Source organism: Mesorhizobium waitakense (assembly GCF_056431085.1).
In genome coordinates this window covers 1-171403 of the sequence record NZ_JBWKME010000024.1, presented here as the reverse complement: position 1 = coordinate 171403, position 171403 = coordinate 1, and the positions used below count along the sequence as shown (strand labels likewise).

At 60.6% G+C, this 171403-nt stretch carries 166 protein-coding genes, 1 tRNA gene and 2 pseudogenes; 102 read left to right on the top strand and 67 right to left on the bottom strand.

What is annotated here, in order from left to right; genetic code table 11:
• The 6 genes from AC07FD_RS08825 to AC07FD_RS08800 all read left to right on the top strand — a co-directional run.
• Positions 1–121 (top strand): 2-oxo acid dehydrogenase subunit E2 (locus AC07FD_RS08825; RefSeq protein ID WP_478349353.1); only part of this gene is annotated, 121 nt, incomplete at its 5' end.
• Between the two features lie 254 nt (positions 122–375).
• Entirely contained in the window at positions 376–1362 is a 987-nt protein-coding gene (locus tag AC07FD_RS08820; protein ID WP_478349529.1) for an ABC transporter substrate-binding protein, read from the top strand.
• Between the two features lie 72 nt (positions 1363–1434).
• On the top strand, positions 1435–3138 hold the full coding sequence (locus AC07FD_RS08815) for an ABC transporter permease (RefSeq protein ID WP_478349528.1): 1704 nt from the start codon (positions 1435–1437) through the stop codon (positions 3136–3138).
• Positions 3126–4202, top strand: coding sequence for an ABC transporter ATP-binding protein (locus tag AC07FD_RS08810; RefSeq protein WP_478349527.1), 1077 nt, complete (start codon positions 3126–3128; stop codon positions 4200–4202). The genes AC07FD_RS08815 and AC07FD_RS08810 overlap by 13 nt, the downstream gene beginning before the upstream one ends.
• Entirely contained in the window at positions 4199–4333 is a 135-nt protein-coding gene (locus tag AC07FD_RS08805) for a hypothetical protein (RefSeq protein WP_478349526.1), read from the top strand. The genes AC07FD_RS08810 and AC07FD_RS08805 overlap by 4 nt, the downstream gene beginning before the upstream one ends.
• A gap of 32 nt (positions 4334–4365) precedes the next feature.
• A complete protein-coding gene (locus tag AC07FD_RS08800; RefSeq protein WP_478349525.1) occupies positions 4366–5583 on the top strand; it encodes a DUF930 domain-containing protein in 1218 nt (405 codons plus the stop codon).
• Here AC07FD_RS08800 and AC07FD_RS08795 read toward each other — a convergent pair.
• Complete coding sequence (locus tag AC07FD_RS08795; protein ID WP_478349524.1) at positions 5580–5858, bottom strand: HAD hydrolase-like protein; 279 nt, start codon at positions 5856–5858, stop codon at positions 5580–5582. The two genes, AC07FD_RS08800 and AC07FD_RS08795, sit on opposite strands and share 4 nt — an antisense overlap.
• Positions 5859–5990: 132 nt before the next feature.
• On the opposite strand from AC07FD_RS08795, the gene AC07FD_RS08790 reads away from it, so the two are divergent.
• Positions 5991–7154, top strand: a complete 1164-nt coding sequence (locus tag AC07FD_RS08790) for a DUF930 domain-containing protein (protein ID WP_478349523.1) — start codon at positions 5991–5993, stop codon at positions 7152–7154.
• Positions 7155–7158: 4 nt separating this feature from the next.
• Here the strand turns inward: AC07FD_RS08790 and AC07FD_RS08785 are convergent, their stop codons facing one another.
• Both AC07FD_RS08785 and AC07FD_RS08780 read right to left on the bottom strand, forming a co-directional pair.
• On the bottom strand, positions 7159–7833 hold the full coding sequence (locus tag AC07FD_RS08785; RefSeq protein WP_478349522.1) for an HAD family hydrolase: 675 nt from the start codon (positions 7831–7833) through the stop codon (positions 7159–7161).
• A gap of 109 nt (positions 7834–7942) precedes the next feature.
• Positions 7943–8584: a hypothetical protein gene (locus AC07FD_RS08780; protein ID WP_478349521.1), complete on the bottom strand. Its 642-nt coding sequence runs from the start codon at positions 8582–8584 to the stop codon at positions 7943–7945.
• Between the two features lie 193 nt (positions 8585–8777).
• Here AC07FD_RS08780 and AC07FD_RS08775 point away from each other — a divergent pair, with 193 nt between their 5' ends.
• From AC07FD_RS08775 to ptsP, 5 genes are all read left to right on the top strand, one after another.
• A complete protein-coding gene (locus tag AC07FD_RS08775; RefSeq protein ID WP_184875950.1) occupies positions 8778–9215 on the top strand; it encodes a transcriptional regulator GutM in 438 nt (145 codons plus the stop codon).
• A 56-nt stretch (positions 9216–9271) separates the two neighbouring features.
• On the top strand, positions 9272–10033 hold the full coding sequence (gene srlA / locus AC07FD_RS08770; protein WP_013892733.1) for a PTS glucitol/sorbitol transporter subunit IIC: 762 nt from the start codon (positions 9272–9274) through the stop codon (positions 10031–10033).
• A gap of 16 nt (positions 10034–10049) precedes the next feature.
• Positions 10050–11054 (top strand): PTS glucitol/sorbitol transporter subunit IIB, encoded by a 1005-nt coding sequence (gene srlE, locus AC07FD_RS08765; RefSeq protein ID WP_478349520.1) that lies wholly within the window; start codon positions 10050–10052, stop codon positions 11052–11054.
• A gap of 128 nt (positions 11055–11182) precedes the next feature.
• A complete protein-coding gene (locus tag AC07FD_RS08760) occupies positions 11183–11563 on the top strand; it encodes a PTS glucitol/sorbitol transporter subunit IIA (protein WP_095089211.1) in 381 nt (126 codons plus the stop codon).
• Positions 11564–11618: 55 nt separating this feature from the next.
• Positions 11619–13598: a phosphoenolpyruvate--protein phosphotransferase gene (gene ptsP, locus AC07FD_RS08755; protein ID WP_478349519.1), complete on the top strand. Its 1980-nt coding sequence runs from the start codon at positions 11619–11621 to the stop codon at positions 13596–13598.
• 15 nt (positions 13599–13613) lie between these two features.
• Here ptsP and AC07FD_RS08750 read toward each other — a convergent pair whose 3' ends face one another.
• On the bottom strand, positions 13614–14411 hold the full coding sequence (locus tag AC07FD_RS08750) for a hypothetical protein (RefSeq protein ID WP_478349518.1): 798 nt from the start codon (positions 14409–14411) through the stop codon (positions 13614–13616).
• Between the two features lie 156 nt (positions 14412–14567).
• On the opposite strand from AC07FD_RS08750, the gene AC07FD_RS08745 reads away from it, so the two are divergent.
• Together AC07FD_RS08745 and AC07FD_RS08740 are read left to right on the top strand one after the other, a co-directional pair.
• The gene (locus AC07FD_RS08745; protein WP_478349517.1) at positions 14568–15590 is read left to right on the top strand and encodes a sugar-binding transcriptional regulator; all 1023 of its coding nucleotides are present in this window, start codon (positions 14568–14570) and stop codon (positions 15588–15590) included.
• A gap of 103 nt (positions 15591–15693) precedes the next feature.
• Positions 15694–16047, top strand: a complete 354-nt coding sequence (locus tag AC07FD_RS08740) for a cupin domain-containing protein (protein WP_478349516.1) — start codon at positions 15694–15696, stop codon at positions 16045–16047.
• 97 nt (positions 16048–16144) lie between these two features.
• Here the strand turns inward: AC07FD_RS08740 and AC07FD_RS08735 are convergent, their stop codons facing one another.
• Both AC07FD_RS08735 and AC07FD_RS08730 read right to left on the bottom strand, forming a co-directional pair.
• On the bottom strand, positions 16145–19294 hold the full coding sequence (locus tag AC07FD_RS08735) for an efflux RND transporter permease subunit (protein ID WP_478349515.1): 3150 nt from the start codon (positions 19292–19294) through the stop codon (positions 16145–16147).
• The gene (locus tag AC07FD_RS08730; RefSeq protein ID WP_478349514.1) at positions 19291–20454 is read right to left on the bottom strand and encodes an efflux RND transporter periplasmic adaptor subunit; all 1164 of its coding nucleotides are present in this window, start codon (positions 20452–20454) and stop codon (positions 19291–19293) included. The genes AC07FD_RS08735 and AC07FD_RS08730 overlap by 4 nt, the downstream gene beginning before the upstream one ends.
• Before the next feature lie 63 nt (positions 20455–20517).
• Here AC07FD_RS08730 and AC07FD_RS08725 point away from each other — a divergent pair, with 63 nt between their 5' ends.
• Positions 20518–20733 (top strand): cysteine rich repeat-containing protein, encoded by a 216-nt coding sequence (locus AC07FD_RS08725; protein WP_095089594.1) that lies wholly within the window; start codon positions 20518–20520, stop codon positions 20731–20733.
• Positions 20734–21129: 396 nt separating this feature from the next.
• Here AC07FD_RS08725 and AC07FD_RS08720 read toward each other — a convergent pair whose 3' ends face one another.
• From AC07FD_RS08720 to AC07FD_RS08710, 3 genes are all read right to left on the bottom strand, one after another.
• On the bottom strand, positions 21130–22059 hold the full coding sequence (locus AC07FD_RS08720) for a hypothetical protein (RefSeq protein WP_478349513.1): 930 nt from the start codon (positions 22057–22059) through the stop codon (positions 21130–21132).
• On the bottom strand, positions 22059–23612 hold the full coding sequence (locus AC07FD_RS08715) for a polysaccharide biosynthesis/export family protein (RefSeq protein WP_478349512.1): 1554 nt from the start codon (positions 23610–23612) through the stop codon (positions 22059–22061). Before AC07FD_RS08715 ends, AC07FD_RS08720 begins: the two co-directional genes overlap by 1 nt.
• 610 nt (positions 23613–24222) lie before the next feature.
• Positions 24223–24426 (bottom strand): hypothetical protein, encoded by a 204-nt coding sequence (locus AC07FD_RS08710; protein ID WP_095089588.1) that lies wholly within the window; start codon positions 24424–24426, stop codon positions 24223–24225.
• Between the two features lie 495 nt (positions 24427–24921).
• Here AC07FD_RS08710 and AC07FD_RS08705 point away from each other — a divergent pair, with 495 nt between their 5' ends.
• Positions 24922–25089 carry a hypothetical protein gene (locus tag AC07FD_RS08705; RefSeq protein WP_167392245.1) on the top strand — a complete coding sequence of 56 codons (168 nt, stop codon included), beginning with the start codon at positions 24922–24924 and terminating at the stop codon, positions 25087–25089.
• Between the two features lie 578 nt (positions 25090–25667).
• Here the strand turns inward: AC07FD_RS08705 and AC07FD_RS08700 are convergent.
• Positions 25668–25853, bottom strand: a complete 186-nt coding sequence (locus AC07FD_RS08700; RefSeq protein ID WP_478349511.1) for a hypothetical protein — start codon at positions 25851–25853, stop codon at positions 25668–25670.
• Positions 25854–26448: 595 nt separating this feature from the next.
• Positions 26449–28164 carry a hypothetical protein gene (locus AC07FD_RS08695; RefSeq protein WP_478349510.1) on the bottom strand — a complete coding sequence of 572 codons (1716 nt, stop codon included), beginning with the start codon at positions 28162–28164 and terminating at the stop codon, positions 26449–26451.
• A 125-nt stretch (positions 28165–28289) separates the two neighbouring features.
• Here AC07FD_RS08695 and AC07FD_RS08690 point away from each other — a divergent pair, with 125 nt between their 5' ends.
• The 4 genes from AC07FD_RS08690 (at position 28290) to AC07FD_RS08675 (ending at position 30642) form a co-directional block, all read left to right on the top strand.
• Positions 28290–28598, top strand: a complete 309-nt coding sequence (locus AC07FD_RS08690; protein WP_478349509.1) for a hypothetical protein — start codon at positions 28290–28292, stop codon at positions 28596–28598.
• A 158-nt stretch (positions 28599–28756) separates the two neighbouring features.
• On the top strand, positions 28757–29515 hold the full coding sequence (locus AC07FD_RS08685; RefSeq protein ID WP_478349508.1) for a hypothetical protein: 759 nt from the start codon (positions 28757–28759) through the stop codon (positions 29513–29515).
• A 37-nt stretch (positions 29516–29552) separates the two neighbouring features.
• Complete coding sequence (locus AC07FD_RS08680) at positions 29553–29873, top strand: hypothetical protein (protein ID WP_478349507.1); 321 nt, start codon at positions 29553–29555, stop codon at positions 29871–29873.
• A 247-nt stretch (positions 29874–30120) separates the two neighbouring features.
• Complete coding sequence (locus AC07FD_RS08675) at positions 30121–30642, top strand: hypothetical protein (RefSeq protein WP_478349506.1); 522 nt, start codon at positions 30121–30123, stop codon at positions 30640–30642.
• A gap of 213 nt (positions 30643–30855) precedes the next feature.
• On the opposite strand, the gene AC07FD_RS08670 is transcribed toward AC07FD_RS08675, so the two are convergent.
• A complete protein-coding gene (locus AC07FD_RS08670; RefSeq protein ID WP_478349505.1) occupies positions 30856–31491 on the bottom strand; it encodes a hypothetical protein in 636 nt (211 codons plus the stop codon).
• 44 nt (positions 31492–31535) lie between these two features.
• Positions 31536–32366: a hypothetical protein gene (locus AC07FD_RS08665; RefSeq protein ID WP_478349504.1), complete on the bottom strand. Its 831-nt coding sequence runs from the start codon at positions 32364–32366 to the stop codon at positions 31536–31538.
• 771 nt (positions 32367–33137) lie between these two features.
• Here AC07FD_RS08665 and AC07FD_RS08660 point away from each other — a divergent pair.
• The 28 genes and pseudogenes from AC07FD_RS08660 to AC07FD_RS08525 all read left to right on the top strand — a co-directional run bounded on the left by AC07FD_RS08660 (position 33138) and on the right by AC07FD_RS08525 (position 60979).
• Positions 33138–33506 carry a hypothetical protein gene (locus AC07FD_RS08660; protein ID WP_478349503.1) on the top strand — a complete coding sequence of 123 codons (369 nt, stop codon included), beginning with the start codon at positions 33138–33140 and terminating at the stop codon, positions 33504–33506.
• Between the two features lie 309 nt (positions 33507–33815).
• Positions 33816–34784 carry an ABC transporter substrate-binding protein gene (locus AC07FD_RS08655; protein ID WP_477227840.1) on the top strand — a complete coding sequence of 323 codons (969 nt, stop codon included), beginning with the start codon at positions 33816–33818 and terminating at the stop codon, positions 34782–34784.
• Positions 34785–34798: 14 nt separating this feature from the next.
• Positions 34799–35512 carry a L,D-transpeptidase gene (locus AC07FD_RS08650; RefSeq protein ID WP_457155380.1) on the top strand — a complete coding sequence of 238 codons (714 nt, stop codon included), beginning with the start codon at positions 34799–34801 and terminating at the stop codon, positions 35510–35512.
• Between the two features lie 25 nt (positions 35513–35537).
• Complete coding sequence (locus tag AC07FD_RS08645) at positions 35538–35864, top strand: hypothetical protein (RefSeq protein ID WP_457155891.1); 327 nt, start codon at positions 35538–35540, stop codon at positions 35862–35864.
• Between the two features lie 892 nt (positions 35865–36756).
• Positions 36757–37863: an AI-2E family transporter gene (locus tag AC07FD_RS08640; protein ID WP_478349502.1), complete on the top strand. Its 1107-nt coding sequence runs from the start codon at positions 36757–36759 to the stop codon at positions 37861–37863.
• 370 nt (positions 37864–38233) lie between these two features.
• The gene (locus tag AC07FD_RS08635) at positions 38234–38677 is read left to right on the top strand and encodes a hypothetical protein (RefSeq protein WP_478349501.1); all 444 of its coding nucleotides are present in this window, start codon (positions 38234–38236) and stop codon (positions 38675–38677) included.
• Entirely contained in the window at positions 38670–39896 is a 1227-nt protein-coding gene (locus AC07FD_RS08630) for an HlyD family secretion protein (protein ID WP_478349500.1), read from the top strand. Before AC07FD_RS08635 ends, AC07FD_RS08630 begins: the two co-directional genes overlap by 8 nt.
• 323 nt (positions 39897–40219) lie before the next feature.
• Positions 40220–41617 (top strand): DUF3300 domain-containing protein, encoded by a 1398-nt coding sequence (locus AC07FD_RS08625; RefSeq protein WP_478349499.1) that lies wholly within the window; start codon positions 40220–40222, stop codon positions 41615–41617.
• Positions 41618–41640: 23 nt separating this feature from the next.
• Positions 41641–42597, top strand: a complete 957-nt coding sequence (locus AC07FD_RS08620; RefSeq protein ID WP_478349498.1) for a DUF2950 domain-containing protein — start codon at positions 41641–41643, stop codon at positions 42595–42597.
• Between the two features lie 146 nt (positions 42598–42743).
• Complete coding sequence (locus tag AC07FD_RS08615) at positions 42744–43007, top strand: hypothetical protein (RefSeq protein WP_478349535.1); 264 nt, start codon at positions 42744–42746, stop codon at positions 43005–43007.
• Positions 43008–43327: 320 nt separating this feature from the next.
• The gene (locus tag AC07FD_RS08610; RefSeq protein WP_478349534.1) at positions 43328–44602 is read left to right on the top strand and encodes an alpha/beta hydrolase; all 1275 of its coding nucleotides are present in this window, start codon (positions 43328–43330) and stop codon (positions 44600–44602) included.
• A gap of 154 nt (positions 44603–44756) precedes the next feature.
• Positions 44757–45767, top strand: a complete 1011-nt coding sequence (locus AC07FD_RS08605) for an Lnb N-terminal periplasmic domain-containing protein (RefSeq protein ID WP_478349533.1) — start codon at positions 44757–44759, stop codon at positions 45765–45767.
• A 144-nt stretch (positions 45768–45911) separates the two neighbouring features.
• On the top strand, positions 45912–46469 hold the full coding sequence (locus tag AC07FD_RS08600; protein ID WP_478349497.1) for a sodium/glutamate symporter: 558 nt from the start codon (positions 45912–45914) through the stop codon (positions 46467–46469).
• Complete coding sequence (locus tag AC07FD_RS08595) at positions 46442–47122, top strand: sodium/glutamate symporter (RefSeq protein ID WP_478349496.1); 681 nt, start codon at positions 46442–46444, stop codon at positions 47120–47122. Before AC07FD_RS08600 ends, AC07FD_RS08595 begins: the two co-directional genes overlap by 28 nt.
• Positions 47123–47135: 13 nt before the next feature.
• Positions 47136–48155, top strand: coding sequence for a hypothetical protein (locus AC07FD_RS08590; RefSeq protein WP_478349495.1), 1020 nt, complete (start codon positions 47136–47138; stop codon positions 48153–48155).
• 376 nt (positions 48156–48531) lie between these two features.
• Positions 48532–50376 carry a mechanosensitive ion channel family protein gene (locus tag AC07FD_RS08585; protein ID WP_478349494.1) on the top strand — a complete coding sequence of 615 codons (1845 nt, stop codon included), beginning with the start codon at positions 48532–48534 and terminating at the stop codon, positions 50374–50376.
• 333 nt (positions 50377–50709) lie between these two features.
• Positions 50710–51786, top strand: coding sequence for a type III polyketide synthase (locus AC07FD_RS08580; RefSeq protein ID WP_478349493.1), 1077 nt, complete (start codon positions 50710–50712; stop codon positions 51784–51786).
• A gap of 1 nt (position 51787) precedes the next feature.
• On the top strand, positions 51788–52525 hold the full coding sequence (locus AC07FD_RS08575; RefSeq protein ID WP_478349492.1) for a methyltransferase domain-containing protein: 738 nt from the start codon (positions 51788–51790) through the stop codon (positions 52523–52525).
• A pseudogene (locus AC07FD_RS08570) lies at positions 52504–52920 on the top strand (NAD(P)/FAD-dependent oxidoreductase); the annotation flags it as partial. The gene AC07FD_RS08575 and the pseudogene AC07FD_RS08570, both read left to right, overlap by 22 nt.
• A 162-nt stretch (positions 52921–53082) precedes the next feature.
• Positions 53083–53682, top strand: coding sequence for a hypothetical protein (locus tag AC07FD_RS08565; RefSeq protein WP_478349536.1), 600 nt, complete (start codon positions 53083–53085; stop codon positions 53680–53682).
• 241 nt (positions 53683–53923) lie between these two features.
• The gene (gene mdcA / locus AC07FD_RS08560; protein ID WP_478349491.1) at positions 53924–55570 is read left to right on the top strand and encodes a malonate decarboxylase subunit alpha; all 1647 of its coding nucleotides are present in this window, start codon (positions 53924–53926) and stop codon (positions 55568–55570) included.
• A gap of 14 nt (positions 55571–55584) precedes the next feature.
• A complete protein-coding gene (gene mdcC / locus AC07FD_RS08555) occupies positions 55585–55902 on the top strand; it encodes a malonate decarboxylase acyl carrier protein (protein WP_477395753.1) in 318 nt (105 codons plus the stop codon).
• Complete coding sequence (locus tag AC07FD_RS08550) at positions 55899–56843, top strand: biotin-independent malonate decarboxylase subunit beta (RefSeq protein ID WP_478349490.1); 945 nt, start codon at positions 55899–55901, stop codon at positions 56841–56843. The genes mdcC and AC07FD_RS08550 overlap by 4 nt, the downstream gene beginning before the upstream one ends.
• Positions 56830–57552, top strand: coding sequence for a biotin-independent malonate decarboxylase subunit gamma (mdcE, locus tag AC07FD_RS08545; RefSeq protein WP_478349489.1), 723 nt, complete (start codon positions 56830–56832; stop codon positions 57550–57552). The genes AC07FD_RS08550 and mdcE overlap by 14 nt, the downstream gene beginning before the upstream one ends.
• Positions 57527–58207 (top strand): malonate decarboxylase holo-[acyl-carrier-protein] synthase, encoded by a 681-nt coding sequence (gene mdcG, locus AC07FD_RS08540; protein ID WP_478349488.1) that lies wholly within the window; start codon positions 57527–57529, stop codon positions 58205–58207. Before mdcE ends, mdcG begins: the two co-directional genes overlap by 26 nt.
• Positions 58201–59091 (top strand): triphosphoribosyl-dephospho-CoA synthase MdcB, encoded by an 891-nt coding sequence (gene mdcB / locus AC07FD_RS08535; protein ID WP_478349532.1) that lies wholly within the window; start codon positions 58201–58203, stop codon positions 59089–59091. The genes mdcG and mdcB overlap by 7 nt, the downstream gene beginning before the upstream one ends.
• Positions 59091–60038, top strand: coding sequence for an AEC family transporter (locus AC07FD_RS08530; RefSeq protein ID WP_478349487.1), 948 nt, complete (start codon positions 59091–59093; stop codon positions 60036–60038). Before mdcB ends, AC07FD_RS08530 begins: the two co-directional genes overlap by 1 nt.
• A 5-nt stretch (positions 60039–60043) precedes the next feature.
• Positions 60044–60979 carry an acyltransferase domain-containing protein gene (locus AC07FD_RS08525; RefSeq protein ID WP_478349486.1) on the top strand — a complete coding sequence of 312 codons (936 nt, stop codon included), beginning with the start codon at positions 60044–60046 and terminating at the stop codon, positions 60977–60979.
• Positions 60980–61214: 235 nt separating this feature from the next.
• Here the strand turns inward: AC07FD_RS08525 and AC07FD_RS08520 are convergent, their stop codons facing one another.
• Positions 61215–62441, bottom strand: coding sequence for an oxalate decarboxylase family bicupin (locus AC07FD_RS08520; RefSeq protein WP_478349485.1), 1227 nt, complete (start codon positions 62439–62441; stop codon positions 61215–61217).
• 522 nt (positions 62442–62963) lie between these two features.
• Here AC07FD_RS08520 and AC07FD_RS08515 point away from each other — a divergent pair.
• The 6 genes from AC07FD_RS08515 (at position 62964) to AC07FD_RS08490 (ending at position 67766) form a co-directional block, all read left to right on the top strand.
• Positions 62964–64358, top strand: coding sequence for a sensor histidine kinase (locus AC07FD_RS08515; RefSeq protein WP_478349484.1), 1395 nt, complete (start codon positions 62964–62966; stop codon positions 64356–64358).
• Positions 64355–65023 carry a response regulator transcription factor gene (locus AC07FD_RS08510; RefSeq protein ID WP_478349483.1) on the top strand — a complete coding sequence of 223 codons (669 nt, stop codon included), beginning with the start codon at positions 64355–64357 and terminating at the stop codon, positions 65021–65023. The genes AC07FD_RS08515 and AC07FD_RS08510 overlap by 4 nt, the downstream gene beginning before the upstream one ends.
• Positions 65024–65140: 117 nt before the next feature.
• Positions 65141–65515 (top strand): response regulator transcription factor, encoded by a 375-nt coding sequence (locus AC07FD_RS08505; protein ID WP_478349482.1) that lies wholly within the window; start codon positions 65141–65143, stop codon positions 65513–65515.
• Between the two features lie 126 nt (positions 65516–65641).
• The gene (gene rpoH / locus AC07FD_RS08500; protein WP_478349481.1) at positions 65642–66532 is read left to right on the top strand and encodes an RNA polymerase sigma factor RpoH; all 891 of its coding nucleotides are present in this window, start codon (positions 65642–65644) and stop codon (positions 66530–66532) included.
• 310 nt (positions 66533–66842) lie between these two features.
• Positions 66843–67211, top strand: coding sequence for a hypothetical protein (locus AC07FD_RS08495; protein WP_478349480.1), 369 nt, complete (start codon positions 66843–66845; stop codon positions 67209–67211).
• 255 nt (positions 67212–67466) lie between these two features.
• The gene (locus AC07FD_RS08490; RefSeq protein WP_478349479.1) at positions 67467–67766 is read left to right on the top strand and encodes a hypothetical protein; all 300 of its coding nucleotides are present in this window, start codon (positions 67467–67469) and stop codon (positions 67764–67766) included.
• A gap of 559 nt (positions 67767–68325) precedes the next feature.
• Here AC07FD_RS08490 and AC07FD_RS08485 read toward each other — a convergent pair.
• Entirely contained in the window at positions 68326–68913 is a 588-nt protein-coding gene (locus tag AC07FD_RS08485) for a hypothetical protein (RefSeq protein ID WP_478349478.1), read from the bottom strand.
• A 174-nt stretch (positions 68914–69087) separates the two neighbouring features.
• On the opposite strand from AC07FD_RS08485, the gene AC07FD_RS08480 reads away from it, so the two are divergent.
• The 5 genes from AC07FD_RS08480 (at position 69088) to AC07FD_RS08460 (ending at position 78227) form a co-directional block, all read left to right on the top strand.
• On the top strand, positions 69088–70260 hold the full coding sequence (locus AC07FD_RS08480; protein WP_478349477.1) for an efflux RND transporter periplasmic adaptor subunit: 1173 nt from the start codon (positions 69088–69090) through the stop codon (positions 70258–70260).
• Complete coding sequence (locus tag AC07FD_RS08475) at positions 70257–73397, top strand: efflux RND transporter permease subunit (RefSeq protein ID WP_478349476.1); 3141 nt, start codon at positions 70257–70259, stop codon at positions 73395–73397. The genes AC07FD_RS08480 and AC07FD_RS08475 overlap by 4 nt, the downstream gene beginning before the upstream one ends.
• A 1404-nt stretch (positions 73398–74801) precedes the next feature.
• Positions 74802–75800 (top strand): hypothetical protein, encoded by a 999-nt coding sequence (locus tag AC07FD_RS08470; RefSeq protein ID WP_478349475.1) that lies wholly within the window; start codon positions 74802–74804, stop codon positions 75798–75800.
• Positions 75801–76047: 247 nt separating this feature from the next.
• Entirely contained in the window at positions 76048–76380 is a 333-nt protein-coding gene (locus AC07FD_RS08465) for a hypothetical protein (RefSeq protein WP_478349474.1), read from the top strand.
• A 788-nt stretch (positions 76381–77168) separates the two neighbouring features.
• Positions 77169–78227, top strand: a complete 1059-nt coding sequence (locus AC07FD_RS08460; protein ID WP_478349473.1) for a helix-turn-helix domain-containing protein — start codon at positions 77169–77171, stop codon at positions 78225–78227.
• A 305-nt stretch (positions 78228–78532) separates the two neighbouring features.
• Here AC07FD_RS08460 and AC07FD_RS08455 read toward each other — a convergent pair whose 3' ends face one another.
• Complete coding sequence (locus tag AC07FD_RS08455; protein WP_478349472.1) at positions 78533–80059, bottom strand: DegQ family serine endoprotease; 1527 nt, start codon at positions 80057–80059, stop codon at positions 78533–78535.
• Between the two features lie 265 nt (positions 80060–80324).
• Complete coding sequence (locus AC07FD_RS08450; protein WP_478349471.1) at positions 80325–80621, bottom strand: hypothetical protein; 297 nt, start codon at positions 80619–80621, stop codon at positions 80325–80327.
• Positions 80622–81087: 466 nt separating this feature from the next.
• Here AC07FD_RS08450 and AC07FD_RS08445 point away from each other — a divergent pair, with 466 nt between their 5' ends.
• The 5 genes from AC07FD_RS08445 (at position 81088) to AC07FD_RS08425 (ending at position 85529) form a co-directional block, all read left to right on the top strand.
• On the top strand, positions 81088–83154 hold the full coding sequence (locus AC07FD_RS08445) for a PAS domain-containing sensor histidine kinase (RefSeq protein ID WP_478349470.1): 2067 nt from the start codon (positions 81088–81090) through the stop codon (positions 83152–83154).
• Positions 83151–83798 carry a response regulator transcription factor gene (locus AC07FD_RS08440; RefSeq protein WP_478349469.1) on the top strand — a complete coding sequence of 216 codons (648 nt, stop codon included), beginning with the start codon at positions 83151–83153 and terminating at the stop codon, positions 83796–83798. The genes AC07FD_RS08445 and AC07FD_RS08440 overlap by 4 nt, the downstream gene beginning before the upstream one ends.
• Positions 83795–84184 (top strand): response regulator, encoded by a 390-nt coding sequence (locus AC07FD_RS08435; protein WP_478349468.1) that lies wholly within the window; start codon positions 83795–83797, stop codon positions 84182–84184. The genes AC07FD_RS08440 and AC07FD_RS08435 overlap by 4 nt, the downstream gene beginning before the upstream one ends.
• 2 nt (positions 84185–84186) lie before the next feature.
• Positions 84187–84939, top strand: coding sequence for a response regulator transcription factor (locus AC07FD_RS08430; protein WP_478349467.1), 753 nt, complete (start codon positions 84187–84189; stop codon positions 84937–84939).
• A gap of 152 nt (positions 84940–85091) precedes the next feature.
• Complete coding sequence (locus AC07FD_RS08425) at positions 85092–85529, top strand: serine hydrolase (protein ID WP_478349466.1); 438 nt, start codon at positions 85092–85094, stop codon at positions 85527–85529.
• A gap of 269 nt (positions 85530–85798) precedes the next feature.
• Here AC07FD_RS08425 and AC07FD_RS08420 read toward each other — a convergent pair whose 3' ends face one another.
• The 7 genes from AC07FD_RS08420 to AC07FD_RS08390 all read right to left on the bottom strand — a co-directional run bounded on the left by AC07FD_RS08420 (position 85799) and on the right by AC07FD_RS08390 (position 95895).
• Positions 85799–86032 carry a hypothetical protein gene (locus AC07FD_RS08420; protein WP_478349465.1) on the bottom strand — a complete coding sequence of 78 codons (234 nt, stop codon included), beginning with the start codon at positions 86030–86032 and terminating at the stop codon, positions 85799–85801.
• A 265-nt stretch (positions 86033–86297) separates the two neighbouring features.
• Positions 86298–87548 (bottom strand): efflux RND transporter periplasmic adaptor subunit, encoded by a 1251-nt coding sequence (locus AC07FD_RS08415; RefSeq protein WP_478349464.1) that lies wholly within the window; start codon positions 87546–87548, stop codon positions 86298–86300.
• Positions 87545–90718, bottom strand: a complete 3174-nt coding sequence (locus tag AC07FD_RS08410; RefSeq protein WP_478349463.1) for an efflux RND transporter permease subunit — start codon at positions 90716–90718, stop codon at positions 87545–87547. The genes AC07FD_RS08415 and AC07FD_RS08410 overlap by 4 nt, the downstream gene beginning before the upstream one ends.
• A gap of 366 nt (positions 90719–91084) precedes the next feature.
• Positions 91085–91813, bottom strand: coding sequence for an alpha/beta fold hydrolase (locus tag AC07FD_RS08405; RefSeq protein ID WP_478349531.1), 729 nt, complete (start codon positions 91811–91813; stop codon positions 91085–91087).
• Between the two features lie 370 nt (positions 91814–92183).
• On the bottom strand, positions 92184–92771 hold the full coding sequence (locus AC07FD_RS08400; protein ID WP_478349462.1) for a hypothetical protein: 588 nt from the start codon (positions 92769–92771) through the stop codon (positions 92184–92186).
• A complete protein-coding gene (locus AC07FD_RS08395) occupies positions 92764–95061 on the bottom strand; it encodes an FdhF/YdeP family oxidoreductase (RefSeq protein WP_478349461.1) in 2298 nt (765 codons plus the stop codon). Before AC07FD_RS08395 ends, AC07FD_RS08400 begins: the two co-directional genes overlap by 8 nt.
• A 99-nt stretch (positions 95062–95160) precedes the next feature.
• Entirely contained in the window at positions 95161–95895 is a 735-nt protein-coding gene (locus AC07FD_RS08390) for a helix-turn-helix transcriptional regulator (RefSeq protein ID WP_478349460.1), read from the bottom strand.
• A 751-nt stretch (positions 95896–96646) separates the two neighbouring features.
• Between AC07FD_RS08390 and AC07FD_RS08385 the strand changes: the two genes are divergently transcribed.
• Both AC07FD_RS08385 and AC07FD_RS08380 read left to right on the top strand, forming a co-directional pair.
• Positions 96647–97036 (top strand): response regulator transcription factor, encoded by a 390-nt coding sequence (locus tag AC07FD_RS08385; protein WP_478349459.1) that lies wholly within the window; start codon positions 96647–96649, stop codon positions 97034–97036.
• Positions 97037–97422: 386 nt separating this feature from the next.
• Positions 97423–98081 (top strand): annotated as a pseudogene (locus tag AC07FD_RS08380) (response regulator transcription factor).
• A 171-nt stretch (positions 98082–98252) separates the two neighbouring features.
• On the opposite strand, the gene AC07FD_RS08375 reads toward AC07FD_RS08380, so the two are convergent.
• The 3 genes from AC07FD_RS08375 to AC07FD_RS08365 form a co-directional block, all read right to left on the bottom strand.
• Complete coding sequence (locus tag AC07FD_RS08375; RefSeq protein WP_478349458.1) at positions 98253–98864, bottom strand: sigma-70 family RNA polymerase sigma factor; 612 nt, start codon at positions 98862–98864, stop codon at positions 98253–98255.
• A 300-nt stretch (positions 98865–99164) separates the two neighbouring features.
• Complete coding sequence (locus tag AC07FD_RS08370; RefSeq protein ID WP_477285360.1) at positions 99165–100007, bottom strand: formate/nitrite transporter family protein; 843 nt, start codon at positions 100005–100007, stop codon at positions 99165–99167.
• 304 nt (positions 100008–100311) lie between these two features.
• Positions 100312–101742: a basic amino acid/polyamine antiporter gene (locus tag AC07FD_RS08365; RefSeq protein ID WP_478349457.1), complete on the bottom strand. Its 1431-nt coding sequence runs from the start codon at positions 101740–101742 to the stop codon at positions 100312–100314.
• A gap of 292 nt (positions 101743–102034) precedes the next feature.
• Between AC07FD_RS08365 and AC07FD_RS08360 the strand changes: the two genes are divergently transcribed.
• The 10 genes from AC07FD_RS08360 (at position 102035) to AC07FD_RS08315 (ending at position 113263) form a co-directional block, all read left to right on the top strand.
• On the top strand, positions 102035–103468 hold the full coding sequence (locus AC07FD_RS08360; protein ID WP_478349456.1) for a basic amino acid/polyamine antiporter: 1434 nt from the start codon (positions 102035–102037) through the stop codon (positions 103466–103468).
• Between the two features lie 17 nt (positions 103469–103485).
• Complete coding sequence (locus AC07FD_RS08355; RefSeq protein WP_478349455.1) at positions 103486–104730, top strand: arginine deiminase; 1245 nt, start codon at positions 103486–103488, stop codon at positions 104728–104730.
• Between the two features lie 68 nt (positions 104731–104798).
• Positions 104799–105371 carry an HdeD family acid-resistance protein gene (locus tag AC07FD_RS08350; RefSeq protein ID WP_478349454.1) on the top strand — a complete coding sequence of 191 codons (573 nt, stop codon included), beginning with the start codon at positions 104799–104801 and terminating at the stop codon, positions 105369–105371.
• Between the two features lie 101 nt (positions 105372–105472).
• A complete protein-coding gene (locus AC07FD_RS08345; RefSeq protein WP_478349453.1) occupies positions 105473–106561 on the top strand; it encodes an efflux RND transporter periplasmic adaptor subunit in 1089 nt (362 codons plus the stop codon).
• The gene (locus AC07FD_RS08340; protein ID WP_478349452.1) at positions 106558–109725 is read left to right on the top strand and encodes an efflux RND transporter permease subunit; all 3168 of its coding nucleotides are present in this window, start codon (positions 106558–106560) and stop codon (positions 109723–109725) included. The genes AC07FD_RS08345 and AC07FD_RS08340 overlap by 4 nt, the downstream gene beginning before the upstream one ends.
• Positions 109722–110270, top strand: a complete 549-nt coding sequence (locus AC07FD_RS08335; RefSeq protein WP_478349451.1) for an HdeD family acid-resistance protein — start codon at positions 109722–109724, stop codon at positions 110268–110270. Before AC07FD_RS08340 ends, AC07FD_RS08335 begins: the two co-directional genes overlap by 4 nt.
• Positions 110270–111535, top strand: coding sequence for a glycosyltransferase family 2 protein (locus AC07FD_RS08330; RefSeq protein WP_478349450.1), 1266 nt, complete (start codon positions 110270–110272; stop codon positions 111533–111535). The genes AC07FD_RS08335 and AC07FD_RS08330 overlap by 1 nt, the downstream gene beginning before the upstream one ends.
• A gap of 10 nt (positions 111536–111545) precedes the next feature.
• Positions 111546–112598, top strand: a complete 1053-nt coding sequence (locus AC07FD_RS08325) for an HlyD family secretion protein (protein ID WP_478349449.1) — start codon at positions 111546–111548, stop codon at positions 112596–112598.
• A 25-nt stretch (positions 112599–112623) separates the two neighbouring features.
• Complete coding sequence (locus AC07FD_RS08320) at positions 112624–112872, top strand: TackOD1 domain-containing metal-binding protein (RefSeq protein ID WP_379018339.1); 249 nt, start codon at positions 112624–112626, stop codon at positions 112870–112872.
• A 178-nt stretch (positions 112873–113050) separates the two neighbouring features.
• On the top strand, positions 113051–113263 hold the full coding sequence (locus tag AC07FD_RS08315; RefSeq protein ID WP_478349448.1) for a hypothetical protein: 213 nt from the start codon (positions 113051–113053) through the stop codon (positions 113261–113263).
• Positions 113264–113411: 148 nt separating this feature from the next.
• Here AC07FD_RS08315 and AC07FD_RS08310 read toward each other — a convergent pair whose 3' ends face one another.
• From AC07FD_RS08310 to AC07FD_RS08290, 5 genes are all read right to left on the bottom strand, one after another.
• Entirely contained in the window at positions 113412–114527 is a 1116-nt protein-coding gene (locus AC07FD_RS08310) for a helix-turn-helix domain-containing protein (protein ID WP_478349447.1), read from the bottom strand.
• 319 nt (positions 114528–114846) lie between these two features.
• Positions 114847–115851, bottom strand: a complete 1005-nt coding sequence (locus tag AC07FD_RS08305) for an AI-2E family transporter (RefSeq protein WP_478349530.1) — start codon at positions 115849–115851, stop codon at positions 114847–114849.
• Positions 115852–116815: 964 nt separating this feature from the next.
• The gene (locus tag AC07FD_RS08300; protein WP_478349446.1) at positions 116816–117313 is read right to left on the bottom strand and encodes a DUF1269 domain-containing protein; all 498 of its coding nucleotides are present in this window, start codon (positions 117311–117313) and stop codon (positions 116816–116818) included.
• A gap of 409 nt (positions 117314–117722) precedes the next feature.
• Entirely contained in the window at positions 117723–117980 is a 258-nt protein-coding gene (locus AC07FD_RS08295) for a YMGG-like glycine zipper-containing protein (RefSeq protein WP_184876101.1), read from the bottom strand.
• Positions 117981–118079: 99 nt separating this feature from the next.
• Positions 118080–118379 (bottom strand): hypothetical protein, encoded by a 300-nt coding sequence (locus tag AC07FD_RS08290; RefSeq protein WP_478349445.1) that lies wholly within the window; start codon positions 118377–118379, stop codon positions 118080–118082.
• 46 nt (positions 118380–118425) lie between these two features.
• Between AC07FD_RS08290 and AC07FD_RS08285 the strand changes: the two genes are divergently transcribed.
• Positions 118426–118569 (top strand): hypothetical protein, encoded by a 144-nt coding sequence (locus AC07FD_RS08285; RefSeq protein ID WP_478349444.1) that lies wholly within the window; start codon positions 118426–118428, stop codon positions 118567–118569.
• 461 nt (positions 118570–119030) lie between these two features.
• Here the strand turns inward: AC07FD_RS08285 and AC07FD_RS08280 are convergent, their stop codons facing one another.
• The 3 genes from AC07FD_RS08280 to AC07FD_RS08270 all read right to left on the bottom strand — a co-directional run bounded on the left by AC07FD_RS08280 (position 119031) and on the right by AC07FD_RS08270 (position 121999).
• Entirely contained in the window at positions 119031–119483 is a 453-nt protein-coding gene (locus AC07FD_RS08280) for a pyridoxamine 5'-phosphate oxidase family protein (RefSeq protein ID WP_478349443.1), read from the bottom strand.
• Positions 119484–119826: 343 nt separating this feature from the next.
• The gene (locus AC07FD_RS08275; RefSeq protein WP_478349442.1) at positions 119827–120711 is read right to left on the bottom strand and encodes a metal-dependent phosphohydrolase; all 885 of its coding nucleotides are present in this window, start codon (positions 120709–120711) and stop codon (positions 119827–119829) included.
• 220 nt (positions 120712–120931) lie between these two features.
• Positions 120932–121999 carry a cyclic nucleotide-gated potassium channel gene (locus tag AC07FD_RS08270; protein ID WP_478349441.1) on the bottom strand — a complete coding sequence of 356 codons (1068 nt, stop codon included), beginning with the start codon at positions 121997–121999 and terminating at the stop codon, positions 120932–120934.
• A gap of 692 nt (positions 122000–122691) precedes the next feature.
• Here AC07FD_RS08270 and AC07FD_RS08265 point away from each other — a divergent pair.
• The 12 genes from AC07FD_RS08265 to AC07FD_RS08210 all read left to right on the top strand — a co-directional run bounded on the left by AC07FD_RS08265 (position 122692) and on the right by AC07FD_RS08210 (position 134952).
• A complete protein-coding gene (locus tag AC07FD_RS08265) occupies positions 122692–124527 on the top strand; it encodes a tetratricopeptide repeat protein (RefSeq protein ID WP_478349440.1) in 1836 nt (611 codons plus the stop codon).
• Between the two features lie 144 nt (positions 124528–124671).
• Positions 124672–124758 (top strand): TPR end-of-group domain-containing protein, encoded by an 87-nt coding sequence (locus AC07FD_RS08260; RefSeq protein WP_477416825.1) that lies wholly within the window; start codon positions 124672–124674, stop codon positions 124756–124758.
• Between the two features lie 525 nt (positions 124759–125283).
• Positions 125284–126699, top strand: a complete 1416-nt coding sequence (locus AC07FD_RS08255) for a site-specific integrase (protein WP_478349439.1) — start codon at positions 125284–125286, stop codon at positions 126697–126699.
• A 362-nt stretch (positions 126700–127061) separates the two neighbouring features.
• Positions 127062–127880 (top strand): hypothetical protein, encoded by an 819-nt coding sequence (locus AC07FD_RS08250; RefSeq protein ID WP_478349438.1) that lies wholly within the window; start codon positions 127062–127064, stop codon positions 127878–127880.
• 241 nt (positions 127881–128121) lie between these two features.
• Entirely contained in the window at positions 128122–128838 is a 717-nt protein-coding gene (locus AC07FD_RS08245; protein ID WP_478349437.1) for a hypothetical protein, read from the top strand.
• A 73-nt stretch (positions 128839–128911) separates the two neighbouring features.
• Positions 128912–129679 (top strand): hypothetical protein, encoded by a 768-nt coding sequence (locus tag AC07FD_RS08240; RefSeq protein ID WP_478349436.1) that lies wholly within the window; start codon positions 128912–128914, stop codon positions 129677–129679.
• 95 nt (positions 129680–129774) lie between these two features.
• Positions 129775–130386, top strand: coding sequence for a DUF6338 family protein (locus AC07FD_RS08235; protein ID WP_478349435.1), 612 nt, complete (start codon positions 129775–129777; stop codon positions 130384–130386).
• A 237-nt stretch (positions 130387–130623) separates the two neighbouring features.
• Positions 130624–130887, top strand: coding sequence for a hypothetical protein (locus AC07FD_RS08230; RefSeq protein ID WP_478349434.1), 264 nt, complete (start codon positions 130624–130626; stop codon positions 130885–130887).
• A 1-nt stretch (position 130888) separates the two neighbouring features.
• Positions 130889–131482 carry a phage tail length tape measure family protein gene (locus AC07FD_RS08225; RefSeq protein WP_478349433.1) on the top strand — a complete coding sequence of 198 codons (594 nt, stop codon included), beginning with the start codon at positions 130889–130891 and terminating at the stop codon, positions 131480–131482.
• Between the two features lie 40 nt (positions 131483–131522).
• Positions 131523–132200: a hypothetical protein gene (locus tag AC07FD_RS08220; RefSeq protein WP_478349432.1), complete on the top strand. Its 678-nt coding sequence runs from the start codon at positions 131523–131525 to the stop codon at positions 132198–132200.
• Between the two features lie 45 nt (positions 132201–132245).
• On the top strand, positions 132246–133805 hold the full coding sequence (locus tag AC07FD_RS08215; protein WP_478349431.1) for an LA2681 family HEPN domain-containing protein: 1560 nt from the start codon (positions 132246–132248) through the stop codon (positions 133803–133805).
• Positions 133806–133929: 124 nt separating this feature from the next.
• Positions 133930–134952 (top strand): toll/interleukin-1 receptor domain-containing protein, encoded by a 1023-nt coding sequence (locus tag AC07FD_RS08210; RefSeq protein ID WP_478349430.1) that lies wholly within the window; start codon positions 133930–133932, stop codon positions 134950–134952.
• Between the two features lie 68 nt (positions 134953–135020).
• Here the strand turns inward: AC07FD_RS08210 and AC07FD_RS08205 are convergent, their stop codons facing one another.
• The 7 genes from AC07FD_RS08205 to AC07FD_RS08175 form a co-directional block, all read right to left on the bottom strand.
• The gene (locus AC07FD_RS08205; RefSeq protein ID WP_478349429.1) at positions 135021–135482 is read right to left on the bottom strand and encodes a hypothetical protein; all 462 of its coding nucleotides are present in this window, start codon (positions 135480–135482) and stop codon (positions 135021–135023) included.
• A 3-nt stretch (positions 135483–135485) separates the two neighbouring features.
• Positions 135486–135659 (bottom strand): hypothetical protein, encoded by a 174-nt coding sequence (locus AC07FD_RS08200; RefSeq protein ID WP_478349428.1) that lies wholly within the window; start codon positions 135657–135659, stop codon positions 135486–135488.
• Positions 135660–136252: 593 nt separating this feature from the next.
• The gene (locus tag AC07FD_RS08195) at positions 136253–136594 is read right to left on the bottom strand and encodes a hypothetical protein (RefSeq protein ID WP_478349427.1); all 342 of its coding nucleotides are present in this window, start codon (positions 136592–136594) and stop codon (positions 136253–136255) included.
• Between the two features lie 147 nt (positions 136595–136741).
• Positions 136742–137221, bottom strand: a complete 480-nt coding sequence (locus AC07FD_RS08190; RefSeq protein WP_478349426.1) for a hypothetical protein — start codon at positions 137219–137221, stop codon at positions 136742–136744.
• Between the two features lie 26 nt (positions 137222–137247).
• Entirely contained in the window at positions 137248–139143 is a 1896-nt protein-coding gene (locus AC07FD_RS08185; RefSeq protein WP_478349425.1) for a MobA/MobL family protein, read from the bottom strand.
• Complete coding sequence (locus AC07FD_RS08180) at positions 139140–139394, bottom strand: hypothetical protein (protein WP_478349424.1); 255 nt, start codon at positions 139392–139394, stop codon at positions 139140–139142. Before AC07FD_RS08180 ends, AC07FD_RS08185 begins: the two co-directional genes overlap by 4 nt.
• Positions 139391–139627: a hypothetical protein gene (locus tag AC07FD_RS08175; RefSeq protein WP_478349423.1), complete on the bottom strand. Its 237-nt coding sequence runs from the start codon at positions 139625–139627 to the stop codon at positions 139391–139393. Before AC07FD_RS08175 ends, AC07FD_RS08180 begins: the two co-directional genes overlap by 4 nt.
• A 289-nt stretch (positions 139628–139916) precedes the next feature.
• Here AC07FD_RS08175 and AC07FD_RS08170 point away from each other — a divergent pair, with 289 nt between their 5' ends.
• The 3 genes from AC07FD_RS08170 to AC07FD_RS08160 are packed head-to-tail and all read left to right on the top strand — an operon-like array spanning position 139917 to position 142461.
• Complete coding sequence (locus AC07FD_RS08170; protein ID WP_478349422.1) at positions 139917–140249, top strand: hypothetical protein; 333 nt, start codon at positions 139917–139919, stop codon at positions 140247–140249.
• Entirely contained in the window at positions 140233–142269 is a 2037-nt protein-coding gene (locus tag AC07FD_RS08165) for a DotA/TraY family protein (RefSeq protein WP_478349421.1), read from the top strand. Before AC07FD_RS08170 ends, AC07FD_RS08165 begins: the two co-directional genes overlap by 17 nt.
• A 45-nt stretch (positions 142270–142314) precedes the next feature.
• Entirely contained in the window at positions 142315–142461 is a 147-nt protein-coding gene (locus AC07FD_RS08160) for a hypothetical protein (RefSeq protein ID WP_478349420.1), read from the top strand.
• Positions 142462–142673: 212 nt separating this feature from the next.
• Here AC07FD_RS08160 and AC07FD_RS08155 read toward each other — a convergent pair whose 3' ends face one another.
• Positions 142674–143234 carry a hypothetical protein gene (locus AC07FD_RS08155; RefSeq protein ID WP_292703617.1) on the bottom strand — a complete coding sequence of 187 codons (561 nt, stop codon included), beginning with the start codon at positions 143232–143234 and terminating at the stop codon, positions 142674–142676.
• Positions 143235–143501: 267 nt separating this feature from the next.
• Positions 143502–143852: a DUF2958 domain-containing protein gene (locus tag AC07FD_RS08150; RefSeq protein WP_478349419.1), complete on the bottom strand. Its 351-nt coding sequence runs from the start codon at positions 143850–143852 to the stop codon at positions 143502–143504.
• Between the two features lie 270 nt (positions 143853–144122).
• Here AC07FD_RS08150 and AC07FD_RS08145 point away from each other — a divergent pair, with 270 nt between their 5' ends.
• Positions 144123–144704 carry a hypothetical protein gene (locus tag AC07FD_RS08145; protein WP_478349418.1) on the top strand — a complete coding sequence of 194 codons (582 nt, stop codon included), beginning with the start codon at positions 144123–144125 and terminating at the stop codon, positions 144702–144704.
• 63 nt (positions 144705–144767) lie between these two features.
• On the opposite strand, the gene AC07FD_RS08140 is transcribed toward AC07FD_RS08145, so the two are convergent.
• The 11 genes from AC07FD_RS08140 to AC07FD_RS08090 all read right to left on the bottom strand — a co-directional run bounded on the left by AC07FD_RS08140 (position 144768) and on the right by AC07FD_RS08090 (position 150696).
• The gene (locus tag AC07FD_RS08140) at positions 144768–144983 is read right to left on the bottom strand and encodes a hypothetical protein (RefSeq protein ID WP_478349417.1); all 216 of its coding nucleotides are present in this window, start codon (positions 144981–144983) and stop codon (positions 144768–144770) included.
• A gap of 9 nt (positions 144984–144992) precedes the next feature.
• Positions 144993–145232, bottom strand: coding sequence for a hypothetical protein (locus AC07FD_RS08135; protein ID WP_478349416.1), 240 nt, complete (start codon positions 145230–145232; stop codon positions 144993–144995).
• A gap of 70 nt (positions 145233–145302) precedes the next feature.
• Positions 145303–145506, bottom strand: a complete 204-nt coding sequence (locus tag AC07FD_RS08130) for a hypothetical protein (RefSeq protein WP_478349415.1) — start codon at positions 145504–145506, stop codon at positions 145303–145305.
• Positions 145503–145886, bottom strand: coding sequence for a hypothetical protein (locus tag AC07FD_RS08125; protein ID WP_478349414.1), 384 nt, complete (start codon positions 145884–145886; stop codon positions 145503–145505). Before AC07FD_RS08125 ends, AC07FD_RS08130 begins: the two co-directional genes overlap by 4 nt.
• Positions 145883–146155 (bottom strand): hypothetical protein, encoded by a 273-nt coding sequence (locus AC07FD_RS08120; RefSeq protein ID WP_478349413.1) that lies wholly within the window; start codon positions 146153–146155, stop codon positions 145883–145885. Before AC07FD_RS08120 ends, AC07FD_RS08125 begins: the two co-directional genes overlap by 4 nt.
• A complete protein-coding gene (locus AC07FD_RS08115; protein WP_478349412.1) occupies positions 146152–146466 on the bottom strand; it encodes a hypothetical protein in 315 nt (104 codons plus the stop codon). Before AC07FD_RS08115 ends, AC07FD_RS08120 begins: the two co-directional genes overlap by 4 nt.
• Before the next feature lie 94 nt (positions 146467–146560).
• The gene (locus AC07FD_RS08110) at positions 146561–146770 is read right to left on the bottom strand and encodes a hypothetical protein (protein WP_478349411.1); all 210 of its coding nucleotides are present in this window, start codon (positions 146768–146770) and stop codon (positions 146561–146563) included.
• Positions 146771–146873: 103 nt separating this feature from the next.
• The gene (locus AC07FD_RS08105; protein WP_478349410.1) at positions 146874–147116 is read right to left on the bottom strand and encodes a hypothetical protein; all 243 of its coding nucleotides are present in this window, start codon (positions 147114–147116) and stop codon (positions 146874–146876) included.
• Positions 147117–147213: 97 nt separating this feature from the next.
• Positions 147214–147636, bottom strand: coding sequence for a hypothetical protein (locus tag AC07FD_RS08100; protein WP_478349409.1), 423 nt, complete (start codon positions 147634–147636; stop codon positions 147214–147216).
• 715 nt (positions 147637–148351) lie between these two features.
• Complete coding sequence (locus tag AC07FD_RS08095; protein WP_478349408.1) at positions 148352–149608, bottom strand: hypothetical protein; 1257 nt, start codon at positions 149606–149608, stop codon at positions 148352–148354.
• Between the two features lie 836 nt (positions 149609–150444).
• On the bottom strand, positions 150445–150696 hold the full coding sequence (locus AC07FD_RS08090) for a hypothetical protein (RefSeq protein ID WP_478349407.1): 252 nt from the start codon (positions 150694–150696) through the stop codon (positions 150445–150447).
• Between the two features lie 253 nt (positions 150697–150949).
• Here AC07FD_RS08090 and AC07FD_RS08085 point away from each other — a divergent pair, with 253 nt between their 5' ends.
• Positions 150950–152038 (top strand): hypothetical protein, encoded by a 1089-nt coding sequence (locus AC07FD_RS08085; RefSeq protein ID WP_478349406.1) that lies wholly within the window; start codon positions 150950–150952, stop codon positions 152036–152038.
• Positions 152039–152152: 114 nt separating this feature from the next.
• Here AC07FD_RS08085 and AC07FD_RS08080 read toward each other — a convergent pair whose 3' ends face one another.
• Complete coding sequence (locus tag AC07FD_RS08080; protein ID WP_478349405.1) at positions 152153–152677, bottom strand: hypothetical protein; 525 nt, start codon at positions 152675–152677, stop codon at positions 152153–152155.
• Between the two features lie 138 nt (positions 152678–152815).
• On the opposite strand from AC07FD_RS08080, the gene AC07FD_RS08075 reads away from it, so the two are divergent.
• Both AC07FD_RS08075 and AC07FD_RS08070 read left to right on the top strand, forming a co-directional pair.
• Positions 152816–154165 (top strand): DNA cytosine methyltransferase, encoded by a 1350-nt coding sequence (locus AC07FD_RS08075; protein ID WP_478349404.1) that lies wholly within the window; start codon positions 152816–152818, stop codon positions 154163–154165.
• 523 nt (positions 154166–154688) lie between these two features.
• Entirely contained in the window at positions 154689–155228 is a 540-nt protein-coding gene (locus AC07FD_RS08070; RefSeq protein WP_478349403.1) for a very short patch repair endonuclease, read from the top strand.
• Here AC07FD_RS08070 and AC07FD_RS08065 read toward each other — a convergent pair.
• Positions 155197–156444, bottom strand: a complete 1248-nt coding sequence (locus AC07FD_RS08065) for a DNA cytosine methyltransferase (protein WP_478349402.1) — start codon at positions 156442–156444, stop codon at positions 155197–155199. The genes AC07FD_RS08070 and AC07FD_RS08065 overlap by 32 nt on opposite strands.
• The gene (locus AC07FD_RS08060) at positions 156444–156617 is read right to left on the bottom strand and encodes a MerR family transcriptional regulator (RefSeq protein WP_478349401.1); all 174 of its coding nucleotides are present in this window, start codon (positions 156615–156617) and stop codon (positions 156444–156446) included. Before AC07FD_RS08060 ends, AC07FD_RS08065 begins: the two co-directional genes overlap by 1 nt.
• 460 nt (positions 156618–157077) lie before the next feature.
• On the opposite strand from AC07FD_RS08060, the gene AC07FD_RS08055 reads away from it, so the two are divergent.
• A complete protein-coding gene (locus AC07FD_RS08055; RefSeq protein ID WP_478349400.1) occupies positions 157078–159561 on the top strand; it encodes a hypothetical protein in 2484 nt (827 codons plus the stop codon).
• Between the two features lie 61 nt (positions 159562–159622).
• Here AC07FD_RS08055 and AC07FD_RS08050 read toward each other — a convergent pair whose 3' ends face one another.
• The 4 genes from AC07FD_RS08050 to AC07FD_RS08035 all read right to left on the bottom strand — a co-directional run bounded on the left by AC07FD_RS08050 (position 159623) and on the right by AC07FD_RS08035 (position 161840).
• Entirely contained in the window at positions 159623–159961 is a 339-nt protein-coding gene (locus tag AC07FD_RS08050) for a DUF2958 domain-containing protein (RefSeq protein ID WP_478349399.1), read from the bottom strand.
• Entirely contained in the window at positions 159958–160164 is a 207-nt protein-coding gene (locus AC07FD_RS08045; protein WP_478349398.1) for a hypothetical protein, read from the bottom strand. The genes AC07FD_RS08050 and AC07FD_RS08045 overlap by 4 nt, the downstream gene beginning before the upstream one ends.
• A gap of 350 nt (positions 160165–160514) precedes the next feature.
• Positions 160515–160591, bottom strand: a tRNA-Arg gene (locus tag AC07FD_RS08040).
• An 85-nt stretch (positions 160592–160676) separates the two neighbouring features.
• Positions 160677–161840, bottom strand: coding sequence for a M20 aminoacylase family protein (locus AC07FD_RS08035; RefSeq protein WP_478349397.1), 1164 nt, complete (start codon positions 161838–161840; stop codon positions 160677–160679).
• Between the two features lie 217 nt (positions 161841–162057).
• On the opposite strand from AC07FD_RS08035, the gene AC07FD_RS08030 reads away from it, so the two are divergent.
• Entirely contained in the window at positions 162058–163227 is a 1170-nt protein-coding gene (locus tag AC07FD_RS08030; RefSeq protein WP_478349396.1) for a D-alanyl-D-alanine carboxypeptidase family protein, read from the top strand.
• Between the two features lie 4 nt (positions 163228–163231).
• Complete coding sequence (locus AC07FD_RS08025) at positions 163232–164326, top strand: CobW family GTP-binding protein (protein ID WP_478349395.1); 1095 nt, start codon at positions 163232–163234, stop codon at positions 164324–164326.
• Between the two features lie 3 nt (positions 164327–164329).
• On the opposite strand, the gene AC07FD_RS08020 is transcribed toward AC07FD_RS08025, so the two are convergent.
• The 5 genes from AC07FD_RS08020 to AC07FD_RS08000 all read right to left on the bottom strand — a co-directional run bounded on the left by AC07FD_RS08020 (position 164330) and on the right by AC07FD_RS08000 (position 168354).
• The gene (locus AC07FD_RS08020; protein WP_457153957.1) at positions 164330–164587 is read right to left on the bottom strand and encodes a sulfurtransferase TusA family protein; all 258 of its coding nucleotides are present in this window, start codon (positions 164585–164587) and stop codon (positions 164330–164332) included.
• A 55-nt stretch (positions 164588–164642) separates the two neighbouring features.
• Entirely contained in the window at positions 164643–165962 is a 1320-nt protein-coding gene (locus AC07FD_RS08015) for a L,D-transpeptidase family protein (RefSeq protein ID WP_478349394.1), read from the bottom strand.
• A 218-nt stretch (positions 165963–166180) separates the two neighbouring features.
• Entirely contained in the window at positions 166181–167131 is a 951-nt protein-coding gene (locus AC07FD_RS08010; RefSeq protein WP_478349393.1) for an acetyl-CoA carboxylase carboxyltransferase subunit alpha, read from the bottom strand.
• Positions 167132–167230: 99 nt separating this feature from the next.
• Positions 167231–168166, bottom strand: coding sequence for a site-specific tyrosine recombinase XerD (locus tag AC07FD_RS08005; protein ID WP_478349392.1), 936 nt, complete (start codon positions 168164–168166; stop codon positions 167231–167233).
• Positions 168167–168201: 35 nt separating this feature from the next.
• Positions 168202–168354, bottom strand: a complete 153-nt coding sequence (locus AC07FD_RS08000) for a histidine kinase (protein WP_095084921.1) — start codon at positions 168352–168354, stop codon at positions 168202–168204.
• A gap of 210 nt (positions 168355–168564) precedes the next feature.
• On the opposite strand from AC07FD_RS08000, the gene AC07FD_RS07995 reads away from it, so the two are divergent.
• From AC07FD_RS07995 to AC07FD_RS07985, 3 genes are read left to right on the top strand one after another with little or no spacing between them, the layout of a single operon-like run.
• Positions 168565–169176 carry a shikimate kinase gene (locus AC07FD_RS07995; RefSeq protein WP_478349391.1) on the top strand — a complete coding sequence of 204 codons (612 nt, stop codon included), beginning with the start codon at positions 168565–168567 and terminating at the stop codon, positions 169174–169176.
• A complete protein-coding gene (gene aroB / locus AC07FD_RS07990; RefSeq protein WP_478349390.1) occupies positions 169173–170357 on the top strand; it encodes a 3-dehydroquinate synthase in 1185 nt (394 codons plus the stop codon). The genes AC07FD_RS07995 and aroB overlap by 4 nt, the downstream gene beginning before the upstream one ends.
• Positions 170354–171250: an HlyC/CorC family transporter gene (locus tag AC07FD_RS07985; protein WP_457154045.1), complete on the top strand. Its 897-nt coding sequence runs from the start codon at positions 170354–170356 to the stop codon at positions 171248–171250. Before aroB ends, AC07FD_RS07985 begins: the two co-directional genes overlap by 4 nt.
• Positions 171251–171403 lie beyond the last annotated feature (153 nt).

The following is a 171403-nucleotide window of genomic DNA, read 5'->3' as shown; positions in this document are numbered from 1 at the left end:
CGCCACCGTGATGTCGGTGACGCTGTCGACCGACCATCGCGCCGTTGATGGTGCGCTGGGGGCCGAATTGCTGGTTGCCTTCAAACGCCTGATCGAGAACCCGATGGGCATGCTGGTCTAGGGCCGGCCGACTCACCAAAGCACCTCGGGTGCCCCGAAGGATCGCAGCAGGTCCAGGTGCAGCCATAAGGCACGTGGAACACTGGTTCCGCGGGCCGGTATCGTTGTGCCGTGAGAGCATTTCGCCGGAAGCTGTCACCTGATTGGGCCGGGCATGGGCGCTGTCATCCACCAGTCATATGCGCCGTGCAGGGAGGGGAGACGGGAACCGGCCAAGGCGCCGGACCACTCATGCACAGACAGACAGGAGGTCTCATGAAGACGCTATTCATCAAGCTGCTGGCCAGCCAGCTTGCACTCGCGGCAACTTTGTTTGCCGGCGTGGCCGGTGCTGAAACGCTGACGCTCTACACATCCCAACCGGAAGCCGATGCGGCCAAGACCGTGGATGCCTTCGAGAAGGCGCAGCCCGGTATCGACGTGACCATCTATCGTTCGGGAACGAGTGACATCTTGACCAAGATGGCAGCCGAATTCGCTGCCGGCAGCCCGCAGCCCGACGTGCTTTTGATCGCCGACGCGATCAGCATGGAGCTGTTGAAGAAGGACGACCGGCTGCTGCCCTATCCCGAGGCAAAGCTGGACGGCATCGAGGCTGATGCCTATGACGCCGGCAAGACTTATTTCGGCAGCAAGCTGATCACCACCGGCATCGTCTACAACACTGCGGCGGCCGAAAAGCCTGCGCATTGGGCCGATCTCGCCAAGCCGGCCTATGCCGACGGCCTGGTCATGCCGAGCCCGCTCTATTCGGGTGCGGCCGCCTATCTGCTCTCCGGCTTCGTCGGCGACACCAATTATGGCTGGGATTTCTTCCAGAAGCTGAAGACCAACAACACTGTCAGTGTGCGCGGCAATGGCGCCGTGCTGAAGTCGGTGGCGAGCGGCGAGAAGCCCTATGGCATCCTGGTCGACTTCATGGCGATGAATGCCAAGAAGAAGGGCTCTCCGGTGGAGTTCGTGTTCCCTAGCGAAGGCGTGCCGGCGGTGACCGAACCGGTCGCCATTATGAAGACCGCCAAGAATGTTGACGGCGCCAAGAAGTTCGTCGACTTCATTCTTTCCGACGAAGGCCAGAAGTTGGCGCTGTCCATGGGTTATCTGCCGGCGCGCGCCTCGGTCGGCCGCCCCGAATGGATGCCGGAAGGCGTCAAGGTCAAGGTGATGCCGTTCGACACCAAGGCCATCGTGGCCGCCACCGACGCCGACAAGGCGAAGTTCTCGGAACTGTTCGGCGGCTGAGCCCGACAATCGCGGCGGGATGCCGTTGAAAGCGACATCCCGGACCGCTGACAGATCCCAGGAAACGCAATCATGTCGACACGGATCAGGGAAAGCCGGGGCCAGGAAATGGCCCTGACGGCGATGGTGACCGTCGTCATCGCCCTGCTTTCCTTGCTGCCGATGCTGCGCCTCATCAAGGAGATCGTGGCACCAGGCGGCACCTTGTCCGGCATGGCGATAGAAGCGGAATTGAGAAGTCCAGCGACCTGGATTGCGACCTGGCACACGCTGATCGTCGGCATCGGCGGCACCTTGCTTGCGGTGCTGTCGGGAACGCTGGTGGCTCTCCTCATCACGCTGACCGACATACGCGGCCGCAGTGCGCTGGTGCTCTGCTACGTCATGCCATTGATGATCGCACCGCAGGTGACCGCGCTCGCCTGGCTGCAACTGTTCGGTCCGGCAAGTCCGTTCCTCAAGCTGTTTGGCGCGGCACCGCCGCTCGGCACCAGAAATCCCCTCTATTCCACCTCGGGCATCATCCTGCTGCTCGGCGTGCAATACGGTCCGCTGGTCTTCCTGCTGGTGCGCGCCGGGCTGCGCAAGCTGCCGCGCGAACTGGTCGAGGCGGCGCGAGCCGGCGGCGCCGGCTGGTTCACCGTGCTGGTCACCGTCGTGCTGCCTTTGATGACGCCGTCGATCATGGCGGCCGCGGCACTTGCCTTCGTGTCCTGCGTCGGCAATTTCGGTATCCCTGCCTTTCTCGGCATTCCCGCCAATTATCTCGTGCTGCCGACGCTGATCTATCAGCGGCTGGCCGGCGGCGGCCCTGCGGTGCTCGGCGAAACCGCGTTCCTGTCAGTGTTGATCGGCATCATCGCCATGGGCGGCATTCTCGCGCAGGAGGTCATGAGCCGCCGCCGCGATTATCGCATCAGCTCGACGTTGCTGCCGACCGAGCCCTACGAGCTCGGCCGCTGGCGGCCTGCCGTCCAGGCCGGCATGTGGCTGCTGATCGTGGCGGTGCTGTTCCTGCCATTGCTCGGGCTGGTGCTGACATCGCTGGTGCCGGGCTACGGCATTGCTCTCACCGTCAGGACGGCAACGCTCGACAATTATCGTTTCGTGCTGTTCGAGCATGACGCGGCCAGCCGCGCCTTCTTCAACAGCTTCTGGCTGTCGATCGCGGCGGCCTTCTTCGCGGTTCTCGTCGCCGTGCCGATCGGCTACCTCATTGTCTGGAGCAAGCAGCGCTGGGTGCGACTGCTCAACCTGTCGGTCGAACTGCCCTATGCCTTGCCCGGCGTGGTGCTGGCAATCGCCTCGCTGCTCCTGTTCCTGCGGCCGATCCCGCTCACCGGTATCCAGCTCTACAACACCGTCTGGATCATCCTCTATGCCTACCTCGCCCGCTTCCTGGTGCTGGCGCTGCGGCCGACCATCAGCGGCTTTCACCAGATCGACCGGGCGCTGGAAGAAGCGGCCCAGGTGGCCGGTGCCGGGCTGTTCCTGCGTATGCGAACGATCATCTTTCCGCTGGTGGCGCCGGCGGCAATCGCCGGCGGCCTGCTGATCTTCATGACGGCGCTCAGCGAGCTCACTGTTTCGGCGCTGCTGTGGTCGTCGGGCTCGGAAACGATCGGCGTGGTGATGTTTTCCTTCGAGCAGGGTGGCGATTCCAACTACGCGGCGGCGATGTCCGTCATCACCGTGGCGGTCACCTTCGTGCTGATGCTGGCGACCAATCTGCTTGCCCTACACCTTCCAGGCGGAGTGCTGCCATGGCGCGATTGACCCTGGACCATGTGACCAAGAGTTTTGCCGACTTCGACGCGGTCAAGGGTGTATCGATCGATGTCGGCGACGGCGAGTTCCTGGCCGTGCTCGGCCCCTCCGGCTGCGGCAAGACGACGTTGCTGCGCCTCGTCGCCGGGTTCGAGAAGGTGACGTCAGGCGAGATCCGCATCGGCAATGAGGTCATGTCGGGCACGGGCGGCAGCGTCGCGCCGGAAAAGCGGCGCGTCGGCATCGTCTTCCAGAACTATGCGCTGTGGCCGCACATGACGGTCGCCGAGAACATCGGCTATTCGCTCAAGGTGGCAAAGCTCGACAAGGCGGCTGCGCGCCAGAAGGTCGAGGACGCGCTCGCCCTGGTCAATCTGCAGGGGCTGGGCGACCGCAGGCCGGCCAATCTCTCCGGTGGCCAGCGTCAGCGGGTGGCGCTGGCGCGCTGCCTTGTCGCCGCGCCGTCGCTGGTGCTGTTCGACGAGCCGCTCGCCAATCTGGACGTGCATCTGAGAGCCTCGATGGAGGATGAGTTCGCCGCCTTTCACAAGCGCACGGGCACCACCATCGTCTACATCACCCATGACCAGGCCGAAGCGATGGCGCTGGCCGACCGCATCGCGGTGATGGATCATGGACGCCTGGCGCAGTTGGCGACGCCGCGCCAGCTCTATCATGAGCCGGCAAATGAAATGGTGGCGTCCTTCATTTCGCAAGGTATCTTGCTTCCCGCCGATGTGCTGAGCCCAGAGCAGGCCGGTCACTGCAAGGTCCGGGTTCTCGGCACCGAGCTGGTCGTTCGCTGCCGGACGGGCGAGCGGCCTCGCGCCGGCGCAAAGATCTGCTGCCGGGCAGCCGATCTCGAGGTGGTACCGGACGGTCCCGGCTTCGATGGCCTCGTCAAGCGGGTGATCTACCAAGGTGGCTCGGCGCGCATCGAATTTGCCCCTTCCGCCAGCCCCGACCTCACCTTGCATTTCGAACAGCCCGATCCGGTGATGCTGGAGCGCGGCGCGCAGGCGCGTCTGCGGATACGATCCGGATGGCTCATCCCGGCGACGGGGGCGGCATGATGATGATGCTCGACCTGCTCGGCGACCGGGGGGAAAAGGCCGCACCGGTCTCGCCGGCAGCAGCTGCGCCGGGTATCGAAATCACCAACCTGTCAGCGGCTAGATTGCGCCAATACAGTGCCTGTGCTTGAAGCCGCCGCTATTTCATTCCACATCGGGCGCAATGAACGGCAAGATACGAGAGTGGTTTCGCAGTTGGCGATGGGCCTTGGCCGCATCGCTGATCCTGCATGCCTTGATCGCAGCGTTCTTGTTCTTTGGCGTGCCGAGATCCGAGCAGCAGCCGGATCAGCAGGAACAGCCCGTCAATGTCGCGATTGTGCCGCCGCCCGAGAAGCCTAAGCAGAAACCTGCTCCAAAGCCACCGGAGCCGACACCTGAAAAGAAGGCTGAGAAGCCGCCTGAACAAAAGCCGCCTCCGGAGCCCCCGAAACCGCCAGACGAGCATGTTCTGAAGCGCGTTTTCCAGTACGGCCAGAAAGATACGGGACCGGAGAAATCGCTCGACGGAAGCAGCGCTAAACCCAACACGCCATCACCGGCCAAGGATGAGGCGGCGAAGCCGCCTATAACACCGACACCCGCGCCGACACAGCCCGCCCCGGCTGCAACGCCACAGCAGAAGGCAGAGCCCAGCAAGCCTGACGAGAAGCCGGCCACCGTTGCGCCGGACGAAAAGCCCGCGCAAGGCGAGGAAACGCGGGAGGCCGCCGCGCCGGACGCCAAACCTGCGCAAAACGAGGAGGAGCAGGCGACCGAGGACGCTGACAGACAGCAGGCGGACAAACAGGAGCTCGCACCGCAACCCGCCGAAAAGCAAGCGGTTGTGACGCCAAAGCCATTGGCGGCTGAGACTGGTGGTAAGCCAGCCCCTCCAGCCTTAACTGGAAAGGCAAAGCCCAAACCTGCCAAGACGTTGACGTTCAAACCCGCAAGAGCCTTCAAAGCGCCGATCGGGAATGCTGGAAGGTCAAATCCCACCAACAACGATGTTGCAGGATCGCCAATCTATTCCGGCCTTCCGGGCGTCAGAAAGCTTTACTCGCAGGGGGCAACCGGCAATGCCTTCGCCACAAGCTCCATGGAGAATGTGCCGCGCGGTCAGCGCGTGGCCACCCTTTGCGGCAATGTTCTGAGCCAGGAACTGCAAAGTGCCGACTATTCGGTCAAATGGGTGCCAACCATTACGCTGGACAAAGGCAATGTTCTCAACCCTACTCAAGCGGCCTTCAGCACTAGAAGCACTTGGTACGATCTAAACTTCCGATGTGAAGTCGACGCCGATGCGACGAGGGTCCTATCTTTCAACTTCCGTGTGGGGTCATTAGTCCCGCCTGGCGAATGGGCCAGCCGTGGATTCACTAAGTATCCGCTAAATTAGACCGGCACGCCAAGCCCGGACAATTGCCGGCTAATTTCTTGCCAGTCCGCGCAGACGAAATCGGCACCAGCCGCCGTCAGCCGGGCGGCATGCTTGGCACAGGTGTGACCGCCGCCAGTGTAGCCAATCGCCGTCAGGCCGGCGGCAACCGCGCCCTGGGTGCCGAAGGACGAATCCTCGATGACGATGCAGTCGGCCGGATCGGCACCCATCCTGGCGGCGGCGAACTGGCTGATCTCCGGTCTTGATGGATCGGATCGTGGGTAGCCGCTCATTGAGCCGCCCCAGCGCCTTGGCCGGGCTGCCCTGGGTGTGGTGATCCAAATCGACAACCTATCAGCGGCTAAATTGCGCCAATACAGTGGCTGTGCTTGAAGCCGCCGCTTTTTCATTCCACATCGGAAGGAATGAAGGACGAGACAGGAGACCGGCGCCGGAATTTGTTGTGGGCCTTGCCCGCATCGCTGATCCTGCACGCGCTCGTCGCAGCGCTCGTGGTCTACAACGTGCCTAGGCCTCCCCAACAGCCGCAGGAGGAGCAGGCGGTCAATGTCGCGCTCGTGCCTCCGCCCGAGCAACCAAAACCGAAGCCTGCTCCGGTACCGCCTCCGAAGCCACCGGAACCGGAGGTTGAAAAACCGCCGGAACCGAAAGCAGAAAAACCACCTGCGCCGGAAAAGCCCTCGAAAGTCGAGGTCCTGAAGCCTGTTTTCCAGTTTGGCGACAAGGATACCGGCCCCAGGAAATCCCTGGATGGGGCCAGCGCTCAAGACACCTCGCCTTCGCCGGCCAAGGAGGACGATTCGAAGCCGCCTGTCGTGCCGAAGCCTGCAGAGAACCAATCCACCACGCCGGCGGTCGCCGAGGGGCGGCCAGATTCAACCAAAGTCGGCGAGAAGCCGGTGGACGCTGCGAAGGACGCCGAGCCCGAACAGGCCAAACAGGCAGCTTCGACCCAGGATATGGATAGACAGCAGGCGGACAAAGAAGAGGCGGGAGCGAACGAACCCGACAAGCAGACAGAAGCGGCGCCACCACCTTTGGCTGCCGACGGCGACGGTGAGATCGAGCTTCCCACGTCAACAGAAGCGCCGAAGCCCAGACCCGCAAATGCGCCGAAGCCTGGCCCTGCGAAGGTCTCCCAGTCCCGAAGCGAGAGCGCCGGGAGGCCAAATTCCACGGATAACGCCGCTAGTGCTTCGCGGGCTTATTCGGGCCTTCCGGGGGTTCACAGGCTCTACTCGCAGGGCGCTACCGGCGATGCGCTGGCTACGAGCGCGATGGGTGGGGTGCCTCGCGAGAAGCGTATTGCCCAACTTTGCGCCAGCGCGTTGCAGCAGCAACTGGTGGACGCCTCTTATTTCCCCGACCTGATCCCAAGTGTCCCGCTGAAGGTGGGCAATGTCCTTGACGCCCCGGATGTCGCTTTCCGCGCAACGACGAAATGGTACCATCTGGGCTTCCGGTGCCAGGTCGACACCGATGCGACGAGGGTCTTGTCCTTCACCTTCCGCGTCGGACCGGCGATCCCGCCCAGCGAATGGGTCCGCCTTGGACTGCCTGTTCGCTGATAGGCTAGGCCGGCACACCGAGCCCGGCCAGTTGCCGGCTAACTTCTTGCCAATCGCTGCAGATGAAATTGGCACCTGCCGCTGTCAGTCGCGCGCCGTGCTCCGCATAGGTATGGCCGCCACCGGTGTAGCCGATCGCCGTCATGCCTGCGGCGACCGCGCCCTCTATCCCGAAGGGCGAATCCTCGATGACGATGCAGTCTGCCGGCTTGGCGCCCATCTTGTCGGCGGCAAACAGGAAGATATCAGGCGCGGGCTTGCCTCGCTTGACCATCGAGGAACTGTAGATCGCATCGCCGAAAAACCGCGCCAGTTCGGTCACAGTCAGGCTGTGGTTTATGCGCTCGACGGAGGATGACGAGGCGACACAGCGGTCGCCGGCAAGCGTCTCCAGAAACGCTGTGATGCCGGGGGTCGGCTTCAACTCCTGCGAAAACAGGATCTTGGTCTCGGCCCAGATGTCGCCGTCCGCCGCCGCCGGAAACTGGTGACCGGTCAAATCCCTGATCTTGGCGATGATGTCGGACTGCTTCATGCCGATGCATTGGGCGATGATACCGCCGTGAACCCCAGGCATGCCATGCTTGTCATAGACGCGTTCATAGGCGCGGGCGGCCAGAGGTTCGCTGTCGACAAGAACGCCGTCGCAATCGAAAATGATATGCCTTGATCGCGCCACGCGCTTTTCTCCCGAGTCGATATCGCACATCGCTATCGGCAAAAAGTCAGATGTTCAAGGGCGGGGCTTTGACAGCCACCTCGCCTGGAGGCGCGAAACCGGCGGTCAATCAAAGCCGGCGCATGGCATCGCTGGCACGCGCGGATCCGAGTGCCCGTTGCATGGCCTGCCGGGACTGCGCGCGATCGGGCGTGATCCAGTTCGGTTCGGCGCCGAGAAAGCGGTCGAGGAAAGCCACTGCGTAGGCCGGCATCTCGGTCACGTTCTCGCGATAGGACCACCATGTGCGCAGGTCGTCGGCGCATTTGTCGATGCTCGGCGCACTGCCGAATTCCTGCTCGTGAATCGCCGAGATCACCGAGACGCAGTAGTTGGTGTAGAGGAACCCTTCCGGCCAGAAGCGGATGATTTCCAGCGTGCCGGCATTCGAATCCGTTTCAATCAGCTGGCTGAGGCCGGAGATTTCCCTTGCCGGCGCCTGCCTGATCAGTTCGCGCAAAACGAGGCCAGCGGCAAAGACGATGAAGTCGGCGCGGTCGACCGCGGCGAAGCCTTTCTGCGCCTCCATGACCTCGACCCAGTCGAGAAACGCGCGGGTGAGCTTGGCCTCATCGATTTCAAAGCGCACGCCGAACGTGTCCGACACCACCTTGGCACTGCCGCGGAAGGTGGCGCGGAACCAGCGCAACTGCCGCAACCTGTGGCGAAGGTCGGGCATCAGCGCCAGTTCGTCCCTGAAGGGCAGATCCATGTTTCTCGTATCCTGTTCCCGGTGAGGCTAGCACAACGGCGCCGCCGCCGAAATCGGTTGACGGCCTGTGGATGACCACAGTGGAGGCCAGTATCATACATATTGACATTCGCGGAAACAAATGTTCTCACTTTGCTGTTGTCACGCGTCGATCCAAGGTGCGGTTCAACATAGGCTTCGGGAGGAGAACCGAATGGCGATTTGGCAGTGGGGACTGCTTCTGCTGGTTATTGTGTGGGCGCTGCAGTCGCTCGGCGTCTGGCTGCAGATGCGGCACTATTCGGATGTCTTCAGGGGCGTCACCGACCAGTACAAGGATGGCTTCGTCGGAGCCGGCAATTTTCGCGGTCGATTGGCCAAGGGCACCATCGCTCTGGTCGTGGTGACGCCTGACCTGGTCGTGCGCCGCCTGATGGTGATGAGCGGCCGTTCCGTGTTCACCAAGTTCAAGAGACATGAAGAATTCGAGGGCGTTCCCCTCGATCGAGTCCGGTCCAACCCTGCAATTATGGGGGAGGGGGAACCCGGTGTGGCCGAGGCCGTGAAGCGGGCGATCGAACAGATCGACAAGACACGGTCGGAGCCGGGGAAGAAGCCGGGTCTGTCCGGTTTGAACGTAGCAAGGGCTTAGAGAGAGGACGCCGCGCACCGACTGGGATCAACCGGCGGGCGGCATAAGGAGGAGAAATGTCTGTATTTTCGTTGTTGGCGCAGCATGCCGACATGGCCGTGCACAATCTGCATGTCGCAGGTGCCATGGTCTCGGATGCTGCATTGCATGGCAAGCTCGCGGTAGAGCATGCCTCCGACCATCTCGTTGTCCTCGCACAGGCGGACAGCGGACCGATCACCGTCGATCAGTTCAAGGAAAAGCTGAAGGAAGTCCAGCAGGAAGAGCAACTCGGCTGGCTGACCGCCATCGGCAAGTACTTCATCGGCATCTTCCAGAAGGGCGGCGAGGTGTTCGCCGGCTTCGTCACCGGCATCATTCCGACACTGGTGGTGCTGATGACCGCCTTCTACGCAGTCACCGAACTGGTCGGCGAAGAGCGCGTGCACGGCCTGGCGCGCGGCGCCGGCAGGATCGCGCTGACGCGCTACACGCTGCTGCCGCTGCTGGCGGTGTTCTTCCTCACCAATCCGATGGCCTATACGTTCGGATCGTTCCTGGAAGAGAAGCACAAGCCCGCCTTCTATGACGCGGCAGTGTCCTATGTGCACCCGCCGCTCGGCCTGTTCCCGCACATCAATCCCGGCGAGTATTTCGTCTGGGGCGGTATTCTCGTCGCGCTGCTGGAACTGGAGAAGAAGGGCGCCGTCGTCGCCGGCTACCACGTCAAGGTGGCGATCTGGTACGCCATCGTCGGCCTCGTCGTCATCCTGCTCAAGGGCATGCTGACCGAACGCATCACCGCCATCATGGCACGCCGCCAGGGCGTCGAGCTTTAAGGGCGGGGAGGACATCATGGCCAAGACATACAAAGCCGTAAGGATTTCCCGGGGCAACACCGGTTGGGGTGGGCCGCTGGTGATCGAGCCGACCGAGCAGCGCAGCAAGGTTGTCTCCGTGACCGGTGGTGGCATTCACCCGGTGGCGAAACTGATCGCTGAGATGACCGGCGCCGAAGCCGTCGACGGGTTCAAGGCGCCGCCGATCGAAAGCGAGATGGCGGTTGTCGTCGTCGATTGCGGTGGTACCGCACGGTGCGGCGTCTATCCGCGCAAGCGCATCCCGACCGTCAATCTGACGCCGGTCGGCCAGTCTGGGCCGCTTGCACAGTTCATCACCGAGGACATCTACGTTTCGGGCGTGAAGCCGGCCAACATCACGATGGCGGACGGATCCGAAGCGGTCACCACTGCAGGGGGAGCAGCATCGATGAATCCAGGCAACAACAACGCGGCCACGGCGCCGCAACCGCTGCCGAGCGAAGGTGGTGTGATCGGCCTGATCAGCTCGATCGGCCGCGTCATGGGCCGTGTCGTCGGCATCTTCTTCAATGCCGGCCGCCGCACCATCGACCAGGTCGTGCGCAACGTGCTGCCGTTCATGGCCTTCGTGACCATGCTCATCGGTCTGATCCTCTACACCGGCATCGGCGATGTGCTGGCGCAGCCGATGGGTCCGTTGGCCAACAACATAGTCGGCCTGCTGATCATCTCGGCGATCTGCGGCCTGCCGTTCCTGTCGCCCATCCTCGGGCCAGGCGCGGTCATCGCACAGGTCATCGGCGTTGCAATCATCGGTCCGCAGATCGCCAACGGCACGATTTCGCCGGCAATGGCACTGCCGGCGCTGTTTGCCTACAATACCCAGGTGGGCTGCGACTTCGTTCCTGTCGGCCTGGCGCTCGGTGAGGCCAAACCGAAGACGATCGAGATCGGTGTTCCGGCGGTGCTCATCAGCCGCCAGATCATGGGCCCGGTCTCGGTGCTGATCGCCTGGATCGTCAGCCTGATCGTGTTCTGAAACAGTTCCAGGAAAAGTGTGAGACGGTTTTCCGTCCGGAATTCCGCCAAACAAAGGGATAGAGCGGTTCGCCGTTTTCGTGAAACAGTGAATCGCTCTTAGAGAAGTTAGGAAATGAGGTTCGCCATATGACGGTTCTGTTGAGAACACGGGTCACTGCCATCGGACCCGAAGTGGCGGATCTTGCCGAAGGGGGCGTGGTCATCCTGTTTGCGGATGGCTCGCCGCCGGAGCTTGCCGAGGTTTCCGTGCTCCACAAGACGGAGCACGGACCCAGCGACGGTGCGCCTCAAAAGGGCGCGTCGATCACCCTTGGCCCGGTTGCCGCGACCATTACTGCGGTCGGTTCCAGCGCCTGGAGCAAGGTGCTGGAAATGGGCCATGTCGTCATCTCGTTCAACGGCGCTGCCGAGGCCGAGCGGCCGGGCGAGATCTGCGCCTCGCAGGTCGATGCGCAAGCGCTCGTGGCTGCGCTCACGACCGGCGCGATCATCACCATCGCCGCCTGACAGCATTCGCGTCGCCGCCGATGTTGGCGGTGGTGCCCAGGACCAGAGTATTGCCATGGAACGCTCGACCATCGTCAGAGTGCATGAAGGTTTGCACGCCCGTCCCGCGACGCGGTTCGTCAAGCTCGCCAAGGGTTTCGAATCGGATGTCGAACTGGTCAAGGACGGCAAGGCGGTCAGCGCCAAGAGCTCGGTCAAGCTGATGCTGCTGGCGGTCAAGGAAAACCAGGAAGTCACCGTGCGGGCGAACGGCGCCGACGCCATCGAGGCCATCGAGGCGTTGATCGGCTATCTCGAAAATCCCAAGGCGGGCCTTGACGACGAGGACTCGCCGCCGGCTGGCAATACAGGTCAGGACGCCGCTGCCGCGTTAGACTCTGTGCCTGCTGTTGCCGACGCAACCACCGGGTTACGCGGCGTGGCCGCAAGCGAAGGTGTCGCCATCGGGCCGGCCTTCGCGCATTTCCCGCCTGATATCGCCGGACAAGGCCGCAGGTTGCAGGCCGAGGAGATCGCCGGCGAGATCGACAGGTTCCGCGCCGCCGTCGCTGCGGTCCAGGCGCGCATGGACCGGGCACTGGCGCAGGACAGTCTGTCGGCTGGAGACCGTGGCATCATCGCTGCGCTCAGGGACATCGCTGCCGACGACAGCCTGACCGGCGAAGCGGAGGGCCTGATCAAGGGCGGCAACGATGCGGTTTCAGCCGTCATCACCGCCGCCTCCACCATCGCCGCCGATTTCAGCGCGGTCGAGGATCACTATCTCAACGCAAGGGCGGATGATGTCCATGCGGTCGGGCGGCAGATCTGCCTCGTGCTGCTCGGGCAGGACGACATCAGCCTCGAAACCATCGCCGAAGGCGCTGTCCTCATCGCTGACGACATCGGCGCCTGGGATCTCGCGCGCGCGCCGCTGAAGCGCATCGGCGGGGTGGTGTGCGGCCATGGCGGCGCCACCTCACACATCGCCATCATCGCCCGCTCGCACGGCATTCCAGCGGTGCTCGGCCTCGGCGACCAGATCAATGCCTTGCGCACGGCGCGCGAAGTGGCCCTCGATGGCAACAGCGGCCGCGTGATCGTCGATCCCGACGCGGCGACCCGCGCCGAATTCGCCGGCCGTGTCGAAGCGGCGGCGCAGGAACGCGCCGGACTGACCATCTTCAAGACGGTGACGCCGAAGCTGGCCGATGGCAAGGTGATCGAGGTCGCGGCCAATATCGGCTCGCTGGAGGAAATCGAAGCGGCGCAGGAGGCCGGCGCGATGGGCGTCGGCCTGTTCCGCACCGAGCTTCTGTTCATGCGCCATATGCACCTTCCCTCGGAAGACATGCAGGCCGAGACCTATGCGGCGCTGGCCAAGGCCTTCGCACCGTACCCGGTCATCGTGCGCACGCTCGACATCGGCGGCGACAAGCCGATCGCCGGCATCGAATTTCCCGAAGAGGAAAACCCCTTTCTGGGCTGGCGCGGCATCCGCATGTGCCTCGACCGGCCCGACATCTTCAAGCGCCAGCTCAGGGCGCTGCTGCGGGCGGCCGTGCACGGCAACGTCAAGGTGATGCTGCCGATGGTGGCCGACATCGGCGAGGTCAGGCAGACGCGGGTTCTGGTCGCGGAATGCGCGACCGAGCTGAAAGCCGAAGGCGTGCCGCATGCGGCGTTTGATCTCGGCGTGATGATCGAGACCCCTGCGGCCGTGCTGATTGCCCCGGCGCTTGCCAGGGAGGTGGCGTTCTTCTCGATCGGCACCAACGACCTGACCCAGTACATCATGGCCGCCGACCGGCTGAACCCGACGGTGGCCAAGCTCAACGATGTCACCAATCCGGCCGTCATGTCGGCGATCGAAATGACGGCCAAAGCCGGCGTCGCCGCCGGCATCATGGTCGGCATGTGCGGCGAAGCGGCCGGCCGCCCCGATCTCATTGCAACATTCATCAAAATGGGGTTTACCGAGCTCTCGATGAGCCCAGCCTCGATCCAGCGTGCCAAGAAGGCGATCATGGCCATGGCGGCCGAAGGTGCCGCCTAGCCGAGTTCTGGGCCGCTACGGCAAATGGGCAAGCAAGGTGGCGAAGACGGGTGTCAGTTCGTCGACCGGGCTCGCCTTGGCGCAGGCCTGAACGATGCGGTCTTGGCGGATATCGGCTGCCAGGATCGCAATCTCCAGCATATCCGGTTCCGGCAAGCCTTCCCTGCCGGTGGTTGCCAGGCCACAGGCCAGAACGAGCGGCGCCAGGCAGCTGATGTCGAGCGTCCGGTCCCCGATCACCGACGTCTCCGGCGTTTCGGCAAAGTGGACGGGGCGCTGGTTGAGACACTCGACCAGCAGCGCCGAACAGGTGGCCGCGATCGCCGGAAGCCCAGCACCTGGCGCGACCAAGGCGGCCAGCAGATCGCCATGCCGCTTGCGCATCGTGGCATGGACGGCGGCGAAATCGGCTTCGTGAATGCGGGCATTGTCGATGTTCAGGCCGGCCAGCACCGCCTTGGTCAGATAGTACATGTCGCGCCGGAACAGGCGCTCCGCGCTCAACTGGCGATCTTCGTTCCCGGCCGGGAAATAAGTGGCGAGGCCTTTTACGGTGGTGCCGTCGACCTTGATCGGGCGCTCATGCGGGACAAAGGATTCGGCGATCGACAGCGCTTCGTCGAAGGCACTTGCGGCATGGCTGAGCAGACCTTCGATGCCTTTGCCTGGAAATGGCGGCAGATGGCTGGTTGCTTCGCGCACGACACTGGCGTCGCCGCTACCGTCATGGCGGCTTTGGCGAATGATTTCACGGACTTCCCGCAACCGGTCTTTCAGATTGACGCGGACATCTTCGGAGATTTGTCGGAGCATTGCCAATCGCCTCGAATTGCTGCGGATGGTCGCCAACAGAAGGCAGCCGCCACTTCTAGATTGTTCCTATCGATTGGTAGATCAATAGGCGATACTAGACCAGCATGCAGAATCGGCGACGGCGCGCTCGTCCATCGCCGTGGGGGAGGGACGAATTTGGGCAGGCGACGACAGAGCGAAACCGACGATCGTCGAGGTGGAAGCGAGACGCCCGAGCAGGTCGCCAGCGAAAGCCGGACGGATCGCCTCAGGATTCGCGCCGCCTGGATGTATTTCGTCGAGCAGATGACGCAGAACGAGATCGCCGACGTGCTTGGCGTCGGCCGCGTCACCATCGTGCGCATGCTGGCGGACGCCCGCTCGCGCAACGAGGTGAAGATCAGCATCGAAAGCGAATTGTCGGAAATCGTGCGGCTGGAGCGGGCGCTGGAAAAGACCTTCGGGCTGCAGCAGGCGCTGGTGGCGCCGCTTTCCGCCCCCAATGCCGACCCGACCCCGGCGATCAGCGCCAAGACTGGCAGCTTCCTGTCCGACACGATGAAGTCCGGCATGCGCGTCGGCGTCGGCTGGGGCAGGACGCTGTTCTTAAGCCTGCCCTTCATCAGCGCCAAGTCGCTCACCGACTTCAAGGTCATTTCGCTGCTCGGCGGTGTCGGCGTCGTGCGTCGATTCAACCCGGCCGAGTTCGCCTGGCGCTTCGCCCAAATCTTCCAGGGCGACGGCTATCTGATCCCGACGCCGGCTGTCGTCGACAGCGTCGAGACCAAGATCGCACTGGTCGAGCGCTGCGGCCTGCAGGAGGTTTTTGAAATGGCCAACGTGCTCGATGCCGTTCTGCTGAGCGTCGGCGGCATCGCCTCGGCCACCACCTTCTCTCGCGGCGGCTTTCTCAAGGAAGCGGATCGGGAGGCTCTGCTTGCGCGTGGCGCCGTTGGCGACCTTCTGTTCCATTTCTTCGACCGCAATGGCGATCTGGTCGACCATCCCGTCAACAGCCACGTGATGTCGGTGGATGTCGACCGGCTGCGCAAGGCGCCGATCCGTATCCTGACCTCCGGCGGCGAGGAGAAGATCGAAGCCTTGCTTGGCGCCATGACCCTGATCGCACCGACGATCCTGATCACCGACGAGGAAAGCGCCCGGCGCATGCTCGAGGCGCATGCGGCGCACGCTTCATAGTGATGTCGGCCGGATGTTGCCGGCCGGTTGCCGGCGTCAGGAGCATCCGCTATCTGACCGTCCAGGCAACTGACGCCTGAGCCAATCAAACGGAGCCTGAGCCATGACACGCGAGACAATCCTCAAATTCGGCGCTGTCGAAAAGGCCGACGCCGGCGATCTGGCCGGATGGATCGTGGTCGAAGGCAAACCGACCATGCAAACCGCCGTCCAGCACACGACCGAGGACGGCAAGGTGATCTCGGGTACATGGCGGGCGACGCCAGGCACCTATCACGCGACCTACACCGACTACGAGTTCGTGCACATGATCGCGGGCCGCATCATCATCACTCCCGATGGCGGCGCAGCGGTCGAGGTGGGCCCCGGCGACGCTTTCGTGGTGGAAGCCGATTTCAAGGGAACCTGGAAGATCATCGAACCGGTGACGAAGCATTTTGTCGTCAGGGTCGGCTGAGCCCATTCGCATAGGCCATTGATGGTCGACGTCCCTGGCATATCCAGTGCGAGCGACGACAGGCATGCCGGCCCGCCATCCAGCTTTGATTGTATCGTTACTTGACGAGCGTTGGGGTGGCCTCGCTCTTCTTCGTGCGTCCGGAGCGTCGTTCCTCCAATCGTTGCAGGATGACGAAAAAGGATGGCACAAAAAGAATGGCCAGGCAGGTCGAAGCGAGCATGCCGGAAAAGACCGTGATGCCGATCGACTTTCGCGCGCTCGCACCGGCGCCGGTGGCGAACACCAGCGGCGCCACGCCGAGGATGAAGGCAAACGATGTCATTAGAATGGGCCGGAAGCGGGCACGGGCGGCTTCGATCGCCGATACGACGATAGGCGTGCCGGCAGCCCGCAGTTCGCGTGCGACCTCGACGATCAGAATCGCATTCTTGGCTGACAGCGCTATGAGCAGAATGAGGCCGATCTGGACATAGAGATTGTTGTCGATGCCAAGGCCATTGAGCACCAAGACCGGCCCCACCAGAGACAGCGGCGCGGCGAGCAGGATTGAGATCGGAGCGAGCCAGCTCTCATATTGGCCGGCAAGGACCAGGTAGACAAGCAGCAGCGCCATTCCGAACACCAGGTAAACCTGATTGGTAACGAGCTTCTCTTGGAAAGACAGCGCAGTCCAATCGAAGCCCGTACCGGGCGGAAGGCTATCCGCGGCAATCTCCTCCATCAGCTTGATCGAATCGCCCGACGAAAAGCCTGCGGCGGGCACGCCTACGATCGACGCGGCGGGATAGAGATTGTACAGGCTGATCAGCGATGGACCGACGCTGGGTTCAATCGTCAACACGGTTCCGAGCGGGATCATGTCTCCGTTGTTGTTGCGGACGGTAAGGCGGCCGATCTCCTCCGGCGTCAACCGAAACTGGGCGTCAGCCTGCACATAAATCTGGAAGACACGCCCGAACTTGTTGAACTGGCTCACGTAGCTGGAGCCGAGATAACCGGCGAGCGTCTGGAATACCTGGTCCGTGGTCAGGCCGAGGGCCTGCACCTTGTCGCGGTCGATCTCGGCCTTGTACTGCGGGACGTTGGCGCGGAACGATGATGAGACGCGCTGGATGCCCGACTGTGTCTCGGCCTTGTTGACGATCGCACTGACGGAGCCTTGCAGCTTCGAGAGGTCGAAACTGCCGTCGCGGAGTTCGACTTGCAGCGTGAAGCCGGCGGCGTTGCCGATGCCCTGGATTGGTGGCGGAGGAAGCACCAGCACAACGCCGTCGGCCATGCCCGACAGATTCTTGTTGAGAGTGGCGTAGAGCGAAGCCAGGTCTTCGCTCTTGCCGCGCAGATCCCAGTCCTTGAGAATGATGTAAGCGACGCCTGCGTTGGCCAGCGTCGAATTGTTGTCGAGGGCTGAAAGCCCGGCGATCGTGACCACCGTCTCCACCCCAGGTGTAGCCTTGGCGATCTTCGAAACCTGCTGCAGCGTTTCCTGGGTGCGACCAAGCGAGGCGCCGTCAGGCAACTGAACCGCCGCGAGCAGATAACCCTGGTCTTCGATTGGGATGAAACCGGTGGCGACGCGCGACATGCCGTAGCCGGCCGCGCCGATGATCATGAGTGCGACCACACCCGTTACGGCGCTATGACGCACCATCCCTCCGATCAACCGGACGTAGGCATTCTCGGCACGCTGGTAGACCGCATTGAAGCCGCGCGCGAAGACGTTGCGCTGTTCCGGTGGTACGGGACGCCTAAGCCATGTCGCGCATTGCGTTGGCTTCAATGTCGCGGCGTTGACGGCGCTGATCAGCGCGGTCGCCGCGATCACCAGCGCGAATTGCGCGTACATCCGGCCCGTAAGGCCGGGAAGGAAGGCCGCCGGCAGGAACACCGCCAGCAGCACCAACGTGATGCCGATGATCGGCGCGAACAATGTCTTCATGGCGGCAATGGCGGCGTCATGGCTCGACATGCCACGTTCCATGTTGTGGGCGGCTCCCTCGACCACGACTATGGCGTCATCGACGACGATGCCGATGGCGAGCACGATGGCGAACAAGGTGGAAAGGTTGACTGAGAAGCCGAGCGCCGCCATCGCCGCGAACGCGCCAATGATGGTGACCGGTACGGTCGTCGCCGGAACCAGCATCGCCCGCCAATCCTGCAGGAAGACGAGAATGACGATCAAAACCAGCACCGCCGCCTCAAACAGCGTCTTGTAGACCTCGTTGATCGCCTGGCTGACGAAATTCGTCGTGTTGAACGGTATCGCGTAAACTATGCCTTGCGGGAAGGCACGCGCCAGTTCTTCCATCCTGGACGCGACCCTCTTGGCCACATCGAGCGCGTTCGCGCCGGGTGCCAGGAAGATGGCCATGCCGGCGGCCTGCTGGCCGTCGAGGTTGAAGAACTGTCCGTAGGTCTGCGCACCGAGTTCAACCCGCCCGACATCGCGAACACGCGTCATATCGCCATTGGCGCCTGTCTTGACCACAACGGCCCCGAACTGGTCGGGATCGTCAAGGCGGCTGGACACTTCGATCGAATATTGGAAGGACTGGGTGTCCGGCGCCGGCGGGGCGCCGATCTGACCTGCTGTGACCTGTTCGCTCTGCTGTTGAAGTGCCTGAACGACATCTTGCGTGGTCAAGCCGCGCGCCAGCATCTTTTCGGGATCGAGCCAGACGCGCATGGAATATTGACCAGCGCCGAATACGCTGACATTGCCGACGCCAGGCAATCGCGAGATTTCGTCCTTAAGGCTGATAGTCGCGTAGTTGCTGAGATAGAGGCTGCCATATTTGCCGTCAGGCGAAGTCAACGTCACGATCTCGAGGATGGAGGTCGACTTCTTCTGCACGTTGACGCCCTGCACCTGCACTGATTGGGGCAGCCCGGCCATGGCGGCAGAGACCCGGTTCTGAACAAGCACCTGGGCCAGGTCCAGATCTGTACCGATGGCAAAAGTGACGGTCAGGTTGTAGCTGCCGTCCGAGGCAGCGAAGGACTGCATGTAGAGCATGTTCTCGACGCCATTGACTTGCTGCTCGATCGGCAGAGCTACGGTGTCGATGACCGTGCGCGCGCTGGCGCCCGGATAACGGGTGGTTACCGAAACGGTCGGTGGAACCACATCGGGATACTGCGCTACCGGCAACGCAAAGAGCGAGACGACGCCAACGACGACGATAAGGACGGCAATGACATTCGCCAAAACGGGTCGTTCGATGAAGAATTTGGAGATCATTGGCCAGCACCATTGGCCGGAGTTTGCTGGAGGGTCTTCACCGTGGGTTCGATCTTCTGGCCGGGCAGGGCCGTCAGCAAGCCAGATATGACGACGCGGTCTTCCGCTGTCAGGCCGGAGGTAATGACGCGCAACTCGCCGACCAGTTGGCCAATCTCGACGCCGCGTTGCTCGATTGTGTCGTCCTTTCCGGCGACAAGCACATAGCGGCCGCTCTGGTCGCTGCTGATTGCACGATCCGGTACCAGCAGCATGTCCGGCTGCTCGCCGAGCGGGATGCCCAGTCGGACGAAATAACCGGGCAGCAGCGCTTTGTCCTTGTTTTCCAAAACGGCGCGAACCAGTAGCGTGCCCGTCGAGGAAGATACCTGCGGCGCCGCATAGTCGAGCGTTCCTTTGTGCGGATATCCAGTCTCGGTCTGTAGGCCGACATCCACCGGTATCTTCTTGAGATTCTGCATTGTCAGACCACGCCTGGCCATTTCAGCCCGGATCCGCTGCACGTCCTGCTCACTGACATTGAAATTGATGTATATCGGATCCATCTGGACGATCGTTGCGAGGTCGGAAGTGCTGGCAGTGCCTACGAACTGGCCGACCGATACCTGGCGGGCGGTGACGATGCCGTCGAATGGTGCCTTGACTTCGGTGTAGCTCAGGTTGAGCTGGGCCTGCTTGACGTCAACGGCGTTCTGCTGCTGCTTGGCCACGTCGACCGCAGCGGCAGCGGCAGCCTGGTCCAACGTGGACGCCGAAATTACCTTCTGCGCGAGCAAATCCTGTTGCCGCTTCAGATCGGCGCTGGACTGTTTGACTGAGGCATCTGCCGAAGTCTGTCCAGCCTGGGCCTGTTCAAGTGCCAACTGGTAAGGTTCAGGCTCGATAAGGAACAGTCGGCTGCCCGCTTTGACGCTGTCGCCGTCCTTGTAGTCTATTTCCTGTATGAAGCCCGCTACCCGGGCAACCAATGGCGTCGAATTGACGGCGGCCGTGTTCCCCGTCGCATTGAGATAGGGCGTTACCGTCTGCTTAAGCGGCAGCGCCACGTCAACCTTGGGCGGGGGCGGCGGAACATAGGCATTTTGCTTGTTGCAAGCTGAAAGCAATGCCGTCGCCGTAAGCAAGGTTACGGCCAGCGCAATGCGCGATACCAAAAGCATTTGACCCCCCTCAACACTTCACGGTATTTTGATTGAATGTTAGCCATTTTGGAGGGGTTTGTCATGCGAATTGCCTTGAGCGTGGTTTTCCTAGCCGTTCAGATGCTTGCGGCTCAGGCGCAGACAGCGGCCGAACGTGAGGCTTGCCAAGCGAACTTCGAAAAGTTCTGCAAAGGCGTGGAGCCAGGCGGCGGCCGCGTCATTCAATGTCTGACGGAGCATTTCAGCGAGCTGACTCCGGAATGCCAGAAGGTCGTCAAGGCGAATACACCTGGTTAGGATCGCGCAGTGCTCTCCGCCAAGCTGTCAGGGTCGGCTGAGGCCGGAGCTGCGCATGTATCAATGCCACATCCCCGAGCATGAGCAACTCGGCATGATGGGCATTGTCGACGTGTAGGCATAGGGCGAGGTGGCGGCGCTCTATGGCGCGCTTTTCATCAGCGCGTTCCTCGCTGCAACCATCCTGGCGGTCTCGTCGGAAGTGGGGCTCGCCGGCCTGGGCGTCTCGGGTCGCAGTGATCCGGCGCTGCTCGTCGCGGTCGCCACGATCGGCAACACGCTCGGCCATGGTGACCTGGATTCTGGGGCGTGGCATCAACTCGTACCGGCGCTTTGGCGAATGGATGCGGCCCTTTGTCTGGCAGTGAGACGTCGGATACCGCCAGATTCATCAGCCTATGTCACCGCGACGACCTTGCCCGCCGCGTCGAGGCGACATCCGACCCGCGCCTGTCGAACTTCGATGCCGCCTTGTCTTGCATAGTCTATGCGCACCTCGATCGGTGCGGTGAGGGCACCGCGACGGTGCCAGCGCAGGGTACCTGCGCTGGCTGCGTGCACACGCACGGCACCAAGTGGCTTCGCAGCCGACATGATCGCCTGACGGCAGACGCGAACCACGGCGGGCGGTGTGCCAGGTATCGCCTTTAACGGCACCGGGAGCGACCGCGTGGGATAACCTGTGGTGTTCGACCAGAACGTGTCGCGACCACTTTTGGACGGCCAGAGGCTGCGTGGCAGGGCGACTGCGTGTCGCACGCCCCTGGTCACGACTATGGCGGCCGCCTTCTTGCCGACACCGACACTTGCTGGCCCTGCGGTAGCCCCCGCCGCCGCGCTCGCTCGACCACTTGCCGTGCTGCCCGGAGCGGCGCCAGCACCGGCGGATTCGTCTCGCGCACTGGGGCTTGCCGAAAGGCCGCCTACGCCGCCGAGATTGGTACCGGTTCCAACGTTGGCGCCAAGCGATCCCTTGCTCGTGCCGACCGAGCCTCCAACATTTACTCCCCCGATTCCGTCGACGCTCGCGTCGACACCGACGGAGGCGCCGTTCGAACCGACGCCTACACCGGCGCCGACACCAATGCCACCGACGTTGCCTCCAACGCCCGCCGATCCCTTGCTCGGGCCGACCGACCCTCCAACGTTTGCTCCTCCGACGCCGTCGACGCTCGCGCCAACACCGACGGAGGTGCCGTTCGAGCCAACGCCCACACTGGCGCCGACCCCGATACCACCGACTTTGCCTCCAAGGCCACCAGCAAGAGCCGAAGGAGGCCCGATCGCAACTGCGATCGCCAATACGGCAACTGGATACTTGCGCATCACCATAATCCTTGTGCCGTGCGCAATGGCGCCCGCGTCGGGAGCAACACGGCGGGAAGGCTAATCGTCGTCAGCCGAACAGGTTGCGGCGGCTTGCGGACCGCCACTTTGCGGATTTCTCGCCCCTCGGGCTCATGGGCCGATCTAGCCCGTTTCCCTGCGAGTGCACTGGTGCGTTGGCCTGCGCGATCACCGGCAGGCGCTTTGGGAGCGGGCTCGATGCTCTGATCGCGAGGCGTATTGCGAGCTTTCAGGATGTCGGTTTCGTTGCGCGCCGCAACGAGGTCGCGGGTCAGGCCAACGGCCTTTTCGCGCTGTTGCTCCAAAGCAGCAGCGAGCCGGGCGACTTCCTCTTTTGCCGCGTCGCGATCCTGGCGAGCAGCATCGAGATCGCGCTCGAGAGCATCTGCTCTCCCACGTTCCAATGCGAGCGCTTCGCCGGCTCGCTTTGCAGCGGCCTCAGCAACCTGGCGGTCCTGAATAGCTGCCATTTGTGCAGCCGCAGCCAGTTTTCCGCTTGCCTCAAGAGCATCGAGAGATTGGTGCGTCGCGGCAAGATCGCGTTCGAGGCGTTCAATCGTCTGCCGCCCCTCGCCAAGCGCGCGTCTCGCTCCAGACAGGGAAGCTTCCGCAGCCTGGTGCGCGCCGAGTGCGGCGGCCTTTTCGCGGATCGTGAGAGCGGCTTTGACTTGCAAGCTTTCGACTTCGCGCTGCGCCAGACCCTGCGCGAGCCGTTCGGCTTTTTGCTTCTGGTCTTCAAGGGCTTGTCCCTGAAGAGTCGTCGCCTCTGCGACCGCACGCGCACGCACGCCTGCGTCGGCTGTGACGCGCCGCATGTCATCAAGTTCGTCTCGCGCCGCGTCCAGTTCGCTGCGAAGAACCCGCTCGACCCTGTCTGCAGACTGACGATCTTCAGACGCCTGCTGGCGAGCCGCCTCAAGCTCCTCGCGAACGGCCGATAGTTCCTGCAGTGACGCATCCGTCTTGGATCGTTCCCCTCCTAGCCCGGTCGCGGCAGCCTCCACCAATGGGCGAGAACCGCTCACGTCTGGCGGCGCCCCAGCCGGGTGCCCCTCGGCTTTGGCGCCGCCCGAAGACGCTGCCGATTGCGTGCGCTGCACGGTCATGACGGGACGGGTGTCGAAACCACTTCTGGCCTGTAAGCGATCGGTAATCAGCCTTGCCAATTCACTCTCACGCAGACCCGCAGCCGGAACGTGCCCAATGCCCGGAAGATCCAGCGTCCCGGTTGCACCGATCGTAAAAGCACCGTTGAGCTCCACGCCCTCCGTGATGCCGCCACGCAAGGCATCCCACCCCGAGACCTTTAGCTCGACAGTGTCTTGAGGGGCGAGCCTGTCGTCAGTCTCCGATTGGCTCTTTGCTGGGGCGCCAAATAGCAGAATCAGGCAGAACGGGATAAGGCTTATCGCAGCGCCGCGTGACCTCTTGCGGGAGTTATCAAACAACGCCGCCACGGCCGAGAATCGTCGGATACCACCGGAGAGTGCAGGGCTGTGGCAATCCGCGTTGGATGTCTGGACATGATCCATGACTGGACCTCCATGACTCTCACCGACCACGCGCCGCCCAAAGATCACGACGCGCAGACAAAGCTCACGGCGTGAGCCTACCAAAGTCGATCAGCAGTGGTGAGTACCAAATAGAGCGTAAGCTGCATCGCCCAATTGAGTAAGCGGCGCATCTGTACCAGGTTCGGCAGCCAACTGCTCTGCGATCCGACCTTCGATATCGCGTTCAACGACCACTGCATTCGCCAAAGACACCAGGGAAGGCCCCCTCTATTTGCTCGTCACGGTATTTCGGCGGGCGATACCGTCGGCGTAGGCGCGGCCCGAGGATGTTGCCATCATCGAGGCGGCACTGAAATGGCTCGCGCGAAACCCACGAATGAACTCAGCCGCTGCGCGAGCCACTCCCTGTGGGTTGCGCCCGAATACGCACGCTCTGTCTCGGCTCCTTGAGAGCGCCAATCAGTCTACCGGTTGGTTGGCTTATGCGGATTTGTAGGCTCTTATCGCAGAGATAGCTGCGACTCGCGGCGTCGCCTTGGTGATGGACGGGAGGTCTGGCCAATTCGCGCCCTGGTGAACGCCAACCCCGCTTTCGGCCCGAGGCGGTAGTGTCGCAGTGCTGGCAGGCCTATTGAGCCCTCTGTTTCTTGGCTTGTGCGGCGATAGCGCAGAGGAAGGCCAATGCGGCAGCGTCGCATGCCGTCCGCGACGGCCCTTTGGCGAAAAGCATGGCATCCGCAATTGGGATCGTTAGGCCGTACTTTTGGGCGAAAGAGGTGATTTCGTACGGCTGATCGTCAGATGGATGGCGGATGTCGAATTCGAAACCCATGCCTACTTCCTCCCAGTTCACGACCTTCCACTCCTTGGCTGGATGCAAAAATTAAACTACCGATGCATCGCGCGAGTCCAGCAATTGGAAATTGTGTAAAACGATACATTTTGCGGTCGCGCCAACATCTCGTTGTGGCCGTCCGCCGGCCACTCCCGCTTTCGCTCCGTTCGCAGTCTTCCCGGCTTGCCAGCGCAATCGAGATCAGGGTGCGCCAGCACCGGGATCATTGCGCTCGAACACCCGCTCCGTGACGATGTCGTGGCTGCATTTCGCCGTCATCAGGCGGAAAGCCGGTCGTTTTTTTGCGCGAGGCCCGCACACCGCGAGAGCGGGCCTTTAGGGCCGGCGAAACAAGGACTTCAGTCTTAATTGCGCGACATCTAATATAATATAGACTTATCAGCGCGGGGGATTTTCCCGCTATTACAGTGGCCGGTGCGGCGCGCTTCACCCAAGCATCCACCGCACCGGCCATTTCCGAAGGCCGGAAGGATGACCGACAAGCCGGTGCCGACCTATGTTGTGAGCGTGTTCGAGAAACCTCACTGGCGCACAGTCCTGTCAACGAAGGACAAGGAGAAGGCCTTCGCTTTGGCCAAGGAAATCGGGGACAAGGTGCGAATTGAAGAGATTGCGCCGAAGGTCAAGAAGGGACGCTGACGGTCTACCCAAGGCCATCCTGATGGAAGCCCGAAACCCGATCGATGAAAAGCCCGCCACGGGAGCGACCCGCGGCGGGCTTTCGGAGTGGCTACATCCCTAAGGAATCGACCGCTTGTAGTTGTATTGTGTACTGCATGATCGCGTTAGCCTATGGTGTGATCGCGGAAGCCTTGGGCTTAAGCGTTCCCGCGTCCAATGTCGCGCGGACCTGCCGATAGTGTTTGGAACCCACCGGTAGCCGCTAGCAACGTGACGTGACGTGATCCCGCCAGCGGGCGCTACAGCAAGGTCGCCGGGCTGCCCTTCAGGCTGTCGCCGACCTATTCGTGCCATCCACCAGGGCGACGTGATGAAGCCGCTCGAGGAAATAATCGGTCTCAACGGTCGCCTTCAGCAACCGCTTGACGCGCTCCGGACCGCGCCTGCGTCCCGCTAGAAGAAACAGTGCCTCTTACGTGGAGTGAACCTTGCGTAGCCTTTCAACGGATCCACCTGACGAACCGGACGATCACTTCCTCGGCGATGAGCATGGCCATGACGACGATAATCAGCGGCACCACCCCGTGCAGCATGCCCTAGAAGCGAACCCTATCCCCGAACACGAAGGTAATCGCCTCCAGGATCACGAACTTGGATAGGAACAGCACCACCCATGCGCCGAAGAATCGCATGAACTTCATGAAGGCGCCTTGCCTTGCCTTGAAGAACACGGCGACCTGATGCTCGATGGCGATCGTCGCCTTCAGAAGGGCTTGCAACAAGGATGGCGGCGAGCAAAGACACGCTAAAGGAGCGACCGTGACGCTGTCCGAAAACTCATCGAACAGGTTTAGGACCACAAGGTCGATCAAAGATATAGCGGGTGATCAACCGCTGACGGTCAGTCGGCATTTCGGCCGTGGCAGGCAGAAAGCCGTGGATCTTGTCAGCCATGATGCCCCCCCTGAAAACACTCCTCGAAACGTGCCCTAACCGCATGGTGGGCCTCAATAGAGGCATGTCTGGGAGGAACACGCGTGCGCTTGGCTGCAGGGCCATGAGGCAATCCCAGCGTGGGTGCGGCAAGCCACAGAACTGGCTTGACGGAACATTAGAGGTCGCTAACAGTTGGTGGTTGCGGCAGGTGATGTCTCACCCACATCCTGCCGAAGATCGGGACTCCATCGCCTGGTCGGCCCGCGCTCTCCGCCAGAGGCGCGGGTTTTGACTGATCAGGGGGAGAGATGACTTATGAGCCGGCCACAAGCTACATCGCGAGCCAGGCGTGGCAGGTGTTGATCTAAGGCCGCATTGCGCCACTAGCGGGCATTCCGACTGCATGAGTTGCCGTACTTGCCAACATCACAGAATTTGCCCTCAATCCGCCACGTTGAAGCCGGCCTTCCGCAGTGAACGGACGAAAATCTCGACGTCTTGCGAACGGGCCAGGCGCATCGCAACCACGTGGCGCATGTTCTTCGTCCAAGCCGGTTGATTTTGCTCCAGCCAGGCACGCTCGCGATCAGCCTCGATCTTGTAGCCTCCTTCGCTCAGAACGGCAGCCGCAACAATATGATAGATCGGGTTCGATCGGACCGGCGTTTTCTTGATCCACATAACCGCCTGCGAATAATCGCCGCTGAAATAAGAGCAAAGAGCCAAATCCACCTCATAGTAGCCCAACGAGCGTGGATTTTTTTGGCGCGCCTCTGTTATCAACGCGCAGCCGTCATGCCAATTTCCGGAGACCGCCAGGCGCTTTCCGTATTCGCCCATGAACTCGGTATCGTTGGGATTGATCGCCAAACCCCGTTTGCCCACTCCCAATGCCAGGTTCATTTCCTTGCTGAAATAGAGTGCAAGCATTTCTCCCTGAAGCCCTCGTACGTTGAGGGGGTCGACTTCCACCGCCTGCCTTGCGGCTGCCAGGGCGCGCTCCAGCACGGCGGCGGACGATGTGGCGTCGGTGGGAAACTCGAATCGATAGTCATCGATGTAGACAAGCGAAAGAAGACCCCAGGCGGTGGCGTAATTCGGGAAGCGCCGTACGGCCTTCTCGAGGCATGAACGCACGGATGCACGGGTGTCGGGGCTGAGCTCGACCCGATATGCATAGAAAGACAGCGTGCAGGAATATGCGGCCCAATCTTCGGGCGGATTGTCGACGTGGAGATTGGCGTCCGCCTGGAAGATGACGCCATAGGTTTGAGCCAAGCTCGTCGACACATTCCGCGCGATGTCTGCCTGAGCTCCGACAAGGTCCGCGACTTTCATCCGCCCATTATAACTGTCTGCCCACAGAACCGAACCGTCGGGTCGGTTGATCAATCTCACTCGAAGCAGAAAGGTATCGACCGACAGGCTGACACTTCCGGCAAGGATAAATCGTGGTGGCGAGGTCGACGCATCGCCGTCGTTAGGCGCCGACTCCATGACCACAATATCCTTGAACTTCGAAAGCTGGCTGACAATCTCCTGCTTCAATCCGCTCGCAATGGCTGCCGCCGCGGCGGTACCGGTCAGATCTTCAAACGGCTCAACAAGCACGCGGGGCGTTTCCGGCGCGCTTGACCTGACAGACACCCACGACCACGCCAATACCGATGCTCCAGCCGCGAGAATGGCTGCAAGCACTGCCGGCAGCAGGAACGCAATCCGCCCGACCGGAGAGTGGGTGATTGATTGAGAAACTATAGGCGCCCGCGGCTGCGCCAACGAAGCCGGCGAACGAAGCGAGAAAATAGGAACATAACCACCCTTTGGAATCGTGATCAGGATTGGGTCTGTATGTCCGGCTGTCAGATAGTATCGCTCGAGCGCACGCCTGAGGTGGCCAGCCTCGATGCGAACGATCGGATCCGTCTGCGGGTCGAACGCCTCGCCGCGACCAAACACTTCCACTGCGATTGAATAGGCCTTGATACGGTCGCCTCGTCCCGACAAAGCCTCTTCCACCACATGGCTGAGGAAGCGGCGCTCGCGGCTGGTGGCATCGAAGTCCGCACTGTCGAGTATTAGGGCAAGTTGGGCGCGACAAGCCTCTATAGGGAACTCGCGCTCCCTTGGTGCGGGCGTTTCCGCCTGGATCGCCATACCCTCGCTTGATCCCTTGCAACCGCCGTTTTTTGTTGTCGCTCGGTTACATGCTTATCCACGTAACTTACCTCCCGCGGCCCTTTCTTTGCAATACGATTGCGTCAGGTCGATGAACTGGCGTCATGAACACAAAAGACGGATCGTCTGACAGGCACCGAGCGGTCTCGGCGGCAGTGCGCCGATACCCCCAGTTTGAATTGACGATCCATCGGCTGATGGACCGAAGTGAGAGTTTTCGCGATATTTGCGAGGAACTCGCGGATGCAGAGTTAGCGCTTTCGAAGGTCGACCAGGCCCCGCCGGCATTGCGCGAGGCCAGACGAGCCGAATGGCAGGAATTGATAGATCGCCTGGTTGGAGAGGTAGGAGCAGCAGTGCTGAATACCGATGCGGCCCGCAAATCGGGTATCAACCCGTGGCCGGCACGGTGAACAGCCATGAATCGCCATGCCGACAGCGCGGCATGCCGATGGACGGTCTTCGCACCCGTCAGGCACTCTCGTTTTCCCAAGCAACAAATCCGCAAACGACGGCTAGCCTCAGGAGGGGACCCTGACATGATGACCTTGTATCGGACACAAGCTCTGGGTTGTGCTGTCCTTTCCTTCCTTTGGCTCGCCCATCCTGCCGAGCCGCGGATGCGGTCTCACCAATGACGCCGGAGCTGAAACCAGTCGTGACCGAACAGGGCTGGACGTTCTCCGTCGCGCCGTATTTCTGGGCGGCCGGGATGTCGGGAGACGTGGCGCAGTTTGGCCTGCCCACTGTCGAGGTCGACTCGAGTTTCAGCGACATCCTGAAGAATCTCGACTTCGCGGCCATGGCCGTCGCCGAGGCTCGCTACAGCATTTTCGGCGACCTCATGTATGTAAAACTGTCGGGAGAAAGTGGCACGCCGAGAGGCGTCGTTGCCAACAGTGTCGAGGTCTCGTCACAGACATTTTCAGGGCTGGTCGGAGCTGGTTATTCGATCCTCCAGAGTGACGCCGGTCGTCTCGATTTCGTCGGCGCCATCAGGGTCTGGTCCGTTGACACCGACCTCGACTTCCATGACGGTATCCTTGACGGCGTATCCGGCAGCGACGGAGCGACCTGGGTGGACGGCCTGGTTGGCGTTCGCGCGAACTACTCGCTCACGCCTGAAGTCTATCTGACGGGTTGGGGCATGATTGGTGCAGGCGGCGCCAATGTCGACTGGGATGTCGCTGCCGCACTGGGCTACCGGTTCAACGAGCGGTTTTCGGCGGTCGCCGGCTACCGCGCGCTCGGCGTCAACTACCGCAATGACGGCTTCGTCTTCGATGTCGTCCAGCAAGGACCCATCATGGGACTCATCATGCGTTTCTAGATTCGGGAACTGCATCAACGACAACAGGGAGGAAGTGATGACAACAAGATTCCGCAACTGCGCCGTCCTGGCCTTGGCTTTGGCCACTTTCGTACAGGTTGATGCGGTCTCCGTGGTCACACAGGGATCGATTTCATCTCAAGCGCTGGCCCGCGTTGGCCATCCTCTTACGCCCGGCAGTGCGGCGGGCGTCGCGCGGCGCTCAACCCGGCGAACCATCCGCAGAACCAGCGTCTACGTAGCCAGTCTACCGGCCGGTTGCGTCAAGACTTCGGTCAACGGGACGACAATCTGGCATTGCGGCGCGAAATATTATCAGCACACGGGGTCGAAGTACGTGGTCGTCCACGTTAACTGATCGGGCGCGGACAGCCACCGGCCAGGCCTGACCGATAACAGGTCGGCCCTAGCAACACGATCGTCCAAGCAACGACCGGTCGCGGGTCGTGCGCCTCTACTACGCGCCCCGCGGTTCGAAGCGACGGGGCGGAAGGGAGATCGAACTGGTGAAATGAATTCCGAGCAACGCCCAGGATGGGGACGGCAGTCACGACCCACAAAACGGACACTCATGAGCAAGAACGCAAACAAGGGAAGGTAATACTATGCGAATCTTCACGACACTCATCGCGGCAGCAGCACTTTCGTCTGCGACGGCGGCATCCGCACAAACACAAAATCCGCTTCCCAAGGCCAGCGATGTGCTTGTCCGATACGGGGACGACGTCGAGGGCTGGACGATCTATACAAATCAAACGCGCGGAGATTGCTTGATCGTGCGCCAAGATGGGCCAAGTTCAGTACAAATGGGCGTTACCGCAAATCAGGAGGTCGGGTATCTTGGCGTGTTCACGAAGGTGGATATCGGTCTTAAGAACGGTACCGAGTCGGACATCTTCGTCTCCATCGACGGCCATCTCTATAAGGGTGTGGCCACCAGCACGAGCGGCGAACTCAAGGGCGGATATTCTGGCGGCTACATCTTGACCGACGATCCGAAGTTCAAGCGCGACGTGGCGAAGAAACATAAGATGACCGTATTTCCGGAAACCAAGGGGGCCTTTGTCGTCGATCTGAAGGGGACGTTCAAAGCAATGGCAGTGGGCCGGAAATGCCTGAAGCACTGACCGCCCGCCAGGCAAAATTCCCACCCATCTCGGCCATTGGCTGCTGCCAGCAGACACAGTCTTAACGCAGAACGCCAGGTTTCGAGATCGCCGCGGCCGGCGGCGGCCGCGGCCAGCCGCTCCCCGGTCCATCGGCCGGCGGGGGTGGGGGATCGCCTTGTGGGCCCCTTTCAGGCGCGCCCGAACGACACCCCTCGTTCGCAGTTCGGGACCCTATGGAAACGTCCGGGACATCGAGAGATCGAGCGACCACTGCCGTCCCGATGGAATTCCGGAATTAGCCGAAGTCACCTTCGCCAAGCCGGCTTCGAGGGTCAAATCCAGGTTTTCAACAGGCGTGTAGGTCAAATTCGCAGCGCCTCTTGTCGACAGGACGGACCCGGTCCCGAGCACATCGGGTAACTTCAAACTGGTGAAGCTCACGAACCCAGCAGAGCTCCATTTGCTGGACCAGGCCCAGCTGACGACAGCAGCGCCGTTCCATCCGATGGCTCGTTCGGCATCGTTGGCGCCCAGAGCGCCGGGCAGATTGATCTTGAATGCGCTCGTCGGCGTATTGATTCCAAGATAGCCCGGCGCATTCCACGCATGGGCGAGTTGGAAAATGACATAAGACTTGTCGCTCTGAGCGTCATTGGCAAACGCGTATCTGGCATAACCTTGGACAGCTGCTCCCCAGAGCGCGGTGTCTTGAGACGCAAGAGGACCGGCATTTGCGTCAAAAAAGGTCGTTTGATGCGACGCCGCATTTGCAATGAATTGCCAGTTTCCGGTCGTGTAGCGAAAGCGACCAACCAAGTCAGGGAATTGGGGCGATCCATAGCCGGAAATAGTGACGCGGCGGAACATCGGATCCTCCAGCGACAAAGTTAGTGTCGTATTTGGTGTCGGCCTCAACACATAAGCGACGAGGAAGGCGATTGTGTGGATGTGAGCGCTCGGAACGAGAACTCGTCAGCCTGCCAATCAGCAAAAAAGGACGTCTGAAGCCCGATAATACTCCTCCCAAGCGTGATTGACGCAGAGGAGACCGAAAGAGTCTTGCTTTGATCGCCTTGAATCTCGAGACGCGAAATCAGATCACCGTATTCTGTCTGCGAATATTGAGTAACGTTTGCACTTTCATTCAGCTGCCATTCCGTCATTGCCGATTTCGTCGGTGGCGTCAGCCGAGATCCCTTTGCCGTAACACTTGTTGCCTGAACGCCGGAACTGACTGAGCCATCAATCAGAATGCAGCCGTGACCAGGTATGTAAAATCCGGGGCCTGCATCGCTGTCGGTATCGCCCGGTCCAGGAGTGTCCGATGTGCTGGAATCATCGGTTGACTTGTCCTCACTATTGTTTTCGGCGTCTATCTGCGCTTGCGGCTTGTCGATAGCGTCGGCGTCCGGAGGCGTCCATCGACAAGCCAAAAGAAGCTCACCAGGTGAAGTATCTGCGCTTTGCGCACTCGCCGCCATAACCTGCAGCGCAAGCAGGCTGAAGAGGAGGCCGGAATAGCTAACGAACTTTTTCGCGTCAGACATTCGGCGATTTTGCCCTAGTTGAGGGCCTCCCTCTGGCGCACAACCGTATGAGAACATTGGCAACCTTGCCAAGCTCGTTTCCTCAAATGCGTCGGATCGAAATAGCCCGATGCCGAATTTGTGTGCCGGTGATCGCAAAGCACACAGCCGATCGGTGCTGGCCTTCTCGATCAACTGCCGGACGAAGTCGCTCATCATTGCGCCGCCTCCCGGTCGAGGACCGTGCTCCCGCATGGCGGCGCCGTTGGCGCCCTTCTGGAGCCGGTTTTCGCGCTCCTCCCGTCGCGTCTGGCGGCGCAATTCCTGCAAACATGCCGCATGCTTGCGCGCCACCTCCTTGCCGGCGAGATACTTCAGCCAGCGATCAAACGTGCACTTCCAAAGCCCGTGCGGTGATCCCTCGCCGATGTTCCTCGGAGGGAGACGTCCGAGGCCGTTCGCGACTGTCTGCTGTTAGAAGCGACCGTCAGTGTTCCGGCGGGCCATCAAACACAGCGGCAATCTGGTCAACGTCAGGCCCAGCAAAGGCAATACGTTGAAGTTGCATTTTCTACCGGGAGCGGCATGGTCTGTGGCTGTGCGACCAAAGGCGCCGCCGCTGCGTCGAGGAAATAGTCCGGCATGACCAGCAATAACATCCGATAGTCTCATTGATTGGGCGGGGCAAGGGAAGACCATTCCTCCGCGTCCGGCCGTACCCGATAATTCAAGCTGGCCAAATCCGGTCCGTTACAAGGTGCCGACGGCCGGCGGTCAAACGTTTGGAGCCGCTTCAGGCAATTTGCAGGTGTCTGGAACAAATTTCCATCGACGACGTTTCGTATCGCTAATGACGACGTTTCGCACACGGTAAACATTGCCACCAGCGAGGACGCGATCATGAGAGTCCTGTCAGGCATAGCGACCTCCCTCGTCGCAACTTTTGTACTTGCGAGTTCTGTTCCAGTTGATGCCGCGCCGGTCTTCGTGCCTAGGGCACAAAGCGCTCAGTCCGATGTCATCCAAATTCGGGACGGCTGGTACAGGGGTTATCGCGGCTACCGCCACTACCACTGGCACAACGACTTCTGGGCCCCGGGCGGCGCATTTGTCGCCGGCGCGCTGCTCGGCAGCATGATTGCCAACAGCAACGGCTACTACGGCGGGTACTACGGAGGCGGTGACTATTACGGGGGTCCGTACTACGGCGATCCGTATTATGTCGATCGGTATGATGTCGATCCGTACTATGGCGATCCGCATTACCACGACCGATACTACGGCGATGGGTATCACTCAGACAGATACTATCGCCGATGTTCGCCCAGGGAAGCCGATTCCGGTAATTGTTACTAGCGATCGGTCGTCATGGGCAGGGCGCCGCCCTTCGACTGATTTCCATGTGATCGGCACAGTTTAAGATTAAGCCGCCGATGCGAGCCGTTTGAACGGCCTCGTAGTCAAAAAGTTACCCCGCCCTCCACGTAACTTACGTTCCGCTCCCGGCTCCATCCGGTAGTCTCGGGACAACACGAACCAATGAACGGGATGGAACGCCGGCTGGCAGACAAGAGCGGTTCCGGCGGTGGTGTGCCGGTTGCGTGGCGGATCGGGGGTCCTCCCGTTGCCGCCGCGGTTCATCTCAGGTCCGCGGGGAGGGAAAAAATGGACAGTCGATTTCGGCGACATCTGCTGAAAGTGTCGCTGGCGGCACTGACGATGCTGGCGGTGCATGGCCGGTCCCTTGCGGCTGACCTCCTCATTGCAATGCCGAACTGGCCATCGGGCCAGGCCGCGGCCAATATCATCAAGTACGGATTGAAGGAAAAACTCAATCTGGACGCCGACGTGCGCGAGATGGGCTCCATGACCGCATTCGCCGGGATGGATACCGGGGAGGTCGACGTCTATCCGGAAGTCTGGCTTCCCAATCTCGATTCACTCGTCAAGAAATACGTCGACGGGCGCAAGACCGTGGACCTCAGTCCCAGGGGTGTGTCGGCTACGCAGGGCATCTGCGTGACGCGCGAGACGGCTGACAAATATGGCGTCAAGGACATTTCAGATCTGGCCGATCCCAAAAAAGCGGCCGTGTTCGATACCGACGGCGACGGCAAGGGCGAAATGTGGATTGGCGCGTTGGGCTGGTCGTCGACGAGCATCGAGAAGATCCGGGCCAAGAGCTACGGCTATGAAAAAACGATGACGCTCCTTCAGATGCCGGAAGACATGGCAATGGCCGCAGTCGATGCGGCCGCGGCAACGGGGCAACCGATGGCATTCTACTGCTACAGTCCGCACCATATGTTCAAGCTCCATGATATCGTCCAGTTGACCGAACCGAAATACGATCCGGCCAAGTGGCACATCGTGATGCCGAGCGACGACCCTGACTGGCTTACAAAATCTGAGGCGCCGGTGGCGTGGGACGCATCCCATTTCTACATCGGGTTTGCCTCATCGATGGCCAAGCGCCTGCCGAAAGTGGCGGCCTTCCTCTCTCATGTCGACTTCAGCTCAGACGAGGTCACCGAAATGAGCTACGCATTGCAGGTCGATCGGCAAGATCCTGCCAAGTACGCGCAGGCCTGGGTTGCAAAGCATCAAGACCGGCTTAGCGCCTGGTCGAAGTAGAGGCAGGGACGACCATGACCTTTTCGCTCGCAAACCGGTCCGTCACTTCGAAAAGCAATGATCGCAGATTGGCTGGCCGCTGCCTCGTTCTCGGCGCCGCGCTTGTCATGACCGCGATCGGCGCGACACTGGCGTATGCCGCTCAGACGCAGGTGTTCGATCCGCAGACACATAAGTGGGTCGACTACGACAAGAAGAAAGCGCGAAAATACTACGCAGCCCACAAGGAGGTGCCCGAGGCATTTCGCCCGCAGATGGTCCAATTCCGCACCGCTGAGGTGCCCGGTACGATCATCATCGATGGCAACAAGCATTTTCTCTATCTTGTGCAGCCGGGTCAGCAGGCCATGCGCTACGGCATCGGCGTCGGCCGGGAAGGCTTTGGATGGGCCGGTATCGTGCGCGTCGGCCGCATGGCGGAATGGCCGACCTGGACGCCCCCGGTCGAAATGGTCGCTCGGGATCCGAACGCGGTCAAATATGCGGCAGGCATGCCGGGAGGTCCCGACAATCCGCTCGGCGCCAGGGCACTCTATCTCTACGAGGGCGATCAGGACACGATCTACCGGATACACGGCACGCCGGAGCCCTGGACGATCGGGCTCGACGTGTCATCAGGGTGCATCCGGATGCGGAACGACGACATCACCGACTTGGCGTCCCGCGTCAAGGTCGGAGCCAAGGTCATCGTTCTGATGCAGGGGGCGGCCCTTTACAAGGGCGTTTGAAGCGGCATTCGGAGAGGGCCAAGCAATGTCGGAAAAACGTGCAGTGAGAAGATCGATCCTGGTTGTAGCTCTTGGATTCATGGCGCAGAGCTTGAGCGCTTGCGTCAGCACGCCGCCGCCTGCTCCGGAGCAGATGTCGAGGACGCAGGTTGAGACGGCTCCGGCGGATCTGCAGCTTCTTTGCGCCAACGCGGTCGCCAAGTCGAGCGGCGTCAACAGCGCCAAGATACTTCCGATCTCCTCGAGCAAGATCGATTCCAAAACTTATCAGGTCGAGCTCGATGCCGGCGGCAAGAAGACAAGCTGCCTCGTGGACACCGACGGCAACGTGAAATCTGTTGAGCCGGTTTGATTGCCTTTAGTCGAATTCGAATGTCTGAGTTCAGGTGCGGGCCACCGTTTTCCCCTCGACGTTCGGGAGGTCATGTCGCGGCGCCAGCTTTCCTGCCCACGCCCAGTCGGTCGATGATCAGCATTCAACTGTGCGGCGTGGTCCCCCGCGCCGGCGGTTTCGCGCGACCCGTCACGATCTTGCGCCAAATGGATAGCTGCACATTATATTAGACGTAGCTTATGATTAAGTCCCGCGAGATCGATGCCCACGCAGGGCTGGTGGGGACTATGGATAGAGAAGACCTAATCGGACAAGTGCGCTTAGGACATCCAACGGCCTGTCGGGGCTATGCTGCAGTGTGGCGCGTCCTGACCGCTGCCCTGCCGCTTTGGGTACCGGGGAAATGATCGGCGCCAAGGATCCGTCGGAAACCGCCAGCCTGGCCGACCCCCTCTGTTCCTGCTGGATGCGGTGAGAATGGTGGTTCATTCAGAGACCATGCTGCCTGACGCATCCGAAATGTTCAATGTTGGGGACTGATTGCCCTAACGGCGGGATGGGCAGGCCGACCGAGGCGCTGGCGCGCGAGGGCATGGTGGGGATCCCCGGGGGCGAATTCCCAATGGGTTCGGACCATCATTATCCGGAAGTGGCGTCGGCGCACCGCGTTGTCATCGGCGGCTTCTGGATGCGATCGCAGCAATCACTACAATTGGTGGGCCTACGCGCGCGGCACAAATTGGGGACATGAAGGTATCGACCATACGTGAAGGCCGCTTGACGGGGCGTCGGCGCCTACAACTGCCGGCACCTCGCGGTGGTCTTGCAAGAAGGCCGAAAGACGTAAATAATCAATAAGATGCTGGGTCGTCTAGGCATCTAGGCATGACCGGGCAGCGAGGCATAAATAATGCACCCGAACGCGCCAAATCCCGATCACGCTCTTCCGCGCTCGACCATGATTGATGCCGCACTTCGAATTGGGCTGATAGCCTTGCTGGTCTACGCCTGCGGAAGGATCATGTTGCCTTTTGCCGGCATCCTGCTCTGGTCGGTGATCCTGGCGGTGATGCTGAATCCGCTGCATCAGCGCCTGGCCGCTCGGGTCGGCAATCGGTGGTCGGCGCTGCTGATAGGGCTGGTCAGCGTTGCGGTGATGCTGGTGCCGATGGTCACAGTGGTGACGTCGCTTGGGTCTTCCATAGTTTCGCTCGTCACCGCGTGGCAGAACCAAAGCCTGACCGTGCCACCGCCGCCGGCATGGCTTGCCGACCTCCCGCTGGTCGGCCGGAAACTGACGGAGACCTGGGCGCTCGTCGCCACCAACATGCCGGCGGCGCTTGCCAAATACGGCCAGATGTTGAGCGCGCCCGCGGCACAGCTGATGTCGTTCGTGGGCGGTCTGGCCGCGGGTGAACTATCGTTTGTCCTTTCGTTCGCGATTGCCGCGGCGCTCATCGCCTACGGCAAGGGCGCCGCCGAATTCGCCAGGCGCCTGTTGGAACGTGTCACCGGCAGCACGGCACGCGGGGCTCACCTGGTTACGCTGACCGCCGCCACGATCCGCGGCGTGGCAGTAGGCGTTGTCGGCGTGGCAGTGATCCAGGCGCTGCTCGTCGGGATCGGCTTCTTCGCCATTGGCCTCCTGGCAGCTGGACTTTTGACTCTCGCAACGTTTTTGCTGGCTCTTGTGCAGGTGCCGGCGGTGCTGCTGACCCTGCCTGTCATAGTTTATGTCTTTTCGACGGAAGCAACCACGCCGGCGATCATCTTTGCGGTCTGGACCCTTTTCGCCGGGCTCAGCGACAACATTCTCAAGCCATTGATGCTCGGCCGCGGGCTGGAAGCGCCGATGCCGGTAATCCTCATTGGTGTCATCGGCGGCATGCTTGCCGACGGCCTGCTCGGCCTGTTTACCGGCCCTGTGCTGCTCGCAGTCGCCTATGTGTTGCTCAATGACTGGCTGCACCAGCCCCCGGTCGAAGGCGAGCCGCAGATTGAGGATCCGGCGCCGTGATTGCGGTTCTTGTTCTCGGCTTGCTGGCGATGTATGCCTTGCGCTCCAGGCTCTAACCGCCTGCGATTGTCAGGCTAAGCAATGGTGCCGCACTTCGGGTGTTGAATATTGTCCCCGGTCGTGACGCCGGAGACGAGTTCGACCACATATCAACCAACATTGCAGACGCGCATGTGGACCGCGAGAGCGACTTTTTCTATGCGTCGGAGGTGCGCGAGATTGCGACCGAAGACGGAACCGTGCTGTTTCGCTCAACAACTACTGAAATTTCAAACTGACCCACTACCCGTTCCTCCAATCCATCGACAGGCAATCTGGAGAATGGTACGTTGGCTGGGCGGGCCGTGAGAGTCTTTGTGGGAGGGGAGAAATGGCAGACACGACACATCCTGCGGCGATCGAGCATTTGCCGATCTTCGTCACTGCGCCCGGCCAGACCGATTGGCTGTTCAATGTGGTCGTCGTCTTGATTTTGGCAATGGTCCTCATCATAGGCAATTTGTACTTTCGACTCCATGCCCTTCCGGAACGAATGGCGCATGGGTCGAAAAAAGTGCAAATGGAGATTGTGGCTGTCCTTTGTCTGATCTCGCTTTTTACCCACAACCATCTTTTCTGGATCGCGGGTCTGTTGCTGGCGTTCATCGATCTGCCGGATTTCAAGACGCCGATGTCTTCGATTGCACGCTCGCTCGAGAAACTGTCCGGGCGCGATCCCGCCGCCGAGGAGCAGGCGGAGGAGCAGGCGATAGTGCAGCCTGGTCCCGAGCAGAAAATCGACATCGCGCGCATGGATGCTCTGAGCCATGTTTGAGCTAATTCTCTGTTCGTTGCTCACGGTCTTTCCGGACTATCTTTTCCGCCGTTATGTGCAAGGCAAGCGTATCGGGCGCGAGATCAACCTCTATACGATGTGGTACGAGCTGCGCTGGGGCATCACGGCGTGCTTGGTGCTGACCGTTTCGTTGATCACCCTCATTTTCTATTATCATCCTTCGACGAAAAACGTCTCCGCGATATTCCGCACCGTCACCATCCTTCCTGAAACCGTGGGCCGGGTTGCCGAGGTGTTCGTCGGCATAAATGCAAAGGTCAAAGCCGGTGATCCGCTCTTTCGGCTTGACAGTTCCGCGCAGGAAGCGGCGGTGGAGACGGCACAGCGCCAGATAGCCGAAACCGACGCCGAGGCCACGGTTGCGCAAACGGACCTTGCAGCGGCGGATGGGCTCATCCAGCAGGCGCAAGGCGCCTACCAGCAGGCCCTGGACGAACTGGAAATGAAGCAGCAGCTGGTGAAAAAGGACGTCGTTTCGGTTCGGGAGGTCGAGCGGCTGCAAAACGCCGTGGACGGTCGCAAGGGTGGTCTTGATGCCGCCGTCGCAAGCAAGCGGACCATCGAAACGAAGATCAGCTCGCTGCTGCCGGCCCAGAAAGCCAGCGCGCAGGCAGCGCTTGCGCAGGCACAGGTCGATCTGGACAAGACCCTGGTTCGGGCTGGCGTCGCGGGGACCGTCCAGCAGTTCACGCTTCGACCCGGGGACGTCGTAAACACCATGATACGGCCCGCCGGCATCCTGGTCCCCGAGGGCGCCGGACGTGGTGTTCTGATTGCCGGCTTTGGCCAGATCGAGGCGCAGGTGATGAAAGAGGGGATGATTGCCGAGGCCACATGCATCGGCAAGCCGTTTACGATCCTTCCCCTGGTCGTGACCCAGGTACAGGATGTCATCGCGGCGGGACAATTGCGGCCGACAGATCAGCTCATCGATGTTCAACAGCTGGCGCAGGGCGGAACCCTCACGGTCTTCCTCGAACCGCTCTATCCGGGGGAGCTCGACGGCTTGCCGCCGGGCAGCAGCTGCATCGCAAACGCATACACCAACAATCACGACGCGCTCGCGGCAAAGGACATCGGCACGCTCAAATGGGTGTTCCTGCATGTGGTGGACACCGTAGGGCTTGTGCATGCCATGATCCTTCGGATTCAGGCATTGTTGCTGCCCGTCCAGACTCTCGTGCTGGGTGGCCACTGAAGGATTGTTCGAGCAGACCGTGACGAGCGCGCTGCCGATTGCAATCGATCTGATGGAGGAGAAATGGAACGCCGCCATCTTATCAAAGGCTTGGCTTTGCTTGGCCTCTGCCCTCTTCGCGCCAAGCGGCACCGCTCCGCAGGCTCGCGCCCCGATGCGCTAACCAGCGAGGTTCACAAGTGAAGGGTCGCACACGTAGCATACAGTTACTTACATTGCCCCTCGGCAGGTAATGCGCCAACATAACGCCAAGGCAAGATCACTCGCTCGGACTCGGCAGAACATCGCTGACAACTAGGTTCACATACCTTGGAGGGACGACAATGGAGATCAAGTTTCCGCGTTGGCCTGTTGGGGCTGTGGCCATACTGACGTTCTTGATCTGCTCGGGTCCGCCCTCTTTCGCGATTGCTCAGGATCAAGCCGCTGCTACAGCCAGCGCAGCGGCTACCCCGGCGCCCGAACCGCTCGACGAGGATGAACTCGAAGTTCTGGTAGCGCGAATAGCGCTCTATCCCGATGAACTTGTCGCGGTGATTTCCGAAGCGTCGCTTTATCCATTGCAGATCGTGGAAGCGAACCGGTTTTTGGATCAGGTCGCCAAGAAGCCAGGCCTGAAACCGAAGGAAAGCTGGGACGGCAGCGTCATCTCACTGCTCAACTATCCCGACATCGTCAAAATGATGAACGACGATCTGGAGTGGACCCAGGCGCTTGGCGACGCACTGACGTATCAGCAAAAAGACGTTCTGGTCGCCATTCAGCAGTTGCGCGACACGGCTGTCGCCAAAGGCGTGATCAAGTCCGATGACAAGATCAAGGTTGTCGAGGAGAACGACAATGTCGTCATCCAGTCCGCGAGCGCAGACACGATCTACGTTCCACGGTACGAGCCGCAAATGCTTTATGCCACCGACTATCCGGTCGCTCCGATCTCCTATTATCCAGACCCCTACCCAAGTTATTATTACCCCACCGCGCCCTATTTCGCGGCTTTCGTGACTGGTGCCGTCTGGGCAGCGGCAGTGGATTGGAATGACTGGGGTGTGTCGGGAGGCCGCTGGAACGGCAACGATATCGATATCGACTGCAACAATTGCCTCAACAACATAAAAGGCAAGGTCAATTTCAACGACGTCGACTGGAAAAACGTCGACCGTTCGAAACTAAATTTTGACAAGAACCAATTCGCCAACATCGACAAGACGAAGATCAGCAACCGGGTCAAGTCCGACGATCGCAACAATATGCGCAACAAGGCGTCCGATCTAAAAAGGGACCGAGCGAGCACGCTTGCCGGAAAGTCCGGGAACGTGAAGGACGTCCGCCAACGCGAAATCAAAGAGGGCTTGAAAAACCGGCCCCCGGCGTCGAGGTCGGATTCCAAAAGGCCAACCAAGAACAACTCGAATGCTTCGGCACGAAGGAATGACGGCGCTGCCGCAAAAGCGTCAGGGAAAGTCAATCGCCCGGTCGGCAAGCCCAGGCCCGCAGCGAGAGCGGACAACAGACCGAGGAATCCTTCAGGCCTTGGCAACGTCAGTTCCGGAAAACGTCAGCAGATTTCTTCCCAGCGCGGCGCGAGGAGCATGGGAGGAGGCGGAGTTCGCAGCGGCGGCGGTGGCGGCAACAAAATGATCAGGCACGGCGGTGGCAGGCAGGGCGGTGGCGGGCGCGGCGGCGGGCGCGGCGGTGGCGGGCGCGGCGGTGGCAGGCGTTAATAAGTTTGGCGAGGAGAACCGACATGAAAACGTCCGTCCGGAGTCTTGTTCTACGTTCGCTGCTCGGGGCCGGAATGATCTTGAGCATTGGCGCGGGTTCCGCAAATTTTGCCAGCGCGCAGGAGGTGCACAGCCTCGAGGATTACGTGGCCAAGAAAGGTCCGCCGCTTTTCGATGATCCCTCGGCGGCTGTGGACGCGTTCAAGTCAGTCCTGGCAAAGGATGATTTCGATGGACTGGCCGTACTGCTTGGGCTGGATGCCGCAAAGCTGAGGACAAGTGAAGGCGTGATGGACACCTACACGCAGATCCAGCAAGGCGCTGCCAAGACACTGATTGTCCGTGATCTTGGCGACCGCAAGGAACTCGACATTGGTGACAAGCTATGGACGCTGCCATTCCCCATCACCAAGGGCAAGGACGGCAAGTGGGCTTTCGATACCCAGGCTGGCATCGAAGAGATCATCAACCGGCGCGTTGGGGAAAATGAGATCACAGCGATCGAAACGGTTCGCGCCTATGTGGAAGCTCAGCGTGACTACGCGGCAGAAGATCGCGATGGCGATGGCGTGCTGGAATACGCCCAGAAACTGATCAGCAGCGAGGGCCGGGCCGACGGACTATATTGGCCGTCCGACGACACCAATGGCGTTAGTCCGGCAGGCGATTTCATCAACCAGGCGGCTCTCGGCAAGGCGAAGAAAGGCAATGGCTATTTTGGGTATCGCTTCCGCATCCTGACCGGCCAAGGCGCGAATATCGCCGGAGGCGCCTACAACTATATCATCAACGGCAACATGATCGCGGGTTTCGCGCTGGTGGCCTGGCCCGTGAAATATGCCGAAACGGGCGTCAAAACCTTTGTGGTCAATCAGCAAGGTATCGTCTACGAGGCCGATCTAGGCCCGAAGACGGAGGCTGTGGCCGGCGCGATAAAGCAATTCAATCCCGACAACAAATGGCAGTTGACAGGTGACTAGCCCGGTTCGGAAACGGTGATCCCATCGCCAATGCCAGCCTCGTCGGCAGAGGCGCCTTCATGATCAACCCGAATGGGTGGTTCACGACCCTAGTGACACAGCAGTTCAAATATTGCCCGCCACTAAATCGGTCGATCAAGTGCGACGTGTTGACGTCGCTCGCCGCCGCCATTGCTGTTCTTGCCGTGGGTGGTTCGGCTTTGGCAGCCAGCGTGGTTAACAAGGACAGCGAGATCCGAACATTGATCGTGACGGAAGGCGGCAGCAAGACGAAGCTTGCGCTGCATCCCGGCGAGACCGTGGAATTTTGCCCGAACGGCTGTTTCGTCACCTGGCCCAATGGTGACCTCGAGGCCCTGACCGGGTCGGAAACGATCGAGATTTCGGGTCGCGTCGCCCGCATAAAGTAAAGTCGGCGGCATGGCTTGCAGCGACCGGGTACGCGACGACCTCTTCGTTGAATGCCTCGCTGTTTAGTTAGGAGCGGACCGGCGGCGCGCAGCCAGGCGAAATGTTGAGACGCGGGGCCTAGCAGTTGCGCAAAAGAACGGATTCCGGTACTTGGTTGGTGGTGTGGAGCAGCGTGCCGATCGGATCTTGGGTGCCACTGTCGAGGCAATCATTGTCAACTGACTTCGATTGGTAACAAGCAGTATCCGAGCCGGCTTGTTGACGTTGCACACGTGAGGGGGACGTTTTGGAAGCCGGCTTTGCAGGCGAGTTCAAATTGATGTGTGTCCCCCGTGCGTTGCTGGCATTCGCACTGATCGGCCTGTCTAGCGGTTGCGCATCTCGTCCAACGAACGTGTTGTTGCCCGTGGCCGATACATCACCGGCATCCAGCAAGGTGGAGATGCTGGTGACGACGACCCGCGCTCGCTCCACCAATCCGGCCGAGATGTATACGGGCGAACGCGGGACGGATCCTTCATTTGCGGACATTACGGTGTCGATCCCACCAGCATCGGTGCGCAAGGTCGGCGAGGTCGCCTGGCCCAAGAAGCTGCCGTCAAACCCGGCAACCGATTTCGCGGTGGTGAAAGCCGAAGAGTTAACACGGGATGGCGCGAAGGAATGGCTGCACGCCACCGTCAGGAAGAGCCCGGACCACAGCGTCCTGGTATTCGTCCATGGCTTCAACAACCGCTTCGAAGACTCCCTCTATCGCTTTGCGCAGATCGCCCACGATACGGGCACCGACAGCGCTCCGATCCTGGTCACATGGCCTTCCCGAGGCAGTACGCTGGCCTATGGCTACGATCGCGAAAGCACCAACTACACGCGAGATGCGCTCGAGACGCTGTTCCAATACCTCGCTCGCGATCCTGAAGTGAAAGAGGTTTCGATCCTCGCCCATTCGATGGGCAACTGGCTTGCGTTGGAATCCTTGCGCCAGATGGCTATCCGCAATGGCGGACTGCCGGCGAAGTTCAAGAACGTCATGCTGGCCGCGCCTGACGTCGATGTCGACGTGTTTCGCACACAGATTGCCGACATGGGCAAACAGCACCCCCAGTTCACCCTCTTTGTCTCGCAGGATGACCGGGCGCTCGCATTTTCGCGACGGGTCTGGGGCAACATCCCCCGGCTCGGCTCTATCAATCCGGAAGAGGCTCCATACAAGGAAGAACTTTCGAGCAACAATGTAACCGTCATCGACCTGACGAAGGTCAAATCCGGAGACAGTTTGAATCACGGCAAGTTCGCCTCGTCTCCGCAGATCGTCCAGTTGATTGGAGCGCGGATGGCTGCTGGCCAGACCCTGACCGACAGCAGGGTGGGCCTTGGCGACACGATCGTGCAAGCGACGACCGGCGCGGCGGCTGCGGCTGGCAGTGCCGCAGGGTTGGTGATTTCGGCACCCGTTGCAGTGGTCGATCAGAACACCAGAGAAAACTACGGCAACGAGGTCGAGAATTTGACCGGCTCTCCAAGGACACAGGCCAACAAAACCAACAAGGGTTGTATTTTACCGGCGACCTCCATGAAGGGTTGCAAGAAATGATTAATCCAGGCCAGGGTGGCAGCGAGGCTTAATGATGCTCCATCTCGAAGTTGCTTCGAGCGCTGCGTGAGAATGGCATTCGGACGGCAGCAAGCGACCCCGGCCGCCCCTGAAGAGACGCCTTTGTTGGTACCGTAGGGCTGGAAGGGGAATGATGCATCGCATCCCTCGAATCTCGTTCGCCATTATCTTGTCGCTCGCCATTGCCGCCGTGGCCGCCTGGGTCGGATTCGCCATGTGGTATCGTCTGCCCGTGGGAGAGCTTGGCCGGGCTGTGGCCTGCGCCCTTTTCATCTTGTTCGGCTTCGGCACCGTCATTGCGCTCTTCAGCCGTTTTCGCTTCCGGGCGTTTGCCCTGTTTCTCGCCGCGTTTGCTGCGGTTCTGGTTTGGTGGAGCACCATCAAGCCTCTGGGCCAAGCCGACTGGGCGCCCGATGTCGCCCGTCAGGTAACCGGGACGCGCGATGGAAACCTGTTAACCCTGAAAGACGTGCGTGATTTCGAATGGCGCAGCGACACCGATTTCACCGAACGTTGGACAACCCGAACCTACGACCTTTCCACGGTTCAGACCGCCGACCTCTTCATGTCCTATTGGGCTGGACCGAAAATGGCCCATGTCATCATGAGCTTTGGCTTCTCGGGCGGTGAATATCTTGCTTGGTCCATTGAGGTGCGGCGCCGTGTAGGTGGCGAGTTTTCGCCCATAGCGGATCTGTTCAAGAGCAATCCCTTGGTTGTTATCGCGGCCGACGAGCGAGACGTGGTCGGTGTCAGGTCAAATGTTCGGGGAGAGGATGTCCAGATCTATCGTCTGAAAGCATCGCCTGACGCGGCCCGGACGCTTCTGCTGGAATACGTCTCGGACGCAAATGCGCTTTCCACGAAGCCTGCATTCTACAATTCCATCACGACGAACTGCACGACGACGATCGTCAAGATGATGCGAGCAGTCGGCGACGTGGTTCCATTCGACTGGCGGCTCATTGTTAACGGCTATCTTCCTGATTATGCGTACGACCGCGGTGCGCTCGATACCCGCTTGCCATTGTCAACCTTGCGGGAGTTGGCCCACATAGACGACCGTGCGCGGAAGTCGGGCCTTTCGCCGGATTTTTCGAGATTGATCCGGGTTGGCGTGCCGTCTCCAGGCCTTGGCAGTTGATCTGGGAAGGGGCTCGCAGGTGGGCAGGCTGGTCGAGCGGCGCAGTTGTTATTTGCATCGCCGAAGACGTTCAGCCATTCGCCGAAGCGAGATTGGTGACGATGAAGGAAGCGCTCGCGGAGCTTCGACGAGGGGATTGAGCCTATGGCAGCGGACCATATTGAATTCTCGGAACTTGCAACGCTGATCATTGGTTTGATCGCGTTGCTCGCGGGAACCCGCATCCGTCAAATGGTTCCAGTGCTGAAACGCATCGACATGCCCAACGCCGTGATCGGAGCCATGATCGTGGCTCTACTGGTTCTCCTTGCTCAGGTGATCTTCGGAACGGAGGTCGCCTTCGGCACAAAGCTCGGCGATCTTCTGTTGCTTGTCTTCTTCACGACGATCGGCTTGTCGGCGAAGTTGAAAGCGCTGCGAGACGGTGGCCGTCCGTTGGCCATCCTCTGCGCGGTGACGGTGCTTCTTCTGGTCTGCCAGAATCTGGTTGGCATCGATGTCGCCGCGGCTTGGGGCGCACCCCCCTTCTATGGGCTCCTTGCCGGGAGCCTTTCCTTCGTCGGTGGACCCGGGACGGCACTTGCCTGGGCGAAGGAGGCGGAGGCCGTCGGGCTTCAGAACGCGCAAGCGGTCGGAGCAGGAGCGGCGACTCTTGCGGTCATCACTGCGCCTTGGTGTCGGGACCCATTGCCGGCTGGCTGATAGGGCGTCACAGACTCTCCCCGGTTGCGGCACCGCAGACTGAGGTCTCCTTAGCCGAGCCGCAAATAGAGGCTCCGGCAGCATTTGAGGAGGGTCGCTGGAACCTTCAGAGTATTCTGGTAACCATCCTGATTGTTGCGGTATCGGTCCTTCTTGGCGACAAGCTCAATAGCTGGGCCAAGGACGCAGGATTACTGCTGCCTGGCTTCCTGTCGGCGATGCTCGCGGGAGTTTTCCTGACGAACCTTGTTGACTGGACCCGCATCCGGCTGGACTTCGAGCCGATTCAAAAGGGCGGCGAGGTTGCTCTGAACCTGTTCCTTGTGCTCAGCCTCATGAGCACCAAGCTGATTGCTGTTGCCGCTATACTCGGACCACTTTTCGTCAACGTGCTGCTGCAGATCATGGTCATCGTGGCGATTGCCTATTTCATTCTATTCCGGTTGCTGGGCCGGGACTATGAGGCAGCGGTTACGGTCGGCGGTTTCCTCGGCTTCGGGATATCTTCGATGCCCGTTGCGATGGCGACCATGGACGAGGTGGCGCGCCGCTACGGACCTGCCCCGAAGGCCTTCCTGCTGATCACTCTGGCGGGGTCGTTCTTCGTCGATCTTGCCAATGTTCTTGTTGCGAAGGCATTTGCTCGATTGTGAATGGAAATCGCTTGTGCAACAGGTCGGTGATGCACGCGGCAAAGACACGCGGTTGTTCACTTTCGCCGATACCATCGCCGCCCGCAATTTTGCCGGCACCAACGATTGCCACGGCTGGATCGGCGTCCGCTTTCAGGATCAGCCGCAGGCTGAGGCGAGCGACATTCTGCTGCACGCAACCCTTCGCGACAATGCCAACCTGCTTCAGCAGGAGGCGGTGGGCATTCTGGGTGTGAACCTGCTGCATGCACTGCTGAATGAGCGGGCAGCGCCCGGAGATTTGCCTGCGAGGATGTTCGACAACCTTGCAGATGATCGTCTCGAAATTGATCAGATCGTCATGCGGGGCAGGGCGTTCGCGGGTTGCGACATGCGCGAACTGCATACGGCCTTGGCACGCGACGGCAGGGCTGAGGCAGTGACGCTGGACGGTGATGGTGCGGCCGTCGCTGCCAACGAATTTCTGTACAAGAAGTCCGTGGTCATCGTGCCTTTGGCGAGCGACCCGCACGACGACCTTTCGCCGGAAGCGATTGCGGCGTGCCTTGAAACGCTTCGCCGCGAGGTCGCTGGCAATCCTGAGGCGAAGGATGTCATCGACGTGCGCCTGATGATCGTCGATTCGGATGCGTCGATGCATGCAATGGGCAAGGGTGCAGCGATGATGACGCGGTATCGCCAGTTGTATCGCACCACCGCATTCGTGCGTCGATATACGCAGGCTCCGTTGCGCTTTGCCGTGCCGCTGCCTGCCTTGATGCGGATTTTCGACGATGTGAGATATCGGCACCTGGAAGGCCGCCTGCTCGAGGGTATCGCACGGCTTTTCGGCTCCGACGTGCGCGTGCTGGCCTATCCGTGCCCTCGCGAGGAGTTGCTTCACATGCTCAACACCGAACTGGAACGCGGATGGGAGGTTGACGGCAGCGGGCCATGGATAACTGCCGATCAGTTGCGTCCCGCACCGCCTCTACGGCATCTTTATGAATATCTGCTGGCCAGTGGCTTCCTTGCGGCGATGCCTCCCGCCTAGCGATTGTATGTCGCGCAAACTTCTCAACACTCCCGCTCCGCTACGATGAAACACAACCGTCGAATGGGCCATTGTCGTTTGCGCACTTGCTTAGGGTGAGGCGTCAAATAGAGAGCTGAATGAGATGTTGGTTTTCTAAGAATCGGCCAGAAGAAAGCCACTGTAAACGCCTGATAGACATCGCCAATCAGGCCTATCTCGTCGGCGCGGTCCTTGCGCTCTGGGCCGACAAGTTCAGTGCGCTCGGACCCCGCGCGCGAGCAACAGGTCCGGACAGAAAAGAAGCTTGAATTGTGCGACGGTCGGGTGCTGGATAGCGAGACAGCGGCCTTGACCGCCGGAACTGGCTTCCGAGGCGCTGAAGAGGGGGAAATCGATGGACAAGACGGCGGAAACGGACGTTACTTCGTTGATTTCGGGCTTCGAACAGCTCGCCGATCGTTTCGTCTCCGGACTGTTCGCGCGGGTTTCCGCTTTGGGCAACGTCCCCGTCGAGCTTGAAAACCTGAGGGCCTCGCTTGCAGCCGGGGGAACATCTCTTCTTGGGCTCCTGTTCGAGATTGTGTTGGTCGTTGCGCTCGTCGCCGGCGTGTACATCCTGCTTGCCCGGCGGTTCGCGAAGGCGAGTGCGACAAGCAGTGCATCGCGCAGATTCTTCGCGGGCGTGGCGGCTATTGTAGTGGCGCTGGTGATCGGCTTCATTGCTGCGCGGCTGCTGGCCGGTTCTGGCGTGCCTTTGCAAACCCTTCACCTTTGGACGGTGGTCACCGTGCTCGGCTTCATCATCCTCGCCGCCGTCAGATCACTCTTGATGGCATCGCGGCGAACCGAGTTCGTGGAGCACTCCGCCCATCTGGCGGCGCTCGTACGCGACCTCTCGCTTGCTATTGGCTTGGCGCTCATCGGCGTTACGCTGTTCGCGACTTTGCGGATCTGGAGCGTCGGGCCGGCCTTGGGGGATCTGCTGCGAACAGGCTTGGCAATTCCGATCTACGTTCTGTTTGCATGGGCGGTATGGCGGCACAGACGCACAATGGCAGCCGCCGTCGCCGGTCCGCGCCCCAGAAGCCGCTGGCGCACCCGACTCGCCAAAGTGTGGCCGGCAATCGTGATCGTGTTCCTGATAATCACCTTTCTCACCACTCAGGCCGCGCTGACCATGGGAGCATCACTTCGTGGGTCGGCCGTTCTGCTGACCGGGTTGATATTTCTCGCCGCGCCGCATCTGGACGCAATGATCGGGAACTGGGCGCAACGCGGATTGGAGTCTCCTGACATCTCGATCGTGGCAGCGGCAGGGCGACAGACCGCGCGCTTCACCGTCGTGGCTATCATGATTGCCATGCTTGGAACGCTATGGGCGACACCGCTGGCTGCGGGGTTTGGCATAGATCTGCGAGAGGTCGCCAAGGGCGCATCCGGTTTGGCGCTGATCATGTTGGGGGCGGCGTTTCTGTGGAACGTGGTCGGCACGGGGACGACTCGCGCGTTGCGCGCGGAGTTACCCGCCGTAAGTGGTGACGAGGAGGCGCTGGGTGCGCCGCGTTCACGGCTGGGCACGCTGGTGCCGCTGCTCAGCGCGGTCGGCAAATCGAGCATTGTGGCCTTGGCGCTGCTCTCGATCCTGCTGTCGATCGGGGTCAATGTCTGGCCTCTGATCGCCGGCTTGAGCGTGTTCGGGCTGGCCATCGGCTTCGGCTCGCAGACGCTGGTGAAGGACCTGGTCTCCGGGCTGTTTTTCCTGATCGACGATGCATTCCGCTTCGGCGAATATATCGAAACGTCAGGCGCCAAGGGGACCGTAGAAAAAATCTCGGTCCGGTCGGTTTCCCTGCGCCATCAGCGCGGTGCCTTGGCGACAATTCCCTATGGCGAGATTGGCAAGATCCAGAATTTCAGCCGCGACTGGATGATCGAGAAACTGACCTTTCGCGTTGCATTCAACACCGATGTCGACAAAGTCCGCAAGATTTTCAAGAAGATCGGCCAGGATATGTCGGCCAACCCGGAACTTGCTGCAGATATGCTCGAGCCGTTCAAGAGCCAGGGAATTGCCGAAGTCGAGGACGGCACGCTGGTCATCCGGGCCAAATTCAAGGCGAAAGCGGGCAGACACTTCATGATCCGCCGCGCCGCTTTGATCGCCGTCCACCAGGCATTTCAGGAAAACGGCATTCAGGCCGTCCCAAAGCCACTGACATCTAATCCCGGAACAGCCTGATCTTGGACAAGCGGAAAGGCCTTACCGCGCTGTCAGCGTGACCGGCGACCAAGCGGGCGCCGCAAACCTCCCGAGATCGGTTTGCCGGGCTTCACGGTGCTTGGGGCAAGCGGCGCAAAACATTCGTTGTCCAGCGAGGTTTCGGTTGCGGTCCAACCGCATTGGCCTGAAATTTGGCGAAGGGCAGGGGTCCAAGGGAAGCATTTCCTGTTCTGAGCGTTTACCACAATAGAGTTTGCCATTGCCGTCGAAGGCGCAGATCCGCTGCGAGCCTCCAACACATGGCGCTTTCCTCGGTGACCACAAGCTTGCGGCGGCAAGCCAAGGAAAAAAATGTGCGCTCAAGCTTTCATCAACCGAATTGCGACGGCCGTCCCTGACCATAGCGTTCACAGGTTCTTCCTGCAGTTTGCTGGCTCTCAGTTGACGGCAAACCCCCGTCGCCGCGCGATTTTCAATCGCATGGCAGACAAGGGCGGGATCGAGCATCGCTATTCGTGCTTTGCGCCTGCCGACGATCCCGAGGGTCCGAGTGTGGACATGGCGGGCGTTTTCAAGCGGGGTGCATTTCCAGGAACAGCGACACGCATGGAAATGTTTGCCGCCGCTGCGCCGGTTCTGGCCCAGCAAGCCGTGGAGCGGCTCCTCCAGGACAGGACGAGCGTCACGCATTTGATCGTGACGACGTGCACCGGTTTCTCCGCCCCAGGTATCGATCTGGAGATAATTGCTCGATGCAATTTGCCGACCACAGTTGAACGCACGATCATCGGCTTCATGGGATGCTACGCGGCAATCAACGCGCTTAAGCTGGCACGGCACATCATCCGGTCCGAACCCGAGGCTCACGTCGTAATCGTCTGTATTGAACTCTGTACGCTCCATCTCAGGGAGACCAGCGATCTCGAAAAACTGCTGTCCTTCTGCCTCTGGGGTGATGGTTGCGCGGCCGCGTCGGTGACTGCCCGACCCTTCGGGATCGGCCTGGATAGTTTTCACGCGATCGTCGCCGCCGACAGCCGCGACCTGATGACCTGGGGCATTCGCGACGACGGTTTCGACATGGTCTTGTCGGGACAAGTCCCTGGCGCAATTCAAGGTGTGCTCGCTACAGGTATCGGCAGAATTCTGGGAGCCAGCAGCGTCGGAAGCGTTGATCTTTGGGCTGTCCACCCAGGTGGGCGCTCGATACTCGATGCAGTAGAGCGCGCGCTGAATCTCCATCCCACTGCTTTGTTGATGTCGCGTGAGGTCCTTCGCGAAAACGGAAACATGTCTTCCGCCACGGTCATGTTCGTGCTTGAGCGAATGCTGCGCGAATTCACGGAAGACCGCGTGGGTTGTGCCATGGCATTCGGACCCGGCCTGACGGCTGAGACGATGATGTTCCATACGGCCGGCAATGCCTGAGTTGACCAAAGATCTCGACCGCCGTCGGACCGAGCCGGAACTGCTCGATATCCTGCCCCCCGACGATCCCAGGGCAATCGGCTCCCGGCGCGACCTCGTTTGGATAAACGCGCTGATGTTTCAGAGCGCGATCATGTCTGGTCTCTTGAAGGCGAACGTGCGCAAAACGCCTAACAGGATTCTGGAACTCGGCTCCGGCGACGGGGCATTCATGCTCTCGGTTGCAAGACGTTTGGCTAGGAGCTGGACCGACGTGGATCTGGTCATGCTTGACCAGGTCAACCTCATCTCAGACAAACGGCGCGCGGACTTCACCGCACTCGGATGGCGAGTTGAAACCGTCACCGATGACGTCTTTGACTGGATCGCAAAGCCCGGCGCCGGCGCTTACGACGTTGTCTCGGCCAATCTGTTCCTCCACCATTTTTCCGACGCGGACTTGAAGGTTCTGTTTGCAGCGCTCCGTTCACGGGCACCGGTGTTCCTCGCCACCGAGCCAAGCCGAAACGCCAGTGCCTTGAGAATGTGCTCGCTCCTACGCATCATTGGCGCAAACGAGGTGACCATGCACGATGCAGCAGCGAGCGTCCGCGCGGGGTTCGCGGGCAATGAACTTTCCAGTCTGTGGCCATCGGGTTCCAGCCAGCAGTGTGAAGAACGCAGGATTGGCCCGTTTACCCACGCTTTCAGCGTCATCCCCAAGGAAGCGCTCCCGCGATGTACGATGCCATTGTCATAGGTGCCGGGCCAAGTGGCGCGTCGGTGGCCTTGGCTTTGTGCGGCCAGGGGCGCGCGGTTGCCATCATCGAACGAAGCGAATTCCCGCGCCGAAAAGTCTGCGGCGAGTTCATGTCGGCAGTCAATCTGGAGCTGTTGGATCGTTTGGGAGCGGGCGCCGCGATTCGCGCCAAGGCAGGCCCGGAAGTCAGGCGAGTTGCATTGTTTGCGTCGGGCCCGGGCATAGACGCGGGCATGCCCCGGGCGGCGGGAGACGCTTTTGGGCGTGCACTTGGCCGCGACGTTCTGGATGGCATCCTTTTGGACGCTGCCCGCAATGCCGGAGCCGATGTTTTTCAGCCTTGCCGCGCGGTGACGATCATCAGCGATGGGGAGAACGCCGCAGTCCGGATCAGCGGCAAAGACGATCAGAGGGTTCTCGCTGCGCCAGTCGTGATAGCCGCGCATGGCTCTTGGGAGCAGGGAAAGCTTCCAACCAACCTCCCAAAAAGCAGTGCGCCCCACGATCTGTTTGGCTTCAAGGCTCACTTCAAAGGAGCTTCGCTCGCCCGAGACCTCATGCCTCTCCTGGTATTTCCGGGCGGCTATGGCGGCATGGTGTGGACGGATCAGAACAGGATGTCGCTGTCCTGCTGCATACGCCGCGACATATTGGCCAGGTTGCGTGAGAAAAGTGGTGCTTTGTCGGCGGGCCAAGTCGTTCACGCGCACATCCTGGCATCCTGTCCTGGTACCGTTTCCGCGATCGGGGGGGCAACGCTCGATGGCGAATGGCTGGCCGCCGGGCCTATACGCCCTGGCATTCGTCCGCGTTTTGCCGACGACATATTTCGGGTCGGCAACATTGCCGGCGAGTCCCATCCCATCATCGCCGAAGGCATCTCCATGGCCTTGCAGTCCGGCTGGCTGTTGGCCACCGAATTGGCCAGGTTCGACCGATGGGGTCGCGAGGCGCGCGTTGCCGCCGGCAGCCGCTACTCAAAGGCCTGGAACAGACAATTCGCAACCCGCATTCGCACCGCCACCGTGTTGGCACGCATTGCAGCCCTCCCTCAATCCGCTGCGGCGATGCGGGCTTTCGTCAGTTGGTTTCCCGAAAGTCTGGCGATTGGAGCCAGACTGTCTGGCAAGACGAAAGCGCTGCCGGTTCCACGGTGATCGCTCCACTCAGACTAACAATGGCATGCTTTGATCGGTCTTCAGTCCCTGTCGCAATCGCTACGGCATCGATCAGAAGACGGTTGCGAAGTGGAGGAACCGGGCAACGTTCGCTCCGTCATGCAATTGCCGGGTTCGGCAGCGTGCAAAGTCGAAAACATGGTTGCTTGAGGAAATACTCCAGGGAGCTCCGCGACTAATTTCGGCCAGCAATCCGGAGCCTGCTGGAGGAGCAAAGACGATGACGACCTGGCAGCGTGGCCGGGAAGCGCGCGACGCCCGTATCCAAGCCTGCGCGAGGCTGGCGAAGGGCAAGGTCGTCGATGCGCGCGACGCCACCAAACTGATGGAAGCGGTGGTCCGCCCTGGCGATCGCGTCTGCCTGGAGGGTGACAACCAGAAGCAGGCGGATCTGCTCTGCGCCGCCCTCCTTGCTGTCGATCCAGCCAAGGTGCGTGACCTGCACATGGTGCAGTCCGGCGTCGTGCTGCCGGAGCATCTCGACCTATTCGACCGCGGCGTGGCGAAGAAGCTCGACTATGCCTATTCCGGCCCGCAGTCGGCGCGCATCGCGAAGATGCTGTTCGGCGGCAAGATCGAGCTCGGTGCGGTCCACACTTATCTCGAGCTATTCGCGCGCTACTTCATCGACCTCACGCCGAACGTCGCGCTGATCGCTGCAGTCAGCGCCGACCATGACGGCAACCTCTACACCGGGCCTAACACTGAAGATACGCCGACCGTCGTGGAGGCCACAGCCTTCAAGAACGGCGTCGTTATCGCCCAAGTGAACGAGATCGTCGACAAGGTTCCGCGCGTCGACATACCGGGGGACCGGGTGCATTTCGTTGTCGAGGCCGACAAGCCGTTCTTCGTCGAACCGCTGTTCACACGCGATCCCGCTGCAATCACCGAGTCGCAGATCCTGACCGGCATGCTGGCGATCAAGGGCATCTACGCGCCCTATGGCGTCAGGCGATTGAACCACGGGATCGGCTTCAACACCGCCGCGATCGAACTCCTCTTGCCGACCTATGGCGAGAAACTCGGACTGAAGGGCAAGGTGGCGAGCCATTTCGCGCTAAACCCTCACCCTGCGTTGATCCCGGCCATCGAATCCGGCTGGGTCGAGCAGATACACTGCTTCGGTTCCGAGGTCGGGATGGATGAGTACATCCGCGCCCGATCCGACGTCTTCTTTACCGGGTCCGACGGTTCGCTGCGTTCTAACCGGGCCTTCTGCCAGACGGCCGGCCTTTATGCCTGTGACATGTTCATAGGCTCGACGCTGCAGATCGATCTTCAGGGCAATTCCTCCACCGTCACCACGTCGCGCATCGCCGGCTTTGGCGGGGCGCCGAACATGGGCTCTGATGCGCGCGGGCGGCGACATCCGAGCGAGCCCTGGCTGCAGGCCGGCAGGGAAGCCGATCCCGAGGGGTCAACGCTGCTGCGCCGTGGCCGCAAGCTGGTCGTGCAGATCGGCGAGACCTTCGGCGAAAAGAACGTGCCGCTGTTTGTCGAGAGGCTCGATGCTCTCGAACTCGCCGAAAGGCTGAATCTCGAGCTGGCGCCGGTGATGATCTACGGCGACGACGTAACGCACATCGTCACCGAGGAAGGCATCGCCAATCTGCTGCTCTGTCGTGATGCCAGGGAGCGCGAGCAGGCGATCCGCGGGGTGGCGGGATACACCGACGTCGGCCGTGGCCGCGACGCTAAGATGGTCCAGCATCTGCGCGAGCGCGGTGCCATCCGCCGTCCTGAAGATATCGGTATCAATCCGCTCGACGCCGACCGGAGCATGCTGGCGGCGCGCTCCATCAAGGATCTTGTCCATTGGTCGGGCGGGCTCTACGCGCCGCCCTCAAGATTCCGCAACTGGTGAGAAGGACAGCCACCATGGAGGACCTGAGCTTCCGCCACACCACCCGCCAGCGGGGGCCCGGCACGAGGAAACTGGCCGTCATCGGCGTTGTTGCGTCCGGCAATCTCGAAGTTCTGGCCGAACGAGTGCTGCCCGACTCCGAATGCCTGGTGGAGATCAGGACTGCTGCGGCGGGCTTCGGCGAAGTGTGGGATGCCGTGATCGCAGACTTCGTCAAAGGCTATTCGCCTGGCGGGCTCCGGTTCTCCATCAATGACGGCGGAGCGCGTCCCGACACCGTGTCCCTTAGGCTGGCGCAAGCGGCCCGGCTAATGGAGGAGGACGACCAATGAGCGCCTCTCACAGACAGAAAACCACGTCTTCGGTGGAACTGGATCGCACCGCAAGCTGGTACGAGTCCTCGGCGCGGACACGGGTCCGGCTGCTGCTCGATCCCGGAAGCGTTGTCGAGTTCATCGGACCGGAGAAGCGCGAGGTCAGTCCGCATCTCAAGCTCTTCGATCTTCCCGAGCAGTTCGACGATGGCATCGTTGTGGGACGCGGCAGGCTCGACGGTTCGCCGGTGTTTGTCGCAGCACAGGAGGGCCGTTTCATGGGCGGTGCTTTCGGTGAAGTTCACGGCGCGAAGCTGACCGGCGTGCTGCGCGCCGCGCGCGATATTGGGTCCGTTCCGGTGCTGATCCTGTTCGATACGGGCGGCGTGCGCCTGCAGGAGGCCAATGCAGGCGAGCTTGCCATTGCCGAAATCATGCGCGCAGTGATCGAAGCGCGAACTGCAGGTGTGAAAGTGATCGGGCTGATCGGCGGCCGGTCCGGATGCTATGGCGGCGGCGGTTTGATCGCTGGCTGCTGTTCGGCGTTGGCGGTCTCCGAGCAGGGTCGCATTTCGGTGTCTGGTCCCGAGGTGATCGAGACCAATCGCGGTGTCGAGGAGTTCGACTCCCGTGACCATGCGCTGGTCTGGCGGACCATGGGCGGCAAGCATCGCCGGCTCCTCGGCGGCGCCGAAGTTTTCGTCAATGATACTGTCCAGGACTTTCGCGACGCCGCGCTGGAGCTGCTCAGTTCAATCCGTGCCTTCGGCATCGACACTTTGAAGGCCGAGCAATCCCGCCTTGAAGATCGGTTGCAGCGCTTCGGCGCCTGTCCGGATGCGGTCGATATCTGGACGGCAGAGGGCATTCCTGACGCCGTTTCCATTCCTGCGCTGCCCGCGGACCAGTTCATTGCTCTCGCTGACAAAGTCCGGAGGTCCAGCCGTGACGCTCGATGACATTCTCGCCTCGCTGTTTCCTGACGGCCACGACGTGAAAAACAGCGGCGGAGTTCTGTCAGGTTCCGGCGCACTGCGATCGGGAGGCCGGGCGCTCGTCATCGGCGTCGCGGACCGGACCGCGCTCGGCGTGGACGAGGCCATCCGCCTTTCGAACTACGTCCTGGCGTCGGTTGAGAACGGAACCGCCCCGATCCTCGTCCTGGCGGACAGTGACAGCCAGCGCATGAGCAAGCGGGACGAGCTTTTGGGTTTGAACGAGTTCCTAGCTCATCTCGCCAAGTCCCTCATCTATGCGGATATGCACGGGCGACCCGCCATCGGTCTCCTCTACGGCCACTCCGCTGCCGGCGCCCTCCTCGCCACGGCGCTGGCCACCCGCGTGCTGGTGGGGCTGCCGTCCGCCGATCCGGCGGTGATGGATCTGCCATCCATGGCCAGGGTGACGAAGCTATCGATCGAGGTTTTGCAGGAAAAGGCGAAGTCCACGCCGGTGTTTGCTCCGGGCTTGCGAAATCTTGCTCAGACAGGCGCGGTTCATCTCACCTGGGATGAGGCGGCCCCGCTGGCTGAGCAGCTGGACTCTCTTTTGGCGAACATGCCGGATGCGCGTGACCGCCGAGATGCGCTCGGCAAGGAGCGCGGCGGTCGGCCGAAGGCATACGCCATCGCGGAGCGTGTCCGTGAACTCGCACTTCAAGCCCGGTGAACTGCCGATGCGGCGTCACGATCTGATACTCGTCGGGCCGGCGGCGTGGCGTTCGCTGATGCTGACACGCGGCGATGTCGCCGCGAACGAGCTCGTCTCGTCCTGGGTCGATAGAGGCTGGCCGCTCATTAGACGACGTGCCGTGCCGGGCGAGGGGGATGGCGTGCCTTTGGGCCTTACGCTGCCGTACTCTGCCGGAAAGAAGCGACTTTCGTTTCTCATGCGGCACGAAGATATCCTGTCGAAGTCTCCGCCGCCCTCGCTGCGGTCCGCTGGCCCGTCGGCGCCACGCGCTTGGCGACCCACGCTCGCCAAGCTTGAGGATCTCGCCTCACGGCATGGTGTGGAAGCCAGGGTGTTCGGCAGCCTTGCCTTGGCTGTCGTCACAGGATTGGACTATCTGACCGACCGCTCCGATCTCGACCTCCTGCTGCAGGTCAATCGCGACACGGATCTTAGCCGCCTGACCGCCGATCTGGCGCGGATCGAGGCGGCCGCGCCGATGCGGCTGGATGGTGAGCTGATCCGCCATGACGGCGCGGCCGCGAACTGGCGGGAGCTTCACGCCGGCCCGCGCGAGGTTCTGGTCAAGACCGTCAGCGATGTGGCGTTGCTCGACACGCAGTTTTTTCTTTCTGAAGGGATGCCATCGTGACCGTCGCCCTTGCTTTCGGCACGGAGCGGCCGCTTGCGTCAAAGGCGCTGGTACCACGTTTTCCGGATGCCGGGGCCATCGCCGCGAGCGCGGTGCGTTGCCTTCTCGACGAGCTGGAGACGTGGCCCAAGCCGGGCCTTGTAAGCCACATCGATTCCGGCAGCCATGAAGACATGGATGCCGGCACATTTCGCGCCAGCGCCGCGGCCATCGGGCCGTACTTTCAGGCTTTGGCAGAAGCCGGCGCCGCTGGCTGCGCGATGGGCGCGTTGAGGGAAATCGGCCTCGATGCCGAGGCAGCCATGCTTGCGGCGACGTCGGGGGTCAACACGCATCGCGGCGCCATATTCGGATTGGGCCTGCTATGCGCGGCCGCCGGCGCCAGGATCGGCGGACAGGTGGATCCCACGCTGCCGTTGGGAACCGTGGTCCTGCGGCTGTGGGCCCGCGGCATATTCGAAGGACCGATGGTTCCGCATAGCCACGGTCAGGTGGCCCGTCGTCGCTTCGGCGCTGGTGGTGCGCGGATCGAGGCTGCCCTCGGATTCCCCAGCATTTATCATATCGGCCTGCCCACCCTGCGAAGGAGCGTCCTTGAGGCTCCCGACGACGCCGAAGCCCAGCGCATCGAAACATGTTTCGCCCTCATTGCGGTTGTCGAGGACACCACCCTGCTGCACCGTGGCGGCCTCTCCGGTCTCGGCTTTGCGCGTCGAGCCGCGCGCCGCTTCCTCGACCAGGGCGGCGTCGGCGCACCCGGTTGGCGAGAGCGCGCCCATTTTGTGCATATGAGCTTCGTTGCCCGTCGGCTCAGTCCCGGGGGCTCAGCGGACCTCCTTGCCATGACCTTGTTCGTCGACGCGCAGGAAAGGATGCTTGCCTGATGGCCAATACAATCCTGCTGGCGCTCGCCCCGGTCTTTTTCGTGATGGCCCTCGGCTATGGAGCCGGAAGATTCGGCATCGTCGAAAACCATCATGTCGACGGCTTCAACACGCTCGTCATGAGCTTCGCGCTGCCGGCATCCCTGTTCGCGGCGACCGCGTCGGCCCCGCGTGGCGCGCTGCTTGTCCAGGCGCCGCTCTTCGCCATTTTCGGCGGGGTCATGCTGCTGATCTATCTTGCCTGGTACTCCATCGCGCGGCTTTTCCTGGCGACGGGCACGGTGGGCGCGTCGGTACAGGCTCTGACCGTTGCCTTCCCAAACCTTGGCGGTGTCGGACTTCCGATTGCATCCTCGCTGCTCGGAGCGACGGGGCCGGTTTCGGTCGCCGTTGCCATGGCCGCGGGTTCGATCCTGATCACTCCGATCACACTGGTTGTCGCCGAAATGGGCAGCCTGAAGGAGGACGGCGCCGTCAAGACGCCAGGAGCGCCGATGTTCGATGCGCTGAGGCGCGCACTGACAAAACCCATTGTTCTCGGTCCAGCGCTTGGGATCCTGCTCTCGCTATGCAGCGTGACGCTCAATCCTGTCATCGAAGCCTGTCTGATGGTGATAGGGCAGGCAGCAGCCGGCGTAGCGCTGTTCCTGACCGGCTTGGTCTTGTCGGCTCAATCGTTCGAGTTCAACTGGAAGATCGTCGGCGCGACCGCATTGGCCGACATCGTTCGACCTCTCCTGATGGTCGCGATCGTGCTCCTGCTACCGGTTCCCTTTGAGATCGCCAGGACGGCGATCCTGTTCGCCGCCGTGCCGGCAGGGTTCTTCGGCATCCTTTTCGCCGTGAACTATCGGCTGGACTCTTCGACGGTCGGCTCCATGGTCATCGGCAGCACCATCGTGAGCATCGTGACGATGGCGATCGCCATCGCCGTTATGTTTCCATAGCGGCGATGGTCCTTGCAATTCTCTGCTCCGGACAGGGGCGGCAGCATCCGGACATGTTCGCCCTGACCGCCGATGCTCCGCAAGCTGCCGGTCTATTTGCCCATGCCGCAACATTGCTCGGCGACCAGGACCCTCGCGAGATCGTGCGGACCGGATCCGGCGACGTCCTGCACCGCAACCGCATAGGCCAGATCCTCTGCTCGCTTCAGGCGCTGGCAGCCGCGGCGGCGCTGCGGGACACGCTGCTCGACCGGCTGACCGTCGCCGGCTATAGCGTCGGCGAAGTGGCGGCTTGGGGTGTTGCAGGTCTGTTCGGCGCGACCGACACGCTGGACCTCGTCGCGCGTCGGGCGGAAGCCATGGATGCTGCTTCCCCCGGTGGAGACGGGCTGCTTTTCATTCGTGGCCTTTCCCGCAAATCCATCGAGAGACTATGCGAACGGCACAATGCCGCAATCGCTATCGTCAATCCGGGTAACGCCTTCGTCCTCGGCGGGAGCCGCGCGACATTGGAGGCCCTTGCCGACGAAGCGAAGGCGGACGCAGCCAGGGTTGTCGACTTGCCTGTGGAGGTTGCTTCCCATACGGGGCGACTCGCCGGGGCGTCTGCCGCGTTTCGCGCGAGCCTGCGCCATGTTCGCCCGATGCGCTCTCCGACTGACGGCGCGCGTGTCTTGAGCGGAGTCGACGGCTCTCCTGTCATCGACACCAAGGCAGGTTTCGACAAGCTGGCGGCGCAAATATCTCAAACGGTGCAATGGGCCGATTGCCTGCAGGGTTGCATCGAAGGCGGTGCAACGGCCTTCCTCGAACTCGGGCCTGGGCGGGCGCTGAGCGAAATGGCAGTCGGCGCGTATCGCGACGTCCCGGCACGAAGCCTGGAAGACTTCAGAACTCTTCAGGGCGCTTACGTGTGGCTTGCAGATCACTCAAGCAAGTGAATCTCGAGCACGTCGGCGTGCGATGGCGCAGGATTTGATGGCGCTGGGCGGCCACCTCGCCACCAACTTGCAGGACCTCAATCCAGCCGATAGCCCAGCCGACGCAAAGTGATGCTCGCCGCCGCGTCCATTTGCTCAACACGGCGAGCATCGTGGCTGGAGAATATTCAGTAATAGCAGGTGCGCAGCGGTTTCGGGACAATGCGTCGATCGAATCCGCTCAACGCGACGCGCTCTAGGCCGGCACGATGGGCGACTTCCCCTTACGCAAGGCGTGCAGAAACTGCGGGTCCACGCGCAAACTGGCGCGGACCAATTCCGGCGGTGTAAGGGCGAGCCACTGATTCAGTGACACATCGGCGAAGTAGTCGCTCTTGAATACCTCCAAATATCGCAGTGTCGTTTTGCCTGTGTTCTCGATGTAGTGCCCCATGGCGAAGGGTACGTAGCCGACGTCGTTGGCCTGGAAATCGAAAGTTCGGGCCTCGCCCGACGCCGCGAACACCCCCATGCGGGCCTGGCCCTGGATGTAGTACTGCCATTCGTTCGTGTTCGGATGCCAATGCAGTTCGCGCATCCCTCCCGGTTCGACCTCGACCAGGGCCGCCGCGATTGCTTTGGAAACAGGAAACACGGCGCTGTCGGTAATTCGCACCGTCCCGTGTTTCATCCTCATCGGAGCCTGTGCCGTCATGCGATGGCTGAAGCTCATCGCGACCTCGACCGCGCCAGCGATCTTGTCTGCGCTGAGCGGCCCCGGAACCGGCGCGGGAAACATGTAAAGCTCGCTGGGATCGGGGACGTTCGCAAGACTGGATGCCGGAACGCCGAAATTCTTGGCGAGCACTTCGGGAGGAGTGTGCTTCAGAAAGTCGCTCAGCAGGAAGGTATTATCCTCGTCGAAGTCGCCGTCATCGAACACCAGCAAGAACTCCGTCCCGTCTGGATCAAGGCCCTGGATCGAATGTGGAATGCCCGGCGGGAAATACCAAAGGTCACCCGCGCCGACGTCGTCGACGAAATTGTGCCCACTGGCATCGACTGCCGTGATGCGCGCGTTCCCGTAGAGGACATAGGCCCACTCGGCGGCCTTGTGCCAATGCAACTCGCGCACACCGCCGGCATTCAGGCGCATGTTCACGCCGGCAATGTCCTTGGAGACGCCGAGCTCGCGTGCGGTCACCTGCCGGGTCCAGCCGCCGCCAGACAGTCGGATATGGGCATCGTCGAACGAGAAACGCAGGTTCGGCAGACTGCCCGCATCCGTGCTCGGTGGGATCATAAGGTCCGGATTCTGGGCTATTCGGGAAGGATCCATCGGACCGGGGTTGGTGCCGCCGCGGCCGTTGGCTAGCGGGTCACCGTTTTGCGCCTGGGCCAGTGTCGCCGTCGTGAGCAAGCCGCCAGCTGCTGTCGCAGCCAACATGGTTCGACGGGAAATCTTATCGGTGGCTATCCTCATTTTGTTTCATTCCTTGCTGCGGTGGGCTTCTCGACTGCGCGAATTGGTTCGGCCGCGGACCGCATGAGTGTCCGATTTGCACGCAAGGCACACGATATTGATCGGGCGCTGACGAGGTCTTTCCTGTTGACGCATGGTATAGCTGAATCGCACGATGATCGTGGCCGTGGCGCAACCGAGCCTGTGTCGTCATACCTCTCGTGTCGCCGCCAGAACTTGGGCGTTGCGTTTTGCCTGCATGCTTTTCGCCGGATCCGATGCTGTAGGCTCGCTCTCAAGCCTGTGCCGCTGATGGATCGCTCGATCCCCAGGATTGGTTCGCGGCGCGGTTGCCGTGACAAAGGTGCAATCAGGCACCGACGACCGCAATTTCGAACAAGCAGAAAGGATTTCGCTGCCTAAGTTAGACCTGGACACCGGTGCGACAAGGAGGTCGATCAGCGCGCAAGCGTCGACCAGAAGCTGGGCAGAGACCTTATGCGGCAAAGACTATTTCCGCGAGCATCGAGCAATTCGCGGCTGGTGGCGCCTCTTGCCAACCTTCTTGCCGCCGGAATATTCGCTGTCGATACATTTGATCCATTTGCGGGATCTGTCTCGGTCCTCTATGTGGTCGTTGTTCTGCTCGCGTCCACCGCCTTTCGCAGGCGTGGCATCGTCTTGTGTTCGCTCGCCTGTGTAGGGCTCACCGTGCTGAGTTTCTGGCTTGTTCACGGAAGCGAAGCCAGTGGTGGCGCGCTCAGCCGCTGCGTCATGAGCATCGCGACCATTGTCATTACCGCCCTTCTGGTGCTCAAAAACCAGTCGACCTCGACCGATCTATCCGAAAAGGCGCAACTGCTCGATTTGACGCATGACGCGATTTTCGTACGCAGCATGGGCGGTCTGATCTCCTATTGGAATCGTGGTGCTGAAGCCATTTACGGCTGGTCGGCCGAACACGCGGTGGGAAAGTCCACCCATCAGCTCCTGCAGACGGTCTTTCCAGCTAGGCTCGACCAGATCAATCGGGAACTGCTCAGCTCCAACCGCTGGGAAGGTGAGCTCGTGCACGCGAAGCGCGACGGATCCGTCGTCGTCGTTTCCAGCCGGTGGTCGCTGCAGAAGGATGCCGACGGCAGACCGTTGGCGGTTCTCGAAACGAATACGGACATATCACAGCGCAGGCGAGCTGAAACCGAGGTCCTGAAGGCCCAGGCGGAACTCGCCCATGTGACACGCCTCACCACATTGGGTGAATTGACGGCCTCGATCGCGCACGAGGTGAATCAGCCGCTTGCCGGCATCGTTATGAACGGCGAGGCGTGCCTGCGATGGATGGATCGAGACAAGCCCGATCTGGATGAGGTCCGCAGCGCGGTCAAGCGGAGCATCGCAGACGCCCAACGCGCCAGCGATATCGTCCATCGAATCCGGGCGTTGTCCAAGAAGGGCGACATCCAGATGGCCCTTGTCGACGTGAACGAGATCGTCGAGGAATCACTCACGTTGGTGCAGCGTGAACTCGTTGCAAATCGCATCACCCTGAAACTGGATCTAGCCAACCAGGCGCTGCCCGCACTTGGCGACCGTGTCCAGCTTCAACAGCTCCTGATCAATCTGTTGATCAACGCGATTCAGGCAATGGCCTCTGGTACCAACGACTTGCGAGAAATTCTCGTTACGACTTCGATCGATGAATCGAACCAGGCAAATGTGAGGGTCCAGGATTCGGGACCAGGCATCGATCCCGATAATGCACGTCAGTTGTTCAAGACCTTCTTCACCACCAAGGCGGACGGAATGGGCATGGGGCTGTCGATCTGCCGGTCGATCGTCGAGTCACATGGAGGCCGTGTATGGATCGTGCCTAATCCAGGCGGCGGCGCCATATTTCAATTTTCCCTGCCACGCGTCGAAAAGGATGCCGGGTCATGATCCGACGCCCCGCCTCTCCCTCCCAACCACAAGTCGGCAACGGCGCTGTGCCTCCGACTGTTCTGGTCGTGGACGACGATCCGTCGCTGCGTGAAGCTTTAAGCAGCCTCTTTCGATCTGTTGGAACGCGAGTCGAGCTTTTCGGTTCTGCTCCCGAGCTGCTGAACAGTCGGCTTCCCGACGGTCCAAGCTGCCTTGTGCTCGATATCCGGCTGCCGGAGGTGAGCGGACTCGAATTTCAAACGCAATTGGGCAAGGCAGGCATTCACTTGCCGATCATTTTCATGACCGGTCACGGCGACATTCCCATGTCAGTACGAGCCATGAAGGCCGGAGCGGTCGATTTCCTCACCAAACCCTTCCGTGATCAGGATATTCTGGATGCAGTCGCCGGCGCTCTGGAGCGCGACAGGCAACGGCGAGAGCAAGACCGGGCGCTGTCGGAACTGCAGAGCCTTCTGAGCACCCTGACCACTCGGGAACGCCAGGTGATGGCATTTGTCGCGACTGGATTGATGAACAAGCAAATCGCTGGCGAGATGCAACTCAGTGAAATCACGGTGAAAATCCACCGCGGTCGTCTGATGAAGAAAATGGGCGCCAGAACTCTGGCCGACCTGGTGAAGATGGCCGGAGCCCTGGGGATAGACGCTCCTGGAAAATAAGCTTGTTACACCTCTGTATAACTTTCGCTTTCGTGACCGCGGGCGCAATATCTCGCCGAGAAACAGTCGTTGAAACAGCAATGCTTGGGTCATCGGCAAGCACGGAGGAATAGTGAATTGACCCGCAACGCGATGATCTCGATCGTCGACGACGATGAGTCGGTTCGACTTGCAACTGCAAGCCTCGTCAGATCGTTGGGTTTCATCGCATTTGCATTCGAATCGGCCGAGGATTTCCTGATGTCATCTAATCTGGAAAATACGTCGTGCCTGATCTGCGATATCCAGATGCCCGGAATGACAGGAATAGAACTGCAGGATCATCTGATCGAACATGGCTATCACATACCGACCATTTTGATCACCGCCTTTCCAGAGGAACGTTTTCGCAAACGCGCCCGGGAAACGGGCGTCATCGGCTTCTTCGGCAAGCCGTTGGACAGCAAGGCCATGATCAGCTGTATCGATTCTGTGCTTCATAGCGCGCGCTAGCAGCTTTGGGTGCACCTTCGCGCTGCAGCAGCAAAGCGCGGCAGCGCTGAACAGAGAAGCCAACATCGAACGTCTATGGGCGTCGAGAAACAACTGATCCCCTGCGAGGTAGGCAAGGAGTGCTTCATGGCGCGCGCAGCAATGACAAATTTGTCGAACGAAGGCGGGCTTCGCCGTTATCTCGGCGAGATCAAACATCTCCCGATGCTGACGCCGGGGCAGGAACAAACGCTGGCAAAACGCTGGCGCGACGACAATGATCCGGAGGCCGCTCACCAACTGGTGGTGTCGCATCTTCGCCTCGTTGCAAAAGTTGCCATGCGCTATCGGGGGTACGGGCTGCCGATGTCAGAGGTGATATCGGAGGGCAGCATCGGCCTGATAAAGGCTGTCAATCGCTTCGAACCAGAGCGCGGCTTTCGTTTGGCGACCTATGCGATCTGGTGGATCAAAGCGTCCATTCGCGATTATGTCCTGCGCTCCTGGTCGCTGGTGAAGATGGGTACGACGCCCAATCAAAAAAAGCTGTTCTTCAACTTGCGGCGACTCAAGGCTCGCCTCTCGGCGCTGGACGACGGTGACCTGCATCCAGAGCACGTGGAACTCATTGCAAGCAACCTTGGCGTGACGGAGCAGGACGTTGTTTACATGAACCGCCGCATGGACGGGGACAGGTCGCTCAATGCGCCCCTGCGCGGCCAGGCTGAAGGCCAATGGCAGGATTTGCTGGTCGAGGACGAGGACAACCAGGAGTACAAGCTCGTTCAGTTCGAGGAAGCTTCCAGCCGGCATAGGGCGCTGATCGACTCGCTTGGCGTGCTCAACGCACGCGAACGGCGCATCCTCGAGGCGCGTCGGCTTGCGGATGATCCGAGGAGTTTGGCAGATCTCTCCAGCGAATTTGGCGTTTCCCGCGAGCGTGTGCGCCAGATTGAGATGCGCGCCTTCCAAAAATTGCAGAATGCAGTGAAGGCTGTCCATGCGAAACGGGATGAACCCAGGCCGCTGTCAGTGTGAAATGGATGGGCGACAGTGCTAATGACACGACGGGGGCGGGTCGGCCGCGGAGCCCAAATCGGCGCTGAGCAATGCCAATCAAGGCGGCACCAAATGCCGTCGCCCAAAAGTGCGCAGGATACCTTGCAGCCGAGGCCGCAAAGGACTGCCCGCAGAGCGCATTGCCTGCCTCACATGCAATCGACAGGGAATATATGTAGCTACAAGATATATACACATCAAACAAGCGTATTATACTGAAAATCGTCTCCTGTATCTATATTAATGTTGCTTTCAGCGACTAAGAAAGCTTCAACCAAAGGAGCGTATTATGAAAAGATCAACAGAAGTCCTGGCGACGATCGTCATGGGCGCAATGCTGGCGGCTGGCTCAGCGACGGTCTCGATGGCGCACGGCGGTGGCGGCGGTCATGGCGGTGGCGGCGGCTTTGGCGGCGGTCATGGCATGAGCATGGGCGGTGGCGGCCATGTCGGAGGCTTTGGCAATGGCGGTCGTGTCGCAATCATGGGCGGTGGCGGCCATGTCCGTGGTGTCGGCCATTTCCGTGGTGTCCATGTCGGCGACGGTCATAGGTTCGGAAGGCACCGCGGTTTCGGCAGTGATTTTTACGACGACGGCTACTGCGGTTACCCGTACCCGTACAGTGAGTATCGCGCCCTTTACCCATATTGTCCGTGAATCACCACGGCCTCTTCGAATCCGGACTCCACGATGCGAGTGGGGACCGGATTCGAACACTGGAGGATTTGGCTCGCACGTCTGCCGAACCGCGGCCTGACTGGAATTTCGTTTCGCACTGCCGATACCACCATGCACCCAACGGGTCACACCCATAGATACAGGATATATCTATCAAACACGGGTGTTATTGCGAGATCGACACACAAATACTGTTCAAAAAGCCCATGAATTCTCAACCCGAAGGAGTATATCGTGAGAAAATCAGCAACAACATTGGCGAAGATTACGTTGGGCGTGATGCTGGCGATCGGCTCGGCGACGGTCTCCATGGCGCGCAGTAGCGGCAGAGATGATCATGCCGTACACTTCAGCAGCGGCGCCATTGGCAACCGCCAGCACCACAAGGTCCTTTTTGGCGGTCGGGAAGCTGGCGACCGGGAATATGATAGCCAGCTCTGGTTGAACGACGACACCGACACTGCTTACTGCTCGTTCGACGCTGTGAACCCGAGTTACTACGGATCCAATGGTATCTGGCACTCTTGCCTGTAACCCAATTCAGCCGGCCGCCCTGGAAAATCGGTATCGAAATGCTCGGGCCGAGATTGGTTGAGATCGCATTGGCCGTCATCGAAGGCCGCCGATCCATTCAACTTAATCGATAGAATTCCGCCACCGCCACCCCGATGTCGGCGGTGGCCGCGTGAATATCCGGGCGCCGTCGCGCGAGATCGGAAGGAATGCTGGCAGGCTCGGCGCTGCTTTAGTAGACCTTTCCAGCCGCCAATCCATGGTCCGACCCCGCGCCCTGTCGCGGTTGGCACATGTTCGTATTGAGCAGCCAGCGCATCGTAGGGTTGATGAAAGGGCGAGGTCCATTCCGACAAGGAGCGCGACCTTGTCCAGATCTCACAAATGCTCGGGGTCGGCGTGCGAATAGGGAAATCCAGCCGCCTTTAGGGAAGAGCGCATCCCCTCCATCTGGCATCATCTCCATCTGACCGGGCGAAATCCGCCCCCAACGACCCGAGGAAGTGCTTGCCCACACACATGAAATCCTTGGCCTCAAGCGGTCAGGGCGGTGGGATTAGTACGATGTTCTCCGCCCTACCTAGACACATGAAACGATGGCAGTTCCAATGCGAAATGAGAATGATGTTGCGATGCCAATCTTGCTAATCACCGTTGTGGTAGCTCTCTTGTTCAGCGGGCCGAGCTTGGCGCAAATCAGCACCACACCCGCGACAGGAATGACATCGCCCCTCTCTGCAATAGGTTCGCCCCTCAACCCGGTTGCTATTCCCCTGGGCGCGGTCGAGCTCGATCCGGGTGGCTTGACGGGTAGCACCGTGGGCATCGGGAATAGCTCCCTGAGCAACTCCGGGTGCACCAATGTCTTGGCGCCAAGTGTTTTGGCGTCAAGTTCCGAAGTTGCCGCGGCGACTTCCGCCCTTTCCACTTTCGACGGCGGAGGCATGAACGCAACCACATCCACGAGCGGGACGTCGTTTGTGAACCCGACGGTTTCAACAGCGTCGGGCACCTGCAACTCGACGGCGTCGAGCGCTTCGTCTTTCGGCACCACAGCGACACCATCAATGACCACCGGGACATCGTCCACGAGTCTTGGGGCCGCAGTTGGGATTCCGCTTGGGTCTTCGGAACTCAGCAATTTGGGTGTGAGTTCAATAATTGGCATTCCAACACCCGCGTTGGCCGATCCGGTAACAAATCCACAGGTAGCGATTCCTACGCTCAATGTATCAGGCACATCCTGTGGCAGCACGGGGCTGACGGGCACGAGCCGCACGCCGTCGACATCCGGCTGCTGAAAAAACTGATCCCTTAAGAGCCGCTGTCGTAGGAGCCCTCAATGCGCAAGCGACCCTTCATTGTTGCTGCGCTGCTGATCATGATCGGCGGCGTTGGGCTTGCAGCCAAACACGTCTACGACCATTCCGAACCTGCGGCGGTCCCGGGTCCTGCCTCGGCGGTTCCGGTCATTGCCGGAAAGGTAGCCAGTCACGATGTGCCGATCTACCTTCGCGGTGTAGGAACGGTGATCGCCTACAACAACGTGGTAGTGCACAGCCTGATCTCAGGACCGATTACCAAGGTCACATTCACGCAAGGCCAGACCGTGAAAAAGGGCGATCTGCTGGCGCAGATCGACCCAGATCCCTATCAGGCACAAATCGATCAGATAACCGCCACTCGCGATCGCGACCAGGCGCTGCTCGTCAATGCGCAGGCAGATCTGGATCGTTACACGCCACTGCTGGCGAAGGGCTTTGCCACTTCCCAACTGGTAGCCACGCAGAAGGCCGAAGTAATTCAGCTCCAGGCGACAATCAAGGCAGACGAGGCTCTGCTACAGGCCGAGCAGATCAATCTGAGCTACACCCGTCTGACCTCGCCGATCGACGGTGTAACGGGTATCCGGCAAATCGACGAAGGCAATATCATTCACCCGACCGATACTTTTGGTCTGGTCGACGTTGCGCAGGTCCAGCCGATCTCGTTGATCTTTACGCTGCCCGAGGAAACGCTCCCGCAAATCCAGAAGCAGATGGCCAAGGGGCAGCTTACGGTCTTTGCGTACAGCCAGGACGACAAGACCAAGCTCGACGAAGGCAAACTTCTGCTTCTCGACAACCAGATTGTCCAGACGACGGGCACGATCCGCCTCCGAGCCACGTTTCCGAACGCCAGGAACCAACTCTGGCCGGGAGCGCTCGTAAATGTACGTTTGCTTCTTGATACCCGCACTGGGGGGCTGACGGTAGCCGGGTCGGCAGTGCAGCAAGGTCCAAACGGCTCCTATGTCTACGTGATCGCCCCTGATGGAACCGCGCGGATACGGCCTGTCACTGTTGCCCAGTTGACCGAGGGACAAGCCCTTATCGATTCGGGTCTCGAGGCGAACGAAACGGTCGTGGTCGACGGGCAATACAAGCTCGTGGAGGGCGCCCCCGTTCAAGTGCTGCGGGGCAAAGCCGCTGATGAAGCCGCCCTGCAAAGCGCAGTGCAGCAGGCAATCCCGTGAATGTCTCGGCCCCTTTTATTCGCCGGCCGATCGCGACAGGCCTGCTGATGGTGGGTCTGCTGCTGTGTGGGCTGGCTACCTACCAGCTTCTGCCGGTCGCATCCTTGCCGAACGTCAACTTTCCGACGATCCAGGTGTCAGCGCAGTTGCCCGGTGCCGATCCCGAAACCATGGCGTCGTCGGTAGCCACCCCGCTTGAGCAACAGATAAGCCAACTCCCCGGCGTGACCCAGCTGTCTTCGACCAGCGCGCTTGGCAGCACACAACTCACCGTTCAGTTCGACCTCAGCCGCAGCGTCGACAGCGCCGCGGTTGACGTGCTGTCGGCGATCAATGCCGCAAGCCCCGATTTGCCTCTGGGCATCCCCTATCCGCCGACCATTCGCAAGGTTAATCCTGCGGATACTCCGATCCTGGTCCTCGCGCTGACATCCGACACCCTTCCACTGACGACGGTCGATGCCTATGCGGAAAACATTCTGCTGCCGAAGATCTCGCAAATCTCCGGCGTGGGTCTTGTAGGCATTGGCGGCCAGCAGAAGCCGGCGATCCGTGTGCAGATCAATCCGCAAGCGGCCGCGGCCCGCGGCATTGGCCTTGAAGATGTTCGCAACGTGCTCGGCGAGGCCAATGTCGATATTGCGAAGGGCACGCTCAATAGCCCGCGTCAGACCTTCACGCTGAACACAAACGACCAACTGCTCAAACCTGACGCCTACAATGATGTTATCGTGGCCTATCGCAATGGCTCTCCTGTGCGCATCCGCGACATCGGCACCGCGATCGACGGGCCGGAGAACCACTTTGTCGCCGGCTGGTTTGACAAGAAGCCCGCCATCTTGCTGGCTATCCGGCGTCTGCCGGGTGCCAATGTGATCGAGACGGTTGGCCGCATTCATGCTCTGTTGCCCCAACTGCAAGCGTCGATCCCGCCCGGCATCAAGGTATCGGTCGTTTCAGACCGCACGCAAACCATCCGTGCCTCGGTCGCAGACGTGCGGTTCACGTTGATGCTGACCGTCGCTCTGGTGGTGATGGTGATATTCCTGTTCCTGCGCAATTTCTGGGCAACGGTCATTCCCGCAATAACCGTGCCCCTCTCGCTCGTCGGCACTTTTGCCGTGCTCTATGTGCTTGGCTACAGCCTCGACAATCTGTCGCTTATGGCCTTGTCGATCGCGGTCGGCTTCGTCGTCGACGATGCAGTCGTCGTGATCGAGAACATCGTCCGTCACGTCGAAGATGGCCTCACTCCGATGGAGGCTGCGCTGAAGGGCTCGAGCGAAATCGGCTTCACCATCATTTCGATTACGCTGTCGCTCATCGCAGTATTCATTCCACTATTCCTGATGGGAGGCTATGTCGGCGAACTCTTCCAGGAATTCGCCGTGACGGTGAGCGTTTCACTGATCCTGTCGCTGGTGATCTCGCTCACGCTGACGCCAATGATGTGTGCGCGTCTGCTCAAGAATGAGACCAAGGTCGGGCACGGGCGACTTTACAATATTTGCGAAAGCGGCTTCGAAGCGCTGCTCAGATTGTATGAACGGGGGCTAAGGATCGTCCTGCGGCACACTTTCTTGACGCTGCTCGTCATGTTCGGAACGATTGCTGTCACTGGCTATCTCTACGTCATCATCCCGAAGGGTTTCTTCCCGCAACAAGACACCGGCCTGATCATCGGCGTCACCGAAGCCGACCAGGATATTTCGTTCCCGGCTATGGCCGAGCGTCAGCAGGCGATAACCGACATTGTGCTGAAGGATCCGGCGGTAGCTTCGGTCGGAGCCTCGATAGGAGCAACTGGCGGGAGCACGCTCAATCGAGGGACAATGTACATTGCCTTGAAGCCAAACGACCAACGTGACGTCAGCGCCGATCAGGTGATCAGCCGGCTGTCATCCCAACTCGCCAAGACCCAAGGCATAGCGCTTTACATGCAAGCGGCACAGGACATCACCGTCGGCGGTCGGGTTTCGAAGACGCAGTATCAATACACTCTGGCCGATGCCGATTCCAACGAGCTCAACCATTGGGCAACGATATTCCTCGACAAGCTTAAAGCCATACCGGGAATCGTTGACGTGGCCACCGATCAGGAGAATGCAGGGCCACTGCTCGATGTGATCGTCAATCGCGAAGTCGCGTCGAGTTTCGGAATCCTCCCGTCGACGATCGACAACACGCTCGACGATGCTTTCGGCCAGCGCATCGTCTCCACAATGTTCACACAGCTCAATCAGTATCACGTTGTTCTCGAGGTCAGCCCGGAATTCCAGTACGGTCCCGAGGCGCTCAAGGATATCTATCTGAATTCTTCGACAGGGCAGCAGGTGCCGTTGAGCGCCCTGGTGACCAGCATGACGAAGGCTGCGCCGATCGTGATCAATCATCAAGGCATGTTTCCGGCGGTCACGATCTCCTTCAATCTAAAACCCGGGGCGGCGCTCGGAAATGCAGTCGCCGCTATCCAGCAGTTCGAACGCGATGCCGGAAAGCCTGCTTCACTTGCAACCAGCCTCCAGGGCAACGCGCAAGCCTTTCAATCGGCGCTGTCGGGCACACCAATCCTGATCGGAGTGGCGCTGGTGGTGATCTACATCATCCTTGGAGTGCTCTACGAGAGCCTGATCCATCCGATTACGATTCTATCGACGCTGCCTTCAGCCGCTATCGGCGCCTTGTTGTTGCTGATGGCGGTCCATATGGACTTCAGCGTCATCGCCATCATCGGCGTTATCCTGCTGATTGGCATCGTCAAGAAGAACGGCATCATGCTTGTCGACTTTGCACTCCAGGTCGAGAGGAATGAAGGTCTCAGTCCACAGGAATCGATCTACCGCGCTTGCACCATACGTTTCAGGCCGATCCTGATGACCACCATGGCGGCGATGCTAGGCGGCGTGCCGATAATGCTGGGCACCGGCGCCGGATCGGAAATCCGCCAGCCGCTCGGCTACACGATCGTGGGTGGCTTGGCGCTGTCACAGATTCTCACGCTCTACACGACACCGGTGGTCTACATATATCTTGACCGGCTCGGTAAATTCCTGGGTGGCTTGCGAGGCGCAAAATCACCGCCGGTGGAACCCGAGCAGGGCGAACTTTTCCCCGAAACGACGCACCCGGCTGGCTAGGCGAGAGGTTCAGGTCCCGTTGTCAGTGGGTATGAAGCAGTAAACGCTGTTCCCTGCCGCGCAAATGTGGGCTGTTTCGTTCCATGAGTAGGGGTGTTCAGGCACCCTTTTGGATGGCTCGATTGGCGTCCATACTCCGTTGAGTTTGCCCCACCACTTTCCCCCTTCGAACTTGGCGACCGTTGGCCGACAGTCGCCGCCGTTGCAGCAAGAGCCACCCAGCGTGTTATGCATCCCCATGTAGATGCTGTGCCACTCCTCGTGCCCCTGGCCGTAATTGCCCTCGGGAGGGCCAGCGGGGACGTGGGAACTGTGGTCCTGAGCCAGTGCGGGGCTGGCCACCAGCAGGAAAACCAGTAGGCGGTAGGCCATCACTCAACATCCTCCAATTGGTGTTACGAGTTGTCTCTCCGAAACATTCCTGGGAGCAGAAGTAGTACTGGTGAGGTATTTTCACCGCGCACACGCAGTTCAGACATTTCATTTTTTTGATCCTTCTCCGTCCGGGAAGCATGCAAAGATTTTTCCGTGGCATGAATAATCCATTGGTATGGCTGCATAACCCAAATGGCAAAGAAGTTACTTGGGATTATCTGTCGGGAGGCGTCGGACGGACGCAGATTTTGATGAGAACGGCGAACACAGTTGGGGTCGCCGCGCGATCCGCGATTGGCACGTTGGTCCCCGGCTCCGCCTGGAAACCAATTGAAGAAGCCAATCGGCGCAACGGGCGAAACTCGAATTGGGGCGGCGTTTGCGAAAGACATTTCTTTTGCTTGGACGCAACATTCGGGACTCAATCCCGAGGATCTGAACGCATGGCACCCAGGAAGTCGATGCGGCCTTATAGGTCCGCCGCTGGAGGCAAGGGCGCGCTGCTGGCGACCGGAACAGCCCACACGGAGCAGGGTATCGCCATTAGCGGCTCGACGACGCTCCAGCACATGAATCTCACGCCATCCTGGAAGGCGATCGCGGTTCGACCAGTCAGATCCGCAGCTCGCGAGGCGACGGCCTGGAGGCTGAGAGCAATGGGCACTGTCCAACTCGGATGCTTCTTCCCTCCGGGCCGCCGTCGGCATGCTTCGGTGCCTGACTCCGCAGTCTCTGCCGGCATCGACCCACTCGACCCGGCGATCATCGATGTGTCGTCGTGGCGCAACCGTATCGGTAAGACGTACTGGTTCGAATTCCTCGCCATGACAGGACCGCTCTGCCTTTTCGCCGTGCTCGCGGGCTCAACCGCGGACGTGGTCGCCAGGTCGTTTCTGATTTTCTTCGCCATCTATTCAGACTTGGTGATTGTCTTGCTTTGGTTCGCAGAGAAAGACGATGCCCGGACTGAACCGACCCAGTCTCATCCGCGCCCCGAGCGCATCGCTCTATGCGTGAAGGGCCAAGGGGATGATCGTCCCCCGTTCCTACAGCCAGTGGATGCAAGCGAAACCCATAGCCGACGATGCGCTCGACGTCGGGCGCTTCAAACAGGAGAGTGGAATGGCTAACCGGGCGCGGTATCTTGTGGTGCCCAGCTTCTTGGTGTCTCTCGTTGCAAGTTCGGAAGCGTCGGCGTCCTACGTTGGGGACCGCTTCTTCCCCTCGACTCTTGCGACCGTGGTTCCCACCCCGGCTGACTTCGTCAATTTCCCCCAATTGATGCAGTTGCCCGACACCGGCTCGCGCGAGATCGACTTTCCATTCTCCTACAGCAAGCTCATCACCCCGGATTGGTCGGTGTCGTTCACCGCAAACTACCGCATGGTTGATCGGGGGAGCACGCGCTCGGGCTTCGACGATTTGGTGCTCGGCACCCAATATGAACTCTATTCCAGTGCTGAGCACGAGTTCGTGTTCTCGGCAGGCGGTACGCTGGCGCTGGGCGGCACCGGATCGTCCGACGTCGGTGCCAAGTCGTTTTCGACGCTGACACCGACCCTTTACGCCGGCAAGGGCTTCGGCGATCTGTCGGATTCGCTGGCGTGGCTGCGTCCGGTCAATGTCACCGCGACCCTAGGAGTCGCACTGCCGACCCAATCCACCACCGTGACCGGCGCCACCAGCGTCGACAATCCAGACATCTTGCAATGGGGCTTTGCCCTGGAATACAGCCTGCTCACCAATTCGAATTCCGCTGACAAGGGTAATGCTCATCGCTTCGCCCAGGGTTTGGTACCGCTGGTCGAATTCGCGATGCTGACGCCGCTGAACGGGCCGTCGGTTGGAGAGACCACGGGCACGATCAATCCTGGCGTTATCTGGGTGGGCGAGCGCGCCCAACTCGGGGTGGAGGCGATCATTCCGATCAATGCGAGTTCGGGCCGCGACATCGGCGTGCGTGCACAACTCCACTTCTATCTCGGCAACATTTTTTCGAACGGACTCGGAAAGCCGATCTTTGACTGATCGCGCGCCGCGCTGTGCATGAGTATGTCCAGGTCTCCGCGGCCAGGGACGAAGCCGCCACGCGAGGACCGCGGGCCAATCGGCGAAAGCTGGCGGCAGGAATAAACTTCTGGCCTTATGCACCAGATCATTTCTTATGTGTGGAATGATACTTGAAGATTAAGTAACTAAACAATTGCAGCCATGCTTAATGTGTTTCGTATGGCGGTTCATAGCGTATTTCGAAACCTATATAAAGATCGCGGGCATGAGCGATATTTCTATCGCCAATTCGAATTTTGCCGCGCTGTGCAACAGAACGACACAACAGGTGAATCACATGAGTTCTCTTTCAATAGGGGCTGCAATCGCGGCATTCCTTCTGTCAACCGCTTGGGCCGCTGCCGCAGCTTCGCCTCCAGGACGTATGCAGGCAAAGTTCGATCGTGTCGAACGAAAAACGAACAGCAACCACACTTCGTTGCCGAGGCACGGTGAAGTACCGACAACCAGATCGGCCAAGAAGCCGGCATCGCAGCTCGATAACGACGGGGACAAGTATCCCCCGACCGATCTTTTTTCAGGCATGAACCGGTTTTGATGAGAGGTGTCGCGCCCTACGACGCGGTGATTGCGGTTGAGGCTGACTTGACCGCGCCGTCGGCTCGAGTTGGCCCCACCTGCGACAGACGAGCGCCAGTTGCGACGTCGGATCTTGTCTCCGAAACCGCGCGATGCATCGCGCCGCAAGCAAGTCGCATCGCCGAAGGTCTCGACGCCGGCAACGCTCCGGCGATCGACCGTGAATCGGTTCCTGCTCGGAAGGCAGGAGGGAAAAAGGGCCGATGACGACATGTCATCGGCCCAAGAACTCGAGCGGTGAGAAACGCTCCCGGGGGGAGGAGGCATTCACAATCGATCGGCGGGCGAGGGAGGGGCCCGGGGGACCAATCTGGCACGAGTTGGAGCGCTGCCATGATGGCGACGAAGATGGACCGAAACCACCGATCGCAACGCCCACCCACAAATTAGTGCTTTTTGCCGCCGGTGCTTCGTCGTTCTTGCCGGCTTTGCATCCAGCTTGCGGATTTCGCGCGGAACGTCAAAAAGCCCAGGCCATGCCGGGACCCGTTCAAGATCATCGAGACCTGACATACAGTCGCACCAAATCGACCAATCACCCGGGATCGGCCGCAATTGAAGAACCGGCCCATTGGTCCGCTCGGTACATGCACCTTTACAATCGATCGCGACGCCCAATCACAAACCAAAGTATGAGCAGTTCAGACCAATACTCTAAGGCCACCTACGGATGTAGAATGGAGTCAATCATCACCGGCGCATTACGCTGACATCAAATGGGATAACCCGAAGGATGTGCGCCAAGCCATGTTGATGAATCCTGCCTCCCGCGACATTGATGCACTCGCGATCGCCGCCTTCGCGGCCAATGCTCGGCGACCGGAGCAAACGGGCCCATTCTTGTCGGCGGATTGGCGCGCTCCGTTCAACGGCGGAAAGGCACAGCGTACCGACTCCGTGGCGCATGCGCATTTCGGGCGACGGAGCGCCGATGGGGCCGATTGCCGTGTCGAGATATCTTCAGGCGACGCGGTGAGTAGTCGCACGGTGATTTCGGATGGGATAGTTGCCGAGGTGGTCCAAGCCGCCGGTCATGACAAATTCGAATTCCGGTTTCGCGCCCCCATGCACTTGCTGGTGGTCTACGAGCAGGGCACGCGCCGAGACGGTGACACCTTCGTCGAAGGTTTGCCCCGGTCGAAACTGCGGGACTTTGGTCGCCGGCTTACCTTGGTGCCCGCCGGTCGCGAATATCTTGAATGGCATGCGCCGCGGACGGCTGCGCGTCTCATGTTTGTCTATCTTGATCCTGCCAAGCTGCAAGTTCCGTTCAACGCTGGCATGACCGATGTGACGTTCGTGGCGAAGCTCTTCTTTGAGGACGCAACGCTTTTGGGCACCGCCCTTAAACTGATGAGGTCGCTCGAAAGTCCAAACCTGGAGAATTGGCGTTACCTGGAAGCACTGGGCATCGTCCTGGCTCATGAGTTGGTCCGTTTCCACGAGAGGACGCCGAGAGCCGAACCTCAGCTTCGAGGCGGACTTGCGGCTTGGCAGGAGCGGATAGTAAAGGCCCATATCGAGGCGCATTTGGGCGAACCGGTACCGCTTGCCACTCTCGCGGAGCTTTCCCGGTTGAGCCCATGTTATTTTTGCCGCGCCTTCAAGCTTTCATTTGGGATGCCTCCGCATCGGTATCATATCAACCGTCGAATCGAGCATGCCAAGGGTCTCCTTGCGACGCGCGCTCATTCGGTGACGGACATCGGATTGACTGTCGGATACAGCGAAACCAGCTCATTCACGGCCGCTTTTCGCAAGGCGACCGGCCTGACGCCGAGTGCTTACCAGCGGAGCCTCGGATAGGCCCTGGACGACCCGGCTGGCTGGGACCCGGCCTGGCTGGGAATTGCGCAGTTCTTGAAATTCGACCCTGAAGTCGGCGCTCTTCGATCGAGACTTCGTCCTGGCACTCACCTTCCCCGGCCTTGATCGGAGATCTGGGTTCTGGCGCAATTGACGGGCGAGTTTTCTCCGCCCGATCCGCCACTTCCGCTTGATCGCTCTCGCCGAGGGGGCAACTCGGTGACCGCATTTCGCCCCCTCAGGAGACTGAAATCGTTTCGCGTCAATATGACGTACCATTCCGGCGGTTTTGGCATCCGCACATTTCAACCATTACCGCATGGCACAGCGATGAACGTCTGCTGGTCGCCGCGCTTGACCAGCAGCAGCGCCGACTTCTTGCTGGATTTTGCTGCGACACTAATAGCTTGGCTGGTGTCCTTCGCCGTCTTCACCGGCACGCCATTGACCGAGATGATGATGTCGCCCAATTCGATGCCGGAGGTGGCTGCCGGCTGGTCCGGATCGACACCCTCGACCACGGCACCATAAACCTGTGAAGGCACATTCAAGGCCTGGCGAACGGTTCGATCGAGGTCACCAAGCGCCAGACCGAGTGTTGGAAAACTGGAATGCAGCGGCTGTGAAGTGTTGATTGCGGCGACCGGCTTGACGCTGGCGTCATTGCCGCCGATGACCACCGACAACGTAACTGTCTTCCCATTGCGCCAAACGGACAGCACCTCCCTTTTTCCCGGCACGAGATCCGCCACGGCTCGAGACAGGGTCTTGGGCTCGTTGATGGTTTGACCGGCAAATCCGGTGATGACATCGCCGGTCTCGATGCCGGCATGAGCGGCGGGCGATCCGTCGCCGACATCCGCGACCAAAGCACCTTCAGGCGTCGGCAGGCCGAGGGCGTTGGCGAGGTCCGTTGTGACCGGCTGCATCTCGATGCCGAGCAGCCCATGTTCGATCGAACCGTTCTTCACCAGCTTGGCGACGATCTTTTCGGCCTCATTGGAAGGGATCGCAAATCCGACGCCGACGCTGCCGCCATTGGGCGAGTAGATCGCGGTGTTGATACCGACGACAGTGCCGTTGGTGTCGACGAGAGGTCCACCCGAATTGCCGTGGTTGATCGGCGCGTCGATCTGAAGGAAATCGTCGTAGGGACCACTGTTGAGGTCGCGCCCGCGGGCGGAAACGATTCCCGCAGTGACTGTCGTTCCGATGCCGAACGGATTGCCAATCGCCAGAATCGGGTCGCCTGCCCTGAGTCTGTCGGAATCGCCCCAGGCAACAGTGGGAAGAGGCTTCCCAGCCCTGATTTTCAGGACCGCAAGGTCTGATTTTGCGTCGCGGCCGACAAGGGTTGCCGGCAGCTCGGTTCCATCGTCCAGCGTCACCATGATATCCGAAGCTCCGTCGATGACATGGTTGTTGGTGACGATGGTGCCGTCTGAACTGATGATGAAGCCGGAGCCGAGGGCCTCTGCCAGTTGCGTCGCTCCCTGCGGTGGTGCCTTGGGCGCCGGAATCCCTCGATTGCTGAAGAATCGAGGCAGCCGTTCATCGGACGACAGACCGCTGTCTGAGGGCTGGGCTTGGCCATCGGGCGCCGATGAAGTTTTCATGATCGACGTGATCGTCACCACTGCCGGTTTGTCGGCCGCAACGATCGGAGCATAGGAGGTGGCCGGAGCGCGATTGGCGGAGGCCTCCGGGGAGGAGTCCATTTTCGTATCGGCCAAGCTCGCGTTCAGAGCAACCCCAGCGACGAGCGGCGCTACGAGGATGGCGGAGAAAAGCAGCACGGCGCGGTGCCTGCGGAGGATGTTGAAAGTTGACATGGTCGCGACCCGTGCGAGGCTTTGGTACTGGCGCCGTGGCGTGTTCCTCGTGCGGAACCGTCTATCCGGCGTACGGCCGATCGGATGCGCTAGCCTCGCTGATTAGCTTCCGATCAAGCCGATTTACTAGGCTGGTACTGGTTGCTTCCGGTTTGTGCTTTTGTTGGCAAGACTGCGAGGGCTACTAGCGGTGCGACGCAGTGTCTTTCGAGATCGACCACGTCGATTGTCGACATGTCTCCTCGCGGGAGGCGCGCATAAGGCTTCACTCAACTCTGGCCACTTCAGCTGCCTGATCTGGAATCAAGAGCACCCGGTAGGTTGTCCCTTCGCATCGGAGCAGGTAGGCGGTCTGATTTGGTACGGACTCGGCCGCAATGCGCTTGGCAGAACTTGGATTTCTGCAAGGGAAGCCTTGGCTTCGCACCTGGTCGGCAACCACGCTTGCCACGGTGTCCTGGTCTTTGGCTGCAGCGGTCGCTACGGTGCCGGCGAGACAGATCGACAAGAAAACGCCGGCGCCAATGGATGAAATCTGCACCAGCGCTCGATTGCTGCCCATTTGTAGTCTCCTCTTCGTATTCCGCCGGCAACCGCTACCGCAGAAAATTGGTGGCTTCGATCTTGGAAGACGTCCGATGTAGACGTTCACATCGTGACCGACTCCGACAGGTTGCCGCCAGCCCGACATTCATCTACGTGCCATTCTTAGGCCGCCTTCCATCGCGTTCGACAGCAGCATACCCGCTGGTTTGTGGACGGCTTTGTCTGCTTTGCGGCGGCTGGCCCTTCCTTGCGGTTATCACCCCTGGGCTCGCTGGTGCTGCTCGCCCAGTTGCCGTGTTACGGCAGCGGCGGGCGACCGGCCGTCTATCACATCTTTCCATTATGCCCGGGCGGCATCCTGTTCTGATATAGTGTGGTAGAAGTCCGATATCTCGGGGGACCGATCGTGTCGTCTTCTGGCAGGGCGAGGTCCTGATGCCGATTTACGCGGCAGCAGTAGCCGCGTCCGGAGGTGTCCAAAAATGAAAGCAAAGCCGCCGCTGCGGAAGTATGGCTCGACAATAGCCATTTCCGGCGCCGGCTTGTCGGTATTCTGGCTGTCCAGCGAATTGGCTGAGACCGCCGGACCCAATATTTACGTGAGTTTGACCCTCCTCGCCGCGACTGCGATCTTGACCGGCTTTCTCATTCAAGGGCCGCAAGGGCAGGGTGCGTTGGATCGCACTGGGTATGACGCGCATGAGTTCTTGGAGATCATTCCCGGACCGGCATGGATCGTCGACACGGAAGGCCGGTTAACCGAGGTGAGCACGAGCCTTCGGGCCTATCTCGGCACCGTCGACACCAGCAATCTCCCTTGCCGGCAGTTTATTCATCCGGAGGACTTCGACCGAACTGCAGGCCTCATGTCGCAATGCCTGGAGAATGGCCAGGAATTCCATGGCGCATGCCGGCTTCGTCGCCACGATGGGACTTATCGCTGGTTCCGTGTCGCGGCTCGGCCCCGGTTCGATCGGAACGGCAAGTTCATCGGGTGGTATGGTGTCCTGCTCGATATCGATGACTTGAAGAAAGTGGAACAGGCTTTGGAGGCCAGAGAGTTCCAGCTCCAGCGGCTGATCGACGCTCTTCCGACACTGGTCTGGTCCGCCCGCCCAGACGGTTCCACCGAATTCCTGAGCCGGAGATGGCACGAATACACGGCGCTGTCTCAGGAGCAGGCAGCCGGCTGGGGTTGGACTGCCGCCATACATTCGGACGATCGAGACCGGCTTGTCGAATACTGGCGATCTCTCCTGGCAACTGGTGCGCCGGGCGAGATCGAGGCCCGGCTACGCCGCTTCGATGGCCAGTACCGCTGGTTCCTTTTCCAAGGCGAGCCAGTGCGCGATGCCTCCGGCACTGTGGTCCAGTGGTTCGGGAGCAACACCGACATCGACGATCGCAAGCGGACCGAGGAGGCATTGCGAGCCAGACAGTATGAACTCCAGCAACTTATCGACACCATACCGACACTCGTCTGGTCCGTCACTCCCGAGGGCGAACCAGCCTACATCAACAAGCAATTGGAAACCTACTACGGCCGCAAGATCGACCCCAGTCAGCCCAAGGAGGGTTCCAAGCTGGACGGGGCACTTGGACGCCTTATGCATCCCGATGACTTGGAGGCTGTAAAGAGAAACCTGATGCACTCATTGAAGACCGGGGAGCCTTTCGCCATGCGGTACCGCAACCGCCGCGGCGACAGCGTCTATCGCTGGGTTGACAATCGCGCCCTGCCACTTCGGGACGACGATGGCCGCATCGTGAAATGGTACGGCGTCATCATCGACATCGATGACGAGATGAGAGCACATGACGCCGTTCGTGCGACCCAGGACAAGCTTTCGCGCGCTTCGCAGCTTGCGAGCCTCGCCGAGCTGTCGGCCTCGATCGCGCATGAGGTCAATCAGCCCTTGGCGGCTGTCATCACCGACAGTCATGCCTGCCAACGCTGGCTGTCGGCGGATCCTCCAAACCTGCAGCGGGCACGCATTACCGCGGAGCGAATCGTTCGCGATTCCATGGCCGCGGCCGAGGTCGTCAGCCGAATACGAGCACTCTTCACACAGACCGCCTCGTCCAGAACTTCAATCAATCTCAACGAGGTGATCGGCGAGGTGCGTCAGCTTTTGTTCGACGAAATAGTCTCGCAGGACATCTACGTTGGGACGGATCTCGATCCGGCGCTGCCGCTGGTGCTCGCCGACCGCGTTCAGATGCAGCAGGTGCTGGTCAATCTGGTCCGCAACGGGATCGACGTAATGAAGTCGACAACCGACGTGTCGAAATCACTGAAGTTTGGATCACGTCGCTATGGGGAGAACGCGATCCTGGTCGACGTCCGCGACAACGGCGACGGAATTGCCGAACCAGAACGAATTTTCGAACCGTTCTTCACCACGAAGGCGGAGGGGATGGGCATGGGCCTGGCAATCTGTCGCTCGATACTGGAATCACACGACGGCCGGCTTTGGGCAGAGAGCATCGAGCCAAGGGGAACGGTGTTCTCGTTTACGCTGCCGATCCAATCGGGCGATGCGGCATGACCCAGGACGACTGTGTCATTTTCATCGTTGATGACGACAAGCGCATATGCGCGGCGCTGTGCGACCTTCTGGCGGCAAGGGGCCTGGCTTCCGTCGCCTTCAACTCGATTGCCGAATATCTAGCTTTTCCCCGGCCGGACCTGCCCGGTTGCCTGATCCTCGATGTCGAACTACCGGACATCAACGGGCTGGAATTCCAGAAACAGACCGGCCACGAGCAACATCCGCCTATCGTCTTCATCACCGGACACGGCGACATTCCATCTTCTGTACGCGCCATCCAGCGCGGCGCCGTGGACTTCCTCACCAAACCGTTCAGCGAAACCGAGTTGATGAAGTCCATCCACACGGCGATCGATCGGGATTGCGGCGTCCGCCTGGAGCGGGCCGAGCTTGTGGCGCTACAGCGCCGCCTTTCCTCCCTGACCTCTCGCGAACGCCAGGTTCTGCCGCTGGTCGTCAGCGGTCTGCTCAACAAGCAGGCGGCTGCCGAACTTGGGATCAGTGAGGTGACACTGCAAATCCACCGCAGCAAGATCATGCACAAGATGCAGGCAGCATCGCTGGCCGATCTCGTGAGGATCGCCCAAAGGCTGCAAGTACCAGTAACCCATTCTCGGCGCGCGGGAACATCTTCGAAATGAAAACTGTACGGAAATCAACGATCGCGGTTGTCGATGACGACGTTCGGGTCCTCGAGTCGATCGAGGATCTCCTGGAGTCGGCGGGGCACTCGGTTTGTCTGTTCTCATCCCCTCAGTCTCTCCTCGAACGCGACGAGTTGCGTAAGATAGATTGCCTGATTGCCGATATCGGCATGCCAGTTGTCGACGGCTTCGAGCTTCGCCGGCGTGCGCGAATTGTGCGCCCCGATTTGCCCGTCATTTTCATTACGGCGCGCCATGATGCCGCAGACCAAAGGCGCGCGGCTACTGAAAGTCATCATGGGTTCTTTCGAAAGCCCTTCGATGCTTCAGCTTTGCTTGCGGCGGTCGCCCTGGCCGTTTTGGCCTCATCGCAACGGGAGTAATGATGACAAATGATCTGATGACCAGAGAATATGAACGCCTGCTGCCGGAGCCGACGCAGTCATACGCCCGTCCGGTGGCTGCCCCCATCTATGCTGGGACTACCCAAAATGCATTCGTCTTCATCGTCGAAGACGATGTTGCGATGCGCGAAGGGCTGGTCGACTTGTTGGAATCCGTCGGTTTGCAGAGCCAGGCCTTCTCGTCTCCGACCGAGCTGTTGAACATGGAACTGCCCGACCTTGCGAGCTGCTTCGTGCTGGACATTCGTATGCCCGGCATCAGCGGTCTCGACTTTCAGGCTCGCCTTGTCGCAGCCGGCGTCCGTATTCCAATCATATTCATGACCGGCCACGCCGACGTTCCGATGGCGGTGAGAGCCATGAAGGCTGGTGCAGTCGACTTTCTGACGAAGCCGTTTCGCGAACAGGAAATGCTGGATGCCGTCACAAGGGCCATCGAGCTGGACGGCATGCGCCTCGATAGCAATCGGCGGGCGATCGAGACGTTCACCCGATTTCAGACGCTGAGCGAGCGCGAACGCGAGGTGATGGATCTGGTGACGGCAGGATTGATGAACAAGCAGGTTGCCGGAAGGATTGGCGTGGTAGAATCCACGGTTAAGATTTATCGTGCTCAAGTCATGAGAAGGATGGGCGCGCAATCCCTGGCCGATTTGGTCAGGATGGCCGAGTTGCTGCGCTCGGCACCTGCTCCCACAACTAGCCTCAGGGCTATTTTGGATAGACCTAAGTAGTGGTCCAACCCGCCGAACGAATTCGAAACTGTACCAAGCCAGAATGGAGGCTCGGATACGCTTCCTTTATCCTTGCGCTTCTCTCCGCGGCAGCGCGCAGAAAGACATTCTGCCCGATCGCAATAGAGGGGGGTCTGGGAGCGGTATCATCGATGTCGATGTTGCAGGACATTCTCGACTGGAGCGTGGCCGAAGGAGATTTGCCCTTCGTTGTCGGCTTGGTGGGTGACCGAAACGGCGTTCGCTGCTCCGGCTCAGCCAGTGAAGCGTCTCCGGTGGGCAGGGCCGCGGAGGACGCGCTTTTCCGTATTTTCTCGATATCGACATCGATTTTCGCGACCGCTGCCATGACCCTTGTCGATCGCGGCAAGCTCGATGCCGGTACTCCCGCCGAAGACATCGTCAGAAAGCCGACCTGCCAGCGACACGATCGGTCCAATGCAGACGTGCCGGAGCAAAATCCCTTGCCGCCGACCGCGCCTTTCAGCCTCGAATGGAGTCCAACAACAAGCTCACGGCGGTCGGCTCTGGGCCACACCCGATCTTCCGCATGGCAGCATTTTCCAATTCATCATCCCAAAGAGAGTTGAGCCAAACTGCGTCGGGCCGAGTCGATGCCGGCGGACGATGCGAACGAACCGCCAGGTCGAAGAGCTTTTTCGCGGCGCTCCATTTTGATGATCTCTTTCGGCGGCATGAGAAGTCGAAAACATGCCTGCCTCGAGCAACATGCCTGCCTTGATCAATATGCCAGGTAGCCGGGTTTTCGACAGGCGGCGCGCCTTGTTCATAGGCTTCACGCCGCAGACCCCGCCGCTCCTGAGAGACGGCGGGGCTGCGGCGAAACGGTGGAATCTTCTCATTCACCCCTGAGCTGCTGGATGAGGTCCTTGCCAGCAGCAGGATGGGCCTTGAACGAATTGATGCCGTCAAACCACCCATTCTGGGAGAAGTCGCTGTAATTGCTGCTGTGGTCGCCACGGTCGCGACCGCCATCGCGGTCTCCCCCGTGCGACGAGGCGGCAAAGGCCCCGGTGAGCGGAACGGTGACGATCATCGCGGCAAGCACCGCCTTCAGAGGGATAGAACGCATGATTAGATATCCTTTCGATGAGGATGGCGGCCATTTGTTCACCGCGCATTCCGAGCCGCAGGCACTCGGGAACTTTCGGGTTGCGAAGTTGATCTCGCCGCTTCCGTTCTCGTCCTGCATTACTTAACTAGCAATTAGCGGAAGTAATATGTAGTATATCAAAGTATCATTGATGCATGACATAGTATGGACCGCCAATTCGCGAGCCATGTATGGCGCCAAGGGGGAAATGGGCTTCATTGCGCCCCGGGCGTCCGGAACTGAACTAAGCTGGCCCGACGGCTGCAGGGCTGATCTGCACCTTGCTGCCCTCGGCAAGTTCGACCGGCGGATTTAGGATCACAAGGTCGCCCTGTTTGACGCCGTCACGGACCTCGACCTCCGTTCCGAGATCGCGCGCTACCGATATTTTCCGGATATGCGCAATGCCGTTCTCGACCACCGCAACCTGCAAACCATCTGCGTTGAAGATGATCGCATCTGCCGACACGGAAAAGCTGGGCGTCTTGCGCGGGATCTGGAGTTCGACGGTGCAATAGGTGCCGGGCGTGAGAACACCGTCAGGGTTCGGAATGTCGATTTCGGTCAGCAAGGTCCGTGTGCCCGGTGCCAGCGCATCCGCAATCCGCGTCACCGTGCCGGGGAAGGTACGGCCGGGGATTTCGGGGACGTGGAGCACAGCCTTGACCCCCGGGGTCAGTCCAAAGGCCTGGTCCTGGGGGACGTAGACCTGGGCACGGATCACATCCCCCTGCATGATGGCGAACAGGAAAGTGCTGTTGGTCGTGTCGGCCTGCACCAGGCTACCGATATCGACGTTGCGTTGGGTGATGACGCCATCGAATGGGGCGACCACCTGCTGGTAGGCCTGTTGCTGGTCGAGCACGCGCAACTGGTCCTGCTGCGCATTCACATTGGCCTGCGCAACGCCGACAGCCGCCTCCTGTGCCTTGAGGCTTTCGACGTCGATCGTACCCTGCTGCTTGGTGATCCAGCCCTGGTCCACCAGGGGTTTGTCTCGTTGCCACGTCACCTTGGCGAGATCGAGATTGGCTTGTGCTTGTTGCAGCGCCGCCTTGAGCTGTCCCAAGGTTGCCTGGGCCTGCAAAATCTGGTCGTCAAGTTCCGGCACGGCAATCTTGGCTAGCAACTGTCCCTTCTTGACCTTGTCCCCGATATCGGCCTCGCGCGTCTCGATATAGCCACTGGCTCGTGCAAAGATGTCGGCGACGTCAAAGGCAGTCGTGGTGGCGGGCAGACTGACTTGCATGATGTCGTCGCTCGGCTTTACCGCCGCAACACGCACCTGCGGAATGAAGTCACGCGCCTGTTTGGCCGAAGCCGCGAGTTCGCGGTTGCGCGAATAGTATCCCTGGGCGCCATAGGCCAGTCCCGTCATGAGCAGAGCGAGCGCGCCCAATGCAAGCAGCCGGCCTCCGCCTCGGCGCGGCGGCCGCTCCATTGCACCATCCATCACCGTGTCGTCGGCCTGATCCAAATGGTGCCTCGGTTTCATGCGATTTCCTCTTCGAAGACGCCGTGAGCCGTCTTGCCGTCCTGTCCGCTGCGCAGCATCGCGAACAGGTACGGCACGACGAGGAGCGTCGTTGGCGTTGCAAACAAAAGTCCTCCGATGACCGCGCGCGCCAGTGCGGCATTCTGCTCTTCGCCCGCTCCGCCGATCGCCATGGGAACCATGCCGACGATCATCGCGGCCGCAGTCATAAGCACGGGCCTGATCCGGGTGTGACCGGCCTCGATCGCCGCGTCGAACGCGGACTTGCCTGCCAACTGTTGGTCCCGGGCAAAGGTCACGAGCAGGATGGAATTGGCCGAAGCGACCCCGACCGCCATGATCGCACCCATCAGTGAAGGCACGTTGAGCGTCGTGCCCGTGATGAACAACATCGTCACGATGCCGCAAAAGGTCGCCGGCAAGGCAAGGATGACGACGAAGGGGTCGCCGAAGTTCTGATAGTTCACCACCATCAGCAAGTAGACGAACACGGCGGCGAACAGGATGCCGATGCCGAGATCCCAGAAAGCATCGTTCATGCTCTGGATCTGCCCTATGACCTGGATGGTGTTTCCGGGCGAAAGCTGCTTCTGCAGGTCGGCGACGATCGTGCTGATCTGGCTGGAGACACTTCCCAGATCACGACCCTGGACGCTTGCATAGACTTCGTAGACTGGCTGGACGTTCGCCTGGTTGGCGTTGGTCGGGAGACTGTCGCGCTTGAATGTCGCGACGTTGCTGAGTTGCCCGGGAACCTGTGCGCCGGCGGTGTTGATGGTTGAGGACACGGGCGTGTTGCCGAGATCGTTCAATGACGCGATCTTGTTTTCCGGTGTCTGAACGGCGAGGTAGTAGGGAATGCCCGTGGTCGGGTCGGTCCAGAAGTTCGGCGACACCTGCTCGGAGGAACTCAGGCTCACATTGATGTTGTTGGCGATCGTGCTGGCATTGAGGCCGAGTTGCGCCGCCCGCGTGCGATCGATATCGGCATAGAACGCCGGCGCGTCGACTTCCTGCTGCAGGTGTGCGTCGACCACGCCGGGAATGGCGGCAATGCGGCGCCGCAACTCCGATGCAACCCGCAGATTGGTAACGCGGTCATAGCCGACCGTACGGACATCGATCTGCGCCGGCAATCCGAAATTGAGGATCTGCGTGACGATGTCGGCCGACTGGAAGTAGAACAGAACGTCTGGAAAGGCGCTTGGCAGCGCCGTGCGCAGCTTGCGCACATAGTCGGCAGTCGGCGCGTGGCCGTCTTTCAATGCGACCTGGATCACACCGTCATTCACGCCGATGGTCGATCCATCCGTGAACGCCAAATTGTAGGAACGCGCCGGCAGGCCGATATTGTCGACGACAAGCTGGAGGTCGCGATCGGGAACGATCTCGCGGATCTTGTCCTCGACAGCCTGGAAGATCTTCTCCGTCTCCTCGATCCGGGTTCCCGCGGGGGCCCGAACATGGAGTTGGATCTGGCCGCCGTCGATCGCAGGAAAGAAATCGCGACCGACGAGCATCGTCAGCACGGCGCCCAATGCGAGCACCAGGGCTGCAATGACGGGAACGATGAACCGGCGCCTGAGGAGTACGGCCAGCAGCTCGGCATAGTGCAGGCGCATGGCCTCGAAACCACGTTCGAACCTGGCGTGAAACCTGCCGAACCAGCCCGTCGAGGCGCCGTGGCGCTCGCTTTTGAGCAGCAATCCGATGGTGATCGGAGTGAGCGTCCTCGAAAGGCCATAGGATGCGAGCATCGCGAACACGACGGCAAGACCGAGCGGTGTGAACAGATATTTTGCCGGACCTTCCAGAAAGACCACCGATGTGAACACGCAGCTTATGGCCAGCGTCGACACCAGGGTCGGCACGGCGATACCGGCGGCTCCATGCAGCGTCGCCTGCGGCAGCGTCTGTCTTTCCTCGGTGAGCAGGCGATGGGTGTTCTCGAGCGTCACCGTCGAATCGTCGACGAGGATGCCAATCGCCAGCGCCAGGCCCCCCAGCGTCATCGTGTTGAGCGTCTCGCCCAGGAAATACAGCGCCACGACCGACGACAGGATCGCCAGCGGGATCGAGATCATGACGACCAGCGTCGATCGCCATGACCCCAGAAACAGCAGGATCATCAGGGCGGTGAGTGCGGCCGCGATCACGCCCTCTCGCAGCACGCCCGCGATTGATTGCTTGACGAACACCGACTGGTCGAAGAGCTCTCTGATTTCCATGCCGGGAGGCGCCGCGGCGCGTGCCGTCTTCAAGGCATCCCGAACGGCATTGACCACCTCCAGCGTCGAGGCATTGCCGTTCTTGATGATGCTGAGCAGAACCGAATGCCGGCCGTTCTCGCGAACGATGTTCTGTTGAACGAGCCATCCGTCATGGACTTGGCCGACATCCTTGACGAACACCGTGGCGCCATTCACGACCTTGACCGGAATATTGTTGAGCTCGTCGATGGTTGCCGGCGTGGCGTTGGTGCGCACGACATACTGTGTGTTGCCGATCTTGGCGGTGCCCGACGGCAAAGTCAGGTTCTGGGCGTTGACAGCGCTGACGACGTCGAGCGGCGTCAGGCCCTTGGCCAAGAGCTTCGACGGGTCGAGGTCGACCATGATCTGGCGATATTTTCCGCCCGCCGGAGTCGGCAGTGTGACACCCGGGATCGGGGCCAGTTGCTGGCGGATCCGATAGATGCCGTAGTCGTAGAGCTGCTGTTCGTTGAGTGTGTCCGAGCTCAGGCTGATCTGCAGGACCGGCACGCTGGAGGCGTTGAACTGCACCACGAGCGGTGCCTGGATCCCCGGTGGCAGGAGGGCGCGAATGGCGTTTGTCGCCGAAACGATCTGCGCGATCGCGAGATCGAGATTCACATCCTGTTGAAAATAGATCTTCTGGACCGACAGTCCCCCTAAGGTCTGCGCCTCGATGTTTTTGATGCCATTGACGTTGGAGCTGATCGCATACTGGCTGTACGTGGTGACGCGCTGTTCCATCTCCGGTGTGCTGAGGCCGCTATAGCTCCAGATTACCGTCACGACCGGAATGTTGATTTCCGGAAAGACGTCCAACCGCATCTCGCGACTTGCGACGGCTCCGAGAAAGAGAATCAAGGCAGCCAATACGTAGAACGTGTGTGGAAGTCGCAGCGCGAACCGAACGATGCCCATGTCTCAGCCGATGACCTCCGTGGCTTGGTCGGAACGGCCCGAACGATGTCGCCGTACTTGTCGGATTTTGTCGCAGTGCTGCCGGATTCTAGTGACTGTTTCCGAAATGACTTTGCGCCCATTGCTTCGAATGTCCGGTGCTTGCGCCCAAAAGGCGTCGGCGCCGAGCGTTGCCCGGTGACGTCGCCAGGCTCAGCGCCGGGCGCAATCCGCCCGATGGCGGGCTGGTTTGGGCAACATCGGTGCAGTGGGCGAGACCATTGCGACCAGCATGTGGATGCTGCGCGCGGCAGGCGGGCCGTCGCCGGGACGGCCCGCCCAGGCCGTCAGGCCCGTCCGCATAGCTTCGCTGGGACAAATCCAATGTCATCGGCCCGCGGCAGCCAGAATGAGGTCGGCGACCTCCTTGGGATGGGAAACCAGCGACAGGTGGCCCGCATCGATCTCCACCGTCGTCGCATGCATGCGCTTGGCGAGAAACCGTTCGAGATCAGGGTTGATCGTCTTGTCCTGCTTCGACACCGCATAGAACGATGGCTTGGAATGCCATGCAGCCTCGGTGGTTCGTCCGCCGAAGATGGTCGCAGCGGTGGGTTCCTGAACCGCATACAGGATCTTGGCTTGCCTGGGCGCGACACCGTTCGCGAAGTATTTCAGGAATGAGTCTTCGGACAATCTGGAGAAGCCATCATTCACCTGGATGCCGGCTCGAACGGGTCCTGCGGGAAATTTTGCGGAAAGAGCGACGAAGTCCTCACCGGCATCCGGTGCTCGTGCAGCCACATAGACCAGCGATGTGACCTTGGGATCAGTCCCCGTTTCGCTGATGACGGTGCCGGCCCAGGAATGCGCTACCAGCACGGTTGGCCCATCCTGCAGCGCCAGCGCCCGTCGCGTCTCCGCGACCGAGTCTGCCAGCGACGTCAGCGGATTCTGCACCGCGGTTACTCTGAGGCCGGCTGCCTGGAGGAGCGGGATCACCTCGGCCCAGCTCGATCCGTCCGCCCACGCTCCGTGCACGAGCACGACGTTGCGCGCGACGGTATGCGCGGGCTTGGGCGTGGGATTGTCAGCCGCCACGGCGACTCCCGACAGGCCAAGAGTGAGGGCAATTGCGATGGCATTGACGATCTCGCGCACGGGGTCTCTTCCTTCCCTTTTTCAAACAATCGAATGCGCCGATGACCGAGATGAAGGCCAGCGATGCGGTAGCAAATCCTGCGGCCGGCTCCGTGGCCTAGGCGTTTGCGGAGGCAGCTCGTTGCGACAATCCCGATTTCGCGGTTCGGCGTCTTTCAGAAACGCCCCTGCCTTTCTCGTCGCGCACGAACGGGCAGGTCCGATGGCGATGTGATGAGCGCGCGCGCCGCGTCCGCAACGACCGAAGGTCACCAAAAAGGGGCGGCGGATCGCTGATGCGACCCACCGCCAGTTCAGGCGCCCGCGGGAGGAGTGGACGGGCGCCTCAGGAGTTCGGCAGAATGGCGCGTGCGCGGAGTGCGTGGGAGCTTCGCCTCCAACGCAACGCTTCGCCACGTGGAAGAGGCTGGGCGGCAAACATTGAGTGAGGGGCAAAGAACAGGGCCACGAGAAGTCGCGTGGCGGAAAGCTCGTCGCCGGCCGTCGGCAGCGCCAGCATCGCACACTGCCAGATCCGTCCATCGAGTGCCCAGGTCGCTTGTCTTGCTTGCGGCAACTGCTCCGCAGCGGCCCGCACACACAGCCGGCGCAGCTGCCCGCGGCTGGGTTGGGGGAGCGCAGACAGCCTGTGACCACCACGGTCCCCGCCACAAAGCGCGTCCAGCGCCGCGCCCCATCTCGCAAACATGAAGTCTGCTCCCCGCTCAAGCACGATTGCTTCGGCAAGATAGGGTTCCAGAACCCCAAACTGCTCCAGTTCGACACTGCCGCTCGCGCCTTCGGTGCCGCGACCGAACCCGTCCGACCACTTGCCTGCGACCCAGCGCGACGCCGCCCGAAGATCGCCGCGGTCTAGCCGCCATGGATAGGATCGGCATTGGTCATGAAGGCGCGCGAGTTCGACCTCACCCATGATCAACCGCCTCGGTACGCGAGCGCGAAATGCGAATCGGAATTGCTTTGAAGGAGGGCGTGAAACTCATCGGATCGTGCGCATAGAGCGGCACGAGGGGGTTTGCCTCGGGATAGTAGGCCGCACAGCTGCCATTCGGGAAGGCATACGGGACGATCCGAAAATTGGACAGGCGGCGTTCAACGCCGTCGGTGGACAGAGTGATCAAGTCGACGCGGTCGTCGGCCTGGAGGCCACGCCTTTCCATCTCCTGTTCGTTGAGGAAGATCACGTCGCGCTGACCGAAGACACCGCGATAGCGGTCGGACATCGAATATATCGTGGTGTTGTACTGATCATGGCTGCGCACCGTCGTCAGCCATAGAGCGTCGAGACTGTCCAGGGGCGGATCCTCGCCGAGGCCGTCGAAGACGAGGAAATTCGCCTTGCCGGAAACTGTCGCCCAGATGCGTTCGCGCGCGTTCGATGTCAGATGGAAGCCGCCCGGGATGCGAATGCGGGCATTGTAACCCTGGAAGATCGGGAACACGTCTTCGATCGCGTCGCGGATAAGGTCGTAGTCGGCGATGAAGCTTTCCCAGTCGACGACGGAACCTGCACCCAGCGTCGCCCGTGCAATGCCGGCGACGATTGCAGGTTCGCTCATCAGGTGCTCCGACGCCGGAACATTGCGGCCCGCCGACGCGTGCACCATCGACATCGAATCCTCGACCGTGATCGACTGCGGCCCCGTTGCCTGGACGTCGATTTCGGTGCGCCCGAGGCAAGGCAGGATCAGCGCGTCGCGCCCGTGTACCAGATGGCTGCGATTGAGCTTGGTTGACACTTGGACCGTCAGGTCGAGCTTGCGCAAGGCAGCGCGGGTCACCTCCCAGTCCGGGATGGCTGACACGAAGTTGCCGCCGATGGCGAAGAACACTTTCACTTTGCCGTCTTTGATGGCCTCCAGCGCGGTCACGACATTGTGGCCATGTTCGGACGGCGGCTTGAAGCCGAAGCGGTGCTCAAGCCGATCGAGAAATTCCTTTGTCGGCGTTTCGGTGATGCCGACCGTGCGATCGCCCTGGACGTTGGAATGGCCGCGTACAGGGCAAAGTCCGGCGCCCTCGCGGCCGATATGACCGCGCAGCAGCGCGAGATTGGCCAGCTGCTGCACGTTTTGTGCTCCCCGCCGGTGCTGCGTGATGCCCATGCCATAGACAATGATCGCTCGTTCGGCCTGCATATAGGCGCGAGCGGCGTATTCGATGTCCTCGCGAGCGAGCCCTGACTGAGAGACGATGTCGTCCCATCGCGTCGCCCGCAGGTCGGCGGCGAGAGCCTCGATACCCGTCGTATGGCCCTTGATGAAATCCCAATCGAGGATCGCCGGCAGGTCACCCGCCCGCGCCGCATCGTCTGCTTCCATGAGAACTTTCATGAGCCCCTTGACGACCGCGACGTCGCCGCCGACACGCACCTGGTAAAGCTTGGCGCTGATCGGTGTCGACGTAAGGGTTGCCATTTCGACCGGGCTCTGGGGCGACTGGAAGCGCTCCAGGGCGCGCTCGCGGAACGGATTGAAGGACATGATGGTTGCGCCGCGCCGCGAGGCGTTGCGCAGGCTCGTCATCATGCGAGGGCTGTTCGTACCCGGATTTTGTCCGAAGATGAAGATGCAGTCCGTCTTGTCAAAATCGGAAAGCAGGCAGGTACCCTTGCCGACGCCGAGCGAGTGCGGCAGGCCGACGCTTGTAGCCTCGTGGCACATGTTCGAGCAATCGGGGAAATTGTTGGTGCCGAACTCTCGCACGAAGAGCTGGTAGAGGAACGCTGCCTCGTTCGAGGTGCGGCCGGATGTGTAGAACTCGGCCATGTTGGGATCCGGCAATCCATTGAGGTGGCGGGCAATGGTTGCAAAGGCCTCGTCCCAACCGACCCGCACGTAATGGTCGGATGCGGCGTCGTAGGCCATCGGATGGGTCAGGCGTCCGACCATCTCGAGATCGAAATCGCTCCAGCTTGAAAGCTCGGCAACGGTATGGGCGGCGAAGAACTCCGGCGTGCAGCGTTTCGCCGTGGCTTCCCAGGCAACCGCCTTGCCCCCGTTCTCGCAAAACTCGAAGGATGAAGTGTGCTTGGGGTCCGGCCAGGCGCAGCCGGGGCAATCAAATCCCTCCGGCTGGTTCATGCGCCCCAGAGTGGCCGCCCCCTTGATCGGGATTCCCTGCTCGACAAGGTGTTCGCCTAGGGACTTGAGCGCTCCCCAGCCGCCGGCGGGGGCATTGTAGGGACGAATGTCATTGGCCATTGGAGACGCCTCTACGAAGAGCTGAAGAATCCGCTGTGGGCAAGAAGCCCTCCGGCAAGCAACATCTTTCCATCGCAATGCTGCTGCCAGCGATGTCGACTATGTTGCACCGGCAGCGCTCCGGGGCGGCAACTCTCCCGGAGCTGACAGCTGAAGGGGCCGCGCATCCGACCCAGGAGGCGGGTAGCGCCAACCGACGGGATCGCTGTCGAAAGGGCGATCTCCGACATCCCTGCGATTGCCGCAACGCCAGCGATAGGGTGTCTCGCCAACGAAACGTCCGAAGACCGTGGTGAAATGGGCCTGGTTCTGAAAGCCGACGCTCAGCGCCACATCGACCAGGGTCATCTCGGTCTCGATGAGCATCTGCTTGGCACGGTCAATCCGTCGCCGCAGCAGGAATTCATGCGGGCGAATGCCGGTGGCCGCCCGGAACTGTGCGGCGAAATACATTCGGCTGAGCCCCGCCACTGCTGCCATGTCGGCGAGCGTAATCGTCTCATCGAGATGTGAATCGACGTATTCGACGACGCGCTTCCATCGCCATTTGGACAGGGCGGCCGTAGAGCGTGCCGCCGGCTCATCCGGGTCTGGCTGCGGATCTGAGCGCAGCGTGAGCAAGCGGGTTACGATGGCAAGGCGGACTGCATCGGCATAGAGGTTGCCAAATCCATCATGGCTGTCTTCGGCCGCCTCGAGCGCCCTGGAAAGACGCTGGACGATCGGATCAGAGGAGTGTCGTTCCGGGACCAGTTCGGCAAGGCCTAGGTCCCGAGGCGCGTGGACATTCAGACCGTCGATCGCGCTTCGGCCCGCTTGGGCAAATTGCGCCATGGCCCCACTGGGCGCCGCCTTAGGATCAGGGTCTGCGGCCGCATTTGCATGCATCGTTAGACCGCCGCGACGGGGTTGCGGCATCGCTGCAGCGGACACCGAGAGAACCACATTCATATGAGTGAGGGGGATCGAAATCATGCGGCAGTCTGGCGCCACCGGGTAGGTGCCGTTGCGTGCGTCGAATGGGTCGAACAATGACGAGCCGACTTCAGGCGTTCGAGGCGGGCCGGCGACATGCATCGGTCGGACCATGCCGTCGCGTCGAGGAAGGACGGGCCGATCCTCTGCCGGTTGCCGATCGTAATATTCGGATGCAGACGATGAGTGGAACTGCATTGGGCCCGTGCTCCTCTAGCCTCAGACTTTTCTTCTGCTTGCTGGCCAAGGTACACGGGTGGGAAATCTGCTCCATTGAATGGCCGTCTGAATGAATCATATCATCAGCTATGCTGCGTATACGATGGTATCTACTATTGGCGGCGGCGCCTTGGGCGCGTCTAGCGATGACGGCAACCTTGTGGCCGCCGGCGCCGTGCGACAATCATCCCACCGTGCCGTTGAACCCTGACGCCGCTGTGTAGCCGTACGGTTCTCCGTCCGGTCGCCAGGTCGCGGCATCGCTGCCTGCGAACCTCAGCTCAGTCAAACCTCTGTATGATTTCGGTCTTGGCTCTACGTTTGTATGCTGGTGCCGAGATGACAGCGCGCCGGGCGACGCCGGGCGACACAGTCTCCGGGGGACACCGATGTGCCGAAAATTCCGATGGTTGCCATAGTTGACGACGACGAGGCGGTCCGCACGTCCACCGCGAATCTGATACGTTCCTGCGGCTTTGCCGCGAACCTGTTTGCCTCTGGCGAGGAACTCTTGCGTTCGCCACGGCTCGCCGACGCCTGCTGTGTCATTACCGATGTGCAGATGCCGGAAATGAACGGGTTGGAACTGCAGACGTTGCTCCTGGCACGTGGCCACACCGTTCCGGTGATTCTTATCACGGCCTATCCTGACGAACGGACCCGGCAAAATGCCCTCGCTGCAGGGGCGGCAGGCTTCTTCTACAAGCCTTTTGACGCCGCCGCCATGATCCGGTGCATCGACGATGCGCTGAACTGGCCACGCGAAATCAAGCCGGAATGACCTCTTCGTAGTGAGCCGAGCGTTGCCACCGCCATTGCTTTCGGAGCGAAGTCGCGTGCGTTCCAAATCGGAATTTTGCGTTCGTTCCGGGAAGATTGCCACCAACCTGTGCGGTTGAATTCCAGGCAGGTTTCGGTGATCGCCTGCCTGGCCCCGCTGCACAAGAGGGCGCGACTGCAGAAACATCAGCGCACATGCGCCGATGGGTGGATTGGTGATATTGATGGTGTAGCGCGCGGAACCCATCCCAGCCCCCTCGGCATTGCCGACAGTCGCGACCACGTCTCGCCTAGTGGCGGGGTTCGTTGCCAAATTGATATGCTAGTATGGCGCTGTGCCATTCCTGGGCCGTGCGGAGCAGGAATTGTGAGAGGCGGATCGCTATCGTGACAACAGGTTCCAATCCAGGCCAAACCGCGTCGACCGCTTTTGCGCCGACAGTCTATGTCATCGATGATGATAACGCTGTGCGAGATGCCCTGAGTGGCCTGTTCAGGTCCGTGGGGCTGCATGTCGAACTGTTCGCCTCCGCCAGCCAATTCCTGCAGGGCAAACTGCCGGAAACGCCAAGCTGCCTCGTTCTCGATATCCGTCTGCCCGGCGTAAGCGGCCTCGATTTCCAGGCTCATCTTGCAAAGTCGAACATTCAAATGCCGGTCGTCTTCATGACAGGACACGGGGATGTCCTGATGTCAGTGCGCGCGATGAAAGCCGGAGCGATCGATTTTCTGACCAAACCGTTCCGGGACCAGGACATGCTTGATGCGGTCTTCGGCGCGCTCGGAACGACCGCATAAGGTGGGAATCCGAACAGGAAGCGGCGACGATATCAGCCCTATACCAAACATTGACCTCTCGTGAAAAGGAAGTCATGTTCTTCGTGACCAAGGCCCTGATGAACAAGCAGATCGCGGGCGAGATGGGCCTTAGCGAAATTACGGTCAAGATCCATCGCGGGCATCTCATGCGGAAGATGGCGGTGCGAACCTTGCCCGATCTGGTACGGATTGCAGAACGGTTGGGCCTTCGAAGCGCAAATCAATAGCGATGGCAAAGTCGTCATCCGGTATCGCGCGAAAATCTATCGATCCCGCCCGCTCGCTCCAGCGGTTCTCGACCCTCCGCCGTTCGCCGGATATGACCCCGTGACGCCGCGCCGGTGTGGACGGCAGGTGCCTTGGTTCATCATTGAAAACGCTGACGGTTCATTCTTTGCTCACCCTGGTTGGCCTGGCCGCGAGACACCTTCGAGGATCGATCGCAGCTCCTCTCTGCCCCTGGCGATCCGCGACGTCAGCGTCCCCACGGGAATGCCCAGCGCCTTCCTGGCATCGGCATAGGAGAGGCCTTCGACCGCGACAAGCACGAGTGCTGCGCGTCGTTCGGGATTGATCTGCTGAAGCGCCGAGAATACGTCCACGAATACGAGCCTGTCGGCCTGTGGCGACTTCGCGATCGCATCTATCGTTTCTGAGATCGTGGTCACCGCCTGGGCATGGCGTTTGGCGCGCCGCAACTGGTCAACGAACAGATTGTGCATGATCGTGAGCAGCCAGCGGCGTGGCGTATCGCCGGCCGTCCAGTTCGCCATCCTCGACAGCGCCCGTTCGAGGCTGTCCTGCACAAGGTCGTCGGCGGCATCGCGGTCCCGCAACAGCGCGCGCGCATAACCACGCAGCCGTGGAATCTCCGCGACGATCGCTCGCCTGCGTTCGTCAGTGATCTCGGCCGCCGCGCCGCTTGCCGAAAAAGAAGTGTCAGCCGAGCGAAAACTCGGCTGCGGCGAAACATCGGGCGGAAGGTCGAGTTGCGTCATGTTCGTGGTCATCAGGCGATGCGCAATGGCGGCGATTGCAATTTGTGATCCGGACTGAACTCGGTCGGCCGCGAACCTGACAGCCACAGCCATCCTCTGGTTCGGGACTGCACATCTGGTCTGTCAGGCATGTGCCGGCGCCTTTCCTGGCTCTAGCTGTGTCCAATCGAAGCTGTTCGGCTGGGTGCTGTCGGCGCCACCATGGCGGACCCGACTGAGTCCTTCTTTTCGAAACGACTACATTCTTTCGCGAAGCAATTGTGGGCGACCCAATGCCGAGGAAGAAGATGTGTTCGCCGGAATGCTGGCCCATCACTCGGCCGGGCCGAGTGACATCCTCGCCGCAGGGGCAGGCACGTCTTCTGCGCCACCCTTCAGGTAGGTCCAATAGAGAGGAAGTCCGGTGAAGAGGAAACCGCCAGCAATGTTGCCCAAGGTCACGGGTATCTGGTTCCAGTACCACCAGTCTGCGAAGCTGATCTTGGCCCCGAGCATCATCCCCATGGGAATGACGAACATGTTGACGACGCAGTGCTCGAAACCGAGCGCGAAGAAGGCGAATATGGGCAACCAGCATCCGACGATCCTGCCGAGGGTGGACTTCGAACTCATCCCCATGACGACGCCGAGGCAAACCATCCAGTTGCAGAGCATGGCCTTGACGAAGACGGTCACCAGTCCGTCGTATCCATACGGCTCATAGGCGATCGTCTTCGCTTCGGCGAGCGCACGCAGATGATCTCCGAGCGCACTCGCCCCAACATTGCCGACATCGGTCAGGACGACATAGAACAGCCCGGCAAAGATGAGCGAACCGAGCATGTTGCCGACGAAAACCCAGAACCAATTGGCCAACATCCGGCCGACCGTCGTGCGGTGAGCGAGGACGGCCAGGGGTACCAGGCCAAAATTCCCGGTCAGGAGTTCGAGGCCAAGGATGATGATGATGGCAAATCCCACCGGGAAGATGAGAGCGCCGACGAGCGCGACATTTGTCTGAAGCGCACCCTCCAGGGCCATGCTCGTCGCGAAGGCAAGGAGCGCCCCGGAAAGCATGCCGCGGATCAAAAGATCAGGAACGCTGTGAGCGGCTTTTGCGGCGCCGAGATCCACCATTGCCCGCACGATTTCGCGCGGCGAGAGGCTGTCGTTCATGATCGCTATCCTTCTGCGCCGAGCAGGCTGGTTCCGCATTTCAGAGTCGCAAGGCGCGGCAACTGCGGTCTGGCTGAAGGGATCGCAACTGTCGTCGTGGCCAGAAAGCGAGCTGCGATACCCATGACGTCTCCCATGCGTTGCCAACCAGGACCGATTGGCACGCTGATTGTTACTTCAGGGATGAATAGCCGACAGCACTTCGCGGCGACATTCTACGGAGGGTAACCGAATTACGCACTTGATTTAGGCCAGACATTCCTTGGTATGTCTTGTCGGCCAAGGAACTGAAGCGCTCGCACAGCTAGATAATGATGTCGCGGCTGGCAATTCCGTAAATGCCAACGAGGCAACCAAGTGCCGCAGCTGCCAACACTATCCATTCTACGCCGACCAACACTGGTTTGTTCTGTTCCCGTCTGACCTGAACATAGAGCAGCGTACCGGGTGCGTAGAGAATAGATGACAGCAACAGAAATTTCAGGCCGCCTGCGTAGATCATGAACGCAACATACAATGTGGCAATGCCAGCCACGATCAAGTCGCGGGATCGCTGTGCGGGTTGGGTTCCATAAGTCTCTCGGCGTAAAGCGAGAAGGAAGCCGTATCCAGCCACGAGCAGGTAAGGAATTAACACCATGGCACTGCTCAGCTTCACCATGAGCGCGAACGCATCTTGCGAGAAAAGCGTGCTTATAACGAAGACTTGAATGACGATATTGGTCAGCCACAGCGCGGCGGCCGGGACTTTGTTGGCATTTTCACGCGCAAAAATCCTTGGCATGTCGCCGCTCTTTGCGGCCGCGAACAGCACCTCGACACAGATCAACGACCAGGCGAGATAAGCGCCTAGCACAGAAACAATCAGCCCTACGCTGACGAAAACCGCGCCCCAATTACCGACGACGGCCTCGAGAACGGAAGCCATGGATGGCTGCCTCATTCCCGCGATTTCCGCCTGTGTAAGTACGGCATACGGCAGAAGCGTCACCAGCACCAGCAGGAACAAAACGGCGACGAAACCGACTATCGTCGCCCTGCCGACATCGGAGCGTTCCTTGGCATAGCGAGAATAGACGCTTGCTCCCTCAATCCCAATGAACACAAAGATTGTGACAAGCATGGTCGCTCGGATTTGCTCAAAGAGACCGCTTCGCGATGCCAGCTCTCCGCCCCATAGGTTGCTGACGAAGATGTTCGCCTTGAACGTTCCGGCCAGAATGAAAATGAAGGTAAGGATGGGAATGACTTTTGCGACCGTAACGACGGTGTTGATGACGGCAGCTTCTTTGATCCCGCGCAGGATCGTGAAGTGGAACAGCCAGAGTGCGATCGACGAGACCACCACCGCCGGGACCGTGTCACCGTTGCCAAAAACCGGGAAGAACGCGCCGAGCGTCGACTTGATCAGAATCCAATATGAGACGTCGGCAATGCAGGCAACCAACCAATAGCCAAACGCAGAAAGGAAACCAGCGTAGTCACCGAAGCCGGCTTTTGCGTAGGCAAAGATGCCGGCATCGAGTTCGGGCTTGCGCTCCGCGAGCGCCTGAAAGACGCGGGCCAACGTATACATCCCGGTCCCGGCGATACACCAGGCGATGATTGCGCCGACTGGTCCGGTTGCGTTGCCGAAGGTACGAGGCAGCGAAAATATGCCGGCGCCGATCATTGATCCGACCACCATCGCCGTTAGCGCCGCGAGCGAAAGCTTCTGCGAGGTCTGGGATGCCATGGCCGCGTCTCGAGCCGGTCGTCAATTGCACAAGCGAAATCCGTCCGAATTGCTAAACCGGTCCAGGTCGCTCACCCGATGCTGCATCGGAGAAAGTCACAAGTCCAGCCGATGTAACTCCACTGCGGCGGTGTATTGCGTCGAGGCTCCGAAATAGAGACGCGATGCACAGGAATGAGACTCTCAGCTAATTTCACGACCCCGCCAAAAGCATAGGGTTTGGTTTGTACTGAAATTCCAGCCCGCTTGTTGGCTCACGGACAGATGATTTCCGATCACTCGGGAGAGGCACGTGGCAAGTAAGTCCGAGCAGAAGCTGTCCTTGTTCGCCTTGATCGCAATGGTTGTCGGATCGATGATCGGGGCCGGCATCTTCAATCTGCCCGGCAGGTTCGCCACCGCGACGGGCCCGTTCGGCGCCATCATCGCCTGGGCGATAGCCGGAACCGGCATGTACATGCTGGCCCGGGTGTTCCAGGCGCTGGCCGAGAAGAAACCGGATATCGATTCCGGCGTCTTCGCCTATGCCAAGGCGGGCTTCGGCGACTATATGGGCTTCCTCTCGGCGTTCGGCTATTGGCTCGGAAGCTGCCTCGGAAACGTCTTCTACTGGGTGCTGATCGGATCGACGCTCGGGCGCTTTTTCCCGGAGATTTTCGGGGATGGGAGCACCGCGACCGCGATCATCGTCTCGCTGGTTGGCATCTGGGCCTTCCATTTCATGATCCTGCGCGGCGTCGAGCAGGCCACCTTCATCAATAGCGTCGTGACGGTCGCCAAGATCGTACCGATCATCGTGGCGATCCTCGCCATGGCGTTCGCGTTCAACTACACGCAATTCTCCGAGAACTTTCTCGGCGGCGTGGGCATGCCGGAAAAGACCCTGCTGGCGCAGGTGCGCGACACCATGCTGATCACCGTTTTCGTGTTCCTCGGCATCGAGGGGGCGAGCGTGTATTCGCGCTTCGCCCAGAAGCGTTCGGATGTCGGCACAGCCACCATCCTGGGTTTCGTCGGCGTCACCGGTCTGATGGTGGCCATCACCCTTCTGCCCTACGCCACGGCGACGCGTGCGGCCATCGCCGGAGTCCAACAGCCCTCGCTCGCCGGCGCGCTCGAACTGGTCGTGGGACATTGGGGCGCGGTGTTCATTTCCATCGGCGTGCTGGTGTCGGTGCTCGGCGCCTATCTCGCCTGGTCGTTGATCTGCGCCGAGGTGCTGTTCGCCGCGGCGAAGTCGCAGGACATGCCCAAGCTTTTCGCGGCGCAGAACGGCAACCGGGTTCCCGCCAACGCGCTTTGGCTGACCAATATCGTCGTCTCGCTATTCGTCATCTCAACCTATTGGTCGCGTGACGCCTTCAACGTCATGCTCGACATGACAAGCGTGACGGCGCTGCTGCCCTACCTGTTGGTGGCGGGCTATGGCGTGCTGATCGCCCGCCGCGGCGAGGGGTACGAGACCTCGCCTGGTCAGCGCGGGCGCGACCAGTTATTCGCCTGGATCGCCGTCGCCTACACGCTTGTCATGTTTCTGGCCGCCGGCTTGAAATACGTCCTGCTGGTGGCGGTGCTCTTTGTGCCGGGGACCATCCTGTACCTCTGGGCGCGACGTGAACAGAACGCGCGGTTCTTCACATCGGTCGAACTCATCATCTTCGCTGTCACACTGGTCGCCGGCCTCGCCGGTTTCGTCGGCCTGTTGACCGGCGCCATTACACCTTGACGAGAAAGGCACAAACCATGACGATGGAAACGAAATTCGGCGTGCATTCCGAAGTCGGGCAGCTTCGCAAGGTCATGGTCTGCGCGCCCGGCCGCGCTCATCAGCGCCTGACGCCCACCAACTGCGACGAACTGCTGTTCGATGACGTGCTGTGGGTCGACAACGCCAAGCGTGACCATTTCGACTTCATGACCAAGATGCGCGACCGCGGCATCGAGGTGGTGGAGATGCATAACCTTCTCGCCGAAACCGTCGCCGTCCCCGAGGCGAAGAAATGGATCCTCGACAATCAGGTGGTGCCGAACCAGGTCGGCCTCGGCCTCGTTGACGAGGTGCGCTCCTATCTGGAGGGGCTCTCCAATCGCGATCTGGCGGAGACGCTGATCGGTGGCCTTTCGACCCACGAGTTCCCCGAATCCATCGGCGGCGAACAGCTCGAGTTGATCCGCGACGCGGCCGGGGTGAACGAGTATCTACTCCCGCCGCTGCCGAACACGCTCTACACCCGCGACACCACCTGCTGGATATATGGCGGCGTCACGCAGAACCCGCTCTATTGGCCGGCGCGGCATGAGGAAACCATCCTCACCACCTCGATCTACAAGTTCCATCCCGACTTCGCCGGCAAGGTGAATGTGTGGTGGGGCGACCCGACCAAGGATTGGGGTCTCGCCACGCTCGAGGGCGGCGACGTCATGCCGATCGGTAAGGGGAATGTTCTGATCGGCATGAGCGAGCGCACCTCGCGTCAGGCCATCAGCCAGCTCGCTGCGACGCTGTTCGAGAAGGGCGCGGCCGAGCGCGTCATCGTCGCGGCGATGCCGAAACTGCGCGCGGCGATGCATCTCGACACGGTGTTCACCTTTGCCGATCGCGACTGCGTGCTGCTCTACCCCGATATCGTCAATGGCATAGAGGCGTTCTCCTACCGGCCGGACGGCAAGGGCGGCGTCGAACTGCATAAGGACAAAGGCACCTTCGTCGAGACGGTGCGCGACTCGCTCGGCCTCAAGAAGATGCGTGTTGTTGAGACCGGCGGCAATGCCTACGTCCGCGAGCGCACCCAATGGGATAGTGGCGCAAATCTGGTCTGTGCATCGCCGGGCGTCGTGTACGCCTATGACCGCAACACCTATACAAACACGCTGCTGCGAAAGGAGGGCATAGAGGTCATTACCATCATCGGCGCGGAACTGGGCCGCGGTCGTGGCGGCGGCCACTGCATGACCTGTCCGATAATCCGTGATCCGGTGGATTACTGACAAGAGAGCGTTCCCGGAGATCAGAAATGGGCGCCACTCATGCAGGAATTCTGGTTAGGCAATCGACAATGAGCGGCGTATCCACGAGCGGAACCGATCCCCAGCGCCGAGCAACCTCCCTGCATTCCAAATGGGGGTGGTTTTTGGCGTTGGGCATTACCCTGGCGTCGGCTGGAGTGTTGGCCGTCGCACTGCCCGTTGTATCTACATTCGCGGCAAGCGTTGTCCTTGGGTTCGTGCTTTCGCTGGCGGGCATCGTGAAGATGGTTCAATCCTTGCGAGTCAAGGAATGGAGCGGATTCATCTGGCAAGAGTTGACCGGCGCGGTCGAACTGGTCGGTGGTATCCTGATATATTTCAATCCCTTCAAGGGCGCTCTGGCGATCACTCTTCTGATCGCCTTGGTGCTTCTGGTGCAGGGCATTTTACAAGTCGCGCTCGCGTTCCAGGTGCGCGATCAAGATGGTTGGCCGTGGTTCGGAGTATCGGGCCTGGTCGCGCTGGCCGCTAGTGCGACGCTCGCATTGAAGTTGCCCTACACCAGCATTTACACGCCAGGCACAGTTGCTGGCATTTCTCTCCTCGTCGCCGGCAGCGCCTACATTGCAATAGCCCTCACGATGCGCAGGGCCCGGTCATGACGACGCAGCGTGTAACCTCGCTCAATCGAGATGCAGCGATCCGGCACGTTTCTCGTGCCCGCCTCGTATTGGTCTGTTTTGCAACCGTCACGGCCGCTTGCATGAGTTCGGGTTCATCGGCCCAGCAGCGCGGTCCAACGCAGGCTCCGCCTCCCGCCGTTGTCGTCGAGAAGATCGAGGTCCAGCCGGCGAGCAATCCGGCAACCTTCACCGCTCGTGTTGAGGCGATCGAAGCAGTGGATATCCGCGCGCGCGTCACCGGCTTTCTGCACTCCGTCGATTTCAAGGATGGGCAGACGGTGAAGGTTGGGGACACGCTGTTTGAAATCGAACCGGATCAGCTTGATGCCTTGGTCACGTCGGCACGGGCGCAGGTGGCGCGTGCCGAGGCGACACGCGGGTCAGCCGAACGGACGCTGGCGCGCAACCGGGACCTGTTCGCTCGAAGAACGGTCTCGCAGGCCGCCCTGGACGAGGTCCAGGCGGCATTCGATGTCGCTGCCGCCGATGTGCAGGTTGCGGAGGCGGCCCTCCACACCGCCGAACTCAACCTGGCCTATGCTCGCGTCACGGCACCGATCTCCGGCAACATCGGCCGTGCGACATTCACGACGGGCAATCTGGTCGGACCGGATTCCGGTTCGCTGGCACGAATAGTCAGCCTGGACACGGTCCGCGTGGCTTTCGCCGTGACCGAGGGGTTGCTTGTGACCATACGGCAGCAGGAGGCGAGCGGCAGCAACATCGATCCGAAAACGCTGAAGCTTTCACTGCGTCTTGCCAACGGGACGGACTACGACGCTACTGGTCGACTCGAATTTGTCGAGAACGAGATCGACCCGCAGACGGGTACCGTTGCGGCTCGCGCGGTTTTCCCGAATCCTCGTCACATCCTTCTCCCTGGGCAATTCGTCACCCTCTATGTGCAGCGGAAAGACGCGCCCAGCTTGCCGGTAGTGCCCCAGACGGCGGTGCTGCAGGATAGCGAGGGGCGGTTTGTCTATCTGCTGGGCAAGAACAATGTCGTCTCGCAACGGCGCATCGATACCGGCGCGCGCGTCAGCAATGGATGGGCGGTCAACACCGGCTTGAATGGAGGCGAGCAGGTCGTTGTCCAGGGAATCCAGCGTCTCGCCGAAGGCATGACGGTTCAGCCGAGCGAAGGCCAGCCGGTCGGCGGCGGCTCATGATTTCCGATCTCTTCATAACCCGGACCCGGCTGGCGATCGTCTTGTCAATCGTCATTTCGATTGCAGGCGCAATCGCCATTTTTTCGCTGCCGGTGCAGCAATATCCAGAGATCACACCGCCCACCGTCAGCGTCTCGGCCACCTATCCCGGTGCCAGCGCGGAAGTAATAGCCGATGTCGTCGGCGGCCCTCTGGAGACGGCCATCAATGGCGTCCCCAATATGATGTACATGTCGTCAACGAGTTCGAATGCCGGGCAATATTCGCTGTCCGTGACGTTCGAAGTCGGCACAAATCCAGACATTGCGCAGGTCAATGTGCAGAACAGGGCGCAACTGGCGATTTCCCAATTGCCGGCCGCGGTCACCCAGCAAGGCGTGTCCGTGCGGTCGAGATCGCCTGATTTCGTGCTCGGCATCGCCTTCTATTCTCCAGACAGCAAGCTCGACGTGCTGCAGATCACTAACTTCACCGCGACGACAATCGCCGACGCCCTCTCGCGCGTTACCGGTGTCGGTGAGGCTTCCGTCGTCGGCGCGTCCGAATATTCTATGCGCATATGGATGGATCCGGCACGCATGGATGCGCTCGGCATAACTGCCGATGACGTGGCCACCGCCATTCAGCGGCAGAACATCCAGGCCTCGCTTGGCCAGGCCGGGGCTCCACCGGCGCGAGAAGGCACCGAGCTGCAGTATACGCTCGTGGCCCGCGGCCGCCTCATGAGCACGGATGAATTCGGGGCCATCGTCGTGCGCACCGGCGGGGCCGGAGCGATCGTTCGGTTGCACGACATCGCCCGCATCGAACTCGGCGCGCGCAATTATTCATCGAGCGCGAGCTTCGCCGGACATGACACGGCGATGCTTCAGATAAACCAGGCGCCGGGAGCCAACGCGATCCAGACGGCCAACGCCGTGCTCGCCGAGCTACAGCGTCTTGCACCCACGTTTCCGCCCGGCCTCCAGTACCAGGTCGTCTACGACGCGACACGGTTCGTCCGTACGAGCCTCTCGCTTATCGTGCGGATCCTCGGCGAGGCATTCCTGATCGTGCTCGTCGTCACCTATCTGTTCTTGCAGGACTGGCGCGCCACCCTGGTCTCGGCGCTGGCCATGCCCGTCGCAATGCTGGGCGCCATCGCCATCCTGCTGGCGTTCGGATATTCGATAAACTCGATCTCGCTGCTAGCCCTGGTCCTGGCGATCGGACTGGTCGCCGACGACGCTATCCTTGTCGTCGAGAACGTCAAGCATGTCATGGAGGAAGACTCCGCGGTCGAAACGGCGGCGGCCGCCCGCAAGGCGATGGGGCAGATTACGGGTCCGATCATTTCCACCACGCTCGTCCTCCTCGCCGTGGTGATCCCGACAGCTTTCCTATCCGGCATAAGCGGGCAGCTCTACCGTCAGTTCGCGGTCACCTTGTCGGCGGCGCTGGTTATCTCGTCCGTTGTCGGCCTCACGCTCAGCCCGGCGCTCAGCGCGATCTTGCTGAGGCGCGGACAGAGCGGATACCGGCGCGGTCCACTTGGCTGGTTCGCGCGCTTCATAAACGCGACGCGTGTCAGCTATGGTCGGCTGGTCGGTTTCCTGGTGCGCCTGTGGATCATACCTCTCGCCGCGCTTGCCGCCTGCTTCCTGGGCGCCTACCTGCTGTTCAGCGGTCTCCCCGCTACCTTCCTCCCGGACGAGGACCAGGGCGCCCTGTTTGTCGATATCCAGCTTCCGAATGCCGCCTCGCTCGACCGCACGAGGGCGATTGTCGGTGAGGTTCAAAGGACTCTGTCGGCAACGAAAGGCGTCGAAAACGTCATTTCGGTCGCAGGCTTCAGCATCGTGCAGGGGACACAATCTCCCAACGGAGCGATGGTGGTTGCGGCGCTGGATCCTTGGGATCAGCGCAACACGCCGGATCTGCGGCTGGACGCCATCCTCGCAAGATTGCGCGCGCAGTTCTCGACCATTCCGGGCGCCAATGTTGCAGTCTTTTCGCCACCGGCCATTTCCGGCATCGGGGCGGTCGGTGGCCTCGATCTGCGCCTCCAGGCTTTGCAGGGCCAGCCGCCGGAAGAGATCGCGGCGGTGGTCCGTGCATTCGTTACGGCGATCAACCAGGCACCGGAAATCGGCGGTGTGGCGACTACCTTCAGCGCCGATGTGCCGCAGATTTATGTCGATGTCGACCGGACCCGCGCCGAAGCGCTTGGAGTGAGCGTGTCCGACATCTATTCGACGATCGGCGCCAGCTTCGGGTCGCGTTACGTGAACGATTTTACGCTGCAGGGGCGAGTCTTCCAGGTCAACCTGCAGGCTGACGCCGAGCATCGCGGGGACGCCGAGGATATCCTCAATCTCCATGTTCGCAGCCGGATGGGTGCGATGGTGCCGCTCAGGGCGGTGGTATCGACCAGCACGGTGCTCGCGCCCTTCGTCATCTCCCGCTACAACCTCTCTGTAGCGGCACAGATCAACGGCCAAGTCGCGCCAGGCGGCAGTTCCGGAGCGGCGATGGACGCCATCGAACGCGTCGCGGCCCAGGCGCTGCCGGTCGGCTATGGCTACCAGTGGTCCGGCCTGTCGTTCCAGGAACGGCGCAGCGCCGGACAGGAGACCATGATCTTCGGACTGGCCTTCTTGTTCGCCTATCTGTTCTTGGTAGCGCAGTATGAAAGCTGGATGCTTCCAATCGCCGTAATTCTGTCCCTTGGAGCCGCCTTGTTCGGCGCTACAGGGGCGCTCATGCTTTTCGGACTGCAAAACAGTCTTTATGTGCAGATCGCCATCGTGCTGCTCATCGGGCTGGCGTCGAAGAACGCCATCCTGATCGTCGAATTCGCCAAGGAACGCCGCGAGGAAGGGCAACCGATCGCCGAAGCGGCAAGACTTGGCGCCGAGCAGCGCTTCCGTGCCGTGATGATGACGGCTCTCTCTTTCATTCTGGGCATTGTTCCACTGGCGGTGTCCACCGGCGCCGGAGCCGGCGCGCGCCAGGCGGTGGGCGTCACAATCTTTGGCGGCATGCTGGCCGCAACGACGATCGGCCTTTTCATCATCCCGGCCTTATTCGCGGCGATCCAGCATATTGCGGAATGGGCCACTGTCCGGACGAAGGCAGGGATCGACACCAATGAGGGAGTCCAGCAATCGAGGAGGAAGCCATGACTGCCTATGAGAATGGAACCGCATCGACTTTGCCACCCACATCGGTTCGTCTTCTCCTTGGCCTCGTTCTCATTGTCGGGGGCGTATTCGTCTTGGGCGACGTCGCGCTGGCTACCGTGATCAGCACCATTGTCATTGGTGTTACGGCCATCGTGGTGGGTGCGTTCGAGATGATGCACGCCTTCTGGATGAAGGGATGGGGCGGCTTCATATGGCAATTCCTCCTCGGCATCCTGTATATTGTTTTTGGTGCCATGGTGGTGAGGCAGCCTGTGTCAGGCGCCCTTGTCCTGACCTACGTCCTCGGACTGCTGCTTGTGACCTCCGGCATCGTACGCCTCTTTGTCGGCTTCAAGCACTGGAGCGACGTCGGCTGGACAATGGCTTTGTCCGGAACATTCGGATTTCTGGCCGGCCTTGTCATCCTCACCGGATGGCCCACGACGGGTCTTTGGGTGCTCGGATTTCTGCTCGGTATTGATCTCATTTCGCATGGCATTGCCTGGCTGGCATATGGCTGGCTACCAGCGGCCAAGACAGCGTAGTGGCCCGCGTGTTCGAGTTGGCGCAACATCTGGCCGGAACGAATTTGTTCTCGCTGATCTTCGCGGCGCTGATCTTCGACATTCCCCGCTACACATTGTCCTTGATCTCGCTTGCTCTGCTCCTCATTCTGACGAGGCCCGGGCATGGCCACGCGCCGCCCGGCGACGCTTCAATCAGCGTCATCCTGCCGGCCTTCAACGGCGCCGCCGGGCTCGACAGTTCGATCGCTTCACTGCGCCGGCAGACCTTGCCGCCGCTTGAGATCATCGTCGTCGATGACGGATCCACCGATGCGACCCGGGCAATCGGTGAGCGCGCTCGCGCGCGCGGCGAGGTGGATATGATCATCTGCCACGGCACGCGCTGCGGCCGCAGCGCAGCAGTGAACGCGGCGGCGCGATTCGCCCGTGGCGATCTGCTGCTGACCGCGGATTCGGATACGACCTTCGATCCGACGACGCTGTCGCGGATGGCAGCTGTTTTCCGCGACCCGCATGTGGCGGCTGCGAGTTGCAACATCGACGTCGCCAACGAGCGAGAAACGCTGACGACCGGGCTTCAGAGCGTCGAGTATCTGATGTCGCTGTCAGCGGGACGTTCTTTCCTCGACATGATCGAGGCCATCGCGTGCTGTTCCGGCGCCTGCTCTATGTACCGGCGCGAGGTATTCATGCAGCAGGGCGGGCTCGATGTCGGTCCCGGCGAGGATCTGGAATTCACTCTGCGCCTGCGCCGCTTGGGCCATGCTGTCCGCTTTGTACCGGATGCCTGGGCAACCACAGCCGTTCCGGACAACCCCGTCAGTCTGTTGCGGCAACGGGCGCGCTGGGACCGGGACGCCTTGCGAGTCCGCTTCCTGATGTATGGCGAATTCAGTCTGCTCCACCCACACGAGCGGCTGCCGGACACGCTTCAAAGACTGGACTTCATCGTTCTCGACTTGATTCCTACGCTCATTTTCCCATTTTATTTGATCTACATTGTTTCTGTGCTTGGAGAGAATACGATTATTTTTCTTGGGGCCGTCTATATACTAATGCTTGTCACGTCGTTGTTCAACGTTGCGCTTGCATTCGCTTTGTTTAACAATTCCGCCGGCTTCTTTGGCTTTTCGGTGTCGCTGATCTTCCCGCTCTACCAGGGTATCGTCATGAAGTGCGCGCGGTTCGTGACCTACTCAGCCGAAATCCTGTTCGCTAGTTCGCGGCATGACGACTACGTGCCGCTGCGCGTTCGTCGCGCGCTCTTGAGCGACCGTAACTGAGACGAAACAGATGAACATCGGGCTCAACCGCCTTGATCCCAATATTCCGGATCCGATCGAGAGTCGCCGGCGCACGGCCGGACGGTTCGTCCGCATCGTCTACGGCACGAGTGTCTTTGGACTGCTCGCCGTCGTCATCATTTATTTCGGCGCGCCACTCGTCTTTCTCGGCGGACCCGGCATCGTCTCGGCGCCCCGACAGCTGGTGTCGCTGCCCTATGTTGTGCAGGTCATCGACACTCATGTGGCGCCCGGCGACAGGATCAGCGCAGGCGACGAGATTGCGCAAGTTCGCTCGCCGCAGCAGGACGAGATCGTCGCGACCTACATGCGCGCGCTGGCCGACCTTGCGGGCCGCGAGGCCGAGTTGCGGATTAGGGCGCGTGTCGCGCGGGACTCTCTTGAGGCGACGCGCTCCTACCTGCGACTCACCGAGGCGGCGGTGAAACGCCTCGAAGCTGCCCCTTCCGCAAGCGTGAGCCTCTCCTTCCAGATGGAGGTCCTCAACGCTCGCGCGCAGGCGCTCAAAGCCGTCGCTTCGCAGGAGGCGGAAGCCGCGGAGGCTTCCGTCCAGATCGAATCCTTGAGCGCATTCCGTCAGCGGCTGCAGCAGCACCTCGACGAGGCCGAGCGTGTGTTCGCCGATGGCCGGGTTGTCGCGCCGATCGCCGGCGTCGTGTCGCGGCGCTTCGCGCGCATCGGGCAGTCGCTGGTGGCGGGCACTGCCATTGCCGAAATTTATGATACGACGGACATCTACGTCGACTGGTACGTTCCAAACCATCGCTTGGTCGATCCGAAGGTGGGGGATGAAGTCTTCGTGCTGTTCGGCAACAGGCGAATCTTGGGCGCGATCGCCGAAATTTTGCCGGTCTCTGACGTGCTCGGCGCGGAGCAGACTGTTGGGCGGCCCGCTGGTCAGTCGGCGCAGATCGCACGCGTTCGATTCAATCAGGACGCGGTGGCGCCCGCCTTAAACGCCACCGTCGACATCCACATGTACTATACAAGTGTAGCCGCCCGCGCGGCCGCCGCGCTGGTTGATTTTCTTGGGCTTCGCTAATTGTCTCGTCGGGGGCGCAACTCAAATGCAGATCGAGGCGGATCAGTCGTTTTGCCCAGTATGCGGGGCTGCTCGCCTGGTATTTTCCTCGGTCATTCATCACATGCTCTGCGCTTATGTAGGCCCGCAGTTTGATTTTGCGGAGACGCCGGCAGGCCTCACTTGCCCGAAATGCCGCAGGGAGCTGCGCGTGAGCGACGCGGAGATTGTCGGGACTAGCGCGCGCTGCGCCAATTGCCACGCGGAAATGATGGTTTCGCCGCCAGCTGCGTAAGGCCAAATCTGGACAGGCCTGCGCTGTCGAACCTTATCGCCGCGCGGCGGCTTCATATGGCAATTCCTCCTCGGCATCCTGTATATTGTTTTTGGTGCCATGGTGGTGAGGCAGCCTGTGTCAGGCTGCCCTTGTCCTGACCTACGTCCTCGCACTGCTGCTTGTGGCCTCGGGCATCGTGCGCCTTTTTGTCGGCGTCAGGCACTGGAGCGACGTCGGCTGGGCGATGGTTCTGTCCGGAACATTCGGTTTTCTGGCCGGCCTTGTTGTCCTGACTGGATGGCCCACGACCGGCCTTTGGGTGCTCGGATTTCTGCTCGGTATCGATCTCATTTCGCATGGCATTGCCTGGCTGACAAACGGCTGGGTATCGGCGGCCAAGACAGCGTGAATTCTCGCGGCGGCCGGGCTCGCGGATTTGATCGCTGCGCGGTGCCGCGTTGCGGGCCGCGGATCGGTCCGTCAATGCAGATGGCGCTCGCATTGTTCGATGGGATTGGATCGGGGTTGCCCGATTTCAGCGATATCGACCACGCCGGTCATTGCGCCTGGAGCCGAAGAAGCAGCTGGCTCAGACGCTCGGACGGGGCAGCGGTCTGCACCTCGTTCAGATGCCAGTTCGATGGTCCGTTCTTGACACCAGCTCTCACTTCGCTCGGGCAGTATCCGAACTCGCGTCTAAAAGCCCGGCTGAATTCAGCGCCATCACCGAAGCCGTGTTCATCAGCAATGTCGAGAATTCGACGGCGGTCATTCGGATCAGCGAGCGCTGCATGGGCCGCCAGCAGCCGCCGATGCTGGATGTAGTGCACGATCCCTCCGGAAGCCTCGAAAAGTCGGTAGAGACGTGAACGCGATATCCCGAGTCCGCGTGTCAGACGCTCGGTGCCGAGATCCGGTTCAAACAGATGAAGTTGCACGAACCGACGAGCGCGCTCGAGCAAGGTGGCGGAAATCGGATCATGGGCTTCGGCGAGATGGTCAGAGCATGGCGCGATGCAACCCTGTAGCATCGCTCTGGTCGCACCGAGCAAGCCAGGAAGATCGCCAACATCAATCGTAGGAAGCCTCTGGGCGAGGCTGGCCAGATAGTCGGCAAGCAGCGTCCCCATGCCTCCACCGAGAACGGTGAACTCGGCCATGTCGAGACCCCACCCCATGTCACGGCAGAAGTCGCGGGGTACGAACAGCAACAGCATTTCGCTGTCTGTAACGCTTCCCTCGAAGACCCGGCCAAGCGAATGCACCTGCACCGATCCGGCCTCCCCGTCGAAAGACCTGGATGGAGTGGTCGTCTGCGATCTGCCGTCTCGGATAAGGGTCACCAACCAATGATCGATGGGGTCCCGGCGAATGTGACCCGCCAGGCTGGTAAAATCGAAGCCATTGGTGCTGATCTGAGCCAGGGCAAGATCGCCTAGGTCCCAGAGAAGCTGCGTGCCGGCGAAACCCGCCGCAGTATCGCTCGGCTCGACAAAGTCGAGCATGGTCGCGAAGTTCTGGCGCCATGCCGCAAACTGGTCCCTCGGAGGCAGTTCCCGAGTCGAGAATTCAAAGCAGGGAATCGGAACGCGTTCCGGGGCAGGCTTGTCCGCAACGCGAGCCAACGTTCCGGCGTCCGCACGCTGGTTCAACACTGCCGGAGCCGAGGTCACGACGGAACCCTCGACAGCGCACACAATCGATACAGGACGAGAGGGCGGTGGAACGAGAGTTCCCCACTTGCGTCATTCAACAGCTTCGCCGCCGAGGCACGGTGTTGGAAACCAAGGAATGTTAGAAGTGGTTCATATATATTCTTTAGATCGCAGTCGTTATGCGTCAGAGAAGTAAGAGCCATCGAAGATATCCCTCCGCCAAAGAACATCTCCCCTCGCGCGCAGGAACATAAACTTGATCGTTTTACAATTCAAGTTGAATCTCGGAGCTGAACGTTTGCTTTGGGGTGGCGATGGTTAACGGTGCCGATAGACATCAAGCCGATGGAGGTGCCCCAGACAGCAAGGTTGCAATCCAGCGTGTCGATTGCGCGTGCGCGCACCATGTGACCACAACGATAAGAATAGGCACGCCGATGAACGCCCCTGGCACCCCCCACATAAAACTCCAGAAAAACACCGCGAACATAACGGCGAAAGGCGAGATTGCCAGCGATGCGCCGGTCAGGAACGGCTCCAGATAGCTGCCAATGGCAAACTGAATGGCATTCAGGCCGACGAACACAGTCAGCGCCAACTGCCAGGAACCGGACTGAGCGATGGCGAACAACGTCGGGAACATGGTGGCCAGCAACGGTCCGACAAAAGGGACGTAGTTAAGCGCAAAGGCGATGGCTGCCCAGGCGCTGGCGAGCTCGAGCCCGGCAGCAAGCGTGAACGCCCACACGACCAAGCCCGTCACAACACATGCGATAGTGCGCACGACCATGAAGCGGCGAATCTTGCCGCCAATTTCGCGGCCGATATTCAAGAGCAGCTCGCCTTGCGGCTGGGCCGACGACGAACGCAAACGACGTTGCAGGTCGTCGGCTTCCAACAGTCCCAGCATCACAAAAATAAAGGTCAACACGGCAAAGCCGGCGACGCTGTTCAGCCGCGTGACGAGGCTGTGGGTCAGGCCGACCAGCCGGGATATACTGAAAAGCTCTCCTAGTGGGCTGACGATCGCAATTCCGTGGCCTTCCAGCCAGTCCGCCCACCGGACGTAGACCTCTTGCAATCGGCTGGCATTGTAGAACAGCCATTGCGATAGTTCGCCGACCCCCCAGACAATCGCGGAGCCTACGACGATGATCACCAGAACGACAAGCAGAAGTGTAACCAGCGAGGCTGCCAGCCGCGGGATCCGTCGTTGCAGAGCCGCCTGAATCGGCCATGCCAATGCGATCACGAACAGTGAGAATGCAAGGGGCATAAGAATTGAACTGGCGAAATAGAGCGCGGCGAGAACGAGGATGCCGGTCGCAACCGGGTTGACCACACGGCGATTGCTCGCTTCAGCTACGTCTGCCTTGTCGTTTGTCGCGCGTGGCCGCCGCAATCTTGTTTCACTCACGCGTGATGGGCTCTCCGGCTGAGGTTCATGCACGGACTCGTGGCAGGCTTCGGAGAAAAGCGACCCTCAGATCCTATCCAAAGGCTCATCGGCAGCGGCCGACATGAAGCGGCCGAAAGCCGTCCGCACGGGCCATGCATGCGTTGGAAAACGTGCGCAAGCGCCCGCTCCTGGTTGCGCAAACCGGAGCAAACTGGAGGGTGCAGGCTACTGGCTGCGTCGGTCGCGATATGCGGCATTCACCATTCCTCACGATCTGGTACCCTTGAGCGCGGGCCATGCATGCGTTGCCAAATGTCCGCTGCCTTTCACCGCGTCGAGCACAAACGGGTGCGTGTACCAAGCTGCAGGCTTGCGGCCGGTGCGAAATCGGATGAGTCTGATCGACAGCCACTGTGCATGACGACAACAATGCAGCGACCATCAACCACGGGCTCAGGCAGGCAAGTAGGCATTGTAGCTGGTTCATCTCACTTTTCCTTCGGGTCGCCCTCGGGGCCTGATTCCTCCTAGGGCAAAGGCGATGCACGCGGTTAAGACGAAGCCACCCAACAACCCCGCAACGCCAACCCCGACAAGGATTGCCGGGGTAAGGACGCCAACGCCTTGCGCCGTGGCGTCCACCGCGCCTTCCACCTTTCCGACGACACGGGCGACGCCTGGCAGCTGTCCGGCCAGCCAGGTCAGAGCCAGTCCGCCGACCGCGCCCGTCAAGGCATCGGCCTTTGCGCCCAGACGAAGACCCGTCCATCGCCCCAGAGCGAGGCCGGCCGCTGCACCACAGATGACCTCTATAGCGAGTACGACAGCAGTCTCGAATGCACCCATCGTTCTGTCCACGTTGCTAGGCGATCGGCTCACGCGTTTCCTGAGCGGCGTCGAACCTGATTTATGCGGCTTTGGACGCCTGACTAAGCGCCTCACGAAGGATCTGCTCCTTCGTCTCGTCCAGCGATGTCTTGAGCACGACGCCACCAAATCCCTTGATTGCGCTCAGCACCTTGTCGGCGGTCATTCCGTGGACGAGCACGAACAGTGCAGCATTTCCCGGCTGCAAGGTGGCCGACAGATCTTTCATGAAAGCATCGTTTATTCCGACGTCGGTCAGTGCGCCGCCAAGCGCGCCGGAAGCGGCGCCAATCGCCACACCGATGACGGGATTGAGGAAAATGACACCGATGAGCAGCCCCCAGAAGCTACCGGACACGGCACCAGTGACGGTGGTGTTCATGATCTGGCTGAGCTTTACGTTGCCAGCTTCCGTCTTGGTCGCGATCACGGCGTCGCCGATGCTGATGAGGTATTCCTTCTGCAATGCAAACAGGCGCTGGCGCACCTCTTCAGCCTTGGCTTCGGAGGGGTAGACTATGACGACCAGGTCGGACATGGGGCCTCCACTGCGAAAATCGATGGGATCGAGATGCGCTCACAAGATTGCGGGATGCCACTTTAGGTCTCTACCAAAGCGAAGAAATTAGCCGGGAATCCCACGCCTTTGCGGTCCGTCCCTTTTTCACTGCAGCCCAAGACGACAGAACGGCTTCGACTTGCGCCGGATCGCCGCAGGCAGTCACTTCATCTCAACGGTACGCAGCCGTCATCCGGAGGTCTGCATGAAGCGGCATTGGCTGATCGGGCTTCCGCGAAGGGGGAGCGAATTGGGAATTCGAACAGGGAACAGAGCACCGCTGGGTGACATCAGAAGATGGAAGTGGGTTTCCTGTCCTGTTCTCTTTGGCCAAACGGGTCATGCGTCGCCCCGCGAGCGTTACGGCGTAGCAAGATACGAAACGCGATCACCTGCATGGCGCCTCGAAGATTCGGCCGTGCCGATCCCGGTATCGACAATATCCGCGACGGTCGGCCGCCGCTCCGATCAAGGTACCCGCGACGGCCCCGATTGCACCGCCAACGACCGCATTTCGCACGTCGTTACCGCCAGCTGCCGTTCCGAGCGCGGCGCCGCCAACCCCCCCGATCACAGCACCTTTTTCCGCGTTGGTGCAGCCTGCCAAACCTGAGGCGACTGCAAGCGCAAGAGCCAATTTCCTCATAATGGTCTCCTCGTGGCTACCTGGCAATCTTCAGCGATGGCGCACCCGGATGGGGCGGAAAGCGCAGTGCGTTAGGGCCATCGTCTTCATTCGCAGCTGTCAGCCTTTCATGAGTGCCCAAACGAACCCGGCCAGCACAATCAGGACGAGACCTCCGAGCAGCCCTGCTATTCCCGCTCCGATCAACATGGTCGGCGTCAGGCCATCGGCGTGGTGGCCGATGAGGGGCCCAACACCCGCAATCCGGGCGGAGGGCCATACAAAAAGCAGACCGCCAATGCCGCCGATTATGCCGTCGGCTGTCCTGCCAAGGCTGAAACTTGGCACCCAGCGGCCGAGCGCAATTCCGCTTGCAGCGCCGCAGACAAACTCAATGACCACGGTTGCGACGGCCGGCATGGCTACGCGTCCAGGAATTTAGAGAGCTCCACCATAGAACCCCACAATGCCGATTCTGGCGGACGAGCGAGGTCTTGAGGCCGCGCCGCCATATTTTCTGATCTTCATCAGGATTTTCGCAGTCATGATGAGGACGATGGTCGAGTTGCTGCACACCTTATCCGAGCGGGCGCGCGAAGAAATTAGCTGAGAATCCCGTGGTTGAGCTCTACGTCTCTTTGTGGGACGGCAACAGGTCACTGGCTTTCATAATTGCATCGCGCATGAGTTGCCGAATATGGAGGGCGTGGATCCGGGCTGGAGGGTGCGGCCGGAACTCCAGGGCGAGAAGCTTCCACAGTCCTCTGCCATCGACGAACTCGAGCGTTTGATCGCGGTTTACCATCCCGGGCGCTAAAGGACGGCCAATAGGCAAAGTCGCTAGCGTGACGGTTTCGCATGATCGCCCATCACCAACAAAACGAGAATCCGTTCAAAACACCCTATGGGTAGGATCATCAACCCCGGTATCACTCGAACGATCGACTGTCAGGGATGTGCTACTGGCGGTCATCCGACGAGGTGCCAGCCCCAGGTCTGAATGCACAGACTTTGCCTGCGATTTGCCGGCCTCGCCCGCATAACCCAAAGGTTATCTTGGGAGGAGCGCGCTCAGCAAGTGACGAGCTCGGTGTGGCCAAAGCCCTTGGAGTAATCGAGCACTGAGATGACGGTAGGCATCACGCGAAATATGCGCACCTGCTCCGGCGTCGGCATCGGGCCCGGCAGCGAAACTTGCTCCGGATACTTCAGGGGCAGCATCCGCAGGACCTTTTCCGCTTCGGCCCGGTCCGCCACCGGCTGCGCACGCGCCGCCATAGAAAGTCCAGTGATGTCCATCACCTGTGGCGTGTCGTGATCGATGGTCAAGGACACGCGATCGTCGCGCGCCAGATTCGCAGCCTTCTGGCCTTCCAGACCGCAAAGGAAGTAAAGGGTAAGGCCTTCGTTCACGTAGCCGACGGTCGTCGCCTGCGGCCAGCCGTCCGGCCTCAGCGTTGCAACCGTCATGATCCGATGCTGATCCAACAACGTCTCGATCTTGTTTCCGCTCTCTTCGTCCATCTGCTGTCTCCAAAATCATTGCTGACCGTGACCATGGTAGGGGCCGTAGACCGTCTCGCATTGACGCACATCAACACAGTGGCGGGCAAACGCGCCTCGGTCGCGTTAGCTGGCGGAACGAAAGGCAAATCAGTTGTGCCCGTTCTGCGGCAAAAGGTTCGTTTCCTTGGCTATGCTGAATGTCAGCATTTCGCAGCGCCAAGCGGACTTGGCCAGCGTGCGCAAAGCCCGGGAGGGGATTGTCGAGTTGCGGCCGGGGACGGCGAGACCCACTCCCCGTCGAGCCATCGCTGGTTCGCAGCCGGCTCGGAACCGGCGGAAAAGAGGGAACAATCCCAGGCTCTTAAGTTACCACCGAAAGGCTCGCCGAGGTCGGCTGCAACACGCCGGGGAACGGGCCGATCCTGGCGCGATGCCCGGACTGGAAGAGGTTGCTGTGGAGGTTGGCGATCCACTGCTTGCCTTCCGTCGTTAGCTCCAGATAGCGGATCGCGTCGCCGATATAGGGCTCGACCTGCAGCGTGAAGAAATCGGTGAAGATGGCGCCGAGATCGGCGGCGGTCTTGCAGCCGAGCTTTTCCACCATCCCGATCTCAGAGAACTCGGCAAACAGCGCCGGCAGCTTGCGGTGGTAGAAGGGATCAGCGAGCTGGCCGATCAGGTCCGCGGCCCTGACCAGCGCCGGCTCGGTGTTGGTGACCTGGTAGGCCGGATCGTTCGGCACAGGAAAGCGCGTCATCTCGATCGCCTCGACAATGCGCTCCTCATTGACGAACTTCGAGGAAGCAAAACGTTGGCGCGCATAGATTTTGGCGCGCTCGATATGGTATGGCGCAAGCACCGCGTCGGAGGCGCCGCGCGGTGGCGTATAGAAGTCGCCGGCCTCGTTAATGACGAAGCTGTCCTCGGTGTCGCCCTGGCACACGCCGTGGACCATGCCGATGTCGTGGACAAGCAACGCGCAGGTATAATGCAGCCAGTCATCGGGGGTAAGGGATTCCGAAAGCAGCCGGCCGCGGATGATCTGCTGGCCAGCAAGCGTAACCATCAGCGTGTGCTCGATGTTGTGATAGAGGGCGTTCGAATTGCCGATGCGCTCCAGGACTAGGCGGGCCGCTCCGCCTATGTAACTCGCATATTCCGGATTGCGATGCGAGAAATACTGGAGATAGAGTTCTGACAGATAGTCGCCGAGCCGGTCGGCCATGATGGAGATTGGATTGAGCATGACAATCGTTCCTGACCGCTTTGAAGCCGACAAGTCGCGCCGCGCGGTGGCCATCCTAGCACAGTTCCCAGATATTATCTTAGGACCAAGGCCACCGAGGCAGCGGCGACTACCGAATGTCGCTGCGGTCGCCCTCGCCACTCACGAAACCGTGGCCGCTGTCGGTGCTGCACAGATCGACGACACACCTTTACAGTCCGGGACTGCACACCTGGTACGGTCAAGCCGTCGGTGCCGCGCCGCGCCGCTCGAGCGCAGTCTTGCGGATGATTTCCGCGATCTCCGGGCTGCTGCTGCACAGCATCTGGAAATCCACCGCGTGCAGCGACAGGAGTGAGACCACCGTTGCAGCGCTCACGGTCGCCGAACGCGGTTCGCCGCTGATCAGCGCCATCTCGCCGAAGAAGGCGCCAGGGCCAAGCTCTACTGGGTTCGGCGTCGCGACGCTGACGCGCCCCTCAACGACGAAGAACATCCGATCACCGGGCTCGCCAATGCGGCAGATCACGGCGCCCGCCGGCACCATGCGAGGTCTCAACGCGCGCACGATCTCGACCAGTACCGCCGGGCCTAGCTTTTGAAACAACGGCACCGCGGTGACCAATTGCCAATTACGGACGAAATCCCCGCGACGGACTTCTTGATAGAAGCCCGTGGCAAGAATGCCGGCCCAGAGCCCGAAGATGCCGATGCCACTCATCATGACCATCCCGGCAAGGACGCGGCCGGCGAAGCTTTGCGGAATTTCGTCGCCATAGCCGGTCGTGGACAGCGTGACCACCGCCCACCACATTGCCTGGGGGATGCTGCCGAACTTTTCCGGTTGGATGTCGCGCTCGATGACATAGGCGGCCAGCGCGACAGCGAACAGAACGACGCCGAAGAGCGTGGTGACGCCGATCAGGTTGCGCGCTTCGTTGGCCAGCACCCTGCCCAGCACCGGGAAGAAAGTCGAGTCACGCAGCGGTTTCAGCAGCCAGACAGCACAGTAGAGGCTCCGGTCGGGCGTGCCGACAAGCAGAAATGCGGCGAGTGGAACCAAAACCGCGAGCACATCAATGGCGATTGCCGGCGTCCTGTCCCGAACGTCTCCCGCCCGGCGCTTGAGCAGCGTCGCGGCCAGTTGCAGGAGATAGGCGCCCCAAATGACTGCGAGCACGACAGCCAGAGCCAGTCTGCTTCGTCCGGACATGACCGGTATCGTGAGCGCAGCCACCGCCAAAAGCCCAGGCGCAGCCAGAACCGCGTTGAGCGGCGCGTAGATTCTTAAGAAAGGCAGTACCGACATTCTGTGCCCACGAGCCGCTTCTACCTCCAGAATAGAATGCCTTCAAGGCAAGCGCAAAGGTGCTTGCTGGCGTTGCGATGTGGGTCACTGCGGTGAACCCAGATGTCCGGGATTGCTTCGTGACCGGACGTGAACAGACAGGCCACAAACCGACGAGAATGACCCGATCCGGACAATTGCAATAGGTTCCGCGAAGGCTCGGCGAGAAATACTCATAGTCGATAGTCCAAGTCAGTCGTCACTGCATCGCTATTGAAACGAATAGGTGACGGAAAACGGGCCACAGAGACGGGTCGCGATTACTCGGGAGAAACAGAGACCGGCTGGGCGGACCAAGCCCAACTGATCAGAGATGGTCCAGCCTATCTTACGGATAAGTCGAGCGAATTTCGAGCAACCTAGCATAGTCCAGTTTTGCCGTGACTGAGTGGTGAAGACGGCAGTCTCGCGCTAACCAGTCTCCGCCTGAATTCCCTGAAAACAGGAAAGCAGCGAATTCGCTCGCAACAAGGCTTTGCTTCGAAGGCATCGATCGCGATAGGCGCGGATCGCGCATGAACGGACATTCGAGCAGTGGTTTGCCAGTTTGCCCTTGTGCGAACGCCGGTATTCTTCCTCTGGTCGGCGAAAAGCTGCTTGCGACACGGGGAAACTGCTAAGGTATGCTTCCGAAGGAAGCGGGGCAACCGAGTATGGAACGACGCCTGACCGCAATATTGGCCGCCGACGTGGTCGGCTATTCCAGGCTGATGGGGCTTGACGAAGCCGGCACGCTGTCGGCGCTCAAGACGCATCGGCGCGAGATGGCCGACGGCAAGATCGCCGAACACCAGGGCCGCATCGTCAAGCTCACGGGCGACGGCATGCTGGTCGAGTTCCCGAGCGTGGTGAACGCAGTGGCGTGCGCCGCTGACATCCAGCGCCGGATGCACGAGCGCAATGTCGACGTGCCGGAGGAGCGCCGTATCGAATTCCGCATCGGCGTCCATCTCGGTGACATCATCTTCGAGGACAACGACATCTATGGCGACGGCGTCAACATCGCGGCGCGCATCGAAAGCATCGCCAAGCCCGGTGGCGTCGCGGTGTCCGGCTCGGTCCGCGACAATGTCGGAAACCGGCTCGATCTCTCCTTCGAGGACACCGGCGAGCAGACGCTGAAGAACATCGACCGGCCGGTTCGAGTCTACAATGTCGACCTCTTCGCCGGCGCGGCGTCGCCCAAGTCAGCGCCGGCGAAGGAAAAACCGTCGATTGCTGTGCTGCCGTTCAACAACATGAGCGGCGACCCGGAGCAGGAATATTTCTCCGACGGCATCACCGAGGACATCATCACCGACCTGTCGAAGATCTCCGGCCTGTCGGTGATCGCTCGCAATTCGGTGTTCACCTACAAGGGCAAGTCCGTCGACGTGCAGGAGGTCAGCCGGCGCTTCAATGTCGCAACGGTGCTTGAAGGCAGCGTCCGCAAGGCCGGCCAGCGCGTGCGCATCACCGCGCAGCTGATCGACGGCAAGGACAGCACGCATCTGTGGGCCGATCGTTACGACCGCGACCTGACGGACATCTTCGCGATTCAGGACGAGATCACAAAAACGATCGTCGACCAGCTCAAGGTCAGGCTGCTACCGGAAGAAAAGAAGGCGATCGAGGCGTCGCCGACCGAGAGTGTCGAGGCTTACACCTACTATCTGAGAGGCCGTGAGTTTTTCCACCGCGGCACAAAGCTGAACTACCGGCTCGCCAGACGGATGTTCACGATGGCGATCGAGCTCGACCCTCTCTATGCGCGCGCCTATGCCGGCAGCGCCGATTGCGACTCCTTCCTGTTCCTCGACTACAGCGAGGAGGTGTCGCTGGACGGCATACTGGCCAACGCCGCCAAGGCGCTCGAGATCGAAAGCGGACTGGCCGAAGCGCATGCCTCGCGCGGACTGGCCCTCTCGATTGGCCAGCGGTACGACGAAGCGGATCGAGAATTCGAGCAGGCGATCGCGGGCAACCCCAACCTGTTCGAAACCCATTATTTCTACGCCCGCAGCTGTTATGCGCGGGGAAAGCTCGAAAAGGCCGCCGTCCACTGGGAGCGCGCCGCCGAGATAGACCCCAACGACTACCAATCCCTGCTTCTGCTTATTCAGATCTATCGCACGTTGGGACGGCATGAGGAACAAAGGGGGACGGCTCGCAGGGGTGTCGAACGAGCCGAGCGCGAGTTTGCAAGGAATCCGGAAAATCCCCGGCCTGCCTACCTCGGCGCCAACGCGCTCGCCGGACTTGGCGAGTTCGATCGGGCGAAGGAGTGGGCCGCGCGCGCTTTCGCGATCGACCCCGACGATGTCCTGACCCAATACAACCTTGCCTGCTTCCACTGCTTCCTCGGTGATTTCGACCGGGCGTTCGACATGCTCGAAAGGGTGATGCCGCGCGCCAACCACGAGATGAAAGCGTGGGTTCTGCAAGACTCGGATTTTGATCCGCTGCACAGCCTTCCGCGCTGGCAGACAGTGCTGGAGCTTGCGAGTTAGCAATGGAACGACAGCTGACCGCAATATTGGCCGCCGACGTGGTCGGCTATTCCAGGCTGATGGGGCTTGACGAAGCCGGCACGCTGTCGGCGCTCCTGTGCCACCGACCTGCTGGAGCCTTATTTGCGGCTGGTAGGGGACCACATGAAATCATGGTTCAAGAACGATTCGGATTTCGATCCCATCCGCAGCCATCCGCGCTACAAGGATCTGCTGAAACTGATCGGCTAGCGACAGCACCATATTTGCTGTGAGTGATTGGTGATCCCGACAGGAATCGAACCTGTGACCTACAGATTAGGAATCTTTGTCAGCGAAAATGGCTGAATTTTCAACGATCCGAAAAGCAGAGATATTTCCGATAGTTAGGCTGCTGTTAGTTACTACGATTGCAACCAGGATGTCTATGAGCGGCTTCTGGCGGCCCAGCTACTTGGTCCCGAGTTGGTCCCGTGCTAGGAGAAGGTGAAAACAGGGGCCAATTCAATGCCGACAATCCGTGCGGTTCTCACAGGCGATCACCTCGATATGGCAAGAGCCCTTGTCGTGTCCGGCGACGGCGACGGGACGACATTCGCCGATGAAAAAGCCGATGGCCTGATCCTGCGCGTCCGGAAGTCCGGAGCCGCATTCGCCGTGAAATGGAACGGAAGAACGCGCGCCATCGGCAGCCTGTCGGCTTCGGCGGAGAAGGTCGTCCGGGGCGAGATTGGCACGATCTCCAAAGCGAGAGAGCTTGCCGGACAGGTCCGCGCGATGCTGCGCGACGGAACAGACCCGACGGCATTCCTGACGGGCAAGGCAGCAGGCAAGAGCGACGGCGCGGCTGCGGATTCGGCGGTTAGGGCGACGAAGGTCGAGAACGGCTTCTGGACCTGGGGAAGGCTGATAGACGAGTACACGGACGGCTATCTCGGCAAGCCCCGCCTCGGGAAAGGGAATCATATCCGGCAGCCCTCAGAGAAGTCGGTACGGACGGCGAAGAAGTCGCTAACCGTACAGGAAGCGGATTTTCTCAACGGAAAGCTGCTGACTGAAATCGAGGAAGGCGACTTCGAGAAGGTCCGTGATGACTGCAACAAGGTCGGCCGCAAGACCGCCTCGCGTGCCTTTGTCGTCAATGCCCGGGCCGCGATGTCTTTCGCGAAGCGCAAGCACAAGAAACTCAGCGGCCTTGGCGACATCTCGCCGTGGTGGCTCGGTGTCGAGATACTGGAGGAAACGGCAGTCGCCTCGCGGACGCGCATGCCGACCGTCAAGAACCTCGCGAAGACCCTTTATCTCGCCGAGAAACATCGCGTCCTTGCGGGCAGGAAGAACAAGCGCGGGACTTCGGAAACGGTCCTGTGCGGGCTGTGGTGGATCGCCCTGACCGCGCAGCGGACAGGTGCCGGGCTAGCACTGGAACAGGAACACGTCCTGCCGTGGCCTGACGGCCGCAAAGGCTGGAAAATATGCCTGTGGTCCGAGGTCATCATGAAATCGCGGCACTATCATGCGTTGCCGATTCCGCCCCGCGTCGTCTTGCTGCTCGATCGGGCGATGGCCGGGCGTGGGAAGGATTCCAAATATGTATTCGCCGGGACCGCCACACGGAAAGGGCAAGGCGACAAGCCTATCTCGATCTCGTCACCGAAGAACCTGCTGGACAGACTGCGCGGGCACCCCGTCAACCTCGGCAAGCGCGAGGATGAGCGACGGGACGGCCTCCCGGACCTGTTGGGGGAGGCGGGCGTTTCACATTTTTCCCCGCACGATATCCGTCGCACCTTCGCGACGACATGCAGCGACAGGTCCGTTCGCGGCGATGCCATCTCTGCTGTCCTTGATCATGCCGGAATAGATACGGGTCAGAGGCTCATCCGATCGTCCGAGGTCACGCGGCTGGCATACGACTACAGCCAGAAGCTCGACCTCAAAGCGGTCGCCATGGAGGCGTGGACGGACGCGCTTTTCAATGCGGTGGAGCAGGAATGGGAAGCGAACCGACCGCGAAGGGCTGCCTTCCGGGCGGTCCCGCCACCAGTGAAGCGGGCCGTCGAAAAGCAGGAGGCGAAAATCTCCTTCTCATCTGACTACCCGTGGTACACAGCGATGGAACGGAAGGCCGCGAAACCGCCGCTGCCGCTACTGTCATCGCTCAACCGTGAGGAAGAGGTTTATGAATTCTAGGGCCGATATGGGCTAAGATTTTCCCGCAAATGAAAGGCCTTCGCGAAGGCGCTCGCCTACAGTCGGACTTTGGACGAGGAAGAGGCTAGGCTTACCTTTGGTGGCGGCAGGTGCAATGTGCCCAGCATCTAAGTGCCGATGTTCTACGCAAGCGGTATTGGTGGAAGATTCCCACAATCGATCTCGTCGTCATGCAAAGCTCGGCGAGCGTCGATAGCTACATAAGCCATGCCCGAATGGGAATTTTTGCCTCATCCACGAGGCCATTCCGGATCAGCAAATAGGCGGTTTCAACGCCTGGGCGTTCTTGAAACTCATAGCACTAATGATAGTCTTTCAAGCGAATGACCCCCGAGAGGCGAATGGCTAGTTACTCCAAGTTCCAGGATGCATTGAAGGCCTCGATCTTGGCGCATCTGTATAAGGGGCAAGCTCAATTCGCCCCTCTCGAACACCTTCGACAAACATGCCCAAGTCTTGTGCATACGCAAATCACCGATCGGGATTTGGAAATCTGCCTATCCGCTCTGGCTTGGGACAACGAGATCACCATCGAGATCAGTGGCGATGTTCCAGGGTTAGAAGAGTTTTTGCCGGATAATTACGAGTATTTACCAGACGACGAGCGTTCGAAGGTGTGGTGGGAATGCTTTTACGATAGCGACCATGACATCATAATACCGCTACATTCTATGGATGCTGTTTCGCTAGATGACTATAACGTCGCGTCGCTGGATCGTCGGAAGCTGGTCCAGAACGATGTCTTCCGGCGTATCTATCGGATGGGAGATGATGCGGTAGAGGACTATTTCGAAGAATTGCTTTCAGAGTTTGACAGTCTTGAACCTGCTCGGTATGTCGATTCTAAGAAGGTCATTGATCTTGACAAAACGCCAGAGGTCAAAGCAGAGATCGTCAGTGCTCTAACGACCCTCACTCAGCTTATCGAGTCCAACAACGCGGCCATGTCGATGAAGACCAGCGCTCTGGAGAAAGCCATCGGTGAGCTGAAGGCAGGAACCGAAATTGTCAAATCGGGCAAATTTACCGTTGGGAAGATCGAAGCAGCACTCTACGGCTGTATGACATACCTGACATCCAAATTCGCTGATGCTCCGATCGGAGATGCCGCTCAGTTCGCTTGGGGCCTGATAAAGGCAGCCATAAATCACCTAGTGTAAAAACAGCCATACGTGTCGCCGATCGACGCGAATTAGCGCTTGTGCAATGCTGTGGCCAATCGATGAAGTGCATGGAAGCCTGCTTCCTCTTCGCCGAGGGGCACGTCGAGGATCTGCGCGAGTGGGCTCCACTCGCGCCGGACTTGCAGAGTGGGCCGAAGCGAACAGAAGCATGCCGGACCTGGAGACCCTGTAGCTGGCAAGCAGATAGCCGTATCATCAGGAGAGGTTTGGATCCTTCATGTTGAAGCCAATACGACGGCTAGATGGGGTGCTGGTCGTGCTATTTGTCGTGAGTGCCATACTTATGGTCCTCGGACACGAGGATCCTTTTGCCCGCGATACGTTGTGCGGACTGACTGGCTTCTGCCCCCGTTCTATCCATGCCGCTTTCTGGAACAAGCTCGCCTATGACATAGGCACTGGCTCCCTAGTCAGCCTCGTCTTCTACGGCTTACTGATCCGAATGCCAGAGGGGCAGAAACGGCGCAGAATAAAACGAAGCCTGGAGCTGCACTACCGGATGTTCAAGAAAGACTCCATCGCGATATTCCTTGGCGCTGCCGACGGGTCCTACAATCTGGATCAGGTGGACAAGCTGCTTGATCAGGCCGCTTTCCGAGACTATTTCAAAAGAGACCCACTGACGCGACAGAGCAGGTGGGACGATGTGCTGAACAACATGACAGAGGACAACCTACGGGAATTGCTGACTGCCATGGAAGTCTTTCGTGACGAGATTTCCTTTGTCCTGAGTAACACCGACATACGGAGCGATGATGCCTTTGCATTTTTCAAGAGGCTATCCAGCGCGATCTACTTCGCGAAAGACGCGACCTTGGAATATGACTCCATCAAATCGCTTGCCGGATTTTACTGGGCGATATTTACGGGATGGGATTGGGCGACCGGATATCCAAAGAAGGATATCGTAAAGGAGATGGTTGAGGCCATCTGACGGTCCGTCCGTCACGGTGTAGTTGAGGAGTAGAAGCGCGATGCCTGTCCGGTTCAGAGTCTAGTCCGTCGCCGTGGCCTATCTGGACAGCCAAATCAGTCAGTTTTCCGAAGAGCTCGCCAAATTTTTGGATCGGGAAGATGCCCTCACGACTGCCCTCCTTATTCGGGAATTCAGAAAGCCCGAAACGTCCGAGCTCGTACGTCATGGGCTTGTGCGACGGCTCGCTACCCTCAAGCATGCGATCCAGCGCACTTTCGAGATTCTGCCCCCGCAAGAGGCGGAACCCACACGAGACATGCTTATGGACGCGACGAGCCATTTGCAAACCTTCGTGATCAACGTCTTCGGCGCAGTCGATAACCTGGCTCGCATCTGGTGCATGGAAGCCGACATCCGGAAGCCGAACGGCACCCCCCTGAAGCCGATGGCTATAGGCCTCACGCCCGGCCACGTCGCCGTCCGCGCGTCGCTATCGCGGCCTTTCCAAGACTATCTGGCGACCGCCGACCCATGGTTCGCCTATCTCGAAGACTATCGGCATGCTCTTGCTCACCGTATTCCACTCTATATCCCGCCGCGCCAACTCAACGACGAGGAGAGCGCTGAATTCGAGCGCTTGGAGCAGGAGATCGCACAGGCCCTAAACGACCATGAACGCTACGGCGTGCTTCGAGGCCAGCAACAACGTCTCGGCACCTTCAATCCGCTGATGATGCACTCCTACAGCGAACGAGCTCGCCCCGTTTTCCTGCATCCGCAGATAATCTGCGATCTATCAACTGTCGTCGAGATCGGTGAGCACATGCTGCGCGAGGTCGAAGCCCTGCCGCCCCCGTAGGCCATGCGATGTCGGGACTTAATGTAAACGGACCGTGTTTCCTGGACTTCGCGACTCAGCGCATAGTCGCTGATGGGGAACAGGCGGAGCCAAACTTGGGCAACTTTCTTTCACTCGATGCCATCTACGTCGCGCTTGTATTCGTCATGCCGGGCTACATTATCACGTCGTTTCGGGCACACTTCATCACGGGCCATCGGCTAGACGGGCCGGACTACTTTGTCAGGCTCCTTACATTAAGTGCCCTCAACTTCACGCTCTCCGGGTGGACAATTTATCTCGCAATAGCTTGGAATGTCGGCATCGGGAAGCGGCTGGCCATGTGGCTGTTTGTGCTACTCATCGCCCCGGCAATAATTGGATTTGTCAGTGGGATCGGATCCAAGCGGAACTGGGTTCGCAACCTCTACGGCAAGTTCGGTCTATCGCCCGTCCACGTGATTCCGACATCCTGGGAATATCAGTTCTCTACACTGACAGAGGCATGGGTTTATGTGGTCATGAAAGACGACACAACGTTCGCCGGATATTGGGGCGGAAAATCCTTCGCCTCTTCACGTCCAGAAGAACGAGACATCCTGATAGAACAGGTGTTTGAGACACCTAGGAAGCCGAAGAGGGGGCCATGGACTCCGACCAACAAGAGTGTTCTCATTTGCTCTGGAGAGATTCGCACTATCGAATTTACTCCCATTGAAGGAACCTGAAAAATGACCGAGAGAGAGAACGTAGGCGGTGGCCGCCCCTCCTCGCCATCGACAGCGGCTGCCAATGTGACGAGGGGTCACCAGCCCAATCCTGGCCGGACGACTTCGGGCGGGCGCGAAGGGGTTCAAGGCGGCTATCAGGGGCCAACCAGCGAGGGTGCCCCTGCCAATCCGCCAAGTGGCGGATCAAGCGGCGGTAAGAAGTAGGCATGGGGTGCCGATTGGGATCATGGTGACATGGCGAGGCTGCTCGCCTTGGAACATGCGTTCTGCTCCCTCGCTCTGATCTCGGCTAGCAACTACGCCCTTCTTGCCAGAAGCACACCAAGCGCGGCAGTCAACCAGTTCCGGGCGGCGATAGAAGGCTCCGTGTACGATTCAGGCCAAGTCTCAAAGGAGACGAAGGCGCTCATGAAGCAGCGTCTGAAAAGGATGTTCGATCATATCGCTCAAATGGCCATCCATGCCGATGAAGGAACAAGGAAGGAGGCCTCCAGCTGAGATGGCTCGCAGAAAGTTTGTCGGCATCGTCGACATGGCGGGAATATTTGGCATTGGGCCAAGATTACGGGATAGGGGCATTGGGGGCAACATGCGCAAAATGTTCGTGACGGCGGTTGTCGTCGGTCTCGGGATTTCGGGAAGCCAGCTGACAGGGATTGCTTCCGCCGCCAGCGATGAATTGGCTACCGCTATTGCTTTGTCTGCTGACGGCGACCGATACAATCTCGCCGAGTTGGGCCGGATTCGTGACCACATTGTCGGTGGCAGTATCTCAGAAGACGATGCCAAAGCCGTCCTCAAAAGGTTTGTAATGGATGGTGTTGACCCATCTGATATCGAAACACTCGCCCTTGCATCGGTTGCTTATGCATCGGCCACTGACCAGAGCGTAATCTTTCTCGGCCGGGATTTCTCCCGCGCATTCTCCGGCCGCGTTGACGAGATCCGCAAGCTGGACGAGAAATTAGATTTCCTGACAGCTAGCGACTACGAGACCATGTTGCGCCTGCAGAAAGAGGGGAAATTCCGGGAGGCCAAGGGCACTGCGGTATCGTCGCTGGCGACAAGGCTCTCACTATTGGCGGGCAAATGAGCACCCTCCGATTTTGGGCATTCGAAGTGTTGGAGGGGCGATGAAATTCGAAGAATGGTATCTGAACGTCCTCTACGACTGGCAAACGCTGATCACGGGCATTTTGGCGGTGGCCGCCGCAGGATTCACAGGATGGCCGCTTTGGGTTCAGATTCAAGATCAGCGCAAACAATCCGATTTTCAGCGAGAGCAAATTGAGAAAGAGAGCCGTCAGAAGGTAAGGGCCGCCCTCATCAAGGTTCCGCACGCGCTCGCGGAAATCAATACCTACGTCGTTGCTTGTTTTGATGCATGGAAACGCAAGAAGCCGGACGAGCGCCCGAAACCGCCATCAGAGGCGCTTAAGGTCGTTATGGATGCAGCGGCCTATGTCGACGACGAGTCCTTCCAGAGCATGCGACAGCTGATCATCAATTCGCAGACATTCGAATCCCGATTGGATTCTCACGGCAGACAGCGTCCTCACAATATACTGGATACGATGGTCGTTGACATAGCCGAGCTGTCGTACCTGACGACCAGGCTCTTCAAATTCGGACGCATGGACGAGGATACGAAGACCGTGCCTTACGTGAAGGCGACCCGTGTCGACCTGGAGGAGGCTCTTGGCCGAGATTTCGACCTCAAACTGCTTCCCGAACACGACCCGCTCTTGGCCAGGGTTGACAGAGCGCTGCGCTTGCGATTTCCGGGACCGAGAACGCCTCCAGCCCTTTGACGGCAATCAGGCAAGTCCTTTCCCTAGGGCAGGTTGGCGAACAAAATGAATTACGACCTGATCAACGAGTTGTATAAACTCAGGGACAACCAACCGAGTGAAGCGCTCAAGCGCGTGAACGAACTAGGTGGCAGTCCGGACGAAAGAACAATATCGGCAGCCATCCTAATCGATTGTGGAGATGCTGTAGGGGACCCCGTGGCTGTAAGACAAGGGGTGGATATGCTGACCCAGCTCTCGAAAGAGGTCGGAACTAACCCGAATCTCGCATACAACTTGGCAAACGGATTGCAGATTCGAGCGCGTTTGACCTCTGGGCAAGTCTCATCTTTTCCGGGGCAAGCTGCGGATGATCGCTTTCAGGCACGTGTGTTGTTTGGGACGGTTATGAGCGACTCCACCGTATCAGCAGAGCTGAAATCGCAAATGTCCACCAACATAGGAATTCTCTTGCTCGAAACCCACCGATGGGTCGAAGCCATAGACTATTTCCAGCATGCGCAGGAGCTCTTACCCCGCAATGGGGTAGCCGCATTTCAGGAAATGCGGCGATTGATGGGGCTGGCCGCGCTGTTTGCGCGTGAGCCGGACACCTACCAGACTTATGGCCATATCGACACCTTGTTGCAGCGCGTCCGACAACTGGCTGTAGTTGTTTCTGCCAATTATAATACAGTTCAGGATTTCGCGGGCACAGCGGCGCTTTCCGTCGTCCAGCGGGCCGTCGAGGATGCGATGCGCATCGCTCAAAGCCCCCGGCGACGGATTGAAAACCGCTATTTTTCCTATGTGCACGACAACAATCTTGCATTGTCGCTTCATTGCAGCTCGGAAGAAATGAATTCCGGTCGTTTTGATTTACTGAATATTCCTCACATACAGACAACGCTGTTAGACGGTCATGGAGTTCCGGAGATCTTCGCGATGATGAACGTCATGAAGGCGGATTTTGCCTTCGCTAGACAGGTGTTTTTTGGTGTGCGGGAACAAGATAGGGAAACACCGTTTTTTGAGACAACGTCGCACGGCGACACATTGGACTATTCGCTTTATGGGGTGAGATATTCCGCTCTTACGACTGCTCAGCGGATTGCGTTTGATATACTCGACAAAATCGCTGTCGCGCTTGCGTGTTATCTCAAGATCCCGAAAGGGCACAAAGTGAGTTTCGCAGACGTTTGGGGAAGAAAGGTCAACGGGAAGGGTTTTGTGTTTACGCAGGAGATCGCAACCGAGCTCCAGGGGAAGAATGCAGGACTTATCGCCCTCTTCAATCTTTTCGAGGATATCTCAAAGGATGGCGGCCGAGGTGATGGCTTCATGGAGGCCCATAAGCACTACAGAAATTCTTCGACACACCGCTTCACTGTTCTTCATGACATGGGGACTCGCCAGGGACCATCACCCTCTCTTGCAGTCGAACATCAGCGGATTGAGGAGTTTGAGAGGTTAACTCTAGCGTCGTTGAAGCTCGCAAGGGCAGCGCTTTTCTATTTTGTGGATTCGATCGTATTTGCAGAACAGCGTAGCAGCGGCAAGGCGGAGATCATCGTTTCATCTGAGGTGCCGGACCACGATCAAATTCGCGGTCGGGAGCGGTTATGAGTTGTAGCAAAGTCGCACGAAGGGTCATCGGCCTTCCGATACGCCATTTTCACCACCCCTCGGAGCGGATACACACGTCGCGGCATGCGCGTTGACGCATTCGCACATTGTTGGGAGCGCAGCTTTGAGTAAATCCGTGTTCGTCAGCCATGCCGCAGTGGATGCGGCGCTGGTCCGCGCCTTCGTTGACTTTCTGGTAGACGGCATCGGCGTGCCGACCGAAGAGATATTCTGCTCTTCGCTCCCGGACTTCGGAATCCCGACCGGGCAGAATTCCGTCGAGTACATGCGCAGCGAGATCGACGGATCGCTCATCGTCATCATGCTGATGTCGCCGACCTATATGACGAGGGCATTCTGTCAGGCGGAGATGGGTGCCGCTTGGGTAAAGGCGACGGAAGTGTTCCCTATCGTTGTGCCACCTACGACTTTCGCCGAAGTGGACGGCGTTATGCTTGGCAAGCAGGCAATCAAAGTCGACGATGACATTCGCTACAATGAACTACGTGAGAGGCTCGCCGAGTTAATCGGCTTTAAGCCAGTCAAGGCTACTCGCTGGGATCAGAAGCGAAAGCAGTTCTTCGGCGCGCTACCGGACATTCTGGGGAAGCTTGCCAAGGCAACGTCGGTTCAATTGGCCACTCACCAAGAGCTTGAAGCCAAGTACGACGTTGCGTTGCTCGATCTTGAGAAGCAGGAGGAAGAGATCGGCCGTCTAGAAGCCGAGAACGCGGAACTGAGGAAACTTAAGGACCCGGCCCAAGTTGCCAAGGTCATCGCCCAGTTCACCGACGCGACAGTCAGTGCCGAATTCGAGCGTTTAGCCCTGGTCGCGAAGCGAGCGATCAAGACTATCGGCGCTTCCGGTGTGCGCAACCTTTACCTCGCGGATCGCTTCGGCAAACCCTTCGACGCGCGGAGCTGGGATCAAGAGGATTTCGATGCCGCGATCCGGCGGAATGTGCTGGCCGAGGATCTCACGCCTAGGCCTGACCACCGCGAAGTGCGGATGGCGAATGAGGCGCTTGACGAGATGGAAGGCTTCGTCGCGGCCAACTTGGAAGAGTTGGAGAAATATGGCGACGTTCACTACTCGTCGCCGATGGAGCCAGACAACGAGGATTTCTGGGATGAGCACCTATTGTAAGGGTGGAATGCGTTAATCCGGCGAGTGGACGCGACAAGATCGCACTGAAGGGCTTGTGATAGCCCGCGTCAATTCCTTGGCAGCTTGTGAATCTCTAACCTTACCGGGCCGCCTCGGTCGCAACTCGTGCAGAAAAGCGCCCTTTCGACCGAGCTGAATAGCGCCTCCTTCCCGTAGCGCCGGATCAGACCAGCAGGCTTTACCTGCGCATGATGCGAGCAGTTTTTACACCAAGCGCGGAGCACGTGCCACTCGCGAAGATCGCCAAGCGATACGTCCAGGCCAGCATGAAGGCCGCCTTCGACAACGGTTTGCAGCGACACCGTGGGTTCCCCGGGCGTGATGATTTTTTCCATGACGTGTCGGCTGTTGTAGTGGATCAAGAGCATCCCTGGGCGCCTGCGGATCGCGGCCTGCCATGCTGCTTGACTGACCAACGAGTCCGGTGATCGGCATATGGTTTCGACCAGCGCCGTTTCCTCGCGATCCCAAACCTCAATCCTGAAATTATCTTCCGCCGTCGCAACCACTATTCATTCCCGTCTACCGTGCCAGCCCCGAGAAAAGCCGGATGACAAGGCAACCCGCGCTAGTGCCAGTTCGCGCTCAAGAACATCATTTCGAGCGAGGGCGCCCAGCAACGCTGCCAGGACATCGCCGCCAGCGGCCACAATGGCCTCTTCCGCGATGCGCTCCAGATCGGACATGGCTTCGCCGTCCGGCGCGCCTTGAGGCTCCGGCATTCCTGTTCCCTAGTTTAGATACCCCTGGAATAAGGAACATATTCCTCGCCAGTCAAGGCGCTGTTGACTCTTTTGTTCTTATTTCGTTCACAGTGCGCCTGAACGACAACAGGAGGCAGAGATGGACCTGCTTTTGCGCATTTAGGGCGCTTCGCCCGATGAAATTGCACGTGGGACGGCCGCAGCCGAAGCGGTGTTGGAATGCGCTGGTATCACAGCCGTACAGGCAGCAGACGGTGCTTTTGCGCTCGAAGGCTGGGATGTTCAGGGGTTCGCTGAAACAAGGAACCGCCGGAAGAAGCGTATGAAGCCGCTCGATTGTGGGGTGATGCCGAAATGGCTGCGATAAAGGCGTGCTGCGCCGGCTGGACGGAAGACAGATACCAGGGTTCGTCGTCGCCTTCGTCCGTGGCGATGACGGCGAACTGTTTCCCGCCTTCGGGTCGGCCGATCAGCAGACTGAGGAACGGGCGATCCGCACGACCAAGGCCTTGGCATCAAAGCATGTCGGCGTAATTGCATGCCCGATGCTGACATTCGAGCTGCTTTCTGTCGCGCTACTCATCCTCGTCGCCCTCGACAATCCCGTCATCCTCCGGCTCTGGGAAATGCCGAAGGAAAACGTCACTCGGCGGTCGACGGTACCTGCGGATGACGCTGACCTCTACGCAGGGGAATAGGTCGTCGAGGTCGATGATAACTAGGCCAAGGGACAGGGCCTCATCTTGCAAGCGCTCGATGGTCGTTGCGTGAAGGCGGCTGGTATCGAGCGCGGCCTTAAGTTGCTCGCGTGTCAGACAAAACCTGCCGCGTTCCTTCCCCCTAAAGGGCTCCTCATATATATCCCTCCAGAGCTTGTCGGCGACTTCTCGTATCTTATCATCGCTCACGCCAGCCATAGTGATCTCCGGTTGCTAATTTTTGCTCTCTGGATAGAGTTAATTGATCTAGCACCGGAAATAAAGCGAAAAATGGTACCCAAGAGCAGAGTTACGCTCTTGGGCGCGATCTGTCATGCAGTTGGAACGAGAGCTAGTGGTGCAACCTTACACCTGCGAATTCAGCCTCGACCTCCATGCCTTCCTCAGACTCCGCATGCCCCTGCCGGGCATCCTGAATTCTTCAGCGAGGCCCGACGGCATCTGGACATCGGGGCCAAGGGCTTCCTGCATGCGGACGCGGGCAAGGACATCGCGGCCTTGGCGCTGCCAGTCGCGAAGCGCCCGGCGTCGGTCGCGGGAGACTTCTTTCAGCAGCCGATTCCAGTCATGCGGCTCCGATGCGTGAAGCTCGAAAAATGATTGCAGAGCGTGATCTTCGGCAATGACGGTTTGGGTGCCTAGCCATCTGCACCACGGCAAACCGGGCCGGCGGACCTTACGGAAGCGCCGACCGTCGCAACGGCCGGCGGCTTCCGGTTCGTCGCTCGCCACCCAGCAGACAATGGCGGGATCGTAACGAGCATATTCGGGATACGTCCGGCCATGGGCACGGGCATGCACGTAGCGCCGCAACGCGTTCGCCATGTCGTCAACTCCATGCGCGGCGGGGATCATCTAGGAACCCGAGCGCGGTCGTGGTCCTGCCCTTCGGCGAGGTCTTCGGGATCGACGTCAAAGACGCTCTCCCGCTCTGGCGCGTCCTTGCGCTTCTCGTCCTCACGCTCGCGGGCGGCCTTCCCGAAGGTCCGGAAGGAAGGCAAGGCACCGACAACATCCGCCTCAGGGCGACCGACCAGTCGTCCACGCTGCTCGTCGTCCAGGTGTAGGGCGATGAAGTCGGAAAGTTCTTTGTCGTTGGTCTCCAGGCGGGTTAGCGCGGCCTTGTCGCCGGCAGCGGCTTCCAAAACGAGAGCCGCGACGGCTTTGTGATTCCTGATCGCGTTGAGCTCGTCGCCTTCGGAGCGGGTGCGAGATCGGTCAGCCTCGAAGGCGCTGCGGACATCCTCAGACGGCGTGTAAAGCTCGCCCGTCGCCTGATCGTAGACTGTGACGCCTTGGCGCTGCGCTTCGGTCCATGCCGAGTCCTTGAAGGCACGATCGCCGAACACTTCGATCTCGCTGCCCCATTCGGCGACAGCCTTCTCGACCATAGCGCGAACGGCTGCCTCGGAAGCGGCAGGGCCATGAATCCGGAGCTCATCGCCAAGATCCTGGATCCGGCATGCACCGATCGAAACCCACACGCCGTCAGGTGCTTCGGTAATTCTGGTGTAGCCACGGCTGCGCCAGCGGTCAGCAAGGCTCTCCACGCGGTCTGCGGGCAAGCTCGGCACTTCGCCTGGTTTGCGGCGCTGGCGGAGGCCGGAGGCCTTCCGCTGGATGGATTTCAGTTCTTCCAGGCGCTCGATCTCGTCGGTATCGCCGGCGGCTTCCAAAGCGGCGGCAAGGGCATCGGCATGGCCGCGCGATCCGAAGACCTTCAGGCGACGCCCTGCGATCTCGACATGTCCGCCGTCTCTGGTGGCGACCTTGGTGAGTGCGGGATTCGACGTGTCTACGAAATGGAGATTCGCGGACCAGCCCGCCGGGTCGGCGAGGTCCGGAAAGCGGGTCGATAGCAGCCGCGTTTTGAAGTCGGCTTTCGAGCGCGGGCGAATGCCCTTGCGGGCCTGATGGGTCGGGTTCATTGCCATGATTTCCTCCTCGGTTTTCGTGAGCTCGTTCTCAGCAATTCTTACGCTGCGCATGCTTGAAACAAGGGCGGTGCGGCGATCATGTCTCTTGCGCTTGGTGACAGCCTTCTTCCGGCCTTCGCCGATGCTGGGCTCGGGCTCGCGGTCATGCAGCCCTCGATCGGCGTTCGAGCGGTGGTCAGCACGGCGGGCGCTGCCTGCGCGCTCCAGGAATCGGTTCATGATTCCGGCGATGCGCTCGCGCTCGGCTTTCAAGGCATCGCCGCGCTCGCCGCCGTGGCGCCCGCCGCTCTCGAACATGGCAAGCAGGTCGGCGTTGCGGGTCTTTGCGAATCCGGACTCCTGTATCGGGTCCAGAAGCCGCGTGGAAAGCATGACATGAAAGTGGGGCTGCTCCTCCGCGTCGGCTGCGCGCGGACGGTGATAGGCGACGTCGACGATCGCGCCGGCAGCGACGTATGGAGCGACGGCCTGCTCTATGAAAGCCCTGCGATTTTCCTCGGGGATGTCGCGCGGGATGGTTATCAGGATTTCGCGAGCGACCACCGCATCCTTCCGGCGCTCCGCTGCCTCGGCGCGGTTCCAAAGCTCGGCGCGGTCGTAGGTCCATGCAGGCGCGTCCGGAGGGGCGAGGATGAAGCAGTCCTCGGCCTTCTTCTTCGTGTAGTCGAATACCTCGCCGATGCGTTCGTCCGTGAGCCTGGAGGCGCAACGGTACGCTGCTGCGGCCACGGCGGAACGGCCCGCGCTCCGTTGAAAAACGGAAACGCGGACGTTGAATATGGCGGAGTCGGGCGGCAGGGAAGTGGTCACCGATCACGCTCCCGGCGGATTGCCTCGCGAACATCATCCCACTCGTCGCCTTCCCGGTAGGGCCAGTCCCAGTCCGGCCCTACCGGGACGGGAGACGTGGCAGCGGCCTGTCGCGTTGTGAGGAATCGGAACGTGCGCCCCACGAGGACGGATAGCGCGGCGATGACGAGCGCTGGTCCAAGCACGACGAGGACGCAGCCTGCTGCCACAACAGTCCAGTCGGCGACGACGAAGAATTCGAGCAAGGTCACGACAAGACCTCCACGTTTTCGACTTCGTATCCGGCAGATTCCAAGACCGCGTGTAGCTCCTCGCGCTTGTCGCGTGTGACGATGAGCACCTCGAAGGATTCGTCGTCCAGGAAGGTCACGAATCCGACGCGGCGAGCGTAGTGGCGAAGCTGCGCGGCATCGACTCCGCAGGCCTCGACCGAGACGAGCGGAGAGTCATGGAAGCGGCTCCACTCCAAGCGAATCTGATTCATGTCGCGTCTCCTCATCGCGGTGCGTCTACCAGCCCGGTAGGGCGCGATGCGTTGGAACAACGCTTAATCGCGCCCTTAGTCAGGGGGACCGCCGTAGCGGCTTCCTCCAACGATGTTTGTTTGCGGCCTTGAGATCCGCAAGGGCTTCTCAAATGATTGAATCGACGTCGATTTTTCGGAGTCGGGGTTTCGCGGGCTACGCCTGCAAACTTCAACATTTTTGGTCTGCGAATTTCTGCCGGGAGGGTTTCCAAATGCCGCCGGCGGCATCGCAAAAGGGAGATTTGGAATGCTGGACTTGGGAAAACTTCGAGAAAAGGAACGTGTGCTGCTTCAGAAAAAGGCGAAGGTGGAGAGCGACCTGGCGCGGCTCCGAACGGCGGAGAAAAAGGCTGCCCGACGCGACGATACGCGGCGGAAAATCGTCCTCGGTGGCGTCGTCCTGGCGGCGGTCGAGGCGGGTGATTTGGAAACGGATTATTTCGGTCGGCTGGTTCGGAGACATGTCGCCGAACGGGACAAAAAGCTTTTCGAGGGGTCGCCGTTCGCGGTGACGGAAAACGCGAATCCAGAGGGGAAGGATTCAGGAATCGGGAGCGGGAAAAATGAACAGTCCGATTGATCTGCTTTCCGCGCCGTCACAGCATGATATTGCCTGGTCCTGGGTCACGACGATTCTGCCCGCCGACATGTCGTCGCCGTACGGCGCGGCGCTCGGAACCTTCGCCTCGACGCTGACGTTTTTAGCGAGCCTGTTTTTAGGTTTCCACATCATCGTCGGTATCGTTTCTTCGGCGTACTCGGGGAAGGTCCTCGGCGATCGATATCATCAGATCTGGGCACCGCTGCGCGTCATCGTCGGGTTCGGGATGTTGATCCCGATCGCGGGAGGGTTTTCCTCCGCGCACTACATGCTGCGCGATCTCGTCACCTTGCCCGGTGTCAACATGGGCAACGGCGCCTGGAACACTTTCGCCGGGACGACGGCCGACGATCTGACCCCGATCATCGCGCGGCCTGCGGGCGGTTCCAGACTCGTGCTTGATATCATGGAACACGAGATCTGCGCGGCAGTGACGAATGCGGCGGGAAACACCTGGGGCTTCTACCAAGCCCTCCCGCCGGCGAACGGCGAGGAAGTCGGCGCGGGTCTGTTCTTCGGATCGAACGACCGCGTCCAGTGGGACTACGGGCAGGACTGCGGACGCCTTTCCTTCGGCCTGATCTCCGACCGTCGGCAATTCTCGGCGACACGGCGCGAAGCTGTCGGCGGGATCGTGTCCGCCGTCCGGACGCAGGCCGACACGTATGCCGCCCTGTTCAAGCGGGTGGACACGACACTCTCCCCCGACCAGGCGATGAACGGAGTCGTCGCCGGAACGCTGCCTGTCGGCCTCGCTCAAAACATTCGCCAGATGGGCGCGGCCTACGATACCGCGATAGCGCAAGCTGCAAAGCACGATGTCGCAGAGGTGGCGACGGAATCGCGGTCGCGGCTGGTGGATGCCGCCCGGCAGGACGGATGGATAAACGCGGGCGCATACTGGTACGGCCTCGCCCAAATCTCTGGGCTCACGAATGCCCTGACGGGCGAGCAGGCGGAACAGGTCGCCGTGCGGTACGGCGAGGGCAACAGCGGTTTCGAAAGGAACGCACGGGCGGCGATAGGGACGCTGCGCTACCAGATCGCAGGCGAGGAAGCCCGCGTCGGCCTGACGGCCAACGACCTCGCGGCAGCGGGGGACGAAAGCTCCGGCTTCATGTCGCGCGCTCTCGCCCCCCTGACACGCGGCATAGGGGAATGGCTTGCCTCGCGCGACGAAACCGCCGATCCGGTCGCCCGGATGATCTCGGACGGACACACGATGATGAACACGGCCTCGGGCGTAGTCATCGGGACAGGTATCGCGATGGGCCTCGCCAACACGGCCCCCGGAAAGGTCATCGGCGCGGACGGCGTTGCTTCCTGGTTCGCCAGCTTCATTTGGGTTCCCACGGTCGTCCTTTGGCTGCTCGGAGCAGTGCGGGCCTACGTGCTGCCGCTGCTCCCGTTCGTGTTCGTCTTCATCGGCGCGATAAAGTGGGGCGGGGCGATCCTGGAGGCATCCATAGCTCTGATTTGCTGGGCTTTCGTTTGGATCAGGATGGACGGCGACGAACTCATCGCGCAGCAGCAGCGGACGGGCGGAATGCTACTGTTCAACATTACGCTCCGCCCTGTGCTGATCGTCCTAGCCCTGTGCGCCTCGTACCTCCTGCTCGCCATCGCATACGGGACGCTCGACAAGCTGCTCCCCACCGCCTTCTACGGACAGACCGGAGGAGCCGCGACGGGGCTGGGCGCGCTGCTCATCCTGCTGACCATCAAGACCTTCCTGCAATGGTTTCTGGCCGTCCACCTGGCGGGCATGTGCTCCGATCTCCCCGACCGTATCGGCGAGTGGTTCGGCGTTCCCGGCGCGGGCAAGATGGGCGACCGTGGCGGCGTCGAGGGGGCAGCTATGGGTGCTGCGGCGGTACTGAGTCAGGCACGCGGCGCTGGCAACGTCGGCAAGCTCGCCCTCCCATCGAAGACCCCGAAGCCGAGCGGTGGAAAGGGAAACGACCACCCTTACGGCGGTATCGGACAAAAGAAGACGTGACATGGAAAAGGCCCCGATTTCGGGGCCTTTTCTTGGTGGTCGGTGATGTCGGATTTTGAAGTCTTAGAAGCCCGCGAGGTAGCGAACGCCAAGGTATGCGAGGCAGCCGCCGAAGAAGGCGACATTCGCGAACGCACCGACGAAAACCAGAGCTTGAAATCCACGCATTTTTGCCTCCTCGGCTGGTATTAAAATCTGCCTCTTTCAGCCTGTCAGGAACGTCGCTACAAGGGGCTGGCGCGGGTACAGGCCTCGGCCGAACCACGGGCCCCTTGCGAGCAAGACGGCCGGACAGGCATCTTCCAGCATGATTTTAGTACCCGCCGAGGCAAGAGCCCAGGTTTTGATCGGATTTTCTCGCAGGGCCTATCAGCCTCGAAGAGATCAGCGAGGATTGGACGGTGTCAAGCAGAAGGATTGATGCCGGGAAGGGCTTTGCTCCCACCGACGACCAGGGTCTCAGGGAACGAGTACTCCAGCAGCTTTGGATAAGGCTGCAAATGGTCTGTGCTTCGGTGGAGATAGAGGTGCAACGCCAGGAGACCGCATAGGGCGGATACTACGTTTCCTTGGTTCGCCTTTGGGAAGTCAGTGTCACGATGATGCTTCACCTTATTGTAGGCTTTCCACCAACCCGGTGACTCTGGCGAAACGTCACCCCAACTGCTCCATGGCTGGATTGCCATTTGATAGCGGGAGATCGCTATCTCGATGGTGTGCATACCCGGAAACGCGGAACAGATATCCTGTTGGTAATCGACGATGGTAGCAGCATTGGAGGACGTGTTGACATCGCGGCATAGAACTTTCGCTGTGATGTCCACCTCGCTCCCGATCAAAAGCAACAGTTTCGCGTACTCTTGCGAGTAGGCAATGCTGTTTGCTGAAGCTAGCTCCACGAAGTTGATGGTGCGCTCAAAGTCGCGCTCAAGAGACAGAAAGTAGTGCCAAGCGCTCAGATCCATGTCGCCCCTCCTAGTCGGAGCCAACGCTATTGCAATTCACAGAAGTTTGTAACCGTCTCGGGAACCAGACGGCATCATAGCTAACTTCCGCCTACAGCGGACAGGCAGCGATAAGCGGCTTTCTCGCAACAAGAGTGGGCAGCTTTTTCGGCTGCCTCTACCGACAGGTTTTTGACTGACGAGAAGCATCGCAGCGCAGCGTACCCGAGCTTGCGGCTGGCCTCCGAATGGAGAAAGAGGGGGCGGCCGGTGACCGCCCATTCTTCTTCATGGCCGCGACGGGATCTTCCCGACGAACCTTATCTCGGGCGCTACCTCCGAGATCGCCCGCGAGGGTTTGAAGTCGGTATCGACGTCGAGCAGCCTCCCCGCTCGGGAGCGGTTGAAACAGAGCTCCGGGATCGACACCCAGCCGAGCAAGGGGAGCGAGCCGTCCGTCGGAAGGAAAACGCCGAAGGCCAGGGCGTGATTCTGCGGCGATATTTCAGAGAGCAGCCATTCCGCTCCTGTATCAAGCGAGACGATTTTGACTACGGGCAGTCGATGTAGTCGGCCGCCGCTTTCCTCGCTGTTCCTGCCATTTTCGAGCATCAATTCTTGCTGAGCTTTCGGGATCATCTGCCTGTCTCCTTGGGCCTCCGCGAGGCCGTGCGAGACGACAAGGGAAGGGGAAACGGGCGAGCCCTGGCTCCCTGAAAGGGACGCGCAGCGCTCGGCCATGGGCGCGACCGTCCACCCGACCAGGAACGCGCATAACGGCCCCTGGCGAGGCCGGAGGCGGCAGGAATCCCGATCTCAACGGGATGTTCGGAACGGCAGAAAGAATGGGGCTTTGTGCCCTGCTGCGGAAGAGCTCACCATCGAAAGATCGACACAGGGGGAAGGCTCATGCTCAGGAAATTCGTCGCGGCGACACTTGCCGGAACGGTACTCATGTCCAGCGCCGGCGCTGCCTGGGCGCAAGATCCGCGGTTCATCTTCCGCTATCGCGCGGGCCTCGTCCTGCCTGTCGACGCCGACATCGGCACTCCCGACAACGGCGGGGACGAAGGAGAGCCGAACGACGACGGTGAGCCAGGACAGACGCAGTATATCGACATCGAGATCAGCAATGGCTGGCACCTGTTCTGCCCCGCCGCGCCGACTACATCGGCTGCCACGCTGGCGCACCTGGTCGGCGCATCGATCGCGCTCAAGATCGATGTCGATACGATCTACACCGAGCCGGACGGCGGCGGCTCCCTCGGTGTTCTCATTTACTATGACGCATCGCTCTTGCCGGACAGCTACGGCTTTGAAGCGTACTTGGATCCCGCATCGTACGGCTGCCTGGACGAGTGGGGTGGGGTTGCCGTCCTTCCCGGCTGGACGAAGCCAGATCGGGATGCCGCCGTCGGGAGCAGCGTCGGTGGTGTCGTCAGCGGTGTCAGTGTCGGGGGCATGACTTTCACGCAGCGCCCGCCGCATTAGCGGACGGCCATCCTGGGCGGCAAAAACCGCAGCGGACGAATCCGCTATGGTCTCAGGCGGGATTCAGGCGACGACCACCCTGCCGACGAAGGCGCAAAGCAGGAAGAGGACTCCCGCTCGGCCGGACCACATCACGGCAGCTGCGATGTCGTTCGACCAGTGATCGCCCTCGAAAATCGGGCGATCGAGATATTCCGTTCCGGCAGCGGCGAGCGCGACGCTGACGGCGAGCAGGATCGACCAGGCAGCGGCGGACATGGGGAGGGAAATCAGTGGCATAACGTACTCCTATGCCGCCCTGGCGCCGGGGAACAGGTTGATCACGGCATCGCTTTCGGTGATCGTAGCTACGGGCTCCTCGCGCGAGCACCCGACGCATACCTGGTCGGCGACCTTTTCTAGAGAGTTTTCGAGGCTGATCGCGTCGCCATGTCCTGCGCGGGCCATCGCAAAGCGCATGCTATCGTGCAGCACCGACAAGCGAGGGCAGTTCTGGCAGTCTCCGTCAGATTCGATGTAAAGGTCCATGTCAGTCTCCTTGTGTTGAAAGTGGGAAGTCGGTCGGCTCCGGCATCCAGAAAACGCCGAAGCTCATGGGCTAGAAGCCTCTCGCCGTGTGCCGGTCACGTTCCAGCGCGTTGGCGAAAACCCGCCACCAGTTGAATGCGATGTCATACCGCTGGCGGACGGCCTCCCCGGATTCGATGGCGAGATCCGCGGCTGCCTCTACCATCCGAATCCGGGTCAGGAGTTCGAAGGCCACGAGGTCGACATCGATAGTCTCAGGGGTCGCCGTGCTCATGCTGCGTCCTCCATATTTTCGGCTTCGCTGGCATATTTTTCGACATGCCAGCGGGCTTCATGGACAGCCAAATCGCGTTCGATCTCCGCCCGCATTTCCGCCTCCTCAACCGTCTGACGGGCACGGCGGAGAAGCTCGGCGCGCATCAGGGCGAGGGTCGCGTCGGTCGGTGCCGTCGTCCGGCTCGTCCGCGCGGGATACAAGCCGACGGTCCCGACGCTCAGGCCAAGCAGTCTCGCCAACGCTGCCCGCGACATCGCCAGGCGGCTCCGAAGGTCAACGTACTCGTCGCGACGCCGATCGCGGTCTGCGGCTGCGGCCTCGGGACTACCGCCGAAGGGCGGGCGTCCGCCACGGCTACGGGGCGCGTTCGTGTTCATGCTGTCCTCCTTTCTGGACGCAGGATGCCCGCTTCCAGGGCCTTTCCGATGACTTCCTCCATCTCCGCGAACGACATGGGCTCGCGGCCTCCAGGAAGCTTCCGGATATCGAACTCCCTGTCGTTGATGATGCCATCGGCAGCATGTGCATCGAACGACCGCCAAAACCAAAGGGGTATCCTCCCATGCTTCCAAATCCGGTAGACCGGAACGCCGCTGATCGTCGCCCACGGCAGCCCGTTGGCGTAGGTGTCGAGATACTGCCTCATGCTGCCTCACCTTCTGTCACCGTCGCTCCGATCGGGTCGGCAAAGTAGCGGGCCTTGGCTTGGCTTGCGTCGGAGGCCTCGAAGATTCCACAAGCTACGTCCCATGCCGAAAACGCATCTCCGTACGTCTCGCCGGCAAGCAAGTAGGCCTCACGGCGCTTCTTGCCGTATTCCGTGTCCAGGTCCCCGAAGCGGAGACAGGAAAGAACCTCTTGCCCCGCCTTATCCATCGCCTCTGTCGCGGCATCCAGCGCAGCGCCAAGTTCCTGCTTGCGCTGCCACTCCGGCGATGTTTTCCAAAATTTCCGCATCTTCGTTCTCCTCGTTTCCAGGCTTTCGGCCCTCTCCGGAAGGCATCGCGGGATGCCCTCGGGGGAAGGCCGGGGCGATGCCCCGGTTTCCGTGTCAGAATCCCAAAATCTCTAGGGCAGTGCGAGCCTCGGCGATCTCGACATCAAGTCGGACACCGCGCTTTGAGCGCGGGCCGCAGTCCGCCCGTTCCTTACAAAGAGCGTGAAGGCTCCGCGTTATCGATTCAGAGTGCAGCCACCGTTCATGATCGCGCTCACGCTCGCCAGCGGCGAGGCCTTCCTGTTTTCTCAGCCAGTCTTCCATGTCACTCTCCTTGTCTGTCGTGGGCGGGATGCCCGACCCCTCAAGGGGAACTGTCACCGGAGGCTTTCGGCCCTCTCCGGAGGCAACGCCTCCGGTTTCCGTTTCAAGCTGCGTCGGCGATCTGCTCGCGGAAGCGGCGGACGAGACGGTCCACTCTGTGGACGGTGTAGGCCGGTCGGTCGCTCTCGTTGTGAGAAAGGTAGTAGACCGCGCTGTCCAACTCCCTGATCTCCGACTTTGCGGCTTCCTGGTCGGCGAAGATTTCAGGCCGCCCCACGGGGTCGGTGAGAAGCTGGCGGACGTATTTCGGGCCGTAAAATTCCCGTCGTTCGATGATTGCGTACATGCTCATTCCTCTCTGCCGCTCGGCTTTCGGCCCTCGCTGGAGCGGTCGCTAGCGACGGCTCGGGGGAAGGCCGGAGGCGGTTGCCTCCGGTTTCCGGTCAGGCTGCTACGGGAGTGGCCTCGATCGTTCCGGCGAGGATGCCCTCGCGATCTTCATCCGTGCCGCACTGGTCGAGGACTTCGCGGAGGCATTCCGCCTTGACGGCTTCGACGTCGCCGCCGTGGGGGACTTCCCAGCCCGTGTATTCGCCCTGTCCATCGGCGCGCACCCAGCGGACCTTGTGCGAGGGGCCAGCCAGCCATGCGGCCAGCCTTTCCCTGATCTCGTCCGCCTCGTCGTGGTCCAGGTAGTTGCGGAGGTTGCTGTCATTCAGGTCGCCCAGTTCGTCACCGTCCAGGTATTCGAGCGAGGAAAGGCCGTTGATGTCGAAAAGGACGACATCCTCGTGCTGGTCGATGCCGCCAAGGTCGTAGGCGCGTTCGATGCGGATGTTTGTGAGCTTAACAGTCATGATTTCCATATCCTTTGTTCCAGAAGCAGCCGACCAATTCGTGCTGCTCATACATATATGTTGAGTTCATCTTCTGCGTAGCGCAAGGATAAACTGCGAAATAGATCTGCTTATTTTCACGAGGCGGAGAAAAAGATTCCAATGTAAATTAATGTCAACAATTCAATGCGACAGCGGAACTGTCTTATTGAACTGGTTCACACCAATTAACTCTCCGCGTTGTCAACAATTTATGTTTTCCATCCCGCGAGACACTATGTATCCAGAATCGAGTTGGTTCCCGGCGCACGCGAAAAAAGTTGCGGCGTGTCCGGAAGGCAACCGAACGCGGGAGGCGGCCCAGGCGAAGGCGAGAAGGGCATCAGCCGGTCACGACGACGAAGGCCGGAGGCCGCTGCCCATCCAGCGGTGCCGTTCGCCCCTCTTTCCTGCCTTCTTGTTTCCCCTTTGCCGTCAGGCATGGGGAAAACGAGCCCCCGATTTGATGCCATCCATCGTATGCCGCTGCGCCCTTGACCGGAAAAGAGCGGGAGGCGGACGGGAGGGCAAAGGAAAATTTGGAGGGGCTTCAGCCCCGGCCGCGAGGAGCTTTTCACTTAGGAAAAGCGGGGAAATTTCCCTTTGAGGCGCGCAGCGCCGACCGCACGGGCGGCTTCTGCTCTGGTCATAAAAGGGCGCTGCGGCAGGAGATGGATGGCCCGACGCGGAGCAGAAGAAATTGGAGTCAAATGATAGTGCCGCCGAGCATGTCGGCGATTTTCTGCATGAGTCTCGCATTCTCCCGGTCGGCACTGGCTGCCGATGTAGTCGCGGCGATGACCGATCCTTCGTCCAGGCGCGGCAGGGCCGGGTTCTCGGCAGCGATGCCGTCGATTACAAGACGAAGGCGGGCACGGCTCCCAAGCCCGCCGCCTTCCTGCAAGCGGTCGGCGGCCTCGATCGCGAGGCGCTTGAGCTGCCCGGCCTGACGGTCTGTGACACCCGCTTGCCGCTGGCGCTCCTTTTCCTTGTCGCGGGCGGCATAGGCTTTCTCTATGCGGTCTGCATCGCTCTGCGTCTCATCGACCGCATCGCCAAACCCGATCTCTCCCCGTTCCTCGACGCGGCCGAGGAACGTCCCGGCAAGGCCGTGACGCATCCAGCGCGACCAGACAGGCGCATCGACCTGGCCGACGATTTCATCGGATTCGTGGATGACCTGCTCGCCTTCCTCGGCATCGGCAGCAGCCTCGATCTCCAGCACCTTCGCCAGCCTCGGCGAAACGACACAGGAGCGGGTTCCCGGCATCGCCTCCTCGTATTCCTTCCACCGGGCATAGAGGAATTTGTCGCCCGCCGCAGCGGCCTCGGCAATGTCCCACGGCGTCATCGACCCGTCCGCCCTGGTTTCGGTCTTATGACCTCCGGCGACTTCCCAGGCCATGCTGCCTTTCGACGTGTAGTCGGCTGCGTCGTCGGCATCGTGGGCAACGCGGACATGGCAGCCGTGCTTGTCCGAAACCTTCCCGCCATGGGCGCGGATGTGGCGTTTGTAGGCAGCCGCGACGTATTCGCCCGCCTCTTGCGCACGGGTCTTCACAAGCTCGTCCAGGGCATCCCTATCGCCACCAGCGCGGGCTGCCTCCTCATCCGTGGGACCGTCGCAGACGATGTTGAGGTGCTGATGATAGTGCCAGCCGTTTTCCCGACTGTAGGTGACCTCTTGCCCGACGACGACGCCGAGGATGCCGAAGTGGTCGCAGGCTTCGACCCATGCCCGCCCCTTCCGGGCGAGGCCGCTGGCGGTCTGAATCCGTCGCTTGCCGCGCTCAAGCGTCGTTCCAAGGTCATGAGAGGCCGTAAGGACCACAAGAGCGACCTGGCCGCCGCGCTCGTAGGTCGCGGAGGCGACGCGGCCGACACGCTCGGCTCGCTCGAAAGCCTTTTTCGCGGCGCATGTCGGGCAGAGCCATGGCGAGCCGCAGCGGTAGACTCCGGACACGCCAGCGCGGACCTTGCCGCCCGTTCCGGGGCGGAGGTGGATGTTGACGGAATCGGCATCCTGGGCGGGACGTCCACAGCCGCAGACGGCAGGGCCTCTCTCCAGCGGATCGGAAGGACGGCAAAGCCTCTGAATCTTGTGCAGGAGATCCCAGCGGCGGGGGCCGGGAGAAACACGGTAGGCCTCTGTTTCTTCGACTTCTTCGGTTTCGGAAGGAAGAGAAGAAAGGGGGAGTGGCAGACCTCTTTGAGGAGCAACTATTCCCCTTCGTGGAACCGTAGCTCCTCCGCTCCCGAGGCGGCCGGCTGCGCCGACCGCTGAAGCCGCCTCGCGGCGGTCGGATTCTGCCCCGGCAGGGACAACGGAAACGGCCGAACGGATACGCTCTTCGGGTCCGCCATGGATGTCGATGAAGGCGTTTTCGGGAACCTGGTCGAACAGCCGGAAGGATGTCGAGGCTCCGCCGACGACGGCGAGGGCTTCCGCCTTGGTCGACGTCGACTGCTCGGCTGCCGCCACCCCAGAGGCGGGACCGCGAGCCCCGACAGCAGCATGCAGCGCGCGGATGCGGCTGCCGATGCCGGGAAGCTTCGGCCGCCCTGATATATCTAATTGTTGACACTCTGGCTGAGATTTCGGCGATGTCCTGGCTGGGGAGAAACCCAGCCAGCCGCTCACCTGGAGCGGGCCTGTCGGCTATTGACTTTGGCGGGGGCTGATCTGATCATCGTCCTGTTCTCGTGAAAACCCCCGGAGGCCTGGCAGCCGTTGATGGGGGTTTTTTCATGCGCTGACATCAATGGTCATAGCGGGCGGCGCACGGGTCAAGCCCCTGTTCAATGAACAGAGGAATTTCCAATCTCAATATATCGGCCTAGCGTGCGCAGGTAAGCGACGATGTCGCCGAGCAAGTGATCCCGGTCCCCATAGACGCGCTTGATTCGAGCGAGCTTTGGACGAGCGGCCCTGTACTCGGCTTCGGATAGATCCGCGTCCCCGATGACGTATCCCTTATGTCCGATCGCACGGATGTCACACCCGGCATCGATGACATCCTGAACAAACGCTGGGATTTCCTCGGCCTTCATAATGCTACTCCTCCTGCTGTCGGGATACGGCTCGGACATATGCAACCGCCAGTGGATTCGCAATTTGAAATTCACCCAATTTCAACCGCCGCCGCCCGCTGCCCCCTGGTAGCGTTTTGCCGGGATCGGCCAATCGGATCATATCCCGATCAATCACGAGAATCGGTGCACGGCGACAGTTTCCACTCAAGCTCGATTGGTGAGACACTGATGCCTTGACCACGACGTCGTACGGGACTGGAGGAAGGTCGAAATGGAGTGCTTCCGAATCGACGAGAGCGGGTACACAGGGTTTGACCTGCTCAATGTTGACCAACGCTTCCAGGGCGCATCCGCCATTGCCATCAGTGACGACGACGCCGGTCATCTGATCAGGGAGCACTTCCCGAAGTTACAGGCATCCGAGCTTAAGTATCGCGCGCTGTCGCGACGTGTCGCCAATCACCCCCGTCTTCTAGGGTTGCTGCGCGACCTGCACACCCAGTTCAAGTGCGTGACCTATGTCTGCGACAAGCGCTACCTCCTGGCGCTGATGTTCATCGACTACGCCGTCGAGCCCTTCTACTACGAACGTGACTTCGACCTCTACGAGGATGGCCGAAACTACGGGATGGCGTCATTGCTTTACCGCACCGGACCCACATTCCTGAGTCCGATCGGTTACGACACCATGCTCGCGGCGTTCCAGCGCGCGGTGAAAGAGAAGTCTCCCGAGGCCCTAGGCTATCTAGTCCAAGCGGTGCGTCGGACGAACTGGCGAGCACTCGAAGAAATCTTGGGACCCCTCGGCGCATTCGCGGCGCCCGAGTGCCTGCAGGCCATCGCCACCCCCGGCCTAGACACCGACGCGGCTCTAGTGGTGCTGCAGTCGCTGATTAGTCGCATGGAGGTGATGTCCGAGGGGCCGTACCGCGTAGAGCACGACCAGTCCAAAAACTTGGCGACGTATCACACCCTGATCCAGAGGTTCATCGACTATGATGCCGAGGTCGAGTTCCGCGTCAGCGAGATCGCCAGCTTCAAATTTCCGCTGAAGCTGGCCAAGGTGTCCCAGGTGGATTCCAAGACCAGTCCTGCGATCCAGCTGGCCGATGTCATGATCGGCGCGGCAATCGAGGCGGGAAGCACATTAGCCGGTCAACGGTCCGGAGGTCTTGATCCGGAGGCGGTGCTTTCCCTGTACCGCGAGGGCCAGCTCATCCACATGATGCCGTCCCTCGACTTCGAGGAGCAACGCCGCTTCCGCGCGGGTAGCCAGTCTTCGGCGATGATCGACTATCTGACCGCTCACCTGTTCCTCCCCGGGGATGAACGGACGGGTGGTCGGAATTCCGGCCGGTGAGCGAATCAAGTCGCAGTGAATCCGCTGAAGTCGCGTCACCGGATTCTCAGCACCGCCTAAATTAGGCGTTGCCAACCGCATCGGCCGATCTCGGCATCCGAAAGCGGTGACCTCTCACGGCTGCCGTGTGGCCGTGACCGCGATCCTATCGACGGAATCTAGTTCCCGCTCCCACCACGCGATGGCTTCACGATAGATGTCTCGCGCATCGTCGCCTTGGCCGAAGCCCTCAACCATGGGCTTGAAAATGTTCTCATCAAACAACTCGTCGATAGCGACCTGCTTGGTCTCGCCGGTCTCCGGATTAACGAGGGTCAAAATGATGGCGACAGGGACATCCGACAAAGGATGCACCTTCGATTCATATCGCTTGAGGATGTTGTTCCGCTCGGCTTCTATGAAGTCGCGGAAGATCGCGTGGTCTGGCTCGTCGCTCTTCCAGCGTACGAAAGCCGCTTTCGCCGCTGCCTTGATTTGCGGCTGCTGCCCATCAACCTTGTCCAGCACATGGCCTACGGCGCGGATGAGCGCGACCGCGCCGGCCCAGTGCACTCGCCACCGATCTTGATCCTGCTCCAGGTCAAGCATTTCCAAGGCGATGCGACAGTCCGCCAAAACCGCCCGAGCCGCATTGCTCATCGTCGCTCTCCTCCATTGTCCGCGATCCAGCCTTCATCTGCATGGGTGGACAGCGGGCCATCAAGCTTGATCTTCACGACTTTTCAACCGTCGATTCCGTAACTGAGGAATAGGCTGCGGGAACAGGGGCTCTTCAGGGTGCGGGCAGTTGAACTTTTTGCTGGCGCGGGCGGCATGTCGCTCGGGCTGCGTCAGGCGGGTTTTGATATCGTGCAGGCGTATGACTTCTGGGACGTGGCGGTCGAGACGTATCGGAGAAACGTCGGCCGATATGTTTGGCACGTGGACCTGAAAGACATTTTCAGGGTCGGGCCCATGATCGCGGCACTGTCTCCCGACATCATCTGCGGCGGGCCTCCCTGTCAGGATTTCTCTGCTGCCGGCGAGCGCGTCGAGGGCGAGCGCGCGGGGCTGACAAGGGCCTTCGGCATGCTGGTCTGCATCGCGCGTCCCGCATGGTTTCTCATGGAGAACGTTCCGCAGGCGGCTACGTCGAAGGCATGGGCGGATGCCCGCGCGATGCTCGTTCGGGCAGGGTACGGCTTGACGGAAGCAAAGTTGGATGCCTCCTTCTACGGGGTGCCGCAGTCGCGCAAGCGTTTGTTCATCATCGGTCGCCTTGGTGAAGCGGATGGCTTCCTTGAGTCCAGCCTGGCGGCTGCGCGGTCGCCTCGGCCGATGACCGTGAGGGACATGCTTGGGGACGCACTCGGCGATGCCTTCTACGCGCATCCGCGCATGCCGAAAAAGCGGGGGATTTGGAGCGCTGACGATCCCGCGCCGACGATGCGAGGGTCTTCCCGACGTCCGATGCCTGCGAGCTATAAGCCGCACCCAGCCGACGCGACGCTCGCTGCCGTCGGCGCGTTCTTCACCCGACCGTACTATGAAGGGCGCGGTGTCCGGATGCTGGACGAGCCCGCGCCGTCGGTCATCCGCACCACGCGGGAGCGGCCTCGGCCGAAATATCTCGCGAATCCGCATCATGCCGATCCTGTCCCAGCCTGGCAGGCCGCCGTCCTGACACAGGACCAGGTTGCAAGGATTCAGGGTTTCCCTGCCTCGTGGGACTGGTCTGACGCATGCTCGCGCGACATCGACCAAATGATCGCCAACGCGGTTCCGGCACCGCTGGCGATGGCGATCGGGCGGGTTATTCTGGCGAGGGAAGCGGGCGAGAGCATTCCGGAGATTCAGGGACGGTTCGGGGAGTGGCTACGGCGGTCGCGGGGCTTCTCGAAGCAGGCCGTCAGGAATGCCAAGAGCCGGGTGAACCGCGCGCGACGCCTGCTAGGCGGGCGGACATTTGCGGATCTGGTGATGGAACTGGCGGCCCTGGAAGCCGTCGAAGGATTCTCGAACCTGTCAGTAGCAATGCGGTCGGATCTGCGGGCCGCGCTGCGCCTGTATCGCGAATGGCAGGCGCAGCCGAAGCGGAGCAATGCGAAGGTGGTCGCCTCGGTCGATGTCGAGGCGGTGGCAGCGTAGGTGTAGGCTCATGGGGCGCTGCCCCGACGCGCCCCTTCGGGGCTTGTCTCCCCCGGGATACGAAGAAAGGGAAAGCCCTTGTGCAAGGCACCGCCGTGCGGCACCATTGGCCTACGGTGCAGCGGGGACGCGATGACCGTGAAAGGGAAAGCCCGCTTCTTCGGAGGCGGGTTTTTTCATCCGAGTGCGTCGACGGGCATGACCAGGCGGAATCGGCCTGATTTCGGCCTTCGCGCAATAATCTGTCGCGCTCAAAGGGGTCATCCGTCGCGATTCTCGGGTCGCCGTGGGTATCAGGTCACGGAAGGATGCGCCGACGACCCCATGTAAAAAGTGCAGCGTATAAAGTGGAGGTGCCGAGACATCCGGAACGGGAACAATGTCGGATCGGTGCCGGAGGCCAATTCGCGGCCGGCGAGCTCGGTTAACAGGTGCGCCGCAGGAGGTTCAGCATAGCGCCCGGAACGGGGAACCGGGACCGACACACCCCGACGAGCGGTCCATATGAAAGACCGACGGGGCGTTGCCGAAACTGGACGGATTCGGGTCATGGAACTTCAAGGATGAATCCGCCCTCACCACTCTCTATGGTGGGAGCCTTCTATTGGATCAAAGCTGGCAATATTCTCTACCTATGGTCGACAGCGTTTCCACAGAAGTCCGCTCGCGAATAATGAGCCTGGTACGAGGCAGGGACACGCGTCCCGAGCTTTATGTTCGACGGATCCTGCACGCCTCAGGCTATCGATTCCGCCTTCATCGGAAAGATCTGCCCGGCCGACCAGATATCGTCCTGCCGAAATACTGGACTGCGGTATTCATAAACGGCTGCTTCTGGCACGGTCACGATTGCAGGCGCGGCAGGCGCCCGTCCTCGAACAAAGAATTCTGGGCAGAGAAGATCGAGAGAACCATGGGCCGCGATCGACGCAACTCGGAGGCCCTGACGGCGGCAGGCTGGCGCGTAGTGACCGTATGGGAATGTCGGCTCGAAGCCGACACCGATGCCCTTCTGTCAGACTTGGCAGATGTCAGCGGACGCGCGACGATTCTATCGAATTGACCAGGTACCCGGCAAAATAGCGAGCGAGCTTAGGCGGGACCGCATTTCCGATCATGCGAGCAACGGGCTCGATCTGCTCCGTCGGATAGAAAACGTATTCATCTGGGAATGATTGCAGGATCGCTGCTTCCCGGAGGGAAATTCCGCGAACTTGGTTGGTATCGAAGTGCCCAAATCGTCCATTTGAAATGCTGTGGCACTTCGTCGTGATCGTCGGCGACGGTCGATCCGGATGCATACGGGTATAGACATCGCTGAAGCAGCGGTCGTTGAGGCGCTCATTTACCTTGCGGTGGCAGTCGAGCGTAAGGTCGCCATATTGGGTGTTCGCCATGTAGGCATTCGACTCCCCAGGCTTGGCGGAAGATAGACGCTTGAGGTTCAGCTCACTCAGCGAACGAGCCTTATGGTTGGGGATTTCCGGATGGACTTCGCCAGCGGCCATAGGGGGCAAGTGTCCGATCGCACGGGATACCGAAACCAGAGTTTCGTTCGGATCTGAATCCGGCACCAACAACTCGGTTTCCATGATATCGGCGAAACGCTCCTCACGGACAAGGTCGCGTCGAACGGCGATTAGAATCGAGCGTTTGCGGAATTGAGGGATGCCGAAGTTCGAAGTGCAGACCACCTTTGAGCCGGTCACGTAGCCCAGTTGATCCAGGCGCACCCTGAAATCGTCCCAGATGCCTCCGTACTTGGCATCCTTGATACCTGCAACATTCTCGGACAACACCATTTCAGGCTTATAGCGGTCGACATATTCGGCGGCTTCCGTCAGCAGGCTGCGGTCCTTCTCCCTTCCCATTCGACGCTTCTCGCTCAGTTTCTTCCTAGAGAGGCGGGTGAACGGCTGACAGGGCGCGCAAATGGCAAAAAGCAGCGGAGTGGCTGGAGCTTTCGACCGATAGTAGCCCAGCAGCGAATCAAGTTCCGAGCATAGTTCTGCCTGCTGCCCGCCTGGGTAATCCTCGGTTGCAGGGAAAACGTCGTAGTGAAGGAACCGTGAGTTTGAATGGTCGACCGATTCGTTGAAATTGTTCTCTGCGTACGTGAGGCCGCAACGATTGTCCTTGTCGATCCCGGCAATCACGTAACCGCCAGCATCGATCAGACCGCGCGTCGTTCCCCCGGCGCCGCAAAAAAAATCGACTGCGAGAAAATTCGGCATCTTTGCCGCCTTTCGCTCGTCTTTCTTGCCGACCGAAACACTCATCACAGCACCTTCCTGATGCGCTTGACATCGGCAGGCGTGAACACACGCCAACCATTTCTGTCGCGCTTCACATCATCGATTCTCTTTTCCCGGAACCAGCGCAGCAGGGTGCTCTTCGAGATTCCCAACTCCTTTGCGGCCCCGTCCGTAGAGTAGGTCTTCTCGCTCGACACACGAATCTCCGTGAATATATTTAATCATACTCATCATCGGATTGCAGTCAATGGCCGCGCGGGGAAATTTCGTTGGATTCACAATCGTTTAGCGGAGTGTCGATCATCCAAAAGCCGTAGCACGGGGCATTCCATCTACCCAGCGGTGCAACATATCGCTTTTCAATATCGTACATTTGTCATATCTACTGCCGCCGCTTGCATGGAGAGCGAAATTGGTACGAGAAGAAGACAGGGCGAAATTCATACGACTGGCATCCAACCGCGTTACCAAGGCGCTTAAGGATATCCAGCTGATCGGGAATCTCGCGAATCGATCGAACTACGACTACACAGATGAGGATATTACGAAGATTTTTAGAGCTCTGAACGAAGAGATCAACGTTTGTCGGAAACGCTTTGAGCTCTCCGGAAAGAGAAACGGGGCGACCAAATTCACGTTGGAATAGGGGGTAAATTTATGGATTCCAAAAAAGTCTGTCTGTCACTTCTGGCTGCCGAGTCCGAACTCGAGGTCGAAAACATTCTTGCTTCAATCCCGGAGATGCGGGACTCCAAAAACTGGAGGCCGCTTGACGGCCGCGAAACCAATTTCAACGTTACTTCCAACCAGGCATCGGACGGCGGCAAGGCATTGACCGAACTGATGACCAACATGGTCGATGCCGTGCTCCTGAAACACGCTTACCTCAAGGGCATCGATCCGAAAGGCAAAAAAGCCCCCGCCACCATGTACCAAGCGGTCGACCAGCTCGTTCACAAGATGCACGGCGGAAAGCTCGTGAATCTCGGGCCTAACGATCCGTGGCTCAAGCAGTTTGCACAGAACAATCTCGCCATCGGTATCACAGGTGCGAAGTCGAAGGCGGAAGGTTTGCCCTGCTATTCATTCGCCGACAACGGTGAAGGCCAGCACCCGGACGAGTTTGAAACCACTTTTCTGTCGCTGAGCGCAGGCAACAAGAAATCGATCAATTTCGTCCAGGGCAAGTTCAACATGGGCTCCTCCGGCGTGCTTCGCTATTGCGGCCGTCGCTGGTTCAAGCTCATCGTGTCCCGCCGTTTCGATAAGTCGGGTCCATGGGGATGGACCATCATGCGCCGTCGGCCAACCGATCCCGATCGCATGCCTGTGGCGGAGTATTTCGTCATGCCAGGCGGCAAGATCGCAAGGTTCGATGCTGAGGAGCTGTATCCCTACCATACGATTGAGAAGAAGCGCTACGACCGCATGCATTTGAATGCCGGCACGATCGTAAAGCTCTACGACTACCAGGTCGGGTCTAGGTTCCTCAGCTTCCGCGGTTCGCGCGATGCACTAAACGAGAACTTGGTCGAGACCATCCTGCCTTTCCGTATCCTTGACCTCAGGCAGAAGCCAGATCCGAAGCGCGGTCCGGACCGGGCATTGGGGGTCGACCCACGCCCTTTTTACGGGATGGAATTCCTACTCCTTAATTCTCATAAGGAAGAGGGGCTTGAAGGCGAAGACGAAGCTTCGGGCGAAGACAGGGTTTTTGTCGGCAAGTTTTCGTACCCAAATCTGGGGGAGGTGAGTATCAGTGCGATCCCGTTGAAGCGGGACATACCTGGATGGCTCAAGCCGAACAATTCCAACAACCGGGTGTTTCACGCCGTCAACGGGCAGGTGCAATACAAGCAGACCCGTGGCTATCTTTCCAACACATGCGGATTTCCCGCCCTAAAAGACCGCGTTGTCCTCATCGTGGATGCCAGTAATCTGACATTCGCGGCACACAACGAGGTCTGGAAGGGCGATCGGGAGCACATCAGCAATACGCTCGATGGCGAGCGCTATCTCGAAGAGGTCACCAAGACAATCAAAGAGTCGCAGGCCCTGAAGGACCTACAGGCTAAGATTGCCTCCGAGGAGCTGGAACGCGCCGCGAAGACAGAGGGCAATTCGCTGTTCCAGAAGCTTGTCGACAGGGATCCCAGCCTCGCCGGCCTGCTGTCGAGCCGCGATCCTTCGATCAAGCTGCCTGCCTCCGGCGGGTCCAAGACTGGCGGAAAAGAGAGCGGAACAGCCGAGGAATTCGAGGGATCCTACAGCCCGAGCTTTATTCGGTTGGAGGAACGCATCGCGAAAAACGCTGTTGAGATTCCGTTAGGGCGCAGTCGGCCGCTGGGAGCAAGAACGGACGCGGCCAACGACTATCTGCAAAGGCCGGACAATCCCGGCAGAGTAATCCTCGACCCAGAGATTCGTAAGAAGTTCGGCGTGCGCGAGCACCTGAAGGACGGTCGCCTGACCCTTTACCTTTCTCCGGGCAAGGAAGATGTCGACATCGACGACACGTTCACATTTCGGATCGCTTTACATGACGAAGCAATGCCCGAGGCCGTTGTGTCGGAGGAAGTGAGGGTGCTGATCGTCGCCGCCGTCGATGAAGACGATGAGAATAAAGTAAAGCCGAAGCCGAAGCCGAAGCCTGATGTCAGCGGCGGGGATAAGAAAGCAGGCGACGGGGAGGATGCCCCGACCCACGGATTGCCGGCCGTTATTCTTTTGACCAAGGACGGCCGAGATGTGCCCGGCTACCAGACCGAAGAATGGCCGGAGGACTTCTCGGAGACCGACGGCGGCCTGATTCAGGACCTCGGGAAGGAGAGCGTCTACAAGATCAACTATGACAACGTCTATCATATCAAATATCGAAAAGCGGCGAAGGACGGCGTTGCCCGCGATGTCATTACCGAGAAGTACATCCTCGGAATGCGCATTCTGCTGTTAGGCTGCGAGCATGCGCTTCGCAGTATGCATCCGGCCAACGGCTCCGGAAACAGTGGCATAGGGGAGTTCATGGATGACTTTCGCCGTATGGCCGCCAGAGGCGCGGCATCCACTGTGCTGGCCTTGGCGGAGAACTTGCCTAAGATCGTCGACGCATCATCAATTCAACAGGCAGAGCAGGTGGAGTGAATGTCACCGATCGGTGACATTCTCAAATTGAGATGATGTGCGGAGAAGGTGGATCGCCGCGCTAGGCGACGATCCTGCCGCGATGCCGGGCATCGGCTGCGTATTCAGACAGGGTTTTCGTCGGCCGGAAGTGTCGATCGATTTCCAGCCGGAGGCCCATGGCCGTCCGGACATAGGCGAGTTCGCTGAGGTCGATATAGCCGAGTTCGGGACACCCCTGGCCGAGATCGGCGAGGCCGAAGGCGATCTTAGGGTTCGCTGGCGAGACTTCCGTCAGGAGCCACGTCGCCGATCCGTGCGGGTCGAAAATCTTGACCACGGGGCGGTGGTCGACTTCCTTGCCTCGGGCTGTCATGCAGCCGTTGGCGAGGAGCTCCGAGAGGAGGATTAGGGGGATCATTCCCCCGCCTCCTTGCGGGCGCGGATGACGATCCGGCCGTTGACCGGCAGCGCCGTCAAGGTGACGTTGAAGCCGTCGCCGTCGCTGTGGGACCAGGCTGCACCGACTTTGGTCCAGAAGGCCTTTTCGCCTTCGCCCTCTACTACAAAGACACCGTGGGAAGGGAAGTTCTTCGGTGCCGCTGCTGTTTCCTTTTTTGCCATTTTGGCCTCCATCTTCGACCGCCCCATGCGGCCGTTCTGGAAGTCGGGAGCGGAAGGATTCAGGAGGGGCTAGCTGGATGCCGTAGGCACGCTTGCGCTTGTCCATTGCCAGACCATCCGACCGACGTAGGAAGGCAGAGAGAACGGTGCGGAACGGTCGAACTCAGGAGGTTTTGGCAGGAAGGGCGGCATCCAACGGAAAGCCGTCACGATGTCTAAAGAGGGAGGCGAGGCAAAGGATCAGGACCTGATACTTGGTCCCAGCTTGGTCCCACGTGAAGGCAGGCAAGATTCGAGCTTTCAGCCGATTTCGGCCAAGCCGATTTAGCAAAGGATTTCAAGAGGTTGCGTGGTGATCCCGACAAGAATCGAACTTGTGACCTACAGATTAGGAATCTGCCGCTCTATCCTACTGAGCTACGGGACCACGCGGCCAGACACATAGCCGCTTCGGATCGTTTCGCCAAGAGGCCGGCCGAACGCAATTCGGCCGGCCCCGTGCGCGACAGGCATCAGGCGGCGAGTGCCGTTTCCGCCAGTTTCACCCAATAGCTCATGCCGTGCGGGATGACCTCGTCGTTGAAGTCGTAGGCCGGGTGGTGGAGGCCGGCGGTGTCGCCATTGCCGATGAAGATGAAGGCGCCGGGGCGGGCTTCCAGCATGTAGGAGAAATCCTCGCCGCCCATCACCGGCTGGATGCCGCGGTGCACATGGGCATCGCCGGCGACACCGGCCGCGATATCGCTGGCAAACACCGTCTCTTCCGCATGATTGAAGGTCACGGGGTAATTCGCCTGATAATCGACCTCGATCCTGGCGCCAAACGCAGTCGCCAGCCCGTCGCAGATGGCGCGGATGCGCTCTTCGGACTTTTTGGCGATTTCCTTGCGCAGGGTACGCACGGTACCGGCGATTTCGGCCGTCTCGGGGATGATGTTGTAGGCATCGCCGGCGTGGAACTTGGTCACCGACACCACCACGGCCTCGACCGGATCGGTGCTGCGCGAGGCGATCGTCTGCAAGGCGCCGACCAGCTGGCTGGTGATGACGATCGGGTCGATGGTGCCGTGCGGCATCGCCGCATGGCCGCCCTTGCCACGCACGGTGATGGTGAACTCGGCCGTCGCCGCCATGATCGGGCCCGGGCGGATGGCGAACTGCCCGACAGGCAGGCCGGGCATGTTGTGCATGCCGAACACCTTGGAGATGTCGAAACGATCCATCATGCCGTCCTTGACCATCTCGTTGCCGCCGCCGCCGCCTTCCTCGGCCGGCTGGAAGATCACCGCCACCGAGCCGGTGAAGTTGCGCGTCTCGGCGAGGTATTTCGCGGCACCCAAAAGCATCGCCGTATGGCCGTCATGGCCGCAGGCATGCATCTTGCCGGGAATGGTCGAAGCGTAGGGCTTGCCGGAGATCTCGTTGAGCGGCAGCGCATCCATGTCGGCGCGCAGGCCGATGGTGGGGCCTTCGCCCTGGCGGCCGCGGATGATGCCAACCACGCCGGTCTTGCCGAGGCCGGTCACCACGTCGTCGCAACCGAAGTCCTTCAGCTTCTCGGTAACGAAGGCGGCGGTCTTGAACACATCGAAGTTCAGTTCCGGCGTCTGGTGCAGATGCTGGCGCCAGCCGGCAACTTCGTCCTGCATTTCGGCGGCACGGTTCAGGATTGGCATGATGGTTCCATCTCGCTGTTGGGACAGGCGGGTGTTGTCCGCTGCCTTGCAATTGTGATCGTCAGGCGCTTTGCCATGTTGGCGTCACATAGAGTAAATAGCACCGCAACGATGCAGTTCGGTTTTTGAGGGTCGGACTGCATCGTGCTGGCGATCGCGTAACGAAATCTTACGGAGCCAGGGGCGACTACGGCAAGAGGCGATTTCGGATTTGATCATGCGGCACAGGCATTTCCTCAAACTATTCTCGGCTGGCGCAATCGTGCTGTCGGTCCTGGCCGGGTCGGCGCAGGCCAATCCGGTCGTTGTGTTCGACCTCAACAACGGCCAGATCCTGCAGCATCAGGATGCGTTCAAGCGCTGGTATCCGGCGTCGCTGAGCAAGCTGATGACCGCTTATGTGACCTTCCGGGCGATCGCGGCCGGCGAGGTCCAGCTCGATTCGCCGATCAAGGTGACGAAACACTCGGCCGCCGAGCCGCCAAGCAAGATGGGCTTCAAGCCGGGCTCGGTGATGCGGCTCGACAACGCGCTGAAGATGATGCTGGTCAAGTCGGCCAATGACATCGCCATGGCCGTCGGCGAGAATGTCGGCGGCTCCCAGGCAGCCTTCGCCGAACGGATGAACGCCGAGGCGACCAGGCTCGGCATGAACGGCACGCATTTCGTCAATCCGAACGGGCTCTATTCGCCGGACCAGTACACGACGGCGCGCGACCTCGCCGTGCTGGTGATGGCCATCCGGCGTGAATTTCCGCAATATGCGCCGTGGTTCTCGATCGAAGGGCTTGCGGTCGGCAAGAAGGCGATTCCGAACTACAATCTGCTGATTGGCCGGTATCCCGGCGCCGACGGCATGAAGACGGGCTTCGTCTGCCCCTCGGGCTTCAACATGATCGGCTCGGCGACCCGCAATGGGCGCACGCTGGTGGCGGTCGTGCTTGGCGAGAAGTCGGCAATCACCCGTGCCGAGGCCGCGGCGAAACTGCTCGACCAGGGTTTTGACACGCCGGCCGCCGGTTCGGCCACCATCGCCACGCTAGCGCCTTATGGTGACACCGTGTCGCCCAACGACATGCAGGACGAGATCTGCAAGAAGAAGGCGCGGGCGGAGCAGTCCGAGGCACCGCCCGCCGCCGCTGCCGCCAAGGATGTGCCGAAATCGCCCTACCAGGAAAAGCTCGACCATGTGCCGACGCTGGTTGCCGTCGGCCTCGGCGGCGCCACCGGTCCGGCGCCGAAGGCCATGCTCGACCAGGGCGGCCAGGAATATGCCGACGTGCCGATCCCGAGCTGGCGTCCCGACCAGCCGGCGCCGGCCGGCACAGGCCCGGTCGTTGCCGGTCCCGCCGCGCAAGGCGACCAGCCGGTCAAGGTTGCGAATTAGCCGGATGAGCAGCTTCCCGATCCCTGTTTCGGTGCTGACCGGTTTTCTCGGCGCCGGCAAGACGACACTGCTCAACCGGCTGCTGAAAGATCCCGCGCTTGCCGACACGGCGGTCATCATCAACGAATTCGGCGAAGTGGCGATCGACCATCTACTGGTCGAGCAGGCGTCCGACGGCATCATCCAGCTGTCGGATGGCTGCCTGTGCTGCACGGTGCGCGGCGAACTGGTCGACACGCTGGCCGACCTGGTCGACCGGCTGCAGACCGGCCGCATCGCCCGCCTGGCCCGCGTCATCGTCGAAACCACGGGGCTGGCCGATCCGGCGCCGGTGCTGCAGTCGATCATGGCGCATCCGGCGCTGGTCCAGGCCTTCCGGCTCGACGGCGTCATCACGCTGGTCGACGCGGTCAATGGCAAGGCCACGCTCGACGCGCATGTCGAAGCGGTCAAGCAGGTGGCGGTTGCCGACCGCATCGTGCTCAGCAAGGCCGATCTGGTCACCGACCCGCATGAATTGGAAACGCTGCGGGTGCGCCTGCGGCAGATCAATCCGGGCGCCGATTTGCTTGACGTTGCCGACACGAAGACAGGCGTGGCGGCGCTGTTTGATTGCGGTCTCTACAATCCGGCGACCAAATCCGCCGATGTGCGGCGCTGGCTGGGCGAGGCGCATGATCATGATGATCATTATCATGACGGCCATGATCACGAGCATGACCACGGCCACGATCAGCGTGTGCGTTCCTATTCGCTGGTCCACGACGGGCCGGTGCCGTTTTCAGCGATCGAGATGTTTCTCGACCTGTTGCGCTCGGCACATGGCGAGCGTCTGCTGCGGATGAAGGGCGTCATCGAGCTCAGCGAAGACCCGTCGCGGCCGTTGGTGATCCATGGCGTGCAGAAGATCCTGCATCCGCCGGTGCAATTGCCGTCCTGGCCGGATGGCCAGCGCGGCACGCGGCTAGTGCTGATCACGCTCGATATGCCGGAAGACTATGTGCGTCGGCTGTTCGCCGCGTTCACCAACCGGCCGTCGATCGACACGCCCGACCGCGCGGCGCTGGAAAACAATCCGCTGGCGATCGCGGGGCGGTAAACTCTACGATTGCTGCTCGCCGCGCTCGACCAGGAAGCGATGACCGCCTGACACCGCCGCCGTTTCGACGAGATGGTGGCCGCTGTCGGAACAGAATGCCGGGATGTCGATGACGGCCAGCGGGTCGGTGGTTTCGAGCCAGAGCCGGCTGCCTGGCTGCATTCCGGCCAGCCGTTTCTTTGCTTTCAGCACAGGCAAAGGGCAGTTCAGCCCCTTGAGGTCGTAGACGGTCGCAGGCTTGGAAACCTTGTTTTCAAGCATGTCGTTGTCCCAAAACCGCTACGCACCTTTGGGTGACATGCATTGGCGAAAAGCCTCAACCGCCGAACATGCCGAGCAGCTTGTTCTTCAGTCTGGTGACCCTGCTCTCGTCGGCGCTCGCCGCCTGCGTTTCAGCTTCAGGCGCGGCCTCCATGGGGGCTGCGATGGTGGCGGTGGCGACGGGCGCTTCCTTGGCGGCCTTGGCCGCCTCTTTCTGGGCCTTGGCGGCTTCCTTTTCGGCCAGGGCCTGCGCCTTGGCGGCTTCCTTGGCCTGCCTGGCTGCCTCTATGGCGGCAAGCCTCTGCTCCTCGGCCTTCTGCTTGGCGGCTTTCTCGGCGTCGAGCGCCGCCATCTTGCGGCCGGCCGGCGAATCGATGCGGCCCATGCGCGCCGTCTCGGTCACCGAGCCATCGGTGTTGAGCGACGGCGGATCGATCGGCACACGCTCGCCGCGCGCCCGGCGCTTGGACCAGTCGGAGACGATGCTGGCTTCCTTGACGCCGGCGATGGTCGGCTTCGGCGGCGGCGTGCTGGCCTTGAGCGCGCCATTGAACGCCGCGTCATAGGTGCTCTGATAGGCGTTGTAGGCGCTCTTCAAGGAATCCGGTTGTGTGGTCGCCGGGCAGGTGCCGGTCGGATCAAATGTCTGGCCGTCGGCGGCGACCTGGTTGAAGACATAGCGCTTCTCGCAGACGTCGACCTTCGGCGGCACCTTGGTGACTTCGAAATTGTCGTAGCCAACCTTCAGCATCTTCCAGAACTCATAGTTCGGGTCGTTGCGGTAGCGCGCCATGTTGGCGGCGGTCATGCGGAACGGAAAAGCCTGGATCTGGAATTCGGTCTGGCCACCCTGGAAGGCATCGCGGCCAAAGGCATAGATCTGCTCGATCTGCGCATCGGTCATCGAATAGCAGCCCGACGACGAGCAGGCGCCGTGCACCATCAGATTGGCGCCGGTGCGGCCATTGGCCCGGTCATAGGCATTGGGAAAGCCGATGTTGAAGGACAGATGGTAGTTCGAGCGCGGGTTCATCTGCGACGGGCGCACCGTGTAGAAGCCTTCCGGCGCCTGGCGGTCGCCTTCGGTGTATTTCGGCCCGAGCTTGCCCGACCATTTGCAGATGTCGTAGCTCGCCACCATGTCGTAGCGGCCATTGGTCTTGGCCTTCCAGATTTCTAGCTTACCCTCTTCCTTGAAGATGCGGGCCATCACCGACGAGGTGCGCACCATGCCCTTGGCCCTCATGTCGGCGAGGATCTTGTCGGGCAGCGGCTTGTTGGCCTCCGGGGCAAAATCCTTCATCGACGAATCGTTGCAGCCGGCAACGCCGAGGGCAGCGATCAGGATTCCAGTGCGGGCAAACTTGGCGAACATGGCTGCGGATATCGTCTTTTCTCTGGCGCCACGGCAATTCATGCCAAGGCTACTGCACTGAACGTGTACGGACACTAAGCCCGTTAACCTTGAAAATTCCTTACCGCAAGTGTCGACGCGTCCCCCTGCGGCAGTCTCATTGAGCCGAATGCAGCGGCATTTTTGTGGCAAAAATGCTCCGTGCCGCCACATTGCGGCGGGCGGGGCAGGGCCTTGGTCTAGAGACTGCGGCCCATTGCCAGATATTTCTCGCGGCGCTGCTCGCGGAAGTCGGTGTTGGCGCCAGAAAAATCCTTCATCGTCTTGGCGATGAGGTCGCCGGTCGCGGCAATCACGGTTTCGGCGCCACGATGCGCGCCGCCGAGCGGCTCGGGGATGATGGCGTCGATGATCTTGAGCTCCAGAAGATCCTGCGCGGTGATCTTCATGTTGGTCGCCGCGTCCTTCGACCGTGTCGTGTCGCGCCACAGGATCGAGGCGGCGCCTTCCGGCGAGATCACGGAATAGATGGCGTGTTCGAGCATGTAGACGCGGTTGGCGGTGGCGATCGCGATGGCGCCGCCCGAGCCACCTTCGCCGATGACCACCGAGATCGACGGCACTTTCAGACCAAGGCAGGCCGAGGTCGAACGGGCAATTGCTTCCGCCTGGCCGCGCTCCTCCGCGCCGACGCCGGGATAGGCGCCAGCGGTGTCGACCAGCGTCAGCAGCGGGATATTGAAGCGGTCGGCGAGTTCCATCAGCCGCACCGCCTTGCGGTAGCCTTCCGGCCGCACCGAGCCGAAATTGTGCTGCAGCCGGCTGGTCGTGTCGGAGCCCTTTTCCTGGCCGATGATGGCCACGGGCTCGCCGCGGAAGCGGGCGAAACCGCCGACGATCGCCTGGTCCTCGCCGAAATTGCGGTCACCGGCCAGCGGCGTGAAATCGTTGAACAGGCCCTTGATGTAGTCGACGCAGTGCGGCCGGTCGGGATGGCGCGCCACCTGCACCTTCTGCCACGGCGTCAGCGCCTTGTAGGCGTCGCGCAGCGCGTCGCGGGAGCGCTTCTCGAGACGGCTGATCTCGTCGCCGACATCGACCGCCTCGCCACTCTCGGCAAGCTTCTTCAGCTCGAGGATCTTGCCCTCGAGGTCCTGCACCGGCTTTTCGAAATCGAGGTAATTGTACATGCGTGAGCGGACCGATACGTCGGAAGGCGAGGACTGGCGGAACCCTGAAATCCAAGGCTCCGGGCGGTGGAACGTCGTCCTCACATAGCGATATGAGGCCTAGTCGGCAAGCGGATGATGATCGTTGACCAGCCGCACCAGCCGCTCTTCCAGCACATGGGTGTAAATCTGTGTCGTCGATATGTCGGCATGGCCGAGCAACTGCTGCACGGCCCTGAGATCGGCGCCGTTCTGCAGGAGATGGCTGGCGAAAGCATGGCGCAGCACATGCGGCGAGATCTTCGCAGAGGCGATGCCGGCCCTTGCCGCCAGCCCTTTCAGGTCGCGCGCAAAGACCTGGCGCGAGAGATAGCCGCTGGCCGAGGCGGCCGGAAACAGAAACGGACTGTCGGCGAAGGCAGGCACCTTGGCGCGGGCGGCAAGCCAGCTCCGCATCGCCGTGCGCGCCTTGGCCGATAGCGGCACCATGCGCTCCTTGTCACCTTTGCCGCGCACCATGAAGAAACGGTCGTCGCGCTGCGCCACCGTCACCGGCAGGCCGACCAGCTCGGAAACGCGCAGGCCGGTGGCATAGAGCACCTCGACCAGCGCATGCAGGCGTAGTGCCGCCAGCCACTCGCTGTCGCCAGGCGCCGCATCGTTGCCGGGCCTGGGATCGCCGGCCTCAAGCGCTGCGCGGTCGATCAGCCGGCCGGTGTCGGCCTCACTCATCGTCTTCGGCAGCGGGCGGCCCTTTTTCGGGCTGTCCAGCGTGCCGGTCGGATCATCCGCGCGCAGCCCCTCGGCGTAGAGGAACTTGAAGAACTGGCGGATCGCCGATAATTTGCGCGCCTGCGACGTGGGCGCGAAGCCACGCGCGGTGATATCGTCGAGATAGGTGCGGATATCGGCGGCGGCGGCACCTGCAAGCCCGCCGTCGATCGCTTCCGAAGCGTCTTCGAGGTCACGGCGATAGGAGGACAGCGTGTTTTCGGCGGCACCGCGCTCGGCGCTCATCATTTCCAGGAAGGCTTCGATGCGGGCGGCGCTGTTCATTCAGGTTTTCTTGGGGAGCTTTTCTTTGGCGGCGATCAGCTTTTCTTGGGATTGAGCTTTTCGGGAGGGATGCGCACGCTCATTTCCGCCTTCCTGGGCTCGACGAACATTACCAGCGCGAACATCGTACCATAGGCAATGCCGGCCAGAATCGCGAGGATCACGACAAAGCGAAACAGTGTCGGCATCAATTTTCGCCCGTCTTCTTGTTCTGCGTTTCCAAACCCTGTGCCCTTATGGGACGCCAATCCGCCCAATTCAAGGAAGAAGCTGAGGTTTGTTAGCAACTTCTGATGATGCACGGCCAGCCCATATCATGCTCAGGGCTGCTCGCCACGCTTGACGAAAACGGGCTTTTCATGTCGATACGCCGGCAAAGGGGGCACTCGAAGCATCAGATGAACGCGCTGCCATCAAATCCTCCAGAGGAGAACCACGCCGCGCTGCTTGGCCGGCTGGGCAGCCGTTCCGTCGTCTTTGTCGGGTTGATGGGCGCCGGCAAGACGGCGATCGGCCGCAAGGTGGCGGCGATGCTGGCGCTGCCCTTCATCGACAGCGACCAGGAGATTGAAAGCGTCTCGCGCATGACCGTTCCGGAGCTGTTCGAGCGCTATGGCGAGACCGAGTTCAGGGCCCTGGAGCAACGCGTCATCCTGCGCGTGCTGGAGAACGGCCCGCAGGTGCTGTCGACTGGCGGCGGCGCCTTCATGAACGCCCACACGCGCGAGGCCATCGCCGGCCATGGCGTGTCGGTGTGGCTGAAGGCCGAGCTCGACCTTTTGATGGAGCGCGTCTCCAAGAAGCAGAACCGGCCGCTCCTGAAAAGCGCCGACCCCCGCGCCGTGCTGGAGCGGCTCATGCAGGAGCGTTATCCCGTCTACGCGACATCGGACGTCACCGTGCCGACCCGCGACGACCGCAAGGAGATCATCGCGGCCGAGGTGGTGGATGCGCTTTGCCGGCATTTCGGCATTGATGAGACTGTCCCTACAGACGAGGTGCGATCGTGAGCGCAAGTCAGCCGGTCACCGTCGAAGTCGGCCTTGGCGACCGGGCCTACGACATCCTGATCGGCTCCGGTCTGCTGTCGCGCGCCGGTGAGGAGATTTCGCGCCGCCTGCCTGGTACACGCGCCGCGGTCATCACCGATGCCAATGTCGCGGCAGCGCATCTCGATGCACTGACGAAGGGTCTCGAAAAGAACGACATCCAGCCCACTATCGTCACGCTGCCGCCCGGCGAGAAGACCAAGAGCTTCGCCCATCTCGAAGAGGTGGTCGACGGCGTGCTGGCCGCCCGACTGGAACGCGGCGACATCGTCATCGCCTTTGGCGGCGGCGTCATCGGAGACCTTGCCGGCTTTGCCGCCGGTATCGTGCGCCGCGGCATGAATTTCGTGCAGATCCCGACCTCGCTGCTGGCGCAGGTCGATTCCTCGGTCGGCGGTAAGACAGGCATCAACAGTGCGCGCGGCAAGAACCTGGTCGGTGTTTTCCATCAGCCGAAGCTGGTGCTGGCCGATACCGAGGTGCTCGACACGCTGCCGATCCGCGAATTCCGCGCAGGCTATGCCGAGCTTGCCAAATATGGGCTCATCGACCGGCCGGCGTTTTTCGCCTGGTTGGAAGAGAACTGGTCCCAAGTGTTCGCCGGCGGGCCGGAGAGGGCGCAGGCCATTGCCGAGGCCTGCCGCGCCAAGGCCGATGTGGTTGCCCGTGACGAGTTCGAGACCGGCGACCGTGCGCTGCTCAATCTCGGCCACACGTTCGGCCACGCGCTGGAAGCCGCCACCCAGTATGACGGAACCCGGCTCGTCCATGGCGAGGGTGTCGCCATCGGCATGGCGCTGGCGCATCGGTTCTCATCGCGGCTCAACCTCGCCAGCCCCGACGATGCGGCACGCGTCGAGACGCATCTGCGCGCCGTCGGGCTGCCGTGGCGGATGGCCGATATTCCTGGTGATTTGCCCGATGCCGAGGCGCTACTTTCCTTCATTGCCCAGGACAAGAAGGTGTCGCGCGGCGCGCTGACCTTCATCCTGACGCGCGGCATCGGACAGGCCTTCATCGCCAAGGATGTGCCGGCTTCGGAAGTGCTGTCGTTCCTGAAGGAGAGCCATCCGGGCGAGCAGGAAAGCCGGCCGGGCCAGCAGAAGATGCGGCCGAGCCAGCAGAAGAGCCGGCCGAGATGACCAACGAGACCGGCTGGATCGTCGTCGCTGTCCTTGCCGTCCTCGTCCTGCTGGCGGTTGCGTTGCGTGCGCGCCTGCTTGCCGCTTTCGGCTATGAACTGTCGCGCATCGGGCCGCAGCGCTCGAGTGAGGCCGAGTTGCGCGGCGCGGTCGACGATTTCCGCCGCGACGGCCAGGTGGTGCGCGAGGATCGCGATCGCGTCGGCGGCCTGTTCGATCTCGCCGAGCTCGAAGTGTCCGACATCATGGTCCACCGTACCAACATGCGCTCGGTCAATGCCGACAATGCGCCGGAGGCGGTGGTGCGCGAGATCCTGCAGAGCCCGCACACCCGCATGCCGCTGTGGAAAGGCTCGCTCGACAACATTGTCGGCGTTCTGCACGCCAAGGACCTGCTGCGGGCGCTCAACGATGTCGGCAACGACTTTTCCAAGATCGACGTGATGAAGATCGCCTCGAAACCCTGGTTCGTGCCCGACACCACGACCTTGCAGGAACAGCTCAATGCCTTCCTGCGCCGCAAGGCGCATTTCGCCGTCGTCGTCGACGAATATGGCGAGGTCGAAGGGCTGGTGACGCTGGAGGACATCATCGAGGAGATCGTCGGCGAGATCGCCGACGAGCACGATGTCGACATCCAGGGCGTCAAGCAGGAGGCCGACGGTTCCGTCGTCGTCGATGGCACGGTGCCGATCCGCGACCTGAACCGGGCGCTCGACTGGAACCTGCCGGATGAGGAGGCCACCACCATTGCCGGTCTCGTCATCCACGAGACGCAGTCGATCCCCGAGGAAAAACAGGCGTTTACTTTCCATGGCAAACGCTTCGTCGTGATGAAGCGCGACAAGAACCGGATCGCAAGGTTGAGAATACGGCCAGCCGGCGACGCTTAGAGCAATTCACCGTTTCACGGAAAAGGCGAACGGCTCTAACTCTTTGTTTTGAACGCAATTCCCTGAGGGAAAGCGCTACGCGCTTTTCCCGGGAAAACCGTTTCACACTTTTCCTGGAATTGCTTGTCTTATGACATTGGCGCCGAACGGGTC

Coding starts and splice junctions, on each gene's coding strand:
- AC07FD_RS08280 (WP_478349443.1), bottom strand. CDS start 119,483: ATGGACGAAGAGAGCGGAAACAAGATCGAGACGTTGTTGGATCAGCAT.
- AC07FD_RS08565 (WP_478349536.1), top strand. CDS start 53,083: ATGCCTCTCCTGGTATTTCCGGGCGGCTATGGCGGCATGGTGTGGACG.
- AC07FD_RS08275 (WP_478349442.1), bottom strand. CDS start 120,711: ATGCTCAATCCAATCTCCATCATGGCCGACCGGCTCGGCGACTATCTG.
- AC07FD_RS08010 (WP_478349393.1), bottom strand. CDS start 167,131: ATGTACAATTACCTCGATTTCGAAAAGCCGGTGCAGGACCTCGAGGGC.
- AC07FD_RS08260 (WP_477416825.1), top strand. CDS start 124,672: ATGAAATCATGGTTCAAGAACGATTCGGATTTCGATCCCATCCGCAGC.
- AC07FD_RS08495 (WP_478349480.1), top strand. CDS start 66,843: ATGAAAAGATCAACAGAAGTCCTGGCGACGATCGTCATGGGCGCAATG.
- AC07FD_RS08145 (WP_478349418.1), top strand. CDS start 144,123: ATGCTCAGGAAATTCGTCGCGGCGACACTTGCCGGAACGGTACTCATG.
- AC07FD_RS08115 (WP_478349412.1), bottom strand. CDS start 146,466: ATGCGGAAATTTTGGAAAACATCGCCGGAGTGGCAGCGCAAGCAGGAA.
- AC07FD_RS08285 (WP_478349444.1), top strand. CDS start 118,426: ATGCCGATTCTGGCGGACGAGCGAGGTCTTGAGGCCGCGCCGCCATAT.
- AC07FD_RS08350 (WP_478349454.1), top strand. CDS start 104,799: ATGAGCGGCGTATCCACGAGCGGAACCGATCCCCAGCGCCGAGCAACC.
- AC07FD_RS08050 (WP_478349399.1), bottom strand. CDS start 159,961: ATGATCCCCCTAATCCTCCTCTCGGAGCTCCTCGCCAACGGCTGCATG.
- AC07FD_RS08665 (WP_478349504.1), bottom strand. CDS start 32,366: ATGAGCGACTTCGTCCGGCAGTTGATCGAGAAGGCCAGCACCGATCGG.
- AC07FD_RS08470 (WP_478349475.1), top strand. CDS start 74,802: ATGATCGTCCCCCGTTCCTACAGCCAGTGGATGCAAGCGAAACCCATA.
- AC07FD_RS08705 (WP_167392245.1), top strand. CDS start 24,922: ATGACCGACAAGCCGGTGCCGACCTATGTTGTGAGCGTGTTCGAGAAA.
- AC07FD_RS08365 (WP_478349457.1), bottom strand. CDS start 101,742: ATGGCATCCCAGACCTCGCAGAAGCTTTCGCTCGCGGCGCTAACGGCG.
- AC07FD_RS08020 (WP_457153957.1), bottom strand. CDS start 164,587: ATGCTTGAAAACAAGGTTTCCAAGCCTGCGACCGTCTACGACCTCAAG.
- AC07FD_RS08645 (WP_457155891.1), top strand. CDS start 35,538: ATGTCGGAAAAACGTGCAGTGAGAAGATCGATCCTGGTTGTAGCTCTT.
- AC07FD_RS08425 (WP_478349466.1), top strand. CDS start 85,092: ATGTCGATGTTGCAGGACATTCTCGACTGGAGCGTGGCCGAAGGAGAT.
- AC07FD_RS08140 (WP_478349417.1), bottom strand. CDS start 144,983: ATGCCACTGATTTCCCTCCCCATGTCCGCCGCTGCCTGGTCGATCCTG.
- AC07FD_RS08030 (WP_478349396.1), top strand. CDS start 162,058: ATGCGGCACAGGCATTTCCTCAAACTATTCTCGGCTGGCGCAATCGTG.
- AC07FD_RS08605 (WP_478349533.1), top strand. CDS start 44,757: ATGCATCGCATCCCTCGAATCTCGTTCGCCATTATCTTGTCGCTCGCC.
- AC07FD_RS07985 (WP_457154045.1), top strand. CDS start 170,354: ATGACCAACGAGACCGGCTGGATCGTCGTCGCTGTCCTTGCCGTCCTC.
- AC07FD_RS08675 (WP_478349506.1), top strand. CDS start 30,121: ATGCGAATCTTCACGACACTCATCGCGGCAGCAGCACTTTCGTCTGCG.
- AC07FD_RS08585 (WP_478349494.1), top strand. CDS start 48,532: ATGGACAAGACGGCGGAAACGGACGTTACTTCGTTGATTTCGGGCTTC.
- AC07FD_RS08680 (WP_478349507.1), top strand. CDS start 29,553: ATGACAACAAGATTCCGCAACTGCGCCGTCCTGGCCTTGGCTTTGGCC.
- AC07FD_RS08065 (WP_478349402.1), bottom strand. CDS start 156,444: ATGAGTGTTTCGGTCGGCAAGAAAGACGAGCGAAAGGCGGCAAAGATG.
- ptsP (WP_478349519.1), top strand. CDS start 11,619: ATGGAACGCTCGACCATCGTCAGAGTGCATGAAGGTTTGCACGCCCGT.
- AC07FD_RS08670 (WP_478349505.1), bottom strand. CDS start 31,491: ATGTTCCGCCGCGTCACTATTTCCGGCTATGGATCGCCCCAATTCCCT.
- AC07FD_RS08625 (WP_478349499.1), top strand. CDS start 40,220: ATGGAGATCAAGTTTCCGCGTTGGCCTGTTGGGGCTGTGGCCATACTG.
- AC07FD_RS08790 (WP_478349523.1), top strand. CDS start 5,991: ATGAAGGACGAGACAGGAGACCGGCGCCGGAATTTGTTGTGGGCCTTG.
- AC07FD_RS08200 (WP_478349428.1), bottom strand. CDS start 135,659: ATGTCCGATCTGGAGCGCATCGCGGAAGAGGCCATTGTGGCCGCTGGC.
- AC07FD_RS08465 (WP_478349474.1), top strand. CDS start 76,048: ATGAGCGATATTTCTATCGCCAATTCGAATTTTGCCGCGCTGTGCAAC.
- AC07FD_RS08710 (WP_095089588.1), bottom strand. CDS start 24,426: ATGGGTTTCGAATTCGACATCCGCCATCCATCTGACGATCAGCCGTAC.
- AC07FD_RS08170 (WP_478349422.1), top strand. CDS start 139,917: ATGCTGGACTTGGGAAAACTTCGAGAAAAGGAACGTGTGCTGCTTCAG.
- AC07FD_RS08810 (WP_478349527.1), top strand. CDS start 3,126: ATGGCGCGATTGACCCTGGACCATGTGACCAAGAGTTTTGCCGACTTC.
- AC07FD_RS08355 (WP_478349455.1), top strand. CDS start 103,486: ATGACGATGGAAACGAAATTCGGCGTGCATTCCGAAGTCGGGCAGCTT.
- AC07FD_RS08435 (WP_478349468.1), top strand. CDS start 83,795: ATGAAAACTGTACGGAAATCAACGATCGCGGTTGTCGATGACGACGTT.
- AC07FD_RS08130 (WP_478349415.1), bottom strand. CDS start 145,506: ATGAGCACGGCGACCCCTGAGACTATCGATGTCGACCTCGTGGCCTTC.
- AC07FD_RS08650 (WP_457155380.1), top strand. CDS start 34,799: ATGACCTTTTCGCTCGCAAACCGGTCCGTCACTTCGAAAAGCAATGAT.
- AC07FD_RS08415 (WP_478349464.1), bottom strand. CDS start 87,548: ATGAAACCGAGGCACCATTTGGATCAGGCCGACGACACGGTGATGGAT.
- AC07FD_RS08225 (WP_478349433.1), top strand. CDS start 130,889: ATGGCTCGCAGAAAGTTTGTCGGCATCGTCGACATGGCGGGAATATTT.
- AC07FD_RS08400 (WP_478349462.1), bottom strand. CDS start 92,771: ATGGGTGAGGTCGAACTCGCGCGCCTTCATGACCAATGCCGATCCTAT.
- AC07FD_RS08760 (WP_095089211.1), top strand. CDS start 11,183: ATGACGGTTCTGTTGAGAACACGGGTCACTGCCATCGGACCCGAAGTG.
- AC07FD_RS08390 (WP_478349460.1), bottom strand. CDS start 95,895: ATGGCGCAATTTGCCCAAGCGGGCCGAAGCGCGATCGACGGTCTGAAT.
- AC07FD_RS08780 (WP_478349521.1), bottom strand. CDS start 8,584: ATGGATCTGCCCTTCAGGGACGAACTGGCGCTGATGCCCGACCTTCGC.
- AC07FD_RS08690 (WP_478349509.1), top strand. CDS start 28,290: ATGAACACAAAAGACGGATCGTCTGACAGGCACCGAGCGGTCTCGGCG.
- AC07FD_RS08290 (WP_478349445.1), bottom strand. CDS start 118,379: ATGCCGGCCGTCGCAACCGTGGTCATTGAGTTTGTCTGCGGCGCTGCA.
- AC07FD_RS08375 (WP_478349458.1), bottom strand. CDS start 98,864: ATGACCACGAACATGACGCAACTCGACCTTCCGCCCGATGTTTCGCCG.
- AC07FD_RS08800 (WP_478349525.1), top strand. CDS start 4,366: ATGAACGGCAAGATACGAGAGTGGTTTCGCAGTTGGCGATGGGCCTTG.
- AC07FD_RS08530 (WP_478349487.1), top strand. CDS start 59,091: ATGGCCAATACAATCCTGCTGGCGCTCGCCCCGGTCTTTTTCGTGATG.
- AC07FD_RS08335 (WP_478349451.1), top strand. CDS start 109,722: ATGACTGCCTATGAGAATGGAACCGCATCGACTTTGCCACCCACATCG.
- AC07FD_RS08340 (WP_478349452.1), top strand. CDS start 106,558: ATGATTTCCGATCTCTTCATAACCCGGACCCGGCTGGCGATCGTCTTG.
- AC07FD_RS08485 (WP_478349478.1), bottom strand. CDS start 68,913: ATGCCAATTATTGAACTCACACCCAAATTGCTGAGTTCCGAAGACCCA.
- AC07FD_RS08005 (WP_478349392.1), bottom strand. CDS start 168,166: ATGAACAGCGCCGCCCGCATCGAAGCCTTCCTGGAAATGATGAGCGCC.
- AC07FD_RS08525 (WP_478349486.1), top strand. CDS start 60,044: ATGGTCCTTGCAATTCTCTGCTCCGGACAGGGGCGGCAGCATCCGGAC.
- AC07FD_RS08455 (WP_478349472.1), bottom strand. CDS start 80,059: ATGTCAACTTTCAACATCCTCCGCAGGCACCGCGCCGTGCTGCTTTTC.
- AC07FD_RS08250 (WP_478349438.1), top strand. CDS start 127,062: ATGGCTAGTTACTCCAAGTTCCAGGATGCATTGAAGGCCTCGATCTTG.
- AC07FD_RS08090 (WP_478349407.1), bottom strand. CDS start 150,696: ATGAAGGCCGAGGAAATCCCAGCGTTTGTTCAGGATGTCATCGATGCC.
- AC07FD_RS08150 (WP_478349419.1), bottom strand. CDS start 143,852: ATGATCCCGAAAGCTCAGCAAGAATTGATGCTCGAAAATGGCAGGAAC.
- AC07FD_RS08025 (WP_478349395.1), top strand. CDS start 163,232: ATGAGCAGCTTCCCGATCCCTGTTTCGGTGCTGACCGGTTTTCTCGGC.
- AC07FD_RS08450 (WP_478349471.1), bottom strand. CDS start 80,621: ATGGGCAGCAATCGAGCGCTGGTGCAGATTTCATCCATTGGCGCCGGC.
- AC07FD_RS08370 (WP_477285360.1), bottom strand. CDS start 100,007: ATGAACGACAGCCTCTCGCCGCGCGAAATCGTGCGGGCAATGGTGGAT.
- AC07FD_RS08125 (WP_478349414.1), bottom strand. CDS start 145,886: ATGAACACGAACGCGCCCCGTAGCCGTGGCGGACGCCCGCCCTTCGGC.
- AC07FD_RS08740 (WP_478349516.1), top strand. CDS start 15,694: ATGACACGCGAGACAATCCTCAAATTCGGCGCTGTCGAAAAGGCCGAC.
- AC07FD_RS08220 (WP_478349432.1), top strand. CDS start 131,523: ATGAAATTCGAAGAATGGTATCTGAACGTCCTCTACGACTGGCAAACG.
- AC07FD_RS08820 (WP_478349529.1), top strand. CDS start 376: ATGAAGACGCTATTCATCAAGCTGCTGGCCAGCCAGCTTGCACTCGCG.
- AC07FD_RS08460 (WP_478349473.1), top strand. CDS start 77,169: ATGTTGATGAATCCTGCCTCCCGCGACATTGATGCACTCGCGATCGCC.
- AC07FD_RS08215 (WP_478349431.1), top strand. CDS start 132,246: ATGAATTACGACCTGATCAACGAGTTGTATAAACTCAGGGACAACCAA.
- AC07FD_RS08725 (WP_095089594.1), top strand. CDS start 20,518: ATGCGAATTGCCTTGAGCGTGGTTTTCCTAGCCGTTCAGATGCTTGCG.
- AC07FD_RS08735 (WP_478349515.1), bottom strand. CDS start 19,294: ATGATCTCCAAATTCTTCATCGAACGACCCGTTTTGGCGAATGTCATT.
- AC07FD_RS08085 (WP_478349406.1), top strand. CDS start 150,950: ATGGAGTGCTTCCGAATCGACGAGAGCGGGTACACAGGGTTTGACCTG.
- AC07FD_RS08720 (WP_478349513.1), bottom strand. CDS start 22,059: ATGCGCAAGTATCCAGTTGCCGTATTGGCGATCGCAGTTGCGATCGGG.
- AC07FD_RS08730 (WP_478349514.1), bottom strand. CDS start 20,454: ATGCTTTTGGTATCGCGCATTGCGCTGGCCGTAACCTTGCTTACGGCG.
- AC07FD_RS08045 (WP_478349398.1), bottom strand. CDS start 160,164: ATGGCAAAAAAGGAAACAGCAGCGGCACCGAAGAACTTCCCTTCCCAC.
- AC07FD_RS08100 (WP_478349409.1), bottom strand. CDS start 147,636: ATGGAAATCATGACTGTTAAGCTCACAAACATCCGCATCGAACGCGCC.
- AC07FD_RS08320 (WP_379018339.1), top strand. CDS start 112,624: ATGCAGATCGAGGCGGATCAGTCGTTTTGCCCAGTATGCGGGGCTGCT.
- AC07FD_RS08395 (WP_478349461.1), bottom strand. CDS start 95,061: ATGGCCAATGACATTCGTCCCTACAATGCCCCCGCCGGCGGCTGGGGA.
- AC07FD_RS08035 (WP_478349397.1), bottom strand. CDS start 161,840: ATGCCAATCCTGAACCGTGCCGCCGAAATGCAGGACGAAGTTGCCGGC.
- AC07FD_RS08610 (WP_478349534.1), top strand. CDS start 43,328: ATGTGTGTCCCCCGTGCGTTGCTGGCATTCGCACTGATCGGCCTGTCT.
- AC07FD_RS08195 (WP_478349427.1), bottom strand. CDS start 136,594: ATGGCTGGCGTGAGCGATGATAAGATACGAGAAGTCGCCGACAAGCTC.
- rpoH (WP_478349481.1), top strand. CDS start 65,642: ATGGCGCGCGCAGCAATGACAAATTTGTCGAACGAAGGCGGGCTTCGC.
- AC07FD_RS08255 (WP_478349439.1), top strand. CDS start 125,284: ATGCTGCGCGACGGAACAGACCCGACGGCATTCCTGACGGGCAAGGCA.
- AC07FD_RS08135 (WP_478349416.1), bottom strand. CDS start 145,232: ATGGACCTTTACATCGAATCTGACGGAGACTGCCAGAACTGCCCTCGC.
- AC07FD_RS08750 (WP_478349518.1), bottom strand. CDS start 14,411: ATGCTCCGACAAATCTCCGAAGATGTCCGCGTCAATCTGAAAGACCGG.
- AC07FD_RS08000 (WP_095084921.1), bottom strand. CDS start 168,354: ATGCCGACACTGTTTCGCTTTGTCGTGATCCTCGCGATTCTGGCCGGC.
- AC07FD_RS08510 (WP_478349483.1), top strand. CDS start 64,355: ATGATCCGACGCCCCGCCTCTCCCTCCCAACCACAAGTCGGCAACGGC.
- AC07FD_RS08300 (WP_478349446.1), bottom strand. CDS start 117,313: ATGTCCGACCTGGTCGTCATAGTCTACCCCTCCGAAGCCAAGGCTGAA.
- mdcA (WP_478349491.1), top strand. CDS start 53,924: ATGACGACCTGGCAGCGTGGCCGGGAAGCGCGCGACGCCCGTATCCAA.
- AC07FD_RS08295 (WP_184876101.1), bottom strand. CDS start 117,980: ATGAGGAAATTGGCTCTTGCGCTTGCAGTCGCCTCAGGTTTGGCAGGC.
- AC07FD_RS08325 (WP_478349449.1), top strand. CDS start 111,546: ATGAACATCGGGCTCAACCGCCTTGATCCCAATATTCCGGATCCGATC.
- AC07FD_RS08120 (WP_478349413.1), bottom strand. CDS start 146,155: ATGAGGCAGTATCTCGACACCTACGCCAACGGGCTGCCGTGGGCGACG.
- AC07FD_RS08695 (WP_478349510.1), bottom strand. CDS start 28,164: ATGGCGATCCAGGCGGAAACGCCCGCACCAAGGGAGCGCGAGTTCCCT.
- AC07FD_RS08270 (WP_478349441.1), bottom strand. CDS start 121,999: ATGTCGGTACTGCCTTTCTTAAGAATCTACGCGCCGCTCAACGCGGTT.
- srlE (WP_478349520.1), top strand. CDS start 10,050: ATGGCCAAGACATACAAAGCCGTAAGGATTTCCCGGGGCAACACCGGT.
- AC07FD_RS08110 (WP_478349411.1), bottom strand. CDS start 146,770: ATGGAAGACTGGCTGAGAAAACAGGAAGGCCTCGCCGCTGGCGAGCGT.
- AC07FD_RS08420 (WP_478349465.1), bottom strand. CDS start 86,032: ATGCGTTCTATCCCTCTGAAGGCGGTGCTTGCCGCGATGATCGTCACC.
- AC07FD_RS08410 (WP_478349463.1), bottom strand. CDS start 90,718: ATGGGCATCGTTCGGTTCGCGCTGCGACTTCCACACACGTTCTACGTA.
- AC07FD_RS08190 (WP_478349426.1), bottom strand. CDS start 137,221: ATGGCGAACGCGTTGCGGCGCTACGTGCATGCCCGTGCCCATGGCCGG.
- AC07FD_RS08165 (WP_478349421.1), top strand. CDS start 140,233: ATGAACAGTCCGATTGATCTGCTTTCCGCGCCGTCACAGCATGATATT.
- AC07FD_RS08655 (WP_477227840.1), top strand. CDS start 33,816: ATGGACAGTCGATTTCGGCGACATCTGCTGAAAGTGTCGCTGGCGGCA.
- AC07FD_RS08175 (WP_478349423.1), bottom strand. CDS start 139,627: ATGAATCAGATTCGCTTGGAGTGGAGCCGCTTCCATGACTCTCCGCTC.
- AC07FD_RS08245 (WP_478349437.1), top strand. CDS start 128,122: ATGTTGAAGCCAATACGACGGCTAGATGGGGTGCTGGTCGTGCTATTT.
- AC07FD_RS08230 (WP_478349434.1), top strand. CDS start 130,624: ATGGCGAGGCTGCTCGCCTTGGAACATGCGTTCTGCTCCCTCGCTCTG.
- AC07FD_RS08640 (WP_478349502.1), top strand. CDS start 36,757: ATGCACCCGAACGCGCCAAATCCCGATCACGCTCTTCCGCGCTCGACC.
- AC07FD_RS07995 (WP_478349391.1), top strand. CDS start 168,565: ATGAACGCGCTGCCATCAAATCCTCCAGAGGAGAACCACGCCGCGCTG.
- AC07FD_RS08630 (WP_478349500.1), top strand. CDS start 38,670: ATGTTTGAGCTAATTCTCTGTTCGTTGCTCACGGTCTTTCCGGACTAT.
- AC07FD_RS08105 (WP_478349410.1), bottom strand. CDS start 147,116: ATGTACGCAATCATCGAACGACGGGAATTTTACGGCCCGAAATACGTC.
- AC07FD_RS08430 (WP_478349467.1), top strand. CDS start 84,187: ATGACAAATGATCTGATGACCAGAGAATATGAACGCCTGCTGCCGGAG.
- AC07FD_RS08055 (WP_478349400.1), top strand. CDS start 157,078: ATGGATTCCAAAAAAGTCTGTCTGTCACTTCTGGCTGCCGAGTCCGAA.
- AC07FD_RS08775 (WP_184875950.1), top strand. CDS start 8,778: ATGGCGATTTGGCAGTGGGGACTGCTTCTGCTGGTTATTGTGTGGGCG.
- AC07FD_RS08265 (WP_478349440.1), top strand. CDS start 122,692: ATGGAACGACGCCTGACCGCAATATTGGCCGCCGACGTGGTCGGCTAT.
- AC07FD_RS08155 (WP_292703617.1), bottom strand. CDS start 143,234: ATGGATCTGAGCGCTTGGCACTACTTTCTGTCTCTTGAGCGCGACTTT.
- AC07FD_RS08715 (WP_478349512.1), bottom strand. CDS start 23,612: ATGGATCATGTCCAGACATCCAACGCGGATTGCCACAGCCCTGCACTC.
- mdcC (WP_477395753.1), top strand. CDS start 55,585: ATGGAGGACCTGAGCTTCCGCCACACCACCCGCCAGCGGGGGCCCGGC.
- AC07FD_RS08635 (WP_478349501.1), top strand. CDS start 38,234: ATGGCAGACACGACACATCCTGCGGCGATCGAGCATTTGCCGATCTTC.
- AC07FD_RS08580 (WP_478349493.1), top strand. CDS start 50,710: ATGTGCGCTCAAGCTTTCATCAACCGAATTGCGACGGCCGTCCCTGAC.
- AC07FD_RS08445 (WP_478349470.1), top strand. CDS start 81,088: ATGAAAGCAAAGCCGCCGCTGCGGAAGTATGGCTCGACAATAGCCATT.
- AC07FD_RS08480 (WP_478349477.1), top strand. CDS start 69,088: ATGCGCAAGCGACCCTTCATTGTTGCTGCGCTGCTGATCATGATCGGC.
- AC07FD_RS08815 (WP_478349528.1), top strand. CDS start 1,435: ATGTCGACACGGATCAGGGAAAGCCGGGGCCAGGAAATGGCCCTGACG.
- AC07FD_RS08160 (WP_478349420.1), top strand. CDS start 142,315: ATGTCGGATTTTGAAGTCTTAGAAGCCCGCGAGGTAGCGAACGCCAAG.
- AC07FD_RS08080 (WP_478349405.1), bottom strand. CDS start 152,677: ATGAGCAATGCGGCTCGGGCGGTTTTGGCGGACTGTCGCATCGCCTTG.
- AC07FD_RS08440 (WP_478349469.1), top strand. CDS start 83,151: ATGACCCAGGACGACTGTGTCATTTTCATCGTTGATGACGACAAGCGC.
- AC07FD_RS08550 (WP_478349490.1), top strand. CDS start 55,899: ATGAGCGCCTCTCACAGACAGAAAACCACGTCTTCGGTGGAACTGGAT.
- AC07FD_RS08620 (WP_478349498.1), top strand. CDS start 41,641: ATGAAAACGTCCGTCCGGAGTCTTGTTCTACGTTCGCTGCTCGGGGCC.
- AC07FD_RS08520 (WP_478349485.1), bottom strand. CDS start 62,441: ATGAGGATAGCCACCGATAAGATTTCCCGTCGAACCATGTTGGCTGCG.
- AC07FD_RS08345 (WP_478349453.1), top strand. CDS start 105,473: ATGAGTTCGGGTTCATCGGCCCAGCAGCGCGGTCCAACGCAGGCTCCG.
- AC07FD_RS08600 (WP_478349497.1), top strand. CDS start 45,912: ATGGCAGCGGACCATATTGAATTCTCGGAACTTGCAACGCTGATCATT.
- AC07FD_RS08015 (WP_478349394.1), bottom strand. CDS start 165,962: ATGTTCGCCAAGTTTGCCCGCACTGGAATCCTGATCGCTGCCCTCGGC.
- srlA (WP_013892733.1), top strand. CDS start 9,272: ATGTCTGTATTTTCGTTGTTGGCGCAGCATGCCGACATGGCCGTGCAC.
- AC07FD_RS08795 (WP_478349524.1), bottom strand. CDS start 5,858: ATGAGCGGCTACCCACGATCCGATCCATCAAGACCGGAGATCAGCCAG.
- AC07FD_RS08805 (WP_478349526.1), top strand. CDS start 4,199: ATGATGATGATGCTCGACCTGCTCGGCGACCGGGGGGAAAAGGCCGCA.